This window comes from Noviherbaspirillum sp. ST9, assembly GCF_048799745.1.
GTDB lineage: Bacteria > Pseudomonadota > Gammaproteobacteria > Burkholderiales > Burkholderiaceae_D > Noviherbaspirillum.
The window spans coordinates 284,143-514,828 of record NZ_JBLWFR010000005.1; the positions used below are offsets into that span (position 1 = coordinate 284,143).

A 230,686-nucleotide genomic window follows, 5' to 3' on the forward strand; every position below is an offset into this window, starting at 1 on the left:
GTGGTGAGGTCATACCGCTGCGCGCGTAGAACCTCCAGCGTCAGCGGGTGGATTTCGCCGCTGGCATGGCTGCCGGCGCTGTAAGCCTGAAAACAACCTGCGCCGAACTGATTCAGGATCGCCTCAGCCATGATGCTGCGCGTCGAATTGCGGGTACAAATGAACAAGACCTGAAAGACCTTACCGTCCATATCATCGCTCCGAAAAAAGAGAAATACGAAACCAGCACCGCTCACGGCGGACCAGCACAAAAGCTTATGCAATACCGGTCACGTCATTCCGTTGCGCCGGACAATGTCATAATTCCACCATTCTTGAATGTTGGAAATATAGTGAGTGGTTATGACAGTATGGTGACAATCCCTGCGCACGCAGATGCCGTCCAGCATCGCTAATCGAGATGACCGGACAGTAACAGCAAGGCAAACGCGAGCACTGTGCCAACCCAAATATAGACGGCGATCTGCTGGAGCTTGCGACGACGAAAGTAATAGTTGTGCATGCCTGTTTCTTTTCGATGGTTTGCTTTCATATTTCTATTATTATAGAATAGTAGAATTATTCAACCCGTCGCAACCAGTTTTTGTTTATGGATACGAAGAACGTAATTTCTGCATTGGCTGCTTTGGCACAAGATTCTCGCCTTGCCATTTTCCGGCTATTAATCCAGCTCGGGCCGACTGGCATGGCGGCAAGCAAGATCGGCGAACGCCTCGACATCCCGGCATCGTCACTCTCCTTTCATCTGAAGGAATTGGCCCATGCCGGCTTGGTGACGGTGCGTCAGGAAGGCCGCTTCATGATTTATGTTGCGAACTTCGACACGATGAATGCGCTGATGGGATTCCTGACGGACAACTGCTGCGGCGGCAATCCCTGTTCACCGCTGCACCAGCCCGAATGCATGAACGCCGGCGCTGACGGCGGCAATGCGTGGCGCGACTGATTCCTCCCTCTTCTTCACTCACCTCACCCTCACCATGAACGTACTCATTCTCTGTACCGGCAACTCGTGCCGCTCGATCCTGGGCGAAGCCACTTTCAATCACTTGGCCCCGGTCGGCTGGCGCGCCATGAGCGCCGGCAGCAAACCCACGGGACAGGTACATCCGCGTTCGCTGGCGCTACTGCAGCGCGAAGGCATTTCCACCGATGGGTATTACAGCAAGTCCTGGGACAACCTGCCGGCCACCCCGGACATCGTGATCACGGTCTGCGCCAGCGCTGCCGGCGAAACCTGCCCTGCCTATCTCGGCCCGGTATTGCGCACCCATTGGGGGGTAGAAGACCCGGCACATGCGACCGGAACCGATGAAGAAATCGATGCGGCGTTCATGCAGGCGTACCGGATCCTGCGCCAGCGCATCGAGGCATTCTTTGCGCTCCCGTTGAACACGCTGAAGCATGACAAGGCCGCCCTGAAGGCGGAAATGGACAAGATCGCGCAAATCGGCGCATAAAGGAAAATCGACATGGCACAAATTCAGGTTTTCGATCCGGCGCTGTGCTGCAGCAGCGGTGTATGCGGTGTCGAGGTGGATCAGCAATTGGTGGATTTCGCCGTCGACGTAAACTGGCTCAAGGAACAGGGTATCCAGGTTGAACGTTTCAACCTAGCGCAACAGCCGCTCGCGTTTGCGGAGAATCCGACGGTCAAGGGCTTTCTCGAGCGCTCAGGCCAGGAAGGCTTGCCACTGTTGCTGGTCGATGGCCAAGTCGCTCTGACCGGCCGTTATCCGAAGCGCGCGGAGCTTGCGCGTTGGGCGGGCGTGGCGCAACCAGCCACCGAGACCAAGCCTGCGGGCGGCTGCTGCAGCGGCTCGCGCTGCTGCTAAATAGCACGTAAAGGACCAATAATGCTGTTCCTGGAAAACCCGCCGCCTTTCCTGTTCTTTACCGGCAAAGGCGGAGTCGGCAAGACTTCGCTCGCTTGCGGCGCAGCGGTGCACCTTGCCGACCAAGGCAAGCGTGTGATGCTGGTCAGCACAGACCCCGCATCGAATGTGGCGCAAGTGTTCGGCATCGACATCGGCAATCGGGTCACCACGGTGGCCGCCGTGCCCGGCTTGTCGGCGCTGGAAATCGATCCGCAAGCGGCGGCCGCGCAATACCGTGAGCGCATCGTCGGCCCGGTGCGCGGATTGCTGCCTGACGCCGTGGTCAAGGGCATCGAGGAACAGTTGTCCGGCGCCTGCACGACCGAGATCGCCGCCTTCGACGAATTCACTGCGCTGCTGACCGACTCCGCGCTGCTGACCGACTACGACGTGATCGTGTTCGATACCGCTCCCACCGGCCATACCATTCGTTTGCTGCAGCTGCCCGGCGCGTGGACCGGGTTTCTGGAGCAAGGCAAGGGTGACGCCTCTTGCCTCGGACCGCTGGCCGGGTTGGAAAAGCAGCGCGCGCAGTACAAGGCCGCGGTCGACGCGTTGGCCGATTCCGCCCGTACGCGCCTGATCCTGGTGGCCCGCGCGCAGCGCACTACGCTGAACGAGGTTGCGCGAACGCATGAGGAACTGGCGGCCATCGGCCTGTCACAGCAGTACCTGGTCATCAACGGCATCCTGCCCGCCGCTGAAACAAAGAGCGATGCGCTGGCAGCGGCAATTGGACGGCGCGAACAGACTGCACTGACAGCATTGCCTTCTGTGCTGGCCACGTTGCCGACGGACCGCATCGCGCTGAAACCATTCAATCTGGTCGGCGTTGCGGCCCTGCGCGCACTGTACGCAGAGGACGCCGAGCCGGAACAGCTTATCCCTTCGCAGCCTTTTGCGACCAGTGCGCCTGAATTGCATACGCTGGTCGATGGCATGGCAGCCGATGGCCATGGCTTGATCATGTTCATGGGCAAAGGCGGCGTTGGCAAGACCACGCTTGCTGCGGCAGTGGCGGTCGAACTTGCCAGCCGCGGCCATCCAGTTCATCTGACCACGTCAGACCCGGCGGCTCACTTGGCCGAAACGCTGGAACAGGCATTGGACAACCTGACAGTCAGCCGTATCGATCCGCAAGCGGAAACCGAGCGCTACCGGCAACATGTGCTCGCTACCAAGGGCAAAGAATTGGACGCGCAGGCGCGCGCGCTGCTGGAGGAAGACTTGCGTTCGCCGTGCACCGAAGAGATTGCGGTGTTCCAGGCGTTTTCGCGCATTATTCGTGAGGCCGGCAGCAAGTTCGTCGTCATGGACACCGCGCCGACCGGCCACACCCTGCTGCTGCTGGATGCCACCGGCGCCTACCATCGCGAAATCGCGCGCCAGATGGGGGACAAGGGCATGCTTTTCACTACGCCGATGATGCAGTTGCAGGACCCGTCGCAAACCAAGGTCGTGATCGTGACACTGGCGGAAACCACACCGGTGCTGGAAGCGGCCAACCTGCAGCACGACTTGCGCCGCGCCGGGATCGAACCATGGGCATGGATCATCAACAATAGCGTCGCCTATGCCCACACCGAATCTGGCTTGCTGCGCCAGCGCGCCGCCAATGAACGCCCGCAGATTGACGCCGTGGCATCGCACCATGGGCAACGCTGGGCGGTGGTACCGCTGCAAGCGGACGAGCCGGTTGGTGTCGTCCGCCTGCACAGCCTGATCCACCATGAAGCAAACAACACATAAACCCTTTTTTGTAGAGAGTGCCATGTCCGCACAATGTGAAGTCACCGGCAAGCGCGCCGCCAAGGCGCCCCTGAGTTTTTTCGAACGTTACCTGACTGCATGGGTCGCGCTGTGTATCGTAATTGGCATTGTGCTGGGCCAAGGCATGCCGAATGTGTTCAAGGCAATTGGCGCGATGGAAATCGCAAAGGTCAATTTGCCGGTCGGCCTGCTGATCTGGGTGATGATCATTCCGATGCTGCTCAAGATCGACTTCGGCGCGCTGAACCAGGTCAGGAGCCACGTCCGCGGCATCGGCGTGACACTGTTCGTGAACTGGCTGGTCAAGCCATTTTCGATGGCCCTGCTCGGCTGGTTCTTCATCCGGGAACTGTTCGCACCGATGCTGCCGGCTGCGCAGATCGACAGCTATATCGCCGGCCTGATCCTGCTCGCTGCGGCACCCTGCACCGCGATGGTGTTCGTGTGGAGCCGGCTGACTGACGGCGATCCGTATTTCACGCTGTCGCAGGTCGCGATGAACGACCTGATCATGGTGTTCGCATTCGCGCCGGTGGTTGGATTGCTGTTGGGCGTGTCGAGCATAACCGTTCCGTGGGACACGCTGATCACCTCGGTGATTCTCTACATCGTCATTCCCGTGCTGATCGCACAAGCCTTGCGCCGTATTCTGCTCGCCAGGGGCCAGGCGGCGTTCGATGCGGTAATGCATACGATTCAGCCATGGTCGATCGGGGCGCTGCTGCTGACGTTGGTGTTGCTGTTCGCCTTTCAGGGTGACGCCATCATCAAGCAACCGCTGGTCATCGCACTGCTGGCGGTGCCGATCCTGATCCAGGTGTTCTTTAATTCCGCGCTCGCCTATTGGTTGAACCGCAAGCTCGGCGAAAAACATTCCGTTGCCTGTCCATCCGCACTGATTGGCGCCTCAAACTTCTTTGAACTGGCCGTCGCTGCCGCCATCAGTCTGTTTGGCTTTGAATCCGGCGCAGCGCTGGCGACCGTGGTGGGCGTGCTGATCGAGGTGCCGGTAATGTTGCTGGTCGTGCGCGTGGTCAACGCGACGCGCCCATGGTATGAAGCCGGGATCCGTGCATGATGTTCGCCGGACACCATGCGGGAGTGGAGCGTATTCCGCGTGCAGTCCCTCCTTGTACGGCCGGGGGTACAACACCGCGCGTTTGCGCGACTCGATGACGGCCCCGGCGACATCGCAGCCGCCGGAACGCGGCGCGCCAAGCGCTCGCTGGTCCTCGGTGATCGTCAATGTTGCTGCCGCGCTTGCCGCACACGCAATGGCGACGGCAATGACAACGCGCTGGTCGGCGGCGCCGACACTGACCTCGATCGTGGCGACCTTTACGTTTGCCGTAATATGGATGCAGGGGTATAAGCGTGCAGGCGCCAGCGCGCGCGTCATGCTGTGCGAAGAGTGGCGCAATCCGCTTGCATGGATCCTGACTGCGGGTGCAACCATGTGCGGCGCCTTTGTCATCTCGGCGGTACTCGACGATGCGGATGCGTTCTATTGTGCGCCGGCGGTCCCGTGGCGAATTGAAGTGGCACTGCTCGGCAGCTTTACAGTCGGCCTCGCCAGCCGGATTGGCACTGAGCGCAGTCTGGCCATCATCGCGTATCCGCTCTCGCTGATTGCCATGTTATGGATCGCGCCGTTTTATGGATATTTCTCGAGTGCGATCTTTCTGGGACTCAGCGCGACTGCGCGCTGTACAGACCAGCCGCTCGTGCAGATTGCGGTCGTTGCAGCCGCCATGCTCGCCGGACGTGCCCTCGGCGACTTGCTCGCAAGGTGGCTGGTGAAGGCATAAAGCGACCGCGCCACTGGTACGGGACGCTGCCGCAACGCGATCCCTGCACCGCGTCACAATTCTTCGCCGCCTTCCCTCACTGACACAATGCCAGCTTCGCCCGCGCGCGGCTGACGGGCGACGTCAGGCTGATTCGAGCCGGATGAAACGTCGCGCCAGCGGAGGCCATCGCGCTGTCATTTGCCGCCCTTTCGTGCGCAGCCTGCCCGGCCACCAGGATAGCACCAGCGTTGCCGCTCAGCTTGAAAATGCTGACCGACGCCGCCAATGATGCTGCCTGGTCCTGCAGACTGCTTGCCGCCGTTGCCGCCTGATTCACGAGTGCGGCATTGCGTTGCGTCAGTTGATCCATATCACTCATGACCATATTGATTTGCTGCAGGCCGTCGCTCTGTTCCTGGCTCGCCGCACTGATATCGGCCATGATGTGCGCGACGCGGTTGACGGAGGCAACAATTTCGTCCATCGCCTCATGCGCGTTGTCGACCAGTCGGCTGCCCTGCTCAACCTGCTGCAACGAATCCTCGATCAAGAGCTTGATTTCGCGCGCAGCACCAACGGAACGCTGAGCCAGGTTGCGGACTTCGGCCGCAACGACCGCAAATCCGCGGCCGTGGATGCCTGCGCGCGCCGCCTCAACCGCCGCGTTCAACGCCAGAATATTGGATTGCATGGCAATGCCATCAATCACCCCAACGATGTCCTCGATCTTCGCTGCGCGCACCTTGATCGCACTCATCGTGCCTACCACTTCACTGAATGCCTGCTCGCCATTGGCGGCCGCGCCGGCCGTCGCTGCCACGAGTCGATTCGCCTGACCGGAGTGCTCGGCGTTGAGCCGGACCGTTTCTGCCAATGCGGCGATGGCGCTTGCCGTCTGTTCGATCGACGTTGCTTGTGCATCCGTCCGCGATGACAAATCCGCATTTCCGGCAGCGATATGCGTCGATGCCGCAGCGATAGTCTGGGTTCCGCTACGCACGCTGCCGATCACCGTGTGCAGGGCCGTATTCATTTCGCGCAACGCCATGAGCAACTTGCCCGTTTCGTCATGACGTTCCACCACGATGTGTGTCGAGAGATCGCCGGCAGCCACGCGTTCGGCGATGACCACCGCCTCGTTAAGCGGCTGCGTGATCGAGCGGCTGATGACCCACGCCAGCAGAGCACCAAGGACAAGGGCCGCCACGCTTAACGACGCCATCATAATGCTGCCGTGGCGGAAGTGCGCGTTCGCCTCGGCTGCGAGTGTTCTGGTGTTGTCCTGCTGGTAGGTTACCAACCGTTGTATGCTGTCGAGGTAGGCCTTGACCGCTGGCAAAAATTCTTCATCCGTCATCCGCATTGCTGCGCTGTGTCGGCCACCGCGCTTCTTGTTGAACACGCCTTCACCCAAATTCACGTAAGCCTCGCGCGTCGCGGCGATCTCCGCCAGGAACGCGCGGCCGGCGTCCGTGTCGATCAAGGGCTCAAGTTGCGTTTGGATGTCAAGAATGCGGCGATTGGCGGCTTCGACTTGCTGCTGAAAGAATGCTTGCACGTCCGGGTCGTCGCTTTTGGCCAGTGCCACCGTTCGCGTGCTGTTGACGCTGATTTCGGTGAGCCACGCGCTGGCAATCCGTTCGGCGGCCATGTTCTTTGACGACATTTCGTTGGCTAAGGCACCAGCAGCCTGCAGCCGTACGATGCCCATGACGGCAACGCTGACGATCAATGTCAACAGGAGTGCAAAGCCGATTGCGAGTCGGGCACCGATGCGTACGCTTTCAAGAAATTTCACGATCTATTCTCACAAGAGGGAATGGGTAGGACAATTCGTCGCAGGAATCCGAATTGGCCGCGTGAGAAGATAGCAATAGATTGTTACAGAGGAATTACCTTGCAGAAACATTTGGACGAGCTTGCCCCTCAGCTCAGAAGTGCTTCGTGGCGAACCGGTTTTCGATCAAGTCGAGTAGTGATATTTGTGCCAGGTAGTTCATTGCTCTGCTGTCCAACGCCATAAGGAATGTGTCGGTGATCTGCCTGGCTTCCGTCACTGAACCTACGCCCATGCTGATGTCGGAGCCCCTGGAGAGGCTGCGAACCGCCAGAAGAATAGCCGCGATTGATATGGCACCGGCAGGTTGACTCAGGCGATAGCCTCCGCCGAGCCCTCGGCGCGACGTCACTATGTCGTGTTTGCCCAAGGACGCCAGCACATTTTCGAGATGTGAAACGGAAAAGCCCAACCCGTCACTTAGTTCGGACGTGGTCAGCGGCCGTTCATTCGCGTGTAGCGCCAGGTAAAGTGCCGCACCGACTGCGCATTGCCCGGTTTGGACATGGCACTGTAGCAGTTCAGCACCCATGAGCAACGTTCATGCACTAGCCTCCTGTAGACGACATGAATCGAACGATCTGCTCCGGCCGGTCGCTAAATTCATGGCGCCAGGGCTTTTGCTGGATCGCATCCAACAGGAGTTGGTGCAACTCTTGGTCACTGCACCCACCGCGCAAGACCGCACGCACATCGACCCGATCATTCTTCCCCAGGCAAAGGTACAGCGTGCCGTCGACGCTCAACCGCACACGATTGCACGTTTCACAAAAATGTTGCGAGATCGGTGTAATGAAACCGATCCTGCAGCGTCCGTCCGAGGAAACCAAATATCGCGCCGGCCCGCCTCCAGACACGATGCCGCCGACCAGTCCGAACTTCTCCCGCAGGCGCTGCTGCACCGGCCCCAGGGAAACGGCAACCGTGCGTCGTCCGGTGTCCCCCACCGGCATGACCTCGATCAGTCGCAGGACGAATTGCCGCTCCATGCAAAACGCGACCATTGCGTCAATCTCCGCATCCTGAATACCTTCCGTCATCACCATGTTGATCTTGATCGGGGCGAAACCGGCTTCTTGCGCAGCCGCCAGTCCGAGCAACACGCGATCGAGCGCATGGCGCCGGGTAATCGCGACAAAGCGCTCAGGATCGAGCGTGTCAAGACTGACGTTGAGCCTGCTTACGCCGGCGGCGCGCAATGCCTGTGCATGGCGGGCAAGCAGTGTTCCATTGGTCGACAGGGACAAGTCGGTAATGCCCGGCAATTGTGACAACCGGGCGGCCAGCACAGGCAAATCCTTGCGCAGCAGGGGCTCGCCCCCCGTCAGTCGAATCCGTTGCAATCCCAGGCGTGCGAATGCCGCCACGACTCGCTCGATCTCATCAAAGCTGAGCCAATTCGCTGGCGCTTCAAAATCCTTGAAGCCTTCGGGCATGCAATAACTGCAGCGCAGGTCGCAGCGATCGGTTACCGACAGGCGCAAGTAGTGGATCTGGCGGCCAAAGCGGTCTATGAGCACGACTATTCTTTCCAAATGTGGTCGGATTGAACATATGCAGCTGTACAGCTGCAAGCAGGAATGCAGTGCTCGACCAGATTGCCGCAGGGATTTGCCACCCGTCAATGGCCTACGGGGTAAACGCCTCTCGCATTTGCTAAAACATGACTTGCGTCAAGACCGTTGCAAATCCGTTGGCAATTCACCCCATATTAGGCGCCCCCACATTGTTGTCATTCGTTCAGGGGATGCGTATTGTCATAGGTCGGGACATGGCGCCACGCGCGAAGTGTTTATAAGCGCGTGTCTAATTACACCGTGTCAGGCCCATGCAGCGACTAGCGGCCCCGCCTCTTCCACAAAAAACGATTTCAGCGCGCTGGCTGCAGGTGAGAGGCGTTTGGCAGACATATGGGTGACATACCACTGCCGCATTACCGGCAAGCCTTCCAGGTCGAGCAAGGCCAAATGCCCGGAAGCGAGTTCATACTGGCACCGTTACGCTGCCTTCTTGACGGCGGCTGGCGACGCAAGACGTACCGCAGGTCGTGGCGCTATCAGCGTACGATTGACATTGCTTTCACGAGCGGTAGTGGTCGGTTTTGGGGAGCACACCTCCAGGTGGGCCTTCAGGTTGGGGCGTATGCCGCTGTCACCCAAATTGAACACGGATACCGCTTGCACTAGTTCCTCAGCTTGCGATCTGAGGCTATCAGAGGCGGCCGCCATCTCTTCCACCAGTGCAGCGTTTTGCTGCGTCACTTGATCCATCTGTTGGACAGCTTCTCCGACCTGCGCCACGCCCATGCTTTGCTCGTTGCTGGCGGCATTGATCTCGGCCATCAGATCGGTGACGTGCTTGATGGCGCTCACCACCTCGGTCATGGTGCATCCGGCCTGGTCCACCAGCGCGGCGCCGTGCTCCACCCGCGCCACGCTGGCGCCAATCAGCGTTTTGATTTCCTTGGCGGCGTCTGCAGAACGCCCGGCCAGGCTGCGCACTTCACTGGCAACCACGGCAAAGCCGCGGCCTTGCTCGCCCGCGCGGGCGGCTTCGACGGCCGCATTGAGCGCCAGGATATTGGTCTGAAATGCAATACCGTCAATCACGCTGATGATCTCCGCGATCCGGCGTGAGTCATCGTTAATACCTTTCATGGTGTCGACCACCTGCGCCACCACTTCGCCTCCCTGGACTGCCACCGTGCGGGCATTCAAGGCGAGCTGGTTGGCCTGATGCGCGCTATCGGCGTTCTGCTTGACGGTGCCACTGAGTTCTTCCATCGAGGCTGCCGTTTCCTCCAGAGCACTGGCTTGGCTCTCGGTGCGGGCACTCAAATCAGCGTTCCCCTGTGCGATCTCGGCGCTGGCAGTGGCAACCCCGTCAGAGTTCCGGCGGACGTCCCCCACCACACTGACCAGGCTTTCTTGCATGGCTTTGAGTTGCGCCATCAGGCTGTCGGCATCACCGCTGGTCACCGTAATCGGCGCGCTGAGATCGCCGCCGGCGACACGCCGCGCCACGGCAGCGGCAGCATCCGGCTCGCCTCCTAGTTGTCGCGTTATCCCTCTGACCAGTAACAGAATAATTGGCAGGAAAATCGCTAAGACGCCAACAATGACAAGCGCACCCTGCAACAGCAGATTTCGTTCAATGCTGTGGCCCATTGCTTGCGACACGAAGGTCAACAACACAGCGGCGCTCTTTCCATTGCCGCCCTTAAGCGGCGCGGCCGTGACCATATAGGGCCGATCGCCGAGCACGACCGGCACCATTTGCGGCGCCTTGCTGGCGATTTGTTCGACGATTGCGCCGCTGCTACCGATGTCAATGGTCGACGCATTCAGTTTGCCGTTGACGATAAAAGCTACGTCGTGCCCCGTGATCTGTTTGAGAAACTTTGCCGTGTCTTCGCGCAAATAGCTGCCGACCTTCACCGTACCGACCACCGCACCTTGCGCCTTCAGCGGAACGATGGCGTCCTGCGCCATCTCTGAGGTCGTCGGTGATACCGTCAGCCCGCTGACGGCTTCGCCGGCCAACGCTTTGCGCACCATGTCGTGACCAGCCTTGTCATCGCCTTTTTTCGAGGGATTATGGCCGCGCATGATCACCACGCCTTTGGCATTGGTCACTTCGATGGTCTTGATGGTCACATCGTTAGCGTGAATGCCCTTGAATTCAGTGACCATCAGTCGCTCAAGCAGCGTTTCATCATTGCCGGCAACGGCCGCAGCGATATCGCTGCGGCGGCCCAGCATATTGGCCAGCGTTGTGACACGGTTCAACTGGGCTTCCATGGTTTGCAGGGCCGCGGTAGACGAGGACTCACCCATGAGGTGATAGTCAGCACTGCCCAATTGTGTGATGCCGCGATAACCGAGCCCCAGGCTGGCCAACAGTGCCAGCATGAGAGGAACGAGCCCGATGACCAGGAGTTTTGTTTTGAGTCGCATGTCAGTTCCCTAATCAATAAAGCGATCAATCAATGTGGTGCACAAACGGCAGCACCCAGTATTCTGCGTGGCTTGCGAAACGACTGCCGTTGAACGGGGTAACAGGTACCGATATGTGGCTCCTTCATCCGAGGCGACGCCTGCGTTCACCCGGTTTGTTTTCGCCCTCGTTGGTCGCCTGCGTGTTCGCTGCGCTCAGACCGTCCAACAGCAATGCACCGGTCGCGTCACTGGGGTGACCAGCGACGCACGTCGCTTAATAGGTAGTCTTACCGTCAGCAGCGAACGCCTGACGGTCAATTGAGCATAACAATGGTGTCAACGGCCAGCGCCATAACATGGAAATCGACCTTATCGCCGCACCTGTGTTGCTGTGCAATTTATATGCCACGCCATTTTCGCCCAAAGAGGCCGAAAACCGCCGAAAGGCATGACTTGGGTCAACTCGCTCTCGAATTCAAGAATAAACACGGGCCAATGTCATTTGCCGGAATCCCTGGACGCCGCCATTCGTCCGGCCATGGACGCATCCCTGGTGGACTGCAGCAGGCTTGCTGCAACCGCCGCGCCGGTCGTGCTGAATCGTGCGGTCTTCTCAGACGGTTAATTGCACGGGCCGCCCTGCTCACCAACTTACGAACTACGTCGCGGCGTAGATGGCGCGCGACATTATCAGCATGGCGACCGGCGGCCACTCCACTGTGCGTCAGACCGGTTCCCACCGTCCGCGCATCCACTTTGCACGCGCGGTCAGGCCCACGCGGCGACTAGCGGCCCGGCCTCTTCAATCAAGAACGACTTGAAGGCATTGGCCGCCGGCGACAGGCGTTTGGCGCTCATGTGCGTCACATACCACTGCCGCATCACCGGCAAGCCTTCCAGGTCGAGCAGGACCAAATGCCCGGAAGCGAGTTCATGCCGGATCGTGCGCAGCGACAGGAAACCAAGCCCCATACCGGCCATAACCGCCTGCTTGATGGTTTCATTGCTCGGCATCTCCATCACGATCGGCGGCGCGATGCGATGCTCCGCGAACAAGCGCTCCATGGCTGAACGCGTGCCGGAACCCCGTTCGCGCACCACGAACTCCTGGTCCGCGAGCACCGTAGGTGAAGCACGACGCCGTCGCGATAGTGAATGTTCCGGTGCGCTGACGATGCCGAGTGGATTGTCGGCAAACGCCGTGGCAATGCAATCCAGCGTGTCCGGCGCCCGCCCCATGATCGCCAAGTCGACTTCGTTCCGATTCAGCAGGTTCATCACGCTTTCCCGATTATGGACGCGCAGGACCACGTCGATATCAGGAAAGCGCCGCCGAAAGCGCACCAATAACATCGGCACAAAGTACTTGGCGGTGCTCACGATCGCCAGTTCCACACGGCCTTTCTTGATGCCACGCCGCTCGGCCATCGCGTCGTCGAGCTGCTTTAACTGCGCTACTGCGGCGATCGCATAATCCTGAAAATCACGCCCGGCGTCGGTCAGAACGATCCTGCGCCCGGTGTTTTCCAACAGAGGCAGACCAATCGCCTCCTCCAGTTGCCGCAACTGCATCGACACCGCCGGCTGGGTCACACCAAGCAGCTCAGCCGCACGCGACACCGACTGATGGCGCGCGACCTCGAGGAAGGTATCGAGCTGCCGGAGGGTATAACGACGCACGGGCGGCATATAAGTTTTTCCTGATGTTGACTTAACGATTATTGATTAGACCTGATGATTATCGTTGCATACAGTGATTGCCATTGCAAGCATGTTCACAAGGAGCCCCACCATGGACCAATCTCGCCGTTACGCACGCCTCGACCTGAAAGAAGCCGACCTGATCGCTCAAGGGCAACATGTACTGTGCGCTTACCGGATGAAGCCGAAGGCCGGCCACGGCTATCTCGAAACTGCCGCGCATTTTGCAGCCGAATCCTCAACCGGGACCAATGTCGAGGTATCGACGACTGACGACTTCACCAAGGGTGTCGATGCACTGGTGTACGAAATCGATGCAGAACGTGAAATCCTGAAGATTGCTTACCCGATCGCACTGTTCGACCGCAACATCACTGATGGCCGCGCGATGATGGCATCGTTCCTGACACTTACTGTCGGCAACAACCAGGGCATGGGCGACGTCGAGTATGCGAAGATGCACGACTTCTATGCCCCCCCCGCTTACCTGCAACTGTTCGATGGTCCGTCGGTAAACATCACGGAAATGTGGCGCGTGCTGGGCCGTCCGCTGGAAAACGGCGGCATGGTGGTCGGTACCATCATCAAGCCCAAGCTGGGCCTGCGTCCGCAACCGTTTGCCGATGCCTGCTACGACTTCTGGCTCGGCGGCGACTTCATCAAGAACGACGAGCCGCAGGGTAACCAGATATTTGCGCCGCTGCGCGACACGATCACGCGAGTCGCGGATGCGATGCGCCGTGCGCAGGATGCCACCGGCCAGGCCAAGCTATTCTCCGCAAACATCACCGCCGACGACCCGCTCGAGATGATCGCGCGCGGCGAGTACATCCTCGAAACGTTCGCCGAAAACGCCAACCATGTGGCCTTCCTGGTGGACGGTTATGTGGCCGGCACGACCGCGGTGGCCACCTGCCGCCGCCGCTTTCCAAACCAGTTTTTGCACTATCACCGTGCCGGTCACGGCGCGGTCACCAGTCCGCAAAGCAAGCGCGGCTATACCGCGTTCGTGCATTGCAAGATGGCGCGGCTGCTGGGCGCGTCCGGCATCCATACCGGCACCATGGGCTTTGGCAAGATGGAGGGGGAAAACCAGGACCGGCAGATTGCGTACATGCTCGAGCGCGATGTGGCCGAAGGGCCGTTCTACCTGCAGCAGTGGCTATCGATGAAAGCCACCACGCCGATCATTTCCGGGGGCATGAACGCGCTGCGCCTGCCTGGCTTCTTCGACAACCTGGGCCACGCCAACGTGATCCAGACCTCTGGCGGCGGCGCGTTCGGCCATATCGACGGCGGCACCGCGGGCGCCATCTCGCTGCGCCAGGCGCAGGACGCGTGGCAACAGGGGGTTGGCCTGGTGGACTACGCCAGTGATCATGCCGAATTGCGCGGCGCCTTCCTCTCATTCTCGTCCGATGCCGACAAGCTGTATCCGGGCTGGCGCACGGCGCTCAAGGCAGGAGACTGAGCATGCTGCGTGCACTGATTTTCGATGTGGACGGCACCCTGGCCGATACCGAAACGGCACATCGCGATGCCTTCAATGCCGCGTTTTCCGAGGCCGGCCTTGACTGGTACTGGGACGAGGCGTTGTACGCCAGATTGCTCGATGTCGCTGGCGGCAAGGAGCGCATCCTGCACTATTGGAAAACCGTCGACCCCGACGAAGCTAGCGGACGCCTGGCCCGCGAAACGGTCGACGCGGTACACCTGCTCAAGACCCGACACTACGACGCGATGGTGCGCGGCGGCCGGCTTTCCCTGCGCCCCGGAATTCTGCGATTGATCTGCGAGGCGCACGCCAGCAAGGTACCGATGGCCATTGCGTCCACCACCACCTCGTCCAATATTGATGCGCTGCTGGAGGCGCCTCTGGGCAGCGGCTGGCGCTCGTTGTTTGCCGCTGTGTGCGATGCATCGACCACGGACATCAAGAAGCCCGCACCGGACGTCTACCTGGCAGCCCTGGACGCACTGGCATTGCCGCCGGACGCTTGCCTGGCAATGGAAGACTCGGAGAACGGCTTGCGCGCCGCACGCGCGGCGGGCATCCCGACGCTCGTCACGCCCACTGCCTACACGGTCACTCATCGGTTCGACGATGCGCTGCTGGTGCTCCCGTATCTGGGAGACCCTGATCATCCGCTGCCGCAGCACATACCGGACGCCGACCAGCGCTGGGTTGATTTGGCGGCACTACGCCGCTGGCATAGCGGCACCCTGTTCGAGGCGGCATGACATGAAAGCACCCGACATCCGCATTGCGCCCTCGCTTCTGTCCGCCGACTTTGCCCGGCTGGGGGAGGAAGTGCGTGCCATCGAAGCTGCCGGCGCCGACATGGTGCACTTTGACGTGATGGACAACCATTACGTGCCGAATCTGACCATCGGGCCGCTGGTATGCGAGGCGATCCGTCCGCACGTGACGGTTCCGATCGACGTGCACCTGATGGTCGAGCCGGTGGACGCATTGATTCCGCTGTTCGCCCGTGCCGGCGCGGAATTCATTACCTTTCATCAGGAAGCCAACCGCCATGTGGACCGCACGTTAAGCCTGATCCGCGAGCATGGCTGCAAACCCGGCCTCGCGCTCAATCCGGCCACCCCACTGTCCGTACTCGAGCATGTGTTGGACAAGGTCGACATGGTGCTGCTCATGAGCGTCAACCCGGGCTTCGGTGGGCAAAAGTTCATCCCTGCCACCCTGGCCAAGATCGAGGCGTTACGCGCCCGGCTCGATGCCCATCAAAACGACGACGGCCACGCGATCTGGCTCCAGATCGACGGCGGCGTCAATGCGGACAACATCGGCGCGATCCGGCGCGCCGGCGCCGACACCTTTGTGGCCGGTAGTGCCGTGTTCGGTGCGCCTGATGCGGACCGCGGGTACCGCACGATCATGCGTCGACTGCGTGAGCACGCCCAGAATCGATAACCCCAACTTGGATGGAGACAGTTCATGCCCCTGACCCAGCATCGCACTACCCTGACCCAATTCCTGATCGAGGAACGGCGTCGCTATCCGCATGCCAGCGGCGACTTTAACAGCCTGATTTTGAACGTCGCACTGGCGTGCAAGAGCATCGCCCGCGCAGTCGCATTTGGCGCCTTGGGCGGCGTGCTGGGCCAAGCCGGCGACGCAGTCAACGTACAGGGAGAAACGCAGCAGAAACTGGACGTGTTGAGCAACAATGCCTTCCTGCGGCTTAACGAATGGGGTGGCTATCTGGCCGGCATGGCTTCCGAAGAAATGGAATCCGTATATCAGATCCCCGGCACTTATCCAAAGGGCAAGTACCTGCTGGTGTTTGACCCGCTCGACGGCTCGTCGAACATCGATGTCAATGTATCGGTGGGCAGCATCTTTTCTGTGCTGCGCGCACCCGATGGCGTGTCCGACGTGACGGAACAGGACTTCCTGCAGCCGGGCAGCGAGCAGGTGGCCGCCGGCTACGCGATCTACGGGCCGACCACGATGCTGGTGCTGACGGTGGGTACCGGCGCCAACGGCTTTACGCTGGACCCGAACCTGGGCGAATTCATCCTGACGCACCCGGCGCTGCAGATCCCGCCCGACACCCAGGAATTTGCGATCAATGCGTCCAACAGCCGCTTCTGGGAAGCGCCGGTCAAGCGCTATGTCGATGAATGCCTGGCCGGCAAGAGCGGCGTGCGGGAAAAGGATTTCAACATGCGCTGGATCGCATCGATGGTGGCCGAGGCACACCGTATCCTGATGCGCGGCGGGGTGTTCCTGTATCCGCGCGACACCAAGCACCCGGCCAAGCACGGCCGCTTGCGCCTGCTGTATGAAGCCAATCCGATCGGCTTCATCATGGAACAGGCCGGCGGCCGTGCCAGCACCGGCCGCGAATCAGTGCTGCAAGTGCAACCTGCGTCGCTGCACCAGCGCATCGGCCTGGTATTCGGCTCGCGCAATGAAGTCGACCGCATCGAGTATTACCACCAACATCCCGAGCCAATCGAACTCGACAACCCGCTGTTCCACGAACGCGGCCTGTTTCGCTTGCCTGCCTGATTGATTACTTAGAAAGCCGATACCATGTCCGAGCGCCATCCGATTATTGCCATTACCGGTTCGTCCGGCGCGGGCACCACTTCCGTGACCCGCACTTTTGAAAACATCTTCCGGCGCGAGAACGTGCGCGCTGCCATCATCGAGGGCGACAGTTTCCATCGCTACGACCGCAAGGAAATGAAAGTCAGGATGGCGGAAGCGGCCGAAACCGGCAACCTCAATTTCAGTCACTTCGGCCCCGACACCAATCTGTTCGCGGAGCTGGAAAACTTGTTCCGCACCTATGGCGAGACCGGCACCGGCACTAGCCGCAAGTACCTGCACGATACCGAAGAAGCCGCGCCGTACGCCCAGGAACCGGGCACCTTTACCCCGTGGGAAAAGCTGCCGGCCGACACCGACCTGCTTTTCTACGAAGGCTTGCACGGCGGCGTGGTCAGCGACACCGTCAATATCGCCCGCCATCCGGATCTGCTGATCGGCGTGGTTCCAGTCATTAATCTCGAATGGATCCAGAAACTGTGGCGCGACAAGTCCAAGCGCGGCTACTCGACCGAAGCAGTGACCGACACCATCCTGCGCCGCATGCCGGATTACGTGAACACCATCTGCCCCCAGTTTTCGCGCACCCATGTGAACTTCCAGCGCGTGCCATGCGTGGACACGTCCAATCCGTTCATCGCGCGCGAAATTCCGTCGCCGGACGAAAGCTTCGTGGTGATCCGCTTTGCCAATCCCAAGGGCATCGATTTCCAGTACCTACTAAACATGGTGCACGACTCGTTCATGTCGCGCGCTAACACCATTGTGGTGCCCGGCGGAAAAATGGAACTGGCGATGCAGCTGATTTTCACGCCGTTTATCTGGCGCATGATGGAGCGCCGCCAACGCGCGCTCGGCCGTGCGTAAGAAGGGAGAGTCCGATGAACGCACCTGATCAAGCCGTGGCGTCACGGCTAGCCCCGGCCGATGCATTACGTTTCCTGGCGGCCGACGCCGTGGAAAATGCGAAGTCCGGCCATCCCGGCGCCCCGCTGGGCATGGCAGACATTGCCGACGTACTGTGGCGCCGTCATCTGCGCCACAATCCGGCCGACCCGAGATGGATCAATCGCGACCGCTTCGTGCTGTCCAATGGCCATGGCTCCATGCTGCTGTATGCGCTACTGCATCTGACCGGTTACGACTTGCCGATGGCCGAACTGCAGCAATTCCGGCAACTGCACTCGAAAACGCCAGGGCATCCCGAGGTGGGCGTCACCCCCGGCGTCGAAACCACCACCGGCCCGCTGGGCCAGGGACTGGCCAACGCGGTCGGCATGGCACTGGCGGAAAAGCTGCTGGCAGCCGACTTCAATCTGCCCGGACATGCAGTGATCGACCACCATACGTATGTGTTCGTGGGCGACGGCTGCCTGATGGAAGGCATCAGCCATGAAGTCTGTTCGCTAGCCGGCACGCTCGGACTGGGCAAACTCATCTGCTTTTATGATGACAACGGCATCTCCATCGATGGTGACGTAACCGGTTGGTTCCGCGACGATACGCCGAAGCGGTTTGCCGCGTATGGCTGGCACGTGATCGACGCCGTCGACGGCCATTGCGCGGAGGATATCGACGCCGCGATCCGTCAAGCAAAGGCGGAATCGGGCCGCCCTACCCTGATCTGCTGCAAGACCGTCATTGGCAAAGGCGCACCGACCAAGGCCGGTGGGCATGATGTGCACGGTACTCCGCTTGGCGCGGCTGAAATCGCGGCAATGCGCACGCACCTGGGCTGGACTGGCGCGCCGTTTGAAGTACCGCCGGAGATCGCCGCTGCATGGGACGCCCGCAGCAAAGGCCGCGTGGCGCAGGATGATTGGCAGGCACGCTTTACGGCGTATCGTGCCGCCTTTCCCGAACTTGCTGCAGACCTGGAGCGCCGCCTTCGCAGCGAACTGCCTGCCACCCTGGACGAGGAACTGTCACTATTGATACAGGGTAAAGCAGAGCTCAACGGCAAACTGGCGACACGAAAAGCGTCGCAAATCGTACTCGATCATATCGTCCCGGCGCTTCCTGAACTATTCGGAGGTTCAGCCGATCTGTCGGGTTCGAACCTGACCAACGTGAAGTCCTCTGTCTGGGTTAATCAAGAAGGCTCGGGCAACTATTTGAGCTATGGCGTGCGGGAGTTCGGCATGGCCGCGATCATGAACGGCATGGCGCTGCATGGCGGATTCATTCCATACGGCGGCACCTTCATGACGTTCTCCGATTATTCACGTAATGCCATCCGCATGGCCGCGCTGATGCGCCAGCGCGTCATTCATGTCCTGACGCATGATTCGATCGGCCTGGGTGAGGACGGACCCACCCATCAGCCAGTGGAACACCTGGCCTGCCTGCGCCTGATACCGAACAATCGTGTCTGGCGCCCCTGCGACGGGGTCGAGACGGCAGTGGCGTGGCAGTCGGCGCTGCAACGGTTCGACGGGCCGACCTGCCTGGTGCTGTCGCGCCAGGCACTGGCCCCCTTCACACGCAGCACTGCACAGCTCGCCGACATTGCACGCGGTGGTTACGTGCTATCCGATTGTGATCAGCCGCAAGGCGTGCTGATTGCTACCGGTTCTGAAGTCGAGATCGCAATGCGTGCGGCCGAGCTGCTGGCATGTGACAGCATCGCGGTGCGTGTAGTGTCGATGCCGTGCGTCGAAGCCTTCCATGCGCAGGGTGCGGCCTATCGGGCTGCGGTATGCCCGCAGGGCCTGCCGCGCATCAGCGTCGAAGCCGGGGTCACCTGGTTCTGGCGTGCCGTCGTCGGAGAACGCGGTGCGGCAATCGGGATCGACAGCTTCGGCGAATCGGCGCCTGCGGAGCAGTTGTACGCCCACTTCAAGTTGACACCGGCAGACGTTGCGCGGTCCGCCCGTGACGTCATCACGAGGGACGACTTCATATCAGCGGCACAACCGATGCCGTCATTTCAAACGGCTGCTGAGTATTGAATTTCACTTAACCACACGATCTACGGAGACTCCATTCATGGCACTCATCTCGCTGCGCCAGTTGCTGGACCATGCCGCCGAGCATCGCTACGGCGTACCGGCATTTAACGTCAACAATCTGGAACAGATCCAGGCCATCATGCAGGCAGCCGACACCTGCGACAGCCCGGTCATTTTGCAGGCATCCGCCGGTGCCCGGAAATATGCGGGCGAAGCATTCCTGCGCAAGATGGTGGAAGCAGCAGTCGAAACCTATCCCCACATTCCGGTATGCATGCATCAGGATCACGGTGCCAGCCCGGCTGTTTGCCAGGCGGCGATGCGTTCGGGATTTACCAGCGTGATGATGGACGGGTCATTGATGGAGGATATGAAAACGCCGTCCACCTATGAGTACAACGCCGCAGTGACCCGTCGAGTTGCGGAAATGGCGCACTATATCGGCGTGTCGGTTGAAGGCGAACTTGGCTGCCTTGGATCGCTCGAATCGGGACAAGCGGGCGAGGAAGATGGCTCCGGCGCAGTCGGCACCTTGTCACAACAACAATTGTTGACCGATCCCGCGCAAGCGGCCGATTTCGTCCACCAAACTGGCGTCGATGCTCTCGCGATTGCGATCGGCACCAGTCATGGTGCCTACAAATTCAGCAAAAAACCGACCGGCGACATTCTCGCAATCGATCGCATCAAGGAAATTCATGCGCGCATTCCCAACACGCACCTGGTCATGCACGGCTCGTCGTCGGTGCCGCAAGAATGGTTGCGCATTATTCGCCAATATGGCGGTGAAATGAAGGAAACCTACGGCGTGCCGGTCGAAGAAATCCAGGAGGGTATCCTGCATGGTGTGCGCAAGATCAATATCGACACTGATATTCGCCTCGCCATGACGGGCGCCATGCGAAAGTTGATGGCTGAAAGACCGCATGAGTTTGACCCGCGCAAATATCTTGCCGAAGCGACCAAAGCTGCACGTAGCATCTGTATTGCGCGCTTTGAGGCCTTCGGCAGTGCTGGCCGCGCCACCCACATTCATGGCGTGCCGCTTGATGTGATGGCTGTGCGCTATGCGAGCGGCGAACTTTCCCGCAAGATCCACTGACTCAGCCGGAGCAACCCGCCGTGAAAATCACATTTTTCTTGTCCACCCTCTCGAGAAAGGTACATCATGGCTGAACGTACTTTGTTGGAATCGATTCCCCGCCGGCCCATTCTCAGTGCCGCGCCACACTCCAGTGCTTATGATGCCGCTTGCAGGATGAGCAAGGCAGGCTGTGGCAGCGTACTGGTTCTAAGTCCAGACGGAGCCCTCGTCGGCATCTTCACCGAGCGCGATTTAATGACACGGGTGGTCGCCTTGGCAAGGCCGCCAGAGAGTACGCCGCTGTCGGAGGTGATGACACCAAACCCGCAGGTCGTCGGACCACAGACCTCGGTGCACAATGCAGTCGTTCTAATGCGCCAGGCGGGTATCCGGCATTTGCCTATCCTGTCGTCGAACGCCATCCTCGGCGTCTTTTCGATTCGGGACGCGTTGCCGACCGAATTGCGCGACGCCGACCATTTGCTCGACCATCTCGACCAGCAGTTCTCGGATGTACTAGCATAGTGAAGCGTGCCTCCGGGGTAGCTGGTTTGGCTGCAACACGTGCCCTTGTGTCGTCCTTCCTACCTCGCAGTTAGGCCAAGGGCAAGTGTATGTCTGAGAGGCTACAACGCGAAAATGGGATTCGCGTTCCAGACAGAGCGCCGCCGGTCCCTGGATATACATCGGCCAAGAGTTCTGCCACGGGCAGCCGAGTCAGCTCTTGGTCACTTCCATCTGTTCCGTGTGCGCTGCGGTTTTTCCGCCTGCGTTTGGCGTTGCGGCAGCCTCCGCTGCAGGCATTGTCGCGTCGTCCTTGATCCCTTCGCGGAATCCTCTGACCGCTTGACCAAGGTCGCCGCCGATATTGCCAAGTTTCTTGGTCCCGAACACCAGCATCACGATCACCATCACGACCAACCAGTGCCACACACTAAATGAACCCATGCTCGTTCCTATCCTATTCCCGCTCCGTAGGCCCCGAAAACTGCGTAGGGCCACGCAACCTTGGCAATGCTTTCGCTGCAACAGTCGCATCTGATACCAGCATCCTATTCACCGCGCCAAGGATACAGCGCCTTTCGGCGTCATGAGGCCAGCGCCGCCGGTGCGCTGTTCATCCAGATTACCTTCTTGGGCGCCCCCGCTGCTTCCAGCATGCCGCTGCCGCCGTGGCACACCTGCGCGTGCTGCACCGCGACCTGCTCCAACGCGGCCTCCAACGGTTGCCCGCCTTCCACCAGATCCATGATTGCGCGCTGCAGGATCGCGCCAAGCATGGTCACGTTGGCGTCGCTATGGCGGTACACCATGCGCAAAAAGCCGTTCAGGTACGGCTCGGTGCCGACTTCACGCTCGAATTCCTCGAATGTCCGGCCAGTCGCCAGCCAGTAGCACATGTCGTACACGATCGCGAACAGCAGCGCGGGTTCGGCGGGCGCATTTTCCTTCGGAAGGTTGAGCCGAAACTCTTCCAGCATGTCGCGCCTGAACTCGGCCAGGCCGTAGTCGACGTGCCCCTGCACGACGTCGTCCGGTGTGAATTCCCATTCCATTTTTCATGTTCCTTTCGCAGTAACGCTGTCCTCTACCCACCGGTCGCCGACATGAAGCGCACGATCCGCGCGGGTTGCTCTTCGAAATGATGCCGAAACGGTTTGTGCCGGATGCCGTCGACGATCAATTGTTCCAGCTCGCTGTCGGAACAACCGGCACGCAGTGGCGCGCGCAGATCGACGCGATCCTCGTGCCCCAGACAGAGATAGAGCACACCGTCGACACTCAGACGCACACGGTTGCAGGTTTCGCAGAAATGCTGCGAGATCGGGGTAATGAAACCGATTTGAAAGCGCCGGTCCGCTGACACCAGGTAGCGGGCCGGGCCGGCGCCCCGCACAATTCCGTCCACTAGTCCGAACTGGCTGCGCAGGCGATCCTGAATGGGGCCGAGTCCGACCATTGCGGTCGAGCGCCCGGCCGAGCCAACCGGCATGACTTCGATCAGGCGCAACACAAAGCCGTGCTCGATGCAGAACGCGACCATGCGATCAACGTCGTCTTCACTGGTGTCGGCCATCATCACCATGTTGATCTTGATGAGGCTGAAGCCCTCGCGCTGTGCAGCGTCGAGGCCTTGCATCACCATTGCAAGAGAGTCGCGCTTGGCGATCGCCGCGAACTTCGTTGTGTCGAGTGTGTCGAGGCTGACATTCAGGCGGGTCACACCGGCCGCACGCAAAGCCTTCGCCTGCCGTGCCAGATGGGTGCCGTTGGTCGACAGCGACAGGTCTGTAATGCCAGGAAGCACGGCAATGCGCCTTGCCAGGTCAGACAGGTTTTTCCTGAGCAGAGGTTCGCCGCCCGTCAACCGGACACGCTGCACCCCCAGCGTGGAAAATACTCGCACCACGCGCTCAATCTCGTCATAGGTGAGCCAGTTCGCTGGTTCCTCTCCGCCGGCCGCCTCTTCCGGCATGCAATAGGTACAGCGCAGGTTGCATCGGTCGGTTACAGATAACCGCAGGTATTCGATGCGTCGTCCAAAACCGTCTTGTAGCATTGAAATGTCCGTGGTCGAGATGAAGTGGCTATTCAACCGAACAACGACGCAAAATCGCGGTCGTCGCCCTCGCATACCTCGCAGATCTCTTCGGGTTCCGGTGATATGAAAAAACGATCGCAACGCCCGCACCGTTGCTTGGCACGTGCATGCAGCACCGACGCCGGCCTGGATTTCCAGTTGTGCATTGTCTGTGACAGGTGCAGCACACGCGGCTGGCACGCCTCGGTGCACACACCGCAGCCGACACAGCGCGCGGACTCGAATGCTAGCTCCCAACCGACCGCGCTTTCCTTGACCTGGATCGCATTGGTCGGGCAGGCGCGTGCGCATGCTTCGCATGCGGTACAACCGTTTGGTACGTCGATCTGCGCCGCAAAAATTGCCGGATGGGCCGGCAACGCGGTCTGCGCGTCGTCGCCCCCCTTGTCGAGAACCGCCTGAAGCAGTTCCCGGCCAGCGGTGGAAAACTGCCGTGCAAAGCGGATTGCCTTGAGCGGCGCCGGCGTCGGCTCGCCCTCGTTCAATGGCTTGGCGATCTGGTCGACGCCTCGCCCGATCAGCCGGCGGAACAAGTGCCGGCGTCCGGCATTGTGCTCGGCCTGCGGTGCACGCGATGCCGGTGCCGCCGACAGCGTGATGGGCTGCCAGTCCTTCGCTGCAGTCGCCTCCCGCAGCACGGCCACCCCATCCATTTGCAGTTCCAGCTGCCGCGTGGCGTGCTCGCCATGCGCGCAGGCAGAACACTTCTGGGTGCCGGCGAGTTCGACCTTCACGCCGCGACTCGACAGATGCGCCAGCATGGCCGTGTCGAGCGCGCCGAGACAGGGAACCACTTCGTCGCCCTTTAGGCCCGACGGCGCGCAAGCGATTGTCACCGCCGACCGCGACGCGATGCGCTTGAGCAGATCGATGCGTGGTAACTCAGCGCTCTGGATAGCTTCGGTGGGACAAGCGGCGACACACAGCGTGCAATGGCGGCAGGCCACGGGATCAATGCGTATTCCCTCCTCGGAGAGCGCCACCGCACCGTAATGACATGTATCCGCACACCGCCGGCACTCGCTGTAACGGAACCGAAAGCGCGTGCAGTGTGTGGAACGGAATTCCGGAATGCTCGCCATGATTTATTTAAACTCGTGCAATGCAGTCCCCTGCTCGCAGGTATTGCTCGGGATGGTGAAGCGTTGCGGCATGGCGGTCGCCGGCGCGTGCTCTCCCGTTCTTCCGGCCTGGTGCAAGCGCTGCCAGGTTTCGTACCCCCCTTGGACCGCATGCACATCGGCATCGCCACGGCGCGCCATGGCCTTGGCCGCTTCCAGCGCCTTGTCGTCGCTGTCACCGATCACCAACGCATAGCCGCCCGCCTTGGCTCGGAGGGTGTTGCTGTACATGACAGAAAATTCAATCGGGTACAACTTCCGCTTGGCCTCCGCACGCGCGTCGACCACGCAGCAGGGCGGTTCTTTCTTGAGCGCTTCCTCGATCAGTGCGCGGTCGAGCAGTTTTGTCGTTCCAGCATAAACGGGGGACGCCAGCAGCCATGCGCCGGCGAGTGCGCATAGCATGCGACCGTTCATGCGAGCGCCTCGATCGCATCTTGCAGTTCGTGGCGCAGCATGCGCATGGCGACCGGGTCGTCATGATGCAATTCCCTGACCGCCATGTTCCGCGCCTGCCCATAGCGCACCCAGTCCTCCATCTCGATCGTCGGAGATTTAAGCGACGTCATCCAGAATGCCCCACCCAAGCACTCGGCCATCCCGGCGCAAATGTTCAAGTCATCGTCGTCATGCATGTCGGCCGCCACCAGAACCGTGGCAGCACCGCGTTCGACCATCTGGGCGGTCCACCACTGCACATCCGTGCCGCTGCCGCTGCCGTCGCTTCTGAGGATTTCCCATGCCGGCGCGCCGCCGGATGGGGTAATGCAGCAGAAATCGGCGTTGCAGGCGTGATTATCCAGCGTCCAGTTCCTTGCTATGCGCTGCGCGGGCACCCAGACGCCGACGCGATCCTTGCCGAACTCGCTGGCCAGGGTGGCAATCAATGTGCTGTCCAGGAGGGCTGCCTCGCCGATCAGCACCTGCTTGGCCCCCGCCTGCAGCAACATACGTGCACGCGCCAGTCCGTCAGTGCGCAATATGATTGATGCGCTGGACAGGTCGCGCGGCAATGTCTCGCTATCGAATGCGAAGACGGCATCGGTAAATGCTGTCTCGTTCGGATGGCCCCAGCGGCGCAGGGAAATGATTGAGGGGTTCGGTGTCATCAGGCACTCTGCTGATATGAAAGCTTTTTGAAGAGATCTACCGGCAGCGGGCACTCGGCGTCCGGTGCCAGTCCGTCGAGCAAGGGACGCAACGCATTCAGCGTATCGATCACCGGCTCCACTTGCACACCACGGTAGGCGGGCAGAAAGGTCGGCAATACGTTTAACGCGTCGTCCGCAAGCAAGGCGGCACCTTCCAGATTGCGGTTGCGGGAAAAGTGAAACGCGAGCGCCGCAAACGCCAAGCCCTGCAGGAAACACGCATCGGTATCCTCGTGTCCGTCCGGGCGGCTCTGTATCAAATGGTTCCAGCGCTCGCCCAGCCAGTCATGCACGCCGCCATAATTATTGCCGTTCCAGAGCAGCGCCAGCTCGTCCCAGGCAAATTCATGACTCATGCGACCGCCCTGCTTCCACTGTGTTCGCAGCCATTGCACACCGGCTCGTCCGCGTTGAACAGCACGGATACTTCAGCCTTCGGTACCACTTCGCGACCGCCGTCGGCATCTTCCACGTGCACCTGCAACAAGGCCAGTTCGTCCTCGGCGAACGCCGCCAGCAGCCGTGCGATCTCGCGATAGAACGAATGCTCGGTGGCGCGTTCCAGCAAGGACGCGTAGCCGCGTGCCCAGCGTCCGAGATGCAGCGCCCAGAAGCGCTTGATGTCCTTCTCGATCTTGGCACACGCCGTCATGTCGCCGGCATCCAGCTGCGCCGCCTGTCGTTCCAGCAGTGCGGCGACAAAGCTCAACTCGATGCCCAACTGGTCTTCGAAAACTGTGAATTTTCCTTGTTGCAGGACAAAACCGGCACGCTGATAAATGGCCTTGACCGCGTGATAGGGCTCCTGCTGGAATCGTCCGGCCAGGCGCGCCGATTCGACTGGCGGGCACCCGCCAGGCGAGGCAAACAGCGTTGCATACTCGTAGGCCAATGCCTCCTGCAGTTCGGCCAGCGATGTTTGGGTGACATCTTCATCAAACAGCACGCCCAGTTCCGCCAGAGCGGCGACCGCTTCCGGCGTGCGAATGGCGCGCAGGTAGTCTGTACCCGGCTCTTCAATGAACGCGCCGGCCAGCAATTGGTAATAGCTGGCGCGGGCACGCAGTTCCGCCGCGGACTGGTCAGTGTGCGCGAGTTCGGCAATGGCCGCAGTCTGATCTTGCATGAATCACCTCTTTCAAATCCTCAGCCGGCAGCGCGCCGCCGGCTGAATTGATGCCACTCGGACTTGCCCCTGTCAGCTTAGTGTCCGCCGGACGACTTGCGCTTGACGCTTTCCGGGCCACCCCACGACGCCATTTCCGGATGCATCTTGCGATGCAGGTCGCCGGTGTACGCGTAGCGCATGGTTTCCTTGAACGCCTCGACATGCTTGTCCCAGGACGCCTGCACGTCGCCGTACTTGTCGTTCGGGCCTGCTTTCGTGACCCGCACGACCGTGTCGTACCAGCCCTGCGAACCGCCGATCGGATCGGCCACCACGGGAATGATCGCGTTCGGATGCACGCCCTTGTCTTCCCACCAGACGTTCTTCAGATCAGGATCGTCGTTGGCTCCCCAAGCCCCGCCTTTCTCGGATCTGACTTTCGCCTTGGCACCGGACGCAAGACGGCCGTACTCCCAATGGCCGAACGCGGTCGGTATCGCGCACACTTTCGGATGGATGCCCTCAAATACATAGGCCTTGGTGACCATGTGACCAACCTTGCTTTCCACGCGGACCAGGTCGCCGGTTTTGACACCCAGTCGTTTCCCTGTTTCGGTGTTGAGCCATACCGGGTTGCTGTGCATGATTTCAGCCAGCCATTTCACCGCAGCAGTGCGCGACTGCTTGTGGACATTGATCTTGTACGTCGTGAGGACCATTTCGTCCTCCTTCATGTCCTTGTGCCACGGAATCTGCTTGAAGGTCGGCATTGGATTGAAGCCGAAGTCCGCCCAATCGTCGACACGCACATTGATCACGCGGTTCTTGGTCGGGAAGCCCGCGTAATTCTTGCCCTTGCGCTGGACGCCGATCGCCTTGCCGTTCTTCGTGATGACGCCACCTTTTTCCACCACCGCGCCGGCCATGTCGGCAGCAGACAGTTCCTTCTTGTGCAGGCCGAATTCGGCGCGGATCTCGCGGCCAGTCTTGTCGATGATCTTGCCCGTGTTGGGATCGAGCTTGCCGTAGACTGGATACACGCCGTGTTTCTTCAGGTAGTCGAGGCCACCCGCCTCCTTCAGGCCGGGGATGTTGTCGAAATGCTGGCGCATGTAGTCTTCGCCATCCTTGAAGTTCCAGTATTTCTTCATGCCCCGGCTGCCGTCCGGATCCAGCTTGTGGATGATGTCGCGCATGATGATGCGGTTCTCACGCGCTTCACCGAGCGGCTTGATCACGGGCTGGCGAATGCCGAGCCATGGCCACAGCGAATTCGGCATCGACTCCGGTTCCCAGCGTTCCAGGTACGGGCAGTCGGGCAGGATGATGTCGGCCAATGCCGTTTCCTCCCCCATGAACGGGCTCATCGACACGTAGAACGGAATCAGTTTTTCGTCGCGGAACAGCTTGCCCCACACAGCGTCGGCACCCGGGTTGGTATAGACCGGGTTGTCCTGGTAGGTGAAGTAGACATTGATCTTCTGCTTGCCTTCGGCAATCCAGAACGGCGTCAGATGGCTGACCTTGTGCCCGGCCAGCGGATATTCAGACGGATGCGCGAGGTATGAATCCTTTTCCGGTTTCGGCGGTTCCGGCTGCGGTTGCGGCCAGCCCATGCCGCGCGGCATGCAGTAGCCGCCACGCACTTCGATATTGCCGGTCATGATGGGAAGCATCATGCAGGCCTTCTCATTGTATGAACCGTACAAGTGCTTCGCCGGCCCGCGATAGGTGTAGGTGGTGGCCGGCTTGGTCAGTGCAAACTCGTGCGCGATCCGTTCGATGGTCTCCACCGGCACACCGGACAGCTTGGACGCCCAGTCCGGCGTGTACTGCTTGTAGTGCTCCTTCAGTTCGGCCACGGTGACGTTGGTCCAGGTTTCGATGAAGTCGCTGTCCTGCAAGTCGTCGCGCAGGATCACATGACCGATCGCCAGGGCCACCGCGCCGTCGGTGCCGGGAAATACCGGAATCCATTCATCCGAACGGCCAGCAGTGTTGGACAGGCGCACGTCGAAGGTCACCAGCTTGGCCTTGTTGTCGGCCATGCCTTCGACCAGGCGCTGCGAATACGGATTGTGGAAATACGCGGCTTCCATGATGTTGGAGCCGAAATTGAGGATGTACTTCGCGTTCGCGAAATCCGGCGTTTCAATGTCCGGGCCCCAGGTCGGTTCCATGCCGATCTTCTTGGACGATTCGCAGACCGACGTGTGGTTGACCACGGTGGCCGAACCCAGCGTCTTCATGAAGCGGTCGATCACGCCGCCGGTACGGTTACGGCCGTACTTCAGCATGATGGTGTTCGGATCTTCCTTGATCGCGGCATCCAGCTTCTGCGCGATTTCCGCCAGCGCTTCATCCCAGGTGATGCGCTTCCATTTGCCTTCGCCACGCTTGCCCACCCGCTTTAACGGATACAGGATGCGGTCCGGGTCGTAGCTGTACCACATGCCCGAGTTGCCTTTGGCGCACAGGCGACCGCGGGTCGACACGTGTTCCGGATTGCCTTCCAGCTTCACGATGCGTCCGTTTTCCACAAACGCCAGGGCGCCATCCTGGATGTTGCACACGTGGCAGGTGATCGGGATCGCCTTACGTTCCGCGTAGGTGACCGGATTGGCATCCTTGCCGCCCAGTTCGGTTTCCATCGCACGCAACAGCTTCGGCGATGCGGCGGCGGCGGCAACGGTTCCGGCGCTGGCTTGCAGGAACGTGCGGCGCGAGAGTTTCAGTTTCAGCATGATGTGTTCTCCCGATCTTTTTTAGTAGTAGGTCTGTACGATCTGGCCACCGATCAGGATCGCGTAGCGCAAAGCCATGCCACCGGCCAGCAACAGCAGCGCAGCGACCATCACGCCGCCCTTCTGCTTGCCAAACGGCGCGAGCAACACTGCGGCCGGCGCCGCAGTACCAAGGACGATGCCGATACCGACGAAAATCAGGCCCAGCGAACCAGTGGTCATGAGGATGAAGGTCAGCTCCTGACCGCTGCCGCCGTACAAGGTCGTACCAAGGAACGACACCAGCATCGCGGCGATCGCGCCGGTCGTCCACAGCATGATGTGGCGCAGCGCACCCATCAGCTTCGCTTCGCCCTTCGCCAGGAAGGTAGCGACAGCCGCGCCGGACACCAGCGACAGCGCAACGAAAAGCACCGGCATGAGCGGGGTGTTCCAGACCGGACGGCTCTGGTGGACCGTCAGGTCGAAGCCGGTGTAGAGCGGCAGGCCCAGGCCGAGCAGCGCACCGACCACCGCCAGCTGGCGGCTTGAATTCTCATCGTTCCTGCGCATCATCAGGAAATAGGCAATCGACACGATGCCAAACAGCACCAGGTTCAAGCTGCCCCAGGCCAGCGGCGATCCGAGATTGAGATGGAACGGGTTGAGGATATAGAAGAACCGCAGCGGCTGTGACAGATCCCCGATCAGCAGCAGGCCACCCACGGCCAGCAGCACGAAGGACGCATAGAAAGCGCTCGTGCGCAGCGGCTTGAATTCTTCGCGATACCAGGACAGCGTGGAAAAGAAGAACAGCGCGGCCGAAATGCCGATGACGAAGAAGTAGATCGAATACGTGCCGGTCCACGGCATGTGGTGGAATACGGTGTAGTCACCCATGATTGTTACACCTCCTGATTACGGTTAACCAGCTGACGCTCTTGGTCGAGCACGTCGCTGGCGTTGTAGATGGCGCGGCCGAACTCGGAATTGTTGCGATCCAGTCCGATATAGAACACGTGCGGCTTGGTTCCCTCTTCCGGACGCAGCACCTGGGTCGGCATGTTCGCGACCAGTTTCGCCACCTCGCTCTTGGGATCATTGATGTCGCCGAAGATGCGCGCGCGGCCGATGCAGGTCTGTACGCAGGCAGGCGTCAGGCCTTGCGTTACCCGATGGTGACAGAAGGTGCACTTGTCGACGACGCTGGTGATGTCGGTGTAGGTACGGCTCTTGGGCAGCATGAAGCGCGCGTTGTACGGACACGATGCCATGCACGCCTTGCAGCCGATGCAACGGTCGTAATGCTGAAGTACAAAGCCGCCATCCTCGACCTTGTAGGTGGCGCCGACCGGACATGCGCGCACGCACGGCGGGTTGTCGCAGTGGTTGCACAGGCGCGGCATGAACTGCTTTTTGACATTCGGGTACTTGCCGACCACCTTGTACGGCACCCAGGTGCGGAACACCCCCAGCGGCACGTCGAATTCCGCCTTGCACGCGACCATGCACGCATCACAGCCAATGCAGCGCCGCAGGTCGATGACCATGGCGTAGCGTTTGACGCCCTCCTTCCCTCGGGTCTCGACCGATGAAACTCGCAATTCACTCATGGATACGTCTCCTCCTGTTTTTGTTGGCGGGCTGCGTTGCGCCGAAGCCCTGGTTCTCAGCCGGCGCAAGGCGCTGCGATGGAACGTTTTTTCTAGAGCAACAGCTGTGCCTGAATTTTTATTCTTTTAACTTCAATGACTTATCGTTTCATTTTCCGTATTCACGACGACCGAGGGTTACCGCTCCGTAACATCAAGCGTGGCGATACTGATTGGCGGCGGTACCATTTGGTAACACCCCAATTTCGGCCATCTATTTTTTCCGGACTTATTGATCTAGCGCATTTTTTTGCCTTTAGTTAACCGATAGCCTGCGCTGCATAAGAGGCTGTTAATCAAGTTTGGAGACTGCAGTGCGTGCATGGATAACAGGCCTGGCGGTGTGCTGGGCGTTGCTGGGTTTCGCTCCTGGAGCGTCGGCCGCTGACGCGGCCCCTGTTCGTATCGGATTGACGTCCGTCTTCCTGGACGATCAGACATCCTTCATCAATGCCTGGCGCGACTATCTGGAAGGACGCCTGCATCGGAAGGTGGTGTTTGTCCAGCGCGCGAATTACCGCGAAGTGATGGCGCTCATGCGCTCCGGCAAGCTCGATTTCGCCTGGGTGTGCGGCTACCCGTATGTCCGGAACAAGCAATTCGTCAACCTGCTTGCGGTCCCGGTGTACCAGGGAAAGCCGACCTACCGCTCTTACCTGATCGTCCCCGCCAGCGACCGCGACACGAAGTCGATCAGCGACTTGCGCGATAAGGTATTCGCATTCTCCGATCCCGATTCGAATTCCGGTTACCTGGTCCCAGTGCACGATCTGGCCGCACTGCAGGAGAATGCCGCCGGCTTTTTTGGGAAAACATTCTTTACCTGGTCGCATCGCAAGGTGGTGGAGGCGGTCGCGGCCAGCGTGGCACAGGCCGGCGCCGTCGATGGCTACGTGTGGGATATGCTCGCGCGCCAACATCCCGATCTGGCCGCACAGACGCGCATAGTCAAGGAGTCGCCGGAATTTGCATTCCCCCCCTTCATCACCGGCAAGGGTGTCGCACCGGAAGCGGTGAACGCAATGCGGGCAGTGCTCATCAACATGCCGCAAGATGCGGAAGGCCAACGCATCCTGCACAAACTGGGCCTCGACGGTTTTGTCGACGGCAACGACAAAATGTTCGGCAGCATCGAGAAAATGATGCGCGCTGTCGCCGAGAAATAATGTTCCGCGACCTGAGTTTCCGTTACAAGATCCCGCTGCGCGGCAGCGCGTTGATCATCTGCACGGCACTGGTCGTCACCGCATCGCTGATGTTTCGCGCGTATGAAGATCTCAAGCGCGATCTGTTGCTGAACGCGGACAGCATGGCACGCGTCCTCGCGCATACCTTGACGCCGGCGATCCTGCACGACGACGTGTGGCGCACCTATGAAATCATCAATTCACCGTTTCAGATATCGGCCAAAGCCAACATCAACCAGGCCGATGAAATTTTAGTGCTGGACACGAAACAGCAGGTGTACGTTTCGACTCATCCCAAACAATACCCAATGCTGTCCGACCCGGCGCGCGTCAATCCGGAACATGCGCAGCTCCAACAAAAGATCGTTGACTATCGCGGCAGCAAGCCGACTGCGATCGAGCCTTCGAACTCCGGCAAGTTCTACATGATCGCCCCCATCGTTTCTGATGGTGTGCCGCTGGGCACACTGGTCATGGGCTACTCCAATTCGATGTTTCTGCCACGCTTCTATGACATCGCGCGTCGCGCAATGGCAATTACGCTGCTGGCGCTGGCGGCACTGCTGCCGATCAGCTGGTACTGGGGATGGCGCATGGCGGCTCCGCTCACGCAACTGGCCGGCTACATGGACGAGGTCGGCGCGGCCCTTCCGGACGACAGCAAATTGCAGCTCTATGAATCACGCGACGAAATCGGACAAGTCGGCACGGCGTTCAAGCGCATGGTGGGCGAACTGAAAGAAAAGGAAGCGCTGGAGCGGCAAATCTTCCTGTCGGAGCGCCTGGCTGCAGTCGGCCGGCTGGCTGCCGGCATTGCGCACGAAATCAACAACCCGCTGGGCGGCATGCTCAATGCCATCAGCACCTTCAAAAAACGCGACAACCATGATCCGCAGACGCAGAAGACCATGTCGTTACTGGAGCGTGGCTTGCTGCAAATCAAGGATACGATCGCCGCGCTGCTGGTCGAAGCAAAGTTCAAGAGCCACCCACTAACGGTGCAGGACATCGAAGACACGCGCACCCTGGTGCTGCCCGATGCGCATCAGAGGTGCGTTGAACTGAACTGGGAAAACGATGTGCTCGACACGCTGCCGTTGCCGTCGACACTGGTACGGCAGATTCTCATCAATCTGCTGCTCAATGCAATGCAAGCAGTCACGGAACACGGCCATATCCGCTGCCACATCTATCGTAACAGCGACACCTTGACGCTATCGGTCGAAAACGACGGCAAACATATAACGGGGGAGCAGCTCGACACCCTGTTCGAGCCGTTTACGACCAGTCGAGAAAGCGGCCACGGCCTCGGGCTTTGGATGACTTACCAAATCGTGCATCAGCTCAAGGGAGAAATCGCGGTGCAAAGCCAGCCGGGCGAAACGCGATTCATCGTCACCCTGCCTATTCCGGAATCGTTTACATGAACAATGCCCGACTACCACGCCTTTGCCTGATCGAGGACGATGACATCATGGGCGAATCGCTGTGCGATCGCTTTGAGCTGGAAGGCTTTTCCCGCGACTGGTACAAGACCGGAGCCAGCGCCTTGGCCGGACTGACCAAAAAGGATTACGCTGTCGTCATCAGTGACATCCGCCTCCCTGACATGACGGGCGACGCCTTGTTCACGCAGTTACTGCGCCAAGAGGCCAACCTGCCACAGTTCATCTTCATCACCGGATTCGGGGATATCGACACTGCGGTGCGCTTGCTCAAGCAGGGAGCCGAAGACTACATCACCAAGCCGTTCGACCTGGACTTGCTGATGGAGAAGATCCGCAAACTTTGCGCCCGGTCCGGTGCACGACGGCAAACCGTTACTGATCTCGGCATTTCCGCCGCCATGCGCCGGATCGCGGAAACGCTGCCACGACTTGCCGAACACGCCACCACCATCTGCATTACCGGCGAATCAGGAGTAGGCAAGGAAAAGGTGGCACGCGAGCTTCATCAATGCGGCACCGACGCGGCAGGATCGCCCTTCATTGCTGTCAACTGCGGCGCCATCACCGAGAGCCTGATGGAAGCCGAATTGTTCGGCTATGAAAAAGGCGCGTTCACCGGCGCCGCGCGCACCAAGAAAGGGGTATTCGAACAAGCGGACGGCGGCACGCTCTTTCTGGACGAGATCGGTGAGATGCCGCTGGCGATGCAAGTGAAGCTGCTGCGTGTGATACAGGAGCGGCAAATCGTGCGCGTGGGCGGCGAGGCGGTCATCCCGATCAACGTGCGTCTGGTTTGCGGGACCCACCGCGACCTGAAGCAGATGGTCGAGCAAGGCACGTTCCGGGAAGACTTGTTTTACCGGATTAACGTGATCCAGCTAAAGATCCCGCCGCTGCGAGAACGGAAGGAAGATATCCTGCTGTTCGCCGATCTGTTCCTGGCCGAGTATGCGGCCAGCCACCATGCCAAGAAAAAAACACTGCTGCCGGCAACCGAATTGACCCTGCTCGAATACCCATGGCCCGGCAACGTGCGCGAGCTGAAACACGCGATCGAGCGCGCGTGCATCCTGTCGTCCAACGAGCGGCTGTCGGTGGACGACCTGTTTGCCGACGGCGGAATTGACCAGGCCACGTTGCCGCAACCGGATGCCGACCTGAACGGTTACCTGCAGGCGTGCGAACGGCGTTACATCTTCAACGCGCTTAACCTGCACGGCTGGCATATGGGCCAGACTGCCACCGCATTGGGTATCAGCCGCAAGAATCTCTGGGAGAAAACGAAGAAGCTTGGCATCGCCGCTGCGGACAAGGACCCGACGGGAGATCAGGACAAGGTGGAGCGTGGCGCGGGGGCGCACTGAACTGACAACTCAGTGGCCGACGTCGCGCTCCTGGAGCCGGATAAAGCGCTCGGTCAAGTCCGCCAGTTCACGATAGAACACCGTCTCGGCACCGTCCTTGATAGCGGCAGCGAAAGGACCGATCCAGGCACCGAGGTGCGCGCGCAGAAATTTTTGTTTCAGTTGCTGGACGTCGGCCAAGTCGGCCATCTGCCCGGCCCGCTGCGCCTCATTGCGCTGGAATTCCAGCAGGTACAGGAATTCCAGCTCGACCGCGACATGGTCCGGCAGGTCCATGAACTCGTCGCTGATGTCAAACCCGCCGGCGCTGTACAACTCCAGCACGTCCAGGGACGGGTTCTCCTCGGTCTGCGCAGGTGCAGCCAGCCAGGACGAACCATAAGGGTTGGCCTGCGCCTGCACCGGCCCAAGAAAAAGCCGCGTGTAATCCACCAGCAGCGTCTGCAGGTCTTGCGCTGCAAATGCCGCACTCAGCTTGCGCACGCCATCGGCCAGATCCGGATGCACGCGTGTGGCGGCAGCCAGCATCGAGTCAAACAAATGCTCCTCGGCAAATTCCGGTCCCGGTTCGTAAAAGCAGGCAGCAAGGAAGCGGCACAAGTCTTCGCGCGCGGTGGCCTCGTCGGGGTCGTAGGCGGACATCGTTATTCCTTTAAAGTAAAAAGGGGCCGGTACGCCGGCCCCCGGTACAGTTGGCGCGAACCTTATTTTGCGGCACGCGGACTGTATTTGCCAATGTAATGCACGTTCGGCTCGGTGCCTTTTTCTTCCAGCAGGCGGAACGATTTCTCCTTCTTCAATATTTGCGAAATCTGGCTGTTCGGGTCCTCCTGGTCGCCAAAGATGCGTGCCTGTGCCGGGCACGCATCCACGCAGGCCGGTTGCAGGCCGTTGAGCACGCGGTGGTAGCAGAACGTGCATTTCTCAGCCACGTCATCAGTACGAACTGGTTGCGTATCGCCACCTTGCCACCGATTCATCATTGGTGGAGTTGCGCCCGCCAATGCAGCAACTTCAGCACCCGACGACGTACAGCCGGGAATTGCGGAGTTCTTGTCGGACCACTGTGGCTGCGGATCATCCTCATAGGGGTTAAGTTGGCACACGCTATAGCTTTCGCCGCGCAGACTGGAGTCGTCGAGCTTCTCGTGGCTGTAAGGACACGACTTCAAGCATTCGCCGCAACCGACGCACAGCTCCGCATTTATTAACGTGATCCCTTCCGGCGTCTTGTACAACGCCTTGTACGGATTGCCCGGGCCCGCCTTTTCCGGATTCCCGGGGCATTTCTTGACGCAAGGCGCATCGGAGCAGTGATTGCACAGCACAGGAATCACGCTGTGCGTAGTGTTCGGGAACGTGCCGTCCGTACGTATTAGGAAGTCCGCCCAGTTGAAACTATGTTCGTCACCACGGTTACGGGTGTTGTTTTCGGCCTTGCAGGCGAAGGCACACGCGCCGCAACCGTTGCATTTCGACAGGTCAATGACCATTCCAAGTCGTGTCATGATGTATTACTCCTATAACTGGTTGCGGCCGCTTAAGCCTTCTGGATCCGCACACCGGTGAAGCCGCCGTTGCGCGCAGTCGAACCGCTCAACCGGTCGTAGTCATCCACCAGAATTTCATTGTTGTTGCCACCAAGAGGCGTGGCCTTTGCGTAGTCCTTGGCGGCTACGCGACCGTACGCCCAATGGCCTTGACCGTAGCATTTGGCCACCGTGCCCGGCCGCACGCCTTCCCATAACCGGAGTTGACAACTGATCGATCCGGCCACGGACGTGATCTTCACGGTGTCGCCATCCTTCAGGCCAAGCCTGGCGCCGTCGGACGGATTCATCTTGACCACGTCCCTCCATGAGACGTCGCCCGGGTCGACCTTCTTGAACTCCTGATACCAGGGCAAATTGGCAGACCGCCCCTCGCGGTTCAGGCGCGACTTGTAGTCGATGAAGGCGAACGGATAGTCAGCCGCGCTGCCGTGGCGCTTGACCGGCTCGTAGTGCGGCACGAAAGCAACGTCGCCGCGGGCGACATAGCCGCTGACTGCCAGGATGTCGTCGGTCGTGGTTTCGTACTTCTTCGCATGCTCGAGCAAGCCCTTTTTCAGCGTCTCGCTGTAGAACTCGAACTTCTTGGTCTCGGTCCCGAACTTCCCACCCCAGCCCTTCTTGAGCGTGTATTTCGGGCCGCTGAACATGCCCTTTTTCTTGAAGTCGGCCCAGCCAGTAATCGGCGCATCGCCTTTCAGCGGTTCCTTGGCTGCCCATATCGCCGCGCTGGTCATCTTGGTCGCGATTTCGGAAAACTCCATCGCCGTGGTCGGTGCCTTGCCGGTTTCCGGATCCTTGAATGTTGTCGAGTAATAGTCGAACAGATTGGGGAAACCCTTGGCCTTGAGCTTTTCCGCCAGCAGCCACATGACCTCGGTCTCTTCCTGCTTCACATCCCACAGCCGCTTGACGGCAGCCTGCTGTATCGACGCGTAGGCGTGGCCGTTACCCATGTTGGTGACAATGGACCAGCCCTCGGCCGAGTTGAAGGTCGACGGCAGCACGATATCGGCAAACTGCGTCATTTCCGACGGATTGGGAACCATGTGCACAAAGAACGGCACCTTCGCCATCACCTTGTCCCAGCGGTCCGCGCCGGTGCAGGAGAAATTAAAATTCGCCCATGACGCCATCAATACCTTCACCGCGCCCGGATCCTTCAGCATGCCGTTCGCAATGTTGTTGGTCACCACACCGCTACCGGGCTTGGCGCCCATCATGGCCGGCATATCCTTGGCGCCGCGCCCATCGAGCTTCTTGCCCTTGCCGGTGCTCTTGGCCAGATCATCGACAAAGGCATCCGCGCTGGGGAACTTGTTGAGCGGCGGACTGCTCGGGCTTTGCCAGACGCCACCCTCGACGTCGATCGAACCCAGCAAGCCGTTCAGCGCATGCACTGCCATCGCCGCATAGGTGCCGCGCGGATTCATCGCCACGCCCGGCCCCATCCAGACCGCGACCTTCGGCGCGGCCTTGCCCATAGCGCGCGCGACGCGCACGATCTGCTTGGCGGGGATCAGCGTTTCCTTTTCGCCCCATGCCGGCGTGCGGTCCTTGAGTTCCAGGTTCCACCATTTCACCAGTCCATACGTTTCCTTCTCGACGAAGGCCGCCTCATCCACGGTCGCCCCGGCGACGAATAAATTTTTGCCATCCTTGAAGTCACCGACGAATTCACGGTTCCAGAGGCCTTCCGTCAGCAGCACATGGGCAATGGCGCCAGCCAGCGCGCCATCGGTGCCCGGATTGATCGGTAGCCACTCGTGCGCCTTGGCGGCCACGTTCGACAACCGCGGGTCGACCGCAATGACGGTGCCGCGTTTCACGATGTCCGGGAAGCGGTTCATCATGTTCGGCACCATGCGGTTGGAAGCCAGCGGATCAGTGCCCCAAGCGACCAGGCAGTTGGTATTGGCCAGGTCATAGTCGCGGTAGCCGAAGAAGCCCTGCGTCAGACCGGGGCCCATTTTTTCGGCTTCGGCGCAAATCGCGCTGTGCGAAAAATAGTTGGGCGTGCCGAACAGTTTTGGCAGCGTGCCGTACAGCAGATCAGTCGACGTAGGCGAATAGCGTCCGCGCAGGTATGTGAACTTCTGCGGCTCGCCCGCCTTGCGCAGCTCGATCATCTTGTCGGCGACCGTGTCCATCGCTTCGTCCCAGCTAATCGGCACGAACTTTGGATCGACACCGCGGCCCTTGATCGGATTGGTGCGCTTCATCGGCACCTTGATGCGATCCGGATCATACATCTGCTGCGGGATCATATGGCCGCGCGGGCACACATAGCCATGGTTGGTCTTGGACAGTGGGTTGCCGCGCACGCGGGTCGCGCGCCCGTCCTGCACGAAAATCTGGATCGCGCACCACTGCGTGCATCCCTGGCAAGTGCTGGCGATCCAGTCACCCTTGGCCGGACTGCAGGGCTTTGGCTTGCGTGGTACCAGTGCGCTGTGGAGAGGTTGGCGCAAAACTGCAGAAGCACAGCCGGTGAGCAGCAAGCCCGCCGACACGCCTGTCGCCATGATGAAGGTTCTTCTAGACAGCCTCATATCTAACTCCTGGATTAATTGATCTTGCAATGTGCGTATGAAATGCGGTTCTGCGTCTCTACCGGCGCGGCTACCAAATTTCCACGCATAAAGCGTACCTATACAAATCAGTCAATGCGTCTACCAGCTGCAGCGCGTGCATAGCAAATCCGACCACCGCACACTGCGAGCAGTAGCGGTCCATAGGCAGCTCCCGCGTCCCTGTGGCCTGCCGTTCCCGCCTTTGCCGCCGCTGCTGACTGGACGGGTATGGTCGGGATCGCTCCTCCATTGAAAATCCTCCGCCCTTTCCCAATGCCAAGCAATCACGCGATCTGCTTCAGTTCGCATTTCTTGATCTGGAATAGGTTTTCCCGCATTGAAGAGGGGACGCCTCTCGAATCCGGGAATGTGCGTGTGCGCCGTGCAGAGAGAAGTTGGCGAGATTAGCAGCATATGGCAGTGGCGGCGAGCAACCCTGGCCGAGGATGAAATGGACACAAAATGCCGAAATGATGCGGGCTTGCTATTGCCGCTCAGCCGGCACGCTCGCCACGTGACAACCCGCTATGTAGCGTAACATTACGAAAAGCTTGGCCTATCCACTGCATTCACCACTTGCCTGCCCTTACACGCTTGCGCAGTGTTGAACGCGGGGCCCGAAATGCCATACTCAAGGCACTTTCTGTGGAATGGTCCCCAAACTGCCTTCATCGCAGCCTGCGTGCAGGTCGCGCATGAAGTCCGCAACCTCACTGGGAAAGTGGCGTTGTGATCGTTACTAGGGCGTGTCCTCATTTCAATTTGACCCAAATAATGGTGCAGGCCAAGAAGAGCATCGCTTTGAAATTTCGTGCCAATTTTTCATAACGAGTAGCGATGCTGCGAAAGTGTTTCAGTCTTGCGAAGAGGTTTTCCACCAAATGGCGCAACTTGTAGAGGTACGAATCGAATTCAGGATTGGGCTTTTTGCTGTTGGATTTCCGCGGAATAACGGGATTCATTCCAGCCTGTCGCAGTTCGTCTCGGATGGCTTCTGAGTCGTAACCTTTGTCTGCGATGAAATTCTGTGCCGACGCTACTTTTCCGATGATGTCGGTCGCGGCTTTGGCATCGTGGACTTCACCCCCAGTGATTTTAAAATCGATCGGATTTCCATGCGCATCGGCGGCCATGTGAATCTTGGTGGTTGCCCCTCCACGAGACTTTCCGATGGCGCGTTCTTGGCCAAGCCGAGCTCCGCTCGCATGCTGGTGAGCGCGGACATAACTTCCATCGGCGAATACCCACTCCGTGTCAACTTCGCCTCGTAACTCAAAAAAAATTCTGCCCAAAGCCCTTTCGCCGCCCAACGATTGAAACGGTTATACGCCGTTTTCCAAGGACAAAACTCTTCCGGAACGTCCCGCCATGGCGCTCCCGTGCGAAGCTTCCATAAAATCGCCTCCATGATCTCTCTGTCATTCTTCAAGCGATGGCAACCTTTCATTCGCATTGTCGCCTCAAGCTGCTCCCATACCCCATCACTTAATACTCGCCGAACCATTCCCATCCCCATTGTCTGAGGCGTCAGAATCCCACAAATCAAACCATCTTGGCACCCAATAAACATCAGCTTGGAACAAAATGAGGACACACCCTAGACTTCGAAGCGATCAGCGTTCCTGTCTGATCCTGTCACGGCAGTGACCGCGTTGCCTGTTCTGCCTTCGGAAAAAACGTAATGAGCGCATCACGTTGCAAGATGTGATTGCAACCGTGAAGCGATTCCGCGCCTAGGTTGTGTCTGGCCGGGATTCTTCTATCACAGAGTGAGGCCCCAATTCGCAAGGACCGCGAGCCTAATAATATGGATATCTTCGAATTGCTGAAATCCGCAGGTGGCTTGCATTCTTGTTTGAAAGCGCAGTGGCGGCACAGTCTCGGCCATATGGTATGCCTTGCCTCTGCGTCCCCAGCAAGAATAGCTTCACGATGTGCAACCAGCGTGATCAGCTCGGCACGCGTCAACAAGCGTACTCGGTGGAGTTTCCTTTCCCTATACCCCTTTTGCTGAATAAGCACATACCCGTACGGAGCAACTGGTTCCCTAGTTTGTGCCTCCAGTGCAAACCGTTGCGCAGACAGTTCGATGATGTCGGACAAATAGACTCGATCGACTTGCCGCGTCTTCAGTTCGACTATGGTAATTAGACCGTTCCGATCACGGTACGCCCGATCCACTTTCGCAACAACCGACACTTGCCCGTTCGAACGAAACATCTGCTCAGCGTAGGCAATCTCGGCGTCTTGCAATTCTTGCGGCCGCCACGCGTTTTCGTCGGTCTCAGTACCATTGCGCCCAATCCAACACGCAAGGAGGGAAACGACGATGACCGCAGCGGCAAACAAGCCCCATTCAACCGCTGTCATGATCGCCACCCTCGCCGCGTATTCTGCGTTTTGCCAAACATACCAACGGCTTCAATACCGCCCGGACAAAAGGCTGCAGCCATGATTTGTGTTGCAATACCTTACAGAGGACCGGCGCCGTTCGGTAGTACAGCCCGATTAACCGGCGCCCGCTGGCATAGGGGCGCAAAATACGGTCACGGAACCTTCTGAGTGCCTCCGTTTCCGCCCCCTCACCGAACATCAGCGTCGCGATGTAACAACGCCCCTTCCTGTTTGCCGCCCGGATTCCATCTCGATAAAAGCGATCATGTTCTCGCACGCCACGCCGGATCGCTACGCGTTGGATGGCGGTACTGCGCCTGCCGTGGCGATGCTCGAACACCACCAACCGCTCGCACACGCCCATTTGCGCCAACGCCGACGCGCTCACCGCTTTCGATTTCCGCTTTTTACTTCTCCTATCTGCCATGAATAACTCCTACCCATGCCAACGCATTTTCGGCCGCCGCCCTATTCGGTAATTGGTGGGCCGAACACCTGGTTGGTGATCGACGCGTCGTCCTGCGTACCGAATGCCGTCACACTCCTGGCTTCAAGTATCTGACCAGTAAAGCCGGTCGGCCAATGCTGCGCGAGCAAGCCCTCCTGGGCGAGTGTCCGCAGCCGGTTCACCCGTTTCGTTCCTTTTTTGAAGCGGATCAGATCATCGTAAAGACGTGGATTGTCGTCACGCTCCAGCTCGAATACCAACCGGATACGTTCGCATGGGATCGCAGGCTGACGGTTCATGTCATTTCTCCCCGGTCATGGCCATCCTCAGCGATACGCAACTCCTTGTCGAGGGCGCTACTGACGTAGTTCATTCCTGCAATCTGGAACCCTTTCACGTTGGCATACATCGGTTCCTTGACCTCATGGATCCTGTGTTTCGGGAAGGCTTCCTTGACCGCCTTTTTAAACAGGAATGCGCCGCCGCCAACCAGGATAATGTTCTGGAAGCTGTAGGCGGCCTCGATCCACTGCATCATCGACGACACTGCCTGCTGCGCGATGGTCCGCGCGATCGGCATCAGGGGTGCGATGTCGTACGGTTTCTGGTAAATCATCGGGTTCTTACCCGTACGCAACGCAATATCGATCGCATCGAAATCCCGGTACGGCATGCCGATGTCCGCGCTGATCTCGGTTGCGATTGCCTGCAACACATCGAACATGCCGCGGTTGACTGAATGGCTTTTCTTTTGCACGAGACGCATGCCTTTCGCAACCAGCCAGTCAAAAGTCCTGGCGCCGGGATCGATGATGAGGCTTTGCTCCTGCTCGATCGCCTTCCATTTCTGGTGCAGCGATGCGTAGTACACGAGCGCCCCTTGGGGCTGGGCGATGGCGAGGGCTTTGCGCACAGTGACGGTACGCCCGCCGCCCACTTCATGCTTGCCGGTCATCGCCTTTTCCAATGCGGACTTTTTAGAGGCCAACGCGGCGACCGGCAGCCCAACCACCAGCAAATCGACGATGGCGACCTTCATCATGCCGAGCGCGCCGCACAGCAAGGCAGCATATTCGGGCGTCTCGGTGTAGCGATCATGCATCTGCGTGGCGCGAAACGACTCCGCCGCCAGACCGACTTCCGGCCCCACTTCGTAGAACAAGCCATCGATCGGCACGGCGAGCGTCTTGCGCCGCTCGGCAGCGGGAACCATGGATAAGTCCCGCGCACTCGGGTACGCCACCGACGGAAAACTGGCGCAACGAATGTCATTGTCCGTGCAGCCCGTCACGAACTTGGTGTTGCCAAAACCCACATCGACTGCCCTTACGATCTTTTCCATGACTGCCTCCAATTCTTTACGTTCAGGCCGATCGCCACCAGCATCGGCGAAATAGTGCTGCCGCTCCACGCAAAACGCCGACGCTTACTGCCGCATTTCGGCACCAGGTCGCTCCCGATTGCGTTCACAGTGTCATCGCGTTGCATCCGGAATCACACCGGTTGTCCTGCGAGCACACCACCGTGCGTTCGCCTATCACTACGCTGCCACCGGAAATAATCCCGTCAAGGGCACGGCGCGCTGCGCACTTCAAGAGGGGAACCAGAGGCAACTTCTGCGTCCATCAAGCCCGCATGCCGCTGTGGCTTGCGTGTCGATCGGAAGATAAATGCGCATCAAGGGCACTGTCCGCCACACGAAAGCGCCGGAAACCGCTTGACGCACCGCGACCGCTGATGTCAACTGATCATGCTCGAAGGGCTCCTTGCCCCGGTTCCCATCGCGGGAGCAAAAAGGCGTCGCAGTCGTCACCTGTCCCTGAAGCGCCGATCGCTGAATCGGTTTGCACGGCCCTTGAGGTCGTGCCCATGACTCCATTCTCTTCGTGCAATTGACCTGCCGACGCGCCACGCATGGCGCCGGCTTTCTTCAAGAAAGCGGCCACACGCCGCAGATCGACCGGCCGGCACCCGATGCCGGACCATGAATTCCCGTCGCCCGTTTTGAGCACGCGTTTCACGCAGCGCATGGCTGTGCTTGCCTGTTCAGGCTCCCCATGCGTTTTCGCTCGAACACCTGACACCGCCCCGGACTTTCGGTGAGGGGCGGCCCCCTGCAGGTACGGCGGCCACGACCACGAACTGATCCCAAAGAGCGCGAGACCCGATCTCGGCGCTGATGCCTTGCCAAGCCCAGGAGGCCGGCGGCATCGCCCTCCCCCGGATGGCGCAGAAATGCGCGGCCGGGACGGATCAACTGAACCATTTTTAAGGCTGACCGAGCCGGCTTTCACGCGCACAGCCGGCGCAACCGAGGGGAACCGCAACGACGCTGGTGGTCGCGCGTTGCGTAGTGCATTGACCACGGGACGGGCGTAGCAATGGAATCGGCTACCCGGTCCATCGGCTGGCGATTCCACACTTGCGCTTTACGTCCGCCATTCGAGCAGCGGACGGTCGATCATGGAGAACAAGATGTCCAAAGCAACGCAACACCGTCGCACCACATCTGCCGTGGCCTCGCTTGTTCATCAACCGCGCCGCCGCCAAGACTGGAACGGCCTCTCCGCGCGGGAAACCCTGGCCCGTTATCCAATCGGCAAGACGCCGCCGCTCAAGGTGCTGGAAGTCTTGATCGCGCTCTTCAACAAGCAGCACACTGCCAAACAGAAGGAAGTGTCGTTCAAGACGCGCCAGGAGCGGGCGGACTTCTTCCGGCGCTTTTTTCGCGACCTGAAGGACAAGGCCGGATTCAAGACCCGGCCCGATCCACGCAACTTGGGGGAAAGGCATATTCGGGCCAGCGTGACGGTTTGGCATAAGGAAGGGCTGGCGCCGGCAACGATCCAGACCTATCTCAGCTTCCTGCGCGGGCTGGCCAACTGGATCGGCAAACCCGGCCTGGTACGAGCGCCCCACTATTACGGATTGCAGCCCGACGCATATCAACGCCACGAAGCGGCGCAGCGCGACAAGAGCTGGTCCGCGCAAGGCATCGATATCGATGGCCTCATTGAGGAGATTTGCCGCTTCGATCCGTATGTGGGCGCGGCGATGCGGCTGATACGCGTGATGGGCTTGCGCCGCAAGGAGGCCATCATGTTCCGTCCGCACCGGTGCGTCGTTTTGTTCGAGGCGACCGGTCTGCCGCTCCACAAAAGGAAGGCCGAGCGCTATGCGCGCATCAAGGCCGGCAGCAAGGGTGGACGCGAACGCTTCGTCGCGCTCGACACGCCGGAGCGCCTTGCTGCGATCGACCATGCACAGGCGGTGGTGACCACCAGCGACGGTCACATGGGACATCCATCGCACAGCCTGGAGCAGGCGCTACGACGATTCAACTACGTGCTGGAGAAATTCGGCGTCACGCACAAGGCGCTGGGCGTAACCGCGCACGGGCTGCGGCACGAAGTGTTGATCGAGCAGTTCGAGGCGATGACCGGGCATGCGGCGCCGGTACGCGGCGGGGAAAGGCTGCCGCCAGAAATCGACGCGCCGGCACGGCAGGACGTGGCAGAGCTGGCTGGCCACGCCAGAAAACGTGCATCCAACGCCTATCTTGGCGGCGTCATCGCCCGTCAACACAAACAAAATAATCCGTCCGCGAACGAGGAATGAACACGGTGCCAAAGAACCCCGTAAAAACACATCGACCGCGCAATCCCGAATCTAAGATGGGCAAGTGATGATTCGATCCATCAACATGGATTCGGTTTCCCACATCCGATGCGGGTTCCAAACTTCACTTCGGTGGCATCAGAATGTCTTTGTTCATGGCAGATTCGCGGGTGTTCTGGTAGGCAATTTGATTGTATGCTTGACGACTCACGGCGGGATACGCCACTTCCTCGTTGACAACACCATGCGCGTTGCCCTCATCATCATCTGGTCATTCCTAAAAAAGGGTGATCTATTCGGCCTGGTCGCGTTCTACCTGCGCACGGGCCGCAATCGCCTGCATAACTGGCTGCATGACCACCCACTTTCGGCGGCCAAGCTGCTGCGCTTTGCGCCGCTGATGCTTGCCATTGGCGTGCTCCTGTTGACTGTCCGATATGGCTCGCTGGATTCCCCCGTGACCGCGTTGGCGACGTGTTTTTCTGTTGCTTTGGGCCTCTGGCTCGCCGCCCCGACGATCGCGGTCCTCTCGCTGAACGGACCGTTACTGCTGCCTTTCATGCGCGCGTGGCGACACGGCGCGCTGCGCATTCTGTCATTTTTTGTACCGGCGTTTGCGGTCGTGCTCTGGTATCGCGGCCAACCGATGCAGCAATTGATGGGCGTTGGCGCAGTCCTGCTGCTCTGGTTCATGTTCTACGGGCTGGTCGAATATTTTCTCGATGCCCTGCGCTGGCAATCCAAGCGCCGCTTGAAACGGCTCGACATCGGCAAAGACAGGCTCCACCTCAACGACGCGGAATACTGGCGGATCTGCGTGCATGAAGCCGGACATCTGCTGCTGTACGGCCAGTTCGACTCCCTGCCGGAAGACGCGATTGCCGTCGTCGACCGCGAGCCGAAGTATGGCTTCGGTGGATTCGTCACACCGATTCACACGACGGAGGCAATTGATGCGACAACCGACGTGCTGTTATGGCAGGCGACGATGGCCTATGCCGGAGCAGCGGCCGAGAGAAGCGTGTTCGGCGCCCACTGTGAAGGCGCCAGCAAGGATTACGAAATGGCAGACGAATTCATTGTCCGACTGGCCAAGTTAAGCCACACCGCCTATTTCGCGCCCCCAGCGAACCCGACCCAGGAATCCGCCAACATCATGACCATTTGTCGACTGCGGTCGGAATGCCAGCAACGTGCCGAAGAGTTCATTGCCCATAACAAAGAACAGCTGATGCACATTGCTCAACAACTTCGATTGACGGAATGCGTGAATTGCGAGGACTTCTTTCCGGTATGGCAAACCCTCGTCCTTCCCAAAAGCTGGAGGAAGCTGGTGCTGCCCGCACGGATTCCACGGCTAGATAGCGACGGGCGCACTACTTATGCGCTGCAATCCACAACGTAAGGACGTCCCAAGGAAATTTCCGTAGCGAAGGAAGTTCGCATGGCGGTGGTGCGCGCCAGCAGGAAGTCGAGAAAATGCTGCGCCCGCACAACGTAATCCTCCTCCGATCGCTGAGGAACGAGCGCTGCGTCGCTCGGACTGTTCCTGCTTGTTCTTGATCGCCGCGCTCGCGCCGAGATGCGTTTATCCCCAATCAACGTTCACTGCGCCAAGTAGTGTCCGGGCACGACCGTACATGAACGCGCTATTCCTGCGCGCAAGGGGTTCCACCAAAGCAACCTTGCCTTTATACTGTTTAGATATACAGTATAAATATTCACCATGCTCCTTTCGTATCTTCCACGGCCAGTGTCGTTCCGGCTTCAGTTCTTGACCCCGGCCGAGGTCTCGGAACGGGTAGCCTGCCCTATCTTTACTACAGGAATCAGGGCCGGCTTTCCGTCCCCCGCCGCGGACTTTGAGGAGGGGCGGCTGGATCTGAACGATCTGATCCAGCACCGCGAAGCGACATTTTTCGCGTGGTGCGAAGGCGACTCGATGATCGGCCTTGGCTTGCGTGACGGCGATCTGCTGGTCATCGACAAGGCGGCGATGCCGGAAATGGGCGATATCGTGGTAGCGGAGATCAACGCTGAATTTACCGTCAAGCGCCTCGGCCGCATCGACGGCAAGCCGCATCTGCTGCCCGCGAATCCGGCGTATCCGCCGATTCCCATTCCGCCTGACGAAGGCATCCAGGTATGGGGCGTTGTCATTCGCGTAATTCACGACCCCAGGCCGCGCGCAAAGAGGAAGAAGATATGACGATTGCGCTGATTGATGTCAACAACTTCTACGCAAGCTGCGAACGCGTATTCAATCCCGCGCTGACTGGCCGCCCCGTCGTCGTGCTATCGAATAATGATGGCTGCGTCGTGGCCAGGAGCGCGGAATCAAAGGCACTCGGCATCCCGATGGGTGCGCCTTTCTTCGAGATCGAGAAGGAATTCCGTAGGCGCGGCGGCGTAGCGCTGTCGAGCAATTACCCTCTCTATGCGGACATGTCGAATCGCGTGATGTCCATCCTGGCTGATTTCAGTCCGGACCAGGAGGTGTATTCCATCGACGAGTGCTTCCTCGGCATGGCGGGGTTTCGGGATTTCACCTCCATCGGCCAGAACATTCGGCACAAAGTGAAGCGATGGACGGGCTTGCCGGTCTGCGTAGGCTTCGCGCCAACCAAAACCCTCGCCAAGCTGGCGAACCACATTGCCAAAAAGCACCCGGAGTGGCGCGGCGTATGCGATCTGACAGCGCTCTCGCCAAGCGAGCAAGACGGCCTGATTGGCGGCATCGACGTGGCCGAGGTGTGGGGTGTTGGACGGCGTATCGGCGCGCAGTTAGCCAGCATGGGCATAACAACCGTGCGCCAGCTGCGCGACGCCAATCCCGCCCGCATCCGGCGCGCATTCTCGGTAGTGCTGGAGAGAACCGTGGTCGAGCTCCAAGGCACCCCGTGCCTGACGCTGGAAGACGTCACCCCACCGAAGAAACAGATCATGGTGTCGCGTTCCTTCGGCAACCCGGTATACGCGCTGCAAGACCTGGAGCATGCGGTGGGCGCGTTCGTCGCGCGCGCCGCAGAAAAGCTGCGCAGCCAAAATTCATGCGCAGGCAGCATTCTCGTGTTTGCGCAGACCAGCCCTTTCCGCGATGAGCCCCAATACGCGCGCAGCCTGACCGTGCCAATCGCAATGGCGACGGATGACACCCTGACGCTCACCCATGCGGCATTAACCGGACTGGCTGCCCTCTATCGGGACGGGTTCGCCTACGCCAAAGCGGGCGTCCTGCTCAGCGAACTGGTTGAGCGAGAGCGGGTGCCGCAGGATCTGTTTATGTGCGAGCAGCAACGAGGAAAATCGGCAGCGCTGATGGCAACGCTCGACAAGGTCAATGCCCGGTTTGGGCGGGGAGCGTTGACGGCAGGAGCCGCCTCCGCACAGGGCATCTGGCGCATGCGGCAGCGTAAGAAATCGCCGTGCTATTCGACGCGGTGGGAAGACCTGATTCGGGTAAAGGGGTAAATCAATGCATGCGTTGTGTACGTTGGGCAATGGAAGTCAGCGGGCGGGAAACAACTCGGCGAGTTGCCGGTCCGCTGGGCAGGATGAATCACCTTCAGCTGATTACAAAAAACGGCGTGGACGCACCGCATTCTTCATGGTGAAACGTTGTGCCGACCGATAGGCTGGAATACCCGTTCTCCAAGGAGTGCCTCGCGATGCGCAATCCCGATACCATCCGCCAGCAGATCGCCCTCTACGAGCGCCGCATTCGCGAACTGGAGTGCGACTTGTTGCATACCACCGCGCTGCTCCATGAAGACAGCCTGACCGGCCTGCTCAACCGGCGCGGTTTTCAGCAGGCATGCACGTTGTTGTCGGCAGGCGCCGGCGGGCACGGCGCCGCGATCTCCTGCGCGATGATCGATCTCGACAATTTCAAGACCATCAACGACCGGCATGGCCACGCCGCAGGCGACCGTGCGCTATGCCATTTCGCCGATGTCCTGCGCATGAACCTGCGCCCGATTGACCATGCTGCCCGGGTCGGCGGTGACGAGTTCGCCCTCCTCCTTCCGGATGCCACTGCGGCAGATGCGATGGACATCCTCACCCGGCTCAATGCTGCTCTGGCGGCACGCCCCCTGCTCACGGACGCCGGACTGCATGCGCTGCATTTCTCAGCCGGCGTCGCCCAGTTGCGCCCCGCCGAATCGGTGCATGAACAACTGGAACGGGCCGACGCGATCCTGCTCCATGCCAAGCGCAATGGGAAAAGCAAGGTGCTGCTCTGTCCCTGATGCACTCGGCACGGCAAAGCTAGACACTGCCCACCCGTCTCTTGGGAAGTTGCGATCTATTCACGTAATAGCGTGGGAAGTCGGCACGCGCGTAGATATTCGCGAACTTGATGCCCCATGCGCCATCGCGGTAAAAATAAAGGCGGCCGACATTGCCATACAAACCCAGCGCCAGCAGGTGATTGAGGTGCTGCTCGATTAATGAGTGAAGGGAATCGGGCGTATACACCACCACAAATGCCGGACGGATCGACGCACCGTCGATGGTGAACGTGGACTGCGCATAGGTAATGCACTGCCAAACCATGCGCGTGGTCTTTGACGTTGTTCCGCCGATGCGATCAGCCCACTTGCATTCGATCCCGAACCATTGGTCAGTAAAGCCGCACTCGATCAAGTGCGGCTTGGCTCGCGCCATGAGATCGATACGCACGCCGTCACCGTCCAGCGGATGCACGCCACGAACCTCACGTCTGAGTTCGAAGTCGGAAGCCAGGCGGTGCATCAAATCGGCGGTCAGAAGCGACTCTGACATGGTAGATCTTCCTTCGTTTCCTGTTGACGGTCGCATTAAATAGGCAAATAACGCATAAGGACATCCCATATCCATGGGATAAATTTCCCGTTCGTCACCAGGACATCACGGTCAACGCCCCACTCCAGCACGGCCATCCGAAAACACTCCCGCGTGCGCGGGGTTACGCGTGGTGTAACGCCATCGTCCGCTCCGCTCCCTTGAACGCGGCTGCATCAGGTGCAATACTCAATGCGCTACTTGTGGGTATCGTACCTACACAGCCTTCACCCTGTCCTGTCGTCAGGTCATGCGTGAAGTCCGGCAATCCCTGTCGGCGTCGCAGTCGTTACCTGCCCTTGAGATATCGGACTCCATTCCGATTCAGTCACGCAAGTGGCTCGCGGTATCCGTTCGGCGTCACCCGCCGAACTGCAGGTTGCTGGATGGTTTTCTGACCTGCGAATGTTGAATGCCGAACGATCGTCTTTGCCTAGCGCGAGGCCGATGTTCGTGTTGAAGAGCGAGGTAGAAGTCGGTCCCAGTTCGCAAGACTGTGGACCTTGTGTTTGTCGTGCGCCTACGGCGTACGCTCACCGAGCGCCTCTGGTTCGTCATGACACTGGAGGCATCCCTAGCGGGGAACATTGTTCCCTGCCGGGAGAGGTGTTCCCTTTCTTTATTGAAGGAGAACACCATGCTCACAGCAAGTCTGAGCCATCAAGTACGCCCTGTTGGCGTACTGCTGGGCGGTTCCGGCATTTGCCGCGCCGTCGAGCAGAAAACCCCAGAGGTTGGCGCACTGCTGAAACCGCGCACCGATCTCTGCGTAGCACGGTCGCTGCCGTGGGAAGTCGATCGCAATGACTGCAGCCACGAACAGGCGTCGGCCAGCATGGCCGCACCCGAGGAATGTGAATGCTGAGTCGTATTTCGGTGTTTCACATCGCTGCAACCCAGGGGAAACGTCGCCGTTTCCCCCTTGGGGTGGCGTTCCCCCTTTCTATTCGGAGAACTCCATGTCCCAAGAGATCATTCAACGTTCCCGCCCCCGGCGCTCCGGCGTTCAGCTGGAAGAGGAGAAAGCCTGGATCAGCTTCTATCGCCGCATCGGCAATCCCGCCATTGCCGCGGAAGTGATGCATCAGCTCGAATCCGATCCCGAGATGAAGCGCTCGCACCTTGCCCTCTATTTGCGCGGCAAGGAATCGCTGCGCCTGCAGAAAGTGCGGCAAGCGCGACACAAGCGCATCGGCCAGTTCGTTCGCATGCTCGCCGCTGCCCTGTTTGTCGCGCCGGCACACGCGGTCCTGAAGCTGTTGCGGCAAAGCGGCGCGATTGCCGTCGAGTGTCTGCCCGAGCTTCGCAAGGAGCCAGCCGAACGACAGATCAGGGGGCTGGCGCAAGAAGCCGAATTCGCGCAAGCGCAATCGGCGTTCGACCGTCAGACAGCAGTGTCTGCACCACGGCAGACAAATGCCCCAGGTGTGCCGACCGTATCCTCGCCTGATCTCAAGACGGGAAACGACGGATAACGCGCACGACGCTGTGCCGAGCAGAAGCCAGCGGGAGGATTGCCCGGCTACCTGTCGAGACGCTTCCGACCTCTGCTGCCGGCGCTGCGGATCATCGATCGCCTTCACGTTTACCGGCTTCGTGCCGGTGACGTGAGGCGTTCGGATTCGCGCAATGGCAACAAGTGTCGCGCATCGATATAGCCTATGCCGACTTGCTGTCGAAGCATCGTGCCCGTTCGCGGTCGATCAGCCAGTGCAGAAATCGGGTTTCTTTCGAAACGCCCCAATGATGCCGCTTGCACTGTCGAATGTACGCGTCCAGGTCATCGAGCGTTTTCACGTCAACGGGAGCGAAGCCGGTGATTTTTGTGAAGCGCGCGATTTCTGTTCTGGTCAATCGAATGTGGTTAGCGAGGCGGATCATCGTCGTCCATGTCAACAAGGGGTTGCATCGACGATTTTCGCGCTGTTTTAGCCGTTTGTCCTTACCGCGTCACGCGGATTCTTAGAAATATTTTCGCCTGACTCTCCAGTCGCATCATAGTGTGACAGGACTGACATTTCTTTCCGCCAATCACACGGTGTGCGGCAAATCCACAACAGCCCCCGCCTCTTCCCCGCCAGCCACATAGCCGAACCGACGCCACGCCGCCGCGTCGACGTCGATCGGGCCGCTACGCTTGGAGTCGAGATTGGTCAGCACCCCATGCTGCGCGAGCCGCCCCTTGGAAAACAGTTCATACAGCAGGTGGGCCGCATAGCGCACCGCGAGGTCGTTGATGAACAGACCCTGCATGGCCAACGACATGCGTACCGAGCACGACGGCTTATCATCATCCGGCATGGACTCGTCCAGCAGTTCAGGAAACAGCTCGGTCACGCATGGCAGGCGCGGCGAGAGTCGCACACCCCGGCGCACTGGCACTTCGCCCAACACCACTTGCGCCGTGGCTTCGGTATTGCCGATATCGAGCCAATAGTGGACGCCTCCCGGATCATCGAACAACCGTGCATGGAGCGCGCGCCGCGCCGCCCTGCTATCGACGCAGCTGACGATCAGATCGGCGTTTGCACCGAGCAGACTGTGACGCCGGTACTCTTCGTAGCGGAATGGTTGCGCCGTCCAGTCCAGCCCGTAAAACTGGTTCAGACGGTGGATCGTCACGACGGCCTTGAAACGCCCCACATCGGCCGGACTGTAGAGCTGGCGTCCGACGTTTTCTTCGCTCACGCGGTCGCTATCGAACGCGGTGATGTGCAGCCCATACGGATGTCCCAATGCCTTCATCGCAATATCGAGCCGTGCCAGGCATGCCGCCATCTGCGCGCCATTGCCTCCGACGCCGATCAGGTGAACCTGCACCCGCTTGTTCAGCAAGCTTGCATCGATTACATGTTCCATATCTGCCCTCCTTCCCAATCCAACCAGTTCAGTATCGACCTCCTCGGCCCCGCTGCAAGACCGTCGCTCGTCGGCTCTGACTCTTCCCATGGGTGGCGCAACGGTTGGTAGAAGCCATTCACCGCCAGCCGGAAGGCGGCGCTCGGCTTGTCGCGATGCAGGTGCCCGAACACGCCGGCGACTTTGATACCCCGATCATCGCCGTTGTCGATCGGCGACCAGAAGGCGCGGGAGCGACCATGCGTATGCAGATCGATGGCGATGGACTCGTCCTCGTCCAATGGCGGCATCCGGAAAGCGATGCCGTCCGGTGACGCCTGCAGCGCGTCGTACACCTGCAAGCGCAATGTTCCGCTACGGCGGGAGTAGATCAAACCGCCTGCAATCTCATTTGGCAGCCGCATTCGCCCTGCCGCAACAAAGGCCTCCAACAGGCACACTGGAATGGCGCCGAACGCGAAGGCGATGCGCGTCTTGACTGTCCCGTATGGCAGCGGCGGAGCCGCAGGCAGTTCCGCAATGCGCAGCATGCAATCCAGCCAGTCCAGCTTCACCTGCACGAACACGCCGTTGGCCGCGATCACGACACGCTGTCCGTTTTGCATGTCGGGCAGTGAGCCGTAGCGCGGCGCGGCCACTACCGGGCAGGTACTCTGCAAGGCATTATCACGCGGATCACCGCGCATTCTGGCCTCCCATGCCGAGCAATTTTCCCAGCGTCGTATTGGCGTCCATCAGCACGCGCTCGGGGAATGTATTGAATTTGCCGTTGAGCATGTCGCGCCAGAACGCATGTGCGCCGCCGCGATATTGCACCAGTTTGCCCTTGGTATTCGGATGCGTAAAAAATGACCCAAAAAAGGCAGCATTCCAGGCCTCGATCTTTTCAGCGGTTGAGCCATCCGGCACCTGCACATTGCCCCGGCAAATGTCGCCGCCATCCCATACGTTGAAATAGGGGGATTGGAACAGCGCCGTCTGCAACGTCGGGCGACGCTTGCCCTTGACCGCCCATACCTTCCAGACACTACTGGATGCGGCAAACACCAGTCCGGGGTGTGGCACGACTTCGCCACGTTCCGGTGCGCTCAATTCCGGCGCACGAAAGACGATGTGGCGCTTGGCGGGAGGCACCCACCACAGCAGCAGATCACCATCCATGTACAGCACCGTTTCCGGCAAAAAGCCGCCATGTGCGACGCCCTTGACCAAGGCGCGTGCCAGTTGAATGGCCGCTCGCGGCGTCATTGCCTGTCCGGCCAGGATGACCGGTTCGCCATCCACCTGTTCGACCTGATGTACCGTCGCCAATGCACTATCCGACGCTCCGCGGTAAATCAATACGGCCTGATCGAGCCGCAAGATGCCGTCGGTCTGTGTGCGAATCCGAAATTCCGCCTGATTCATGGTTCACCTCCAGCGTCAGTTTCCCGCCGATAGCCGGTCGATCAAGCGGTCGAGCAGCCGGATCGTCTTGAACCGCACGCGCATTGCGGACTGCCATCCCCGCATGGCCTGCGGCGCGTCGATGGCAATCTCCAACTCCCCCATGCGGTCACAAAACTCGGACTGGTGCGCCATTTGCAGCAAGTCGTCGTAGATGCGCACCGTCAGGTCATCCTCGCGCCACGACAGCACCGCGCCAAAGCCAATATATTCGCCATCGACATCGGGGCGGAATTCGTCCTCGATGCGCAATGTGGCTAGCGCCAGCACATCAGCCGCAATGTCACGTGCCAATGGATCGGATGCGTCCTGCGCCAGGCGTGCCAAAGCACGACGCGACAGGCGGCGCTTGCGCGGCGTGGCGATTACCCATGCGGGGAATGACTCGTCCAGCTTTTTGCGCGTCACCATTTCCTCGCGCATCGCTTCCCGCTCGTCCTCGTTGTCGCCGCATTCCATGTCGAGCGCGACTTCTTCATTCTCTTCCCCGCACCAATAGACGTAGGACACGACATCGCAGGCAAGGTCGGGCGTGAACAGCGGATAGACGAAACGGCTCTTCTCGCGCAACACATCGAGCACCGCCGCGCCGCATCCGGCCTGCTGCCGCTCCAACGCCTCCAAGGCGTCGCCGACCGCCCATTGCTGCTCGCGACACTCGCCCCAGCAGATATCGACCTTGTGATAGCGCACCGGCTCCTTGCACGAGGCGGACGGATAACCGCCCGCCTCGTCCACCGCCGCCAAGCTGAAATACGGTCGAAAGCAATGCAATGCGCCGAGTTCGCGCTTGACCCAGGCATCGAGCGCCCGTTCGCATACCTGCAACGCGTCGTCCCATGCCTGCGGAATGTCGCCCTCGCGCACCGCTCCCGCCTGGATCAGGAAGCGCGCTACGGCCGCGTTCGCCGCCGCAAGCCGGGACGGCACCACCGACAGCGGAATGGTCTTTTCCAGGCGCGGCAATTGCAGCGCATGATTCACGGCAGAGGCGGCAGCGCCTGCGACGGCGGCAATACCCGAGCCGACGACTGTTGACGATCGGTGGCCCCGCTCACCTGTTGACAGAAAATTTTCCATAGCGTCGAACACTGCATCACGTTCCGTTTGTTCAAAGCGCGCACCAGCGCCATGTCGGTGGCCGGCGTTTCGCCGTTCGCGAGCGTCTCGACATACGCTGAAAACGCGGCGAGCCGGGGCTTAGCCTTTGGTGCCGACCGCCCGCTTAAAGGTGATTTCCTGGATGCCATTGCGAATTTCTCCCATCTCGATTTCCGCGCTCACCAATTCCGGGTACTGAGCACTGTACAAATCGCGGATTTCCCGCGCATCCAGCCCCGGCACGTCGGGTAGGTGGATGCCGTTGTAACGGTATGACCGTTGTACTTCGCTCACTTCGATAGCCATTGATCGCTCCTTTTCACTAATCGCCGGAATCCGTTCCAGCATCGACAGGAACCATTCTCCCAATGGCGAAAGCCGCTTCAAGCAGAGCAGCGGACGGTCTGGACTCGGCATCTTCATCCACAAAGACTGGCATAATTGTGCGTCGTACCCTACTGCGGGCAACGATTTCTATGTAAATACGGCGCGCTCACGCGTCTTCTCACATCGAACGTTCAGGAGCAAAAACTGCATGGGGAATGGAATCAAGATGCGCATTGCCGTGGATGTGCACGGCACGTCTTACGATATCGATGCATTGCAAGCCGCACACGATGCCAACAGCACCATTCCCGATTTGTTTTGCGCCGATCCCGTCTGTCGAAAAGCCGTTCGTTTCGTTCCGCGTCATCAACAGAACCGCAAAGGCCGGATCGAGCCGGTGGACGTTCCCGCGTACATCGGTCTAACCAGCGGTTCAGAACATGTCAACGACTGCCGGTATAACACCGCCAAACGCATTGCGGTCATCGTCGATAAATCGGATCGCGATTTCGTCAGCGAACTGGAGGCTGGCAAGCGTGAATTGCGCCTGCTGGTTCTGCATAATGGATTGAGCGGCAAACCGCTGTCCAGTAACCCGCCAATTCCGACCGGCGCAACGCCCGGCTTCGGGCCGGGCAAAGGAACGAGACAATACGTATCCAGCGGACAGAAGCTGGATTCCTATTTGCGAACCACAGCCGATTTGCTGGAGCTTCGCTCGCTTTGTGACTCGGACGCCGCCCTGGCCGCACAATTGACCCTGCGTTTTGGCCCCAAACGGATTGCCTGGAACGATTTTTTCTTCAACCGGGATCGTTATGATGAGGCGTGGGAACTGCTCAAAAAGGCGGGAGGAAATGCTCATCCGATTGCGTTGACCGGAGAAGTGAAATCCCACTACTCGCCTCCGGCTGGCGCCAAATACAAAAGCACATTCCTTAATTGCCGTCCGCTCTATCGAAAAACCGATACACCGAACAGAGTCGAGTCGTTCGAGGTCAGCGTGATGCATGCCGATGCGGCATGGCTCAGCAGCTTTCCGGTCGGTACCAGCATCATCCTGTTTGGGCTGTCGGAATACAAAGAGATCGTGGAAAACAGCGCAAAGGACGCGAACGACCCGAGCCGGACTGTCACGTATGCTGTCCATAAACTGAGCTTGAGGCCGAAGTTCAAGCAGCAGATCGTGACGGTGCTGTAGTGCAGTGCGCGGGGCGTTTGCCGCTCCGCGCACTATGCGTTAGCCGAACAGTTGCAGGGATTCGCCGGGCATGATAGCCACGCCTGCATTTTCATCAGCCTTTGCGACGCCGATGTCTTCGTCAGCGACGGCCTCCTTTGTCGCCGGATCTGAAGCGGATTTCGGGGCCCGTGCCGATTTGGACGCATTCGTCATCGCCTCGGTCGCCTTCTTCGCCGATGCGGATCTGGCCGCGTCCAGTACTTCGTTGGTCGCCTCGGCCTGTTCCATCAGACTTTCGCGCTTTTCCCGATACCCGCGCAGCACGTCGAGGAATCCGGCGTCGAATTCCTCCGGCGTCGCCGTCAAGGTCAAGTCCTTGGTGAGCGCCGGTTCGCCCACATCCTTCTTCGGCTTCGGCAGTACGCTGATGGTCAGCCGCCCGCTCTTCTCGTCCGCACTCACTACCATTGTCAGCGTGGTAGTCGTCGCCAGCGCATACAGTTCTGCAAACATCGTCATCGTTGATTCTCCTGTTGAGGAAAGCCCTATGAGCCATGTTACGGGCGTTCTATCGCCTGTCCAGCCTCCTATCCGGCGATTACGCCGGAACCGATTCTTCGCATTCCTGGGAGTGCGCCTCATGTTCCGATCCACTTCCATCCGCAATGATTCCTGCCTCTTGCCCCGTCGTATGGCGTAGCGGCTTGCGCGGATAGCGCATGACCTGCGGGACTGCGCCTTGATACTCGAAACTTTTCACCGTAAGCAGCGCATCGATGAAAGCATCCTTTTTTCCGGCGCGCGCCGTTTTGAAACGCTCGCCCATCGCCTTGCGCAAGCCAAGTTCAGTGGCCAGGCTCTCCAATTCGCTCATCGTGAACAGTTCGAGGAAGGTTTTGTTCAGTTGAAATTGCCGCTCTTCTTCGACTTCCAGATAGTTCAGCAGCACGCCGAGATTGGTTTCGTCCACACCGAAGGCTGCCGAGGCGGCGACCGCCTGCAACAGACGAGAAAGCTGATCTGTGCTGACGCCAACGACCCGTTCGAGATGGCCGTGGAATGCGATGGCATTCGACTGTGCCTCCCCGATCATCTTGCCGACGGCTTTTCCGTACTGCGCAACACTCAAGTCTGCGCCGCGACCGGCCAGGGTCAGTGCAATCAATACCCGCTGGTTACGTTCCGGATGCCCCATCAATTCGTTCGCCGCCCAGCGTCGCCATTGTTCGATGCGATACTGCAAGACCCGCTGCGGCGTCTGATTCGACGGCTTCGGCTTGCCGGTCTTGGACCGGTTCGTGTTGGCCGGTGCGTCGCCGCTGCCGGGCGTCGCCACAGCCTGCACGCCCTTGCGCGCCGCTTGACGCCAGTCGGCCACTTTCTTCGTATTGCAGGCGGCATCGAAACAGAGGGATTTGGTCACATACCCATATGAACCCGCCATTGCTGATACGGCGCAACCGAACGAACGGCACCCCTTGCAGGCGGAGTATTGTTCCGCACCGACGCCAAGTTCGCCCTCGGCCGACAGGTGCAGCGCTTGAAATCCGTCACTCGGCTTCACAATCCGGATGACTTGATATTCATCCTTGAGCGCCGCCGCCTTAGCCTCGATCACCTGCATGGTCAGTTCGTTAAAATGCGTCGGGTGCTGGCAATAGCCGTCACCAAGCGATTCGGCAAACAGTCCGGCCTGACGCGCCGAATTGTGGATGCACCCGGCGCACTGCGCCGTATCGAAGATGGCGTCGGCGAGCCGCCGCGCATACTGCCCAAGCTGTTTCTTCAATACCGTCACCGTTACTTGGTGCGCGACGACACCGGCCAGTACCTTGTCTTGCGTGGTGGGCGGCACGCCAGCCAGCAGTTCGGCGTGGCCGACCAGAATCTGCCGCTTGGTCAAGGCGCCCAGCACGGCGGGTGTACAGGCGAGTAGCGCGAGGCGGCGTTCCAGCAGCGCGACATTCCAGCCGAGCTGCCGCGCCGTCTCTTCCTTGTCGCCGTTGTTTCGGTAAAGCTGGCGCTGCGCGGCTTTCGCTTCCTCCGCGACCGATATATCGGCGCGGTGGAAATTCTCGATGAGTGCGATCGCATCGGCGTCGGTGTCGCCCACTTCAAGGATTTTCACCGGCATGTCGTAGTCGTCGCCGAAAACGTTCTTGGCTGCGCGCCAACGACGCTCGCCGGCGACGATTTCAACCAAGTTGGAACCCTCAATGGGCCGGACCAAGATCGCTTGCAATACGCCGTAGGTGCGGATGCCGTCTTCCAATTCCGCCATTTCCTGCGGGTCGAAATATTCACGCGGATTCTTGCCTTGTACGATCCGCGAGAGAGGTAACGTCTCTTGCATATAAACCTCCATGTTCTGAATGCCTTCGTCAGGCGTAAGAACATGGTCTCAACGGCGTCCCGGCTCTCAACCCCGCCGTTTTCGTTCCATCGATGTAACCGCCACCGAAATAGGACCGCCACAGCGGGGCATTGACACGGCAAGCTCCGTGGATGGTTGCGACACGCTGTGGCGGATGCGACACTGAAACTGCATTCTCGATCTATCGATCGCCCCCCTCCATCCGGAGGTTCTGACCTAGGTCAGACGTCGCAGTCGTTACCTGCCTATCTAGCTACGCACGCGCCACGCGTGCATCCCGTGCGGGAACCTCGTTCCCCTCGGGCGCGGCGTTCCCGCTTTTTTATTGGAGAACGCCATGAGTAAACTCTCAGTCTTGTCGCGCGCCAAACTCATCTGTGAACTACTCGCCCCGCCTCATCCGGCGGCTGTCTCAGATGCTTCGGCGGCATACCTTTCATCCAACGGTTCAGCGACGCTTGCCCCCTGCGATGCACTTGTCAAACACAAGCTTGCCGTGGCTCGCGAGATCCTCCTGCGCGACTTGGTCGCGCAGATGCAATCCGGTCCCGTCTTGAGTTCGCCCGACGCGGTCCGCGCCTGGCTCAAATTGCGCTGTGCCGGGCTTGAGCACGAAGTCTTTCTCGTCTTGTATCTCGATGTGCAAAACCACCTGATCCAGGATGAAGAAATCTTCAGGGGGACGCTCACCCATACCAGCGTCTATCCGCGTGAAGTGGTGAAGTCCGCGCTTGCGCGCAATGCGGCTTCAGTGATCCTGGCACACAACCATCCGAGCGGTCATCCTGAGCCCAGTGCTGCCGACCGTGCCTTGACGACCCAGCTTGCCTCCTCGCTAGCGATGGTGGATGTGCGGGTCATCGATCATTTCATCGTTGCCGGGGACAGCACTGTTTCCTTCGCCGAACAAGGTCTTTTGTAGTTTGACTGACCGGCATTGCATCCAGAGCCGAGCATTTTTGATCCCGAGGGCATGCCCCTTGAGGTGGCAGCGCCATACCGTTCGTTATCCGAAAGGAGTTGGTGAAATGAAGGTACCGCGTTGTTCTGCCTGCCCGGGCTTCGGTCGATCGCTCGGCCGTCTTGGTCGATTGGCATGGTTCCGTTGCCGCGATTGCGGCATCGATTTCCATCACATGCGTCGTTCCAAAGTCCAGAGAACCCCATCGGCTGTATTGCCGAGACAGACAGAACGTTCCACGAAACGATAAGTACCTCGTAGTAAATCGCCGTTCCAGCAACAATAAACCCGCGTTAGGCAATGCCTTTCGCGGGTTTATTGCACGCAATGACGATGCTTGCGTTTCTGGGAAATCCCGACAACGCAAATCAAGCGCTATTTATCACAAGGCCTACTGCTTGAGTCGTACCTTGATCAGCGGTCGCTGGTCGATGCGCCCGATTTTCCAAGAGTAGGTGCCGAACATGCCGAAGAAGCTCGGCGTAGAGGTCGCGTTATGGGAATTGATTTCCGCATTCTTGGGCGGTTTTACATCCAGCGTACCTTCGATGGTGATGCCAAGCTGTTACAGGTCCTTCTTTCCTTTCTCTGTGAGTTCACTCGACGCGATAGTCATGACGCCATACTTGTCGGTTTTGACATTCAGGATGCTCAACATGGTCATCGCTTCGCCGGCTTTTTTCTTGCCTTCAATGACAAGGTTGTAGCGTGCATCGCCCTTGTACGTCGCTTCCCGGACATCCGAATTTTTGCGCAGCTTTTCGGCTTCCCCTTTTAGTCCGGTTTCGTCTTTCGCAGACACCCAACTCCAAGAGAAGTCGATACGCCCTCCCATGTTTATGGGAGAGGCGACGCATGAACATGCGCAAATTAAAAGATTACATCATCTTGCCTTGTGGACATATAGGTCATCGATAGATAGGCAGCGACGTCAGTCGACATATTTCGTCAGTTAGCGCTGCATTCGATGCCGTTCACATTCCATCTACCGGCAAAGCCGAGGCTATTCTTCTTGGTGGTGGAGTTTATGTCCAGAAAAGTAGAATTTAGCGCGTGCAGCACAATGATCGTTTCCATGTGCTTTGATTTTCATCAGCGCAACAATTTCCTTGTAGAACATATACATGCAGAACGGCAAGACGAGTTATCCACAGTGTTAGTCACAATAAATGTGGGTAACTTCATGATGCCGTTACCGTAGAACATTTGCCTTGAAAACGGGATTGGTGGCCCGGAATAGTCGAACGAGGCACCGTTCTCAGTTTGCGCAGTGCGGCACGGGCATTTCTCCGCCAGCGGCCAGTTTTTCCAAATCAATCACCGCATCGGCCATCGCCGTCAATTCCGGCGTTTGCGACACAAAATACTCGCGCCCATAGCGGCCGATACGCAGCACTTCCCGCTTCATCGCGATGAACATCCGCTTGCGCTCGGCATCCAGCGGGCCATCGGCTTCGTCCGAAAACAACGTGTTATAGCGTCGGCCGGCGTTTTGCGCCAGGTACAAGGCGATCGCGCGGGTCAGGCATTCGTTGATCCATACCCGCTCGCCGCCGCTCATCAGCGTCACGCTCTTGGCAACACCCGAATCCGCGTCATGCACGATGATGTCGAAGCCTTCCCGCGTCTCGCCGGTGCCGATCTCGACCAGCGTCTTGATCGACACCGTGAAGCGCGGACCGTAGCATGCCAAAAGCAGATCGTTGGCCAATCCCGACAGCGTCGGCCCGGCATCATCGATCGACAGCGCAATCAAGCCATCGTTGCTCAGGCACTTCGCGAACAAAGTCCATGTGCCCAGCGCCGCCTCGATCCCGGCGCAGCGCGCCTCCATGTGGGCGACCTTTTGCGCAATGAGCGCTTGGCGCCCGACCGCCGCCTCTTCCTGTCGCCGGTCGCGCATGGCAGTCAGGAATGCCGACTCGGCCTCGGCGACAGCCTGCTGCGCCCGCGCTACCGCCTCCTGCGCCCGGGGGAGTTGTGACGCGTCGAACACGGGCGGCATGGCCGAAAGCGCGGCCTCGACGCGATTCAACACGTCCCGCTGCCGTTGCGACTGTGCCGCGCGCTGCGCCGCGATGTCCCGTCTCGCCTCGGATACCGCGGTGCGTTCCGCCTTTTCTTCATCGGTTTCGCCATGTGCCGCTGCCGCCAATTCCCGGATCTGCAGCTCAACCGCGTCGATTGCATCCCTTGCCTGTTGCAGCTCTCCGCGTCTGGCGGCCAAGATAGCCAGTGCCGATACCAGCGACGCCGTGCGTCGCAGCTTGCGCTCGGCCATTGTCAATCCGTCCTGTACACCAGACAAATGCGCTGCTTGCCGTTGATTGTCGACGAGATGCGCGACCAGCGCCCTGCGCTCGCCCTCCAGCCGTGCCACCTGCAGCTCTGCGCGCGGCATGAGGCTTCTCGCCGCATGGGCGTCCCCCAGCAGCTTGCATTGCCCCTGCAAATCGGTGCCAGCACACGGCACCTCGGCGGTCAGCCCGAAGCGCCGCGCGAGTTCTTGCGCTTTCAGCGCGGCCTGCCCGGCTTCGCGTTCAATGGAAGCGATCCTTTCCCGCACCAGCAGTTCGTCGGCGAGCAGCGTGTTGCGCTGGTCCCGGTCGCGGCGCAGCGCCTGCACACGGGTCTCCCGCGCCGCCGCGACTTCTTCCACAAGCGGCAGGCGGGCCGCCGCTCGCTCGATATTGCCGCCCTGCCGGATAACAGCATCCAGCTTGTTTCTCTGCGCCACCAGGTCAGTACGCTTCTGTGCCAACGCCGCGACCCGCAGTGCAATGCGCCTGTCCAACGCGGCCAGTCGCTCGGCCTCTCGCTGATCCTGGCTATCCAGGGAGGCAAGCGTGTCGCGACCGGACGCACTCATCGACCGTCGCTCATCTTCAAGTTGGGAGCGCCGCGCCTCAGTCTGCATCGCCGCCTCCTTGTTGGCCAATAACTGCGCCAATGCACCCTTCATCGCGTCCAGCGTGTTCTGACGTAACGTTTTTTGTGCCTGCGCGGTCGCCAGCCGTTGCATCGTGTTGCCGAACTGCGCGATCTCGCTGGCGATCTGTTCTTGCTCCGCCTGCAGCATCATGCGTTCCTGACGCAGAGGCGTTAGCCCGGCGCGTAACAACTTGGCCGTTTCCGCTGCCTTCGCGCCCAACGCGCGAATGTCGTCCAGGCCAAGCAAGTCGGCCAGCAGCATCTTGATTTCCGCATTCCGGTACGTGGACAGCTGGCGCCTCCCCTGCGAGGAAAACACCGACGTGAAGAAGGTCTGGGCGCTGCCCAGAAGTGCCTCGACGCAGCGCAGGTACGTGTCCAGCTTGCCATCCGATACCGTGCCGTCCGGCAGCGTGACCGGCAGCCATCCGCACGCGTCCCGCACATGCAGATAGGCTTCCGTCCGCCTCTTGCTGTTGAGCCGGATCACGACCTGGGAGCGGTAGCGCTTGCCCGCATGCTCCCAGACCAGATCCTTGATGCTCTCCGGAAGATAAACATGCTCGTAATAGGCAAAGCCACCCAGCGACTCGGTGCCGGCGCGGGACGGCATCAGCGGATAGGGCGTCATGTTATCCATCACGGTCGTCTTGCCGCGTCCGTTCCTGCCGACGAACGCGATCAGTTGCGCATCGCCAGCCAATTGCTCGAAATCGAGGTGCAATGCGTCGCGCCCCAATCCATCCCGAATGCCGCGAAATCCTTTCAGCGTCAACGAAATCGGTTTCATGCGATATCTCCTTCGATCGGTTCGGACCGTTCGCCACCGGTCCACAGCACCAGTATTCCGTGGGCGGTGCGCCGTGCAAGCCGACGCTAGCACTGTTCGACTGTGTCCCGGGTGGCGAGCGGCGCGGGATCGGCGGGGAACGATTGTGCGAGGATCGCGCCGGCAATCTCTTCCGGGGCTTGCCTATGCAACTTCTCCAGACAAGCCAACAACGGCTCCGCCTGCGCGTCGATCACATTGGCCCAGGCACGCACCTTTGCCGCCATGTCTGCCAGAGAGGAAATCCCGGCCGCACGCGTGCGCACCACCGGAATCACGCGACCGGCCAGTCTAACTTGTGCCGCACCGGCAAACAGTCGCTCGATCGCCGCGCGGTCGATGGCCTCGGCATCCTCTTCCGGCATCGTCCAGCGCACCCGCACGAACGCGCCGCCGACGTCGGTCTCGCGCACAATCTGCCGCAACTGTTGCATATCCGGCAGGCCGTCGAACAGGATATCGATGGTGCGCCGGGCCGGTGTCGCCACCAATGCGTATCGCGCCGCCTCGGCGCCGATTTCCCACAGCAGGAAGCCCTTGTCACCCTGCTCGCCATGATGCAGTCGGCCGATCGACCCGGCGTACGCGATCACTCTGCCGTTGCCGGTCCATGCCTGGTGCTTGTGGATATGGCCGAGCATGAACGCCGTCGCCCCGGCGCCAAACAACGATCCTGTCGTAAATTCATGGTCGAAGCCGGCCATCGGTACGTCATGTTCCGTCAGGCACCCGTAAACAGTGCCGTGCGACACGCCGACCGTGGCAATGCCCTGCCTGCGCGCATCTTCATTGACGACGGAAAAGCCGCGCAGCAGCAGCGCCAGCTGTTCACCCACCGCACGCGCCGCATCGGCGGCGCCGACCGCAGCGGCCACGACCGCCTTGTTCACGACCGGCACGCAAGAAAACAGCGCGCGTGCGCCGTCCGGTATATGGTCGAATCGCCAGCCGTCCGACGCACTCCAGGTGCCGTCCCGCCGCAGCGCCACCTGCTGCAGTCGGTCGGCCACATGCACCGGGTATCGTCCACCCAATAGGCGGAATACGTTCAATGTGCCCGGCGGTTCGTGGGAAAACGTCCCCTGCAACATCAGCACCGGGCAGTGGTCCGCCAGCCGCCGGATGTTCTGCGCCAGTGCCGTGACGGCCGGCGCGTGGATATCGAGTGCATGATCCGTCGAGTCGCCCGAGATCACCGCAAAATCGACACCGCGTTCAATCGCGGCATCCACCGCGAACGTGAAGCAGCGGCCCACTTCATCCAGCGTCGCTGCCGCGTAATGGATATCTGAAAAATGCGCCCCGCAAATCGTGTCTGCCATGGTCTGTCCTTTCATGGGTCGTGATGCCAGCATCGCTGACATTGATCACTGTTCAAGCACGGGGCTGATGGGCTCTGAGTGCCGCATCGACCTTGTCGACGAAGCCGTCGGGATCGTTGCGGTACCGCTCGACCTCGTCCAATGCACGGCGCCGTCCATTCGCGTTGAGCAGCCAGCCCGGCCCCCAATGACAGTTGGCGTACGCTTCGTAGCGCTCGGCAGCGATTCCGAACTCGCCGGCCGCGGCAATCACTTGCGCCGCGCTCGGCGCGCTATTCCGCAGTGATGTGGCATCGCGCTGTCTGTCGGTAAACGATGGCTTGGCTGTCGCGGCGATCGGCTGGTCGTCGTTGCCGTTGGTTCGCGTATCGGCTTCCGCTTCGTGCTGTCCGGTGTTCTCAGGGCGCATGCTCCACGACGCTGGCGCCGTGGCGACAATGGCGCCTGTTCGATGGGTTACCGGCGCTGCGTCGTCTTCCCGGTACTCCAGTCGTTGCGCGGCTTCGTCGGCTTGGGCAGCTGCGTCATCGTCGTCCTGCGCCTGCAGTAACGAGGTCACGTCGATCGGCGCTTCGAGTTCAATGATCCACTGCGCAGCGCGCACCGCGCGGCCGGTGTCGTCGATGTGGGCGACTTCACGCAGCTTCTTGGTCAGGTAGAACGGCGTGCGCCGGTGATCCAAAAAACCGGAGATACGGCCGCCGCGCAGGAACGCCAAGGTTTCGAAGCGCTCGATCGCACGACTCATCGCATAGAAGCTATTCGTGTGCAGCTCGAACGCGTCAATCGACGGGATGCCGGGGATGAAGAAGATGAAGCGGCCCGACAGATTGCACTGCCTGGTCTGAAACTCGTGGCAATTCTCCGGATTGCAAGTCCCGCCATTCTGGTCGCGCAACATCGTCTTGCGTCCGCCAAAGACCCGAATCGCGCGCTTGCCCTGGTGGTCCATCGGCACCGGTGCATAGCATTTGCAGTAGCGCACCCGACCGTCCGCCGCGTATTCGCTCCAGAAGCGTCTTTCGTTCGCGCCCCACGTCACCAGTTCATGCGGCATCACCGCTTGCCACGCATCCGCCGGAAACACCACCGGGAAGCGGTACAGACGCCTGGCGCCGTCGCCGCGGTCCTCGCCGTAGGCATTGACGATCTGGCTGGCGAGTTCCGGATTCGGAAAGTCGTTTGGTCGCACCGAGAACCACGGCACGTTTTTGGGAACCAGTGGGGATTTCAGTTCCGGAAGGGCCTGGCTGATGGCGCGCTCGATGTCGTCGAACGACTGGCCGCCCGCCACGCCACGCGCATAAATTTCCTGCGCGACGGGATGCTCCGCGGCTCGCTTGGTCAGGACTTTGATGCCGGCTCGGATTTTCCCGCCGGTGGGGATGCGCGACTTGCCTTGCCCGAGGAGGGTGGCAATCGCCGGTTGCGATTCACTGAGTGTGACTATTGCGTGTTTCATGCTGAGGCTCCTATGCAATGCGATGTAGTTCGCATTGCCAGGATCTCCGACGAATCCGCTACTTCAAGCCTTCGCTTTTTCAGCCTTCTCCAGCCGATGCTTGCGGACAATGACTTCCATCACACCGCGCCTTTTAAGAGACTTGCATATCGGAATACGTCCGGCTTGGTTTGCGCACCAAAGCGCATCGATTCGATTACACAGGAGAGAAAGCCGAGGACGGATTCTGCCTTTCCTTGCGCCATGAACCAGTCGCCACCGGCAGCGCGACCATAAAAAAGAGCGCTCTCGATAACAAATACGCCGTTCGGGGCAAGGGCGTCTAAGGGATCAATAAACTTTTCTTCGAGAGATTCGATTGTCTTCGGCCCTTTAAACCCAATGATAAATGACGGGATCATATGCCGGTCATACTTGATAACCATGCCATCCGCAATGTGATGCTGTCGCAGCCTACGAATCTCCCGGATCTTGTTGAGTGCATCCTTTCCCTGAACATCGAGGTTAGACTTAATTTCGAACGCAGCGCCTACCGTGTCGGCCAGATAGAGGCGGTTTGTATCGCTCACGACCGGAAAGCTCAAAGAAAACGGCTGTTCAATGACCGCATCAATTTGCCCTGTCTCCCTGCCTTCCGCATCGGTAATCGAGCCACTCCCTACCCGATATCCCGGAGGCAAAATCACGCTGAGCAGTTTCTTGTTCACGGCTTCGCGTTCAGCGCCAACGATGGGTGAACTGTACCCGCTTGAATCGCGATGGCTTTCCATCAGGTTCGAGTGAATACTTTCCAGTTTTCGACGGAAGAGATTTACCGTGCTGGCGTTTGGCACGCCAGAGTCGCCGCCCGATACCTGGCGATTTGTTGTCTTTTTCATAGATGTGTTTGTCGTCATCAGTTCCTCCTTGAAGTGTTGTCCTGCCGTCCTGGACCGTCATCCGTGGACCGTCAAAGCCCGCAATCAACTTGGTGCCATTACCTTCGCCAACGCGACTCGGCTTCCTCAGCGGGACGCTTTATCGCCTTGCTGAGATCCGGATGCGCATGGTCCGGACCATAATGATGCCAACGTCGGTCTGTCTTCCGTCAAGTCTGTGTGTAAAGCATATTTGCATCAACTCTTTAACGCTTAAGATTTCCCCGTCTTGTGTAGCAAGGCCGCCATGGTTTAGTTTCTGAAGTATTTGTAATCCAGCTGTCAGGTTAGCGTTTGTGCTCCGCTCCTAGACTGCAGGCCATGGATCAGCGATTAATCACTGCAGGTCCATTGCCTTCCAACCGTCCTTAAGGAACACATCATGAAATCAAGCAAACTTGCCTTCGTCGTCACTGCGCTTCTCTTCACCGTCAGTTCATCGGGTATCGCCAGCGACAAATGGCTCGGCGATCGTGGCGACAACTGGGAAGAACACATCGTTTCAACGAAATCTCGGGCGCAAGTGATTGCCGAACTCAATGAAGCGCGTGCGCAAGGCCTGGTGTCGGTCGGTGGAGACACGTCCTATCCGCGAACTCCAGCCACAAAGAGCACGCTGTCACGTGAAACGGTGCGCGCACAAGCCGTCGAAGCGGCCAGGAACACGCAACGCAATATCGACTATATCGGCGGATGATGGTGTCCCTCCCGATGCTTGAACGGGACGGCTTCTCGTGCGAAATCTGGCGGGAAGCCATGCCGGTCACCCTGTTCATGTCATCCGATGTCGGGCACGGTCATTGGCCAAGCCCTAACGCGGAAACCTAACGCGGAAACTGCAGGCGAAACGTTGTCACGCCCGCGGCACTATCGACCTCGGTACGACCATCATGCAGCTGCATGATGGATTGGACGATGGAGAGTCCCAGCCCGGTGGCTGACGACGAGTCGCTGCGTGATTTGTCCGCACGATAGAAACGGTCAAACAGGCGAGGAATATGCGCAGGATCGATCGTGACGCCTTCATTCACCACACTGACTTCGACGACTTCTTGTTCCTGTCTAGCGGTTAGCCGGACCGTCGAACCCTTGACTGCGTGGCGAACGGCATTGGCCACCAGGTTATTGACGGCACGCCGAAACAGCGCCGCGTCCGCATGCACGCTGCCGCTCGCATTCACTACCAGCCCGACATCCGCCTCTTCGGCCGATGAACAGCGGTGCATCGGGCATGTGCCTGAGCCATACTTTTCGTCCTAATGCGACGCTCTCCGCCTCCTTGAATTCGCCGAGCACCAATGCCATCTTGAATTGCGTGGCATCCTCGGGCGCCAATACAATGGCAAGCTTGTTGCGTCGCCGCTCGGCAATCGCGGCCTTGCGCTCTGCGCTGAATGGCTCCGGCACATACAATCGATCCGATAGCCGCGCGCCCTTCATTTCGATTTCCGCCGCTGCCTCCAGCAGATATTTATGGATCACCCCTTGTGTGCGCTTGCCTTCCATCGCCGGCGTCCAGCGGTTGAATCCGGCGCGCTCGAACAGAAAGTTCATGACCGCGCGCAAGCTCATGCGGCGTCGACCGGCGCTGATGTCGGCAGGCGGCACGGGCTCTCCTCGCGGAACGGTCTTTCCTGGTATCCGTGCCAGAGGAAAGTCCACCCGCAATTCGATCAGTTCGGGCGAACGCTCGATCACGGCATCGCCGATCAACTCTCCCAACCCGGACTGGCCATACGCCGGCTCGTAGGAAGCGCAGGACGGATGATGCGTGTCGCCGGTTCCCGGCATGCGCTTGACCACATACTGCCGATGTTTGGCAACGTACATCTCGACGCCGCCGCGACTACACATGCAACGCGGACGTTCGGGCGTCGCGTAAATTCGCGCGAGTGCGTCCTGCAAGCGGGCATCATCTGCCGAGTAACTCACGCCTTTGATGAAAAAATGCTGTTCTTCCATCATAGACTCCCATGCCCTCCCGTGCAAAGACGGTTTCGCTAATAGCTGTTCTCACACCAGCTCGCGCATGACCGCCTGCAGCGGTTGGCGGCTCTTGGGTAGCAGCTCCCGGACCGCCTTCATCTCGCTGATGCCCAACACCTCGCCAATCTGGTCTTCCGAGGCGCCACGCTCGAACAGCCGCGCGGCGACCGTTCGCCGCACGTTGAGCGCCGATACGCCTTCAATGCCGGTACGGCGGAATATCTTGCGGTAGGCGTCCAGGATGCCCCTGCACAGAAAGCGCTGTTGTCCGCTCTCCCCGTAGCTCACGATCTCGAACGGTTCGCCCGACTCGGTCAGGAACAGACGATCGTGCGGTGCCAAGCCGCGAAAATGGGATGGCTTCACCATGGCGTTATGCTTATGTCCGCGCTCGGTCAAATAGCGGTCGAGCGCCTCTTGTGTCTTGGTGCTGACGAAAAACAGCGGCCTGGCCTTGTGATTGACGGCGACGTCCTCGCGCATAACGGACATCTCGCGTGCGCAGCCGTCCTGATTCAGATAATCGCGCACTTCCAGCCGGGCGATTTCCAGCGGGCGTGCGCCGGTGCTGAACAGGACATACAGCAGCGCCACATCCCGATGCGGACACGGGCTGCGCGCCTTGGTCCTTTGCACCAGAACCGCGATATCGTGGTCGGTCAGTATCCGTCCGACCCGCTTTTCAGGGGCGACATTCGGCGTGTATCTTTCCAGTGCCGCATGAATGGCGGCCTGGCGATTTCTCAGGCGCTGGACAAATGCCAGCCCGTCTTCATTCAACCCATCGATGCCGACTTCCCTGGATAGCTTCAGGGCTAACGCCTTGATGCGACGCTCGACCGCAGTGCGGGTGACGCCATGCTCGGCGGCGACGGTATCGTAGGTGTTGCCGGCGATGACGGCCTTGAGCATCGCAATTGAAATTAAAGCGGAGTCTTGTTCCATATTGGGCGAGCACCTATCAGACGGCACGCCCCAATGTTCGCGTGTTGACCCCTTACGTGCTATGCAAAATCCATTTCTAAATACAGTGTTTTCGGCATCAGTGACTGCATCCGACGGTGTCGCGCCGATCCAATCTGGCGCTGCCTTCTAACCGACGGCGCACAGACGTAGCACGTGAATCAAGAGGTTCAGTAGAAGCAGCTCGTTCACCACTTCCGCGTTCCGCTTGCGTTTCGTCAACGTCTGGGACACTTCACTTCTGATACCGATCAATAATTGCAAAAATATTAACATTATTTATTGTCGGATAAAACCCCATGTATATGGGAGTGCGACGTCATTGGAGTTGTTTCTCTAATGCATATTTGCATTTGCACGAACAGCGCGACAACGCATTGATAGCCAACCGCACCGGAAATGTGGGTCAAGCCACGTAACGACCAATCCCCAGTCAGGCCCCTGCGCCCCGTGCACAGACGCTCCTACACGGAGCAACGAAGCATCCTGCACAGCGATGCCTGCTTTGAGTAGCAAAGCGGCACGTCACGCGTACCGCAGCAAGGCGGTCAAGCGCAGGCTTTAGACAAATTTGAGGGCAGGATACTGGTCAATACCTGCAGTATTCGCAGAAAGGCGTTTCGAGAAAGGAACCGTCAGCGGACGGCATTTTTCGCCATGACCAAATATCAAACCCATCACACCAGACGAAACCACATCCGGAGCCCAGACTGTTTCATCGAAACTGGCACAGGTTAGTTCCGCTACGCGTCGTCGCTCACTCCAGCAGCAGATTGGCTTGACGTGGAAGCGGCAGGGAACCTGGCCGACGGTCCGCCATTGCCGCCATCCGGATCCATGCCGGCGGCGATGACGGCTGGTTCCCCACTTCCTTCTGCCGCGTTGTTGTCTCGCACAGCCATCGAGCGCTCACGCTGGGACTTCAAGGCGTCAAGCGCATTCATACGCCGCCGCAATCCGCTCGCCAAGTTGCGTGCACTCACCGCCAGACGACGGATCGCACGCTTGAAACCGGCGCGCTGCCTGTCCGCCTCCGCCGCCGTGATCACTTCGTGAACCTCCAGCGTTTGCAGCATCGGCATCAATTGATCCAGCTTGTTCAGGATTTCGAAATAGCGCCGCCCGCTTGACGAGATGATGCCCACTTCCAGTTCGAGCGGCAGCGTATCGTAGGTCGCAATGCGAGTAATGCCGTGCGCCTTGAACAAGGCTTCTGCGCCATCGATTCCCTGGTTCAGTTCGTCGGCCACCGCCACCAGTTGTTCTCGCAACAGGTCTTCGACACGCGCGATCTCGTCGGCTTGCAGCTTGGTGCGGGCGATAACCGAGACGAAATGGGCATTGAGTTGCAAGGTGTTGAAATAGCGAACGAACTGCCGCTTCGCTTCGGCACTCGATAAACGCGTCATCATTTTCACGCTCGCCGCTTCGATGCGCCTGAAATCAGCCCTGACCTCCTTGGCAAGGATACGCGCATTGACCGCACCTTCATCCGTTCTGACGATTTGGGACTCTGTCATGTCGCTACTCCATCGGTTATCCATGCCTGAGCCCCATCTTCGGATGCTGTCGCCGCAGCCGCCACCAGAAAACGGACGCAGGCGAGCGCCATTTCGGCACCAGTCCGGGATTCACGCCGATACGGCATTGACTTCGGTCACGCGGCCACCTAACTTGACCTCATGCAGCAGCTAGCCCTGCAACAAGCATCAGGCAAGCCCTAGAGTCCAACGCATCGTCATCTGCAGATGTGCCCTCGGCAGTCGCCGCGCGTCGTCCAGCGCGATGGTCGAAGAATGCTTTCGCAGCGAGATACGCCTCTCGCGCCGAAAGTCTTCTCCGATCGGTCGCTGGCACACCGGTCAAGCGGCTTTAGTCCGCGTGTCGTCAAGCCAGTCCCATAGCACCGGTGTTCAACCGGTCGTTCCACCCTGCGGGGGCATCTCCCCTGCTTGTGGCGTGGATTGCCTCCATTTCATCTCTGGAGGTAATGATGCTGAACGCAAGTTCGTACCCCATGCAATCCACTGCCGTACCCGAAGTTTGGTACGGAAAGACAGTCACTGAAGTAGATCAACCGTCCTCGTTGCCGCCGGTCCGAACGACTGCCGCGAGCAGCGATCCGCTTGCCGCGTTCGACGACGAATCGCACGTCGAATGGGACGAAGAAGACATCGTGTTCCTGCACTGGCGTTTGTTGAAGGACGTGCGCGATCTGAGTGATCCGGAAACGCCGCTCGAAGCCAAGTTCGACACCCTGCGCTGGATTTTTACCGAGCGCGAGAAAGACAGCCAGCCGTTCTCGTTCGTCAATTGCCTGAAGGTCGTCGGTTGCAGCCCCTTGTCGCCGGTGCCCTACGTCGGACTGGTCGATGCCGAGGAGATGCGCGATGCGATCCGTGTCCAGGTCAGGACCTGGATAAACGCAACGCTCCAGCGTTATCCGGCTTGGGTGCGCGCTGCCGTTCTTCATCACCCCGACTGGGTCGACCGCCAATTGGCGAAAAACCCACAGTGGCTCAACGAGCAAATCAAGAAACGGTCGGTGCAAGGCGACCTGTTCCTATAACGGATGTCGCCTGTCCGAACCGCATTATTTATCCGCGCGATCCCGCTGGGGTCGCATTCTAAGGAGGTCGTCATGCTGACCGCAACATACCACCGCCAACCGCTTGGCCAGATGGTCGCCGTGCATGCCACCGAAGACATTGAATACCTGGTCAAGGAAAGCGAGGTCATCACAGGCCGGCTCGGGCGCAAGTTTCTCATTGCCAGTGCCGACCGTCTCGCCTATCTCGTCCAGTGGCATCCGGATCGCTACCAGATCCAGCGCCTCGATCAGGAAGACAAGCCAATTTGCACGCTCACGCTGCTCGCAAGTGAGTTTCAGCAGCACAGTCTGGGCGAAGCGCTGCAGGCGGGACAGTTATTCACATCACCAGTCAACCGCCAACGTTGACTTCGTTCAATCCCCGGCGGGACCCGTCCCGCCGGGGGCAGTGTTCCGCCTGCATTCTTGGAGCACTCCCATGCAAGCACAGACATTCGAAACGCGCGTCGCCGACATCAAACGGCGCGCGCATGGCCGCTGGACTGATTTGCTGCGTTCACTCGGCGTTGACGAAAAGATCCTTAACAAGCGCAACCAGCCTTGCCCGCTGTGCGGCGGACACGACCGATTCCAGTACACCGATAAATATGGCGAAGGCAACTACCATTGCCGCGGCTGTGGTCCAGGTGGCGGCCTCAAGCTGCTGCAAGGCGTACAGGGCTGGGATTTCATGACGGTGTTGCAGTGTCTTGAGGAATATGTCGGCAGCATGACACCCATGCCAACCGACGCCCGCGTCCGATCGACAGAAACGACCGCCGGCCGCATGCAGAAACTGGCAATGCGGATATGGCAGGAGGCACGGCCCGTGACGCGCGGCGATGACGTCGATCGTTATCTGCGTCAGCGCGGCTTGGCGCTGGTTGACTATCCCGACGCGTTGCGGTGCCATCCCGCGCTCGGTTATTACGAAAAGACGGCGGCGGGCAACTCTCGCAAAGTGGCCGAATATCCCGCCATGCTGGCGTGTATCCAGGGCGGCGACGGCCACCTGGTCACGCTGCATCGCACGTATCTGGATAACGGCCACAAGGTGCAGCAGCGTGCCGCCAAGAAAGTGCTGTCGTCCGGCATCAACGGTGCCGCAGTCAGGCTGGTGGAGGCCACCGACGAATTGGCGATTGCGGAAGGCATCGAAACCGCGCTGGCCATTCACCTTGCTACCGGCAAGCCGGTATGGGCAGCACTGAATGCGGGCAATGTGGAAAAGCTGTGGCTGCCGGACACGGTGCGCCGTATCTGTATCTATGCCGACAACGACGCAAATGCAGATTACGACGGACAGGCTTGCGCCTTTGCGCTGGCGCGGCGACTGAAGAAGGCGCAGCACAAAACCGGCGCCCGACAGGTCGAGGTGTTTGTGCCGCGGCAGGCGGGTTGTGACTGGGCCGATGTCTGGCGCTCGCGCAGTGAACACCTGCGTACGGCGGCATAGCGCTCCGGGTGTGGCATCCGACCACACCCGCTTTTTCTGCGGCGTCTTTACCAAAGCGCCGGCGAAAAGGTCTTCCACTGGTCGCTGTCAACCCAGGACGCGCGCTCTGCACGCGTCGAAGACAGCCCTTTCCTCACCGCGCGATTACCTTCGCGCCTAGCCGGCCCGGCATTGCCGGGCCAGTCATTGACCCCTGCGGGGACGCACATCCCGCCTTGGGGTCATGCCGTCCCCGCTTTTTTTTGGAGCATTCCCATGAAAACCGGACGTTCTCTCGTTAATCTGGCGTACGAACTGGAGCGCCAGCTCGCTACCAAGAAGGACATGATCGTGCCTTCGTCCTTGATGTGCTGCCAAACCGATGACGTCGGCAGCTGCAAGCTGGTCATTGAAGAAGACAGCGGTGTCGGCAAGTACGACTTCACCAGCCTGGCGCGCCGCCAGCTGGCCGACAAGCTGAAGATTCCGTTTGCGTACTTCGAACGCATGCGAACGGAACAACCCGGCCTGCTTGACCGCAACGTCAATACCTGGCTGCAGACCGAACGTGACCGCCGCATGATCCGCACGCTCGACGGCAAGGTGCGTGCCGTCCTGTCCGACCGCTATCGGCGCCTGGACAATATCGATCTAGCCGAAAACGTGCTGCCGATCCTGCAGCAGCTACCGGAGGTACGGTTCGAGTCGGTCGAGTTAACCGAGTCCCGCATGTACATCAAGGCCGTCACGCCCCGCGTGCAGGCCGAGATGGCACCGGGCGATGTGGTGCAGGCCGGGATCGTGATCATGAATTCGGAAGTGGGCCACGGCACACTGTCGGTGCAGCCGTTGATCTACCGGCTGGTGTGCAGCAACGGCTTGATCGCCTCGGATCGCGGTTTGCGCAAGACGCATGTCGGGCGCTTGCTGTCATCGGACGAAGAAACCATCACCGTCTTCCGCGACGATACGCTGGCGGCGGACGACAAGGCGTTCTTTCTGAAGGTGCGCGACGTGGTGCAGGCGGCGGTCTCGGAAACCAACTTCGCGCAGGTCGCCGAAAAGCTGAAAAAGACACTCGGTATCGCCCTCACCGGCGACCCGGTCAAGACGGTTGAAGTGCTTGCCAACCGCTACGCACTCAACGAAGTAGAGCGCGCCGGCGTGTTACGGCACCTAATTGTTGAAGGCGATCTATCGGGTTACGGACTGGTCAATGCCGTCACCCATTACTCGCAAGAAGTCGACGATTACGACCGGGCGACGGAGTTTGAAGTGCTGGGAGGCAAACTGATTGAATTGCCTGCCAGCGAGTGGCGCGGACTGGCTGAAGCGATCTAAGAAAAAGCACAGCGGACCTGTGCGACGCAGCAGCCGACTCTGGCGGCAGCCCGCCTCTTTAAGGACCATCCCTGTCGGGATGGTCTTTTTTTGATGAGCAGAAACACATTGGTATTTCCTGCCGGCGAGAGTTCGCGTTTCCTGAAAATACCATCCGATACGGGAAGATTTGCCAGTGGCACTTGGTCGGTGTCTGGTTATAACCAATTGCTTATTCGGCCACACTTCTACCATGAATACATGCAGTCAAAAATCGCCGGAAACCATCGATACGGTAACGTTCTGCCGTCGTCGTCATCGGTGGCAGGTCCGGTGTGTGCATCTTGTTTGCCCTGTGCGACTTACTGTGAGGAGACATTATGAGCAATGTTCAATTTTCCGAAGTACAGCTTCTTAATTTGTCCGCATTGTTTGCCATTCGCGACAGCGTGCAGCACGACCGGATTGCCGCTTGCTGCAAATTTGGCCTATCGGCCGATCAGGCGCACGTCATCGGCACGCTGTCGATCGATCAGATCCTCGTCGTCGTGCTCAACGTGGGGCAAGAATGCCTGTTCTTGCCGCGACAGGATATCGTCTCGCTCCTTGCCCTGCCGGCACCGCTTGCCGGCGTGATGACCTCGGTGCATCCGCCGCACAAGACCACAAGCACATTGGTCACGTCGCGCTGAGAGGACCGCCATGGCACCCAATCTCAGCCATGCCGAGCGCCATATCCATGCGCTGGCGCTGGCCAAGGAATGCGTCGCGCTCGGCGCGCGCCTGCGCACCGTCGGTTATATGACCGGCCTGCCGCATGGGCAGCTCACGCACTTGTTCTTTACCGACTGCACCGTGGCGCAACGCGGCCGGGCGCCCGATTCGCCGGACTGGTATCACAGCGCCAATCTGCTCAATCGAACGGAAGCGTCGATCTTCGCCTCGATCTACCGGCGTATTCGGGAGCTTGGCTTCGGTCCCGCCGAGGCGCTGGTGGCGGGCTACCGGCATTACCGGACGGTGTGCTGCCATCAGCCGCGCATCCATTTCGATCGGGCGTTTGACTTGGCATCCCATCTGGATGGACTGTGGACGGTTCTAACGCCAAGCTTCTCGCTGGTGACGTGTCCGGTCTGCAGCAGCCAGTACATGACCGCGATCGGCGCGGCCCCGGCGACGAATCACGAATGCCCTTTTTGCAAACTGCTCATGCGCTACCGGCGCGATCCGCGCATACAGACGTGTTTTCCGGCCCACACGGTCGCCGACGTCACGGCGCTTCAACTCAGCGCGATGACCTTGGCGAAATTCATGTTCCGTGACTAATGCCGAAAAGGCACTTGCCCATGGCTGCTTCCGATTGGACGAACATGGCGCCGAGCGCAACAATCGACCACCGATCACGAGCCGTTGAACCTATGCGCAGCCTCGATTTCCTCTTGGGTAGCCTCGGCCTGCAACGCACGCGGCGGCCGCCCGTCACCGATGCCGGCCCGCGCCAGTCAGCGCATGGCCGCACGCCGGAGAACGTCTATCCGCCGGTTGACCCAGGCATTCCGGCACGGGCCATCGAGGAGGTGCTCAACGCGCATCAAGACCTGATCGACCGCATCAAAGTGTGCTATGGCATGGATCGCACACGCTTCGAACAGGAACCGCTACGCCTGATCCGCCGTTATGCCGAATTCGTCCATCTGCTTCCCGCCACGCCGGACAACTATTTCAATACACCCGGCGGACTGTTGCGCATGGGCCTGGAGATCGCCTTCTTCAGCCTGCAGGGCACGGACGGCCATATTTTTTCCGGTCGCGCCACGATCACCACGCGGCGCCATCTGGAACCGCGCTGGCGGCTGGCCACCTTCATTGCCGGGCTGTGTGCCGAAATCCACCGTACCCTGTGCCACGTCATCGTCACCAACGAGCATGGCGACGAATGGCAGCCCTACCTGCTGCCGTTGTCCAGCTGGCTTGCCCGGCATCAGGTCGCGCGCTATTTTCTGAAGTGGCGACCCAATGTGCATGAAACCCGCACCCTGGGTCTGTTCGCCCTGCCGCACGTCATTCCGAGCGAGATGCTTCAGGCGCTTGCCGCCGACAACGCCGTCATCGTGCCGCATATGCTGGCCAGTATTTCCGGCATGCCGCTCTACCGCGAGCACAATATTCTGGACGACCTGGTGCGCCGCTCTGCCGCACTCGTTATCGACCGTTATATGCAAGCCAGTGCAGATCGCTACGGTACGCCGCAGCTCGGGTCGCATCTGGAACGCTATCTGGTCGACGCGCTGCGCCGCCTGGTCAGCAGCGACGCCGCCTGGCGTCCGAATGCCGAGCGTTCGCGCGTCTGGTTTGGCAGCGACGGCTTATTCATCATTTGGCCGAACGCGGCAGCCGACATCCGTCAACTTCTGGAATCCGACCAGTTGCCGGGCATTCCCAAGGCGCCTGAAACGATGCTGGAGATTTTGCTAGCGGCCGGCGTGTTCGAGGCGAAGGATGCCTCCCAGCCCACCTGGCCCATCCTTCCGCCAGAAGCCAAGGCGGTACTTGATGCCGTCAAGCTGTCGTCCTCGGCGATCCTGTTCGCCGGGATCGAGCCGACGCCCCAACCGCTCGCGATAGCGCTCTGTCGCGCGTGCGCGGCAGCGCCCCCGCCGGCTGCCACGGCGGGATGCGCTGCGCAACCGTCCGATTCGTCCATGCAGCTTTCGTTACCAATGGAAACAGATGGGCGCGCTCAAGACGCTGCTGCGCTGCCGCACCATGCTGACAACATTGCGGCGCGCCCCCCTACCGCCATTGACACGTTACCGGCCCAGCTCGCACTGGTGACGATGGCAATCAAGCTCGACGCGCCGATGCGCCTGAACCCCGTGGTGCGCGATGCGCTGGTACAGATTGTCGATACGCTCAATCACGATGGTGCAGCGATTGCCGCCTGCCCTGTTGCATCCGGCCTCTTCATTCCGTTGACCGAATTCGAGCGACGCAACGTCGAACCGTCGCTGGCCCTGCGCGCGCTTCTGGAGGTCAAGATGCTGGTTCAGCCTGCGGAATCGCGAACACCCACCGTGACACAGGACTTTGGCGGGCAACAACAGGTCGGCGTGCTACTCAGTCCCCGCTTCATCGCCGGCCTTGACCCCGCCAGTTGCATCACAGCGGACACCGGTAGGCATTGACATGTTGATACGCAAGTACGAGATGCCCTGGCGCCGCGCGTACGAAGGCTACGCCAGTGCCGCGTGGCTCGCTGCTTTGATCGCGCTCGTCACCGTCGCCATGCGCAATGCCTTGCCGTGGCACTTTACTGCCCCGTTGGCGCTGTTGTGCCTGTGGATGGCGCTGCTGCGCTTGCACCAGGCGTTGCGGATTCTGATCGTGCGCGCGTCGCTGTCCGGTCGCGCGATGCAAGTCATCAGCACCCGAGAACTGAACAAGCGGTGCATGCGACCTGAACAGGTTTTTCTGGGGTTCGGTTTCGAATGGCTGCCGGTCCATTCGCAGCGCCTGTACGAGCTGGCCAAGGTCAATTATCGCGACTATGCGGTGACACCCGGCCTGCTCCGCTGGCTGGGCTATGACGTCGCCCCGCAGCCGGACAGCGAGATCGGCCTGCCCTACATCCACGGGGTCGAGCCGCGCGAGCATGCACTGTATCGCCCGCTGCAGAATTTCGAGGGCGGCACGCTGCTGGTAGGCACGACCCAGTCCGGCAAGGGCGTCGCGCTCGCTAATCTGATCACGCAAGCGGTGCGCCGTGGCGATGTGGTGGTGGTCATCGATCCCAAGAACAGCCGGCGCCTGAAACGCGCCGTGACCCGTGCCTGCGCCGACTACCGCGAGCCGGACACCTTCCTGGAGTTTCATCCGGCTTTTCCGGAAACGGGCGTGCGGCTGGACTTCACCTTCAACTGGCAAAAGCCGACCGAGATCGCATCGCGCATCCAATCGATCATGCCGCCGGACACCGCCGGCGCGTTCTCCGCGTTCGGCTGGGATGCGGTCAATGTCGTCGTACAAGGCTTGGTCGACCTGGAACAGCGGCCGAACCTGATGAAGCTGACCAAATATATCGAGGGCGGCATCGAACCGGTGCTGGAAGCGTCGTTGCGCCGCTTCTTCGATGCGCGCCTCGGCCCGGCCTGGCGCGACCAGCCAGACATGAAGAAGTTGCTGAGCGACGCGCAGCGCGGCAACCTCAAGCGTCCGTCGGAAGCCGCCAGCACCGAACTGCTCGCCTTCGTCGCGTTCTACGAGCACCATGTGCCGCAGAGCTTGCGCAACAAGGTGATCGATTCGCAGGTGCGGACGTTCCGGCACAACCGCGAGCATTACCAGAAAATCACCGCCAACCTGCTGCCGATCCTGTCGATGCTGACGTCCGGCGACTTGGGCCTGAGCCTGTCGCCCGACCCGTTCGATGGCGGCGACGTGCGGGCCATCATGAATTTCGAAAAGATCGAGCGCGGCGGCCATGTGCTCTACATATGCCTCGACTCGCTGCCCGATCCATCGGTGGCGTCCGCGATCGGCGCGCTGGCGCTGGCGGACCTGGCCGCGCGCGCCGGCATGCGCTACAACCTGGGCGGCTACCGGCGCATTGCGCTGTTCGTCGACGAAGTGTCGAACGTGATCAACCAGCCACTGATCGAGATCCTGAACAAGGGCGCAGAAGGCGGCATCTTCACCACCTGCGCGATGCAAACGCTGGCTGACCTGGCCAAGCGGCTTGGCAGCGAAGATGCCGCGCGCATGGCACTAGGCAACCTCAACAACCTGATCGCGCTGCGCTCCAAGGATCGGCCGACGCAAGATTTCATCGTCGAGACCTTCGGCAAAACCGCAATCCACACGCTGCGTGTGGGCCTGAACAATGCGTCGGATGCGCATCTGGGCGACTTTACCTCCGCCTACTCGTCGCAATTGACCGAAAGCATGGAAGAACTGATCCCGGCCGATATCCTCGGCAAGCTGCCGAACCTGCAGTATTTCGCCTCGGTGTCCGGCGGGCGAATCATCAAGGGACGCTTCCCGATCCTCAATCCCGATCACGAAAACCGGGCGTCGGGAGCGCAACCATGATCCGCGCTGTCACAACTACGTCGCTGCTGGCGCTGCTCATTCTGGTGTTGTACCTTCCGTCCGCGTATCCGCCGCAGCACTTTATTGAGCAATTGCGTATCGAGCATGCGTTGACGACCGCTTTCTGGGGACACGATCATGCCATGCGCATCCTGGCGCGCATGCTTGATTGGCAGACGACGGCAACACAGGCCAGCCTGGTGGCCTCCGCAGCCGATGCTCCCGGTCCGATAGATGTGGCGGTGGCAAAGCAGATTGCCGAAGCCAACCACCGGCTGTTCAACAATCCCTATTTCCGCTCGATCGATACCCTCCTTGCGCTGGCGGCCTACCGCTTATCCGTATTGGTCGAGTGGCTGCCGGTACTGCTGGTGTTCATGCTGGCGGCCTTGTTCGATGGCTACCTGCTGCGCATCGTCAAGTCCAAGGAGTTCGTGCAGCACAATCCGGAAGTGTTTGCCTTGCATATCTGCGCCGCTATCATGACTGCCTGCGCGGCGGTGCTGGCACTCGTACTGCCCATAACGCTGCATCCGCTAATGTTGTCGGCCGCACCGGTCGCGATCAGCGTGTTCGCCTGCCGGGCACTCGCCGATTTTCATCGTCGCGATTAAATTCGCATATCGCCCCATGTGCCGAACAGCATTCCCGACCTAAAAATAATTTGCCAACTTCCTGTCGCGGACTTCAGCGCACAGGAAATTCGCCATTAAACACAATATTCCATTGGCGCAATGCCTCTCGCCAGTCCTTCTCGTGTTCTGCAACAAGCGCTTTGGCGGCATGTGACCATGCATGTTCCACTGCATCGACGAGCCGCGTCGCTTGCGCCTCTGTTTTCACCGCGTAGAGCGTGCCGGCCAATCCCACGGGATCGCGCAAGCCACGGCATTCCCGACTGCGCAGCAAGTCGAAGGCTTCAAACACGCAAGCAGCATATCCCTTGGGGCCAACGCAGAGGCCACTGTTTGCCAGTAAAAGCTCAAGGTGAATCGAGGAAAGCGGTATGGCCGGCGAGCGCGCATTGCGCCAGTGCTTTAGGAGTTGAATCGTCTTACGCAGTTTGCCACCACTTTTTGCATTCGCGGCCTTGATATAGTTGTTATGGGCAGCCGGCGCTGTTTCCAACCAGCCGCCATTACCGTCAGGTATAAGAAAAACGGGTACGCGATGCTCTGTTTTGAATGCGTGGAATACTGCCGGTACAACATCAACCGGCTCGGATCCACGGCCAAACTGGACGACGATTGCCTGTGCATCTCGCCGTACTTCGGTTGCCGGGAATCGCTCATTCAAATCATTCCTGACATTGCGCACCAGCGTATCCGATGAAATCCAGCCGTCTCCCCACTTCAAAACATGCCGCGGGAATACCGTGAACAGATCGACATCGCTGTATCCGCGGATTGCCGTTTCACGCATTGCGCTTCCGATAAAAAACGAATTCTTCAGCTCAAACGAACTGGTCAGACGCCGCTTAATGGAAGAAGCGTGGAGTTTTCCATTGCCGATGCTACCCGCAGTCGGTTCCAACTGATAAAGAAGGCGGCCAAAAGCCAAAGGAATGCGCATGTTGCCTATATTCCCAACGTGCGCTTAATCTGCTCCCATTCCAGGGAGAGTTGGGGATTCAAGCGTTCAAAAATCGTCGAGGAAAGCGTGATTCCGCCAATGGCCTTTGCGGTTTCATATGTCGTAAAGCTATCCAAGGCCATCGCATTGAATTTATCCGCCTTTGGTTTTGCCTGGAAAAGGCGGTACAGGTCGCTATACGTCTTTTCAAAACGGATTTTTAGCCACTCTAACCGGATCCAACGTGACAGGATCTGCTCGCTGAAAAGCACCTGCGCAACGGTTGCGGCAAGCGCAAGGCTGGCATTGCGGTTCAGGAGCGCGACGATCCAAACGACTGCATATATGGCAGTTTGCCACCGGCTCGTCATCACCATGGCGCGGGCAATCTCTTTGCTGAACAAACTGTTTTCCAATAGTTGGGCACCAACCTTTTTCAATGGGTCTGCTTGGTCATTGTTGTAATAGGCGGTTGTTTGCTCGTGGCTGAGGGGCACCTGATAGGCAGCGGAGAAAAAATCTTGCGTACGCCTGTCTTGGGCACGCGGCGCCAGGTAGAGGCTTATCGCCTGACCGAGCGCGAAAGATGCGATCACCGCGATCACAAAAATTACTTGAATGCCTGCGTTGATACGCGGGTATGTGCTTTCCTCGACAAGCAATGCCGCAACCGACAATATCGCCGTCACGTAAAACAAGCCATCGGACCATTTTTCTGCGGTTTCCAATGGACCAAAATACTTTTCTCGAATAGGATCGACTTTGGTTTGTTGATGTGCCATGGCCCTATTTATTGTTCCTTACTACTCTTGGAGGGTGCGGGTGCGCCCATCGTTATTGATGGACATTCTGATCAAGATGTCGACCGATAGATGTCAACCGCTTTCACTGCGATGGTCGTCGTTGGGATTTTCGAAGCCTTTTCCTTATGTCCGGATGTTCGCCCCCGCCTGACCAGACACTGGTACCGAGCCAATCCTCGAAATACCAAAGCCATTCTGCAGCCCAGGGGATATAAGTCTCTGTCAGTTTCATTTGTGGTTTCCAATCACGTTGTTTTGGCCACCACAGGCAAAGTTTTATCCCAGGTCCGTCATGCGGATAGATGTGGGGTATCGGCTGTCCGCCGGCGAGCGTTTTAAGGTCGGGCGAGAGAACGAACATTTCCGGCTTGCGTGCATCCGGTTTGATTCGCAACAGGCATTCATATAATCGCGAACATGCGCTTGGCGCAATGGCGAACCGGTACTGCAGTTCCCGACCTGAATGAAATGTAATGCCTGCCCCAGGCAGATCCAACATGCCTAGTTCCAATGCGCGTTGTGCTAGGTTGGGAATGGGCGCAGGGCCGTATTCCATCATCAGCCCCCGAAAAATGTGTGTGGGCGCGCGTTGACCGTGACTGGCGTCGCAATCGACGTCGCAATCACGATCTTGCCTGCTTGCCGGCTCGCGTTATATCGCTGCAGCTGATCCTGCTGAATGGCGCGCGCAGCACGTTGGCCGAACGCTGCTTCGACCAGCTTCAGAATCTCGTCCGCACCCGCGCGACACTCAATCCTATCGAGAATATTTTGCAGATCGGCAGAGAGGCGTTGATGCCACCATGTAAACGCGGATTGACGTTCACAGGCGTTCATCCCGCTTGCAAGGTTGTCATGCGGTGCCGATGGATTCGGCAAAACCCATTCTTCTACACCGTCGGTTCCGGATACTCGCGTGAAATGCCGGGGCATGGTCTCGACGATATCCAGCAGCAGAGCCAGTGGGCTCGTGTGTGGCTTCGGCGCCTCGACCGCATATGCGGCTGCGGCAAGCGTCGTGATGAATATCGACGTAGGCGCCATACCCGTATTCCTGCCGACACCGCCGAAGGCCACATTGCGATGAAGTTTGAGCAGTTGCACCAAACGGCAAAGCAAGCGTTCAAAAACCTGCTGCGCGTCCGGCAACGGCGTTATGTCCGCTTTGGTCAGAGATTCACATGCATCGACAATACGCTCCTGAACGGTAAAGACCGGGGAGATCGATGCCGCCATATTGAAGTGCTTCGCATACCCGCGCGGATTGGTAGGCTCGTAACTGCGCAGCGCACGATCAGGCACTCTTCCGTGCGTTTCGCCGTAAGGCACTGACCATAGCGGGTCGTCAATCACCGGCGCAATGTCTGCACACATGCCGCCCGCATATTCCAGCGTAATGCACCGCTCCCATCGTTGAATGCGCAAACGATGCTGTTCCGCATACCGGGTCAATGCCTTATGCAGCTGATTCAGGAGCAGCATGGGGCCATTATCGCCGCGGTACTTCGTCATTGCGGATCGGTCCAGCCGCGCAATCAGATCGATATCGAAGCCCTCGCGGGCGTCATCCATCGGACGGATGAGCGTGCCCAGTTGGCGTGAGCCATGCGCGTGAACCTGCAGAAGCACGCCATTAAACTCGTCGCATTCCGACAAAAACTCGCCGGTGCTGCGGTAAGAAGACTCCAGTGCTTCCAGTTGCGTTTCCGTTGGCGCGTGGTGACGGCCAATGATCTCCACAAGCTGGAAAAAATAGGCCGACGAGCGGTCGGAGACTTGCGACCACATCGGCAGAGGGATTGGGTCTCGTTTCATACGCGGGGATGTAATTCGGGCACGAATTGTTATACAAGCGCCGCCCCGAACCCGAACCTGAAGTCCGGCGCAGTTACGTTTTTCTCACTTGGTTACCGAGATACACATTTCATATCAGAAACCTATTGAAAGAAACCATATATAGCGAATAAATCGATTGAAACACTATATATGGCGCTGTATGGATATACAAGTAAAATTTAGTGCTCAGGAAATACGACTGCCAAATAGTTTCTCCCCAATCTGCAATCCCATATCAGTTCTGCAACTGATTTAAAGGCTAATCACAAATACCAGCCATAAAGCCGCCTATTCCTCGCAGACTTCCGACCGGCTGATCGTTAATCTTCCTACATCCGCTGCACACAGACTGAAGGAAGAAAATGCCGACACAATCCACCGTCTTGACCGAGCAACATGACATACCGTTGGCAGCCCACATCCATTCGCCCGAACACACCGGCGCCACCATCGAAACCCGGCTATGGATCGAGGAACACGAGTGGCTGTACGCGTTGCTGAAGAGTGAACAGAACGTCGCGCCGACGTTTCGCCTTCCGGACCTGATCAGTGCCTGTGTTTCGCTGGTTTTCATGGAAGGGAATGCGGTTGAACGCATCTTTGAATTCCTTGGCACGACGCTGGTATTGCGTATGCCCCGCCATCCGCATCGCCGTGAGTCCATGTGGCTGCCGCAGTACGAACTTCTGGTGGCACTACAGCAGTCGCCGTCAAATATGCATCCGCATCCGCGGTTTCAACTTGACCAGTTCACGACCGCCTGTGTGGCGCTGAGCCGTCAGACCGATTCCACGGGTATGAAAGTGCTGCGGCAGGCGCGCGTCAACCTGGCCGAACGCATTTCCCGACGAAATGAAGCATCGCGGTCCAGTTGAATACGATTCAACAATCGAGCTTGTAAAAGGGGTGCGCGTCACCCTTACCCGCTGATTCACCCGTTGCCGTACCACCGCGCCTGGGCCTTCGTCGCCAGGGCTTACCCGTAGCCGACCATGACCGGAGACCCGGTCTCGACACGGATGCCCGCGCATGCCGCGCGGTGCGCCGACTTCATTGGGGTGAGCGATGCGACGTTATCCATCTGCCGGATTGCTTTTTCTGCTCAGTGCGCCCGCGTGTGCGTTCGCCTGCTGGGAACAAGCCGCCCAACGTTATAGCGTGCCTGCCGAGCTGCTGTATGCCATTGCCCGCGTCGAATCGGGGTTGAATCCCCAAGCAGTCAATCGTTCCCACGTCACGCGTACCGGCTCCTATGACATCGGATTGATGCAGATTAACAGCTCGAACCTGCGCACGCTGGCGCGGTACGGCATCCACGAACCCGATCTATACGATCCCTGCACCAGCATCCATGTCGGTGCCTGGTTGCTGGCGCACCGCTTTTATCGCCATGGCGCAAGCTGGGATGCGGTCGGTGCGTACAACGCCGCCTGCAGCCAGCTCAAGGGGGACGCCTGCCGGACCGCGCGCGCCAGGTATGCATGGCGGGTCTACCGGCAGCTTCCTTCCCAACAGACGGTGCGCGGGCAAGCTACCTCGACGAACGGTACGCACTCACGGGCAACATCGCGTCCGCTGCAGGCCCCTATCCTTTCCGTACGGGTGACGCCATGATGCGCGACGCACTACGGCTCGTCTGCGTGTTGTGCGTCACCGCCGGCGTCGGCCTGCTCGTCATGTCATGCAGTTTGCCGCGATCGCATGATGAAAGTGTCAGCGCCGCTCGCATGCGCCAACGCGCCCCTCTCCAGAAAATCACGCAACTCGATTTCGGACGGGATGCCTCGTTTGCGCTTTGCGCCGAGCCGGCATGTCCTGCCGTTACCCGCAAAACGCTGGCGGTAGCGCGGCCCGACGCCACCGCCACGCCGGCAACCGATAACGCACCGACTCAGGTGACCGGCGAAACTCGATTGGCCGGCCCGCCCGTTCAACCCGAGGCCACTGCCGCGCCCGCTAAAGATCAGCCCACAAGCTTCACCGTGCATTTCGATTCCGGCAGCGCCAGTCTCACGGCAGCCGACAAAGCTGTGCTCAATCAAGCCATTGTTTTCGCCCACCGTGCCGACCGCATTGCCATCATCGGCCGCACCGATAACGTCGGCACCAACAATGCCAACCAGGCCTTGGCACGCGCACGTGCCCGCACCGTTCACCACTACCTGCGTGCCCGGCTTGCGTCGCGTGGCCGCGTCCTGACGCTCAATGCGCAGGGTAGGTGTTGCTTCATCGCATCCAACGACACGCCGGAAGGCCGACGGCAGAACCGCCGTGTCGAGATCGTCTTCCGCGTTCCCGAGCAGGTGGCGCCATGACGTTTTCTTTCTCACCTGCTCGCCGCTTCCCGCCGCAGACGTCTTGTCCTTCGACTTTATTGGAGAAACTCATGCATACCGCACCGCTCATTTCCACCACAATGATCCGTATTTTGAACCGCAAGCCGCTGGCCGCTGCGTCGCTGCTCGCACTGCTCGTGATCGGCCTGTGTGCCGCTTTCCCGAGCCATGCGCTGGATCTGGTGGCCTTTACCGGCATTACCGGACCCATGACGTCCGCACTGACCCAGATATCGGCGCTCGGTCCGGGCATCAAGGCGCTGGTCGGGTTCGTCGGCTTCGTCGTCGCCTTGATCTCGCTGTCGGCTTTGCGCAATTTCGGGCCGGTGCTGTTCTACGTCGGCCTGGCGATCTTCGCGGCAGTCGGCCTGGTGATCGCGGGCGCGATCATGGGCGCGGTCATTTGAGCGTCGATCGTCGGCACCCAGCGGGAGAACGCCATGCAGACCGAAACCTACATTCCCCGTCGCCTCGATGACCAGTGGAAGCTTGGATTCTGGGACATCGACGTCGCCACGCCGGTGCTGTTCTGCTTTTTTGTCGGCTACATGGCCGGTTCCAAGGTGTCGTTCGCCGTCTGCATGGCGATCGGCATCCTGCTTTCCCGCTGGCTCGCGCGCATCAAGGCAGACAAGCATCCTGCTTTTGCCATGCACTGGATCTACTGGTGCCTGCCGACCAATCCGATTACCGCCATGCGCGTGACGCCTCCCTCGCACCTGCGCCGCATGGTCGGCTGAACCCACCAGGAATCCGCCATGGACTTCGCCAAACTTGATACCGACTTGAAGGAGATGCGCAAGCGCAACCGCGGTTTGGGCCTGACGGTGGGCGGCCTGATCGTGGCGCAGCTTGTCTGTCTGGTGATCATCCTCAATCTGGTCGGCATGGAACGCACGATTGTCGTTCCGCCATCGATTGACAAGAGCTTCTGGGTCACCAGAGACCGTGCCAGTAGCGCTTACCTGGAGCAGATGGGCGCCTTCATCGCCTGGCTGATCCTGGACGTATCGCCAGCATCGATCGACTGGAAGAAAGACATCCTGCTCAATTACGTCGCGCCGGACCAGCATGGCGCGATGAAGACGCGCCAGGAGATCGAGTCGGAACGGATCCGCCGCATCAACGCCAGCACCTTTTTCCTGCCGCAGCAGTTGGTGCCGGACGAAGACAGGCAGAGCGTCACCATCCGCGGGCGCCTGCGCACGCAGGTCAATGGCCAGGACACGGCGACCGAGACCAAAACCTACCGCGCCGAATTCCATTACGTCGGCGGCCGACTGCATCTGAATGCTTTCAAGGAGATTACGCAATGAAGCCATGGCTTTTGCCGCTGCCGGCGATGGTGTTCGCGTTCGCCAGCATGCCCGCCCCTGCCCTGCAGATTATCGACGCACGCGACGGCGTCAGCGTCGAAGCAGTGGCCTCGATCAAGGAACCGACGCGCATCCGCATCGAAAATGCGCCGATTACGGATGTGTTCGGCAATCTCTATTCCAGCAACTGTGCGGCACCGCCCGTCGCAACGGTTACCGCCGGCACGCCAGCCGCGACGGCCGCCGTCAATCCGTCCGGCGAAATCATGCTGGAATGCGACCGCGACAAGGGGGAAATCTACGTCCGTCCGGTTGGTACGTCGACCAAGCCGGTCAACCTGTTCATTTCCACAGCGAACGCCACGTACACGCTGCTGCTGCGACGTTCCGACACGCCGTCCGACACCATCGTCATTCGCGACCGCAGCACGCGACCGTCCGCATCCGGCATGTCGCCAGCGCATACCGGACCACTCGGACAATCCGCCAACCATATCCGCGCGATGAAAGCGTTGCTGGTGGCCGTAGCGTCCGACCGCACCGCCGCCGATATGCGGGTTGAGGAAGTCAATCGCCCGGTCCCGCTCTGGAACGAGGCCAAATTCGCCCTGATGCGAATCGTGGAAGCGCGCGGCCTGGTGGGCGAGAAGTATTTGCTGACCAATGTCAGCGACCAGACGCTGGTCCTGGCCGAGCAGGAATTCGACCGGGCGGACGGCGGCGTCGTCGGCGTCGCCATCGAAAACCTGAACCTGCGTCCGGGCGAAAGCACCAGCGTGTACGTGATCCGACTGGGGAGCTGACCATGGCTGCATTTGACACATCGAAGCTAGGCGGCGCGGTCGATCGTCTGACGCCGAAGCAGCGCCAGTATGCCGCGCTGGTTGCGATCATGGCATGCGGGGTCGGCGCATTATGGGCAGTGTTCGCGTTCACCGGCGGCAAGAACGCCACCCATCCACCGCAGTCGCCCGCCTCCGGCAGCGCCGCCGTCCCCACCAATATCGGCATGATGACTCCCGGACAGCAAGTCAATCCGGTCGACCATTGGGTAGGTACGGCCGGGCGCAAGCTCGCCCAGTACGAGCACGAGCGCGAAGAGCAGACCCGCTTCAACCGGGAACGCAAAGAGTTCGAAGACAAGACCATGCAGCGCTTCGGCGAGCTGGAGCAGCGACTGACAGCAAGTGCCAAGGCGCCACCTGCCACGCCGGCGCCACCGCCGCCTGCACCACCGGTTCCCTCGCCGACGGCGTACCCGCCGGCGGCACAATTGCCTGCGCCACCAGTGCGGCCCGCACAGTCAATGCCTGCCGGCATGCCGCCTGATCGTAGCGAGATCACGCCTGCCGGGCTGGTGCATGTCTCGATCGCGCAGTCGAGTAGCACCAGGCAGCCCGCGTCCACCAGTACAAGAGAGGACAGCGGCAGTCGTGCCGACACGATCGGCACCTATCTGCCGGTCAGTTTCACGCGCGGCGTATTGCTAGGAGGCCTGGACGCACCGACCGGCGGGCAGTCGCAGTCCAATCCGCATCCGGTGCTGATCCGGCTTTCCGACAACGCCGTATTGCCCAACCGGTTCCGCGGCGAATACCGCGAGTGTTTCGTGATTGCCGCCGGCTACGGCGACATCGGTTCCGAACGCGCCTACCTGCGCACCGAAAACCTGTCCTGCGTGCGCGAGGACGGCTCCACGCTCGAAGTCAAGATCCAGGGCAGCGTGTACGGTGAAGACGGCAAGGTCGGCATGCGCGGGCGTCTGGTGACCAAACAAGGACAGATGCTGGCCAATGCGCTGCTTGCCGGGATCGCCAGCGGCATCGGCCAGGGCCTGTCAACCTCCGCCACCAGCTACAGCACCTCGGCACTCGGCACCATCGCCAGCGCTTCCGGCAGCGATGCCTACCGCACCGGGCTGGGCAGCGGCGTGGGCCGCGCGCTGGACCGGCTGGCGCAGTACTACATCAAGCTCGCCGAGCAAACCTTTCCGGTCGTCGAAATCGATGCCGGGCGCGAAGTCGATGTCGTCATCACCAAGGGCGTGCGCATCGACGCGCCGCCTCCCACCGCATCCCGCCCACCGTCAAATGCCCCGCTGGCGCAGCGGGCGCAGGAGGAACGTCACCTGAAAGGAAGCAACGATGAAGACTACTGACCGTATGAAAGCGGCTGTCGCGCTTGCCCTCGCCGGCGTTGCCTGCGCTGCCACGGCCGCCTCCAGCGCCACGCGCGACGAGCATCAATTGCTATCCGCGCTGCGCAAGGCCCACCCCGGCACGCAATTCACCAGCGTGTCGCGCACGCCGATCCCCGACATCTACGAAGCCTGGATGGGGGCGAACATGGCGCTCGTCTCCAGAAGGAGTCTGCGCTACCTGGTCTTCGGGCGGGTGTTCGATACCGCGACGATGACCGACCTGACTGCACCGAAGCTCGCGCAAGCAGAACGCCTGCGAACGGGATTGGCACAGCAGGAAGGTCATTTCGACCAGACGCCCGCGATTGTCCTTGCGCAGCTACCGTTGGCGGACGCGATCCAGACCGTGCGCGGCGACGGCAGCCGCTCCCTGGTGGTGTTCAGCGATCCGGCATGCCCCTATTGCAAGCGGCTGGAATCCGAGCTCGTCAAACTCGACAACGTGACCATCCATACGTTTCTGGTGCCGTTCCAGGGCGTCGCGCTGCCGGCCGCGATCTGGTGTGCGCAGGATCGCCAGCAAGTTTGGCGCCGTTACATGGTCGATGGCGACCGCAGCATGCTCGTCATGGACGCATCGTCCCAGTCGGCCGCCAATTGCCCCCATCCGCTTGAGCGCAATCTCGCGCTGGCCCAGCGGATGAACGTGCGCGGCACCCCCACCCTGTTCTATGCCGACGGCACACGCACCGATGGTGCGACCAACGCCGCTGACATCGAATCCCGCCTCGCAGCGGCGCGCCCCCATGGACCGGATGCCGCCGGCGCACAGGAGGTTTTGCCATGAACTTTTCCATCCATCCGGCCCGCGGCGCCGTCGTGATGACCGTATGCCTGCTGGCGGCCTGCGCCAACGTCAGCGGCCTGGGCGGTAGTGCCGAGTACAGCTGCAGGGCGCCGCAGGGCGTACGGTGTGATTCGGTCTCGGGCATCTATGCCAATGCGGCCCGCAATAATCTGCCGAGCCAGCGCCAGCACGCTCCGGCTGAGCGTGCCTCGACCGCGCATGCGGCTACCCCAAGTGCGTCCGTATCGGCTGTCGCCGCTGCGCCGCTGCGCGCCCAGGCGCGCGTGCTGCGACTGTGGTTCAAGCCGTGGGAAGACGCCGATCACGACCTGTACGACCAGGGTTTTGTGTATGTACAGATCGATAGCGGGCGCTGGCTGATCGACCACGTGCAACAGCGAATCCGCGATGCCCATGCCCCGATCCGGCCGCCACGGTCGTCCACGCTACCCCGTCCCGCACCAGCCAGGCCGGACGATACCCACGTCCCCGGCGCAGGCGACCGATCGAGCGCTCCCGCCAGACCGCCGTCGGGTGTGAGCGAACCGTCCGACGACAACAGCCAGTAGCCGCAAAACCCAGGAGAGTTCCATGTTCGACGTACTTCGCACAGGATTGCTCGACGCCGCCGGCGGCGGCATGTCCACCTTGCTTCGCCGCAATGACGCGCCCGCGGAGCAATTCGCCAGCTGGCTGCCGTATTCGGCCTATATCGCCGGCGACGACGTCTTCGTCAATCGCGACAATATCGGCTTCATGCTCGAAGTCATGCCGCAGTCCGGCGCCGACGAACGCATGGTGGAGGTACTGATCTCGCTGTATGCGACCTGCCCCAGGGGTGCGGGCATCCAGTTCCATCTGTTTGCCTCGCCGCATGTGCGCAAGCTGTTGCGGCGCTATGCGAATTTGCGCACGGAAGACGCTGACCAGTTTGAGAAAGCCCGGCAATGGGGCCGCCCTTCCCGCAACGAAAACCTGTTTCGCCGGCTCGCGCGACAGCGTGTCGGCCACCTGCTGCATGGCGCACAGGCCTCGATGACCGCCGGCTTCCACTACACGGTGCGCGACTTCCGTCTGATGATGAGCGTGGCGCTGCCCGGTTCCGCCAGCGACCTGAACCGACGCGACGAATTGGTCGCGCTGCGCGAGGCGATGGCGACCACGTTGCGTGCCGCCTCCCTGCCGAATCGGGTGTGCGACGCTGCTGACCTGATCAACTGGTGTTCGCTGTTTACCAACCCGGACCGCATTTTGCGCACCGACGGGCCGGACCTGCACTACGACGACGGCCGAGAAATCCGGGACCAGATCGTCGATTTCGACACGATCCAGGATGCGCATGCGAACGGGGTACGGCTGTGGAAGGAAGGCGAGCCGACCGCACTGGAGGCGAAGTTCTACTCGATCAAGTCGTTCCCCGAACGCTTCGCGCTGTGGCAGATGGGTTCGCTGATCGGCGACCTGATACAGCCGGCGCTGCAATACAACGCGCCCTTCTTGCTGACGATGGGCGTCCACGTGCTCGATCCCAACGCGACCAAGACCGCGGTCACCGCCAACCACGTGCGGGCAACACAGAACGCGCAGAGCAAGATGGCGACGGTGATGCCCGACGTCAACAAGAAGTTGAAGGACTGGAATGCTGCGGCTGACGCGATCGATGTCGGTGGTGCGCTGGTGTCCATGTACCACCAGCTGGCGATCTTCACGCCGCCGGAGAAAGCGGTAGCGGTCGAGGAAACCGCAAAGGCGATCTGGCGGGCGCGCGGGTTCGAGTTGAACGCCGACGTCTACATGCACCGCCAGGCGCTGCTAGCCAGCCTGCCGATGACCTTGTCCGAGCGCTTCCATGCCGATCTGAAGAAAATGCGCCGCGTCACCCGCAAGACCATGGCCAACGCGATCCATCTGGCGCCGCTGATCGCCGAATGGCGCGGTACCCGCACGCCGACGCTGGTGTTCGGCGGACGGCGCGGGCAGTTGATGACACTGGACCTGTACGACAACGACCTCGGCAATTACAACTTCGCGATCATCGGGGCGCCCGGCTCCGGCAAATCCGTGCTGATGAACGAGATGGCATGGTCGTATCGCGCGATCGGCGCCAAGGTCTGGATGCTGGACCTGGGACGCTCGTTCGAAAAGCTGTGCCGCAAGGCCAAAGGCACCTATATCGAATTCCGGCCGGACATCGATATTTGCCTGAACCCGTTCTCGACGGTGCAGGACATCAACGAGGACATCGACATGCTGGTGCCGGCCATCGCCAAGATGGCTTCGATGCAGCACTCGCTGGACGAAGTGCAATACAAGGCGATCTCGGCCATGACCTTGAAGCTGTTCCGCGAATACGGCTGCGACCTGACCGTGACCGGCCTGCGCGACGCCTTCAAGACCGGGACCATCGAGGAACTCGGCGTCATCAACGACGCGCGCATTCGTGACCTGGCGATCATGCTCAATCCGTATGCCAGGGGCGGCCAGTACGAGCGCTTTTTTGAAGGACGCAGCAGCATCGATTTCTCGAACGACTTCATCGTCATCGAAAACGAAGAACTCAAACGCAAGCCGGATCTGCACGCGGTGGTCAACATCCTGCTGCTGTACCAGATTACCGGCGAGATGTACCTGACGCGCAATCGCAAGAAAGTGCTGTTCATCGACGAACTGAAGCAGCAACTGGGCGATATCGGCGCCGACGATCCAGTCAAGGCGGCCGTGGTGGAAGAAGCAGCGCGCCGCGCACGCAAGTATGGCGGTGCACTGGGCACCGCGACGCAGAGCGCCGACGACTACTATGGATCGGCGCAGATGGAGGCCGCCTTCAACTGTTCCGACTGGGTGTTCCTGCTGCGCCAGAAGAAGGAATCGATCGAGATGCTGGACCGGAAAGGCCGGCTGACGATGGACGAGTCGAAGAAACGGCTGCTCAATTCGCTGCGCACCGAGCCCGGCGTGTTCTCGGAAGTCTATATCTCGTCGCCGGTGGGCGAAGGCGTCGCGCGCAATATCCTCGATCCGGCCACGCACCTGCTGTTCTCCAACAAATTGGAAGACAACGCACCGATCGACGAACTGCGCGCGCAAGGCTACAGCATCGATGAAGCGATCGCTGAACTGCTGCGTCAGCGGGGGCACGCGTTATGAGAGCACTTGTCCTCCATGTCGCTGTCACGCTGTTCCTGGTCGCGGTCGCGCTGCTCGCGTACGACCGTCTGGTAGCACGTCCGGCGCAGTTGGTCGGCGTCGTCGATGTCGGCGAAGTGTATCGACTCAAAGAAGCGGAATTCGCGCAGCAGGTCACAGGAAACGTTTCCGAAGACGGGCGAGAAAAGGCATTGAAGATGGCGCGCCAGTTCGCGCAGCGGCTGCCGCAGGCGCTAGACGAATTGCCAAAGGAATGCCGCTGCCTGGTTGTCGTGCGCACGGCGCTCGCCGGCGTCCCGCCGAACGCGGTCGACCTGACCGCGCTGTTAAAACACAAGCTGGAGGCACCATGATCGTCGATCCCGCCACCCTCGGTCCATGCCCCTCGGACTGCAAATGGCCGCGCCGGCTGCGCCACCGGTTCGGCAACGCACTGCGCGATGCGCGCCACCATCTTGTTCTTTATTCGCTGGTGTTCGCGATCTGGGGACTGGCCTTCGTGCGCGTATTCATCCATCCCACACCGCGCCTGCCGATCCTCTTCAATTGGACCGCCAGCGTCCCGTACAAGGTCGCGCTGCTGCAAGTTGGACATCGGCAAGCACTCAGGGTGGGCGATTTCGTCGTCTATACGTTTGACGGCGACGGGCAGCGCATGTACCCGGGCCTGCGTGCGCAGCCCTTCTTCAAGCAGATTCGCGGCGTGCCGGGCGACCGCGTGACCGTCGTCGACCGCCAGTTGTACGTGAACGGCGTGCCGGTCGGACACGCGAAAACCGCGACTTTCGATCGTCGTCCGCTCCACCCGCTTGCGGCAACGACGATTCCTCCCGACTACTACTACATGCAGGGCACGCATCCGGACAGCTTCGATTCGCGCTATCAGGAAAGCGGCCTGGTGCGTGCGGATCGGGTCATCGGCAAGGTCATTCCCCTGTTCTAACGGAGACCATCATGCGCAGGACATTCCTCCTTGTGGTGCTGTCATTCTGCGGTGCCGCAGTGCTTGCGGACGGCAAGACTGGCTTGTCGATGACGGACGATATTCCGCTCGCCAGCTATCTGCAGGCGCTGGAGCAAATCTCGCCGGCCGCTCGCGAAGCCGCCAATGTGTATCTGCACGCCTATCGGCGGCACTGCGGGCGGGTACTGGGGACGGTCGAACTGCGCAAGGCAATTGCGGACGGTGCCGGCGATCCGGTGTTGATGGCAATGATGCTGGCCGCCTTCCAGCGCGACACCCTGAAGCTGGCGCGCCTGGCCGACGCCGTATCGTGCGTCAGGGGGATGTGAGCCATGTGCTTTCGCCTACTCGTCGTTGCCGCGGCGCTTGCGGCATCCGCCCACGGCCGCGCGGTCGACCTCGGCACGATCGGCCCGCTCTATCCGATTGCCGAGCCGCATCTGCTTGACGACATCCGACAGCGCCTGCAGGAAAAGGAACGCAGCGGTGAACTGAAGCGGCGCGAACAGCGGGCGCGCGAACGCGGCGTCGATGCCGTGGCCCATCCGCAACCGGTCGCGGGCGTCCGGGCGGCGGAAACGGCCCGCACCTTTTATTTCGATCCGAGCTTCACGCTGGACCGCAACGTCTTCGACGACAAGGGACAGTTGCTGTTTGCCGCCGGTACGCGCAAGAACCCGCTCGAAGTGGTTGCGCTGTCCAAGCATTTGCTGTTTTTTGATGCGCGTGACCAGCGCCAGGTGGCACGCGCGCGCGAATTGATCACGTTCTACCGGGGGCGCGCCAAACCGATACTGGTGGGCGGATCCTACCTCGACCTGATGAAGGCGTGGCGCCTGCGCGTGTACTACGACCAGCAAGGGCTGCTGACACGCCGTCTTGGCATTACTCAGGTGCCGGCCATCGTCTCGCAAGAGGGTTTGCGCCTTCGGATCGATGAATTGGTGCTCCCATGAAAACATACGCCCGTTATGTCTTCCTGCTGGCCATGATGATGCCGTTCGGTGACACGCTCGCGCAAATCGCGACCTGCACCGGCAAGTTCCCCAACCCGATCACCGACATTTGCTGGAGCTGCATCCTGCCGATTTCGATCGGCGGTGCACGCATCGCCAACTTCGGCGGCCAGGAAGACATCGACAACCCATCCAGCCCCGTATGCAGCTGCGGCGTGAATCCGACCATCGGCTTGTCGATCGGTTTCTGGGAGCCGGCGCGCCAGGTCGAGGTGGTGCGCAAGCCGTTCTGCCTTGTGTCGCTCGGCGGCATCGATCTCGATCCGGGCATACCTGCGCCGGAAGCCGCCCGCTTCACCCGTCCCGAAGGCGATGGCGACGGCGGCAGCTTCTACCAGGCGCACTACTACGTGAACCCGGTGATGTACTGGCTGGGCGTGATCACGGATTTCCCGTGCATGGAACACGGCTCCTTCGATCTGGCCTACCTGACCGAAGTCGATCCGCTGTGGAACGACGACGAACTAACGCTGATTCTAAACCCGGATGCGGTGCTGTTCGCCAATCCGGTCGCCATCGCCGCCTGCGCCGCCGACTGCATCGCCGCGTCCGCCGGCTTCGGCATGCGCGACCTGTTCTGGTGTGCCGGTTGCCAGGGCAGCATCTATCCGCTGGACGGCCACGTTCCCTACCACTTGGGCGGCGTACGCACGGCGGCGCTGCTGGCGCAACGGCTGACCGCCAAAATGCACCGCGAACTGCTCGCCTGGGGCTGGCACGGCAGCGCCGGCTTGTGCGGCCCGTACTTCCTGCCGGTGATGGACAAGACCGCCTACAAGACGCAGCTGACCTACCCCATTCCCAACACCGACAAGATCGACGGCAAATGCTGCCAGCCGTTCGGCCGCACCACGGTGCTATGGGGCGCGGGCAAGGAATATCCGGTCCGTGGCGAAGACTTCTCCTTCATGTTGTTTCGAAAAAGGAATTGCTGTGTCGGCTTCTAACCCCTCCCCCTACCCGGCCCGCACTGTGCTGTTGGCAATCGTTATGGCAATGACCACTGCTGGCCTACACGATGCACTGGCGCAAGGCAATTCCGCCGTCACCGCTGCCGAACTCGCGCGTGCCGAGCGCAGCCAGACGGTGATTACCGACGGTGACATTCGACGCGCCCAGAAGAAGTACCGCATGCCGACCGAGGACATGTTGCGCCGCGTTCCGGTTCCGGCTGCGCCCAATCTCGACGCGCTTCTGGCACCCGGTTCAACCCGCGCCATCGACCTGGAAGCATTGGCAAAAGGCTACGAAGCCAATACCGATCACATGGCCGCAGCACAGATAAACCGTCCCGGTCCCGGATTGCTGGTCTTTGTCAGCTTCGCCGTGCCTGAACCCACGTTGCAGCGGCTCGTAGATCAAGCCGCCAGGGCGCAGGCAATGCTGGTCATCCGCGGCTTCGTCAATGGATCGCTGCGGGAAACCGTCACCCGTGCGCAGCGCCTGATCGGCAATCGTCAGGTGGCGTTTCACATCGATCCGCAAGCGTTTGACCGCTTTGCCGTCGTCAAGACGCCGACCTTCGTGCTGGTGCGCGACGGCGCTCACGGACAAGCATGCGGCACCGGGCTCTGCTTTGCGCCCGATGCCTTTGCCACGACCGCCGGCGACGTCAGCCTGGACTATGCGCTCGAAGCAATCGAGCGACAAGCGCCGCGATTCGGCGAGGACGCGCGCCGCTTTTTGAAGAAACTTAGGGGGTAGACATGCGCACGATCTTGGTCACCCTCACCGTCTTCCTCGCTTTCTGGATGCAGTTGCCGGCACTTGCCGGTCCACACGAGGATGGCATCGCCGCCGGCCATGCGGCCAACGCCTTCACGCGCAGCACCGTGGACCATACCAGCGCAGCGAACGTCGTCCCGGGCTACACCGCCATGCCGCCGGAACGCGCGTATTACGGTCAGCCAAACTTGGCCGGCCAGGCCAATGCACGCCTTGCCCATTGCGCGCTTACGCCGGGCGACCCGGTATGCGACGCGCAGTTGGGCGCAATCCATTCCGCCAATACGCCCAGGGACGCTGTCACCGCCTATGATCCGGGTGTCGCGCCCGCCAAGGAGATCGCGCGCAACCCTTCCATCGCACTCGGCAGCCTGGCGGCGTATTACGCGGGTTGCAGCACCACCGATGTCGCCACCTCGGCGACGACCCAGCCTCGCCTGTGCCGTCGCTACGCGGGAGCCAACACGTATCAATGCACCCGCAGCTTGACCGTCGGATCGACGCGCAGCGCAAATTGCACGCCGGGCGACTGGTTTGCCCACGCTGGCGCTGGCAATGCGGGCTTTGACGTCCAGTGCCTGCCCGAGCGGCCTGACACGGCACAGCATTTCCGTATCACGCAGTCCGGCGATCCGGCGGCTTTCTTCGACGCCGATTTGACGGTGCCCCGACCGTTTCCGCAACGCGTTGCCGACCTCGGCCCCGACGGCAACGCCGGCATGGCTGGAACGCTCGCCCACCTGTGGGTATGGCTTGCTGGGAACGCCTGCACGTCGACCACGTGTACGGCCACCGCGCTCATCGCGCCCGATCGGCACACGGTATGCACAGGCGCGAGCGACGCCGGGTCTGCCTGCACCACCATAGAACCGTTCAACCCTATCTTTGCCGCCTGTCCGCCCGGACAACAGCACGGCGGCGTGATCCGGCGCGCGTCCGAGACGGGAGAAGCCGGGCCCATGCCCGCGGCAACCCCCATCGTGATCGACTACTACGGCGACTCCACGGTATGGGGGTATGCCAGCGGCAGCGGCGGCCAGGTAGCGCTGCCTGCGCCTGCCGTGTTTGCGGCGGCGCTGCCTGCCGCCACCCAGTTCGACGTGCGCAATGAAGGCGTGAACGGCTCCACCGCCTGCGAATTGCTGCGCGGCGCCGATGGCAGGCACCCGCCATGGGAAGCGCAAATGGCCGCATCCAACGCGTCATTCGTGATCATCAACCATGCCATCAACGACCAGTGGAAAGACAGCCTGGCCGACTATAGCGCCTGCCTCGCGCAGTTGGCGCAAATTGCAAAACTGAACGGCAAGCAAGTCATCTTCGAAACGCCGAACCCGACCCGGGATAGCGGCGTCGGCGGCTTGGACGTTATCGTGCAAGCGATGCGGGACGTCGCGTCACGGGAACAGGTACCCGTCATTGACCAGTATGCGTACCTGACGCGTTACCTGGCTGGCCAGAGTCCGACCACGATCGCGCCGGACGGATTGCATCCAACCGATGCCGTGTATGAAATGAAAGGCAAGTACGCGGCCGAGATATTCGCCGGTCTGTTCCCGAACCCATCCGGTTCGGCATCCCCAACCGCGACGCTGGACGCATCGCGATGCTATCTCCCCTCGCCAACCCCGACGGCGATCGCAGGCAGTGATATGACGGGAGCATACTCTGCCGCGTACTGGACACTGGCGGGTTCCCGCACGGTCACCGGCTGGCAGCGCAATCCCGCATTCCCGCTGCCGATATCCGAAATGACGCTCAGCTATGCCAAGCCGACGGTGCAGGCCACGGAACAAGACCGCTGGGAAGATCAATGCGCGGAACTTGCCGCCGGCGGACGATGCGTACTGGCGAGTGCCGATGTGTGCGTCGACGGACCGTCGACCAAGCGCATCGACGGCCGCGACGTGACGCGCAGTTGCTGGCGCTACGAGAGGACGTTTTCCTGCAACGACGGCACGCCCATCAACGAATGCGCGCCGCTGGCCGCATCCGGCTGTACCCCTGTCGCGTCGGCCTGCCAGCAGCTGAATGCAGCGACCGGCGTGTGCGACGTGTTCCAGGATACCTACCAGTGCCCGGTGTTGGCGCAGACGACCACATCGGCCAGCAACTGTCCCAGCAACGTGTTTTGCCTTGGCGCCAGTTGCTTCAATACCGCTTACACCAACGATACCGACTTTGCGCGCGCCATGTCGTTGATGGAGGCGGCGCGCGAAGCCGGTGTGTATCTCGACACCGACCGCATGCAAGTCTTTAAAGGCGAACGCAACCGCTGCCGCGAACGGCTCCTGACCAATTGCTGTGATACCGACAATGCCGGCGCCAGCATGACCAATCGATCGATGTTCGGCATGGGCTCGCGCCTGGTGTACGACGTACTGATGAACTCGGACAACCGGCAATTCCTCCACCAGGGCATCCAGGCACTGCTCAGCGACGCTGGCTTTAACGGCAGCTTCAGTGCGTACGGGGTGACGGTAGCCGTCAACGGCACCGCGCTGCCCGCCGGCTCGGTCACCCTGTTTGCGGGCGACAGCATCGCGGTTGCGTTTGATCCGTGGTCGCTGGCCATTACCGTCGTCATGTATGTCATTTCGTCGGCCACCTCATGCGATGCAGAGGAAGGGAAGCTCGCGATGAAGGAAGGCGCGCGGCTGTGCCATTCGGTTGGCTCCTATTGCTCCTCCTGCCTGCGCATCCTCGGGCGATGCGTCTCCTGCATCACCCACACCACGTCCAAATGCTGCTTTAACTCCGTGCTGTCGCGCATCGTCAATGAGCAAGGCCGCGTCCAGGTCGGTAAAGGCTGGGGCAGCGCGGAAGATCCGGATTGCTCCGGATTCACGGTTGCGCAGTTGCAATCACTCGATTTTGCGGCGATGGATTTGACGGAGTTTTATGCATCCATTGTTCCCGACATGCCGGATATGGGCGCCATCCGTGCGGCGGGCGCAACGCGCGTGGCCCAGTTTGTGACCGATCCGCGGCAAATGCGGCCAACAACGCCCCCGCAGGTCGGGACACCGGCACCGCCGGCCGGACCGACGCCTGCGCCTACGCCGCCGCAGATGCCGGGTCCGCCGCCATCACCGCCGCCAACGAATGCCAACGTGTCGCCCTTCGGCCAGGATGCGTCGCTCTATACGTCGACTTTCGCAGAGGAATTCGAAAATGGGCTCGACGCAGGGTTATGGAACGACACCATCTGGTACGAGGCATCCAATCCTACGAAAAACTACACGGTCGAGAACGGCGTCCTGAAAATCTGGCCGGAACGTGATGCCAGCGGGCGATTCTTCAATCGCACCATCGACACCGACGGTCGCTACACGCAGACCTATGGCTATTTCGAAATCGAGGCAAAGCTGCCGTTAGGCAAAGGCACGTGGCCGGCGTTCTGGCTGTTCAATCATATCGGCGAGCGCCGTCCCGAAATCGACGTCATGGAAGCCTATGCCGGGGGCGCGGCGCCGTGGGGCTTCACCGATGGCGCCGGGGTCGCTCATCCGCAAGCCTATGCGCCGACGGTATGGAAAGGCGACTACGAGGGACAACTGGTCGGTTCGCGTCAATACGACACCGGCATGGATCTGTCGGCCGGCTTCCACAAGTACGCAGTGAAGTGGGAGCCAAACAAGCAGACCTTCTATTTCGACGGCCAGGAAGTGCTGACGCTGAACGTCACCATGTCCGACCCGATGTACCTGATGCTGGATCTGTGGTACGGCAGCGCGAGCGGCGAGCCAGACGGTTCGACGCCGACCGGAAAAGCGAATTCCTATGAAATCAACTACGTCAGAGCCTGGAGTTTCAAATGAAGCCACGCCATTTCGCCGCAGCCTTCCTGATCGCTTGTACCGCGCACGCGCAGACAGCGTCGGTTCCGCGCACGCCAGTAGCTGATCCGCGCCCGTTGATGATTGCAGCCATCGACTCGCCCAGCGGCACCGCGCACGGCGTACTGACTGGCGAAACCGCAGACGTGATGCGTCGAAAATTCAATGCCAAAACGCCGGTTCTGATCGACGTGTCCACCGAAAAGCGCTATGCGCAAGCCGGCTGCAGTCGCCTCAAGCTGAGGTTTTGGCAAGACGACGTGCAGCTGCCCGGCGCTGCCGGACCGCGCCGGCAGACGATCGAATTCGGCATCAATTATTGCCGCGATGGACGCCCTCCGCGCTCCCTTTCATGAAAGACCCTGTCATGAAAATTGTCGTTGCGCTGGCGATCACCGCCTGCATGATCACCGCGCATGCCCAGATTCGAATGCCAACGGCTGTTGCGCCTGAACGCAATTCCTCGTACTGGAGCGACAGCCAGCGCGGATGGCATTTCTACGAAGACCCGGAAGCCGAATTGGAACAACCGCCGCTGCCCAAGGCAGAACCGCGCAAAGCCGGGCTGCGCAAACCACCGGAAATCGCCGCGTTCGAACGACTGCAGAAGACGCTGGAGGAAACCCGCAACATCGCGATCATCCATCCGACCGAGACCAATGTGCGGCGCTACATGGAACTGGAGGCCAGGGTTGTGAACCAGGCCTCACTGTTTGCCGATGTCGCGCAACGGGTTGCGTGGGCAACGCCGACGCTCGATCCCACCCTGCACGGCCGCCCGGTCAATGCCAAAGCGTTGCAGGTGTTTGAACAAACCCAGCTGGAATCCCGGTCGCATTCGGTCGCCGAGTTGGCCAAGGATCACGTGCTGTTTTTTTTCTTCCGCAGCGACTGCCCGTATTGCCATGCATTTGCGCCAACGCTAACAGCATTTCAGGCGCGTCATGGGATCACGATCGTCGCTATCAGTGTGGACGGCGGCGGCATTCCCGGCTTCGCCGCGCCGCGGCGCGACAACGGCATTGCCCGCACGCTGAATGTGACCCAGGTGCCTGCCGTGTTCCTGGCGCAGCCGTTCACCGGAAAGATTGCACCAATCGGATTTGGCGTGCTGTCGGAATCGCAACTGCTCGAACGCATTAACACTTTGTCGGCCCAGCAACCCGAAGCCATGCCGCCGCGCGCCACCACCCCGATCTCGCTGCACGATTCGCCGCATTAAGGAGCCCCCATGCCCGCCCATACCGTCCACCGTGCCATCGCCCTCGTCACTGCCTGGTCGCTACTGCTGGCCCCCTTGTCGCTGCGCGCCGCCGACCTGAATGGAGAAGTCGACAACATGTTCAACAGCCTGGGCGTCATCGGCAATTACACCGCGCCCGGCGCCTTCCGGGGCCAGACGTTCAATACCTATGCAGGCGGCAGCCTGTTTCTCCGGGCGCCCAACAAGGTGTATCAGTTGGCCGCGATCCAGTTCCCCAGCGCCAAGGCCGGTTGCGGCGGCATCGACGTGTTCGGCGGTTCGTTCTCGCATATTTCCGCGACCGAGTTCAGGAACATGCTGCGCAATATCACCGCCGCGCTGCCGGGCATCGCGTTCCAGTTGGCGCTGGAATCAGTATCGCCCTTGCTCGGCGGGCTAACGAAGTGGGCGAAAGGGTTGGAAACCTGGATCAATAACGCGCGCATCAATTCCTGCGAAACCGCGAAGGCGCTGGTCAGCACCGCCGCCGAATCGGTTGGGTACAGTGCGCAGGAAGCGTGCGCCGACATTGCCATCGAGATGGGCCTGGAAACCGACCGCGACGCTGCACGACGTCGCTGCGCCTCGGACCGTGCCGGCATCCTTGCCAGCGCACGTACATCGACCGATCCGAACATCCGGAACAAGGCGCCGTTTGTCGGCAACCTGACCTGGAAGGCGCTGCAGCATGCCGGCGCCTATCTGGACGACGCGGAGCGGGAACTGATCATGAGCATGGTGGGCACCGTGATCATCTATCCGGAAGAATCCGGCCGCGACCCTGCCCCGATCGCGCCAACGCTGACCTCGATCAGCCATCTGCTGTATGGCCAGGCGAATGCGACGCCCGCCGGGAATGTCACGCAACATCTGCTCCGGTGTAACAACACTACCGATTGCGACGTCGTCACGGTCGATACCACCTATGTTCACACGCCGTTCACCAAGAAGGTCGAGGACCTGATGCGGTCCATTGCGTCGAGGATCGCTTCCCGCACCGCGATTCCCAATAACTCGCCGGAAGTCGGCTTCGTCAATCAAACCACCGAACCCGTGTACAAGATGCTTTCGATCGGCGCAACGATTCCCGGCTCCGGCCTGGCCGACAGCCTGATCGGCCAATACCGGGACGTCATCGCCGCCGATTACGCCTACGTCTTCCTCGAAAAGAACCTGCGTGTGGGCATGGCTGCGCTCGACAAGGATTTCACGCTGTCGTCGACGCAGCAGAAGAAGGCGGATGTCATCCGCCAGCGTGCGCAGGGACTGCTGCTGCAAATCGGCCAGGAAAAGAACCTCCTGTATCAGAAGGTCGGTTCGTTCAAAGCCGTGTCGTCCCATCTCGAACAGCTGGAACGTCAACTGCGCAGCAGCATGCCGCAGCATGTGATGGACATGCTCGGCCAGCAGGCCGCCTATTTGGGCAGATAAGCTCGACCTACCAACCGGACCGGAACGCCATCATGTGGGAAATCTTTGCCTACCAAAATTCGGACAGCCTGTTTGGCATCTTCAATGCGGTGGCGGCTATCCGCGGATCGGATACCTATCTCGGCGCGATCGCCGGCGTGGTGTTCTGCGGATTCATCGCCGCCCTGCTCGCGTATGCGTTCGCGCCGCAGAAGCTGCAGGGTTGGCAATGGCTGGCCTCGGTCGTGCTCGTGTATTCGATCCTGTTTGTGCCGCGTGTCGAGGTGGGCATTGTGGACAAGACCGGCGGCGCGCCGGTCAGGGTCGTCGCAAATGTACCGTTTGGGATCGCCCTGTTTGGTGGGCTCACCAGCACCATCGGCAATACCCTCACGGAACTGTTCGAAACCGCGTTCCAGGCCATTCCCGGCAACGCGAACCTGCCCAGTGAGCTGACCTATCAAAAGAACGGGCTGATGTTCGGTAATCGTCTGATCCGGGATACCGGCAAGGTGGTGTTTCAGGATCCTAATTTCCGCACTGACTTGGTCAACTACATTCATAACTGCACCATGTATGACCTGATCGATGGCAGCATCGATCCGGCGGCATTTTCGCGCGCGGAGGATGTCTGGAGCATGATGGCCAATCCCAATCCGGCCCGCTTCACCACCTTGACACGCAGCGGCGGCACGGTCACCACCGACACCTGTCCCAATGCCTACAATGATTTGGCCGGAAGGATTCCGGCGCAGGTCAGCAGCATCCAGGACAGGCTCGCCGGCCAGTTGAATCCGACCTTGCCCGGCACCGCGGCAGCCGCCGTGATCGCCGCACAAATCCAGCAGGCGTACCTGAAGAACAGCATCGCCAGCGCTGCGGCGACCGCTGCCGATATCATCCGCCTGAATGCCGTCATCAACGCAATCAACGATACCAGCCAGATCATCGGCCAGAAGATCAACGATCCCGCGTCGATGGTGCTGGCGGTGGGCCGGGCGCAGGCGATGGCGCAGACCAACGCTGCATGGATCAACAACGGCAAAATTGCCGAACAGGCGCTGCCGGTGGTACGCAACGTGGTCGAAGCGCTCGCCTACGCGATTTTTCCGATCGTGGTGCTGCTGCTGTTTCTCACCAGCGGCCGGGAAACCATGATGGCATTGAAGAACTATATTGCGGTGCTCATCTGGATCCAGCTCTGGCCGCCCTTGTACGCGATTCTCAACTATATGGCGAGCATGTATGCCGCCAGCGAACTGGCGGCTGCCGCGAATGTCGGCGGCGGGCTGACGGCGCTATCGCTGCTGACCGCTTCCTCCATTTATTCGAACGCCATTTCATCCGAAGCGGTTGTCGGCTACCTGACTATCAGCATTCCGTTTATCGCGTGGGCGGCACTGAAGCGCATGGAGAACTTCGGCAACAGCGTTGTCGGAGGACTGTCAGGATTGCAATCTGCGATAAGCTCGTCTACGGGTTCTTCAGCCGTCGGCAACGTCAATATGGGCAATGTAGCAATGGATCAGATGCAGCTTGCGCCGAACCGCACGTCGGCATTCATGAGTAACATGCAAAGCGATGCCACCGGAAATAGCACCACTTCGAATGTGCTCAACGGCCGCAGCGCTGTCAGTCTGTTGCGCAACCAAGGCTTTGCCTCACGCGTGGTATCGATGCGGGTATCGGAACAGAATGTGACCGAAGCCAATAAAGAGGCCAATGCCGCACGAAGCGAGGCGATCGCTGCCAACACGGAACGCTCGGTGGTGTTGGCGGATGCGCTGACCAAGGGAATCGCCAAGTACCGGTCGTCGCGCAGCAGCGGTGGAACGTCGTCCAGCAGTTTCGAGCAAGTGGGGGAGAATCTGAATCGCCTGGATCAGATTACCAAAGGAGTCGCAGAGAAAACCGGGCTATCGCAGTCACAAGTTGCACAGATCGCATTTGGTGCAGCGGGCCATGTCGGAGCATCGGGTGCATTCGCGGGAGCGGAAATCAAGGCCAGTGCCGGAAAATCGTACCTGTCCACACTCTCGGGCGAACAGCAAAAGGTACTGGGTTCAATGACCGCCGATCAGGTCGCTGAATTCAAGCAGTTTGGTGACCGCGTATCCCGGGATACGAGCTTCATCAATGCCATTGGATCCGATTCCAGGGAGGCGAAGGATATGTCGTCGCGCCTTGCTACAGCAATATCAAGGTCCGAACGTGCAGATGCCACGCTTGCCCAACGGACGGCTTTTGCTGAGCGGCTTGCCTCTGCTCGTGAACATGGGGAGACAATTTCGATCGACATCGCGCAAGATCCGCATAACGTCGAGATGTTCATGCACTATGCGGAACATTATGGCGGCGATAGCGCCGCGGCGTTCGCGCTGTTCGATGCAGAACTGGCGCGCCAAGGTTTGCGTCCCAATCGCATTTTCTCGGATGGAACGGCTGTACCTGCTTCTTTCGAGGATATACGTACTCGGCACGGCCAAGACGCTGCTGATCCGCATTTGAATCCCGATACAGCTGCGATCAATCGCGAGCACCACAAACAAGTCTCACGCTTCAATACATCTGTTCTGAGCACCGCAGGCACAACAAAGCCTTCAGAAATTCGCAGAGGCATACAGGCGCAAGGTGCCGAAATTCGTAAACAAGCGGGTTTTGCGGATCAGGAATTTGATACGAAGGCGGAAATCGCCAAGACTCCTGACGGAACATTCGCGTCGAAGAAGTCTTTGCTGAAACAAGCAGGGAAGCAGGCAGCGCAAGATGCCGCCGCTACCGTCGACAATGCCAAAGACGCTGTGCAGGATTTGTTGAATAAAAAATAGCCGTCCCGTCACTAGAGCTTGTCCGGATCAAATTGATGATGCCCATGCTCCGGCTCTAGCGGACTGGTTAGCGGTGGCCGGCCTTTATCCCGCCAATAATTCCGTGCTAGATCTTCTGGCGTAACGCCAAGACCGGCGAGTGCATCATCGTCGGATTTAAGCGCAATCCCCTTCTGGCCAATGCCAGCAATCGCACCGCCGACCGCCACTCCGGCGAGCGCCCCGATGGAGATCATTACGATTTTCAATCCTACGTCATCTGGGATTGACGTGAACAGGCCAATGAGCGCACCTGCCATCGTTCCGACCAAAATAGGAAGTTTCTTCATGTGAAATCGTCCACCGTTTCGCGACTACATTGCTTAAAAAGTATCAACCAATTCATCTATTTGCAAGAATTCGTTCAGCTCTTTTGCATGGCTTTTCTCTTATGGCAAAACAACAATATGCTCTGGTATGCTCTACGCCGACATAACTATTCTTGCAATAAGGCAAAATGGCGCAACAAAAACAAATCTCGAATACTACGCGCGCGCTACTTGCCTATTGGCGCGCGGCACTCGCAGATAGTTGCCTTTCTCACCCGACAGTTCCCGAAGATTGCGAACCCATACGGATCGGTCAAAACGAGAAGGGCGTGTGGCGGGTCACGGAAGCGCCGGACAACTGGATCAAATCGACCTTTGCAGCCAGCAAGGCGAACAAGGCCGAAGACGGCGATGTGCGCAAACCGATTCCGCTATTGCTGATCCCGGCGCTTCTGGTGCCGAAAAGCGTACACGGTATAAAGCGCCGCGGAGCGGAATCGGACGATTGTCTTGTCCCTTTATGTATCCCCTGCATGCTCACGCCGGAAGGGTCGCTGCTGGCGGACACGGAACGCCTGCCATGGGTACCGCGCAAACTGCTTGAGCCAAGCCACAAGTTTGTCACAGTCGGACTCTTGGCCGACCTCGATAAATACTTGACGGAACTCACCAGAAAACCCGGCACCTTGTCCGACACCTTGGCGATCGCCGCGAAACTGTTTGCGCAAGTCACCGGATGCCAGCTGGAGCTGCTCGTACGCGATTCCGACGATGAGGCGTCCGTGCTGCCGCCGCTGAACATTGAAGACCATGCTGTCATCGACGGGTGGTTTGGCGTTCCCTACGAACCGCCGATCATGGCGCGGCACATCATTCGCCTCTACGATCTGCTGGCTGAAGCGCAGACGGCAACGCCGCTGCTGGAAATGCTGGCCCACATGCCGGATCGCCGGAAGCAACCGCCTATGGTGCTCGCGCAATCCGCACCTCGCTTCAAGAAAATCGTCGGCCATATTCACCCCAAATACCCGCTGTCGGTGTCACAGCACGAAGCGATGGTGGAAATGCTTGGTGTGAAAGAAGGCGACATCCTGGCCGTCAACGGCCCACCCGGCACCGGCAAGACGACGCTCCTGCAAAGCGTGGTTGCACAGGAATGGGTCATGGCGGCGATCAACGGCCAGCCCTGCCCGATCATTGCGGCGACCTCCACCAACGTCAAAGCCGTGGAAAACGTGCTAGACAGTTTTGCACGGCTATGCCATGAAACCGCGCACGAGCGCTGGTTGCCCGACATCGGCGGCTTCGGGCTGTTTCTCGCATCGGCATCGCGCGACTCGGAGCATCCTACCTATAACGGCCCTAATGAACATCACTTCATCCAGTTTGAAACGCCGGATTGGGTCAAGAAGGCCAAAGACCATTACCTGAAGCAGGCAGGCAAGCTCTCTCAGCTAAATGGGAAGAAGGACACGGTCGATGACGTGGTTGCCGGATTGCGCAAGCTCCTGCGCGATTATCACCAGTATTTACAAGAAGTGGTCACGCAGCGCTATCGGATATTCGACTTCATCGGCAAGGACGAATCGATCGGAGCGCAGACCGGGTTGAAGCAAGTGATGTCGGCGTGTCGGCAGCACATCCACGCGGCGGAACAGGAGATCGCGGAAGCCGAGCGTATTGTCCAAGATTGCGTGGAACAAAAGGCCGCCGAGCAAGCGCAGCACGAGCGCAAACTGCAGGAAATCCGAGATGCCGAACTGACCTGGACGACCTATCTGGCCTCGTTGCTCTCGTTGCTGCTCGATCTGTTGGCTTTTCTTCCCCCTGTCAAACGCCATCGCAATGCGCGCGACCGGAAATTTTTGCTCGCCAATCCGCTCACCAGCGCGTTACAGCATCGCGACGACGGCGTGGACGCCTACTTCGCCACATTGATCAGGCATGAAAAACTGCGCACACGGGCCGTCATCGCGGATATCCAAACGGTGGAAGACGCGGCAGCCAAACGCCTCGCCACAGCGCGCGCCGAAAAGGCTCGGTTCATGGAGCGACTTGGCGAAGCCGAATCGCTGATGAAAGACTGGCTGAAACTCCTGGCAGATGCGTTTGCGGAATGGGCCGACGTTTCCTTGTGCGATCTGAATGACAAGCTCGATGTCCGCATCAGGGCCCCCATGTTCCAGTTAGCAGATTGGTATTGGTCGGGTTGCTGGCTGCGCGAAATGGAAACCCGGCTCCAGGATGGCGGCAAGGATTCCAAGGCGCCGCAGAAGCTGGAAACGATGCTGCGCCGCTTCGCCAAGCTCACACCGTGCATGGTATCCAACTTCCACATGGCGCCGGCGTATTTTTGCGGATGGATGGGAGACCAGCCAATCCCCTTGTGGAACGTCATCGACCTCCTGATCGTCGACGAGGCCGGACAGGTGTCACCGGAAATCGGCGTGCCGGCCTTTGCACTTGCCAAGCGCGCCGTGGTCGTCGGCGATGTACATCAGATTGAACCGATCTGGAATGTTGCAGAAGGTATCGACCGTGCCAATGCTGCGAAATTCGGCCTGATCCAGAAATGGGACGACCCGCATTATCTGAAAATGGAGCAGGATGGCTATACCGCCTCCAAGGGCAATCTGATGCAGATCAGCTCGCGCGCCTGCCAGCTGCAAAAATACCCGGACATGCGCGGCCTCATGCTGGTCGAACACCGCCGCTGTGTGCCGGAGCTGATCGACTATTGCAATAAGCTCGTCTACGGAGGAAGGCTCGACCCTGTGCGCAAATCGATACCGCCGGGGCAAAGAGTCCTCCCCGCGTTCGGGTATTTTGCGATCGCAAGTCGCGATCAAAAGGTGGGAGGCAGCCGTAAAAACATGGTCGAAGCCCGGGCGATCGTCGACTGGATTGTGCAAAATCGGGAGCGACTTCAGGATCATTACCGGGACCCGAAAACAGGTCTTCCACAACATATCAGCAAGATCGTCGGCATCGTAACGCCCTTCTCGTCCCAGGCATATTTGATTACCAGCTTCATCAAAAAGAAGATGCCGGACACGAAGGAAAAAGGCTGCGCGATCACCGTAGGCACCGTGCATCGCCTGCAAGGCGCGGAGCGCGAAATTGTGCTCTTTTCCCCGGTCTACGGCGAGGATCACCGGCACGGCATGTTCTTCGACAATGGCCGCAACATGCTGAACGTCGCCGTATCCCGGGCTAAAGACAGCTTTCTGGTCTTCGGCAATGTGTCGCTGTTTAAACCGGAAAAGAGCGGCTCACCGTCTGGGCTGCTGGCGCAATACCTGTTCAAGCATGAAGAGAACAATCTCTCCAGCGCGGTTCAGACTGGCCAATCGACTTCCTTTACATTTATCTAGCCGGCTACCGGAAAGCGCCATGAGCCTATTGCAAAAACTCAGCAGCCTGTTTCGTCCGCAGCAGCCCGCCGCTGCAACACAAGAGACAAAGCGCCCCCTCAGCAGCCGACAACGCCGCATTGAGTTCATCGGCGGCATGATGGAAGTGCGTTCAGCGGACTTCTTCGGCCCCTACGCACTATCTCGCTCGGAGCGTTGGGCACTTGGATGGAGAGATGCCGATATCAGCGCTGGACAGGGCGGACACCGGAGCAAAGGACATGGCACCTATCTTCTCTATGACACCGAAAGCGACCGGATCGCGGTGACGGGTAAACTGGAGCGTCCGAACAAGGGAGCCGTCGCCGACAATGGCACCTTCATTCTGCAAGATTGGCATTTCGGGGATGGACTTCAAGGGACGTTCATGGCATTCACATCCGCCGGACATATTCTGCACAAGCGTCACTTCAATGCCAATCTTTACAATGGCGCGTTATCGATAGATGGCGCCTCGGCGATTTGCCAAACTGCGAACAACCCCAATCATGATGACGGCAACCGGATGACAGCTTTCGATCTACGACAGGGCATCGAATTATTTTCAGTGCAACCGCGCACCGGTTGGGCAGACGAGTATGAGTTTTCTGCCGACGGCAGCCGGATCACCGTTGTGCACAACGACTTGGGGAAATTTACCTACGATAGGTCGGGTAATTTTCTTGACGAAAAGATATATGAAAACGCATGCCTGACGTCGAAAAACTTCAGTATCTCGTTGTTTGCAGCCGAATCGCTGCTCAAGAAATACCCAACCGATGCCGATCAGGCTCATCGCGCCCTGTCCACGATACTCACAGCAAGACAAGTCGGCGCAGACAATGATCCGGGCTGGAAAGCGATGGCGCTCAAGCTACAAGGCATTGCACTTGAAGCGATTGGCCGGCCTAGGGATGCGCTGGCCATTTACGACGAAGTTTTGTCCATGAATCCCAAGATCGGCGTAAAACGGCGCGCCGACTCATTAAGAAAACAGCTCAATCACTCTTGATCCTTGTCGTTTTCCGTGCGCAAGAGCTTTCTCTTAATCTGGGGCAGCAGAAACGCTATCAAAGCATCGTAATTTGTATTGCGCTCATAGGAGGGATCTTTAGCCTTGATCTGTTCTCTGATCATCTTCCGGCGCTTCTTCCAGGTTCCCTTGGTGTCTTGTTCGTCAAGTACAGCGTTGTGCCCGTAAGTTTGCAAGGCCCAACCGAAAGGCAACAGAAAAGGCTTGTAGTGGTCAAAAGCGGTGTTCGCAACCTGGATCAAGCGCTGATGGCCGTAACCAATAGGCCGACCATGTTTCGCGCTCAGCATGAGAGATACGATGCCGTTAAAAGGAGGCTCCGTGTAATGCTCCGGCAAAGCCAAGCCATAAGGCTTAAATTTATCGCGCAGCTCTCCCCATTTTGTACGGATTGATTCTGTTGAGCTCATCCCGCCGTACCGTTCCCAAAAACACTCGAACGTTTGTCTGAGCGCCTCCAAGCCTTGTTCGGCCAGCTCGTCATTCAGTCGCGCCCGCTCGGCATCGTAGTCAAAGAAAAATACCCGCTGGCGCTCCAGATCAAGGGTCAACTCATCGATCGAAACATCGGCACGATGCCACTCGTCCAGGATCGGCCCCGCCACCAATACCGGGATTGTGTACCAGCATTCGAGCGTGAATTTGCCAGTCTCCCGTGAACGTTGCAAAGTAGACGCGTTTGCGACAAAGACGTTGGTATTGTTGTTGAAGAAAACATCTTCCTCCGCGCGCGGCGTCCGCTGGGGATCAAAGTCTTGGAAAATCCAGACTAAATGACCGCCTTCCGCTTGATAGAAGTCACGCCGCTCGACAACTATGCTCAAGTACGTCGTGGATAACTGGATCTCAAAGGCAAATCGCCGATCATTCCAGGCAGTCTGCACATCAGGCTTGCGCCACTTCTTGCGATCCATTCCGCGCCACACTTTCTCGACCTGTGGCGTAGAAAAACGCGAATCGGCCAATAAGCTCTGCCTGACCAATTCCTTGGTCCTCTGATGCGCCAAACTTTCCTTGGCGCCGTTGTACTTCAGCGCGTTGATGACTTCCTGGCTAAGTCCGGGGCCTGATTTTTTCGGGCAATTCTCGTCTTCATGCCGATGCCGAAAAAAGAACTTCCGGTCTACGCTCGATACCAGGTATACGGCGGCCATACAGTAGGGGCAAACCAGCCATGGATTCTCCAGGTCCTTGTTCAACCGGCTGACGATCATTGCGCGGTCCTGCATCACTGCACGAAGCTCTCGCGCGATAAACGCAACTGCTTTAATAGGTTGTCCAGTATCGAGATCCAGTACCTCGTCAATCAACTGAAATTCAGTAGGTTCGGCAAACTCAAGGCTCATAAGGGCATTTCGGTGATCAGAGGCAAGCAATAAAAGTATCTCATTTTGTCAACATCTGCCGCAAATGCGATAGCACTGTGTGAGTGCCATCTCCAGAATCGTTTCGCAGCCACTTCAATCACGAGTAAGGTCGCTAATTCAGCTTTCAACTGCAGATTCCCTCGCCAGGATTTGCAATCTCCCACACGAAAACCCTCCTTCAACAGCCGATATCGGATTGCCATTGCATGTCCGTTATTGCATCCGAGAACTCAGTTATCTATGCTTAATCTATCCGCAAACAAGTCTCGATAACGCGGCATGTTTGTGTCCGGCATAAACAATTTCGTCTATCCGGCGTCGCAGTCGTTACCTGCCTCCTTGCGCCCCCCTTATCCGTTTTCCAGGTACCGTAGCTGGTCATCGCTTGACGGCAGCTCCGCATCCGTGCGCTGCAAGTCCATCGCAAGATAGCGGCCAGCAGTTACTACGCTTGCCCGTTCAATATTCGCCTCTGATCAGCCGGAGCCCCATCTTTCATGCCATGGCGGCTCCCGGTACCGCCATCGAGGGGAGTCGAACTTATGCGACCCGACGTTCCACCGCGGTGATGCACCGACGGGCTTAGTGCCAGCCCGGGCATTTTTCGTGGCATTAACCAGTCCCCAATCAACAACGCCAATCCTGCTGCGGAACATTGATAAAACACCCTATCACCATCAAACCCTCTTGCTATCGCTAACCCCAAACCTATCTTGAGGCGCTATGCTTACCGCAGAAACTCTGGACGTTGCCGAGGCCGCCGCCCTGCTCCGCGCAGAATCGGAAACGATTATGCAACTCGCCCGCAAAGGGGCGTTACCGGGAACCCGCATCGGAAAATCATGGGTCTTTTTACGCGAGGACGTGATCGCGTTCCTGAAGGAGCAAGTTACCAAGGACACCGAAGAGCGTCGTCGTCGCAATGCGCAGACCTCAGCCCGTGCGGTTGTCGTTGCTACGCCCCGAAAGAGCCGGCGAACGGTTCTACCGGCGTTGCCCGATTTACCACCATCCCCAACAAAATCACCAAAGACGACCGGCTAGATCGCTGCCGCGCAAACTGGCATAGCGCAACAGCATCCGCAAATTCCGGTGTCCGGTAATTTTCGCGATCAACACATCCGACAGCGTCGTCCTCTCGTACAGGCGACACGTGGCTTCGTGCCGGAGATCATGGAAATGCAGGTCGACGATTTCCAGGTCCGCAAAAACATTCCGAAATATCCGCGATACCTCGCTCGTGGTGGTATCGAGCACGTTCTCGTCGAGATCTCCATTCCAAAACGGGAACAAACGCCCATCCCGGTCCTTGATCTGCTGCGCATGCTGCTGCATATAGCCGTCTAGAAGTGCCGATGCAGTGCTCGTCAGAGGCACCTGACGACTATCGCCATTCTTTGTCCGATCGAGATGGACCGTACGTTTCTTCAGGCTGATTTGGTGGATAGTCAGCGTATAACACTCCCGCATGCGCATTGCGGATTCGAGCGCGAGAACGAAGAAGGCCTTTTCATCGGGCATCTGCCCCAGATGGCACAGAATCAGCGATTCTTCCTCCACATGCAGACGTCGGTCCCGTTCGACATCCACTTTGGGCGCCTTTCCGGCTGCGATCAGCAGCTTCTTATCTTCCTCGGTGTAGGTGGCAAAGCCCCTTTTGAGTAGACGCAACGGATTTTGAGCCATGACACCGGGGTGCTTCCTCAGCATCCAATCAAAACACCGGGCCAGAGCGCCATGGCGATGCCGTATCGTCGATGGCGATAGATTGTCGATACGCTTCATTCGGCGCACCCAGCCCTCTGCCCAGTCGTAATTCAGATGGCCGGTGCTGGCGGTTGCCAGTAACGGCCGAATGGTGTTGAGAAGCTTGATATCGGATACCGGGACGGAATTCTCGCGCAGGTACTCGGAGATGCAGCGCGACACCGTCCAGATCTCCTGGCCGGTCTTGGTCCGTTCTAGAAGCGATTTTGGTACGATCCCTTGCGCCAGCAGACCTTCAAGTTGGGTGCCGTAGGCTTGCGCCTGTTCCAGCGTGTCAAAGGTGGCGTAGAGGGGTTTGTCGAGCAGCTTGCTCGATACGCGCAGTTGAAAGGTGCCGTTGGCAAAAGGCTTGATCGTCGACATATGAAAATATGGTGGTCGACGGGCCTTTAAACTGTCTACGGCAAATTGGCCGTTTCAGGTGTGGTATACCACACTAGCAGAGTGGTATGAAACAAAAAGGACTTAGCTCAATTTGAGCTAAGTCCTTGATTTATTTGGAGGCGGGGGTCGGGATCGAACCGGCGTAGACGGCTTTGCAGGCCGCTGCATAACCACTTTGCTACCCCGCCACGGGTGGGTATTTTAACCACAAAACTGAAACGGTGCTGAGTCCGTCGCTTGGCAATTCAACCTTGCGCCGGATCAACCAGGAAGCAACGAAGCTTCCGACTGAAACTGGAGCGGGAAAAGGGTCTCGAACCCTCGACCTCAACCTTGGCAAGGTTGCGCTCTACCAACTGAGCTATTCCCGCACTATCCTTCATGCGATTTCACAAATTCGGCGCATGGCGCCAAACCGGTGAAATAAAAAAGGAAGCTTGTGTAAGCTTCCTTTCAGAATCTTGGAGCGGGAAAAGGGTCTCGAACCCTCGACCTCAACCTTGGCAAGGTTGCGCTCTACCAACTGAGCTATTCCCGCGTCGTTCACAACAGACGCACATTATAGACACCTGCAATTCTTTGTCAAGCGCAGATGCCTTTCAGGCACGTGCCCCGGCCTTCTCCTTGATCAGTGGCCACGCTTTCTGCAGATAGTAGAACATGGACCAGACTGTCAGCACCGCTGCGATGACGAGTAGCCAAGCGCCCCACAGGCGGGTATCGATCACCCCGAACAACGTATCGCTATACAGCAGCATCGGAATCGCGACCATTTGCGCGGTCGTCTTGATCTTGCCGATCGAACTCACCGCAACCGATTTCGACGCCCCGATCTGTGCCATCCACTCCCGCAACGCCGAAATGGCGATCTCGCGACCGATGATGATGAACGCGATGACTGCGTTGACACGGTCGAACTCGACAAGTACCAGCAAGGCTCCCGCCACCATCAGCTTGTCAGCCACTGGATCGAGGAAGGCGCCAAATGCAGACGTTTCATTCCAGCGACGAGCCAGGAATCCGTCAAACCAATCCGTTACCGCAGCAACGATGAAAATTGCCGTAGATGCCAGCCCTTTCGAGTACGGAGACAACCAGGTGTCCGGCAGGTAGAACACCCCGACGACGAGCGGTATGAGCGCCACGCGCAGCCAAGTGAGCAGGATTGGAATATTGATGGGCATAGTCGGCGCCAGAGAATAATCTCGATTATCGCGTGGAAACTGCATTCCCCGCAAATCGTGCCGTAGCACAGAGTTCGCTCAATGGAGTTGTTTGTAGATCTCTTCCGCGAGCTTGCGCGAAATGCCCTCCACGGACGCCAACTCCTCGACACTTGCGTCAGCGACGCCGCGCAAGCCGCCGAAGCGCGCGAGAAGCTTCTGGCGCCGCTTGGCTCCGATGCCTTCGATATCCTCCAGCCGCGAACTCTGACGCGCCTTGGCGCGTTTAGCGCGCATTCCCGTGATGGCAAAACGATGGGCCTCGTCACGGATCTGGGCGATGAGCATCAGTGCCGCCGACTCCTTGCCCAATTCAAGTGGCGTCCTGTCATCGGCAAAGATCAAGGTCTCGAGCCCCACCTTGCGGCCCTCCCCCTTCGCCACTCCGACGATCAGGCCGATATCCAGTCCGAGCTCGCTGAAAACCTGCCGCGCCATTTCCACCTGCCCCTTGCCGCCGTCGACGAGGACAACGTCGGGCATGACACCTTCGCCGTTCGCCACTTTTTCATAGCGCCGCGTCAGCACCTGACGCATTGCCGCATAGTCGTCGCCAGGCGTAATGTCGTTGATGTTGTAGCGGCGGTACTCCCCGTTCTGCATCGCGTGGTGATGGAACACGACACAGGATGCCTGAGTTGCTTCGCCCTGTGTATGGCTGATGTCGAAGCATTCCATGCGCAGCGCGTCGATATCGGCTGAATCCAGCCCCAGCGCGTCCACGAGCGCACGCGTCCGCGCCTTCTGCGACCCCTGTTCCGACAAGAGGCGCGCGAGGGCGATCTCGGCACCCTTGTGCGCCATTTCGAGCCATTGGCGACGCTGGCCCTGCGGCTGGAACACCAGGGAGATGCGGTGGCCGCACTGCTCCATCAATGCCATCATCAGCGCCGGCTCGTCCAGCTCCACATTGAGGATCATGATCGACGGTACGAAGATCTCAATGTAATGCTGTGCGAGGAATGCCTTCAGCACCTCGGCCTCAACATCGGCCTGCGTTTCAGCGAGCGCATCGTCGACATGCGAGGGGAAATAGGCGCGATCACCGAGATGACGTCCTCCGCGCACCATCGCAAGGTTGACGCAGGCGCGCCCGCCCTGCACAACGACGGCGATGATATCGATGTCGGCATCGCCCACCGTTTCCATGGCCTGCTGATGAAGGACGCGTGACAGTGCCGAAATCTGGTTGCGCACGGCTGCCGCCTGCTCGAACTTGAGCTCAGCGGCGAACGCATGCATTTTTCCTTCGAGTTCGTCCAACACTTCCTTCTGCCGTCCGCGCAGGAATTTGGCGGCATTCTCGACATCGTGCGCATAATCCTCGCGACTGATGGCATTGACGCACGGCGCGCTGCAGCGATGGATCTGGTGCAGCAGGCAGGGACGCGTCCGGTTCGAGAACACGGTATCTTCGCATGTCCGCAACTGGAAAACCTTCTGCAGGATCTGGATCGACTCCTTCACTGCCCAGGCGCTCGGGAACGGACCGAAATACTGGCTCTTCTTGTCAACCGCGCCCCGGTAATACGCCATGCGCGGCACGTCCTGCCCGGTGATTTTCAAATAGGGATAGGACTTGTCATCACGGAAGAGAATGTTGAACCGCGGCTGCTGCGTCTTGATGAGGTTATTCTCGAGCAGCAGCGCTTCCGCTTCGCTGCGCGTGACCGTCGTCTCCAGCCGCGCGATCCGTTCCACCATCATCGCGGTGCGCGGGCTGGTAAGGGTTTTCTGAAAATAGCTGGAGACGCGCTTTTTCAAATCGCGCGCCTTGCCTACGTACAGAAGCTTGCCGTCCGCGTCGAAATAGCGATAGACACCCGGCAGGTGCGGAAGCTTTGCGACGGTTTCAAGAACGGCCGCGCGCGGATCCGGCGCTTCTGTCACTACGGTCTCGGACATCTTGCGTCTTTACGCTCCTGCAAACGACTCTGCGGTTGCCTTCGCCGCGCGATAGCGAGGATCGTCCTGCAGCTCCTCCCATGCCATGCCGGGAAATTGCGGTACGAGTGAGGCAACGCGCGACGCCGACGCTTTCGAAGCAGCCGTCGCCTTGACTTTCAATCCCTGCAGCAACTCATCGGCCTTGTCTGGCGAATTGCAGATCAAGACCATGTCGCACCCGGCAGCAAGCGCAGCGTTTGCGCCGTCGACCACGCCACCCGCGACACTGGCCCCCTCCATGCTCAGGTCGTCACTGAAAATTACGCCCTCGAACCCGTAGTCGCGCCTGAGGATGGTCAGCCATTTCTTGGAAAAGCCGGCAGGATTCTTGTCGACCTTGGGATAGATCACGTGCGCAGGCATGACACCGGCCAAGCCGAGCCCAAGCCAACCATACGGCGCGGCATCATCGGCGAGAATTTCCTTCAGGCTGCGCTCGTCGACGGGAATATCGACATGGGAATCTGCCTTCACAAACCCGTGCCCCGGGAAATGCTTGCCGCAATTCGCCATGCCGGCAAGCGCCAGGCCATGGTTGAGGCTCTTCGCCAGCACGCTGACCACGCGCGGATCACGATGGAACGCGCGGTCGCCGATGACGCCGGACTCCCCATAGTCGAGGTCGAGCACAGGGGTGAACGACAAGTCGACGCCACAGGCGCGCAGTTCGGCTGCCAGGACGAAGCCGATATCCGTCGCCGCCTTGATCGACTGAAGCACATCGCTGTCCCACATCTCACCCAGTTTTCGCATGGCAGGCAAGCGGGTGAATCCATCGGTCTTGAAGCGTTGTACGCGGCCGCCCTCGTGATCGACGGCGATCAGCACACCTGGGCGCACATCGTGGATGGCGCTAGTCAGCTCCACCAGCTGCTCGCGGTTTTCATAATTCCGTGCAAAAAGGATGACGCCGCCAGTCAGCGGGTGCTGAATACGTCTGACATCGTCATCCGACAAGGTCTTCCCCACCACATCCAGCATGACCGGACCAAGTTGCTGCTTAGCGTTGACCGCTACGTTGTTCATTTTTTCTCCACTATCACAAAGGCCACCGCATAGTCGGCTTCGTCGGTAATCGAAACCTGCGCGGCTAGCCCGTTCTGTTCCATGAATTCTTTCAGTACGCCGCTCGTGACTACGACCGGCTTGCCGCTTGGCGCGTTCAGCGTCTGCATGGCGCGCCATGTCATTGGCATGCGCATTCCCAAGCCGATAGCCTTGGAAAACGCTTCTTTCGCGGCGAAACGCGATGCGAGAAAACGGATCCCTCGTGCCTCTACCTTTGACTTGCGGCGATGATATTTTTCCAGCTCTTCCTTGCCGAGGATTTTCTCCGCGAACCGGTCGCCATGCCGAACGAGCGCCTCTTCAATTCGCGAAATCTGGATGATATCGGTGCCGATGCCGTAGATCATTTCTTGTGGAGCCCCAGGCGCGCGGCGACCATGATCGCCTTCATTTCCTTCACGGCGTTCTTCCAGCCAACGAAGACAGCCTCGGAAACGATGGCATGCCCGATGTTGAGCTCGGCGATTTCCGGTATCGCTGCGATTGCCTGCACATTCGTGTAATGCAGTCCGTGCCCGGCATTCACTTTGAGGCCAAGTTTCACGCCCTCGATGACCCCGGCCTGAACACGGCCCAGTTCCTGCTGCTGTTCGCTCTCGCTTACAGCGTCCGCGTAGCGCCCTGTATGGATTTCGATGACCGGTGCGCCAGCTTCAGCGGCCGCGCGGATCTGTACCGGGTCGGCGTCAATGAAAAGGCTGACGCGGATCCCTTCCGCCTGCAACTGCCGTACCGCCGACTGAACATCGGCAAAGTGTCCTGCCACGTCCAGTCCGCCTTCCGTTGTCACCTCATTGCGGCGTTCCGGCACAAGGCAAACATCCTGGGGGCGGATGCGGCATGCGAAGTCGAGCATCTCGCGCGTCACCGCTGACTCGAGGTTCATCCGTGTGCGGAGTTGTGGACGGATGGCCTCTACGTCCGCATCCTTGATATGCCTGCGGTCCTCGCGCAAGTGCAAGGTAATGCAATCCGCGCCCGCCTCTTCTGCCAGCAACGCGGCCTGCACAGGGTCGGGATAGGTTGTGCCCCTCGCATTTCTCAGTGTGGCCACATGGTCTATGTTGACGCCGAGGTCGATTACCGGAGTATTGGGATGTAGGAGGCTCATGGCTTTTTGTAATGGTCGCGAATTGGCTTATAATTGCATCAAATCTATCAGAATCTGCCGCGTGTTGAGCTGAGTTCCGCCCAAATGATGCGCGAGGAGGAACCGCATCAGGAATTTGCTCTGCATCTGTGTCGTGCTGTCGCTGTAGTCCTCGCACTCCATGTCCAGCAACGTCTTGCCGTGGACGGACGGCGTATTGTCCGCCGGATGAGCCGGACGCGGCCCGCGCTCCGGGTCGACCACGTAGACTGCACCGGGGTCCACCGGCAATCCAGTCGTAGTGCATACCGAAAAATTTCCGCCGACCCCGGTTTCCTTCAGCAATGCCCTCTCGAACTTCCTCAGGACGATCGGCGGAGGCTCGTCATGCGCAAGCTGGTTGAGCGTAGCAATGTAATGATCAAACAAGGCGGGATGCGCGTCATCGCGCGCGAGGAGCTTGACCAGCAGCTCGTTCAGATAGAAGCCACACAGCAGCGCGGATTTTTCCAAAGGCAAAAGTCCGCCGACCCATTCCGCCGAAGTCAGGGTGCGCACTTCGGCCTTTCCGCTCCAGCTCACCGTCAAGGGCTGAAACGTTTGCAGCACGCCGCGCAATTTGGAATGTGGGCGCTTCGCTCCCTTGGCCACAAGGGCAACACGCCCGTAGTCCCGTGAAAAGACGTCTACGATCAGGCTTGTTTCTTTATATGGATAGCTGTGCAGGACGAAGGCTGGCTGCGACGAGACCCTGTAGTCCTTTTCGGGGAGACTTGACTGGATTCGGCGCCTGCTCTGCCCTTTGGGGGAATGCGTCGCACCTGCCGTGGCGTCGTTCGGCTGCAGCGTGGGACCGTCTGCCAGTCCCTGCTCGTCATTAATCAGTGGAAACGCCATGTAGGAACGTCGCCCTCGTTAAGCCCGAACCTGTGGCCCGTACTATTCGTAACCGTAGGCGCGCAGACCGGCCTCATTGTCCGCCCAGCCGGACTTGACCTTGACCCAGATCTCCAGATAGACCGGACCGCCGAACAATTTTTCCATGTCGAGGCGAGACTGGGTTGAAATTTCCTTGAGCTTTGCCCCTTTTTGCCCGATCACCATTGATTTATGACTATCACGGTCCACGAGGATAGCGGCAAAAATGCGGCGCAGGTTGCCTTCTTGCTCGAACTGTTCGATGACAACGGTGCTGGTATACGGCAGCTCGTCGCCGACATACCTGAACACTTTTTCCCTGACAATTTCGGAAGCCAGGAAACGCTCGCTGCGGTCGGTAATGTCGTCTTCGTCAAACATTGGCGGATTCACGGGAAGGAACTTCCGAATCTCTGCTTCGAGAATGTCGAGCTGAAAACGCTGCTTTGCCGATACCGGAACAATGGACGCAAAGTCGCGTTCGGCAGCGACCTTTTGGGCGAACGGCATCATGATCGCCTTGTCCTTCGTCCGGTCAGCCTTGTTGATGACCAGGATGCAAGGAACATTTTTAGGAATGAGATCCAGCACCTGCTTGTCTGCCGGCCCGAACGTGCCGGACTCGATCACAAAAAGGATAACGTCAGCGGCGGTAAGCGTATTGGTGACAGTCCGGTTCAGTGTCTTGTTTAGGGCGTTCGCGTGTCGGGTTTGGAATCCGGGCGTGTCGACATAAACGTACTGTGCATGTTCGTTCGTCTGAATTCCTGTAATGCGATGGCGCGTCGTCTGCGCCTTGCGAGAAGTAATACTTACCTTGGCGCCGATCAGCGCATTCATCAGAGTCGACTTGCCGACATTGGGCCGGCCGACGATGGCGATATATCCGCAGCGAAATTCTTCGCTGGTGTCTGGTGAGGTCATGCAGTTTTCGAGTGGGTGGAGGTTGTTGCCTGCCCTGCGGCTTCCGACACCGGGGCGGCTCCGCCAGTTGCCTTCGCAGGCGACTCCGAACCTGGCTGCGGTTCGGCTTTCAAGTCCAGCCTGGTTTGCGCAGAGTCGGCCTTGCCCTCCTGTTTGCCATCGGCTTTGGCGGACTTGGCGACCTTCCTGTTTTCGTCTTCGACAGGGGCATCGGGCTGGATGGTGGCAATTCCTGCCAATTTGAGCTGAGACGCGCGAGGACGACTCTTTCTGTTCGACGAGGACGACTTTGACAAAGCAGTCTGCACGGCTTCGAGAGCCAATTTGGCTGCGGCCTGTTCGCCGGCACGCCGGCTCCCGCCAGTACCAAACACTTGGATATCGAGCTTGGGCACCAGGCATTCAACTTCGAATTCCTGGTTATGGGCAGCGCCGTGGGTAGCAACAACGTTGTATTGAGGCAAGGCAATTTTTTTACCCTGCAAGAACTCCTGGAGCAGGGTCTTTGCGTCCTTGCCTAGTGTTTTTGGATCGACCGTGTCGAGGATGGGAATATACAGGGAGCGGATAACGTCCCGAGCGGCATTGAACCCGGCATCCAGGAAAATCGCCCCAAACAGTGCTTCGAGAGTATCGGCAAGAATTGAGGGCCGACGGAAGCCGCCGGATTTCAACTCCCCTTCGCCGAGCCGAAGGAACTGGGAAAGTTCGAGCCGCTGCGCAATCTCATACAAAGACTGCTGCTTCACCAGATTCGCGCGCAAACGGGAAAGATCACCCTCGTCGATCTTGTTATAGCGTTCAAACAATAGCGAAGCGACGACGCAATTCAGAACCGAATCGCCGAGAAATTCCAGGCGTTCATTATGCAGGCTGCTATGGCTGCGATGCGTCAACGCCTGCTGCAGCAATGCAGCATCCTTGAACGCATGACCCAGCCGATCCTGCAATAGCTTGAAATCCATCTTTTCTCGCGCCTTGCTACGCCATCAAGGTTTCGATTTATTTGCCATACCACTTGCCGTCGTTGCCTGGTATTCGAGCAAGAGGCTTGCGGGACCGAACAACCCGATTTTTTTCTCGTATGCTACGCTCACCTCAAAGCCGTCGCCGGTCTTGGTGATTTCCAGATCCTTGCTGCTAACCGACTCGACATAGTTCGTTTCACGTTGGCGGTCAAAGGACACTTGAATATCCTTGACTGTGGTCCCGGCATTCTTCGCATTCACGATTGCCTTCTTGATTGCCATATACTCGACGACCGTTGGCACAACCTTCATTCCAAGCACAGCAAGCAACGCGACAATGATGATGCCAAACAGGAATCCCACCATTGAAAGACCACGCTGGCCGTTCCCGGAACAATTCCGCAGCTTCATTCGCACACTCCCTATTTCTAATTATTGAAAACTGCCGATACGTCGCAGATTTCCGAGGTTCATCCAGACGAAAAATGCCTTTCCGACAATATTCTCGTCCGGCACAAATCCCCAGTAGCGGCTATCGAGGCTGTTATCCCGATTATCCCCCATCATGAAGTAATGTCCAGAGGGGACGGTACAACTGAAACCTTCCACGTTATAGGTGCACAATTCCCGCTTCGGGAACGGATCCGGATTCTGGACGTAGGCCGGAGCCTTCTCATCATTCAGAATCCTGTGCGGAACTCCAGCCAGGCCTTCCAAATACTGCTTCGAATAGTTCAGGTGTTCCTCATCAAGGTAATCCGGCAACGACTCATAAGAAACTTCTTTACCATTTACCGTTAAACGCTTGTTTTTATATGTGATTTTATCACCTGGCACGCCAATCACGCGCTTGATGTAGTCAAGGGAGGGGTCTTTGGGATACTTGAAGACCATGACGTCGCCGCGTTGCGGGTTATTGATGTCGATGATTTTCTTGTTGATGATCGGCAGGCGCACCCCGTAGGTAAACTTATTGACGAGGATGAGGTCGCCGATGACAAGCGTCGGCACCATGGAACTGGACGGAATTTTGAAGGGCTCGTACAGGAAGGATCGCAGGAAGAAAACCAGCGCAATAACGGGGAAAAAGCTGCCCGAGTATTCGATCCATGTCGGCTGCCGGAGAATGTCTGCTTCGATCCTTGTCCGATCAGACTCGTCGACCTTGAGACCGTCTGCCTGCAAACGCGCTCGGCGCGCGTCATACTCCGCAAGCGCCGCGTCGGCCCGGGCGCGGCGCTGCCGTGCAAAGTGGAAAACGTCGAGGAACCAGATGATTCCAGTGCCGACCGTGAGTATGAAAAGGATTAATGCGAAGTTGCCGAGAATCGCTTGCAAACTCATTTATCTTCCACTTGTAAAATCGCCAGGAATGCCTCTTGGGGCACCTCAACCGAACCCACCTGCTTCATACGCTTCTTGCCCGCCTTCTGCTTTTCAAGCAGCTTGCGCTTTCGCGAGATGTCGCCGCCGTAGCACTTGGCCAGGACGTTCTTGCGCATCGCCTTGACGTTCTCGCGCGCGATGATGTTGGAACCAATCGCAGCCTGGATCGCCACGTCAAACATCTGGCGCGGAATCAGTTCACGCATCTTTGCAGCCACTGCCCGGCCTCGGAATTGGCTACTTGCGCGGTGCACGATAATGGCGAGTGCATCGACTTTTTCGCTGTTAATCAGCATGTCGACCTTGACGACGTCGGCAGCGCGATACTCCTTGAACTCGTAGTCCATGGACGCATAGCCGCGCGAAGTCGACTTCAGCTTGTCGAAGAAATCGAGCACGATCTCGGCCATCGGCATTTCATAGGTGAGCATCACCTGCTTGCCGTGATAGGTCATGTTGATCTGCACGCCGCGCTTCTGCGTGCACAGGGTGATGACGGAGCCGACATACTCCTGCGGCATGTACAGGTTGACGGTCACGATTGGCTCGCGGATCTCGTCGATCTTCGCGGGATCCGGCATCTTCGACGGGTTATCGACCATGATCACGGAGCCATCGCGCTGGACGACTTCGTAGACGACCGTGGGAGCGGTCGTAATGAGATCCATGTCGAACTCGCGCTCGAGGCGCTCCTGCACAATTTCCATATGCAGCAAGCCGAGGAAGCCGCAGCGGAAGCCGAAGCCCAGCGCCTGCGACACTTCCGGCTCGTACTGCAGCGCGGCGTCATTGAGCTTGAGTTTTTCAAGCGAATCACGCAGCGCATCGTACTGGTTGGCCTCAACCGGGAACAACCCCGCAAAAACCTGAGGCTGTACTTCTTTAAAACCAGGGAGTGGTTCCGCTGCCGGCTTGGCAGCAAGGGTAATGGTATCGCCGACACGCGCTGCCTTCAGCTCCTTGATGCCCGCAATGACGAACCCCACCTGTCCTGCCGAGAGTGTTTCGCGTGCCTGCGACTTCGGTGTGAACACACCCACGCTTTCGGTCAGGTACTGCGCACCGGTCGCCATCAGCGAGATCTTGTCCTTCGGACGCAGCGTTCCATTAACGACGCGAACGAGCATCACCACGCCGACGTAATTGTCGAACCAGGAATCGATGATCAGGCCCTGCAGCAAACCGTTCGGGTCGCCCTTCGGCGGCGGAACCTTGGCAATCAACGCCTCCAGCACGTCCTCGACGCCAAGGCCCGTCTTGGCGGAACAGCGGACGGCATCGCCCGCATCAATGCCGATCACGTCTTCGATTTCGCTGATCGCGTTCTCGGGATCGGCAGAAGGAAGGTCGATCTTGTTCAGGACAGGGACGACTTCCACATCGAGATCGAGTGCCGTGTAGCAGTTCGCCACCGTTTGTGCCTCGACGCCTTGGGACGCATCGACCACCAGCAGCGCGCCCTCGCATGCGGAGAGCGACCTGCTGACTTCATAGCTGAAGTCGACGTGTCCGGGCGTGTCGATGAGATTGAGGTTATAGATCTTGCCGTCGCGCGCCTTGTACGACAGGGCGGCAGTCTGTGCCTTGATGGTGATGCCGCGCTCGCGCTCGAGATCCATCGAGTCCAACACTTGCGCTTCCATTTCGCGGTCCGACAGCCCGCCGCAGATCTGGATGATGCGATCGGCCAGCGTGGATTTGCCGTGGTCGATATGGGCAATGATGGAAAAATTCCGAATGTTGTCCATTAGCTAAGATGCAATTACAAAAAAGGCGCTCTGAACAGGGGGATCCCCAACGAGCGCCTTATAGACTGAAGGTTATTCGATAGGCGGCATTTTACCGGATTTCAGGGGGGAAAGCCCGTAAAATCGCCTTGGACTGGCGCTATTCCGGCATGGTGACAGAAACGGGTTCGCTATGCAGCCTCGAGAAATGCGCGGACTTTTGCGTCGTCCAGAAAATAATTGCAGAGCTGGACCGATTCGCCATTGCCTTTTTTGCCGAACAGAACAGGGACCAGTTCGTCAAACTGGGCCACAAGCGCTTCATCCGCGTCCACGTCCATCATTTCTACGGCAAAGGGAAATTCACTGCTCAAGGCCTGCAATGCTTCAAGCATGTCATCACATAAGTGGCAGTAAGAACGCGTATAGAGGGTGAAATGAACCACGGCAGTCGTGCCAAAGGGAAGTTATTCTGATTTGAAATGAATGGCTGCACCGGCCAGCAGCATCTCGATCAGTATAGTGTCTTACTTTCAATCGACCAAGCTGCGGCAACTCCCCAGAAGCCAGTCCAAGGGCTGCCGGGGAGAATTGTTTCCTGATTACTGCCCGTTAGGCCGGATGGGCACGAACTGCGACGCATCGCCACGCCGGACAAGCACGACCGCAAGCTTTTTTGGTTCGAGCTTGGAAACCAGTGCGTTGAATTGCTTTGCATCCTTGACATCGTTGTTGTTCAGGCGAAGGATCACGTCGCCGGCGCGCAGGCCGGCACGCCCTGCAGCGCCCTCGGCCGCGTCGACAATCACGCCGCCGTCAACCTTGAGTTCTTTCTTCTGCGATTCAGACAGGTCGCTCACAACGAGGCCGAGTGCATTGGGAGCTTGCTCGGGCTTGCCTTTCTTTTCATCCTTGCGCGCCACCTTTTCCGGCTCGAGTTCGGCGATGGTCAGCACAATTTCCTTAGCCGCACCTTTGCGCCATACAGTAAGCGTGCCCTTCGTTCCAGGCCGGGTTGCCCCGACGAGACGTGGAAGGTCACTCGACTTCTCGATATTGGCGCCATTGAACTTGAGGATGATATCGCCAGCCTCCAGCCCCCCCTTCTCGGCAGGTCCGCCCGGCTCGACACGCTGAATCAGTGCCCCTTGGGCACGCGCCAGTCCCAGGGATTCGGCGACATCCTTTGTCACCTCGCCAATCTGCACACCGATACGACCACGCGTCACACGACCAGTCGCGCGAAGCTGCTCTCCTACGCGCATAGCCTCGTCGATCGGAACCGCGAATGAGATACCCATGTATCCGCCGGAGCGGCTGTAGATCTGGGAATTGATGCCAATGACTTCGCCGCGCATGTTGATGAGCGGACCACCGGAATTGCCTGGATTAACCGCGACATCGGTTTGGATCAGTGGAAGGTAGTCACCGGTGTCACGTGCCTTGGCCGAAATGATGCCGGCTGTCACGGTATTCTCCAAGCCAAACGGCGATCCAATGGCGATCACCCATTCCCCAACCCGTAGCTTGTTCGGGTCGCCAATCGTCAGGCGTGGCAGATTGCTGCCTTCGATCTTGACGACCGCGACATCGGTCCGCTTGTCCACGCCAATGATCTTGGCCTTGTATTCGCGCTTGTCGGTCAGTGTGACGTAAACATCATCCGCGCCATCGACGACGTGTGCATTGGTCAGCACAAAACCATCTGCGGAGATGATGAATCCCGAGCCCACTCCGCGCGGCACTTCCTCTTCCTGCTGCGGCGCAGGACGCCGCCCCCGCGGCCCAGGCTGCTGGCGCGGCATGGGAACGCCGAAAAACCGACGGAAAAACTCTTGCATCTCTTCATCTTCGGCGCCGGGAACGCCACCATTCTGCCCTGGCTTGACCCGCTCGGTCGTCCGAATGTTAACAACTGCCGGTCCTGTCTTTTCGACCAGGTCAGCAAAATCGGGCAAGCCGGCAACAGAAGCCGCGTGGGCGACGCCGAGCAAACCAGAGGAATTCGGCAAGACTCCTGCGGCCAGCGTAGTGGCGGCAAATGCAAAAACGAGATTTCGAGCGAAACGGATTGTTTTCATATCGTCTGGTTATTTTAGCTATTTGGACTTGAATTCAATCGAATTGGCGACCTGCCTGATTGCCGCCGATGGCACCTCTCCTACGATGGTAAGCCAAAAATCGCCATGCCGCTTACCAACGATATTCAGCGCTCCCTGCTGCATCGAACCTTCCGTTCTGCTTTGAGAGCCGGGTTCGATGAAGACGGAAATCGCTGCGAGTCCGTCAGAGAAAACCATATGCGACACTTCGCGCTGAACGAGCTGCCCGGAGGAATTGCCGCCCGACGCGTCAGATACCAGCCGCTTCACTTCGCGAATTTTTCGGAATCCAGGCGGGAGGGATTTCACGGACCACCCCGACAGACTTGCGCTGCTCATGACAGCGTTCTCGACACGCCATCCGCTAGTATCGCCGAAGCTAGGTCGTGCGCGCGCTCGGTCAACACCTCCAATGGCAATCTGGGTAAACGCAATCTGCTCGATCACGCTTCGATTGTCATCCAGCGTTTGCGCCCTCAGGAGCAATCCCGTCGCCTTGTCGGCCCATAAACGGTAGCCATAGCGCATGCTATCCTTGGGTTCAAGAACAATCGCCTGGCAATCTCGGCCAGCAACCCTCCCAGTAGCATCCATTCGAACGTTGTAAGACTCGCCGATGTCGGCCGGGCTCGCCGCGAGAATCGCGGGAAAAACGTCATTGGTCACGCGCTTCTCGACAAGCAGTGTCTTTGCTTCCGGGACGTAGCAGATGACCTCTTCATTGTTCCGGATGTACTCGCGTGGCTTGCCGTCCAGCACCTCGAGTTTTTCGATCTCGTTGCGGCCTTCCAGCAAATGCGTAATGCGCGAAGTGCGCATCTGGCTCCCCTGCTGGTAGACGAACGTGCCGGAGTAATTGAGTTTCTGTGCCGCTGACTGGATATTTTTCAACCACGACTGCGCTTCGGAAGTTTCCGCCGAAGCAGAACATCCGAGGAAGAAAAACGATGTGGCAACGACAAACTTGAGTAAAGCGAATGTTTGCCGCATATGAATCATTTATTCGAATCGGTGGCGAAATTTGCAGATCGCGCAAATTGGGCCGTGCTGTACACCGACGGCGATATGCGTTGGTGAGCCATCAGATAGTCATCAATACGAGGATCTCGAAGCACAACGCCATCCGGTGCGGACGCCGTCACCACGCTTCCGTCCGTTCCAGAAGCCATTTGAACTGCAGGAGCAGTTGCATCGTTCTTCAGGGCGACCATTAGCTGTGGCGTAGTGAAAAAGGCGACAGTTGCCATTGCAGTGGCAGCCGCCATGCTTGGCAGTGCCCAGCGCCGCATCCTTGCGCCAGACGCTGCACCAGTGCTCTCTCCCGAGGACGCAAGAGCCGGAGCCATGATTGTTGGCTCTGCATCAAGGCGAGCGGAAAGCCGACTGGAAAATCCTGGACTCAGGTCCACAGCCATGTCGTCAGACCGCAACACATCGCCGATCTGGTGGTAAATGTCCCAGTCCGCTTTTCCCTCCTTATTACGCAGCGCGGCAAGCACAATGTCGATGTGCTCGCCTGGCAACTCGCCATCTGCCAAGGCGGAAATCTTTTCCTGGGTCATTGCATTCGTGTCCATAACTACCTCGTTCAGGATGCGCCACACCCTGTTTTTTGCTTGAAAAGCCTTGTTTTGCCTATCCCTGCACCTACCAGCGCTTGTCGATCGCAGTGCCCAACAATGGCCTGAGTTTTTCGGCGATGGCCTCGCGAGCCCGGAATATCCGGCTGCGTACGGTGCCTATCGGACACCCCATCGCTTCCGCAATTTCATCGTAGCTCAAGCCCTCGATTTCACGCAATGTAATTGCTATCCGTAACTCATCCGGTAGTGCGTCCATTGCCACATTCACTGTTTCTGCAATCTGCTTGGTGGCGAGCATCGACTCGGGCGTATTGATGTCCCTTAGATGCTCACCATCATCAAATGTTTCCGCTTCTTCAGCATCTGCCTCTGTCGATGTCGGCGCGCGCCGTCCCTGCGTCACCAGGTAGTTCTTCGCAGTATTGATACCGATCCGATACAACCAGGTATAAAACGCGGAGTCGCCGCGAAACTGCGGCAGCGCGCGGTAAGCTTTGATAAACGCTTCCTGCACGACATCCTCGGCCTCAGCCTGGTCGCGCACGAGCCGCGATACGAGCCGCATCAGTTTCCGTTGATACTTGGACACCAATAGCTCGAACGCCTTTTTATCGCCGCGCTGAACACGCTCGACAAGCAGTTGATCAATGTCGCGTTCTGTCGTCAATCCCCGATCCCTTGTCCCTTTGCAACATACACGCGGCTAGAGTAGTTGACTCTGGGAAATGCAATAAGTTCAATTTGAATTGAACAATTTTCAGAAAATTTCCAGGTCCGTTTCGTTTTGGACGGAAATCCAACGGCAGGCAACCGACAGCGCCCGAAACGCCTCCCGGTCAACGCTGTCAGGAAAGACCGGCACAACTGTCGTTTGTCCACTCTCGGACCGCAAGCGCAGCAAAAGCATGTGCGGCCAGAGTGTCGAGTTATCCATCAGACGAACCACCTCGCCAATCTCCTTTACATGTGGTCGCATCGTGGCAGTACAAGGGGGCTCTCCCCCTACATTCAGCAGTCGAATCTGACCTGTGCCGGAGATATCAAGTTGTATGGTTTTTCGGCTACGCATGCCATGATAAAACCCAAAGGACGCGAGGAAAAACATCAGCACCGAAAGGAGTGCGCGGATAGGGAGAGACAGGTCGCCAATTCGGCCGGTACCGAGGACGACGGCGACTGCGACGACAATTGCGGCCATCGCCGCATTCAGCACGAAATGAACGCGCGATGGCTGCACGACGGTTGATACCGCAATGGACATGAAATGGGAAGCCGGCGATTGAGTGACGTTCCCCTTCGCGAAGAGAGGGGAACGTCAATTCAGACTTTGCCGAAAACGAGAGTTCCGTTCGTGCCGCCGAAGCCGAACGAATTCTTGACCGCGATATTGATTGGCATTTGCCGCGCGGTGTTGGCGCAGTAATCCAGGTCGCACTCCGGATCCTGGTTGAAGATATTGATGGTAGGCGGTGATATCTGGTTGTGCACTGCCAGCACCGTGAATACGGATTCCAGCCCACCGGCGCCACCAAGCAGGTGCCCCGTCATGGACTTGGTCGAGTTCACCACAACCTTGCCCGCGTGCTCACCCAATGCGCGCTTGATCGCGACCGTCTCCGCAAGATCGCCGAGCGGCGTCGACGTACCGTGAGCATTCACATAATCGACCTGCTCCGGATTGATCTCCGCATTTTTCAATGCAGCGACCATGCAGCGACGGGCACCGTCACCGTCCTCGCGCGGGGCAGTCATGTGGTACGCGTCCGCGCTCATGCCGAAGCCAAGAACTTCCGCATAAATCTTTGCGCCGCGCGCCTTGGCATGCTCGTACTCTTCCAGCACCATCACGCCAGCGCCTTCGCCAAGCACGAAGCCGTCACGATCCTTGTCCCATGGGCGGGACGCCGTTGCCGGATCGTCGTTGCGCGCCGAAAGCGCACGCGCCGCAGCAAAGCCGCCAACGCCGAGGGGAGAAACGGTGGACTCCGCACCGCCTGCGACCATAACGTCTGCATCGCCGTATTCGATCATGCGAGCGGCCGCACCGATACAATGCAAGCCGGTCGTGCAAGCCGTCACCAACGCGAGGTTGGGCCCCTTGAAACCGTACTTGATCGAGAGATGGCCGGAGATCATGTTGATGATCGACGCCGGCACGAAGAACGGACTGATGCGGCGCGGGCCGCGGTTGGTCAGTTCTGCGTGCGTTTCCTCGATCATCGGAAGTCCGCCGATACCCGACCCGACGATGACGCCGATACGCTCGGCATTTTCCTCGGTCGCGGTCAGGCCACTGTCCTGAATCGCCTGGATGCCGGCAGCCATCCCGTAGTGGATAAAGTCATCCATGTGACGCGCTTCTTTACCGGGGATGTAATCCTCGATATTAAAGCCCTTGACCTCGCCGGCGAAGCGGGTCGAGAAAGGCGCGGCGTCAAACTTGGTGATGGTCGCAATGCCAGACTTGCCTTCGATCAGCGCCCCCCAGGCATCGGCAATCGAATTGCCGACGGGAGAAACGCAACCGAGGCCGGTCACTACGACTCGACGTTCACGAGAGCGGCTCAAGCGGTACTCCTGGTTTGAATCAAAACAGCATCAAGCCTTGACGTGTGCCTTGGCGTAATCGATCGCCTGTTGCACCGTCGTGATCTTTTCAGCTTGCTCGTCGGGGATTTCCATTTCGAATTCGTCTTCGAGTGCCATCACGAGCTCAACCGTGTCAAGCGAGTCGGCACCGAGGTCATCGACGAAAGACGATTCATTTTTGATGTCGGCTTCGGCGACGCCCAGTTGTTCGGCGACGATCTTCTTAACGCGTTGTTCGATATCGGACATATTATCCCTCCAGTGGATTACAGAAAGTGCGCGCATTTTATCAGGTTTGCGCAGTGAAAATTCACTTTTGGCTTTTGTTTTCAATAATGCTTGATCTTCGGCCAAAAGCGCCCAAGAGCTACTTAACTCATGTACATTCCGCCATTCACGTGCAGCGTTGTGCCCGTGACGTAGCCTGCTTGTGGCGAGGCAAGGAACGCTACCGCGGCAGCGATATCTTCGGGCTGACCGAAGCGGCCGAGCGGAATCTGCTGCATCAGCGCAGCTGTCTGCTGCTCGCCGAGTTCGCGCGTCATATCGGTATCGATGAATCCCGGAGCGACGCAGTTGACAGTGATGTTACGGCTGCCGATCTCTCGCGCAAGCGCGCGGCTCATGCCGGCCACGCCAGCCTTTGCCGCAGCATAATTCATTTGTCCAGCATTGCCGGAGGAGCCCACCACGGACGTGATATTGATGATTCGTCCGTACTTCGCCTTCATCATGCCGCGCAGCACGCCGCGGGAGAGACGGCCAACAGCAGTCAGGTTGGTGGCGATCACGGCGTCCCACTCCTCGTCTTTCATCCGCATCGCCAACTGATCCATCGTGATGCCGGCGTTATTGACGAGAACGGACAGTCCGCCAAATTCCTTTTGCACCATCTCAATCACGCCGCTGCATGCCTCGGGATCGGTGACATTGAGCACCGCACCCTTGCCACAGTCGGGGCGAATGGCCGCAAGGTATTCCGAAATCGCTGCCGCTCCAGATTCGCTGGTTGCAGTGCCGACAACCTTCGCACCTTGCTTGGCGAGCTCTTGAGCGATCGCTCGTCCAATACCGCGGGACGCCCCAGTAACCAGGGCCACTTGATTGTTCAGATTCACTTGAGAAGCTCCAGTACTTTTTCCAAAGAAGGCTGATCGAAAATCGCTTCGCCCACGAGATCACCATTGATGCGCTTGGTCAGGCCGGCCAAAACCTTGCCGGGCCCGCACTCGATCACGTGCGTAACACCTTCAGCTGCCATTTTCTGCACGGATTCGACCCAGCGAACGGGACTTGCAGCCTGGCGCACAAGCGCATCCTTGATGCCTGCCACGTCCTGCACGATGGCAACGTCGACGTTATTAATCAAAGGAAACTGGGGAGTGGAAAACGACAGGCCAGCCATATAGTCACGAAGGCGATCGGAAGCCGGCTTGAGCAGAGAGGAGTGGAACGGTGCCGAGACGGGTAGCGGAAGCGCGCGCTTGGCGCCCTTCGCTTTCGCCACCTCACATGCGCGCTCGACTGCAGATTTGTGGCCTGCGATAACGACTTGCGCGGGGGCGTTAAAGTTGACCGCCTCGACCACTTCACCTTGTGCAGCCTGCGCACAAGCGGCGCGAACATCATCGTCCGACAGGCCGAGAATCGCCGCCATGCCGCCCTGCCCCACGGGCACGACTTCCTGCATCGCCTGGGCACGGAAACGCACCAGCGGCACCGCATCCTTGAACGAAATAACGCCGGACGCGACCAGTGCGGAGTACTCACCCAAGCTGTGACCTGCAACAATCGCAGGTACCTTGCCGCCAGCGGCAATCCAGGCGCGATAGCACGCTACCGCCGCAGTCAACATGACCGGCTGCGTGTTGGTCGTGAGGTCGAGTTCTTCCTTCGGGCCTTCGGCAATCAGCTTACCCAAGTCAAGTTGCAATGCGTCGGAAGCCTCGACAACGGTTTGTTGAACAACCGGATTATCGGCAAAGCCATTCAACATCCCGATGGCTTGCGATCCCTGCCCGGGAAAAACAAATGCAAATTTGGTCATGCGTTTTTTGATTTCAGGTGATTACATGCGTGCGAGGACCGCACCCCAGGTGAATCCGCCGCCAACGCCTTCCATCATGACGTTCTGCCCAGGCTTGACACGGCCATCGCGTACCGCTGTGTCCAGCGCGAGGGGGATGGACGCCGCGGAGGTATTGCCGTGCTGATCGACAGTCACGACCATCTTTTCGAGAGGCAGTCCGAGCTTTTTTGCAGTACCCTGCATGATTCGAATGTTGGCCTGATGCGGAACCAGCCAGTCAATTTGGCTCGATTCCAGACCACCAGCCTCAAGCGCTTCGTTGGCAACCTTTTCCAGCACCGAGACGGCGAGCTTGAACACGGCTTGGCCATCCATATACAGGAAAGCGGACCCCTCGATGGCACCACCAGTGACGCTTCCGGGAACGCAGAGGATGTCTCCATGGCTGCCGTCAGCATGAAGTTTGGTGGCGAGGATGCCGGGCTCATCCGAGCCCGACATGACAATGGCGCCAGCACCGTCACCGAAAAGCACGCAGGTGGTGCGATCGTCGAAATTCAGAATGCGCGAGAACACTTCGGCGCCAATAACGAGAACGTTTTTGTGCGCGCCCGACTTGATGAAGCTGTCCGCAACCGACATGGCGTAGACGAAGCCGCTGCACACCGCCTGTACATCGAAGGCAGCTCCGCCGTTGGCGATACCGAGTTTGCGTTGCACGACGCAGGCCGTGCTTGGGAATCCGCCAAAATGGTCAGGCGTCGACGTCGCAAGGATGATGAGATCGACGTCACCTGGAGTCAGGCTCGCAGCCTGCAGGGCGCGCTTTGCAGCCTCTACAGCAAGATCGCTGGACTGCACAGTCGGATCAGCGTAATGGCGCGCCGAGATACCGCTGCGAGAAACGATCCATTCATCAGAGGTTTCAATCCCCTTTTCGGCCAACTGGATTGCCAGTTCCTGGTTCGTTACGCGCCTGGGAGGCAGATAGCTTCCGGTGCCGATTATTTTGCTATAGAGCGTCATGCCGTCTTCTGGTGAGTTAGTTCTGTGACGTCGCCTGGCGCTGCAACTGCCTGCGCCACCCCCTGTTGCGGCATGAGCTCCGCAATTGTTTTCGTGATGCGCGAAAGCAGGTCGTGGCTCGCCGCATCGTACGCACGCTTGATCGCCCATTCGTAGCCATACGCATCCTCGCCGCCGTGACTCTTGAACACCAGGCCACGCAGGCCGAGGAAGCTTGCGCCGTTATAGCGTGACGGGTTCATGCGCTGAGAAATTGCCTTGAGGGCACCCTGCGCGATAAAGGCGCCAAGGATGTTTACCGGATTGCTCTTGAACTCATTCTTGAAGACAGTCTTCAGGAAGCGCCCCAGGCCTTCAGAAGCTTTCAGCACGACGTTCCCGACGAACCCGTCGCAAACGACAACATCCGTCGTGCCAAGGAAGATGTCATTGCCTTCCACGTTACCGTAGAAGTTGATGATCCCCTTTTCGTGGTCGGCGCGCAGAAGCGCTGCGGTCTGCTTGACCACTTCGTTGCCCTTGATATCCTCTTCGCCAATGTTCAGCAGGCCGACCGTGGGCTTGGCCTTGTCCTCAAGGGCAGATACCAGTGCGGAGCCCATCAGCGCAAACTGATGCAGATGCTGTGGCTCGCAATCGACATTGGCACCGAGATCCAGCATGTAAGTCGGCGTCTCGGTCTGGTTCGGCATCGGGAAACAGATTGCGGGACGGTCGACACCGGGGATCGTCTTCAGGACATAGCGAGAGACGGCCATGAGCGCGCCGGTATTGCCGGCGGATACGCATGCGTCGGCCTTGCCTTCCTTGACCAGGTTGACAGCCACGCGCATGGACGAATCCTTCTTCCGACGCAATGCCACCTCAACCGGATCGTCCATAGCGACGACTTCAGTTGCATTAACGACGGACAGACGCGGATGCGAGGAAGCGTGGAGCTTTGCCAGCTCGGCTCGAACAACATCTTCGAGACCGACCAAAATCAATTCGGCGCCAGGTTCGCGATTAGCGAAGGAGACGGCTGCGGGAATCGTGACCGACGGGCCGTGGTCACCACCCATGCAGTCGATGGAAATTTTGATTGTCATTGTTTTGACTCAGTGCCTCGCTCTAACCAGCTAGCGGGCCAGATCCGGCGCGACTCAAAATGACGCGATGCACTTTTTCAGCATATGAAAAAACGGCGCCAAGTCAAACTCATTGCGCCGCTTTTCGCCTTCGAACAATGACTGCAATTACTCGTCGTTCTTGGTCTTGAGGACCTTGCGACCACGGTAGTAGCCATTCGGACTGATGTGGTGACGCAAATGCGTTTCGCCGGTGGTCGGCTCAACTGCCAGCGGCGGAACGCTGAGGTGATCGTGCGAGCGGTGCATACCACGCTTGGACGGGGACTTCTTATTCTGTTGAACGGCCATGATGACTCCTAAACCTTAAGATCTGAAATTTTAACATATCCGGCCTGCAAACTCTTGCACCCCGGGAATCCTTATGTACTTCTACTGCTTGAGTTTCTTCAGCACCGCGAACGGCGATTCCTTCACGACCTCTTGCGGGGCCACCTTCACCGTCAAATCCGGACAGACATCGTGCTTCGGCGACAACGGGATCGTCAGCAACGCCTCGTCTTCGATCACTTGCGTCACGTCGAAACTGTGACTACCCACGATGACCTCAACGGACTCGTCCGCGAGCTGGGCGTCAATTTCGTCCGCACTGCCTTCATCCTGCGCAAGAATTAGCGTCGCCTCGGACTCGATTTGAAATTCAAACGGCGTCAAGCAACGCTGGCACATCAGATTCAGTGCACCTGACACTGCCAGATCCAACTGCGGATGCCCGCGCAAGTCGCTGCCACCCTGCAACACCCAGCGCACGGAGCCGGCCTTGTCGACCGATTCCTCTGCCAGCCGGGGCAAGTCGGCGACGGGAATTTCCCCTTCGCGACGCTCCTTGAGCCGACAAAATTCAAAGGCGTCGATCACAAAAGCATTCATACGTCGAGTCGAACCCGGAAAACCTGCGATAATAACAGGCTTTTCCCTTATTCGTCAAAGTGTTAGGCCGCTTTTGTTGAGCGATCATTCAAAACAGACCTCCCAATGCCCTCCCCTGTCGCCTTTCCTCGCCTTATCCTCGCGTCCACCTCCCGCTATCGCAAGGAATTGTTGTCGCGCCTGCATTTGCCTTTCGAAACTGCCGCGCCGAATATCGATGAGACGCCGCTGCCTGATGAAGCACCGGAACAGACCGCACTTAGACTTGCAAAGGAGAAATCCTTTTCGATCGCTTCCTGTAATCAGGATGCAATTGTCATCGGCTCCGACCAAGTTGCCACTTTGGATGGAGACCAGATTGGCAAGCCGGGAACATACGAAAATGCGCTGAGCCAATTGAGACAAATGCGCGGCCGAAAAGTCGTTTTCCACACTGCCTTGTGCCTTTGGGACGGCCGCACAACGAACCCGGCAGAACAAGTGCAAATCGAGAACGTCCAGACCTTCGTCACGTTTCGCGACCTGCCGGACAATGAGCTTGACGCCTACCTGCGCATTGAACAGCCCTACGACTGCGCCGGCAGCGCAAAGAACGAAGGACTTGGAATTGCGATTATCGAGAGTATCGAGAGCAGCGACCCGACCGCATTAACCGGCCTGCCTTTAATCGCATTGTGTTCGATGCTGCGCCGGCGGGGCATCCCTTTTTTTGGCTGTGAATCCGCATGACCGGCATTCTTTACCTGATTCCCAATACACTCGGCACACCCGGCAGCGACGAATTGTCGCTGGATCTTGTTATCCCTGAAGAGATCCAGGCGATCACGTCGCGTCTGGACTACTTCATCGCTGAAAACGCAAAGACAACGCGCGCGCACCTGAAGCGCATCGGATCGCGGCACCCTCTATGCAAACCAATCCAGGAAATCCAGATCAGCGAGCTGAACGTCAATACTGATGCAAAGTCGCTGCCCTTGCTCCTTGCGCCATTGCACGCAGGCCGGAATGGCGGGCTGATTTCAGAGGCGGGCGTTCCTGCGGTTGCCGACCCCGGCGCCAATCTTGTCCGGCTTGCGCACGCCAAGGGCATAACGGTGCGGCCATTGGTCGGCCCCTCATCCCTCCTGCTTGCGGTCATGGCAAGCGGACTGAACGGGCAAAGCTTTGCGTTCAACGGCTATCTGCCAACTGACGCAGGCCAGCGTACGAAGCGGATCAGGTTTCTGGAGGAGCGCTCGCGCCAGGAGAAGCAAACGCAGCTGTTCATCGAAACGCCTTACCGGAATTCGGCACTAATCGAGGCCTTTGCGACGACATGCCAGCCAAGCACCCTCATATGCTGCGCAACCGACTTGTCGCTACCATCCGAATTGATTCGCACTCAAACCGCCGCGAATTGGAAAAGCGATATTGCGACAGGGAAAATCGAAGTTCTTCACAAGCGTCCAACCGTATTCCTCATGCTGGCGCCATAGCCTGTAAACGCGCAAAACGGCGGTATTGCGCCGCCGTTTTGCATGCCCAATCGGGCAGTTCTTGAGAAGGCCATCATGCCTCTCAAAGCCGCGTCCGAGACGCGGCGCCTGACATCTGGTCCGAGAGTTTTTCCGGTAGCGTGCTTCTTGTGCGGTACAGGATCGAAACCGGCACCAGACATCCACAGTATACGCAGCAAGGAACAGGATTCAAGGTCATCCGCCACTCTGCGTCTTGAAAAATCCCTATGGCACGGAGCGGCATCATAGGGGCATATTACGAGTGCAACTTACCGGAACGCGGGACGTGCCGAAGTGCTCCAGAGCGAATTCACGACAGCAGTTCCAACGGCGCCGCCGAATTTTTTCAGCAACTTTTCGGATAGTCCCTCGTGCTGGGTATAGTCGACGATGTCCTCCACCTTGAGCTCATCGCGCGCAACAGAATCAACCGTACCGAATCCATCCGCAAGTCCGATCTCGACCGCCTTCGATCCGCTCCAGAAAAGGCCCGAGAACGTTTCAGGCGTCTCCTTCAGCCTGTTGCCGCGCCCTTGGCGCACGACGTCGATGAACTGCTGGTGCACCTCATTGAGCATGTCCTGAGCGTAGTTGCGGTGCTTGGCGCTCTGCGGGCTGAACGGATCGAGGAAGCCCTTGTTCTCGCCAGCGGTCATCAACCGACGTTCTATCCCGGCCTTATCCATCAGGCCAGTGAACCCAAAGCCGTCCATCAGCACACCGATGGAGCCGACAATGCTCGCCTTGTTGACGAAAATCTTGTCCGCGGCGGCGGCAATGTAATACCCGCCCGAGGCACAGATTTCATCTACCACCACATATAGAGGCTTTTTCGGGAATTCCTGGCGCAGGCGCACAATTTCGTCATTGATCATGCCTGCTTGCACAGGGCTGCCGCCAGGACTGTTGATGCGCAGGATGACGCCAACAGAGCTGTCATCCGAATAAGCCCTGTTGAGCGCCTGGATCACTGAATCGGCAGATCCCGACGCGCCGGATTCAATCGTACCCTCGATTTCAATCAGTGCCGTATGCGGACCAACGATCTCCGCATCCTGCTGGCCGTATCCGAATGCAATCCACATTCCGAATCCGATGAGGCCGAGCGTAATGAAGCGGAAGAAGATATTCCAGCGCCGGGCTGCACGCTGCTCCCGCAACGTGGCAAACGCCAGTTTCTCCAGGACCTCCCGCTCCCAACCCGCGCTGCGAGCGGGACTGGCCGACGGCACCGAGTTGCGAATCTGGTTTTGCTCTTCGAAATTATCTTCAATCATCGCTCAATACTCACTGTTTTCCATTCAGTTCAGGCCCTGGCCGGCCTGATATAGTCGTCGGGGCGCCAGAAAACCTGTCCATCTTGCTCGAACACGTTGATCGGACGCAGGCGGCCTCCCCTGCATGGCCCTCCGGCGCAGCGCCCGGTTTCCGGCGTGTACAACGCACCATGCGTCGAACACATCAGGTACAAGCCGCTGGATTCGAAGAAGTCTCCCTCATTCCAGTCCAATTCAATAGGGACATGGGCACAACGGTTCAGGTAGGCATAGACCGTGTTGTCGTAGCGAACCACGAATCCCGTGCTGTCTTCGCCGCCCGCGGTCACCGGAAACCGGATACCTTTTCCGCCCTCTTGTAAAGCAGACGAAGCGCACACTGGAATCGCGATCTCATCCATGGGGGAATTATGCATTTTCGCGCAACCATGTGTGCAATTCCGTTACGGAACTTGCGATAAACATAGGGTCGAGTGCCTGCAGCTCCGGTGCCGAATGCGCGCCATAATGCACGCCCACGCCTGCCGCCCCGGCATTTGCTGCCATTTGCAGATCGTGCGTAGTATCGCCGATCATCAATGTGCGCCGCATGTCCTGGCCAAGTTCCCGCGTCAATTCCTGGAGCATGGCGGGGTGAGGCTTGGAAAAGGTCTCGTCGGCGCAGCGGGTCGCATCGAAGACAGAGAGCAGGTTGGCCGCGTCGAGCGCGCGGTTCAGGCCTACCCGGCTTTTTCCGGTCGCAACTGCGAGGAAATATCCATCCTGGGCAAGGTCGGCAAGCATTTCCCTGACGCCATCGAAGAGAGTCAAGCCCTTGTCCTTGGCGAGGTAGTGATAACGGTAACGTTCTACCATATGCGGATAATGCTTCGGCTCAAGGCCGGGGATAACGGCCTGCATTGCTTCCGGCAAAGCCAGGCCGATCACATAGGCCGCCTGCTTGTCGTCAGGAACGGGCAGTCCCAAGTCCTTCGCCGCAGCCTGGATGCACGTCACGATGGTGCCCGTGCTATCCATCAGTGTTCCATCCCAGTCAAATACGATCAGGTCAAATTTCTTTTTTGCCATTATCAGTGCAGCACTGCTGCGAGTTTTATTGAATTTGAAATCGAGGAGACGACTCAGGCGGCTTTCTTCTCAATGCTCTTCAGGAAGCGCTCGCACTCCTGGGGAAGCGGCGCCTTGAGCGTAACCTCGGCCCCGGTGGCGGGATGCCTGAACGTGACCTGAAATGCGTGGAGGAACATGCGCTTGAGCGCGACGCGATCGCCCTCGGCCTTTTGCAGCGCCTTGTTGAGACCGAAATCGCCATACTTGTCGTCGCCGACGATCGGGAAGCCGCTCGAGGCGAGATGGACGCGGATTTGGTGCGTTCGCCCTGTTTTCAACTCTGCTTCCAGGAGGACGAAGTCTCCGAACCGCCGGACAAGGTTAAAGATGGTATGGGAAGCCTGGCCGTCCGCCTGCACCCGGACACGGCGCTCGCCATCCGGCGTCGTGTATTTAAATAGCGGCAACTTGACATGCTGACGGGTGTTCTTCCACTCACCCTGAACCAGCGCCAGGTAGCGCTTGTCCAATTCGCCCTCGCGAATCTGCTCATGCAAGTCCGTCAGGGCCGAACGCTTCTTGGCCAGGAGCAATACGCCAGACGTCTCCCGATCGAGCCGATGGACCAGCTCGAGGAATTTCGCCTCCGGCCGTGCGGCACGAAGCTGCTCGATAACCCCGTAGCTGACGCCCGAACCGCCATGCACCGCTACGCCGGCCGGCTTGTCGATCACCAGCAGGTGCGCATCTTCAAGGAGGATCGAGAATTCCGCCCCGGGCACCGCCTGGGTTGACTTTTCAGCAACTCGAATGGGCGGTATGCGCACGACGTCGCCTTCCTTCAGGCGATACGTCTGGTCAATCCTTCCCTTGTTGACACGCACCTCGCCGGAGCGAAGCACGCGGTAGATATGGCTTTTCGGGACGCCTTTGCAAACGCGTAACAGGAAATTATCAATGCGCTGGTCTGCTTCATCCTCGGAAATGGTTACGAGGCGAACCTGAGCGGATGCCTGCGCAGACTGTTCAATTGGAGCCGAATCAGTCCGCCCTCCAGAAAATCTCGCTAAGTCCTTCATTTTGCAGATATAATTATTTCGTGTCGGTTACAAACCGGCACGCGTGTGAGAATAAAAAGCACATTCTACACAGGGGCGTGTCCATCAGCCTCGCCGAATTGCAAATTCGATGGACAGGGCGCCACGAAAATGACAAGAGTGCCCGGGACCAGGGTCAGAGGAGCGAAGATGCACAGGAGTGCGTCGCGTCCCGCCAATCCAGGTCCGGGCGCCCGGTTGTTTTCCAGGTACCCAAAAGACGTGTATGCATCGTCCTTGTGCGAGTCAGGGTTGCACCGCAGTTGCAATCGGATAGCGCGCATCGACGCTGGACAAGATTGCTTGAATACCAAGGATATGTCTGGCGAGCATGCCTGTATAAGGTTGCTCGCTGGTTGATGTGATTGACCCCTGTTTGCCGATTTCGCTGAATGCCATGATTCACCTGGCTCCATCACAATGCTCGCTGCCTGACGCTGCGCCCGACCCGGCCCATAACGCCCCGGTCGGACTGCGCGATGCGGATGCTGCGTGCGCTCGGCATCCGTTTCAGTCACATCCGCGCCCCGTTGCGGTTCCCGCGCTGATGTACTGCGCTTCCGCACACTAAGGCAATTCCCTCCCTCAAGCACTCCGACCTCGCGTACATCCCTGTACCAGTTGCCGCGGCGGCGAAGCCGTTCGCGGTCTAGTTGACCCAAGAGTCACGGAGTAAATAACAATGAAACGTATGTTGTTCAATGCCACGCAGCAGGAAGAACTGCGCGTGGCCATTGTCGATGGGCAGAAGCTGATCGACATCGACATCGAGACGACCGGTCGCGAACAGCGCAAGTCGAACATCTACAAGGGTGTCATCACCCGCATCGAACCGTCACTGGAAGCCTGCTTCGTCAATTACGGCGAAGAACGCCACGGCTTCCTGCCCTTCAAAGAAGTGGCGCGCAGCTACTTCAAGGAAGGCATCGACGTCCGTAACGCGTCCATCAAGGATGCGCTGCGCGAAGGCCAGGAAATCATGGTCCAGGTCGAGAAGGAAGAGCGCGGCAACAAGGGCGCGGCACTGACCTCCTTCATTTCGCTTGCAGGCCGCTACCTGGTCCTGATGCCGAACAACCCGCGCGGAGGCGGCGTTTCCCGCCGCGTCGAAGGCGAAGACCGCCAGGAATTGCGCGAAACCATGGACAAGCTGGAAATTCCGTCCGGCATGTCCGTCATTGCCCGCACCGCAGGCATCGGCCGCAACGTCGAAGAACTGCAGTGGGACCTGAATTACCTGCTGCAACTGTGGCGTGCGATTGAAGGCGCCGGCAAGTCCGCACCGGGCGCCTTCCTGATTTACCAGGAATCCTCGCTGGTCATCCGCGCCATCCGCGACTATTTCCAGCCCGACATCGGCGAAATCCTGATCGACACCGACGACATCTACGAACAGGCCCAGCAATTCATGAGCCACGTGATGCCGGACATGGTGCACCGGGTCAAGCGCTACCGTGACGACGTGCCGCTGTTCTCGCGCTTCCAGATCGAACACCAGATCGAAACCGCCTACTCCCGCACCGTCCCCCTGCCCTCCGGTGGCGCCATCGTCATCGACCACACCGAAGCCCTCGTTTCCATCGACGTCAACTCTGCCCGCGCCACCCGCGGTAGCGACATCGAAACTACAGCGCTCCACACGAACCTCGAAGCCGCCGACGAAGTGGCCCGCCAGTTGCGCCTGCGCGACTTGGGCGGCCTGATCGTGATCGACTTCATCGACATGGAGAACGCAAAGAACCAGCGTGAAGTCGAGACCCGCCTGAAGGATGCGCTGCGCTACGACCGCGCGCGTGTGCAAATGGGCAAGATTTCCCGCTTCGGCCTGATGGAACTGTCCCGCCAGCGCCTGCGTCCGTCGCTGTCCGAGGGCAGCCACGTGACTTGCCCGCGCTGCAACGGCACCGGCCACATCCGCGACACCGAGTCTTCCGCACTGCAAGTCCTGCGCATCATCCAGGAAGAGTCGATGAAGGAGAACTCCGCCGCGATCCACGTGCAGGCACCGGTCGACGTGGCTGCTTTCCTGTTGAACGAAAAGCGCGGCGAAATCCTGAAGATCGAAACGCGCCATCGCGTGACGGTCATCCTGATTCCGAACAAGCACCTCGAGACCCCGCATTACAAACTCGAGCGCATCAAGCACGACGACCCGCGTCTGGAAGAACCGCAGGCCAGCTACGACATGGCCGAGGAAGCGGATACCGACATCAGCTACAACAAGCGCCAGAAGGAAGAAGTGCGTCCGCGACAGGAAGCCGTGGTCAAGGGTATTACCCCGGACCAGCCGGCGCCGATCGTCGAACGCAAGCCGGTTGAGCCCACACCTGCTCCGGCTCCGGTGGCGGCGCCCGTCGTGGAAGAAGGATTCCTTAGCCGCGTTTTCGGTTTCTTCCGCAAGAAGCCCGTGGCACCTGTCGTCCCGGTCGCTCCCGTGGTCGAGGAAAAGCCTGTGCAGGCACGTGAGCGCGGCGACCGCAATGGTCGTGGCCGCAGCCGCCGTGGCCGCGGTGGTCGCGATCGTGGTGAAGAGCGTGACACCTCCGCCGTCCGCGAAGAGACGGTGAAGCAGGCAGCCGCCCCGGCCGCAGACGCGCCCCAGCCGCAGCGCCAACCCCGCCCTCCGCGCGAACCGCGTGAGCCTCGTGAGACCAGGGAACCGCGCGAGCCGCGTGAATCCCGCGAAGCACGTGAGCCGCGCGAACCCCGCGAAGGCAACGAATCGCGCCGCGAGCGCCAGCAACGCCAGCGCGAAGAGCGCAAGGAAGCCGCGCCGGCAGAAGACTTGCTGAAGGCGATCCCGGCTGTTGCCGCCGTACCTGCGCTGGTTGCCCAGGAACAGACTCCGGTAGCAGAGGAAGAAACCGTGCTGGACGCGGCTCCGGGCACGGAAACCGAAGGCGAACAGCAAGGCGAAGAGCGCCGTCGTCGCCGTCGTCGTGGCGGACGCAATCGCAATCGCCGTGATCGCGAAGGTGGCGAAGCCATTGCCGGTTCCGAACAGGAAGGCGTGGAGGATGGTGTCGTAGCGCAACAAGCCGTGCAGCTGGAAATTGCGGAAATCACCGCTCCGGCCGATATTCCGGCAGTTTCGGAAGCAGTCGTGGCTGAAGCAGCGGTTGACGCTGCCCCGGTTGCGGAAGCCGTCGTTGCCCCCGCTCCCGTTGCGCCTGCGTTCACTCCTGTGGAAACGCCACGTGCAGAAATCCCGGCAGCGCCTGCTGCCGCACCGGCAGTGTCTGTCGCACCTGCGCCGATGCCGTTGGATCAACTGCGCGACGTCCTGTCTGCAGCCGGGCTGACCTTGGCTGTTACCGATCCTGAAAAGCTGCGCGCAGCTCAGGAAGCCGCTGAACGCATCGTGCCGGCGCCGCGCATCCCGCGCGTTCGCAAGCCGCTGCCGCCGGTTTCCAGCGAGCCGCTGATCCAGGTCGAAACCCGCCGGTAACCACCAGCCCTGCCATGACCTGAACCGGTTCCATGGCAAGAATGCAAAAAGGGAGCGTATGCTCCCTTTTTGTTTCCCCTGACATTCATTTGCACATGAAGAACGAACTGCAGACGCCGGCGACCGTGACCCTGCAAGAGGCTTTCTGGTACTGGCTGAAACTGGGCTTCATCAGCTTCGGCGGGCCAGCGGGGCAGATCGCGATCATGCACGCGGATCTGGTCGAGAAGCGTCGCTGGATTTCCGAGCACCGCTTCCTGCACGCGCTCAATTACTGCATGCTCCTGCCCGGACCGGAAGCGACCCAGCTTGCTGTCTATATCGGTTGGCTCATGCACCGGACATGGGGAGGGATTATTGCCGGCACGCTGTTCGTCCTGCCTTCGCTGCTGATCCTGATCGGCCTGTCCTGGGTCTATGTCGTATTTGGAAACACGCCGGCGGTCGCCGGGCTGCTGTTTGGAATCAAGCCCGCTGTCGTCGCCATCGTGCTCGCCGCCGCATGGCGCATAGGAAGCCGCTCCCTGAAGAACGGATTACTCGCCGGTATTGCAGTCGCAGCGTTCGTGGCGATTACCTTCCTTGACCTGCCCTTCCCGCTTATCGTGCTGTCGGCCGGCGCGATCGGCTTGCTCGGTGGCCGGCTCGTTCCTGCAAAATTTCATCTTGGCGGCGGACACGCGAGTGCCGGAAAAGCATCCTATGGTCCCGCCCTGATCGACGACCACACGCCGACGCCTGCCCATGCCCGCTTTTCGTGGACAAAGCTCGCGATCGTAAGCGTCGCAGGGATCGCATTGGGCGGAATCGTCTGGGCCGTGCTGGCCGCACTTTTCGGTGCGTCCAGTCCTCTCGTGCAGATGGGATGGTTCTTTACCAAAGCGGCCATGCTCACCTTTGGCGGGGCCTATGCCGTATTGCCCTACGTGTACCAGGGTGCGGTCGAGCACTTCCAGTGGGTGACGCCCGCACAGATGATCGACGGCCTTGCACTGGGAGAAACGACACCGGGGCCCCTGATCATGATCGTTGCCTTCGTCGGCTATGTCGGTGCATGGACAAAGGCCGTGTTCGGAACGGATGCGCTCCTGCTTGCGGGAATTGCCGGCGCGAGTACGGCAACCTTCTTCACCTTCCTGCCATCGTTCATCTTCATCCTCGCCGGCGGGCCGATGGTAGAGTCGACGCGGGGGAACATCAAGTTGACCGCCCCCCTGACCGCCATTTCCGCCGCCGTCGTTGGCGTCATTGTCAGCCTGGCGGTTTTCTTCGCCGAGCATGTCTTCCGGCTCGACCGCCCGATCAACGAATGGGATTTCCTGTCAATGGCAATCGCTGCTGCCGCCGCCATCGCACTGCTTCGTTACAAGGTCGGTACCATTACCCTGATTGGCGCCTGTGCGCTGATTGGTCTCGTGGTATCTTAGAACTCACTCCATATTGACCGCATCACCAGCATGTCCGAAAGAATTATCCCCGTTGCGGATCATCGATTGCTCTCCACGGCCCCCGAGGTTCCCGATGTCCTTGAGGAGCCTGACGGCCTGCTGCAGGACGCCCTTGCGCGCCCCTTGCATGACCTGAGGATTTCCGTCACGGACCGTTGCAACTTCCGCTGCGTGTACTGCATGCCGAAGGAAGTGTTCGACAAGAACTACGCATTCCTGCCGCATTCCTCGCTGCTTTCCTTCGAGGAAATCACGCGGATCGCGAAGGTTTTTGTGGCGCATGGCGTGCGCAAGATCCGCCTGACCGGCGGCGAGCCCCTGCTGCGCAAGGATGTCGAACGGCTGATCGGGATGCTGAGCGTGCTGACGACGCCGGAAGGCGAGTCCATCGACCTCACGCTGACGACGAATGGCTCCCTCCTCGCCAGGAAGGCACGTGCCCTGAAGGATGCAGGCCTGGGCCGGGTGACCGTGTCGCTCGATGCGCTCGATGACGCGGTATTCAAGCGCATGAACGATGTCGACTTTGCGGTTTCCGATGTCCTGAAAGGAATCGATGCCGCCCATGCGGTGGGCCTCGGACCGATCAAGGTCAACATGGTGGTCAAGGGCGGCATGAACGACCAGGAGATCCTGCCCATGGCGCGGTATTTCAAGGGTTCCCCTTTCATCCTGCGCTTTATCGAGTACATGGACGTCGGCGCCAGCAACGGCTGGAAAATGGACGAGGTCGTGCCTTCCGCCGAGGTTATCCGCCGCATCGGCGCCGAAATGCCGCTGGAGGAAATCGAACCCAACTACACAGGCGAAACGGCCGAGCGCTGGCGCTACCAGGACGATGGCAGCGAAATCGGCGTCATCTCGAGCGTCACTCGCGCCTTCTGCCGCGACTGCTCGCGCGCGCGGCTTTCGACCGAAGGCAAGCTCTACACCTGCCTGTTCGCCACGAGCGGCCACGACTTGCGCGCACTCATCCGCGGCGGGCGTAACGATGCCGAACTGGCGACCGCCATTGCACACCTCTGGCGCCGGCGCGCGGACCGTTACTCTGAATTGCGCACCGCAAGCACGACCATGCCGGACACCGCTGTTCGCAAGGTTGAAATGTCCTATATCGGAGGCTGAGCGTGGGCGTGACCGGACTCATCCTGGCCGGCGGGCGCGGCACGCGCATGGGCAGCGTCGACAAGGGGCTGCAGGCATTTCGCGGCAAGCCGATGGCCGCGCATGTCCTTGAGCGCCTTTCGCCGCAAGTCGACAAGCTGGCGATCAACGCCAACCAGAACCACGACATCTATCGCGCTTTCGGCCCTCCTGTCTGGCCGGACCGTTTCGAAGCCTTTCCGGGCCCCTTGGCTGGATTGCATACCGGACTGCTGGGTTGCGACACCACCTACCTTGCCACCGCCCCGTGCGACTCCCCCTTTCTGCCTATGGACTTGGTGGCGCGCCTGAAGGAAGCTCTCGAAGGGCGCGGCGCTCACGTGGCATTTGCGGCGACCGGGCACGGCGAAGCGCGTCAGGCGCATCCGGTTTTCTGCCTCCTCAAAGTAGAAGCGTGCCTGGAGCCGCTGGTCCGCTACCTGGAAGACGGCGGACGGCGGATGGAGGCATGGATGCGCTCGCAGGATGCGATTGAAGTGCACTTTCCGGACGACGCCGCCTTCCGCAACATTAATACACGCGAAGAACTGAACCAGCTCGAAACCCCATGACCAAGCTCGACGACATCGCAGGACGAATTGCCGCAACCAATCAGGACATGCTCGAAGCCGGACAGGCGCAGGAAATCATTCGGGCCTATGCGTCGCCTGTCGATGGTGTCGAAACGCTAGGCTTGACGGCAGCACTCGGACGCGTGCTTGCCACAGACATCATCTCCCCCATCGATGTTCCTGCGCATGACAATTCCGCAATGGACGGTTATGCCTTCAACAACAGCGACATCGGGACTGCAACTGTCGCATTGAAGGTCGCCGGCACCGCATTCGCGGGACATCCCTTTACCGGCGCGATTGCGCCCGGAGAATGCGTACGCATCATGACAGGGGCCGTCATGCCGTCCGGCTGCGATACGGTCATACCGCACGAACTGGTCGACGCGCGCATGGACGAATCGGCGACCATCTCCCCCGGCGTCGTCAAGGCGGGCGAGAATCGCCGGCTGCAAGGCGAAGACCTCGCTGCCGGAACAGCTGCGCTGCGCAAGGGCAAGATCCTGCGACCGGCGGATCTCGGACTGCTGGCATCGCTCGGGATCGGGGAAATCCCCGTCGTGCGCCGGCTGCGCGTGGCATTCTTTTCCACCGGCGATGAAATTCGTTCCATCGGCGAAACGCTGGATGAAGGCTGCATTTACGACAGCAATCGCTACACCGTGTTCGGCATGCTTGCGCGCCTGGGATGCGAGGTGATCGATATGGGCGTCGTGCGCGATGATCCCGCTTCGCTGGAAGCTGCGCTGCGCAGCGCGTGCGAAAGTGCGGATGCGATTGTGACCTCGGGAGGCGTTTCGGCAGGCGACGCAGACTACATGACGGCCATGATGGAAAAGCTCGGCGACGTGCGTTTCTGGAAGCTTGCGATACGGCCCGGCCGTCCGATGGCCTTCGGGAAGATCGCGTCGAACGGCAAGCGTGCGTATCTGTTCGGCCTGCCGGGTAATCCGGTTGCGGCGATGGTCAGTTTCTACTTCTTTGCCCGCGAGGCACTGCTGCGCATGATGGGTGCGCAAAGTGAACCGCTGCCCATTCTGCGCGTCGCTTCGCAATCCTCGATTCGCAAAAAAGCCGGACGCACGGAATACCAGCGCGGCATCCTGTCGCACGGTCCGGATGGCCGCGCCCAGGTGCGCGTGACCGGATCGCAGGGCTCGGGCATCCTGCGTTCCATGTCCGAGGCCAACTGCATGATCGTCCTGTCGCATGGACAGGGCAACGTCAATGCCGGCGATGACGTGGACGTCGTGCTGTTCGAAGGCCTGTGCTAATGCTCGCCAAGGTGCGAAAACGCCTCTTCCCTGCTCGCATATAAAGCTGGTTCCGTCTGGTGCCGCCGGAACGCGGTTCCAAAATAACTGCGCATGAACGCGCTGCTCGTATAGCGGGTCACCCGGACGTAGAAACGCTCCGCCAGGTCATGCACCATGTCGACGTAGGAGTCCAGCAGCTCCGGCGTGATCGAGAAGTTGTCGTAGTTGACCACGGCCGGCACCTTCCTCCCCAGCGGTTGCAGGATCGCCTCCACCTGGTCGCGGATAGCCTCGATGTCCGCCACGTTTTTCACCTCGAAACCCTCGAAGTTCACGAAGAAGACATTGCGTTTGCCGTTGTAGGTCAGCCGCTGCTCGAGCGGCAGGTACAGGATGTCGTTGCGCAGGCCCATCGGTCCAGGGCGGAAAATTCGTTCGTCCATCAGCTTGAGTTGCGGACTGACCTCGGGACGGAAGCGCATCTGGCCAAGGATGTCGCGTTCGAGATCGATGCCCGGCGCAATCTCGATCACTTCCAGTCCTTCGAGGATCAGGCGGAAGACGCACCGCTCCGTGATGTAGAGCACCGTCTGCGCGCGCTGCATCGCGTACTCGCCGCTGAAGGTGCGATGTTCGACCGCATCGACGAACTTCTGCGCCGATCCTTCGCGCTTGATGTGCAGCTTGCCCTGCGTGATCGCCACCTCAAGATTCCCTGCGGTGAAGGTGCCGACGAACACCACCTTCTTCGCATTCTGGCTGATGTTGATGAAGCCCCCGGCGCCGGCGAGCCGCGGACCGAATTTGCTGACGTTCAGGTTGCCGTGTCGGTCGGCCTGTGCCAGCCCAAGGAAGGCCACGTCGAGTCCGCCCCCATCATAGAAGTCAAACTGATAAGGCTGGTCGATGATCGCGTCGGCATTCGTCGCCGCGCCGAAGTTGAGGCCGCCAGCGGGAATGCCGCCCACCACGCCTGGCTCGGCGGTCAGGGTCACCAGGTCCAGCACCTTCTCCTCCGCCGCCACGCTGGCCACGCCTTCCGGCATGCCGATGCCGAGGTTGACCACGTTGTTCGGTTTGATCTCCAGCAGCGCGCGCCGCGCGATGATCTTGCGCTCGCTCATTTCCATCGGCTGGATGGACGACATCGGCACGCGCATCTCGCCGGCAAAGGCCGGACTGTACGATTCGATGAAGGTCTGCATCTGGTATTCCGGCTTCTCCGCCACCACCACGCAATCGACCAGGATGCCCGGGATCTTCACTTGCCGGGGATTGAGCGTACCGCTCTCGGCGATGCGCTCGACCTGCACGATGACGATGCCGCCGGAATTGTGTGCAGCCATCGCGATGGCGAGCGCTTCCAGTGTCAGCGCTTCCTTTTCCATCGTCACGTTGCCTTCCGGGTCGGCCGTCGTGCCGCGGATGATGCCGACATTGATGGGCAGCGATTTGTAGAACAAGTATTCCTTGCCGCCGACATTGAGCAGTTCGACGAGGTCTTCCGTTGTTTTCTCGTTGATCTTGCCCCCGCCGTGACGGGGATCGACGAAGGTGCCGAGGCCGACATTGGACAGCAGTCCGGGCTTGCCGGCCGCAATGTCGCGGAACAGGTGGGTGATGACGCCTTGCGGGAGGTTGTAGGCTTCGATCTTGTTGGCGATCGCCAGCTGCTGCAGCTTGGGCACCAGGCCCCAATGACCGCCGATGACGCGCTTGATGAGGCCTTCATGCCCGAGATGGTTGAGGCCGCGTTCCTTGCCATCTCCCTGTCCCGCTGCATAGATGAGTGTCAGGTTGGCGGGAGAGCCTTTGCCGAGCATTTCCTCCTCGCTGTCGAGGAATCGCTTCTCCAGGGCGACGGCAATGTTTTCCGCGAACCCGATACCGACAAAGCCTCCGGTTGCGATCGTATCGCCGTCATGAATGAGGCGTACTGCCTCGGCAGCGGTAACAATCTTGTGTCGATGCGACGGACGGGATCCGCCCGCCATTGGATCGGGAATGCGGTGCACCATGACTTCCTCCGTGACTGAGCCTTGCACATGCTGCCTGGCGGCAATTATGCCCGAAGTCTTTCCGTTGATTTTGCTCGAAGGCAGCAGCGCCTTTCGGGATCATCCTCGGACTATGGACACGACCATACGTTGCAGGCCGCGCCCAAGGATGTGTGACGCAATGACGGCGGTCAAAGGATAGTGCGAGTGCCTCGCTTTTTCTTGCGCAGCGCTACCGTCAAGCCGATTCGGACGAAGCGTCTGGCGCCTCGACAACTTTCGGCGTCGCCAGCACCTTGTCGATACGCTTGCCATCGAGGTCGACGATCTCGAACGTCCAGTTTTCCCACTCGCACATATCGGTCGTCTGCGGCAGGCGGCCGAGGATCAGCATGAGCATGCCGCTCAGCGTGTTGTAGCGGCCTCGCTCTTCTTCGGGCACGCCGCGCAGGCCAAGCCGGTCCTTGAGCTCCGGCACGGGAATCAGGCCGTCGAGCAGCCATGAGCCATCCTCGCGCTGCACAGCCCATGCGTCTTCGGCGCGATGCGTCTTGAACTCGCCGGTAATGGCCTCCATCACGTCCTGCAGCGTGACGATGCCCTGCACCTCGCCGTACTCGTCGATGATGAATGCGAGCTGCACGCCGGAGGTCTTGAAATTTTCGAGCAGTTCCATGCCGGTCAGGGATTCCGGCACAAATACGGCCGGCTGCAGGTGCTGCATCAGGTCCGGCTTTTCTCCGCGCAGCGACTGCGCCAGCAGCTGGCGCGCGTTTGCCACGCCCAGCACTTCCTCCCAGCCGCCACGCACCACAGGGAAGCGCGAATGGTCGCTTTCCTCGAAGCGCTTGAGATTTTCGACCAGCGGCTCGTTGACGTCGAAATACACGACGTCGCTGCGCGGCACCATCAGCGAGGCAATCTGGCGATCGTCAAGACGGAACACGTTGCGCACCATCTGATGCTCATGCTGTTCGATCACGCCGGCACTTGATCCCTCGGCGAGCATCATGTTGATTTCCTCCTGCGTGACGCTCGGCTCTATCCGTTCACTCGCTCCGAAGCTTCGCAGTACAAGCTGCGTCGAGCCGGACAGCAGGCGGACGAAGGGTTTGGTCAGCGCCGCGAGCCAGAGCATCGGGCGGGCGACCAGCCGCGCAATCGCTTCCGGATTCATCTGGCCGAGACGCTTGGGCACCAGCTCGCCCAGCACGATGGTGCAATACGTGATGCTGACCACGACGAGTCCGGTCGCGGTGTACTCCGCCCAAGGACTGTCGACACCCATCCGATGAAGCCAGACGGCAAACGGATGCGCGAGGGTCGCCTCGCCCACGATACCGTTGAGCACGCCGATGGAGGTAATGCCGATCTGGACGGTGGAAAGGAAACGGTTCGGATCTTCTCCCAGCTTGATCGCCGCTTCTGCTGCGGAGTCGCCTGCTTCCGCCAGCTTTTGCAACCGCACCCTGCGCGCGGTCACCAATGCAATTTCCGACATGGCAAACACGCCATTGAGGATGATCAAGCCAAGCAGTATCGCAATTTCCATATTTTATGCCGCCCGGAAGCCGGGATTGTGGTCGTAACAGTGAATCATCCGGACAAGTTATCACAAATGCAGTACAGGGCCGCCAAAAGTTCCCCCCGCCCGTATTTCAATTCTCTCCCGGCTCCTGCGCATCCGTGCCGAGCAAGAGTTGCGCCGTCTCCGACGGAAGAGCTTCAACTGATTTCAGCTTGCGCGTCATCTGGCGTGTCCGCGTTTCGGCCTGCTCGATATTCTTTGCGGCACGCTCCAGCGTGCTCTTGGTCGCCGCCAGCACATCGCCGAACTTGCCGAATTCCGTCTTGACGGCGCCCAGCACTTGCCAGACTTCGGACGAGCGCTTTTCCAATGCCAGTGTACGGAACCCCATCTGCAAGCTGTTGAGCAGCGCCGACAAGGTCGAAGGACCTGCAATCGTGACGCGGCAGACGCGCTGTATGTCGTCGGCCAGGCCGGGACGACGCATGACCTCTGCATAGAGGCCCTCCGTCGGCAGAAAGAGGATCGCGAAGTCCGTCGTCAGGGGTGGCGATACATATTTGTCGGCAATGCTCTTCGCTTCGACGCGCACAGCGCGTTCGAGCTCCCTGCCTGCGGCGGCAACACCATCGTTGTCGGCGAGTTCTGCTGCTTCCGCGAGACGTTCATACTGCTCCTTCGGGAACTTGGCGTCGATCGGCATCCATACCGGCCGGCCACCCTCCTCCTGACCGGGAAGCTTGATCGCGAATTCAACACGCTCGCCGCTGCCCGGCACCGTTTCCACGTTCTTCGCGTACTGGTCAGGCGTCAGCACCTGTTCGAGCAGGATCTCGAGCTGCACTTCACCCCAGGTGCCGCGCGTCTTCACATTGGTGAGCACGCGCTTGAGATCGCCCACGCCGACGGCGAGTTGCTGCATCTCGCCCAGCCCCTGGTGCACTTTCTCGAGGCGATCGGACACCAGCTTGAAGGATTCGCCGAGCCGCTGCTCCAGTGTCGCGTGCAGCTTTTCATCCACCGTCCTGCGCATTTCCTCGAGCCGCTTGCCATTGTCATCCTGCAGGTCACGGATCTTTGCTTCCAGGGTGCCGCGCACTTCACCCATGCGTTGGGCGTTCGATTCGCTCAGTGCCGTCAGTGCCTGGTTGAGGGTATCGCCGAAGCGCTTCAGTGCGACGGCCTGCTCTTCCCGTCCGGCCTGAGCCTGTGTCGCGATGGCAAGGCGCATTGATTCGAGCTGTTGCGCATTGGCCTCGTTCAGTTTGGCAAGCTGCTGCGCAAAGGAATCAATCTGGTTGTTTTGAATGGTGGCGACACTGGTGAGCTGGGCAACGAGTGCCTGCTGGAACTGTCCGAGACTCCCGCTCAGTTCCTGCCGTGTTCCTCGCGCACTCGATTGCACTTCTGCACGCAGTTCGCGTTCGACGCGTTCGCTTCCCTGTTGCAACTGGCTTTGCAAATCGGTCGTGCTGATCCTGCTTCCACGCAAGAGAATGACGAGCTGCAAGATGACTGCCGCAACAACGAGCAGCAGCGTGACAAGTTCGATGGTGTTCATGATCCTCCTCGCTGACCTGGAGAAATTATTCCGACAAGAAGCAAAAGGAGTTCAGCCCGCCTGGTTACGCATCCAGTCGGCGGTCTGGTAGAAAGATTCCATCAGGCGATGCTGCAATTCCTCGGAGATCCCGACGTCCTGCATGGCCCATGCCATGCAGCGCAACCACTGATCCCTTTCACTGGAAGCAATTGCATAGGGAAGATGCCGCGCACGCAGTCGCGGATGCCCGAGACGTTCGACGAAGTAGTCGGGGCCGCCCATCCATCCACACAGGAACCAGAACAATTTGTCGCGCGATCCCTCGGTGGACTGCGGATGCATTGCGCGAATCCCGGCGAACTCGGGTTCGAGTTCCATCAGGTCATAAAAACGATCGACAAGCGTGCGGAGTTTTTCTTCCCCGCCGACAAGCTCGAATGCAGTCTGTTGTGGTGTGTCGTTTGCTGTCATGTAACGAATGATAGCGCATCGAATGTCCGCACGGAATCGTGTGTATCGCTCTTCAAGATCGACATGCTCGATCAATGCATGAGCAACCGTTCGGCATGCTCGAACAAACGCGATGACACGCGGAAATCAGAGAGGAATTTCATGCTGTTTCAATACGCGGTGGATTCCACACAACAGCAAATTTGACTCGGTGCAATTCGCTGTTTGAGCGGTCGCAAGCAAACATGACTTAGCAAATTCTGTTGTTCTTTAATGATTACTATTGCCTAAAAGGTAACAACAAATTTGGCCTGCGAAGCACCGTTTTCGTTCGCAACGCGACAACGAAAACAGACCGGAGAAGTGCAAGAGTTGTTGTTATCCAGCGCTGCAACGCGAAGCATTCGATGCAGCAGAACGATGTCACGAAAGCATAGCGCAATCGTGAGTCAAGTTGGTGTACACGACACACGCAGAGATCCCATGCGAGACCTGATCATTACAAATTCATCCCGGCTGGAATTCTCGATGCGCGTCATGGATGTCCTTGCGCTCGAAATCGCCGGTGGTCTTGCCGGCCTGATTCACTTTCAAATACCGCTGAGCGAGACGCCGCCTATCCACACGGTACTGCTGCATTTCTGCAGCGCGCTTGCCTTCCTCCTCTTCCCGCAGCTCGGGCTGTATGGTTCGTGGCGCGGACGTTCTCTCGCCGACATGTTCCTGCGACTTGCCGCATCGTGGGGCCTGGTGCTTTTGGTCGGACTGTTCTTCAGCTTCCTCATTCATCATGTCGGCCATGTGTCGCGACTGTGGATGTTCTACTGGTACGCAAGCGGCGTCACCATCCTCGCTGTTTTCCGCATCGGCGTGTACTACGGCTTGCGCTTCCTGCGCTCGAAGGGACTGAACAACAAGCGCGTGGTGCTTGTCGGATACGGCAGCACCGGACAGGAGATGCATCGCCGCGCATTGCAACAGGACTGGACCGGTTATGACGTCAAGGCCGTCTATGCCGAAGGCGACGATGCCGCAAAGATCCTCGACCCGTCCATCGCGCGCATCGACAACCTGCAGGAAATCCATGACTATGTGGTGAAGAACCACATCCACGAGATCTGGATCACGCTGCCGCTGATGGCGTCGCCGCGCCTGCAGGAACTCCAGTACATCCTGCGCAACACGCTGGTCGACATCCGATGGGTGCCGGACATCCTCGGCCTGCAGATGCTCAGCAACAAGATGGGCAACTTCCTCGGTCTGCCCGTGGTGGACCTGAACCAGCCGATTTCCAGCGGCTTGAACGGCATCATCAAGGACATCTTCGACAAGGCGTTCGCGATTGTCGCGCTGATCCTCCTCGCGCCGCTGTTCCTGGTGCTCGCCATCCTCATCAAGCTTTCGTCGCCGGGACCGGTGTTTTTCAAGCAGCCGCGCCTCGGGTTGAACGGACGCCAGTTCAACGTCTACAAGTTCCGTTCGATGAAGGTCCACCAGGAGCCCGGCCAGGTGACGCAAGCGACGCGCAACGATCCGCGCGTCACGCCGATCGGTGCCTTCATCCGCCGCACGAGCCTGGACGAGCTGCCGCAATTCATCAACGTGCTGCTGGGAGACATGTCCGTCGTCGGGCCGCGTCCGCACGCACTCCAGCACAACGAGATGTACAAGGACCTCCTGGAAATGTACATGCTGCGCCACCGTGTGAAGCCGGGCATCACGGGTTGGGCCCAGATCCACGGCTACCGCGGAGAAACCGACACCGTCGACAAGATGGCCAAGCGTGTCCAGTTCGACCTCCACTACATCCAGAACTGGTCGCTCTGGATGGACGTGCGGATCATCCTCTGGACCGCCTTCCGTGGCTGGACCGGAACCAACGCTTACTGAGATGCGTACGCGGCCATGAAACCACGAACACCTTTCCCCATGGCCTGATAACGGCCACATGCGCGAGGACAGCCGGTGAACAACGCCGGGCGAACTTGCTTTCTTAACCGAAGAAACCTGAAAAGAAAACCATGCGCAAGAAAATTACCAAAGCTGTTTTTCCGGTGGCCGGCCTCGGCACCCGCTTCCTGCCAGCGACCAAGGCCAGCCCGAAGGAAATGCTTTCCATCGTCGACAAGCCGCTCATCCAGTATGCGGTAGAAGAAGCGATCGCCGCGGGCATTACCGAAATGATCTTCGTCACGGGCCGCAACAAGCGCGCCATCGAGGACCATTTCGACAAGGCATATGAACTTGAAGCGGAACTGGAAGCGCGCAACAAGACCGCCCTGCTCGATGTCATCCGCAGCATCAAGCCCGACAACGTGGAATGCTTTTATGTACGGCAGGCAGAAGCGCTCGGACTCGGCCACGCGGTGTTATGCGCGGAACGCCTGGTCAACGGTGAACCGTTTGCCGTGATGCTGGCCGACGACCTGCTCGACGGCCAGACACCGGTGATGCAGCAGATGACCGACCTCTACGAGGAATATGGGACGAGTGTGATCGGCGTGGAAACCATCGCCCGCGAGCAAAGCCGTTCCTATGGCGTCGTCGCGGGCAGCGCCTATGCGGAGCGCCTGATCAAACTGAACGGCATCGTCGAAAAGCCGGCGCCGGAAAAGGCGCCGTCCACGCTCGGCGTCGTGGGTCGCTACGTGCTGACACCCGACATCTTCCAGCACCTGCGTGAATTGCAGCCCGGCGCCGGCGGCGAAATCCAGCTGACCGACGGCATTGCTTCGCTGCTTGCCCGGGAGACCGTCCTCGCCTACCAGTTCGAAGGCATCCGCTACGACTGCGGCAGCAAGCTCGGCTACCTGCAGGCGACGGTGCAGTTTGCCTTGCGCCATCCGGAAGTGCGCGACGAGTTCCGCTCCTTCCTGCAAAACCTGCCGTTCGGCCACCCGGGCCGCCAACGCCAGTCCACCCCGGCGATTCCCGTCGCCGCCGAACGTGTTGCACTCGCGAGCTGAGACATGAACATGAAGGAATTTTCGACCAGGCAGAGTCCGGCTCAAGAGAAGCCGGCGGGAGGATCTGCCCGCAAGGTTGCCCTGATCACCGGCGTCAGCGGACAGGACGGCGCCTATCTTGCCGAATTCCTCCTGAACAAAGGCTATGTCGTGCACGGCCTGAAACGCCGCTCCTCGCGTTTCAACACCGAGCGCATCGACCATCTCTACCAGGGACCGCAGGAAGACGAGCGGCGCTTCATCCTTTACCACGGAGACATGACCGATTCCGCATCGATCATGCGCATCCTGCAGGAAACCCAGCCGGACGAGATCTACAACCTCGCGGCTCAAAGCCATGTCGCCGTGTCGTTCGATGAGCCGGAATACACGGCCAACTCGGATGCGTTGGGGCCGTTGCGCATTCTCGAAACGGTGCGCCAGCTCGGCATGGAAAAGAAGACGCGCTTCTACCAGGCATCCACGGCCGAGATGTTCGGGCAATCGGCGGCGCTCCCGCTGACGGAAGACGCGCCGTTCCGGCCCCGCAGTCCGTACGCGATCGCCAAGCTCTATGCCTACTGGATCACGGTGAATTATCGCGAAGCCTATGGCATGTACGCCTGCAACGGCATCCTCTTCAACCACGAGTCGCCGCTGCGCGGAGAAACCTTCGTCACGCGGAAGATCACGCGCGGCCTCGCACGCGTCGTCCTGGAGCACCAGGATTGCATCTATCTCGGCAATCTCGATGCCCGCCGCGACTGGGGGCATGCGCGGGATTACGTCGAAATGCAGTGGCGCATGCTGCAGCAGGAAACACCGGAGGATTTTGTCGTCGCGACAGGCATTGAGCGCAGCGTGCGCGACTTCGTCAATGCGGCGGCGGCAGAACTCGGGATGACACTGCGCTGGGACGGGCACGGCGTCGACGAAACCGCAACGGTGGTCGATCCCGGCCCGCAGAACAATGTCCGCGAAGGACAGGTCATCGTCCGCGTCGATCCCCGCTATTTCCGTCCGACGGATATCGACTGCATGGTCGGCGATGCAAGCAAGGCGCGCGACAAGCTTGGCTGGCAGCCCAAGGTGTCATTCGAGGAACTGGTGCGCGAAATGGTGCAGTGCGACCTGGACGCGGCGGCGCGCGACCACCTGTTCCAGCCGCACGATTGCGCCCCGCACGTCTACCACGAATAGCCGGCCGGAAGACTCTCTTCATCACAGAGGATGCACATGAAAGCTAACCTGAACAAACGAATCTATGTCGCCGGCCATCGTGGCCTGGTCGGTTCCGCCATTGTCCGCGCGCTGCGCAAGCGCGACTTCACGAACATCGTCACTCGTACCCATTCCGAACTGGAACTGACGGACCAGCAGCAGGTGCGCAACTTCTTCGCCACCGAGCAGATCGACGAGGTCTATCTTGCAGCGGCCCGTGTCGGCGGCATCCACGCCAACAACACCTACCCCGCGGAATTCATCTACGACAACCTGATGGTGCAGTCGAATGTGATCCACGAGGCATGGCGTGCCGGCGTGAAGAAGCTGCTGTTCCTCGGCTCCTCCTGCATCTATCCGCGCCTGGCCGAACAGCCGATCCGCGAAGAGTACCTGATGAATGGCGCGCTCGAACCGACCAACGAGCCGTACGCCATTGCAAAGATCGCCGGCATCAAGATGTGCGAGAGCTACAACCGCCAGTACGGCACGGATTTCCGCAGTGTCATGCCGACCAACCTGTACGGCCCTGGCGACAACTACCATCCCGAAAACAGTCACGTCATCCCCGCGCTCATCCGTCGCTTCCATGAAGCAAAACTGAGCGGCGCGAGCAAGGTCGTCATCTGGGGAACCGGGACGCCGCGCCGCGAATTTCTCTATGTCGACGACATGGCCGATGCCTGCGCGCATGTCATGAGCCTCGATCGTTCCATCTATGAAAAGCACACGACACCTATGTTGTCTCATATCAATGTAGGCACAGGCGAGGACGTCACAATCAAGGAAGTTGCCGAAATTATCAGGAAGGTGGTTGGTTTCGGCGGCACCATCGAATTCGATGCGAGCAAGCCTGACGGCACGCCGCGCAAGTTGATGAACACTGCCAAGCTGACTTCGCTGGGATGGCGGCCAGGAATGCGCCTTGGCGAAGGCATCAAGGAAACCTATGAATGCTTCAAGGCAGAGTATCAATCCTGACGCGGCAGTTCGATCCTTTCGATTGGCGCCGCTGGATACCGGCGGTGCATTCCACTGTCTGAACATGGAGCATGTGCGGCGCACTTCGCCGCACATGCCGGCGTAACGGCACGCCGACGACGCGCCCTTCGGACCGCGCTTTCCATGCTGCCCTCCTGAATCCGCTTAATTCTTCGAGCAAAGCCATGACACCAGCCCTGACACCTGCCGAAGTGACGACCAATCTTCTGGCTGCCCTGTTCCTGATCCCGATCGTCTTCGGCTTCGTCATCAAGGCGCCGCAACTGGTTGCCCTCGGGTTCGTCGGTGTGTTGTTCTCCTTTTCCGATTCCACCTGGGGCCAGTTGACCGCCGAGAACACGATCTATTCGCGCGGTTCCGGCATGTTCTACTTTTCCCTGCTTAACCTGGTGCTGCTGACGGCGGGCTTTGCCGCGCTGCTCAAGCGCCTCGCGAATCCGCAGGGCGCGCAACTCGCGCCACCGATGGCGAAATACTTCGTCGCCTTCGTGTTCCTGATTGCCGGGCACGTCCTGATCGGATTGATGGAAGGCATCGACCTGAACGTCATCCTCGGCTACAACGGCATGCTCAATGTGATCAACATGCTGGTGTTCATGTATCTCGCCATCATGGCCTTCGACAGTGAAAAGGATTCGCGCAAGCTGTTGTGGACCATCGTCATCCTCGCCGCCATCCGGGGTGTCTTTGGGGCCGTGCGTTACTTCATGTTCGACGGCGACACCGCCAATCCGTATCGCAATTTTGAAGGCTTGAACATCAAGATCTTCTACTTCGACATCAGCGACAACTTTGTCGCCAGTCTCGGCGCGTTCTGCGCCGCATGGCTGCTGACGGCCCCTGAATCGAAACCGTCCTGGTTCAGGCGTGCGCTGCTGTTCGGCTTCCTTGTGCTGGAGATCGCCGCTGTCGCCCTCTCCTTCCGTCGCTCTTCGCTGATCGGTCTCGGATTGATGTTCGCCTTCCTGTTCCTGCGCCTTCCGGGAAAACGGAAATTCCTCGTTGCCATCGTCGGCGCGGCCTTGCTGACGGTGGTGGCATCGGTCTTCTATGAGCACCGGCTGCAATTCAACAACAACGAGAGCATGTTCTCCTCGCTGATCTACGACATTGCGCCCGAACGCGGCATCCGCAACAGCCGTTTCTACGAGCTGTATGCCGCAGCACAAAGCATGGACGGCAACTGGCTCTTCGGCCGTGGTACATGGGGCACTTTCACGGGGGACCGCGACCGGCTGTCCTACCACGGGGATGACTTCAGCTTCGTGCACAGCGGATTCGGCCACGTTCTGCTGAAGACCGGCGTCGTCGGGTTGCTGCTGTTCTGCAGCCTGCTCTCCGCCTATATCGCCTTTTACATGCGGCATCGAAATTATCTGACCGGGGAATCGCGGCTCCTTGCCGACGCGGGCTTCGCGGGCTTCCTGTTCTGGGTGCCGACCCTGCTCATCGGTACGCCGATCATCGAGTTCCGCACCATGCTTCTGCTCGGCCTGACGCTGGCGATGCCGTTCATTGCTGTCGGTATCCGTACCGTCCAGGTGCGCCGCGCTCTCTACGACCAGAACTATGCTGTTGCGTAATTCGCTCTGGAACCTGAGCGGTTCCGCCGTCCCCATGGTCGTCGCGCTGGCGACGGTGCCGCTGCTGATCGGCGCGCTCGGCGTCGAGGGCTTCGGCATCGTCACCATGGTCAGTTCGGTGATCGGCTACTTCGGCGTGCTCGACATCAATCTCACGTCGGGGGCGATCAAGTACCTCGCGGAGCATCATGCTTCCGGCGACCGGCGGCGTTTCGCCGAGACGTTCTGGTTCGGGGCGATGTTCTACGGCGCACTCGGGCTGCTGGGGGCGACCGCGATCTTCTTTGCCTCCGGGTTGCTTGTCGGGCGCTTTTTTGAAGTATCCGAGGAAATGCGGGACGCGACCGTCACCGCCTTCCAGCTCGGCGCGCTAGGCTTCGCACTGACGCAGGCGCAAAGCTACCTGCTGGTCGTGCCGCAGGCGCTGCAACGCTACGACCGCTCGGCGCAAAGCGAAGCCTTCTTCGGCGTCGTCGTCAATATTGCGTCGGTGGCGGCGGCGATGGCAGGCACCGGCATCGTCGGCGTCATCATTGCCCGTCTCTGTGTCTCCGCCGCCAATGTCCTTTACCTGGCATGGATGGTCCGCAGCTTTGGCTTGAACCTGAAGCCATGCACGCCCGGAAAGGACGTGCGTGCCGCCCTTACGTCGTTCAGTGCCTATGCCTACCTGAGCAAGATTGCCTCCACGCTGCACCAGCATGCGGACAAGCTGATCGTCGGCGCCATCGCCGGCCCGGTCGCCCTGACCTTCTATACCGTGCCGGTCACGCTGGCGGGACGCATCCTCGGCCTGACCTATCGATTGTCCAGCGTGATTTATCCGCGCGCTTCCGCGCTTGCCGGCGCCGGCAAGATTGACGAGCTGCATCCGGTATACCTCGGCGTGATGCGCTACGTCACCTACATCAACCTGGCCGCGTTGGGCATCATCGTGCTGGCCGGCGACGAGTTCCTGCGCCGCTGGGTGGGCGAGGAATTCGTGCAGCAAGGTTATCCGGTGCTGGTCCTGATGACGCTGGCCCTGCTCGCGGATTCGCTGACCAACATTCCGTCGCTGGTCAACGATGCACTTGGCCATCCGCGCATTACGGGGCGCTTCGCGCTCGCCAATGGCCTCGGCGGCGTGGCCATGGTCTATCTCGGCACGACCATGGGCGGCATCGTGGGCGCAGCGGCGGGCCACCTGCTGTCATCACTCGTGCTCGGCATCAGTTTCCTGCTGTTCGTGCATGGGCGCACCGTGCCCATCGCCTTCAGCGAAACCTTGCGCAAGGGCTTCGGCCGCAGCCTTGGTGTCGGCTTCCTGGTCATTTGCATCCTGCTTCCGGTGAAGTGGCTGATTCCCGCAGGGCTGGTCGGCACCGTTGCCGTGGTGTCGGCGGCAGTCCTGTCGCTGGGGCTGGCAGGCCTGTTCTTCATCGTCGGCGTCGACGAACGGAACGCAATGATGGCGATGGCGCGCCGGCTGCGGCACTGAGGAGGACAGTCATGCGCATACTTATTGTCAGTGAAGACATTCCCTTCCCGAACATGGGCGGGCTCGCCAAGCACGCGCTCAACCTCGCGCGGGCGCTGGTGCGCGCGGGGCACCACGTCGACCTGCTCGGCTGCGACGAGCACCCCATCGATGTCTGCGGCGAAGAAGGCAAATTCGGCGGACGTTTCATCGGCGAATTGAACGGTCATCATGCGGGTTGGAAGGAAATCAGCTTCGGCATGTTCATGCCGCCCAAGCGTCCGTCCATCGCGCGCAATTTCGCGAAGATCATCCTGCGGCATGCGCCCAATTACGACGTCATCCATTACCACGGGCACATCCCGAACGTCGCGCGCTACCTGCCGCCGGATGTCAACTTCGTGCAGACGCGGCATGACCAGGGGGGCGATTGCTTCCGTCATACACGCTTTCGCGAGGGACAGATCTGCGATTCGATCGACCCCGCGGAATGTGCGAAATGCATCAACCCGACGCCCAATGCAATCCAGCGCGCGGTCTCCAAGGCCGCCGTCGTTCGCTTCCGCCGCGATGTGGCGCAGAGCTTCCGCGCCCACAAGACGGTGTTCGTGTCCGACCTGCTTTCGCGCAATTTTGCCCGCTGTGCGGGTCCCGGTCCGTGGGGCACAACCGTTCACAATTTCGTCGACCGCAACGCGCTGGAAAAGGTCCGGCATGCCGCCTCGCTCCTGCCGCCGCGCGAGGGCTTCCATGTATTCATCGCGGCCAAGCTCTACCCGGCCAAGGGCGTTGAGCAATTCCTGCATGCGCTTGCCCCGCGGCTGCCAAAGGGCATGGTCGTGACGGTCGCGGGTGATGGCCCCGACGAGAAGCGCATGCGCGAGAAATTCGAAGGCAGCCAGATCGAATTCCTCGGCTGGTGCGCGCCGGACAGGACGCTGAAGCTGGCCTCGATGGCGAACGCGATCGTCGTTCCTTCCGTGTGGGAAGAGCCCTGCGCGACCACCGTGCTGGAAGGCCTTTTCCTCGGCAAGCCGACGTTCGCCCTGCGCCGTGGCGGAACGCCCGAACTCGCCGTCTATGAGGCGGAGCCGGGGCAGCTGCGCCTGCACGACGACATGGCGTCCCTGGTTTCCGACCTGGTCACTTTCGATCCCGGCACGCGCTACGGTTTCGCCGCCGAAGGTCTTGGCTGCGCCGACCGTGCCGCACAACAACTGCTCGAGATTTACCGCTCACCTCCGGGCGGACACCACCGCGTTTAGGACCTAGTCATGGCTCTTACGATTTCTGTCATTACCTGTACCTGGAACAGCGCAACCTATCTGCCTGAGTCCATCACGTCCGTGCTGGCGCAAGACCATCCGGACATTGAATACATCTTTGTCGACGGCGGCTCCGACGACGGTACGCTGGAGCAGATCCGTGCGCTGCAACGGCCCTACCAGCTGCTGGAGAACGTCCGTGGGGGCGTCAGCCGGGCGATGAATGAAGGCTTGCGTGTGGCACGCGGCGATGTCATCGCCTACCTGCACTCGGATGACTATTACCTGTATCCGGACGTTCTCTCGCGCGTCGCCCGCCAGCTCGAAGCCAGCGGCAAGGGCTGGCTGTTCGGGCGCACGATGACGCTGATCGACGGCAAGCTGCATCCGGACGATTACGTCGCGCCGCGCTTCAGTTACTCCAGCCTGCTGCGCGGGAACTACATTCCGCATCCGGCCACCTTCGTGCGGCGTGACCTGATGCTGAAGGCCGGGGGTTTCAATACCTCGCTCAAGTACGCGATGGATTACGATCTCTGGCTGAAGCTGGCAAAGATGGGTCGGCCTCTCCAGCTCGACGAACCGCTCACCGCCTTCCGCGAGCATGAAGGCAGCCTGTCGAGCTCTTCCCGCACGCGACTGGCCGCGATGGCCGAAGACTTCCGGGTCCGCCTCGCGTACGCGGGCCGCAATCCGATCGAACGCCTCGGGCACTACGCACGCTACTTCGTGCGCCGCCGTCGCGTCATCCAGGCGAAAGGACATGCATGAGGAAACCCGACGTCTCCCTCATCCTGGCCACGGTCGGACGCACGGATGAGCTCGGCCGCCTGTTCGACTCCCTGGCGGCGCAGACCTTCACACGATTCGAAGTGATCGTGGTGGACCAGAACAGCGACGACCGCCTGCTGCCGCATCTGGAGCGTGCGCGCTACCTGGGCATCAACGTGCGCCATCTCAGGCACAACCCGCCCAACCTGGCGAACGCCCGGAACGCCGGCATCGAAGCGGCGCGCGGCAAATGGATCGGCTTTCCCGACGACGATTGCTGGTACGCGCCCCGCTTGCTGGAGCGCGTCGTCGCACGCTTTTCGAGGAGCGACAAGCCGAGCGGCGTGATCGTGCGCTGGGTGGAGCAGGACGAACAGCCGCCGTCCGCGGCGGACCTGTCATGGGAACGCTCCCGCGCCTTTCGCGATATACCGGTCAGCTCGATCACCCTGTTCTGCCAGCGCGACCTGTTCAAGGCGATCGGCGGTTTTGACGGCAGGCTCGGCGTCGGCCAGTTTTTCGGCGCCGGCGAGGAAACCGATCTGGCGCTGCGCGCCCTGCGAGCAGGCGCACGCCTTACCTACGAACCGCTTGGCGAGGTACACCACGCCGTGAACGCAGAGAAGCCGCGCGCCGATACCGCGACCTGCGCCGCGGTAAGGCATCGCGCAAGGGGCACGGGTGCGCTCTACGCCAAACATCGCCTTCCCGGCTGGGTCATCCTGCGTGGATTCGCCGCGCCGATGCTGCGCCCCTTGCTCAAGGGATCGTTTGGCGCCGAACTCCTCCTCGGGTATGCCACATTGCGCGGTCGGCTGGACGGCTTTATTGCCTGGCGGCGCAAGCATGCGGCAGGACATGCGAATGCACAGGCCGCGAACGCGCCCGTCAAGGAAGTGTAGCGCCAGCGGATAACCGTGGGGATGCGGAAGCCCGACAACATTTGTTACAAAAACAGCACGCTCGACCTTCCCTTCCTTTGATCTAGGACGGCATGCCGTCCGGTACAGCAGCCACAATTTCCACAGCAGGTTTCCCCCGCTTCATGGGGAACGGGAACATGTGCGCCTGATGGCAGAACCTGAATTGACACGATGAACCGACCGACCGACAAGAAAAGCCACCTCGCGCCCGTCATGCCGCTCAGGCCGCGTGACGGCTGGAAAAAAGGTACGCCGATGTTGCGCATTGCCCTCGTCACCAACCATCCGCCGCCGTTCCGGATCCCCATCTACAACGAAGTCGCGCGCACACCAGGGGTAGAGCTTCACGCCATCTTCTGCAGCCCGCGCGAACCGAATCGCCAATGGGACCTCCCGCCCATGCGCTTTCCGCACGCCTTCCTCAAAGAACGATTCGTGCAGCGCGGCTCCAACTTCATCCATAACAATCCGGATGTTCTGCGCACGCTCGGACAGAGGAAACCGGACGTGATCATCACGACCGGCTTCAATCCGACGCATCTATATGCGTTCGGCTACGCCCAGCTGCGCGGCATTCCCCATGTGCCGATGACCGACGGCACCGACTTGTCGGAGCAGGTGCTTTCCGGCCTGCACAAGACAATCCGGCGGCTTGTGTATGCACGCTCGCAAGCCTTCATTGCGGCGAGTCACGGCGGATTGCGGCTGTACGAACAATACGGCATCGATGCGGCGAGCTGCTTCCAGTCTTGCCTCTGCACGGACAACGATGCTTTTACCGCCGGCGATGCGGAGAAGCAGTACGACCTGATTTTTTGCGGCCGTATCGTCCAGGAAAAGAATCCCATCTTCACGCTCGACGTTGCCGAGGCGGTCGCCCGACGCCTTGGACGACGCGTCCGGCTGCTGTATGTCGGTACCGGCGAACAGGAAGAGGAAGTGCGTCAGGAAGCAGCGCGCCGTTCCGCGCAGGTCGAGGCAACCTTCCACGGCCATGCCTCGCAACTGGCGCTCCCCGCGCTGTACGCCTCCGCGCGCATTTTCATGTTCCCGACGGTGCACGATGCCTGGGGCGTGGTGGCAAACGAAGCAAGCGCGGCCGGATTGCCAACCATCGTGTCGCCCCGTGCCGGTGTCGCCGGGGAGCTTGTCGTGGACGGCGAGAACGGCTTCGTCTGCGAACTCGACCTGCAGACCTGGACGGATCGCGTCGCCCTGCTGCTGACCAACGACCGGCTGTATGAGCGATTCTCGCGCCGCAGCCTTGCCATCGTCGGCGGCTACACGTTCAAGCAAGCCGCCGCCGGCATTATCGACGCCTGCCGCCATGCCGTGGGCGAACACGATTCCGGAAAGCTGGACCCCGCAGGGCGGAAATGGGGATAGCCGAATGAACGCCCTTCATGAAAGCCGTGGGAAATGAAGATTCTTGTCGCACACAATGCTTACCAGCACCGCGGCGGTGAAGATATCGTCGTCGAGGCCGAGGTCGACCTTCTCCGCCATTACGGACACGAGGTGAAGGTCTATCGCCAGCACAACGATGCACTTCACCACATGTCCCGGGCGAAGGCCGCCGTGTCGGCAATCTGGTCCCAGGATGCGGCGGAAGACGTGGAGGAATTGTGCAATCGCTTCCATCCGGACGTGATCCACGTCCACAACACCTTCCCCCTGATTTCCCCGTCGCTGTACTGGATGGCCGACGCCTTGCAGGTGCCGGTCGTGCAGACGCTGCACAACTTCCGCCTGCTGTGTCCGCAGGCGATCTTCCTGCGCGACGGCAAGATTTGCGAGGATTGCGTGGGCAAATTGCCGTGGCGATCCGTGACGCGGAAGTGCTATCGCGAATCGGCGGTGCAGTCGGCCGTCATCACCACCATGCTCGCCACGCACCGCGCCATCGGCACCTACCGCGACCGGGTCACGCGCTATATCGCGCTCAACCGCTTCGCCCGGAGCAAATACATCGAGGGCGGCCTGCCCGCCGAGCGTTTCCGCATCAAGCCGAACTTTGTCGCGTCCACGGTGATGCCTGAATGGACGGGTCGCCGTGGCGGCATGTATGTCGGCCGCCTGTCGTCCGAGAAGGGGTTGGAGGTGCTCGCGGCGACCGCGCGCAATGGCGGCGCCGAACATGTCGACGTCATCGGCAGCGGGCCGCTGGAAGCCCTGGCAAGGGACAGCTTCGGCAACCGCTACCTCGGCTTTCGCCCGCTGGACGAGATCATGGCGCGCATGGCGCGCGCCCAGTATCTCGTGCTGCCGAGCATCTGCTACGAAAACTCGCCGCGCACCATCGTGGAGGCCTTTTCCTGCGGACTGCCGGTCATCGCCAGCAGGCTGGGCGCGCTCGCCGACCTTGTACGCGACGGTGTAACCGGGCTGTTGTTCAATCCCGGCGACGCGGCAGACCTGGCGGAGAAGATTGCCTGGGCCGAAGCGCATCCAGAGCAGATGGTGCGCATGGGACAGGCGGCGCGCGACGAGTACGAGGCGGAATACACCCCTGAACGCAACTACGAAATGCTGATGGACATATATGATGATGCAATCGCAACCCTACACAGAGAACGTCATGCCGCGTAAGGGCGAGGCGGTTCTCGAAGCCTTCATCGATGCCTTGACGTGGGACGAGGCCCTCGGGCAGATCACGCAATGGGGCGCCGCGCGCGAGTCGCGTTACGTGTGCATCTGCAACGTGCATTCCGTCGTCACGACCACGAACGACGTCGAGTTCAAGATCGCGGTGAACAATGCCGACATGGCCACGCCGGACGGTGCGCCGATCGCATGGGCACTGCGGCGGCTGGGCCATCCGTCACAGGAGCGCATCAACGGCCCGGACCTGATGATGAAGTACCTTGCGGAAGCGGAACGCCTTGGCCAGTCGGTCTTCTTCTATGGCAGCACGGAGAGCACCCTGACACGCCTGCGCGTCGCGCTGAACGGCAAGTTCCCCGCCCTCCGCATCGCCGGCATGCATTCGCCGCCCTTCCGGGCGCTGTCGCGCGACGAGGACGACCAGATCGTGGACGCGATCAACGCGTCCGGCGCCAACGTCGTCTTCGTCGGCCTCGGCTGCCCCAAGCAGGAAAAATGGATGGCAGAGCACCGCGGCCGCATCCGCAGTGTGATGGTGGGCGTAGGAGCGGCATTCGACTACCATGCGGGCGTAGTCAAGCGCGCGCCGCTCTGGTGGCAACGCAACGGGCTTGAATGGCTCTATCGGCTGGGCTCGGAGCCACGCCGTCTGTTCAAGCGCTACATGGTGACCAACACGCTCTTCGTGGTCGGGTTCGTCCGGCAGATGGTCAACACGAAGCTCGCTCTCAGCGAAGCATGAACCCGGGCCAGGCAACCGCCCGCGACCGATCATTGGAAGGCACGCCCGCCTTGCGGCTGGTGCCGCAGGGCGGGACGCAGCGCTACCGGGAGGACATCGACGGCCTGCGCGCCGTCGCCGTTCTGGCCGTCATTGCCTTCCATGCCAACGCGCAGCTCGTGCCAGGCGGGTTTGCCGGCGTCGACGTGTTCTTCGTCATTTCGGGCTACCTCATCACCGGCCTGCTCCTGAATACACTGGAGAACGGCACCTTCAGCTTCGCCGATTTCTACAGCCGCCGCATCAAGCGCATCTTCCCTGCCTATATCGCCGTGTCCCTGGCGACGCTGGCTGTGTCGTCATGGTTGCTGATCCCGAACGACTATATCTTTTACACGACCTCGCTGGCGGCATCCTGGGCCTTTGTTTCCAACATCTTTTTCTCGATGCTGAGCTGGGGCTACTTCGGCCAGCGGACGGAGGAATTCCCTCTCCTGCATACCTGGTCGCTGTCCGTCGAAGAGCAGTTCTATTTCCTCTTTCCCCTCGTACTGATCGGGCTGTTCCGTTACTGCCGCAGGCACATGGTCGTGGTGCTGACGATTGCAGGTATTGTCCTTGCGACGTTCTCGCAAATGAAGACCGGGGAAATCAAGTCGTACTTCCTCCTCGGGTCACGGGCGCATGAATTGATCATCGGCGCCCTCACCTTCTTCGTCCTGCGGCGCTACCCGGCCATGCCCGGCGTCCTCCCGGGAATCCTCGCGCTGTCTGGCGTGGCCCTGGTGCTCGGTTCGTTCCTGTTCATCAACAAGGAGCTGCCTTTCCCCGGCATCAACTCGCTGTTCCCCTGCGTGGGCACGGCGCTGCTGATCGCCGGATGCAGGGGTGACAACGCGGTGGCCGCTGCGCTTCGTTCAAAACCGCTCGTATCCGTCGGATTGCTCTCGTACTCGCTCTATCTCTGGCATTGGCCGATCTTCGCCTACCTGAAATATCGGCAGGTCGAAATGACGCTCACGGTCGGCATCGCGGCGGTGGCGCTGGCGTTTGCGCTGGCCTGGATTACATGGAAGTTCATCGAAACTCCGCCCCGACACAATCGCGCCATGGGCTTCCGTCCGGCCCTGTTGCGCCTGTACGCCCTGCCGGCCGCGCTATTCATGGGTGTCGGGGCATTTTCCTACTTCACTGAAGGGGCGCCGCAACGTTTTTCGGGCGAGCTTCGCGCATTGATTTCAAGCTACTCCTTCGAACGCGACCTGACGCGCTCCTGTTCCGTGCGCGCCGAAGACTACAGGGAGGTGACCCTGGATTACCTGCATGCCCATTGCGCATTTGGCGCCGCAGCACCGCAGAAGGCCACCGTCCTGCTGATGGGCGACTCTCACGCCCATCATTTCAGGCCCTTCGTGGAACAGCTGGCAAGCAATGCGGGACTGAAGGCGGTGTACCACGTGCAGGGCGGCTGCTTCCCCTCGGAGCTGCAGGTCACCGACAGGCATCCGGAGCGCGGACCCGACACCTGCCAGCAGCGCAATGCGGACCTGCTCAAGCTGGTGGGCAACTTCGATTACGTTGTCCTGTCCGGGTTCTGGGCGTCCGAACCGGAACGCGATCTGGAAAAGGAGTTGCGCTACGTGGTCGACGCGATTGTCGCCGCGGGAGCGACACCGGTCATTTTCAAGGACAACGCATTCCATGAACCCGACCTCTCGCGCTGCATCCTTTACCGCAAGCGCGGCTGGATGGAAGCAGGTGCAGACTGTCATATTCCTTACCAGGACGCCATGGAGGCGCAGGCCGAATACGATGCGATCATCGAGCGCATGAAGGCCGCGCATCCAAGGACGATCATCGTCGATCCCCGGCGCGTGATGTGCAACGGGAAGGAGTGCCTGACCTACACCGGCAACACGGCCTTGTACAAAGACTCGAACCACCTCAACACCCGCGCCTCGCAGATGCTGGGCGACTGGTACATCTCCCGCGTGGGAAACCCCTTCCTCAGCGCGCGTCCGACCCGGTAAACGCCTGGCCGTAACCGCCGTGATGCAGTCGGCCGGGCGTCCAAAGCGTCCGCGCCGCAAGCTGCTCGTTGTTCAGGCGGTCCGACGTCGGAATCCGGCTTGCGACATGACGGAAAAAGGCATCGAGGTCATGCCAGGCATTCAATTCGTCGATCTGCTTGGAGTGGCCCCACAGGTGGAACGTCGCGCCATGGCGGCAGGCGTAATCGAACATCGCATACAGGCGCTTGATCCAGTTGTCGTGGGCGATCGCGAGACGCAGCCCTTCGATGCGCCGATGCCAGTTGCCGGAACCGGCGAAATTACGAATGTAGACCGCGCGGTCATGCGGATAGAACTGCAACGTGGTCGGCATTTCAAATGGCTTGCTGCCGGCATCGAAGCAGAGGTTCATGGTCGTGCGCGCATAGCCGAAGCCGCAGGCCCGGACCAGCTCTACGTCGCGGCGACTGTAACGCCCTCCGGGATAGCAGAAACCGTTCACGCTGGCGCCCAGCAAATCTTCCAGCCGCCGCTTGCCGTCGGCAATCTGGTGGTAGGCCTGCCAGATATCGACCTTCTTCAGGTAGCGATGGTCGTAGGTGTGCGACCCGACCTCGAAGCGCCGGCCAAGCTCGCGAATCTGCGCGTCGCTGATGACCGCATCGCCTTCGCAATTGCGGATCGGGATGAAGAACGTGCCATTGAGCCCGTGCTTGTGCAGCAGGTCGGCGGTTTTCATGTCCGACGGATGACCATCGTCGATCGAGCACGTAAATACTGGGCCCATCATTCACTCCACTCTTGTTCCTGGTATCCGTCTTGTCGGCACAGCCTGGTCAGGCTGCTTTGCGGATCTTCCCCTGCTCGCCCGGGGCGAGCGCGAAACGGCACGCATCCACCACACCTTGCGCCGCGTTATCGAAGGTGTACTTGCGGACGAGCGCCAGGCTGCGCCGCGAAAAACGTTCCCACTTGTCCGTCTGCGACAGCAGCGACGCGGCGTGTTCTGCCCAGAGCTCCGCTTCCAGCGTACAGACATGGCCGTTTTCGCCGTCAACCACCAGTTCGCCGGCCACCCCGGCATGCGGCGTGACAAGCACCGGCAGTCCGGCGGCGCAGGCTTCGTTCGCGACCACGCCCCAGACATCGGCGTGGGTCGGGAAAAGGAAAATGCGCGCCGAGCGATAGAGCCCCGGCAAGTCCTTTTGCAACGCAAACCCATGGAAATGCACATGCACGGCGTCGGACATCTTCGCCGCCGCTTCCCTGACCTGCGCCTCCTCGCTGCCGGAACCCGCAAAAACGATGCTGGTTTTCCGGCCCAGCCTGCGTGCCGTTGCCCGCGCAACATCCAGCGCGAACATTGGCCCCTTCTCGGGCACCATGCGGCCGGAGAAGATGAAGTCGAATTGTGCGCCGGCCGCACCATCGCCGTCCTGATAGGCGTCATTGTCGATGCACAGATAGGACTTGAAGCAACGCTCCGCCGGCACACCATAGCTCTCGAACAGCGCCTGCCCTCCCATGCTGGCGGAAAGGAAGGCAGCGGACCGTCCATACACCACCTTGCGCACCATCTTGTGCACCCTGCTCAACCGCAACTCCGACTGGAAGGTGCCGTCCGTCAACGGCACGTGCGGAATTCCCTTGAACCACGCATAGGCGAATGCGTAGAGCTGTGTCGGATTCAATCCATCATTGACGATCACGTCGGGGGCGAATCGCCTCAACGCCAGGACGACATCCGGGTTGTTGTGGATGTAGCGGCCCTTGACGGTCGAGATGCGTTCGCGCAGGAAGCAGTGGTCGAAGTCGAACGGCGGCAGGTCCCATTTCCTGTTCGGCTCGCGCCGGGTGCAGAAGATGACCTGCAAGGTAATTCCGGGCATGTGCCCCACTCTCTGGAATACGGGAATGCGATACGGCGGCGGCTCATTCGTGACGATGGCAAGTCTTGTCATGGACTAATCTTATTGGGTGCTGCCCGAGGTCAGATGACGAAAATCAGAAAAAGCCCCGAACGCAGTCAAACATGACCCGTGACGCGCATCAAGCCCGGGACCGCCATCCAGCGGACGCGACAAGGCCGAAAATGTCTCTGCCTTCAAGATGCGGCGCGGCTCCTCCAGCGAAAAGTGTATCGACAATGAAACCGGCCATGCTGACGCGCATCATGGTTTGCCGCGTACCGCATAGCGGGCACATCGTGCGACCGACAAGCATTATTTATATTCTTGCAACTTCCAGTTGTCGAAAAATTTGACATCGATCAAACCAGAATGCCTCTTGGAATTAGTAACCCTCTGAAATTAAAAGACTTTCCATTTCTGGCCCGAAACTTGCGATACCTCAAACAGTTTCCACGGAGGTACACCATGCAAATCTTTTCGAAATATCTACCGGTAGTCGCTCTCGGCTTTACGCTGGCATCCGCCTACGCGGCGCCAGTACCGGTGACCCCGACGCCGATCACGAACACGGGTACGTGTACCCTGGATTCGGTATCGATCACCACGATGGCGCCGAGCAATGACCTGAGCAGTCCGGTCCCGCTGCCGTCCGGCGGCATCAATTCGACACACTGCTTTGGCGTCATTGCCGGCAACGACGCGCAGAACGGGTCGAACGCGCCTGCGCCCAACCTGGGCTACCTGGGCGACGGCCTGCTCAACGGCGGCTTGCTGAAGGATGGGAAGTATGTCGATCCCGGCGTCTTCCTCGTTGACGGATCCACATACCAGCCCTTGCAGGATCCCAACAATGCAGTCGATCCCGGCTGGATCATGCTGGGCGCGATGGAAGGCACTGGCACAATGAACGGCTATACCGTCCAGAACGGTTCGTTCACGCTGGATATCGATTCGGTCCTGACGTTCAACCTGAATTCCAACGGTACCTGGTCGCTGCAGATCAATGCCGATGTCGTCGATATCCTGTCTGCGGCCGGCTTGTTCGACCGCAGTTACTTTGACCAGCTTGCCTTCGTTTTCAAGGCGGGCAGCGGCTCCAAGGATAACGAGGGCGGCTGGGCAATCTACGACTTCAACTTCAACACGCTGTTGAACGCCTTCCCTGGCGCCTTCGACCTGACGCAGCCCTACACCTTCACCGGCAAGTGGAACATGGATGATTTCGGCGGCAAGCAGATTTCCCACATGAGCCTGTGGGCACGCGATCCGATCAGCACCACGAATGTCCCGCTGCCTGGAACGGTACTGCTGCTTGGTGTTGGCCTGCTGGCACTCGGATTCATGCGGAGAAAAGTGCAGTAAGAATTCCCCTCCTCCCGTTTTAACCCGCCTTTACGGCGGGTTTGTTTTTTCAGGCGTCGGCGGCGGTGATGAGCATCGCCCGGAAATTGTTCACGTTCGTCAGGGTCGGTCTGGTGAGGATTGCGTCACCCAGCGCTTCGAAATGCCCATGCGCGGGAATGACGGGCTACCTTTTACGGCAAACCGACTGTATTAACCCGCCGTCCATCGCATGAAAAAACCCCAAAAGCCGGCATCCGGCTTTTGGGGTTCGGTGCAAAGCAGTAGCGTTATCGTCTACCGCATCACGCGCGGATTACTTGAAGCGCCATGCACGGATGTAGTTCACTTCATACGAGTTCGTCTTGCCCTGCGGGGTCGAGTTGTCCGGGGTGCCGGAGGCGGAGCCGTACCACAGGTCCAGCATCAGGTACATCGGGTCGCTGAAGGTGGTGTTCAGCACCAGGACTTCCTTGCCGTCGAAGTAGTAGGTCTGCTTGTTCGGCTCCCACTTCACTGCGTACTTGTGGAAGCCGGCGGACAGGTCCATGCCGGTGTCGTACTGTCGGGTGCCGACCAGCGTGTTCGGGCCCTTCCAGACCGTCGGGGCATAAGCCTGCGGGTGCGCCACGCCGTTGGCGTCGTTGAAGCCCCACGGTGCCGCGCCGCCTGCGTAGGCTTCCATCACGTCCATCTCGGGACGCTCTGCGCCGATGTGGTTGAACAGCCAGAATGCAGGCCAGGTGCCCTTGCCAACCGGGAGCTTGGCTTCGATCTCGAAGTAGCCGTAGGTCTGGTAGTACTTGCCGTCGGTGTCGATGGTGCGGTTGAAGAAGTTGCCCGATGCGTCGCGCTGAGGCCAGATCTTCAGCTTGCCGTCTTCGACCGTGTAGTTCTTGGTCGGGTTGGAGGTCTCGTACCAGATGTGGTCGTTCCACACGCTGGTGTTGAAGCCGTTGTTGAACTCGTCGGCGAAGGTCAGCTCGTAGGCGCTTGCGCTCTGTCCGAACGGGGTCGGCGAAGTGGTGGACGCAGGTGCTTCTGCCGGCGTGGTCGCGGGCTGCTGGGTCGTCGTGGTGGTGCCCGACACTTCGCAGGTCTTCTGGGTGCCGAATGCCGGATCGCCGAATACGGTGTTGTTGCAAGCGATGGAGCCGGTCGCGGTGCGCGTGGCCCACTTGTCGCCGGCGCCGTAACGCACTTCCTTCGTCCCCTCGAACGTGCAGGTGCTGTTCTCGGTCGCGCACTGCGACCAGGCGGATGCCGGTGCAACGGTCGACGTACCGGTCGTGGTGCCCGTCGTCGTGCCCGTCGTGGTGCTGGTCGTGGTGCCCGTTGTGGACGTCGTCGTTACCGGGGTGGACGTGGAGTCCGCGCCATTGATGCCGGCGACGGATGTCGTGCCCGTACCTTGTGCTGCCGACGCTTCTACGCCTGCGGAGGTGGTGGATGTAGCCGCGCCTGCATCGGTACCGGAGCCGCCGCCGCCGCACGCGGCGAGGAGGACTGCGGCAGCTGCGCAGGAAAGTGCGGACATCGAGAAGCGTTGGAATGACAAGGTTTGCATGGTAGGGATCTCCTGTTCGGAATGTGGGGCCGATCATTCTCATCGGCAAGCTTTCATAGGAGCATTGCCCCTCAGAAATGGTTCCGCAAAAAAACTACACACAGGGAAATATTTCTTGCGATCACTTGCATGTCGTATGCCTTTGGAATACACAAATGAAAAAAGGCCGGCATCGCTGCCGGCCTTCCCATGTGCATGAAGCGCTGGGTTCACGCCACATGCATTACTTGAACTTCCATGCACGCACGTAATTGACTTCGTACGAGTTCTGCTTGCCCTGCGGCGTCGAATCGTCCGGCGTGCCCGAGGCGCTGCCGTACCACAGGTCCAGCATCAGGTACATCGGGTCCGACATCGTCACGTTCAGTACCAGCACTTCCTTGCCGTCGAAGTAGTACGTCTGCTTGTTCGGTTCCCACTTCACTGCGTACTTGTGGAAGCCTTCCGACAAATCCACGCCGGTGTCGTACTGGCGCGAGCCCACCAGCTGGCCTTCGCGGTCGCCCTTCCAGACCGTCGGTGCATAAGCGGTCGGATGTGCGACGCCATTCTTGATCACGCCCCACGGTGCCGCACCGCCTGCGTACGCTTCCATCACGTCCATTTCCGGACGGCGCTCGTTGATGTGGTTGAACAGCCAGAACGCGGGCCAGGTGCCCTTGCCCACCGGCAGCTTGGCTTCGATCTCGAAGTAGCCGTAGGTCTGGTAGTACTTGCCATCGGTATCGAGCGTGCGGTTGAAGAAATTACCCGAGGCATCGCGCTGCGGCCAGATCTTCAGCTTGCCGTCTTCCACGGCGTAGTTCTTGGTCGGGTTGGACGTCTCGTACCACATGGCGTCATTCCAGAGGCTGCTGTTGAGGCTGTTGAACTCGTCGGAGAAGGTCAACGCATACTGGCTGGCGTCCTGGCCGAACGGCGTCTTGCTTTCTGCCGCCGGAGCCGGTGCTTGAACAGCCTCGGGAATGGTGGTTGCGGGTGTCGTGCCGGTGCTGGTCTGTGCGCTGTCGGCAGTGTTGCCCGCAGCTGTAGTCGTGGTGGCTGCAGTCGTCTGCGCCGCGGCTGTGGTGTCGGTACCGCCACCCCCACCGCCACAAGCGATAAGAACCGTGGCGGAGGCGCAACACAACGTGGAAATAGCGAGTCGGTGGAAAGCGATGTTAGACAAAATAGTTTCTCCTTGTTCGTATTGATGGTAGCCAATCATTCTTCATGGCAAGCGCTCTTAGGAGCTTGCCCCTCGGAAAATGGTTCCGGAAATCACCGAAATTCAGGAGAGTTTTTTCGTTTTGTGGTGCAAGGAATAACGATTCCGTTGGCGTTCCTGCAAAAAACGCCCTTCACTTTTCTTTATGGCATTGGAGAAGCGTCGATCGACGCCCGTGAGGAATGTACCGGGCGCGTGTCAAACATCGCGGGAAAACGAGGCAATTCAAACAAGGAAGCGAACGCGTCGCCGTGACACCCATCCAGGACATCCTTCATCGCATCCAATGGGATGAAGAATTTGGCAAGGGCAGCTTCATGATCGGTTATTACGATCGCGTGGCCCGGATGATCCTGCGCGTGCCATTTCGCAAAGTACATCTCGCGCGCGGAGACCACTTTTCATTTGATGTCGAAACGGAAGACGGCACGATACATATGGTGCCCTTCCATCGCGTGCGCGAAGTGTGGCGCAATGGGATGCTCATCTGGCAAAGGCAGGTGGACAAGGATGCACAGCCACCAAAAAAAAACGGAGTGGACTGAACGTCCACTCCGTCCCCACCCACCAAGGACTGCTGCTTACATTGGATACATGCGGATCCAGGCGCTGCCGACGATGCCGCCGCCCGTTACCACCGGCTGCGTGTTAACAGTAACAGGCTGGCCGATCAGTTCCTTCAGCGGCACGGCAGGGAATCCAGGCGATTCCACGGCCGCGGGACGCACGATCTTCTCCACCGTTGACAAGGTCACATTCATGTTGAAGTGGCCAGCAATACTCTGCAGCGCGGCCAGCCTGTCGCCTGCACGGGAGAAGCCTGTCTCGAGATCCATGAACAGGAACACGCTTGAGGTGTCGCCGTAGTGGTCCGGTGCCTCGGTCAGCGGCATCAGGCGCACCGTGTTTGCGGGAGCGGCAAAGCTCTCGCGGACTTCCGTACCGGCTGCGTTGCGTCCATAGACATGAATCTGGGCGCCATCACGCAGGCGTGCGGACGTGAGCTTGCCCGTCTGGTCCGTCACCATCTCCACGTTGTCGATCACGAAACGCATGATCTCCGCAGACTGGCCGGTACTGATACCTGCCGTGCCTGGACGTTCGGTCAGGTCGAAGGCAATGCGCCCGACAACCGTCTGCGCCCCCACTAGCTGTCCTGCCGAATCCGGAATGACGTGGGTACCGATACGGATACCGAAGTTGGCGATCGGCGCTCCGGGCGCGACTGCCGGCGGCTGGATGGCGCACGTGCCGTCGACCGCGACCGTGCAACCCGACGCGGCGGCCTCGGCTGCCAGGTTCGGATAGTTGGCGACGGGGCTTCCCGAAGCAATGTCGACGATACCGGTGGCGCCTTCAAATGTGCTCAGTGTGACGGGCAGGTAAAGGATGCGGTTGGTGCGCAGATAGAGGATCTGGTTGGAGACCATTTCCAGGTGACCGGCGAAACGCTGGTCCACCGAGGGCGCGGTCACCGGCGGCGTGGTGCCTGGTGTCGTAGCCGGCGGCGTGGTGACCGGTGGTGTCGTCCCTGGCGTGGTCGTGCCTGGCGTGGTCGTGCCTGGCGTGGTCGTGCCTGGCGTGGTCGTGCTGGTGTCCGTGCCGGCGGGAGGCGTGGTCGTCTGCCCCGGCGTGGACGGTGTCGATGTGGCAGGCGGCGTGGTTGCCGGTGTTGTACCGGAATCCGTGGTCGTCGTGCCCGACGCGGTGGTCGTGCCGTCGCCGCCGCCACCGCACGCGGCGACAAGTGCGGACGCCGCAAGAAGCGAGATGAGTCTCTTTGTCTGGAACATGGGGTTCATCCTCTGGGAGGTCTCGTGTTGAAAAGCAAAAGCCCGTTTGCGCAAACCTGCTTCGATCAGGCTTGACCCAGATGCTGCCCGTTCAATCCCCCCTCTGTTTTGTGCGCTGTCAAATGCTTCCCGGCGACATGACGAAAGACCGACCTGCATCAAGTTTCATGCGCACTGCGTCACATCCCTCTGATCATTTCGGACGCGGCCGGCGCAAGTCGCGGTCCGGAACGGAGAGCCGGTTTGCACGCAGCTCGTCGACGGCGCGCTTGACGGCGCGTGCGACATTGCGCACTTCCTCCTGCACCGCGACGTCGCGGTCGAGCGTTTCGTGGCTCCGCGCGTAGGACTCGTAGTAGCCGATGTAGCGATCCAGCCTCGCCTGCGTCCCGGCGTCGATCAGTCCCATCCAATCGAGCCAGTCGGACAGCGCCCTCCTCGCTCCTTCGATGCCTGCAACGTCGCCATGGACGACGAGGCCATACGTGCGGCCGGCCAGATGCTTGGGGTACGACCAGCCTGCCTCCTCGAGCGCCTTCGCCTTTTCGGGATCCTTGCCGCCGGTCGTGGTCGGATCGGGATTGCCGCCGTCGGCGCAAACGAGGCGGTCGATCATGAGCTTCAACGCACTGGGCGACTGGTACCAGTACACGGGCGAGACAATGATGACGCCATGCGCGGCGACCCACTTTTCGTAGATCTCGTTCATCCAGTCGTTGGTCTGGCGCAGCGCATGGTTGGGATAGCAGCTGCACGGCCAGTGGCACAAGGGCATGGCGGTCGAGACGCATCCCTTGCAGGGGTGAATGTGCCGATCGTAGTCCGACACCAGCATGCTCAGGTCGAGCACATCGACCTCGATCGCAGCAGCCTCGAGTACTTCGCGTGCAATCTGCGTCAGTCGAAAACTCTTCGACATCTCGCCGGGACACGTGCCGTCATTGCGGTCGGCGCCGCAGACAAGGAGCACGCGCGACGGCGTCGCCGGATCTTTCTGCCTGGCCTCCGCGGCGATCAAGCGGTCGCGCGCTTGCTTCCAGTCGAGCGACAAGTCGTAGTCCGGGTCGGCAAATTCAGTGCCCGCCTTGATCGTGTGCGCCGTCTTTTTTGTGTTGGTGTAAATGTCCCATGCGACCGACTCCACCTGTGCAACGGCATCGTCAATCGCCTTGAAGTCGGGATGCGCGAACGATCCGTAAAAACGGAGACGGAATTCATCGCGGGACAACATCCCGCCGTACTGGCCCTTGCGTGGTTTGGTCATGTCATTCGCCCTCAATCAATGCGGCGCCTGCCGCTGTACGGTGTCACTTCGCTCGACGCATTCCCGATCCGGCACGGGTCATCAAAGAACCTCGTTCAAGAGATAGCAGGCATGATCGAGCAGCTTGTGCCGCGGGCTTCGCCTGCCCCATTGCTCGAGCCTGATTTCCCTGCAGCGCTTGGCATACCTTTCGAAAATGGCGTCCAGCTGCTGCGCAATGGCTTCATCCTTGATCCCCAGCGTGATCTCATCGTTCGTCTCGAACGACCGGTCGTCGAAGTTGCTGGAGCCGATGGCGCTCCATATGCCATCGATCGTCATCACCTTCTGATGCAGCAAGGTGTCGGGAAATTCGAACAGGCGCACGCCGTTCTTCAGCAGCTTTTCGAAATTGCGGTGGCTGGCGTGCTGCACCAGCGGATTATCCGATGCGTGCGTTGCCGGCAGGATGACGCGGACGTCGACGCCACGCTGTACCGCTTTGCCGAAGGCGTCGATCGTCTCCGGCTCGGGAATGAAGTACGGGTTCTGGATCCAGATGCGCTTGCGGGCAAGGCAGATCGCGGCATGGTGCAGGATCTTGACCGCCGGCGGCGATCCCTCGGGCTTGACGAAGGCGGCATGGATGAGCGCGTCGCCTGCCGGTTCGAGTGGAGGAAACACCTCATCGCCGAGGAACAGCAATCCGGTTTCGGCAATCCAGTTTTCGGCAAAGGCCGACTGGATGCTGCGCACGATGGGCCCGCGCAGCCGCACGCTCAGGTCGCCGTAGTGCTCGCCGTCTTCCGGGCTCCCAAGCCACTCATCCTTGACGCAGTGGCCGCCCACGATGGCGACACAGCCATCCATGATGGCAAGCTTGCGATGGTCGCGGTCATTCAGCACGCCGATGTTATGGAATCCCTTGCGATGAAAGAACGCGACATGGCAGCCTGCCTCGTCCATGCACTTCCGCACGGCCTTTCCGATTTTCCTGGCGCCGATGGCATCGAGCATCACGCGCACCTTCCTCCCCGAGCGTGCTGCGTCACACAGCGCATCCGCGACGCGCTTGCCGGCGACGCCCTCCTGCCAGAGGAAGGTTTCGAAGTGGACGGAATGCTTCGCCGCGCGTATCTCCTCCACCAGCGCATCGAAGAAGTCGGCGTTCTCGAGGATCTCAACCGCGTTGCCTTCCAGCGCCGTGCCATGCGTCAGCCCCGCCAGGGACAGCATCATCTGATCGATCGGCGTATCGCAGTCGATATTCAGCTTGGGATTGCGATGGCGCCGGATGGACCAGATGCTGAGCGCCAGCAGGACCGCGATGGCAAGCAGCGGCAGCCAGAGCGCAGAGGCCAGCATGTCCCAGAACGATGAATGCACAGCGCCACCTCGTCAGCATTGGCGAAATGACAAAAGTATAGGCATCGTGCAACAAAATGCCCTGTCGAAAAGCAAACGTCCGCGCCATCATGCAAGCCGCCTGAATTATCCACAGTCAAGATCCTGCAACACTGGGCGGAACAATTCTTGACGGATCTTGCTCCGCGCTGATACCTTTCTTCAAAGCAATAAAAAACACGTTCGTTCGTTTTTACCCACCCGGAGACAACCATGACAACTTTGATCAAAGCAGCAGTGACAGCAGCACTCGCGATTGCCTTCGGCAGCGCCGCCGCCGCGGACAACAAGCAGGAATGCGTAAGCATGGTGAAGAAGGCAGGCGATTTCCTCGCCGCCAACGGCAAGGATAAAACCCTCGCCGAAATCAACAATCCCAAAGGCCTGTTCTCCCACGGCGAGATCTACCTCTTCGCCAGCGACCACGTTCCCAACTGGGACTCCAGCAAGGACCGCACCATCACCCTCGCCCACGGCGCCAACCCCAAGCTGGTCGGCAAGGACATGACCGACCTGAAGGATGCGGACGGTTTCGCCTTTGTGAAGCGCATGGCGGAGATCGCATCGAGCAAGTCGGGCGAAGGCTGGACCGATTACAAGTGGCCCAACCCGGTGACAAAGGCGATCGAGCCGAAGACCACGTTCACCAAGCGGATCGAACCGCTGGTGATCAGCTGCGGCGTGTACAAGTAGTCGGGTCGATGTCGCCGCGCGGCGCAAGCAGCGCGACGCCAGGAGCAAAGCCACGGTGACGTGGCTTTGTTTTTTTGGGAGGCCGGTCCATGCCTGTTCAAGCAGCCGGTGCGGACTATACTCAGAAGAACTGCGCGCCTGCTTGGAGGACGTGATGTTCCTGGATATCGATGGCAACAAGGTATTCGCACTTAGCCTCGGTGCGGGGCCGAGAACCATTCTTGCCCACAGCGGGTGGATCGGGAATTTCGAAGACTGGATCGCCACCCTTGCAGTATTGAGCGGCAGCTGGCGCACCATCGTCTACGATCACCGCGGAGCAGGTGAAACGCGGGTGCCCCTGGACAGGATCACGCCGGAGGCACTGGTGGAAGATGTCTTCCGCGTGATGGATGCCCTGGATGTTGAACGGTGCGTCCTGGCGGGATTTTCCCGTGGAACGGTGACGGTGATGCGCGCCGCACTGCAGCAGCCGTCCCGCTTCGACGGACTGATCCTGATGAATGGCTACGGTGAGGTAACGCTGCCCGGCGTCGTGCCACCGCAGCGCATTCCCCCCTCCCGATGGCCAGGCGAGACGTACCATGACCGGCTGGCATGGTTTGCCGAACGCTGCACCCCGGAGCCGGACTCGGACCATATACGCCGCTGGGGCGTCGATATGCTCTCGAGGGCGACGCCGGAGGCCGCGGAGAAGCTGTTCATGATGCAGGCGGAAGAGCAGATCGACTGGCCGGCGCGTCTTGCCGAACTCAGGCTTCCTACCCTGCTGATCCACGGCGAAAACGATCCGTTCTATCGCACCGAGGTCATGGAGTACACGCAATCGTTGATTCCGGACAGCAAGCTGGTCATCATGCCCGGCGTCGGTCACTTGCCCGCAATGACTCGTCCCGTGGATGTGGCAAAAGAAATCAACGCGTTCTTTTTCGGCCGGGTGCAGCGTCATTGAACGATGCCAGCCGAGCGTCGTCGCTTGTTCAAATGCCATGGAAGGGTGAATATGAGTGCTTATGCCATTTTCGATATCAGCGTGACCGATCCGGATCGCTATGAAGAATACAAACGCCTTGCTCCCCCTGCGATTGCGGCATATGGGGGCAAATACCTGACACGTGGCGGAACACCAGAAGTACTTGAAGGAAGTTGGTCACCGAGCCGTGTCGTCGTACTTGAATTCCCCACGGTGGAAATGGCCAGGGAGTGGCTTGCGTCACCGGAATACCGAGAGGCGCGCGCACTGCGCCACGCAACAGCAACGACAAATGCGGTCATTGTTCCCGGTGTCTAGACAAAGCGTGAGCGGAGCAGACACCTTACGCCGAGGCAGGCCAAACACTGACATGCAACCACATAAAAAAGCGACCTCCTGGTCGCTTTTTCTTTCGAGAACACCCACTTGGCGGATAATACCGGCTACATCATTTCAAGCACCATTTCTGGACATCTCCCATGGAAATCAAGGTCAATTTTCTCGATAAGCTTCGTCTGGAAGCCAAGTTCGATGACTTCACAGTCGTGGCCGACCAGCCTATCCGCTACAAGGGCGACGGCTCGGCGCCCGGTCCCTTCGATTACTTTCTGGCCTCATCGGCCTTGTGCGCGGCTTACTTTGTCAAACTGTATTGCGTAACCCGCAACATTCCGACCGAGAATATCCGTCTGTCGCAGAACAATATTGTCGATCCGGAAAACCGATACAAGCAGATCTTCAAGATCCAGGTGGAGCTGCCGTCGGATATCTCCGCCCATGACCGCCAGGGCATCCTGCGCTCCATCGACCGTTGCACGGTAAAAAAAGTCGTGCAAACCGGACCCGAGTTCGTGATTGAAGAGGTCGAGAACCTGGACGCGGATGCACAGTCCTTGCTCACGCTGAAGCCCGCTCCCGATGCCAGCACCTATATCCTCGGCAAGGACCTGCCGCTGGAGCAGACCATTGCCAACATGTCGGGCTTGCTGGCGAACATGGGCATGAAGATTGAAATCGCTTCGTGGCGCAATATCGTTCCCAATGTGTGGTCGCTGCATATCCGTGATGCGCACTCGCCGATGTGTTTCACCAATGGCAAGGGCGCGACCAAGGAAAGCGCGCTGGCGTCGGCCCTCGGTGAATTTATCGAGCGCCTGAACTGTAACCATTTCTACAGTGCGTCGTTCTGGGGCGAAGAGATCGCCAAGGCGGCATTTGTGCATTACCCGAACGAGCGCTGGTTCAAGCCTGGCCGCAAGGATGCACTGCCGGCCGGAATCCTCGATGAATACTCTCGGCCGATTTACGATCCCGACGGCGAGTTGCGTGGCTCGCACCTCATCGACACCAATTCGGGCAATGCCGAGCGTGGTATCTGTTCGCTGCCGTTCGTACGGCAGTCCGACGGTGAAGTGGTGTATTTCCCGGTCAACCTGGTCGACAACCTCTACGGCAGCAATGGCATGAGTGCCGGCAATACCTTGGCCGAAGCACAGGTGCAATGCCTGTCCGAGATTTTCGAACGCGCGGTCAAGCGCGAAATCATCGAAGGCGAAATGGCGCTGCCTGATGTGCCGCAGGAGGTGCTGGCGAAATATCCGCGCATCCTCGCCGGTATCAAAGGCCTGGAAGAGCAAGGCTTTCCGGTGCTGGTGAAGGATGCGTCGCTGGGCGGCATCTATCCGGTGATGTGCGTGACGTTGATGAACCCGCGGACTGGCGGTGTGTTTGCGTCCTTCGGGGCGCATCCGAGCTTCGAGGTGGCGCTGGAGCGGAGCCTGACGGAATTGCTGCAGGGGCGCAGTTTCGAAGGACTCAACGATCTCCCGCAGCCCACCTTTTCCAGTCACGCGGTGACGGAGCCGAACAATTTCGTTGAACACTTCATCGATTCCAGCGGCGTGGTGTCGTGGCGCTTTTTCAGCGCCAGGGCGAGTGTCGATTTTGTCGAATGGGACTTTTCCGGCCAGGGCGAGAACTCCAATGCCGAGGAAGCCGCTACCTTATTCGGCATTCTTGAAGACATGGGCAAGGAGGTCTACATGGCGGTGTATGACCAGCTGGGTGCGACCGCTTGCCGGATCCTGGTGCCCGGCTATTCGGAAATTTTCCCGGTCGAGGATCTCGTCTGGGACAACACCAACAAGGCGCTCTTGTTCCGCGAAGACATCCTGAACCTGCATCGCCTGGACGACGCCAGCCTGGAGGCGCTGCTCGAGCGACTGGACAACAATGAGCTCGATGAATACTCCGACATCGCGACGCTGATCGGCATCGAATTCGACGAGAATACGGAGTGGGGACAGCTCACGGTTCTCGAGTTGAAGCTGCTCATTCATCTCGCCTTGCAGCAGTTCGAGGAGGCGCACGAGCTGGTGGGCGCCTTCTTGCAGTACAACGACAACACGGTCGAGCGCGGACTGTTTTATCAAGCCTTGAACGTGGTGCTGGAGGTCCTGCTCGATGACGAGCTTGAACTGGACGACTACGTGGTCAATTTCCGCCGGATGTTTGGCGATGCCCGTATGGACGCTGTACTGGGCTCGGTAGATGGCAGCGTGCGCTTCTTTGGCTTGACGCCGACCAGCATGAAACTGGAGGGGCTCGACCGGCACCGCCGCCTGATCGACAGCTACGAAAAAGTGCACAAGGCACGGGCCATTGCTGCGGCTGCAGTCCTTGAAAAGGTTTGACATGACAATCACCGGCGGCCTTGCCGGTGCTTACCTTCGCAGTCAGGCACACACCATGAAGCCATCCGAACCTCAGCCCGACCGCACGCCGTCCATGCTGTGGCTTTGGGGCTTTTGGATCTACATCGCCGCTGCGTTGGCATTCTTCGTCCTCTCCAGGTACTTCCCAACGCCGGCAGACCGCGTGCTGCGCGTCATCACGGGCGTGCTCATTTTCCTCGCAGGTCCCCACCAGTTACGTGTGGGGAAGTACAAACGATCCACCAGGGGGCCTTACACCATTTGGGGCTTTGACTCGTACCTCGCGGACCGGCAGACGGGGTGGAGCGCGATGGTCGTCGGGGTTGTATTCATCGCGGGCGCGATCGTCGGCCTTTGAGCCGCCCGGCGCGCCACCGGCCTTTCTGTCAGATGCTAAGCTGAACTCCACACCCCGACCAGCGAACCATCTGCGGCGGCGACCTATGTCATCCGTTGTTGCGTCCGCCCAAATCGGTTCATTTCGGGTGCGCCACGCCGTGAGTGGAAGGAGAACGGAATGAAATACCTTGCAATGGTGGTCTGGGCGTCAATACTGGCCGCCTGTTCCAGCCTGGGAATCGAGGATCCCGGGCCGGAGATCCGGGCCGCGCGCAACCTGTGCGAGGTCATGCGGAGCTTCAGGCCGTATGATCCCAACGAATGCGGCGAACAGTCCGGAGGCGTGCCGCCGGGTTACAGGGCCTACCGACAATGATTCGAAGTGCGTTCAATACCAGTTTCGATCCGGCTGGGGACGCAATCGACGCGCCGCTTCAATCACATCCTGCAGCTCGACAGGATCACTGTAGGGGTCCGCATCGACGCTGCGCACGCGGTTCAGCTCCTTCTGCCACCGCCGCAGCTCTTCCACATACGGTTGATGCGCGATGCGCGCCAGCCGGCCATTGCATTCGACGAGATCGCAGATGCCGTTGTGCAGCCACTCGCCCGTATGCCAGTCCGGCATGTCGACGGCAGGAAAGAGGCAGACGCCATGCAGGTCCATGCCCATGTTGACCGCGGCCAGTGATTCATCCATCACGTCCCGCAGCCAGTCCGGGCGTCCCTTGCCCATGCCGCTGGTCTCCCCGATCACCATGGGCCGGCGATACCTGTCCCAGATGCGATGCAGCAACGTGCAAAGCGGTTCAACGCCGGGACTCCCCGGCTCAAGTGCCTTGTGCGGGCCGTGCTCGCGGTATTCCATTTGACCGAAGGAATAGTTGTTGGCGCCGACGATATCCAGGATCTCCGGTGCGCCACCGAACTCTGGATGCTCCTTCCCAAAGAGGATGTCCCAGGCAAGATAGGTATCGACGAAGGTTTCATGCTCGGCTTCGTCTTTCAGGTCCGGGCGGTCGGGAGGAGCGACGACCTGGACCAGGGGATCGACATGGATCATGCGCGCGTCCGGCAAGACTTCCCGGATCGCCTTCACGCCGGCGATCGATGCCTTGCAAAGCGCGAGGCGGAAAGCTTCCCGCGATTGACGGTCCGTCTTGTACGGCGCAACCCATCCCCATTCACCGCCGCAGAAGGAGAAGAACGTGATTTCGTTGATCGGCGTAAAGAAGTACGGGCCGGGCAGCTGAGCCGATACATGTTCGGCGGCCGCGCGGCAGTAGCGCGAAAAACGTTCGGTGAATGCATCGGTGAACGGATCGAGATCGTCGGGATAGCCGTAATGGCACAAGTCCCAGATCGGTGTGATCTTCGTCTCCCGCAATGCGCCGATGATCGGGTCGATGAGGGAGAACGTGTACCGGCCGCCTTGATCCGCCATGGGCCAGGGGATGCCTTCGCGCGACACGGCGATGCCGAGTTCCTTGAGGATGTGATAGTCCTCCAATGCGCATTCGCGATGCCGGGTTTCCTCGACAAGATCCCGCCGCACTCCCCCCTTCCACAGGAAGGTGGAACATTCGAAACCGGACAGAAAGAAGGTCGGGAAGATGCCGGGACGGGTTGCCATGGCGTTAAGACTGCGGAACGAAACACCGGTTCCGAAGGTGCTGGCGTTGCATAATGTCGGTCGAAAAGGAAAACCACGTTGATGTCCGACACCCTTCAGCTCGCTGCGCCTGCCAAGGCAGAAAATCCGCTCACCCTGGTCTACCGCGATCCATGGCTGCTGGTCGTGCACAAGCCGGCCGGCTTGCTGGTGCACCGCAGCCCGATCGACCCGCACGAAACCGAGTTCGCGCTCCAGTATGCCCGGGCGCTGAATGTCGGAGAGCACGTCTATGCGGTGCACAGGCTGGACCGGCCTACCTCGGGCCTGCTGGTCTTTGCGCGCGATCCAGTCACCGCGAGCACCTTGGGCAAGGCAATGATGTCTGGCGAGGTCAGCAAGACTTACCTGGCAATGGTGCGAGGCTGGACGCCGGAACACGGCGTGATCGACCATCCGTTGAAGGACGAGCCGGAAGACAAGCGGCGCAAGGGTGAGCCGCAGGCGGTGCGAGATGCGCGCACGCGCTTTCGCCGGCTGGCGACAACGGAAATCCCGGTGGAAATCGAAGGACATCCGACCAGCCGCTACAGCCTGGTCGAGCTGATTCCCGAGACAGGACGGAAGCACCAGCTTCGGCGGCACATGAAGCACATTCACCATCCGATCATCGGCGACGCCAACCACGGGCGGGGGCGCCACAATCGCTATTTCGCGGAACGGTTTGGACAGGGGCGTCTGATGCTCGCGGCCGTCGGGATCGCGTTCCCGCATCCGGCAACCGGTGAACGATTGCAACTGAATGCGGAGCCGGAAGCGAGTTTCATGCAGGTGCTCTCTGTATTCGAGGACGCTGGTTTTCCTCCGTCGCCATCCGTAGCTTCGACGTCGTAATACGTTCGATCGGCGGTGACGCCATGTGGCACATCTGTGCCCGCATCTTTGCAACGTGCGTTAGTGGGCGGGTAAGTGCGTTCGGTCTATCGCCTAAAGCAGCCCGTCATTCCCTAGTTCATGGAGCCCTCCAGAATCCGTGCCTCCTGCATCACCGCGAGCGGCGGCAAGCTCATGTACCACTTTCTTGCCGCAGCGCCATGCAACGGAAATCTCAAGGGAGTGCTCCACGGTGCGGACAGGATGCGCGTGACTTCATCGTTCGGGATGAAACGGGTGGGAAAATTTACCGGATGCGGGTAGTACGAAAAAATCAGCAGCTTGTTGTCGGGTGTGACCGCACTGGTGAGAAGCCGCCATTGGTCGGCATCCAACTCCAGTCCGGCTTCTTCGAACACTTCCCGGTTGACCGCCGCGCTGGCGTCTTCCAGTTCGTCGACATACCCGCCAGGCAGCGCGAGACCGCCGTCGCTGCGCTCCACGAGGAGAATATGCCCTGGTGTGCAGGTTGGAATGATTCCGACCGAGACCGGCCTCGGATTCTTGTGCATGATGGGAGGAATGGCATCAGTTGATCGATGGGACGTCATGATGCAATTTCGATGCCAGTCCCTTCACCGGCGATCGCTACTTCTTCCCGCCCTGCCCTTTCCGATGCTGCTTTGGCTTGGCAGCGGCAAAGCCGGAGTCGCCCTTGAACGGCTTCCTGTCCGCACCTTGCTTCTCGGCCACTCGCCTGTCCCCACCTTTCTTCGGTGCTGCAAAGGCGGCGCCATCTCCCGCGACGCTGATGCGCAGTGCCTGTCCCGCGACCACCGTGGATTTCAATTGTTCAAACACATCGCGCGGCATGCCGTCCGGCAGGTCCACCGTACTGTAGTCGTCGTGAATCTCGATGCGCCCGATGTACTTGGCATCAAGCGCCGCTTCATTGGCAATCGCACCGACGATATTGGCCGGCTTCACGCCGTGCACGCGTCCGACTTCGATGCGGTACACCTTCATGCCCAGATCGGGCTTGTGCTGGCCCTTGTCCTTCCTGGCGGCAATGGGGCGCTCATTCGACGTGGCAGGCTGGCCATGCGCGTCATCACCGTCTCGTCGAATGCGCAGCTGCTGTCCCGCGACCCATACCTTCTTGAGATGCGACAGGATGTCGTCCGGCATGGTGTCGGGAAGGTCGATCGTGCTGTAGTCGTCGTAGATCTCGATCCGGCCGATGTGCTTTGCCTCCATCCCCGCCTCGTTGGCAATCGCGCCGACAATATTGCCCGGTTTGACGCCATGGGCATGTCCCACCTCGATCCGGAACGTCTGCATGCCGGCCTCCGGTGCGCGGTCGATACGCTCCTTGCGTTCGTGGCGTTCAAACCGTTCCTGCGGCTCAAACGTACGGTTGCTGCGCTCAGGACGAACCGGCCGGGCATCGTGGCGAATTTCTTCCACCGGTTCCCTGTGCTTCTTCTCCAGCAGCAGCGGCACGTCGCCGCGCGCCAGTTTCGCCAGCGCGGCAGCAATTTCGATTGCGGGGATGTTCTTCTCGCGCTCGTAGTCTTCGATCAGGGATTGGAAGGTTTCCAGGCCACCCGCTGCCAGCGTGTCGGTGATCTGGTCCTTGAACCTGGCGATGCGCACATCGTTGACCTCCTGGATGCTGGGCAGGGTCAGCGGCGATACCGGCTGGCGCGTGGCGCGCTCGATGGTCTTGAGGAGGTTCCTTTCGCGCGGCGTGATGAACAGGATCGCTTCGCCGCTGCGTCCTGCCCGCCCGGTCCGGCCAATGCGGTGCGTGTAGCTCTCCGGGTCATAGGGCACGTCGTAGTTGATCACGTGGCTGATGCGCTCCACGTCGAGGCCGCGCGCGGCGACGTCGGTTGCGACCAGAATGTCGATCTTGCCGTCCTTGAGCATCTGGACCGTGCGCTCGCGCTGCTGCTGCGCCATGTCGCCGTTGATCGCCGCGGCCGAGAATCCGCGCGCTTCCAGCTTGCCGGCCAGTTCTTCGGTGCCGAGCTTGGTGCGCGTGAAAATGATCATGCCGTCAAAGGGTTCGGCTTCGAGGATGCGCGTGAGGGCATCGAGCTTGTGCATGCCGCTGACGAGCCAGTAGCGCTGGCGGATGTTCTCCGCCGTGCCGGTCTTCGCTGCGATGGTGACCTCGGCAGGATCGCGCAGGTAGGTCTGGGCGATGCGACGGATGACCGAAGGCATGGTGGCGGAGAACAATGCGGTCTGCCGTTCTTCCGGCGTCTTCTGCAGGATGGCCTCGACGTCGTCGATGAAGCCCATGCGCAGCATTTCGTCCGCTTCATCCAGCACCAGCGACTTGAGTTCGGACAGGTCAAGCGAACCCTTTTCCAGATGGTCGATCACGCGGCCCGGCGTGCCCACCACGACATGTACGCCGCGACGCAGGGCGCTCAACTGAGGACCGTAGCTCTGCCCGCCATAGATCGGCAGCACGTGGAATCCGGGGATATGCGTGGCGTAGCGCTGGAAGGCTTCGGCGACCTGGATCGCCAGCTCGCGTGTCGGCGCCAGTACCAGCGCCTGCGGCGCACCGGGCCGAATCTCGATTCCCGCCAGGATGGGCAGCGCGAAGGCGGCCGTCTTGCCTGTTCCCGTTTGCGCCTGCCCCAGCACGTCCCGCCCCTGGAGCAGGAGCGGAATTGTTGCCGCCTGGATGGGTGACGGCGCCTCGTAACCGAGCTCCGTCAGGACGCGCAGCAAAGGCGCACTCAGCTTCAGGTCGGAAAACAAGGGAAAGGAAGTGTCGGCCATGGTGTTTCTCACTGTGGGTGCTGCAATCGGCGTGCGGCAGCATTGAGGATGCCTTCTTTGCAACGTTACACCAGTCGGCGTGACGCTGCCAGCGCATTGGAATATTGGATATGTCCCCTCGGGACGGAGCGGGCGAAGCATACAGGCATATTGCGAAAGAGAATGGAAAATTATCGAAATGCCATGTCATTCTCTTGATGAAAGCGAAATTCACCCCGCCCACGCGTTACACTTTGCACTTATTCCAAGCTTTGACCTCCTCATGACGTTTTCCTCACTCGGTCTGGCCGAGCCCCTGTTGCAGGCGCTGGGCGAACTCGACTACAAGACCCCCACCCCTGTCCAGGCGCAGGCGATTCCCGCCATCCTTGGCGGGCGGGACCTGATGGCGGCGGCGCAGACCGGCACCGGCAAGACCGCCGGCTTCGCGCTTCCCCTGCTGCAACGCCTCGCGATGGAAGGCACGCGGGCCGCAAGCAATGCCGTGCGCGCCGTCATTCTCGTTCCCACGCGCGAACTCGCCGTGCAGGTGCATGAAAGCATCACTGCCTATGGCCGCCACCTTCCATTGAGGACCTACGCGGTCTACGGCGGCGTCAGCATCAATCCGCAGATGATGAAGCTGCGCAAGGGTCTCGACATCCTCGTCGCCACGCCGGGCCGCCTGCTGGACCTGCACAGCAAGAACGCGGTGAAGTTCGCCCAGCTTCAAGCGCTCGTGCTGGACGAAGCCGACCGCATGCTCGACCTCGGGTTCTCGCGTGAAATCGACGCGCTGCTCGCCCTGTTTCCCAAGCGCCGGCAGACGCTGCTCTTCTCTGCGACCTTCTCCGACCCGATCCGCACGCTTGCAGCCAGTCTGCTTGCCAATCCCTTGAGCATCGACGCCAGCCCGCGCAACACGACTGCAGCCAACATCAAGCAATGGCTGGTTCCCGTCGACAAGAAGCGCAAGACCGACCTGTTCGTCCATCTGCTCAAGAAGCATGGCTGGCGGCAGGTACTGGTGTTCGTCAAGACCCGCAACGGCGTGGATCAACTGGTCGACACCTTGACGGCAAAGGGCTATCAGGCCGACTCCATCCACGGCGACAAGCCGCAACCGGCTCGCCTGCGTGCGCTCGACCGCTTCAAGGCGGGCGAAGCGGATATTCTGGTCGCCACCGATGTGGCGGCACGCGGCCTCGACATCGACGACCTTCCGCATGTCGTCAACTTCGACCTGCCGATCGTCGCGGAGGACTATATCCACCGCACGGGACGCACCGGGCGCGCGGGCGCCACAGGTGAAGCGGTGTCACTGGTGTGCGCCGACGAGGTGCAACTGCTGTCGGCCATTGAAGGATTGCTGAAGAAGACATTGTCCCGCGAGGAAGAACCCGGCTTCGAGCCCGAGCATCGGGTGCCGATGACCGACGCGCGCGGCCAGGTGTTGAAGAAACCCAAGAAACCGAAGAAATCGAAGCTGGCAAAGGCCGCAGGCGCGGCATGACGCGCGTCCCCGTCATTCCCGCGCACGAGGTCGAGTTGACGGCGATCCGCGCCCAGGGCGCGGGCGGGCAGAATGTCAACAAGGTGTCGAGCGCGGTTCACCTGCGCTTCGATATCCGTGCCTCATCATTGCCGGAACAGATCAAGGAACGACTGCTCGCCATGAGCGACCAGCGCATCACGCAGGACGGCGTCGTCGTCATCAAGGTGCAGACGCACCGCAGCCAGGAAAAGAACAAGGAAGAAGCCATGCAGCGGCTGCAGGACATGGTCGCAAGCGTGTCAATCCTGCCTCGTACGCGCCACGCCACCAGGCCGACGCGCAGTTCCCAGCGCAAACGTCTCGACAAGAAAAGCATGCGGGGACAGATCAAGGCCCTGCGAGGGAAAGTCCCCGAGTAACCATACTGCAGGCGGCACCATGCGTGCGGAAACGATCGCCCCCCCTCGGCCGAAGACGGGCAACTGGAACATAAATGCAACGGCGCGTTTGATCCCCCACAAACCTTGGTGCGCCAGGCATGTTCTTCCTTGTGCCATTCAGATAATGAAAGCGACGCTGCTGCACGGCAGTGTCTCATTTCAAGGAGTCTGGATCATGATACACAGGGCAACAAAACGAATAGCTGCGATTGCCGTGCTTTCCGCATGCGCAGCCTCTGCGATCGCGCATCCCCCTGGCCGGTTCACGGGCGGCGGTTTCCTGGACTGCACTTATGGCGGTAGCACCTTCAAAGTGACGTTCGGGTATACCTTGCATTGCAAGACAGATGGGACAGCGGCGCCTCCCGAGCCAAACAACCTGCAAATCAATTTTTCACATGGAGACCATTTCCACCTGACTGACCTGAATGCCGCCTTGTGCTCGCCGCCACCGACCACGACGCCGACGGCCAGCATCAGCAGCATCACGGGTAGCGGCACCGGGCTCTTCAATGCCCAGCCGGCGACCGTGGATTTCACCATCACGGACGTTGCGGAGCCTGGACGTCCCGATCCTGTCAGCCTGACCATTGCTTCGGGCGGATCAACGATCATCTCCTGCTCCGGTACGCTGGGTGGTGGTAACAACCAGGCGCACAACGCGACTGGCAGCAAGCAATAAGCACGACGGGCGCACAGGTAATGTCCACCTGCCGCCCGTTTACTTCGATTGACGTACCGCTTCCGCTGACACTCTCCACACATTGTTACCGACATCGTCCGCCACCAGTAACGCGCCGTCCTTGCCTGCCGCGACACCGACTGGCCTGCCATAGGCCTCGCCTCGATCACTGAGAAAACCAGTCAGGAAATCCTTCGGCAGGCCGCTCGGCTTGCCCTCGGAAAATGGCACGAAGACGACCTTGTAGCCGCTATGCGGTTTGCGGTTCCAGGACCCGTGCATTCCTATGAAAGCACCAGCAGCATATTCCGCGGGGAACTGCTTGCCGCGATAAAAAACGAGGCCGAGCGGAGCCGTGTGGGAGCCGAGCGCATAGTCCGGTACGATCGCCTTCGCGACCAGGTCCGGCCGCTTGTCTTTCACGCGCTCGTCGACATGCTGGCCGTAATAGCTGTATGGCCAGCCGTAGAATCCACCGTCCTTCACCGTCGTCATGTAGTCCGGCACGAGGTCGTTGCCGAGTTCATCGCGTTCATTCACCACGGTCCAGAGCCGGCCGCCCTGCTGCTGCCAGTCCATGCCGTTGGGATTACGCAATCCCGAGGCGTAGACGCGCGACGTGCCGGTGGCAAGATCCACCTGCAGGATGCTGGCACGGTTCTCTTCGTTTTCCATCCCGTTTTCGGCGATATTGCTGTTTGATCCCACCGTGGCATACAGGAACTTGCCGTCCGGGCTGGCAATGATGTTCTTGGTCCAATGATGGTTGATCGCGCCGGCAGGCAGATCCGCGACCTTGACGCCGGCTTCACGGATTTCGGTCTGTCCCTCCTTGTAGGAGAAGCGCAGGATGGCATCGGTATTGGCGACGTAGAAGTCCTTGCCAACCAGGGCCATGCCGAACGGGGAATTCAGGTTTTCCAAGAACACCGTTTTCTTCGCCGCCGACCCGTCGGCATTCACACCGCGCAAGAGCGTGATGCGATTGGCGCTCGGCCGCGTGCCGGACCCGGCCTTCTTCATGACTTCCTTCATGACGAAGCCCTTGACGCCTTTCTTGTCCTCAGGCTTGGGCGGCGCATCCGTTTCCGCAACCAGCACATCGCCGTTCGGCAGCACATACAGCCACCGCGGATGATCCAGGTCAGTGGCGTAGGCGGAGACGGTGAATCCTTGTGGCGCATGCGGTTTCACCCCGGACGGCCAGCCCCTGGCGGGTGCAATGTTAACCGTTGGAACAAGGCTCTTTTCAGGGGCGGGAAGCCGGGGGTGCGATCCCATGCCGGCTTCCACCGGCAGCGGGGAAGATTCGAGCAGGCTGCAGCCTGCGAACATCCCCACCAGGAAGACGGCGCTTATCCGAGAACAACGCATGTCGTTGACTCCTCTTGTTTTTCTATTCATGCACTCACCTGTAGAGTCCTTGCACGACCGGGAATTCCGCGACGCGCTCCGATGTAGCCGCTTTTCCGTTGCGCGTTTGCCTCACTCCGGCGATACCACCATCACACCTCTTGCGCCGCATCAGAGCCGGCGCAGCTTGACCGTCCCGTGTCCCGATTCATCTTGCAATGACAGATCACCGCAATAGACTGACAAAACGACTCTGTCCTTAACTGTAAATCCATCGGACGGGTCGACTTCTTGTCTCCCGTCCTCCCCGTTTGTTCCGGCCCTGGCCGACCTTCCGTCCTGAGTGCATCCCCCGACTCCTGTTTCTGAAGCCTTGGTTATCCCGGTAATTCCCTTGGAGACAATGATGAAGAAGATTTCTGTACTGGCATTGGCCGCATCGATGGCCGCATGTGGTGGTAGTGGTGTCGACGGTGGAATGTTTGCAGGCGGCACGGGAGGCTCCTCGGTCCTGCTGCAAACCACCGATACCGGCGGCACAATCCCCGGCGCATCCGGGGCAACGCCTGCCACCCCGGCTACTCCGGCCATGCCGGGGTCTCCGGGATCAGGGGCAACGCCAGCCACGCCCGCCACGCCGGCGACTCCCGCGGCCGGCGCTCCGGGAGCCACACCGCCGGCGGTCGTCACACCGGCACCCGGTGCGATCACGCCTGCAACGCAATCCGCAGCCGCCTTCCTCGCCGCCGCCTATCAGGATGGACTCGCCGAGATCCGCCTCGCTGAACTTGCACAAACGCGCGCCGAGAGTTCGGGCGTCAAGGAGTACGCAAGTGCAATGATCGAGCAGCACACGATCGTCAATGGCCAGATCCTGCAGTTGGCGCAGCAAAAGAGCGTGACGTTGCCGACGGATGTGACGGCGGAACAGGCCGCAGAGGTGACAAGGCTGTCCGCCCTCTCGGGCCTGCAGTTCGACCGTGATTACATGTGGCAAAACGTAATTACGCATCGCACCGACTTGGCCGAGGCGATGCGCCAGGCCCGCAGCAGCGACGATCTCAATGCCCGCTATTTCGCCGCGATCGCTGCACCGCTCCTCAAGACACACCTGGCGTTCGGAGAGGACCTCCTGCAACGCCTCGACCCTGCGGCATTCGTTGCCTTCACGTACCAGGCCAGCCTGGCTGAAGTCGAATGGGCTGAAGTGGCGCTGGACCGCGCTACCGATGAGGATGTCCGGCGCTTCGCCCAGAGCATGATCGACGAACATACCGCCGCCAACGCCCGTATCACCGAGTTCAGCGCGGACAAGGCGTTGCCGTTGCCCGCCGAAATCAATCCCGAGCAACAAGTGATCGCAGAGGACCTGGCCCGGTTCACGGGCGCGGACTTCGACCGCGCTTACATGGACGTCAATGTCGTCGCCCACGCGAAAGCGGCACGCGCCGCGCGCACGCAAATGTCAGGTGACGGCCTTGACGTCGACGTCCGCGGACTGGCGCGCTCCCTGGGACCGGATCTTGCGGGGCATCTGCTCAGGGCATCCGAGCTGGCAAGGAACATTACGCCAAGCTTCCTTTACAGTGCGGCGCAGTCCAACCTGGCCGAGATCCGCCTCGGCTATCTCGGCGCCCTCCGTTCGACGGACGTCGGGATCAGCGGATTCGGCCAGCGCATGGCAAACGATCACACCCCGGTGCAAGTGCAGATCGAGCAACTGGCGCAAAGCCTGAACGTGGTCCTGCCCATCGAACTGTCGCCGGAACAGCAACTCGCGTACAGCGCCCTGGTGACCGCTCAGGGCCAGGCATTCGATGCCGGCTTTGCCGCTTACAACGAGCGTCTGCATGACGAAGCGATCGAGCGCTATACGGAGGAGACGCTCCGTCCGACCAATGCGCAGACGCAAGCGTTCGCCCAATCGCAGCTACCCGTACTGACGGCGCATCGTGCCGACGTCCGGACGCTGTTGAGTGGGCTCGGCGGCCAGGTGCAGACCGTGCTGCAGCAGATACAAGCCTTGCGTGACGTCCTGTAGCGAGGTGAGGTTGCTGCAGGCTACTCCGGCAGCGGCAAGCGGTGGTCGAGCGCGATGCGTTCGGCCACCAGCTGCTGCAGCTTCCACAAGTAGCGGTCGTGGATTCCGTGCTCTTCGAGTTTTTGCACGGTATTGAACAGATACTCGGCGCCGGATCCCCAATGGCCGCACGCCTTTGAAAGGACGCCGGCGACTTCCTCGGGAGAGAGGCGGCCGACGTAGGCCCGCGACGCGCGGTTCATCACGAATGCGACGGCCCGGCGCTGCACGCCCTCGCTCACGACCGTGATCCAGCGGGCAGACGTGTTCTGCGGCTTGATCGTGATTTCGCGGCGGCAGAGCTTGTGCAACTGCTCGCGCAGCGTGGCGCCGGGCAAACGGTACAGCATGCCCTTGCACTGCCCTCCCCGGTCGAGCGACATCATCAGGCCCGGGCAATCCTCGGTGGCGCGATAGCGCCGGATACGAAAACAGAACGAACGATGCCATCCGGGTGCGGTGCCTGCGCGTTCCTCGGTGTGTTCGCATTCCGGCTTCCATATCAAGGAGCCGAACGCGAACAGCCACGCGTCTTCGCCTTCTGGATGGGCGTCGAGAAGCGCGTCGACCATCTTGTCGTAATCGTCGTCCGTCAGGTAGGAGACGCCCGGTATCGGCCCTGGATCCTCGACAGTGCGGTGCACCAGTGCGACCATCTCAGGCGTGAGTGACATGCGCCGGGGCGATGTCTGTACGTCGCTCGTCATCACGCGTGTCAGGCGAGCGCCTCTTTCGCCGCTTCCTCGGGCGTCAAGCCCTCATAGAACATGTCGGTGAACCACTCGACATTTTCCTCGATATGCTCCTGCGCCTGTGCGCGTGTCGCGCCGCCTGCGACCAGGAACCCTTCCACTTCGGTGCACCACTGGATGAGTGCTTCGGTTTCCGGATCCAGTTCTTCCTTCTTTGCCATGGCATATCCCTCTCAGCATGCGTGAAAGGTCATCATAAATCAGTTTCTCCGTCCGCCCCGATCCTTTCCTGATTTCCCGCGACGGAAAAAAAGCCGGCATCGCTGCCGAGCCGGTTGGCTAACGTGTTGAGAAACGACCCGCTACCCCTCATGAAGTCCCGGTGCAAAGGCGTCTGCACCGGGACACCCTAGATGAAAAATCTTATCCAGCCTCTTTTTCCCTTTAGCCAACTTTCGGAATCACTTCTGCGTCGACGTCGTCCTAGTCATGTCGGGGACTTGCATTACACTCGGTTGACTCCTATCGGCCATTTCCCGACGGTCACTTCTCCCTTATGTTTGGTATTGCTTCGCTCGCTTCCCCATGCCAGCATTCTCCGTGACGCCTTTCACAGTTAATTAAACCTGTGTAAATGAACAGTGGTCGGCCTACAAGCATGTGGGATAAGGCTTTTGGCCGATTCAGTAAACGGCTTTATCAATCAATGTTCCGGTTTATCAGTCAGACCGTGACGTATAAATCTAGTTATGCCATCTAATGAACATCGAGCCTCCCAGCCTGAATATCCCGCTTGAGCGCAAAGAGCATTGGGGGCTCGTTCTCTGCGCCGCATGTGCCGTCGCTATTGCAGCTTCAGCGCTCGTGAGCATCCCCTTTGCTAAGGTGTTTGCTGCATCCTGCATCGTTGGTTTGCCCGTTCTGTGGCTCATTTTCTTTCCGTCGCCCGCCGTTGCCGCGTACACCAATCGTGCTGGCTTTATGCGCGTGTTGGTCTATTTCGTTCTCTTTAGCTACCTCGCTATAGCAAAGCGGGTTCTAGTTCCGTCGGTGTTGGCGGTCATCGAGCATGTCTTGGCATAACCCAGCGCTCAACGTCGCTCCCTTCGGTCGCTGGACGCTTCGCCGGCAAGCCGGCTCGCGCCCGTTAGCTCTACGTTAAAAGGCTCTGAGACTATGAATCGCATTTTTCTGGGCCTGGTGTTGGTTGCAACTCAGGCGAGCGCATCAAATCCACCCGTTTCGGGCGTCTTCAGTAACGCATCAGCGGATGCACTAAACGGGACGTTTAACCTTGTCGTTGTGGCGAGCGAAAGAGGCCAACAGTTTTATATTCAGTGTTTTAAGAACGGAAAGGCTGGCTTTGGGATGCTCACGAAACTCCAGAAGCCAAAGCTGAATGCGACCATTAATGCAGACTTATCGTGTCCGGCCTCAAAAATTGAAGTCGACCTCGACTATGAAGAAGCATATGTACGATTTGGCGGAAAGCATTTTGCTTTGCCACGGCGAGGAATATATGTGCCAATCGTTGACTAACCATGTAACTCGTCGCTGGACGCCCACGCTATGCGTGGGTCAGCTTAGTCGTTAAGTATTGCGATGAACGAGCTAAAGAAGTCGCATATTTCCCGTTGGATGATCCTCGGCTTTGTGGTCATGGGCATTGCTTCCTTTGGCGGTCTCGCAGCGATGATTGCGATTGCCGTAGACAAGATCAGATCTGGCAAGGGGTTGGATACTTACCGTACAACGTGGCTCGTTGAATTCAATTACGTTGGAATACTGGTTCTTTTTGGCGCAATCATCGTGGCTCTACTTATCGGCGGCTACTTGCGACTCCGTGAACACAAAGAGTGGCGGGAACTTGATAGGAAGTACGGCAATGGCAAAGATCATACTTAACTCGGCGCTCGATTCGGTCGCTTCGCGCCGTTCAGCTTAGCGTTAAACATCATGAAGACGATGAGCCGCCCGATGCTTGCACAAGGTGCCGCCTTGCTTGGAGCGGTGGCGAGTTGGGTATCGCTAGTATGGGTTGTGATTCTATTTGTTTACCCAGCAAGGTTAATTGCGCTTGCCGGCCTTGCTGCTTGCAGCACGCTATGGCTGGCAGTCGTCTTAGCCTTAATTCCGTTGCGCTGCCCTTCATGTGACAGGCGAATAGGCTTTATTAACCGATCAAATGCCCGGCCTAATTGGTCTCAAATGAAGGAACAATATGTCCCAATCCGAGCCTTGCTTAACAAACAGGTTGTGTGCCCGCATTGTGCAGCAGTCGCTTCTATACAGGCGAAAAATGATGTTTAACTCCACAATGAACACCGACGGCTTCGCCGCTGGTTATCTCAATCGTTAGAGCTCAAGTAAATGGAAACTGTAAAGGAACTGTTCGATGCAACTAGGACGCAGTTCCCGGAGTTGGCCGAGAAAACTGACAACCTGCATAAGCAGCGATACGTGGACGATGAGCTTGAGCTAAATTTTTTGTGGTTCGAGTGCTTAGCAGACGTGCTTAATGCCGAGATGACTGCGCACATACCGTACGAGAACTATGCGAACTTTTTTAATTTCATAAGTGATCAGTTGACAGAGAGCGGCCGTGAGATATACGAATGCATTGATGTCGCTCTGGTGGAGAATTTGTTCTTTGACGTCAATGCCAAACATGCAAAGCTGTACTGGGATAAATTGTCGAAACCGATCAAGGAGCTTTACCTTGGATTTCATGGTCAACCACCGCTCTAACATGCCACTGCACACTGTCACCTGCGGTGTAGGTGAGCTAACACGTTGAATCGCACCGTGAATGTCCGGTCTCGGCAAGGCTGACTGGCCGGTTAGGGTCGTCTGTTCCATGTAAGGCATTACTAACGACCGGCGGAAAGCTACCTTACAGCAGCCGGCGACGCTACCCTGTAATCCCGCTGGATTCGATCAAAAACTCACGTTGGCTCTCCCATAAATTCGGGATGCCTCTAGCAAAAAGGCAGTGGCATTATTTGCCCGCAACATTAAGTGACTGCAACGAGCAGTATTTCATTCGGTTGCCCAGAATCTAGGACCCAAATGGGAAATTATTTGAAGATCCGGGCTTTCATGCGCTGGACAGCTTTGTTAGCCGTAGCTTTTGCGCTCGTTAGTTGTGTAGCGACTAGTCGTTTGATCAACCACTCATTCGGTTTCGATATGAGAAAGGACGATCAGGATGCTGAAGTCTTGGACTATCGCTATGGCGACTCAAACGTACTAACTCGCGCAGACCAATGGAGAGTTGCGGAAGGAAAGCCATTCTACGCTGAAGCTATTTCGGGGCGAATGCCGCGCGGCGATCAGTTGTACGTGAAATGGAGAATTCTGAGTACCGGGAAAGTTTTCGAAGATGCAGTTGATCTGCGGAAGCGACTCCCCAGTGAAATCGAGGATCACAAACTCTATTTTATGGTTGAAGGGTCACAGCTATATGTCTACCTAATCTCTCCTGATTTGCGGCCGAAAGAATTGCCGCCGATTGGCCCGAGGACATATAGCTATCGAAAAACAATAATGATTTATCCAGACATGTCGAGATGACCTGAGCGGTATTTCGAGCCGGCGGTGCAAAGGGTCGGCCTTGAGTTTGGCTGGCATAGTCCGCTTTGGGTCGAAAGTGGACGCAAAGAACAAGTCTTTCGACCTAAGCCTGGAAAAGACAAAGCCACTGTTTGACCAGTGGCTTTGTCTTTTTGCGACAGTACTTACGTCGCCGAGGCCATCAACACGTTAACCAACCGGCTCGGCATTCCTGCCCGCCTTTCACCCGCTAGCGGTTACGCTGTGACATTTTCCCCAGTGCGATCGCCAGTGCGGCGCCGCCCAACGCTTTCACCAGCGTGGGATTCTGTGCGTAGAAGCGGCTCATCTGGTCGATCACGCCGGGGTTTTCACGCTCGGCATGCATGGCCAGTTCCTGGAATTCGTCCGGGCTCATGCGCTCCACGTCTTCAGGCCGAACCTGCGCCTGCTGCTGTCCCATCGCGCCGTTCAGCAGGCCGCCGAGGATGCCTCCGCCGCCGCCCACGCCCCGGTTGAGGAATGAACCGATGACGGCGGGGCCAAGCGCACCGAGCAGCTGGTTCATCATGCCGGCGCGCTGATGCGTGTCGGCCTGCCCGAAGAGTTGGCCAACCATGTTGGGAAATGGCGGCGTCTGGTCCGAGCGGAATGCTTCGCTCAGGCCATCGGCAAGATCGTCATTCGGCGATGACTGCGCCACCTGGTCGAAGTGTTGTTCGACTTCGTCGGGCGGCCGGTTCGGATTTGCACCGCCATACTGTTCCAGAATACGTCCAATATCAAAGCCTAGTCCCATCATGCTCTCCTTACGGATACGTTCGTTATGGTCATGTATGAAACAAAAGCTTTTCTGAAGTTCCGCATCGAACAAGCAGTACGATCCGCCAAAAATTGACTGCGGAAAAAAAAGAAAGCCGCCGATACATCGGCGGCTTTTCCTTTGCATGAAACCTGCGCTTCACGCGGCATGCATTACTTGAACTTCCATGCGCGCACGTAATTGACTTCGTACGAGTTCTGCTTGCCCTGCGGCGTCGAATCGTCCGGCGTGCCCGAGGCGCTGCCGTACCACAGGTCCAGCATCAGGTACATCGGATCCGGCATCGTCACGTTCACCACCAGCACTTCCTTGCCGTCGAAGTAGTAGGTCTGCTTGTTCGGTTCCCACTTCACTGCATACTTGTGGAAGCCTTCCGACAGATCGGTTGCGGTGTCGTACTGGCGCGTACCGACCAGCTGGCCTTCGCGGTCGCCCTTCCAGACGGTCGGCGCATAGGCGGTCGGATGTGCGACGCCATTCTTGTTTACACCCCAAGGTGCCGAACCGCCTGCGTATGCTTCCATCACGTCCATTTCCGGACGGCGCTCGTTGATGTGGTTGAACAGCCAGAATGCGGGCCAGGTGCCCTTGCCCACCGGCAGCTTCGCTTCGATCTCGAAGTAGCCGTAGGTCTGGTAGTACTTGCCATCGGTATCGAGCGTGCGGTTGAAGAAATTACCCGAGGCATCGCGCTGCGGCCAGATCTTCAGCGTGCCGTCTTCCACCGTGTAGTTCTTGGTCTGGTTGGACGTCTCGTACCACATGGCGTCATTCCAGAGGTTGCTGTTGTAGCTGTCAAACTCTTCGGAGAAGGTCAATGCGAACTGCGATGCATCCTGACCGAACGGCACTCTGCTCTCTACCGCCGGTGCGGGCGCGGCGGTTGTCGTGGTCTGAGCCGCTACGGATGCACTGCTCAAAGCAAGCAGGACCGTGGCGGAGGCGCAACAAAAAGTAGAAATCGCGGTTCGGTTGAAAGCAACATTAAACAAAACTGTTTCTCCTGATTCGAATTGATGGTAGCCAATCGTTCTTCATGGCAAGCGCTGTTAGGAGCTTACCCTTCGGAAAATGGTTCCGACGATCACCGAAATTAGCGGGAGTTTTTTCGTTTTGTGGTGCAAGGAACAAGGATTCCGTTATCGCCTGTGCATGAATCCGCAAAAGCGTGGTGAAGCAGGCATAAAAAAAAGGCCAGCGTTTCCGCTGGCCTCAAACACACCCCGCACAAGGCGGAGGCTCGAACCTTGCGAACCTCACCATCCCGGCGAGGTTCGCTTGCATGCTAGTTACTTGAATTTCCACGCACGGATGTAGTTGATCTCATACGAGTTTGTCTTGCCCTGCGGTGTCGTGCTGTCAGGCGTGCCGGAGGCGGAGCCGAACCACAGGTCCAGCATCAGGTACATCGGATCACTGAAGGTGGTGTTCAACACGAGCACTTCCTTGCCATCGAAGTAATAGGTCTGCTTGTTCGGTTCCCACTTCACGGCGTACTTGTGGAAGCCGGCCGACAGATCCATGCCTGTGTCGTACTGGCGCGTACCGACCAGTTGGCCGTCCACATCCCCCTTCCACACCGTCGGCGCGTAAGCCTGCGGGTGGGCGATGCCGCTGGAATCCTTGAAGCCCCAAGGTGCCGCACCGCCGGCGTACGCTTCCATCACGTCCATTTCCGGACGACGGGTGCCGATATGGTTGAACAGCCAGAATGCAGGCCATGTGCCTTTGCCAACCGGGAGCTTGGCATCGATCTCGAAGTAGCCGTAGGTCTGGTAGAACTTGCCATCGGTATCGATGGTGCGGTTGAAGAAGTTGCCCGACGCATCACGCTGCGGCCAGATCTTCAGCTTGCCGTCTTCGACCGTATAGTTCTTGGTCGGGTTGGATGTCTCGTACCAGATGTGGTCGTTCCACACGCTGGTGTTGTAGCCGCTGTTGAACTCGTCGGCGAAGGTCAGGGTGTAGGCAGTCGCATCCTGTCCAAACGGAGCGACGACTGTCGGTGCCGGAGCCGGTGCAGGGGCCGGTGCGGGCGCAGGAGCCGGTGCGGGGGCCGGTGCTGGCGCGGGCGCCGTCGTGGTAGTGCTGGAGTATTCGCACACCTTGTTTGCGCCCGGATACGGATCACCGAACACGGTGTTGTTGCAGGCGATCGAGCCGGTCGCCGTGCGCGTCGCCCAGCGGTCGCCGAGCCCGTAGCGCACTTCACGCGTGCCGGTGAAGGTGCAAGTGCCGTATTCGCTGGCACAGCGGGTCCAGGAAGTCGGGGCCGGGGCCGGGGCCGGGGCCGGTGCAGGTGCGGGAGCCGGAGCTGGTGCGGGAGCCGGAGCTGGTGCCGGCGCGGGAGCCGTGGTGGTGGTACTGGAATACTCGCACACCTTGGCAACGCCGGGATACGGATCACCGAAGACGGTGTTGTTGCAGGCGATCGAGCCGGTCGCGGTGCGGGTCGCCCAGCGGTCGCCGAAGCCATAGCGCACTTCGCGCGTACCGGTGAACGTGCAGGTGCCGTACTCGCTTGCGCAGCGGGTCCAGGGGGACGGAGCAGGTGCGGGCGCAGTCGTCGTCGTCGCGTAGTCGCATACCTTGCTTGCGCCCGGATAGGGATCGCCGAAGACCGTGTTGTTGCAGGCAACGGAACCGGTCACCGTACGTGTCGCCCAGCGCGTGTCGAGGCCATAACGCACCTGCGTCGTGCCGGGCACGCTGCAGTTGCCGTACTCGGTCGCGCAGCGCGTCCAGGAAGTCGTCGTGGTAGGCGCGGTTGTCGCCGGAGCTGGTGCGGGCACAGGTGCCGGTGCGGGGGCTTCGGTCGTCGTCGCGTATTCACACACCTTGTTTGCGCCCGGGTACGGGTCGCCGAAGACAGTGTTGTTGCAGGCGATTGAACCGGTGGCCGTGCGCGTGGCCCAGCGGTCGCCCAGGCCGTAACGCACCTGGCGCGTGCCGGTGAAGGTGCATGTGCCGTATTCGGACGCACAGCGCGTCCAGCTGGTGACGACGGTTGTTTCCGGCATCATGACCGCACCGGCTTCAGCGGACATGACGCTGCTGGCGGGTTCGACGGAGCTGCCGCCACAGGCGGCAAGAAGCACCGCGGCGCAGGCGCTCGACAGCGCGGCCACGGAAAAGTGGTGATGTGAGTAGTTCGACACGATGGCCCCTAAGAAGACGACTGCCGACGCGATTTATTGGCGGCAAGAGTTTCTTAAGAGCATTGCCCTTCGGAAATGGTTCCTCGCGAAGTAGAGGGGTTTCAGGGCGTATTTCTTCGTTTGCGGAATGGCATGCCAACGTGGAATCAGTTCGGTTCGCGATTCCTGAATTGCCAGGCCCGGATGTAATTCACTTCGAATGCATTCGCTTTTCCCGTCGGCGTGCTTTCATCGGGTTCACCGCTGGAGCTGCCGAACCAGAGGTCGACAAGGATATACATCTTGTCATTCATGTTGGCTTCCACGGAATAGGTTTCCTTGCCGTCAAGGTAGAACGTGACCTTGCCCGGCTCCCATTTCGCGGCGTACTTGTGGAATTTGGCGGAGAGATCCATCCGGGCGTCGTACTGTCGCGTGCCCGCGGACACGCCTTCATCCAGCCAGACCGTAGCGCCATAGGCGGTCGGCCGCGACACGCCCGCATCATCCGTGTAACCCCAGGGATCGATGCCGCCCGGGTAAGCTTCCATGATGTCGATTTCCGGCCGGCGGTTGCCGGGATGGGCGAACAGCCAGAACGCCGGCCACGTCCCCTTCCCGCGCGGGAGTTTCGCCTCCATTTCGAAGTAGCCGTATTTCTGTTCGAACCTGCCATCCGTGTCGAGCGTGCGATTGAAGAACTTGCCGGTCGCGTCGCGCTGCGGCCAGATCTTCAGCACGCCCTTCTCGACTGTGAAGTTCTTCGTCGGATTGGGCTTTTCGTACCAGATGTGGTCGTTCCATACCGCCGGGTTGAAGCTGTCGAATTCGTCGGCGAAGGTCAGCACATAGTCGGAGGCCTTTTGCCCGTAAGGCGCCTTCGCGGCACTGGAATCGCCACGCTTGGATTTTGCCGCCAGCGCCGCCACCTTTTGTGCGTCGAAGGCGGGCTCTTCGCCGCAGGCAGAGAAACCGGCCACGGCGAACGTACAGGACAACACGAGGTGGAGGAATCGTTTCATATGCGAGCGCTTCTGCCGCCGATCAGGACGGCTGGTAACCGTTCGGATTCATGCTCTGCCAGCGCCAATGGTCGGCGCACATTTCCGCCAGGCCGAGCCGTGCGCGCCAGTCGAGCACATGGAAGGCATTGCCGGGATCCGCATAGCACACCGCGATGTCTCCCGGCCTGCGCGCGGTAATCTGGTACGGGATCTTGCGTCCGCTTGCCTCTTCGAAGGCCCGGACCATTTCCAGCACGCTGTAGCCACGCCCGGTGCCGAGGTTAAGCGTGAAACTGCGCCCGGAGCGAAACAATTCGGCCAGCGCAGCAAGATGCCCGCGGGCGAGGTCCACCACGTGGATGTAATCGCGCACGCCCGTACCATCCGTCGTCGGATAGTCATCGCCAAAGACAGAGAGCTTCTCCCGCCGACCGACCGCCACCTGGGCAATGTAGGGCATCAGGTTGTTGGGAATGCCGCGCGGGTCTTCGCCAATCAAACCGCTGGGATGCGCGCCCGCCGGATTGAAATAGCGCAGCGCGCCGATCGCCCATTCCGGATCGGACTTGCCGAGGTCCTCGAGCACCTGCTCGACCATCAGCTTGGAGCGACCGTAGGGATTGGTGACCGACAAGCGAGCCGATTCGGTGATCGGCACCGTTTCCGGATCGCCGTACACGGTAGCGGAAGAACTGAACAGGAATTTCTTCACTCCGGCTGCGCCAAGGGCCTGCAGCAACGTGACCGATCCGCCAACATTGTTTTCAACATAATCGAGCGGTTGCGCAACAGATTCACCAACGGCCTTCAGACCGGCGAAGTGGATGGCTGCATCGACGCGATGCGTCTTCAGGATTGCGGCCAATGCTGCCCGGTCGCGCACGTCGGCTTCATAGAACGGAATCACATGGCCGGTGATGCGTTCCACCCGCGCCAGGGATTCCATTGAACTGTTGCAAAGGTTGTCGAGCGCGACGACGGCGTAGCCCGACGACAGCAGCTCGACGCAGGTATGCGAGCCGATATAGCCGGCAGCGCCGGTCACGAGAATGGTCTTGGGGCTGGTCATGCAGCGGTGCTCCGGTCGTAAGAGGTGGGTTTGGCGCTTCCCGAATGGATGAACGATCGCGCAGGCAGCGGTACGTTGCCGCTGCCCGTTCTATGCGCTGTCGCCGCCTATCCGTTGGTCGTTACGCCGCCTCCATGGCCAAAGGGCTGCTGGAGTTGCGGATCTCCCTGACGAGGTGTTCGGAAAGGCGGAACGCGAGCGCGGCAAGCGTGATGGTCGGGAAATTCGCACCGGCGGTCGGGAAGACGGAACTGCCGGCAACGAACAGGTTGGACATCCCGTGCACCTGGCAGTTGCGGTCGACCACGCCATATTTCGGCGAATCGTGCATGCGTGTGGTGCCCATGTGATGCCAGGTGCCTTCCAGGTCGGACGGCCACTTGCGGCCTTCCAGCGGCGTATCGAGCTCCACCTGGGCAACGCCGCTCTTGCGCATGTCTTCCGCCAGCAATGCCAGCGTGCGGTCGAAGGTGCGCTTCACCTTCGAAGTCAGGCGCCAGTCGACACGCACGCGGTTCATGCCGAGCTGGTCCTTCTGGGACGGCGACAGCATGACGCGGCTGTTCGGATCCGGTTCCGGTTCCACGATGAGCTGGAACTTGACGCCCTTGATCAGCCAGCGCGGCTGGAACAGGCGCGTATAGCCGTAGCCCAGCGTATCCAGCGGATGGGTCACCATGGTCAGGATGTCCTTGCCCAGGTTCCAGTCTTCCTGGTCCTTCTGCAGCATGGCCTGCTTGATGCGGAACAGCGCCTGCGCGCCTTCGCTGCCTTCGCCCGGGAAAATGGAATTGAACCAGACGCGCGCATTGAGGATGCCCTCTTCCTGCAGCACTTCCGGCGTGAGCGCGAACTGGTGCGCGACGTGCGTGCCGTGCGCGGCGACCGCAGCGTTCATGTAGTGGTACTTCACGTCGGACAGCTTGTTGCGTGCCCATTCGTCGGCGAAGCGGATGCTGCCCGTGATCAGGCGTGGATGGTCCATGAAGAAGCGGCCGACCAGATCATTGCCGTTGCCCAGTCCGCACGGCAGGATCTTGTTGGACGCCAGCAGCAGGCGCGCATTCTCGATGCCGCCCGTCGCGAGCACGTAATGCTTGGCCTTGACCTCCATGTACCTGCCCGTCAGCGTCGCGACTTGGATGCGCGTGACGTTCTGGCCCTGGCGGTCAGTGTCGATATTCGTGGCGTTCGCATAGAGGTAGACGCGGATGCGCTGGGACTGCTTGAGCGTCTCGCGGTACAGCTTGCCGAAGCGTGCCGGGGGACTGAACTGGGAAATGGTGTCGCGGATCTTCCCGCTCACGAGCGGCATCCGGCGAACGTCCGGTCGCCCGATCGATCGCTCCCAGAAATCGGGGTCGAAATTGTTCGGGCCCAGTTTGAGTAGCGCATGGGTGCGGTCGTAATACGGCGCCAGTTCGCTCAGGCCGAAGGGCCAGCCGCTGTGGTCGACCCAGTCGCGCTTCTCGAAGTCCCACGGGTCGAGCGGCCTGCACCATCCGCCCCAGCAATTGCTGCTGCCGCCGAGGAAGCGGCTACGGCTGCCGTCGGCAAAGTTGTAGCGCCACTCGCCTACGTCCTCGCCGCGATAGAGATCGCGCGTACCGTCGTCGGGCGCAAAACCGCCGCTTTCGAGAAGGCAGACATCGATGCCCTGCTTGTCCAGTTCCATCGCGAGGGTGATGCCTGCGACGCCCCCGCCGATGATGCACACCGTCGATTGAACGACGGACCCCTGTTCGACTCTTCGAGTGTCAATAAACATTATTCTTCTGCTTCCCTACAGTGAGAAAAGTCATCCCCGATAACCAATGCGCGCATGCTTTGCGCAACCAGATGGTCTGAAGATAGTTGGCAAATGCTTACGCCGTTTTGATGTGCGTTAGAAAGTTGTCACAATGCCGCGCGTCAATATCTGTCTCCTCATCAGAAAGACAAGGACGCATCTGGTTTGACGGCAAGGATCGCCCTCTTGAACTCCTCCTGGATGCGCTTGAGCGCCTCGGCCGATTCACCCTCGAAGCGCATCACGACCACCGGCGTCGTGTTGGACGAACGCGCCAGGCCGAAACCGTCCGCATACTCCACACGCAAACCGTCGATCGTCACGATCTGCTCCGCATCCGGGAACGTCGCTTCCTGCTGCAGCTTGCCGATCAGCTGTACGTTCTCGCCCTCTTCCAGGTGCAGGTGCAGTTCCGGCGTGCTCGACGCTTGCGGCAGCGCATTCAGTTCCGCCGACGGGTCATCCATGCGCGTGAGCAGTTCCAGCAGGCGCGCGCCGGCATACAGCCCATCGTCGAAGCCGTACCAGCGGTCCTTGAAGAACACATGCCCGCTCATCTCGCCGCCCAGCGGCGCCCCGGTTTCGCGCAGCTTGGCCTTCACCAGCGAATGCCCGGTCTTCCACATCAGCGGCACGCCGCCATGCTTCTTCACCCACGGCCCGATATGGCGCGTGCATTTGACGTCGTACAGGATTTCCTTGCCCGGATGGCGCGTGAGCACATCCTTGGCAAACAGCATCAGCTGGCGGTCCGGATAAATGATCTGGCCATCCTTGGTCACCACGCCCAGGCGGTCGCCATCGCCGTCGAAGGCCAGGCCGATTTCGGCATCGGTTTCCTTCAGGCAGCGGATCAGGTCCTGCAGGTTTTCCGGATGCGCCGGATCGGGATGGTGGTTGGGGAAATTGCCGTCGACTTCGCAGAACAGTTCGATCACCTCGCAACCCATGGCGCGGTACAGCTCGGGCGCGAAGGCACCGGCCACGCCATTGCCGCAATCGACCGCGATCTTCATCTTGCGGCTGGTCTTCACATCGCCTGCGATGCGCTCGATGTAGGCCTGCCTGATGTCATGCGTGCCGTAGCTGCCGTTGCCGGTGGCAAAGTCGCCGCGCACGATGGTCTGGTACAGGCCCTGGATGGCGTCGCCATAAATCGCTTCGCTGGCCAGCACCATCTTGAAGCCGTTGTAGTCAGGCGGGTTGTGGCTGCCGGTGACCATGATGCCGGAGGTCGCTTCCAGTACCTGGGTCGCGAAATACACCATGGGCGTGGCGACCACGCCGAGGTCGATCACGTTGATGCCGGCGCGCTGCAGGCCGGAGGCGAGCGCGGCGGAAAGTTCCGGGCCGGACAGGCGGCCGTCGCGGCCGATGACGACGGTTTGCTCACCCTTGATGCGGGCGGCTGTGCCGAAGGCCTGGCCGATCTGCCTGGCGATACCGATGTCGAGGGTCTTGCCGACGATGCCGCGGATGTCGTAGGCCTTGAAGATGCTGGGGGAGATGGAGAGCACGTTAGGTAGATGAGAAATGAAGGATGTAACTGAACTTGCTTGAAGGCGGGTCTTCAAAGTTGATACTCAAATTCCCCGTCGTTCCCGCGAAGGCGGGAACCCACAGGGAGCCAGTGATGACTGTCTCCCCATGGATCCCCGCCTGCGCGGGGATGACGGATTACGGTTGGGTGAGCATCAGCTTCATGAGCACGCCCGCCCACACATCTGAACCATCACGACGCCTCGATCAACGGCGTATTCCCCGGCCGCTGGTTGTACCCATACTTACCGTAGGTATAGCCATAACCGTAACGTCCCGGACGCACTTTCAGGTCGTTGAACAACACACCCTTCGCTTCCAGACCCGCCTGCGCAAGCCGCTTCATCGACTCGTTGATCTCGCCCGGCGTCGTCACACCCGCACGGGTCATGATGTAGATCGCGCCGCAATGCGAACCGATGATCATGGTGTCCGCGACAGCCAGGATCGGCGGCGCATCGATCAGCACCAGGTCGTAGCGCGCCGACAGCTCCTGCAGGAAGGTGCCGAAGTTCGGACGCAGCAGCAGCTCGGACGGATGCTGCGGCAAGGTGCCGGTCGTGATGAAGTCCATGTTCTCGATCACGCCGTGATGGATCACCTGGTCGAGGCGGCGTGCGCCGGCGATGGCATCCGACAGGCCGTCATGGCGGCCGAAGCCAAAGTACAGGTGCAGCAGGCCGTTGCGCAGGTCGGCATCGATCAGCAGCACCTTCTTGCCGGTCGCCGCCATGATTGCGGCGAGGTTGGCGGAGACGAAGGACTTGCCCATGCCCGGCGTCGCGCCGGTGATCAAGACAATGTTGTTCTTGAACTGCGGCATCGAGAATTGCAGCGCCGTACGGAAGTTGCGCAGGCTTTCGACCGCGACGTCGGTGGACGACACGTTCGCCAGGAGCGGCACCTTCTGGTGCTTGGCATTGACCTGCTGGTACAGCTCGCGCTGCTTCTTGCTGTGCGGGATGGTCGCATAGACCGGGATGCCCGCGATGTTCTCCACTTCCTCCGGCGAATCGACGGCACCCGCCAGGGACTTGCGGAAGAATGCGGCGACCACACCAAGGAACAGGCCAGCCAGCAGCGCTAGCGCCAGCACGACCGGACGGTTCGGCTTGACCGGCTTCTCAGGCAGCATCGGCGAGTCGACCAGGCGGACATTGCTGACCTTGCCCACGGTGATCAGGCGCAGTTGCTGCGAGGTGTTCAGCAGTGCGGTGTACAGCTCGGTGTTGACCTTCACTTCGCGTTGCAGGCGCAGCAGGTTCTGCTCAAGCGACGGCAGCTGCTTGATGTGGTCGTTCATTGCGGAGATCTGGCCGTTGATTTCCTTGAGCTGGCTGTCGATGCCTTGCACGGCCGGATGCTCGTCGGTGTAACGCGCCAGCAGTTCGATCTTCTTCTGCTGCAGTTCCATCTTCTTCAGCTTGGCAGCGGACGACTGCTGCAAGGTCAGCTTCGACTCTTCGCCCAGGTCGACCGTGCCGTTCTGGTTGCGGAAAGCGTTGTACTTCGCCTCGGCCTGTTCGAGCTGGCCCTTGATCTCGGGCAGCTGCTTGTTCAGGTAGGCAAGCGACTTCTCCGCTTCTTCCGTCTTGCGCGCGGAATTCTGGCGCACATATTCCTTGCTGATCTCATTGAGCACGGTATGCACCATGCGCGGATCATCGCCACGCAGGCTGGCGCCAATGACGCCGGACTGCTTGCCGCCGAGCTCCTCGACCTTCATGGAATTCTGGATGCCTTCGATCGTTGCCAAGCGCGAGCTGCGCGACATCAGGAATTCCGCACCCGGCTTGCCTTCAAGCTGGTTGACGCGAATCTCGATCGTGCCCTTCGGCAGCTCGAAGATCGCGGTTTCACCGACACGCGCCTTGAGATCGATCCCCTGCTCCTGCTGCAGCAGTCGGAATTCGTTATTCGGCAGGGCGATCAGCGAGAACTCGCGGTTGAGCAGCGTCTCGGGCACGTTGAAGACAGCGACGTCGATCTTCTCGGCACCCCAGGTATAGCCGCCCCAGCCGAACAGGCCGGGCGTGGAAAGTTGCTTGTTGCGCTCCGCCAGCCAGTTGCCGATCACCGGGATGCGCTTCGGTCCGGCGTTGATATACAGCCGCAGGTTGTCCGTCGCGCGGGACACCACGAGGCGCGATTGCAGCAGCTCCATCTCCGCCAGTGCCGAGGTCTTGACGTCAAACATGGACTGCAGGTCGCCGACGATGTTCTGCGACTTGGACGGGCCCTCTTCCTCGACGTGGATCAGCATGTTCGCCTGGTAGACCGGCGTCGTGAGGAACGCATACGCCGCGCCGATCAGTGTGGCGACCAGCGTAATGGTTGCGATCAGCCACCGGTTCTCCCACAGGACGTCGAGATACGTCGATAGCTCGGCTTCGTTTTCTTGCGGCCGGGCCGGGCCGGTCAGCAGAGGTATGGATTGATTCATCATAGGATTCTTCGCTTGTTGTTAGTTCGGTGACTTGCTGAGCGGGATTGGACTTTCCTGTCGAACCGTCGCAGCCTTGGCACGATCCGGGCGGGATGCCCGATTCATCCGGAGGGCATCCTTCACCCCCGGCACGGCATCGCCGTGCCGGTATCACTGCTAACGCGCGGGACCGACCGCGCCAACTGCGGACGACAAGGCGCCCGGCAGGATCAGGCTGATGGAGCGGTGCCAGTTGGCCAGCGGTGTCGCGGCGACATACACGACATCCTTGGGCGACAGTTCGAAACCCTCTGCCATGGCAAGCGCACCCGGCGAGCGTCCATCCAGCTGGTATACCACCTGTTCAGCGCCCTGCTTGCGGATCACGTAGATCTGGCTGCCGTCGCCGCTGGTCGGGTTGATGCCGCCCGATTCGCCCAGCGCTTCATTCAGCGTCAGGCTGCCGTTATGCATCGGCAATGCACGCGGGCTGACGACTTCACCGGAGACGAAGACCTTGCTTTCATCCCGCGAGCGTACGCGGATGACGTCGCCGCTGGTCAGCATGATGCTGGCGGGATTGATGCCACGCTGCACGAGCTGTGGGAGGTTGATGTAGTAGTTGGTGCCGTTGCGATTGACGATGATCTGGCTCTGGTCGCCCGTCGGGAGTACGCCGCCCGCGCGGTTGATGGCCTCGACCAATGTCATCGGAATATCGTTGATGGCCTGCAGTCCGGGGTTCTTCACTTCGCCGTCGACATACACACGCTTGCTGCGGAAGGATTGCACGCGAAGCGTGACCTTCGGCTGCTTCAGGTATTTGGCGAGCTTGGTCGACAACAGGTTGCGCGCCTGGTCTTGCGTCAGTCCCGCCACCTTGAGCGGGCCAGCGTACGGAAACTGGATCACGCCCTCGTGGTCCACCATGAAGCCGGCCGGCGGCGCGGTCGTGGCCGAGGTCGATGCGTCGGCACCGAGGCCGACCGGACCCGCCGTTGCCACGGTAGCGCTGTTGGACAGCTCGGGGTGATCCCACACGACGATGGACAACACGTCGCCGCTCTCGATGGTGTACGGTCCCGGCTTGCCGAGCAGCTTGCTGATGTCCTGGGAAACCTGCTTTTCGCGCGCTTCGCGTTCGGACCGCACAAGCTGCGGCGTGATATGCCGCAAGACAGGATTGATGTTTTCCGCGCCTGCCGCGGCGGTCGAATCAGGCGCGCTGGTGCCCGAACTGTAGTTCGATCCGTTGAAGTGCAGACCCGGTGCGACGGAAGCGCAACCCGCCGCAATCCATGGCATGACAACAACCATACTCCATCTCTTGAGAGATGCCTTGGACTTGAAGTGCATATGATTACCCCACTGAGTAGTACGATCCGGCCATGAAGACCGATTGGCTTTTGCTGAGAGAAGCATCTTCGAGATGTCGTCGTGCGGGCCGCTGTCTTCGACATTCACCGGCAAGTGCTTGCCGTGCTGGCAGGTGGTGAGTGGCTCGCTCCATCTCTTTCATTGCCGGTTGACTAGGCTTATCTTATGTACAACTTTACGTTTACCCTTCCTGCCTGTTTTGACACTCATCAACGGCGACCCAGATATGAAAAGCACATGAATCAAAGCGTTGTTTTGTTCCAATCGATGCGTTTTTCATAGGGACGCACTGCGCAACGCACAAGCGTTTTGCAACGCGATGCCGAAAGGTTTCGTTACATTGATGCTGCAGCTCTACAGCAATGAAGATAGGAGCAAGGCGCGTGGGCAACCTTGCGAAAAAGCACGCAGAAACGCGAAGGGACTTAATCGAAATTAAGTCCCTTCACTCTGGGAAGATGACGGCAGGGAAGTTGTTCTGCGGTAAGCGGAAATCAGGTGCCGCGCAGGGTTTGCAATGGAGGCTGACTCAGCACATTGCGCAGGCCGACCCAGCCGCCGACAAAGGCGCACAGCGAGCCGACGAACAAACCGGCGAGCCACACGACCGGACTGAAGCTCCATTCGAAGTTGAACACGAATTTCGCCAGCGCCCAGCCCACTGCTGCAGCCCCGCTCGCCGCGAGCATGCCGGCCAGTCCGCCAACGAGCGCGAACTCGATCCATTGCGATTGCGACAGCTGCGTGCGCGTAGCGCCGAGCGCACGCAGCAGTCCCGATTCGCGGATGCGCTCATCCTGCGAACCGACGAGCGCCGCATACAGCACGAGCACGCCTGACGCCAGCGTGAACAGGAACAGGAATTCGACTGCCGAGATCACCTGGTCGACCACGCCCTGCACCTGCTTGATCATGCTGCCCACATCGACCACGGTGAGGTTCGGATAGTCACGCGTGAGCCGGTTGATGAAGCCCGTCTTGTCGGCGGGCAGATGGAACGCGGTGATCCATGTCTGCGGCATGTTTTTCATGATCGACGGATTGAGGATCACGAAAAAATTGACGCGCATCGAGCCCCACTCGAGTTTGCGCAAGCTGGTGATGGTTGCTTCGACATGCTGGCCGCCGATGTCGAACTGCAGGCGGTCGCCGAGCTTCAGTCCGAGCGTCTTCGCCAGTCCCTCCTCCACCGAGGCTTCTGGCTTGCTGTTGTCGAACCAGCGGCCGGCGACGACCTGGTTCTGCTCGGGGATGTCGCGCATGGTGGACAGGTTGAACTCGCGGTCGACGAGCCGCCGCGCGCGATCCTCGGCGTAGCTGTCCACGGTCACCACCTTGTCGTTCACCTGCACGAGCCGCCCGCGGATCATCGGGTAGAGCAGGCTGCGTCCGCGGCTGTTCTCGGCAATCCGCTTCTCGATATCGGCCTTCTGTTCAGGCTGGATGTTGATGATGAAGCGGTTCGGCGCATCCGGCGGCGTGGACTCGCGCCAGGCACTGACCAGGTCGCCGCGGATCACGGTCAGCAGCAGCAATGCCATCAGGCCAAGCGACAAGGCGACGATCTGCACGACCGTCGCGCCGGTGCGGCGCTGCAATGCGGTGACGGCAAAACGCCAGCCCGGGTGGTTGAGCGCGGGACGCAGGAAGCGCAAGGACTTCACGCATAGGTAGCCGACAAGCGCAAACGCGGCGAATCCGCCAAGAAAGCCCGCTGCCGTCAGCAAGCCAAGTTTCGGATCGCCGGCTTGCCACAGGAGCAAGCCGATGAAGGCAGTCAGGCCGAGTGCATACGTCGCCACGGTGACTGGCTGCGGCGCGTCCTGTTCGCGACGGATCACGCGGTTGTGCGGCACGTTGCGCAGCTGGAGGATGGGCGGAATCGCGAATCCGACGAGCAACACCAGACCTGTCACCACGCCTTGCAACGCAGGAATCACACTCGCCGGCGGCAGGGTGTTGGTCACGAGGCGGGCCAGCCATTCCAGCAACACGAAATGCGCCGCAAATCCTACTGCCGCGCCGAGCAAGCTGCCGACGAGGCCGACCGTCACGAATTCGATCAGGTACATCGTGGTGACCTGGTTCTGCGTCAGGCCGAGGCAGCGCAGCATGGCGCAGGCATCGATGTGGCGCAGCATGAAACGACGCGCGGCCATCGCCACCGCAATGGCCGCGAGCATGGCCGATAACAGGCCCACGAGCGACAGGAATTGCTCGGCGCGATCGAGCGTCGCCCGCATTTCCGGCCGTCCGGATTCCAGCGACTCGAGTCGCACGCCCTTGATGTAGTCACTCTCGATCCGGTCCTGTACCCAGCGCTGAAAGGCCGCAACCTTCGCGGTGTCCCCTGCCACTTGCAGGCGGTAGATCACACGCGATCCGAACTGGATCAGGTTGGTGGCGGGAAGGTCAGCAAGCGGCAGCATGACGCGCGGTGCAAAGTTGATGAACCCCGCGCCGCGATCCGGTTCGACGGCGATCACTTTGGCGACGCGGAAGGTCTTGTCGCCGAGCCGGAGGCTTTCCCCCACGGCGACGTCAAGCGCTTGCAGCACACCAGCATCGACCCAGACGGTGTCCGCAGCGGGAATTTCGCGTGTTTCCGCATCTGCCGCTTCCGGCTGATCCGCAATCCTGAGCGCGCCGCGCAGCGGATAGCCGGGCGAGACCGACTTCACTGACGCAAGTTGCGAGCGCGTATTGTCCCCTTCGCCCGCCAGCGCCATGCTGGGGAAGGTCACGGTATCGGCCAGCGTCAGTCCGCGCTTCTGCGCCTCCTCGCGCCATGCTTGGTGGATGGGCTGGTCGGCATTGATGACGAGATCCGCACCGAGAAGCCTGTGCGCATCGCGGCTCAAGCCGGCACGCATCCGATCGACAAAGAATCCAACGGACGACAGCGAGGCAACCGCCACGATCATCGCCACCAGCAGGAAACGAAGTTCTCCCGCCCGCCAGTCGCGGCGGGTCATCAGCAATGCCTGTTTCAGCATCAGGTACTCAACTTTCGGAAAAGCCATCGAAGGCCGCGCCACAGCTTCGGCATCAGCCACAATGCAACGAGGAAAAATGCGATCAGGAAAGCGAACAGCACCAGCGGATGGAAGAAAGCCATCCACAGTCCGCCCAGCACCGCGACGTCCTCTGTAAACGAGGCTGCCCAGTTGCTGAACGGCTCAGGGGAAGTATTGATCAGCGCACGGCTTCCCGCCTTGGTCACATGCGCGCCCGCGGCAAAGGTGCCGCCGAGCAGCGCCGCGATGGCCGTCCACTCGGCGCCCATTTCCCCCAGCGCGGCAGCGCCGATCACGGCGCCCGCGGGCACGCGGATAAAGGTCTGTACCGCATCCCATGCGGAATCGATGCCTGGCACCTTGTCGGCAAGGAATTCCACCAGCAGCAGCGCGCCGGTGACGGCCATGACCCACGGCGATTGCAGTACTTCGAGCGCCGGCGGCAAATCAATCCAGCCTGCGCGGCCGAACCAGCCGGCGACAAACAGCGTCATGTAGAGCCGGATGCCGCTGGCCCACGACAATCCTCCTGCCAGCGCAGCGGCGGACAGTGTCTCAGCCATTGTCCCTCCTGCTGTGACACAGGAACATCCGCCGCCGGCGAATCACCGGCAGCTGGAACACGACGGGCAACGCGGCATCTTTCATCGAACCCTCTTGAGGGTGGTTACTGCTCGAAGAATGCGTCCACTTCGTTCAGGTATTTCTGCTTGGCCTGCGCATCGAGGAAAGACGCGGAAAAGCTGTTGCGCGCCAATTGGTACGCATGATTCTTGTCCAGCGGCAAAGCCTCGAACATCTGCAGGAAATTCTCGTTCACGTAGCCGCCAAAATAGGCCGGGTCATCCGAGTTGACCGTCACGACAAGACCGGCATCCAGAAGCTTCAGCATATTGTGATCCGCGACCTTGTCGAACACACGCAACTTGATATTGGACAGCGGGCAGACGGTGAGCGGCATTTTTTCGCGCGCGAGGCGTTGCGTCAGCGCCGGGTCCTCAAGACAGCGCACCCCATGGTCAATGCGTTCCACCTTGAGCAGGTCGAGCGCGGTGCGGATGTATTCCGGCGGTCCCTCCTCGCCCGCGTGCGCCACCAGGCGCAGTCCCAGCTCCTTGCATCGCGCAAACACACGCGCAAACTTCTCCGGCGGATGGCCGCGCTCGGAGGAATCCAGTCCGACACCGACAAACTTGTCACGATGCGGCATCGATTGCTCCAGCGTGTCGAACGCGGCCTCTTCCGACAGATGGCGCAGGAAGCACATGATCAGCGCCGAGCTCATCCCCCATTCCGACTGCGCATCCTTGAGCGCACGATGGATGCCATTGATGGCGGTTGCGAAGGGAACGCCGCGCTCGGTGTGCGTCTGCGGATCGAAAAAGATTTCGGTATGGCGGACGTTGTCGGCATGGGCGCGCCGCAGGTAGGCCCAGGTCATGTCGTAGAAATCCTGCTCCTTCAGCAGCACGCTGGCACCCGCGTAATAAATATCGAGAAAGGATTGCAGGTCGGTGAATGCATAGGCGCGACGCAAGTCCTCGACGGAGGCATAGTTCAGCTTGACCTGGTTGCGCTCGGCCAGGGCGAAAATCAGTTCAGGCTCGAGCGAGCCTTCAATATGCATGTGCAGCTCCGCCTTGGGCATCTGCTTGAGGGTTTCGCGTAGTGCGGCATCCATTTTCCCGTCCTCCTTTTACCGTGAATTATGCAGCGATTGTACGGTAACAAGGGGCGGATGCGGGAACACCGAATCACTCGGGCGATACTCCCCGGATACTTACATCGTGGCACCCCGTCCGCCTTCGGCATGGGTCTTTTCCCATGCCTCCTGGCATGGTGCGCAGCGCTCAGCAGTCGGCTGCACCTTGAGACGTTCGTACGGGATTTCCGTTTCGCAGGTCACGCAGTCGCCGTAAGTATCGTTCTCCATGCGGATGCGTGCCGCCTCAATGGCGCGCAACTCGACGATGTCGCGGGTGATCGCAGCGTTGCCAAGATCGACCGCGAGGTTGGCGAACGACGAATCGCCGGGATCCGGTGCTTCGGTCGCGACATCCAGGTAGTCGTCCTGCTCGCTCACTTCCCGGTCCAGCTCGGCGCTGAGTTCCTTGAAGCGGTCGTCCAGCATCTGTTTAAGTTCGGCAAGTTGGCCATCGCTCAGGTTTGACATGGCGTGTCTCTCGGAATAACGAAGTGATCAATGCCGCCGCGGCGGCGCGTGGCCCTTTCAGCCCGGCCGCATACCGGACGGCTGCGGCCGCATCCGCCACCAGGCGGCAATGGCAAGTCCAACGCCAAACATCATCGCAGTGACAATGCGCGGCCGGATTGCGGCGCTCGTGTACAGGCTCGATTCGAAAACCGGACCAGGTAGTCCCTGACGTTCCAGCAGGTCCGGTCCGGGGTGATACAGGCTGTTCTGGGTGCGATCGCGTGCAGGCGCGCTAGTCTTCTGCTGGCGAAACATGAAGCGCTTCATGTAGCTGTCCATTGTTCGCGGCGCATAGTGCGCTGTCGACGACGCCAGTTTCGCCGTTCCGCCGACAAAGATATCGCGCTTGAAATTCTCGGCGGCATAGAGGATGGCGTCGGCAGCAATATCGGGCGCATAAATCGGCGGCGGCAGGCGCGGTTCGACGGCCATGTAGTTCTTCGCATGCTCGACGAACATCGTATCCAGGGCTGCGGGCTTGATGAGCGTCACGGCCACCGGCGCTTTGTCCTCTTCCAGCTCCAGGCGGAAGGAATCCGTAAAGCCCTTGACCGCGTGCTTCGACGCCGCGTACATGCCTTGCAGCGGCAAGGCGTGGTCGGACACTTCGCTGCCGATATTGATGATCGCGCCGCCGCGCTGCCGGAGATGCTTTGCCGCGATCAACGAACCGTGGACCACGCCCCAGAAGTTCGTCTGGAACAGGCGCCGCTGGTCCTCCATGGAAATATCCTCGGTCCTGCCGAAGATCGAGACACCCGCATTGTTGACCCAGGTATCGAACCCGCCGAAGCGATCGATCGCGGCCTGCGCCACCTTGCGCACGTCTTCCTCGATGCCGACATCGGCAACCACATGGATCACCTCGTTGCCGCGCTTGGTCAGTTCGAACGCGAGCTGCCGCAGTGCATCCTCGTTGCGAGCCACCAATACAAGCCTTGCACCGCGCTGGGCCGCCTTGCGCGCAGTCGTCAGGCCGATGCCGCTCGTCGCACCGGTAATCACCATGACCTGCTCTGCAATCTTCTTCAGCTGCAATTTCATAAGGGCGCTCCTTTCCGCTATCGCCGCAGCGAAAAACATGCCTGCCGCGCGCACTGGTTGCTCCCCGTGCAATCGCGCAAAACAGGCAGCGGCGCTGCAATTTTTACCGCGCGTGTGCGTAATTTTTCATCGCCGCGCGGCTTCCCGATTCGGTCTACAATCAGTCAGTGCGGCGTCGCTCCAGCGATGCCAAGGCACAACGGCAAGCGCAATGCAATAAGAAGCCTAGTCCGGGCGCGCCCGGCAACAGGCAGGAGAATCGCAATGAACTTTCCGAGAAATCATTTCGGCGTCCCGCAATACCCTATCCACGATGCGCGCCGCCTTTTCGTCCTCCTTTCCGCCATCGACCTGCTCGAACGGCCCACCGTCTCCGCCATCGCCGACCTGACCGGCCACGACCGGGAAACCATCGACGCCGAGGTTCAACGCCTGCGGGAAGAATTCGGCGTCGTCCTGCACAAGGTCGGGGAGATTTATCACATCGAATCCTGGGGCGAAGTCCTGAAAAAAAACGGCGTCAAGCGATACCTCAAGGCCTGATCCCCGGCCCGGTGTTGCTGCGCACCAAAAAAGTGCATTTCGTGTAGACTCGCCTGCTTTGGCCAGCTTTCGTCAACGGAGCACTGATTGACCAGGTTTTTTGATGTACTGCGCGGCGCCCTGCCCCGACCCATGGCCGTCAGCGGCGTCGAGCGCCTGCGCGCCTGCTGCGGCACCCTCCTTGGAATTTTCCTGACCGGTCTGGTCAGTAGCTGGATCCTCGGCGCGGACGCCGGACTGCCGATGCTGATCGCACCAATGGGTGCATCGGCAGTCCTCATCTTCGCCATGCCCTCCAGCCCGCTCGCGCAGCCCTGGCCCGTACTCGGCGGCAACGTGCTGTCTGCGACCATCGGCGTGACATGCGCCCATCTTGTAGGCGATCCTGCACTGGCGGCGGCGCTGGCCGTAGCCAGCGCGATTGCCGCCATGTTTGCCCTGCGCTGCCTGCATCCGCCCGGCGGCGCCATCGCCTTGACTGCCGTCCTCGGCGGGCCGGCAATCCAGGCAGCGGGATTCAGCTTTGCGCTATCGCCGGTGGCCATCAACTCGCTGCTCCTGCTGGCGGTTGCCTTCGTGTTCAACAACGCCACCCGCCATCGCTACCCGCACCATCCGCATGCGGATACCAGCAAGCACAACACCGCCGACGCGCCGCCCACGAACCGGATCGGCTTCACGCCACACGACCTCGACGCCGTGCTCGAGAAGTACAACGAGGTGCTCGACGTCAGCCGCGACGAACTCAACTCCCTGTTCATGCAGGCGGAAATGCAGGCCTACCAGCGCCGCTACGAGGAGATCACCTGCGCCGACATCATGTCGCGCGATCTCGTCACCGTCGAATTTGCCACCGAACTCGAGGAAGCCTGGTCGCTGCTGCGCAAGCACAAGGTGAAGGCCCTGCCCGTTGTCGACCGGGCGCGTCGCGTGATCGGCATCGTGACCTTTGTCGACTTCATGAAAAACGCCAACCTCGACGTCTATGATGGCTTCGACGCCAAGCTGCGCCACTTCATCCGCCGCACGCCGGGCCTGCATGCCGAGAAGGCGGAAGTGGTAGGACAGATCATGACGCGCAACGTGCGCACCGTAAGCCACGACATGCATATCGTCGAACTCGTGCCATTGCTTTCCGACATGGGTCTGCACCATGTGCCGGTGCTTGACGATGAGCGCAGGCTGGCCGGGATGATTACGCAGTCGGACCTGATTGCCGCGCTGTATCGCGGCCGCCTCACCGACGCAGCGCAAGCGGCCTAGGCCGCCGCATGCAGCGCTCCGAATTCTGTCTATACTGGTCCTATGGCAATGAAGGGCTCGGGGGCGGGTACCCGTCCGCCGCCGGGTACGCCGATTTCAGTCCGTTACGGGACATGAAAGGACCAGTCATGAAACACCACTCTTCCCGCAAGGCCGATTCGAAAAAGGCCGTTCAGAAAAATACGCCCGCCAGCCCGTTTGCCGGCCGCCCCTTGGACGGCAGTCAGTACATCGATGTGGTGGAAGAGCAGGAATATGCGGATCGCCGTGCGACGCCCGAAGAGGAGCGTCCACGCTTTTCCTACCTGCATGACGTCAAGACAACGAAGAACTGACAGGCGACTCGGGACTACCCGGCGGGCCGCGAAGGCGTCTTCGCGGCTTCGCCGGTAACGCGATACAACTCCAGCTCGGCCCCGCTCTCCGGCGGATGCGCTTCGTCATATTCCGGGCTGTGCTCGATCTGATCCTTGCTGACGTTCACGAAGACGGTCCTGTCTTCCCAGCTGACGCGTTCGATCTGATGCGGCGACACCAGCACGTGCTTGCCCAGTAGCCACTTGCGCGTGTCCACCGCCATCAGCTGGATCGACCAGTCAACGCGGTCAAACAGGAAATCTTCGACATGGCCGATCTGCTTGTCCGTGGCATGAATGTGGTAGCCGACCACTTCGCTGCAGCTCCGGAGGTGCGGATCGGAATGGGCGCGCTCTTCCTCGAGCCGCTTGCGGATCGCCAGCACGTCTGACGGCTCCAGCGGCTTTTTCTCGATCACGCCAGGGTAGACTGCCGATCCTCGATGCGGACCCGCCCAGTAATACGGGAAGCCGTAATACGTATTGAATTCTTCCTCGTGCTGGCGCTCGACGGGCTTGGCGGTGTCGATGCTCGGGCTGTTGCGTATCTGCTGCATCGTCAGGTTGACGCGCAAGGCGCGCCGATCCCACTCTTCGGCCAGCACGGACATCGGCGACAGCAGGACATCGTAGCCGTTGGGCCATCCGCCGGTGTTCACGACCAGGTAGCGGATTACCCACTCGGCATCATCGAAGTACACGTCGCGGACGCTACCCAATTCCCCATCGGTGGCGGCAATGGCAAAACCGCGAAGCGCATTGGCACTGTGCAGCATGATGACCTCCGGCGTGTGCTATTCACAAGAAATTAGGTCCGCGGGCAATTCAAAGGTTCCGGCCGAAAATGAAAGGCCCTCCGCAGTGGGAGGGCCTGGAATTGGTGCCGGTACTTTTATCTACCGCCGGCTCCGGTACTTACATCTTCTTCTTATAGAAAGCATGTATGCCGCGATGTTAATAAGTTGGTACTGCGCGGGCATTGAGATTTGTCAACGGTCATGTTGGTGAGAGGAAAGGCAACGCAAAGCAAAAAGGGCTTCCCTTGCGGGAAGCCCTTTTCCATCCAATGCGCGATGTGTTCGCGCAGTGAAACGTCTTACACCTGGACGCCGTCCGCCACTTCGCGGAACTCCGCGATCTGGTCGAAGTTCATGTAGCGATAGATATCGGCCGCGTTCTTGTCGATTACGCCGATGTTCGCCATGTACTCTTCCTTGGTCGGGATCTTGCCGAGCATCGCGCAGACAGCCGCGAGTTCAGCCGAGCCGAGGTAGACGCGCGTATCCAGGCCGAGACGGTTCGGGAAGTTACGCGTCGAGGTCGACATCGCGGTGGAACCCTTGCGGATCTGTGCCTGGTTACCCATGCACAGCGAGCAGCCCGGCATTTCCATGCGGGCGCCGGTGCGGCCGAGATTGCCATAGTGGCCTTCGGCGGTCAGCACCTGCTGGTCCATCTTGGTCGGCGGAGCGATCCACAGGCGAACCGGGATGTCGCTCTTGCCTTCCAGCAGCTTGGAAGCGGCACGGAAGTGACCGATGTTGGTCATGCAGGAACCGACGAACACTTCGTCGATCTTGTCGCCGGCAACTTCACCCAGGGTCTTCACATCGTCTGGGTCGTTCGGGCAGGCAACGATCGGTTCCTTGATGTCGGCCAGGTCGATTTCGATGACGGCTGCGTACTCGGCATCGGCGTCGCCCTTCAGCAGTTCCGGCTTGGCGAGCCATGCTTCCATCGCCTTGATGCGGCGCTCGAGCGTGCGCTTGTCCTGGTAGCCGTTGGCGATCATCCACTTCATCAGGGTGATGTTCGAGGTCATGTACTCGGCGATCGGTTCCTTGTCGAGGTGGACCGTGCAACCAGCGGCGGAACGCTCAGCGGACGCGTCGGACAGTTCGAATGCCTGTTCGACCTTCAGCTTCGGCAGGCCTTCGATTTCGAGGATGCGGCCGGAGAAGATGTTCTTCTTGCCCTTCTTCTCGACGGTCAGCAGGCCCTGGCGGATCGCGTACAGCGGGATCGCGTTGACGAGGTCACGCAGGGTGACGCCCGGCTGCAGTTCGCCCTTGAAGCGGACCAGCACCGATTCCGGCATGTCGAGCGGCATGACGCCGGTCGCGGCAGCGAAGGCCACGAGGCCGGAACCTGCCGGGAAGGAGATGCCGATCGGGAAACGGGTGTGCGAGTCGCCACCGGTGCCGACGGTGTCGGGCAGCAGGAGACGGTTCAGCCAGGAGTGGATCACGCCATCGCCCGGACGCAGCGCAACGCCGCCACGGGTCGAGATGAAGTTCGGCAGCGACTGGTGCATCTTGACGTCGACGATCTTCGGATAGGCGGCGGTGTGGCAGAAGGACTGCATCACCATGTCGGCGGAGAAGCCGAGGCAAGCCAGGTCCTTCAGCTCGTCGCGGGTCATCGGGCCGGTGGTGTCCTGAGAGCCGACGGTGGTCATCTTCGGTTCGCAGTAGGTACCCGGGCGGACGCCCTGGCCTTCCGGCAGACCGCATGCGCGGCCAACCATCTTCTGTGCGAGCGAGAAGCCCTTGCCGGAATCGGCCGGGTTCTGCGGCAGGCGGAACAGCGTGGACGGTGCCAGGCCGAGTGCCTCGCGAGCCTTGGCGGTCAGGCCACGGCCGATGATCAGGGGGATACGGCCGCCAGCGCGAACTTCGTCGAAGATCACGTCGGACTTGACCTTGAATTCGGCGATGACTTCACCGTTCTTCAGGGCCTTGCCTTCGTACGGACGCAGTTCGATGACGTCGCCCATTTCCATCTTGTTGACGTCGAGTTCGATCGGCAGCGCGCCGGCATCTTCCATGGTGTTGTAGAAGATCGGAGCGATCTTGCTGCCGAGGCAGACACCGCCGAAACGCTTGTTGGGGATGAAGGGAATGTCTTCGCCGGTGAACCACAGGACCGAGTTCGTCGCGGACTTGCGGGAAGAGCCGGTGCCGACCACGTCGCCGACGTAGGCGACCAGGTTGCCCTTGGCCTTCAGTGCTTCGAGTTGCTTGATCGGGCCGACCTTGCCCGGCTCGTCCGGATTGATGCCGGGGCGTGCGTTCTTCAGCATCGCCAGCGCGTGCATCGGGATGTCGGGACGGGTCGTCGCATCTGGAGCGGGCGACAGGTCGTCGGTATTGGTTTCGCCGGAGACCTTGAACACGGTCAGGGTCATGCTCTGCGGGACTTCCGGACGCGAAGTGAACCACTCGGCGTCGGCCCAGGACTGAATCACAGCCTTGGCGTTGGCATTACCCTTGTCGGCCAGTTCCTTGACGTCGTGGAAGTAGTCGAACATCAGCAGGGTCTTCTTGAGACCTTCAGCGGCCACGGTGCCAACTGCGGCATCACCCAGCAGGTCGATCAGCGGCTTGATGTTGAAACCGCCGAGCATGGTGCCCAGCAGCTTGGTCGCCAGTTCGCGCGAGACCAGCGGGCTCTTCTCGGTGCCCTTGGCGACCGCTTCGAGGAAGGCAGCCTTGACCTTGGCGGCGTCGTCCACACCGGCCGGAACGCGGTTGGTCAGCAGGTCGACGAGGAACTGCTCTTCGCCCGCGGGCGGGTTCTTCAGGAGTTCTACCAGATCCTTGGTCTGCGCCGCGGATAGCGGGAGCGGAGGAATGCCGAGGGCCGCCCGTTCGGCGACATGGTTACGGTACGCTGCTAGCATGTTTGTGCTCTTCCAGTTTGGTTATGAAAAAGATAAGGAAAAATCCTGACCTGCCTGTTCTGGCGTTATTGTACCCGAACAAGTCTTCTATAAGACATAAGACTTAACA

Annotated in this window: 216 protein-coding genes and 3 tRNA genes (1 of these 219 cut by a window edge); 104 read left to right on the forward strand and 115 right to left on the reverse strand. The window is 59.9% G+C overall.

Annotated elements, in window-relative coordinates:
* A protein-coding gene (locus ACNOHI_RS13275; RefSeq protein WP_420475144.1) for an arsenate reductase ArsC crosses the window boundary here: on the reverse strand, nt 1-191 show its beginning. 325 nt of this gene lie to the left of the window's left edge; only the first 191 of its 516 coding nucleotides appear in the window; it begins with the start codon at nt 189-191; its stop codon lies beyond the left edge, outside the window.
* Between the two features lie 398 nt (nt 192-589).
* On the opposite strand from ACNOHI_RS13275, the gene ACNOHI_RS13280 reads away from it, so the two are divergent.
* The 6 genes from ACNOHI_RS13280 (at nt 590) to ACNOHI_RS13305 (ending at nt 5,455) form a co-directional block, all read left to right on the forward strand.
* A complete protein-coding gene (locus ACNOHI_RS13280) occupies nt 590-946 on the forward strand; it encodes an ArsR/SmtB family transcription factor (protein ID WP_420475145.1) in 357 nt (118 codons plus the stop codon).
* Between the two features lie 34 nt (nt 947-980).
* The gene (locus ACNOHI_RS13285; RefSeq protein ID WP_420475146.1) at nt 981-1,460 is read left to right on the forward strand and encodes an arsenate reductase ArsC; all 480 of its coding nucleotides are present in this window, start codon (nt 981-983) and stop codon (nt 1,458-1,460) included.
* A 12-nt stretch (nt 1,461-1,472) separates the two neighbouring features.
* On the forward strand, nt 1,473-1,835 hold the full coding sequence (gene arsD / locus ACNOHI_RS13290) for an arsenite efflux transporter metallochaperone ArsD (RefSeq protein WP_420475147.1): 363 nt from the start codon (nt 1,473-1,475) through the stop codon (nt 1,833-1,835).
* Between the two features lie 21 nt (nt 1,836-1,856).
* Complete coding sequence (gene arsA / locus ACNOHI_RS13295) at nt 1,857-3,626, forward strand: arsenical pump-driving ATPase (RefSeq protein ID WP_420475148.1); 1,770 nt, start codon at nt 1,857-1,859, stop codon at nt 3,624-3,626.
* 22 nt (nt 3,627-3,648) lie between these two features.
* The gene (gene arsB / locus ACNOHI_RS13300; protein ID WP_420475149.1) at nt 3,649-4,725 is read left to right on the forward strand and encodes an ACR3 family arsenite efflux transporter; all 1,077 of its coding nucleotides are present in this window, start codon (nt 3,649-3,651) and stop codon (nt 4,723-4,725) included.
* Between the two features lie 94 nt (nt 4,726-4,819).
* Entirely contained in the window at nt 4,820-5,455 is a 636-nt protein-coding gene (locus ACNOHI_RS13305; protein WP_420475150.1) for a hypothetical protein, read from the forward strand.
* A 76-nt stretch (nt 5,456-5,531) separates the two neighbouring features.
* Here the strand turns inward: ACNOHI_RS13305 and ACNOHI_RS13310 are convergent, their stop codons facing one another.
* From ACNOHI_RS13310 to ACNOHI_RS13330, 5 genes are all read right to left on the reverse strand, one after another.
* Nucleotides 5,532-7,235 (reverse strand): methyl-accepting chemotaxis protein, encoded by a 1,704-nt coding sequence (locus tag ACNOHI_RS13310; protein WP_420475151.1) that lies wholly within the window; start codon nt 7,233-7,235, stop codon nt 5,532-5,534.
* 133 nt (nt 7,236-7,368) lie between these two features.
* The gene (locus tag ACNOHI_RS13315; protein ID WP_420475152.1) at nt 7,369-7,806 is read right to left on the reverse strand and encodes an RrF2 family transcriptional regulator; all 438 of its coding nucleotides are present in this window, start codon (nt 7,804-7,806) and stop codon (nt 7,369-7,371) included.
* 16 nt (nt 7,807-7,822) lie between these two features.
* Complete coding sequence (gene moaA / locus ACNOHI_RS13320) at nt 7,823-8,848, reverse strand: GTP 3',8-cyclase MoaA (RefSeq protein ID WP_420475153.1); 1,026 nt, start codon at nt 8,846-8,848, stop codon at nt 7,823-7,825.
* A gap of 423 nt (nt 8,849-9,271) precedes the next feature.
* On the reverse strand, nt 9,272-11,230 hold the full coding sequence (locus ACNOHI_RS13325) for a methyl-accepting chemotaxis protein (protein WP_420475154.1): 1,959 nt from the start codon (nt 11,228-11,230) through the stop codon (nt 9,272-9,274).
* A gap of 750 nt (nt 11,231-11,980) precedes the next feature.
* Entirely contained in the window at nt 11,981-12,901 is a 921-nt protein-coding gene (locus tag ACNOHI_RS13330) for a LysR family transcriptional regulator (RefSeq protein WP_420475155.1), read from the reverse strand.
* Between the two features lie 103 nt (nt 12,902-13,004).
* Here ACNOHI_RS13330 and ACNOHI_RS13335 point away from each other — a divergent pair, with 103 nt between their 5' ends.
* The 8 genes from ACNOHI_RS13335 (at nt 13,005) to ACNOHI_RS13370 (ending at nt 21,557) form a co-directional block, all read left to right on the forward strand.
* Nucleotides 13,005-14,384: a ribulose-bisphosphate carboxylase gene (locus tag ACNOHI_RS13335; RefSeq protein WP_420475156.1), complete on the forward strand. Its 1,380-nt coding sequence runs from the start codon at nt 13,005-13,007 to the stop codon at nt 14,382-14,384.
* Nucleotides 14,385-14,389: 5 nt separating this feature from the next.
* Nucleotides 14,390-15,154: an HAD-IA family hydrolase gene (locus ACNOHI_RS13340; protein ID WP_420475366.1), complete on the forward strand. Its 765-nt coding sequence runs from the start codon at nt 14,390-14,392 to the stop codon at nt 15,152-15,154.
* A gap of 1 nt (nt 15,155) precedes the next feature.
* On the forward strand, nt 15,156-15,851 hold the full coding sequence (gene rpe / locus ACNOHI_RS13345) for a ribulose-phosphate 3-epimerase (RefSeq protein ID WP_420475157.1): 696 nt from the start codon (nt 15,156-15,158) through the stop codon (nt 15,849-15,851).
* A gap of 24 nt (nt 15,852-15,875) precedes the next feature.
* Nucleotides 15,876-16,955 carry a class 1 fructose-bisphosphatase gene (locus ACNOHI_RS13350; RefSeq protein WP_420475158.1) on the forward strand — a complete coding sequence of 360 codons (1,080 nt, stop codon included), beginning with the start codon at nt 15,876-15,878 and terminating at the stop codon, nt 16,953-16,955.
* 24 nt (nt 16,956-16,979) lie between these two features.
* A complete protein-coding gene (locus ACNOHI_RS13355; RefSeq protein ID WP_420475159.1) occupies nt 16,980-17,864 on the forward strand; it encodes a phosphoribulokinase in 885 nt (294 codons plus the stop codon).
* 14 nt (nt 17,865-17,878) lie between these two features.
* Entirely contained in the window at nt 17,879-19,948 is a 2,070-nt protein-coding gene (gene tkt, locus ACNOHI_RS13360) for a transketolase (protein WP_420475160.1), read from the forward strand.
* 37 nt (nt 19,949-19,985) lie between these two features.
* Nucleotides 19,986-21,050, forward strand: a complete 1,065-nt coding sequence (gene fba / locus ACNOHI_RS13365; RefSeq protein ID WP_420475161.1) for a class II fructose-bisphosphate aldolase — start codon at nt 19,986-19,988, stop codon at nt 21,048-21,050.
* Between the two features lie 66 nt (nt 21,051-21,116).
* A complete protein-coding gene (locus tag ACNOHI_RS13370; protein WP_420475162.1) occupies nt 21,117-21,557 on the forward strand; it encodes a cyclic nucleotide-binding/CBS domain-containing protein in 441 nt (146 codons plus the stop codon).
* A 192-nt stretch (nt 21,558-21,749) separates the two neighbouring features.
* Here ACNOHI_RS13370 and tatA read toward each other — a convergent pair whose 3' ends face one another.
* The 11 genes from tatA to dsrO all read right to left on the reverse strand — a co-directional run bounded on the left by tatA (nt 21,750) and on the right by dsrO (nt 31,350).
* Entirely contained in the window at nt 21,750-21,980 is a 231-nt protein-coding gene (gene tatA / locus ACNOHI_RS13375; RefSeq protein ID WP_420475163.1) for a Sec-independent protein translocase subunit TatA, read from the reverse strand.
* Between the two features lie 140 nt (nt 21,981-22,120).
* Complete coding sequence (locus tag ACNOHI_RS13380) at nt 22,121-22,588, reverse strand: hypothetical protein (protein WP_420475164.1); 468 nt, start codon at nt 22,586-22,588, stop codon at nt 22,121-22,123.
* Nucleotides 22,589-22,620: 32 nt separating this feature from the next.
* Complete coding sequence (moaA, locus tag ACNOHI_RS13385; protein ID WP_420475165.1) at nt 22,621-23,592, reverse strand: GTP 3',8-cyclase MoaA; 972 nt, start codon at nt 23,590-23,592, stop codon at nt 22,621-22,623.
* 32 nt (nt 23,593-23,624) lie between these two features.
* Nucleotides 23,625-24,716 (reverse strand): 4Fe-4S dicluster domain-containing protein, encoded by a 1,092-nt coding sequence (locus tag ACNOHI_RS13390; protein ID WP_420475166.1) that lies wholly within the window; start codon nt 24,714-24,716, stop codon nt 23,625-23,627.
* 3 nt (nt 24,717-24,719) lie between these two features.
* Nucleotides 24,720-25,172 carry a hypothetical protein gene (locus ACNOHI_RS13395; protein WP_420475167.1) on the reverse strand — a complete coding sequence of 151 codons (453 nt, stop codon included), beginning with the start codon at nt 25,170-25,172 and terminating at the stop codon, nt 24,720-24,722.
* Nucleotides 25,169-25,864 carry a hypothetical protein gene (locus ACNOHI_RS13400; RefSeq protein ID WP_420475168.1) on the reverse strand — a complete coding sequence of 232 codons (696 nt, stop codon included), beginning with the start codon at nt 25,862-25,864 and terminating at the stop codon, nt 25,169-25,171. Before ACNOHI_RS13400 ends, ACNOHI_RS13395 begins: the two co-directional genes overlap by 4 nt.
* Nucleotides 25,864-26,262: a hypothetical protein gene (locus ACNOHI_RS13405; RefSeq protein WP_420475169.1), complete on the reverse strand. Its 399-nt coding sequence runs from the start codon at nt 26,260-26,262 to the stop codon at nt 25,864-25,866. The genes ACNOHI_RS13400 and ACNOHI_RS13405 overlap by 1 nt, the downstream gene beginning before the upstream one ends.
* A complete protein-coding gene (locus ACNOHI_RS13410; RefSeq protein ID WP_420475170.1) occupies nt 26,259-27,032 on the reverse strand; it encodes a TorD/DmsD family molecular chaperone in 774 nt (257 codons plus the stop codon). The genes ACNOHI_RS13405 and ACNOHI_RS13410 overlap by 4 nt, the downstream gene beginning before the upstream one ends.
* A gap of 77 nt (nt 27,033-27,109) precedes the next feature.
* Entirely contained in the window at nt 27,110-29,758 is a 2,649-nt protein-coding gene (locus ACNOHI_RS13415; RefSeq protein WP_420475171.1) for a molybdopterin-dependent oxidoreductase, read from the reverse strand.
* Between the two features lie 21 nt (nt 29,759-29,779).
* The gene (gene nrfD, locus ACNOHI_RS13420) at nt 29,780-30,637 is read right to left on the reverse strand and encodes an NrfD/PsrC family molybdoenzyme membrane anchor subunit (RefSeq protein ID WP_420475172.1); all 858 of its coding nucleotides are present in this window, start codon (nt 30,635-30,637) and stop codon (nt 29,780-29,782) included.
* 5 nt (nt 30,638-30,642) lie between these two features.
* Nucleotides 30,643-31,350: a sulfate reduction electron transfer complex DsrMKJOP subunit DsrO gene (gene dsrO / locus ACNOHI_RS13425; RefSeq protein ID WP_420475173.1), complete on the reverse strand. Its 708-nt coding sequence runs from the start codon at nt 31,348-31,350 to the stop codon at nt 30,643-30,645.
* A gap of 353 nt (nt 31,351-31,703) precedes the next feature.
* On the opposite strand from dsrO, the gene phnD reads away from it, so the two are divergent.
* The 3 genes from phnD to ACNOHI_RS13440 are packed head-to-tail and all read left to right on the forward strand — an operon-like array spanning nt 31,704 to nt 35,388.
* On the forward strand, nt 31,704-32,555 hold the full coding sequence (gene phnD / locus ACNOHI_RS13430) for a phosphate/phosphite/phosphonate ABC transporter substrate-binding protein (RefSeq protein ID WP_420475174.1): 852 nt from the start codon (nt 31,704-31,706) through the stop codon (nt 32,553-32,555).
* Nucleotides 32,555-34,003 carry a sensor histidine kinase gene (locus ACNOHI_RS13435; protein ID WP_420475175.1) on the forward strand — a complete coding sequence of 483 codons (1,449 nt, stop codon included), beginning with the start codon at nt 32,555-32,557 and terminating at the stop codon, nt 34,001-34,003. Before phnD ends, ACNOHI_RS13435 begins: the two co-directional genes overlap by 1 nt.
* Nucleotides 34,000-35,388: a sigma-54-dependent transcriptional regulator gene (locus tag ACNOHI_RS13440; protein WP_420475176.1), complete on the forward strand. Its 1,389-nt coding sequence runs from the start codon at nt 34,000-34,002 to the stop codon at nt 35,386-35,388. Before ACNOHI_RS13435 ends, ACNOHI_RS13440 begins: the two co-directional genes overlap by 4 nt.
* Before the next feature lie 9 nt (nt 35,389-35,397).
* On the opposite strand, the gene ACNOHI_RS13445 is transcribed toward ACNOHI_RS13440, so the two are convergent.
* The 8 genes from ACNOHI_RS13445 to ACNOHI_RS13480 form a co-directional block, all read right to left on the reverse strand.
* Entirely contained in the window at nt 35,398-36,030 is a 633-nt protein-coding gene (locus tag ACNOHI_RS13445; protein ID WP_420475177.1) for a TorD/DmsD family molecular chaperone, read from the reverse strand.
* A gap of 62 nt (nt 36,031-36,092) precedes the next feature.
* Nucleotides 36,093-36,881: a 4Fe-4S dicluster domain-containing protein gene (locus tag ACNOHI_RS13450; protein ID WP_420475178.1), complete on the reverse strand. Its 789-nt coding sequence runs from the start codon at nt 36,879-36,881 to the stop codon at nt 36,093-36,095.
* A gap of 47 nt (nt 36,882-36,928) precedes the next feature.
* Nucleotides 36,929-39,490: a molybdopterin-dependent oxidoreductase gene (locus tag ACNOHI_RS13455; RefSeq protein ID WP_420475179.1), complete on the reverse strand. Its 2,562-nt coding sequence runs from the start codon at nt 39,488-39,490 to the stop codon at nt 36,929-36,931.
* 773 nt (nt 39,491-40,263) lie between these two features.
* Nucleotides 40,264-41,015, reverse strand: a protein-coding gene (locus tag ACNOHI_RS13460) for an IS5 family transposase (RefSeq protein ID WP_420475180.1) whose coding sequence is annotated in 2 segments (ribosomal slippage) — nt 40,264-40,793 and nt 40,793-41,015 — 753 coding nt in all. Because the reading frame shifts where the segments join, the coding sequence is not laid out codon by codon here.
* 131 nt (nt 41,016-41,146) lie between these two features.
* Nucleotides 41,147-41,881: a PD-(D/E)XK nuclease family protein gene (locus ACNOHI_RS13465; protein ID WP_420475181.1), complete on the reverse strand. Its 735-nt coding sequence runs from the start codon at nt 41,879-41,881 to the stop codon at nt 41,147-41,149.
* On the reverse strand, nt 41,868-42,332 hold the full coding sequence (locus tag ACNOHI_RS13470; RefSeq protein WP_420475182.1) for a CFI-box-CTERM domain-containing protein: 465 nt from the start codon (nt 42,330-42,332) through the stop codon (nt 41,868-41,870). The genes ACNOHI_RS13465 and ACNOHI_RS13470 overlap by 14 nt, the downstream gene beginning before the upstream one ends.
* 41 nt (nt 42,333-42,373) lie before the next feature.
* The gene (locus ACNOHI_RS13475) at nt 42,374-42,652 is read right to left on the reverse strand and encodes a hypothetical protein (protein ID WP_420475183.1); all 279 of its coding nucleotides are present in this window, start codon (nt 42,650-42,652) and stop codon (nt 42,374-42,376) included.
* Nucleotides 42,649-43,695: a PRTRC system protein D gene (locus ACNOHI_RS13480; protein WP_420475184.1), complete on the reverse strand. Its 1,047-nt coding sequence runs from the start codon at nt 43,693-43,695 to the stop codon at nt 42,649-42,651. The genes ACNOHI_RS13475 and ACNOHI_RS13480 overlap by 4 nt, the downstream gene beginning before the upstream one ends.
* A 1,133-nt stretch (nt 43,696-44,828) precedes the next feature.
* On the opposite strand from ACNOHI_RS13480, the gene ACNOHI_RS13485 reads away from it, so the two are divergent.
* From ACNOHI_RS13485 to ACNOHI_RS13505, 5 genes are all read left to right on the forward strand, one after another.
* Complete coding sequence (locus ACNOHI_RS13485; protein WP_420475185.1) at nt 44,829-45,971, forward strand: integrase domain-containing protein; 1,143 nt, start codon at nt 44,829-44,831, stop codon at nt 45,969-45,971.
* A 244-nt stretch (nt 45,972-46,215) separates the two neighbouring features.
* Entirely contained in the window at nt 46,216-47,376 is a 1,161-nt protein-coding gene (locus ACNOHI_RS13490; protein ID WP_420475186.1) for a hypothetical protein, read from the forward strand.
* 369 nt (nt 47,377-47,745) lie between these two features.
* Nucleotides 47,746-48,180, forward strand: a complete 435-nt coding sequence (gene umuD / locus ACNOHI_RS13495; RefSeq protein ID WP_420475187.1) for a translesion error-prone DNA polymerase V autoproteolytic subunit — start codon at nt 47,746-47,748, stop codon at nt 48,178-48,180.
* Complete coding sequence (locus ACNOHI_RS13500; protein ID WP_420475188.1) at nt 48,177-49,442, forward strand: Y-family DNA polymerase; 1,266 nt, start codon at nt 48,177-48,179, stop codon at nt 49,440-49,442. Before umuD ends, ACNOHI_RS13500 begins: the two co-directional genes overlap by 4 nt.
* A 149-nt stretch (nt 49,443-49,591) precedes the next feature.
* Nucleotides 49,592-50,221, forward strand: a complete 630-nt coding sequence (locus ACNOHI_RS13505) for a GGDEF domain-containing protein (protein ID WP_420475189.1) — start codon at nt 49,592-49,594, stop codon at nt 50,219-50,221.
* 19 nt (nt 50,222-50,240) lie between these two features.
* Here the strand turns inward: ACNOHI_RS13505 and ACNOHI_RS13510 are convergent, their stop codons facing one another.
* Entirely contained in the window at nt 50,241-50,756 is a 516-nt protein-coding gene (locus ACNOHI_RS13510; protein ID WP_420475190.1) for a hypothetical protein, read from the reverse strand.
* 676 nt (nt 50,757-51,432) lie between these two features.
* On the opposite strand from ACNOHI_RS13510, the gene ACNOHI_RS13515 reads away from it, so the two are divergent.
* The 3 genes from ACNOHI_RS13515 to ACNOHI_RS13525 all read left to right on the forward strand — a co-directional run bounded on the left by ACNOHI_RS13515 (nt 51,433) and on the right by ACNOHI_RS13525 (nt 52,727).
* A complete protein-coding gene (locus ACNOHI_RS13515; RefSeq protein ID WP_420475191.1) occupies nt 51,433-51,660 on the forward strand; it encodes a hypothetical protein in 228 nt (75 codons plus the stop codon).
* A gap of 94 nt (nt 51,661-51,754) precedes the next feature.
* Complete coding sequence (locus tag ACNOHI_RS13520) at nt 51,755-52,270, forward strand: hypothetical protein (protein ID WP_420475192.1); 516 nt, start codon at nt 51,755-51,757, stop codon at nt 52,268-52,270.
* A 154-nt stretch (nt 52,271-52,424) separates the two neighbouring features.
* Nucleotides 52,425-52,727 carry a hypothetical protein gene (locus tag ACNOHI_RS13525; RefSeq protein ID WP_420475193.1) on the forward strand — a complete coding sequence of 101 codons (303 nt, stop codon included), beginning with the start codon at nt 52,425-52,427 and terminating at the stop codon, nt 52,725-52,727.
* A 99-nt stretch (nt 52,728-52,826) separates the two neighbouring features.
* Here the strand turns inward: ACNOHI_RS13525 and ACNOHI_RS13530 are convergent, their stop codons facing one another.
* Genes ACNOHI_RS13530 through ACNOHI_RS13555 form a run of 6 tightly spaced genes read right to left on the reverse strand, consistent with a single transcriptional unit; the run spans nt 52,827 to nt 56,507 of the window.
* Entirely contained in the window at nt 52,827-53,654 is an 828-nt protein-coding gene (locus ACNOHI_RS13530) for a PRTRC system ThiF family protein (protein WP_420475194.1), read from the reverse strand.
* A complete protein-coding gene (locus ACNOHI_RS13535) occupies nt 53,642-54,340 on the reverse strand; it encodes a PRTRC system protein A (protein ID WP_420475195.1) in 699 nt (232 codons plus the stop codon). The genes ACNOHI_RS13530 and ACNOHI_RS13535 overlap by 13 nt, the downstream gene beginning before the upstream one ends.
* A complete protein-coding gene (locus ACNOHI_RS13540) occupies nt 54,330-55,061 on the reverse strand; it encodes a PRTRC system protein B (RefSeq protein WP_420475196.1) in 732 nt (243 codons plus the stop codon). Before ACNOHI_RS13540 ends, ACNOHI_RS13535 begins: the two co-directional genes overlap by 11 nt.
* Before the next feature lie 15 nt (nt 55,062-55,076).
* Entirely contained in the window at nt 55,077-56,084 is a 1,008-nt protein-coding gene (locus tag ACNOHI_RS13545) for a PRTRC system protein F (protein WP_420475197.1), read from the reverse strand.
* The gene (locus ACNOHI_RS13550; protein ID WP_420475198.1) at nt 56,081-56,350 is read right to left on the reverse strand and encodes a hypothetical protein; all 270 of its coding nucleotides are present in this window, start codon (nt 56,348-56,350) and stop codon (nt 56,081-56,083) included. Before ACNOHI_RS13550 ends, ACNOHI_RS13545 begins: the two co-directional genes overlap by 4 nt.
* Entirely contained in the window at nt 56,301-56,507 is a 207-nt protein-coding gene (locus ACNOHI_RS13555) for a PRTRC system protein C (RefSeq protein WP_420475199.1), read from the reverse strand. The genes ACNOHI_RS13550 and ACNOHI_RS13555 overlap by 50 nt, the downstream gene beginning before the upstream one ends.
* Before the next feature lie 247 nt (nt 56,508-56,754).
* On the opposite strand from ACNOHI_RS13555, the gene ACNOHI_RS13560 reads away from it, so the two are divergent.
* Complete coding sequence (locus ACNOHI_RS13560) at nt 56,755-57,729, forward strand: hypothetical protein (protein ID WP_420475200.1); 975 nt, start codon at nt 56,755-56,757, stop codon at nt 57,727-57,729.
* Between the two features lie 39 nt (nt 57,730-57,768).
* Here the strand turns inward: ACNOHI_RS13560 and ACNOHI_RS13565 are convergent, their stop codons facing one another.
* Together ACNOHI_RS13565 and ACNOHI_RS13570 are read right to left on the reverse strand one after the other, a co-directional pair.
* Nucleotides 57,769-58,230, reverse strand: a complete 462-nt coding sequence (locus ACNOHI_RS13565; protein ID WP_420475201.1) for a PRTRC system protein E — start codon at nt 58,228-58,230, stop codon at nt 57,769-57,771.
* 79 nt (nt 58,231-58,309) lie between these two features.
* Complete coding sequence (locus ACNOHI_RS13570) at nt 58,310-60,064, reverse strand: PRTRC system ParB family protein (RefSeq protein WP_420475202.1); 1,755 nt, start codon at nt 60,062-60,064, stop codon at nt 58,310-58,312.
* A 358-nt stretch (nt 60,065-60,422) separates the two neighbouring features.
* Here ACNOHI_RS13570 and radC point away from each other — a divergent pair, with 358 nt between their 5' ends.
* Both radC and ACNOHI_RS13580 read left to right on the forward strand, forming a co-directional pair.
* Complete coding sequence (gene radC / locus ACNOHI_RS13575) at nt 60,423-61,007, forward strand: RadC family protein (RefSeq protein ID WP_420475203.1); 585 nt, start codon at nt 60,423-60,425, stop codon at nt 61,005-61,007.
* A 376-nt stretch (nt 61,008-61,383) separates the two neighbouring features.
* Nucleotides 61,384-61,824 (forward strand): hypothetical protein, encoded by a 441-nt coding sequence (locus ACNOHI_RS13580; protein WP_420475204.1) that lies wholly within the window; start codon nt 61,384-61,386, stop codon nt 61,822-61,824.
* A gap of 480 nt (nt 61,825-62,304) precedes the next feature.
* Here ACNOHI_RS13580 and ACNOHI_RS13585 read toward each other — a convergent pair whose 3' ends face one another.
* The 4 genes from ACNOHI_RS13585 to ACNOHI_RS13600 form a co-directional block, all read right to left on the reverse strand.
* Nucleotides 62,305-64,767, reverse strand: a complete 2,463-nt coding sequence (locus ACNOHI_RS13585) for a DNA repair protein (protein WP_420475205.1) — start codon at nt 64,765-64,767, stop codon at nt 62,305-62,307.
* Between the two features lie 86 nt (nt 64,768-64,853).
* On the reverse strand, nt 64,854-66,128 hold the full coding sequence (locus tag ACNOHI_RS13590; RefSeq protein WP_420475206.1) for a metallophosphoesterase family protein: 1,275 nt from the start codon (nt 66,126-66,128) through the stop codon (nt 64,854-64,856).
* Nucleotides 66,129-66,180: 52 nt separating this feature from the next.
* Nucleotides 66,181-67,590: a hypothetical protein gene (locus ACNOHI_RS13595; protein WP_420475207.1), complete on the reverse strand. Its 1,410-nt coding sequence runs from the start codon at nt 67,588-67,590 to the stop codon at nt 66,181-66,183.
* A gap of 119 nt (nt 67,591-67,709) precedes the next feature.
* Nucleotides 67,710-68,486, reverse strand: a complete 777-nt coding sequence (locus tag ACNOHI_RS13600) for a DUF6602 domain-containing protein (protein ID WP_420475208.1) — start codon at nt 68,484-68,486, stop codon at nt 67,710-67,712.
* 403 nt (nt 68,487-68,889) lie between these two features.
* Here ACNOHI_RS13600 and ACNOHI_RS13605 point away from each other — a divergent pair, with 403 nt between their 5' ends.
* On the forward strand, nt 68,890-69,204 hold the full coding sequence (locus tag ACNOHI_RS13605; RefSeq protein ID WP_420475209.1) for a DUF4148 domain-containing protein: 315 nt from the start codon (nt 68,890-68,892) through the stop codon (nt 69,202-69,204).
* Nucleotides 69,205-69,331: 127 nt separating this feature from the next.
* Here the strand turns inward: ACNOHI_RS13605 and ACNOHI_RS13610 are convergent, their stop codons facing one another.
* The 4 genes from ACNOHI_RS13610 to ACNOHI_RS13625 form a co-directional block, all read right to left on the reverse strand.
* Nucleotides 69,332-69,670: an ATP-binding protein gene (locus tag ACNOHI_RS13610; protein ID WP_420475210.1), complete on the reverse strand. Its 339-nt coding sequence runs from the start codon at nt 69,668-69,670 to the stop codon at nt 69,332-69,334.
* A complete protein-coding gene (locus tag ACNOHI_RS13615; protein WP_420475211.1) occupies nt 69,630-70,472 on the reverse strand; it encodes a DUF1173 family protein in 843 nt (280 codons plus the stop codon). Before ACNOHI_RS13615 ends, ACNOHI_RS13610 begins: the two co-directional genes overlap by 41 nt.
* Nucleotides 70,473-70,520: 48 nt before the next feature.
* Complete coding sequence (locus ACNOHI_RS13620) at nt 70,521-71,438, reverse strand: tyrosine-type recombinase/integrase (RefSeq protein ID WP_420475212.1); 918 nt, start codon at nt 71,436-71,438, stop codon at nt 70,521-70,523.
* 761 nt (nt 71,439-72,199) lie between these two features.
* Nucleotides 72,200-72,976 (reverse strand): DUF1845 domain-containing protein, encoded by a 777-nt coding sequence (locus ACNOHI_RS13625; RefSeq protein WP_420475213.1) that lies wholly within the window; start codon nt 72,974-72,976, stop codon nt 72,200-72,202.
* A 470-nt stretch (nt 72,977-73,446) separates the two neighbouring features.
* Here ACNOHI_RS13625 and ACNOHI_RS13630 point away from each other — a divergent pair, with 470 nt between their 5' ends.
* From ACNOHI_RS13630 to ACNOHI_RS13670, 9 genes are all read left to right on the forward strand, one after another.
* Nucleotides 73,447-74,025 carry a hypothetical protein gene (locus ACNOHI_RS13630; protein ID WP_420475214.1) on the forward strand — a complete coding sequence of 193 codons (579 nt, stop codon included), beginning with the start codon at nt 73,447-73,449 and terminating at the stop codon, nt 74,023-74,025.
* Nucleotides 74,026-74,097: 72 nt separating this feature from the next.
* Entirely contained in the window at nt 74,098-74,415 is a 318-nt protein-coding gene (locus tag ACNOHI_RS13635; protein WP_420475215.1) for a hypothetical protein, read from the forward strand.
* A 70-nt stretch (nt 74,416-74,485) separates the two neighbouring features.
* Nucleotides 74,486-75,502 (forward strand): DUF7146 domain-containing protein, encoded by a 1,017-nt coding sequence (locus ACNOHI_RS13640; protein ID WP_420475216.1) that lies wholly within the window; start codon nt 74,486-74,488, stop codon nt 75,500-75,502.
* Nucleotides 75,503-75,757: 255 nt separating this feature from the next.
* Nucleotides 75,758-76,822 carry a DUF932 domain-containing protein gene (locus ACNOHI_RS13645; RefSeq protein ID WP_420475217.1) on the forward strand — a complete coding sequence of 355 codons (1,065 nt, stop codon included), beginning with the start codon at nt 75,758-75,760 and terminating at the stop codon, nt 76,820-76,822.
* 359 nt (nt 76,823-77,181) lie between these two features.
* Nucleotides 77,182-77,493, forward strand: coding sequence for a hypothetical protein (locus ACNOHI_RS13650; RefSeq protein WP_420475218.1), 312 nt, complete (start codon nt 77,182-77,184; stop codon nt 77,491-77,493).
* Between the two features lie 10 nt (nt 77,494-77,503).
* Nucleotides 77,504-78,127 (forward strand): FlhC family transcriptional regulator, encoded by a 624-nt coding sequence (locus ACNOHI_RS13655; RefSeq protein ID WP_420475219.1) that lies wholly within the window; start codon nt 77,504-77,506, stop codon nt 78,125-78,127.
* 20 nt (nt 78,128-78,147) lie between these two features.
* Nucleotides 78,148-79,986, forward strand: a complete 1,839-nt coding sequence (gene mobH, locus ACNOHI_RS13660) for a MobH family relaxase (RefSeq protein WP_420475220.1) — start codon at nt 78,148-78,150, stop codon at nt 79,984-79,986.
* 1 nt (nt 79,987) lies between these two features.
* Nucleotides 79,988-81,889 carry a conjugative transfer system coupling protein TraD gene (traD, locus tag ACNOHI_RS13665; protein WP_420475221.1) on the forward strand — a complete coding sequence of 634 codons (1,902 nt, stop codon included), beginning with the start codon at nt 79,988-79,990 and terminating at the stop codon, nt 81,887-81,889.
* Entirely contained in the window at nt 81,886-82,503 is a 618-nt protein-coding gene (locus tag ACNOHI_RS13670) for a DUF4400 domain-containing protein (RefSeq protein ID WP_420475222.1), read from the forward strand. The genes traD and ACNOHI_RS13670 overlap by 4 nt, the downstream gene beginning before the upstream one ends.
* Nucleotides 82,504-82,576: 73 nt before the next feature.
* Here ACNOHI_RS13670 and ACNOHI_RS13675 read toward each other — a convergent pair whose 3' ends face one another.
* From ACNOHI_RS13675 to ACNOHI_RS13690, 4 genes are all read right to left on the reverse strand, one after another.
* Entirely contained in the window at nt 82,577-83,461 is an 885-nt protein-coding gene (locus ACNOHI_RS13675; RefSeq protein ID WP_420475223.1) for an SMODS domain-containing nucleotidyltransferase, read from the reverse strand.
* A gap of 5 nt (nt 83,462-83,466) precedes the next feature.
* Entirely contained in the window at nt 83,467-84,243 is a 777-nt protein-coding gene (locus ACNOHI_RS13680) for a hypothetical protein (RefSeq protein ID WP_420475224.1), read from the reverse strand.
* 103 nt (nt 84,244-84,346) lie between these two features.
* Complete coding sequence (locus ACNOHI_RS13685; RefSeq protein ID WP_420475225.1) at nt 84,347-84,763, reverse strand: hypothetical protein; 417 nt, start codon at nt 84,761-84,763, stop codon at nt 84,347-84,349.
* Between the two features lie 59 nt (nt 84,764-84,822).
* Nucleotides 84,823-86,079 carry a nucleotidyltransferase gene (locus ACNOHI_RS13690; protein ID WP_420475226.1) on the reverse strand — a complete coding sequence of 419 codons (1,257 nt, stop codon included), beginning with the start codon at nt 86,077-86,079 and terminating at the stop codon, nt 84,823-84,825.
* Between the two features lie 383 nt (nt 86,080-86,462).
* Here ACNOHI_RS13690 and ACNOHI_RS13695 point away from each other — a divergent pair, with 383 nt between their 5' ends.
* From ACNOHI_RS13695 to ACNOHI_RS13800, 22 genes are all read left to right on the forward strand, one after another.
* Entirely contained in the window at nt 86,463-86,975 is a 513-nt protein-coding gene (locus tag ACNOHI_RS13695) for a hypothetical protein (RefSeq protein ID WP_420475227.1), read from the forward strand.
* A gap of 190 nt (nt 86,976-87,165) precedes the next feature.
* Nucleotides 87,166-87,714 (forward strand): lytic transglycosylase domain-containing protein, encoded by a 549-nt coding sequence (locus ACNOHI_RS13700; RefSeq protein ID WP_420475228.1) that lies wholly within the window; start codon nt 87,166-87,168, stop codon nt 87,712-87,714.
* Complete coding sequence (locus ACNOHI_RS13705; RefSeq protein WP_420475229.1) at nt 87,711-88,415, forward strand: OmpA family protein; 705 nt, start codon at nt 87,711-87,713, stop codon at nt 88,413-88,415. Before ACNOHI_RS13700 ends, ACNOHI_RS13705 begins: the two co-directional genes overlap by 4 nt.
* Before the next feature lie 71 nt (nt 88,416-88,486).
* Complete coding sequence (locus ACNOHI_RS13710; protein ID WP_420475230.1) at nt 88,487-88,843, forward strand: hypothetical protein; 357 nt, start codon at nt 88,487-88,489, stop codon at nt 88,841-88,843.
* A gap of 33 nt (nt 88,844-88,876) precedes the next feature.
* Nucleotides 88,877-89,176, forward strand: a complete 300-nt coding sequence (gene traL / locus ACNOHI_RS13715; protein ID WP_420475231.1) for a type IV conjugative transfer system protein TraL — start codon at nt 88,877-88,879, stop codon at nt 89,174-89,176.
* A gap of 18 nt (nt 89,177-89,194) precedes the next feature.
* Entirely contained in the window at nt 89,195-89,752 is a 558-nt protein-coding gene (gene traE / locus ACNOHI_RS13720) for a type IV conjugative transfer system protein TraE (protein WP_420475232.1), read from the forward strand.
* Nucleotides 89,749-90,555 carry a type-F conjugative transfer system secretin TraK gene (locus ACNOHI_RS13725; protein ID WP_420475233.1) on the forward strand — a complete coding sequence of 269 codons (807 nt, stop codon included), beginning with the start codon at nt 89,749-89,751 and terminating at the stop codon, nt 90,553-90,555. Before traE ends, ACNOHI_RS13725 begins: the two co-directional genes overlap by 4 nt.
* A gap of 2 nt (nt 90,556-90,557) precedes the next feature.
* Entirely contained in the window at nt 90,558-91,910 is a 1,353-nt protein-coding gene (locus ACNOHI_RS13730; RefSeq protein WP_420475234.1) for a TraB/VirB10 family protein, read from the forward strand.
* Nucleotides 91,897-92,739: a DsbC family protein gene (locus tag ACNOHI_RS13735; RefSeq protein WP_420475235.1), complete on the forward strand. Its 843-nt coding sequence runs from the start codon at nt 91,897-91,899 to the stop codon at nt 92,737-92,739. Before ACNOHI_RS13730 ends, ACNOHI_RS13735 begins: the two co-directional genes overlap by 14 nt.
* Nucleotides 92,736-93,308 (forward strand): TraV family lipoprotein, encoded by a 573-nt coding sequence (locus ACNOHI_RS13740; RefSeq protein WP_420475236.1) that lies wholly within the window; start codon nt 92,736-92,738, stop codon nt 93,306-93,308. Before ACNOHI_RS13735 ends, ACNOHI_RS13740 begins: the two co-directional genes overlap by 4 nt.
* Before the next feature lie 22 nt (nt 93,309-93,330).
* Nucleotides 93,331-95,886 carry a type IV secretion system protein TraC gene (gene traC / locus ACNOHI_RS13745; protein WP_420475237.1) on the forward strand — a complete coding sequence of 852 codons (2,556 nt, stop codon included), beginning with the start codon at nt 93,331-93,333 and terminating at the stop codon, nt 95,884-95,886.
* Nucleotides 95,883-96,239 (forward strand): hypothetical protein, encoded by a 357-nt coding sequence (locus ACNOHI_RS13750; protein WP_420475238.1) that lies wholly within the window; start codon nt 95,883-95,885, stop codon nt 96,237-96,239. The genes traC and ACNOHI_RS13750 overlap by 4 nt, the downstream gene beginning before the upstream one ends.
* Nucleotides 96,236-96,829, forward strand: coding sequence for a conjugative transfer signal peptidase TraF (gene traF, locus ACNOHI_RS13755; RefSeq protein ID WP_420475239.1), 594 nt, complete (start codon nt 96,236-96,238; stop codon nt 96,827-96,829). Before ACNOHI_RS13750 ends, traF (ACNOHI_RS13755) begins: the two co-directional genes overlap by 4 nt.
* Before the next feature lie 11 nt (nt 96,830-96,840).
* Nucleotides 96,841-97,179: a hypothetical protein gene (locus tag ACNOHI_RS13760; RefSeq protein WP_420475240.1), complete on the forward strand. Its 339-nt coding sequence runs from the start codon at nt 96,841-96,843 to the stop codon at nt 97,177-97,179.
* A 3-nt stretch (nt 97,180-97,182) separates the two neighbouring features.
* The gene (traW, locus tag ACNOHI_RS13765) at nt 97,183-97,806 is read left to right on the forward strand and encodes a type-F conjugative transfer system protein TraW (RefSeq protein ID WP_420475241.1); all 624 of its coding nucleotides are present in this window, start codon (nt 97,183-97,185) and stop codon (nt 97,804-97,806) included.
* 32 nt (nt 97,807-97,838) lie between these two features.
* Nucleotides 97,839-98,813: a conjugal transfer pilus assembly protein TraU gene (traU, locus tag ACNOHI_RS13770; protein WP_420475367.1), complete on the forward strand. Its 975-nt coding sequence runs from the start codon at nt 97,839-97,841 to the stop codon at nt 98,811-98,813.
* Nucleotides 98,814-98,856: 43 nt separating this feature from the next.
* Entirely contained in the window at nt 98,857-99,570 is a 714-nt protein-coding gene (gene trbC / locus ACNOHI_RS13775) for a type-F conjugative transfer system pilin assembly protein TrbC (RefSeq protein WP_420475242.1), read from the forward strand.
* Between the two features lie 2 nt (nt 99,571-99,572).
* A complete protein-coding gene (gene traN / locus ACNOHI_RS13780) occupies nt 99,573-103,412 on the forward strand; it encodes a type-F conjugative transfer system mating-pair stabilization protein TraN (RefSeq protein ID WP_420475243.1) in 3,840 nt (1,279 codons plus the stop codon).
* Nucleotides 103,409-103,786, forward strand: coding sequence for a hypothetical protein (locus ACNOHI_RS13785; RefSeq protein ID WP_420475244.1), 378 nt, complete (start codon nt 103,409-103,411; stop codon nt 103,784-103,786). The genes traN and ACNOHI_RS13785 overlap by 4 nt, the downstream gene beginning before the upstream one ends.
* A gap of 11 nt (nt 103,787-103,797) precedes the next feature.
* Complete coding sequence (gene traF / locus ACNOHI_RS13790) at nt 103,798-104,652, forward strand: conjugal transfer protein TraF (protein ID WP_420475245.1); 855 nt, start codon at nt 103,798-103,800, stop codon at nt 104,650-104,652.
* A gap of 9 nt (nt 104,653-104,661) precedes the next feature.
* Nucleotides 104,662-106,104: a conjugal transfer protein TraH gene (locus ACNOHI_RS13795; protein ID WP_420475246.1), complete on the forward strand. Its 1,443-nt coding sequence runs from the start codon at nt 104,662-104,664 to the stop codon at nt 106,102-106,104.
* A 32-nt stretch (nt 106,105-106,136) separates the two neighbouring features.
* Nucleotides 106,137-108,911 (forward strand): conjugal transfer protein TraG N-terminal domain-containing protein, encoded by a 2,775-nt coding sequence (locus tag ACNOHI_RS13800; protein WP_420475247.1) that lies wholly within the window; start codon nt 106,137-106,139, stop codon nt 108,909-108,911.
* An 11-nt stretch (nt 108,912-108,922) separates the two neighbouring features.
* On the opposite strand, the gene ACNOHI_RS13805 is transcribed toward ACNOHI_RS13800, so the two are convergent.
* Nucleotides 108,923-109,240, reverse strand: a complete 318-nt coding sequence (locus ACNOHI_RS13805) for a hypothetical protein (protein WP_420475248.1) — start codon at nt 109,238-109,240, stop codon at nt 108,923-108,925.
* A gap of 167 nt (nt 109,241-109,407) precedes the next feature.
* On the opposite strand from ACNOHI_RS13805, the gene ACNOHI_RS13810 reads away from it, so the two are divergent.
* Nucleotides 109,408-112,593, forward strand: coding sequence for an AAA domain-containing protein (locus ACNOHI_RS13810; RefSeq protein WP_420475249.1), 3,186 nt, complete (start codon nt 109,408-109,410; stop codon nt 112,591-112,593).
* 19 nt (nt 112,594-112,612) lie between these two features.
* Nucleotides 112,613-113,623: a hypothetical protein gene (locus tag ACNOHI_RS13815; RefSeq protein ID WP_420475250.1), complete on the forward strand. Its 1,011-nt coding sequence runs from the start codon at nt 112,613-112,615 to the stop codon at nt 113,621-113,623.
* Here the strand turns inward: ACNOHI_RS13815 and ACNOHI_RS13820 are convergent.
* On the reverse strand, nt 113,614-114,990 hold the full coding sequence (locus ACNOHI_RS13820; RefSeq protein ID WP_420475251.1) for a DUF6035 family protein: 1,377 nt from the start codon (nt 114,988-114,990) through the stop codon (nt 113,614-113,616). The genes ACNOHI_RS13815 and ACNOHI_RS13820 overlap by 10 nt on opposite strands.
* A gap of 744 nt (nt 114,991-115,734) precedes the next feature.
* Here ACNOHI_RS13820 and ACNOHI_RS13825 point away from each other — a divergent pair.
* A complete protein-coding gene (locus ACNOHI_RS13825; protein WP_420475252.1) occupies nt 115,735-116,055 on the forward strand; it encodes a helix-turn-helix domain-containing protein in 321 nt (106 codons plus the stop codon).
* Here the strand turns inward: ACNOHI_RS13825 and ACNOHI_RS13830 are convergent.
* The 29 genes from ACNOHI_RS13830 to ACNOHI_RS13970 form a co-directional block, all read right to left on the reverse strand.
* On the reverse strand, nt 116,035-117,141 hold the full coding sequence (locus ACNOHI_RS13830) for a site-specific integrase (protein ID WP_420475253.1): 1,107 nt from the start codon (nt 117,139-117,141) through the stop codon (nt 116,035-116,037). The genes ACNOHI_RS13825 and ACNOHI_RS13830 overlap by 21 nt on opposite strands.
* A 135-nt stretch (nt 117,142-117,276) precedes the next feature.
* Nucleotides 117,277-117,350, reverse strand: a tRNA-Cys gene (locus ACNOHI_RS13835).
* Nucleotides 117,351-117,457: 107 nt separating this feature from the next.
* Nucleotides 117,458-117,533, reverse strand: a tRNA-Gly gene (locus ACNOHI_RS13840).
* 91 nt (nt 117,534-117,624) lie between these two features.
* Nucleotides 117,625-117,700: transfer RNA gene (locus ACNOHI_RS13845), tRNA-Gly, on the reverse strand.
* A gap of 61 nt (nt 117,701-117,761) precedes the next feature.
* Nucleotides 117,762-118,346, reverse strand: coding sequence for a CDP-diacylglycerol--glycerol-3-phosphate 3-phosphatidyltransferase (gene pgsA, locus ACNOHI_RS13850; RefSeq protein ID WP_420475254.1), 585 nt, complete (start codon nt 118,344-118,346; stop codon nt 117,762-117,764).
* Nucleotides 118,347-118,424: 78 nt separating this feature from the next.
* Nucleotides 118,425-120,290, reverse strand: coding sequence for an excinuclease ABC subunit UvrC (uvrC, locus tag ACNOHI_RS13855; RefSeq protein WP_420475255.1), 1,866 nt, complete (start codon nt 120,288-120,290; stop codon nt 118,425-118,427).
* A gap of 9 nt (nt 120,291-120,299) precedes the next feature.
* Nucleotides 120,300-121,358, reverse strand: coding sequence for a beta-N-acetylhexosaminidase (gene nagZ, locus ACNOHI_RS13860; RefSeq protein ID WP_420475256.1), 1,059 nt, complete (start codon nt 121,356-121,358; stop codon nt 120,300-120,302).
* Complete coding sequence (gene acpS / locus ACNOHI_RS13865; protein WP_420475257.1) at nt 121,355-121,747, reverse strand: holo-ACP synthase; 393 nt, start codon at nt 121,745-121,747, stop codon at nt 121,355-121,357. Before acpS ends, nagZ begins: the two co-directional genes overlap by 4 nt.
* Nucleotides 121,744-122,511 carry a pyridoxine 5'-phosphate synthase gene (gene pdxJ / locus ACNOHI_RS13870; RefSeq protein WP_420475258.1) on the reverse strand — a complete coding sequence of 256 codons (768 nt, stop codon included), beginning with the start codon at nt 122,509-122,511 and terminating at the stop codon, nt 121,744-121,746. Before pdxJ ends, acpS begins: the two co-directional genes overlap by 4 nt.
* A 27-nt stretch (nt 122,512-122,538) precedes the next feature.
* Nucleotides 122,539-123,387, reverse strand: a complete 849-nt coding sequence (gene recO / locus ACNOHI_RS13875) for a DNA repair protein RecO (RefSeq protein ID WP_420475259.1) — start codon at nt 123,385-123,387, stop codon at nt 122,539-122,541.
* Between the two features lie 42 nt (nt 123,388-123,429).
* Nucleotides 123,430-124,332, reverse strand: coding sequence for a GTPase Era (gene era / locus ACNOHI_RS13880; RefSeq protein WP_420475260.1), 903 nt, complete (start codon nt 124,330-124,332; stop codon nt 123,430-123,432).
* Nucleotides 124,329-125,297, reverse strand: coding sequence for a ribonuclease III (gene rnc, locus ACNOHI_RS13885; protein WP_420475261.1), 969 nt, complete (start codon nt 125,295-125,297; stop codon nt 124,329-124,331). The genes era and rnc overlap by 4 nt, the downstream gene beginning before the upstream one ends.
* Nucleotides 125,298-125,321: 24 nt before the next feature.
* On the reverse strand, nt 125,322-125,711 hold the full coding sequence (locus tag ACNOHI_RS13890; RefSeq protein WP_420475262.1) for a DUF4845 domain-containing protein: 390 nt from the start codon (nt 125,709-125,711) through the stop codon (nt 125,322-125,324).
* Between the two features lie 21 nt (nt 125,712-125,732).
* Complete coding sequence (lepB, locus tag ACNOHI_RS13895; RefSeq protein WP_420475263.1) at nt 125,733-126,644, reverse strand: signal peptidase I; 912 nt, start codon at nt 126,642-126,644, stop codon at nt 125,733-125,735.
* Entirely contained in the window at nt 126,641-128,434 is a 1,794-nt protein-coding gene (gene lepA, locus ACNOHI_RS13900) for a translation elongation factor 4 (protein ID WP_420475264.1), read from the reverse strand. The genes lepB and lepA overlap by 4 nt, the downstream gene beginning before the upstream one ends.
* Before the next feature lie 170 nt (nt 128,435-128,604).
* The gene (locus ACNOHI_RS13905) at nt 128,605-128,859 is read right to left on the reverse strand and encodes a glutaredoxin family protein (RefSeq protein ID WP_420475265.1); all 255 of its coding nucleotides are present in this window, start codon (nt 128,857-128,859) and stop codon (nt 128,605-128,607) included.
* A gap of 156 nt (nt 128,860-129,015) precedes the next feature.
* Nucleotides 129,016-130,494, reverse strand: coding sequence for a DegQ family serine endoprotease (locus ACNOHI_RS13910; RefSeq protein ID WP_420475266.1), 1,479 nt, complete (start codon nt 130,492-130,494; stop codon nt 129,016-129,018).
* A gap of 18 nt (nt 130,495-130,512) precedes the next feature.
* A complete protein-coding gene (locus ACNOHI_RS13915; protein WP_420475267.1) occupies nt 130,513-131,505 on the reverse strand; it encodes a MucB/RseB C-terminal domain-containing protein in 993 nt (330 codons plus the stop codon).
* 5 nt (nt 131,506-131,510) lie between these two features.
* A complete protein-coding gene (locus ACNOHI_RS13920; RefSeq protein WP_420475268.1) occupies nt 131,511-132,092 on the reverse strand; it encodes a sigma-E factor negative regulatory protein in 582 nt (193 codons plus the stop codon).
* A gap of 70 nt (nt 132,093-132,162) precedes the next feature.
* Complete coding sequence (rpoE, locus tag ACNOHI_RS13925; RefSeq protein WP_057293164.1) at nt 132,163-132,765, reverse strand: RNA polymerase sigma factor RpoE; 603 nt, start codon at nt 132,763-132,765, stop codon at nt 132,163-132,165.
* Nucleotides 132,766-132,855: 90 nt separating this feature from the next.
* Nucleotides 132,856-133,359, reverse strand: coding sequence for a protein YgfX (locus ACNOHI_RS13930; RefSeq protein WP_420475269.1), 504 nt, complete (start codon nt 133,357-133,359; stop codon nt 132,856-132,858).
* Between the two features lie 59 nt (nt 133,360-133,418).
* Nucleotides 133,419-134,666, reverse strand: coding sequence for a beta-ketoacyl-ACP synthase II (gene fabF, locus ACNOHI_RS13935; protein ID WP_420475270.1), 1,248 nt, complete (start codon nt 134,664-134,666; stop codon nt 133,419-133,421).
* Between the two features lie 30 nt (nt 134,667-134,696).
* Nucleotides 134,697-134,936, reverse strand: coding sequence for an acyl carrier protein (acpP, locus tag ACNOHI_RS13940; protein ID WP_040041346.1), 240 nt, complete (start codon nt 134,934-134,936; stop codon nt 134,697-134,699).
* 122 nt (nt 134,937-135,058) lie between these two features.
* Nucleotides 135,059-135,805 carry a 3-oxoacyl-ACP reductase FabG gene (gene fabG, locus ACNOHI_RS13945; RefSeq protein ID WP_420475271.1) on the reverse strand — a complete coding sequence of 249 codons (747 nt, stop codon included), beginning with the start codon at nt 135,803-135,805 and terminating at the stop codon, nt 135,059-135,061.
* On the reverse strand, nt 135,802-136,734 hold the full coding sequence (fabD, locus tag ACNOHI_RS13950; protein ID WP_420475272.1) for an ACP S-malonyltransferase: 933 nt from the start codon (nt 136,732-136,734) through the stop codon (nt 135,802-135,804). Before fabD ends, fabG begins: the two co-directional genes overlap by 4 nt.
* A 21-nt stretch (nt 136,735-136,755) precedes the next feature.
* Nucleotides 136,756-137,742 carry a beta-ketoacyl-ACP synthase III gene (locus tag ACNOHI_RS13955; protein WP_420475273.1) on the reverse strand — a complete coding sequence of 329 codons (987 nt, stop codon included), beginning with the start codon at nt 137,740-137,742 and terminating at the stop codon, nt 136,756-136,758.
* Nucleotides 137,739-138,830 carry a phosphate acyltransferase PlsX gene (plsX, locus tag ACNOHI_RS13960; RefSeq protein ID WP_420475274.1) on the reverse strand — a complete coding sequence of 364 codons (1,092 nt, stop codon included), beginning with the start codon at nt 138,828-138,830 and terminating at the stop codon, nt 137,739-137,741. Before plsX ends, ACNOHI_RS13955 begins: the two co-directional genes overlap by 4 nt.
* A 147-nt stretch (nt 138,831-138,977) precedes the next feature.
* On the reverse strand, nt 138,978-139,160 hold the full coding sequence (rpmF, locus tag ACNOHI_RS13965; protein WP_057293158.1) for a 50S ribosomal protein L32: 183 nt from the start codon (nt 139,158-139,160) through the stop codon (nt 138,978-138,980).
* An 81-nt stretch (nt 139,161-139,241) separates the two neighbouring features.
* On the reverse strand, nt 139,242-139,739 hold the full coding sequence (locus ACNOHI_RS13970; protein ID WP_420475275.1) for a YceD family protein: 498 nt from the start codon (nt 139,737-139,739) through the stop codon (nt 139,242-139,244).
* Between the two features lie 105 nt (nt 139,740-139,844).
* Here ACNOHI_RS13970 and ACNOHI_RS13975 point away from each other — a divergent pair, with 105 nt between their 5' ends.
* Together ACNOHI_RS13975 and ACNOHI_RS13980 are read left to right on the forward strand one after the other, a co-directional pair.
* Nucleotides 139,845-140,468 (forward strand): Maf-like protein, encoded by a 624-nt coding sequence (locus tag ACNOHI_RS13975; RefSeq protein ID WP_420475276.1) that lies wholly within the window; start codon nt 139,845-139,847, stop codon nt 140,466-140,468.
* The gene (locus ACNOHI_RS13980) at nt 140,465-141,214 is read left to right on the forward strand and encodes an SAM-dependent methyltransferase (protein ID WP_420475277.1); all 750 of its coding nucleotides are present in this window, start codon (nt 140,465-140,467) and stop codon (nt 141,212-141,214) included. The genes ACNOHI_RS13975 and ACNOHI_RS13980 overlap by 4 nt, the downstream gene beginning before the upstream one ends.
* A gap of 290 nt (nt 141,215-141,504) precedes the next feature.
* Here ACNOHI_RS13980 and ACNOHI_RS13985 read toward each other — a convergent pair whose 3' ends face one another.
* The 5 genes from ACNOHI_RS13985 to ACNOHI_RS14005 all read right to left on the reverse strand — a co-directional run bounded on the left by ACNOHI_RS13985 (nt 141,505) and on the right by ACNOHI_RS14005 (nt 145,058).
* Nucleotides 141,505-142,512, reverse strand: a complete 1,008-nt coding sequence (locus ACNOHI_RS13985) for a S49 family peptidase (RefSeq protein ID WP_420475278.1) — start codon at nt 142,510-142,512, stop codon at nt 141,505-141,507.
* Between the two features lie 29 nt (nt 142,513-142,541).
* Nucleotides 142,542-142,913, reverse strand: coding sequence for a Rieske (2Fe-2S) protein (locus ACNOHI_RS13990; protein ID WP_420475279.1), 372 nt, complete (start codon nt 142,911-142,913; stop codon nt 142,542-142,544).
* Between the two features lie 7 nt (nt 142,914-142,920).
* Nucleotides 142,921-143,580, reverse strand: coding sequence for an HAD-IA family hydrolase (locus tag ACNOHI_RS13995; RefSeq protein WP_420475280.1), 660 nt, complete (start codon nt 143,578-143,580; stop codon nt 142,921-142,923).
* Nucleotides 143,581-143,633: 53 nt separating this feature from the next.
* Nucleotides 143,634-144,641, reverse strand: coding sequence for a 23S rRNA pseudouridine(955/2504/2580) synthase RluC (rluC, locus tag ACNOHI_RS14000; RefSeq protein ID WP_420475281.1), 1,008 nt, complete (start codon nt 144,639-144,641; stop codon nt 143,634-143,636).
* A 264-nt stretch (nt 144,642-144,905) separates the two neighbouring features.
* Entirely contained in the window at nt 144,906-145,058 is a 153-nt protein-coding gene (locus ACNOHI_RS14005) for a hypothetical protein (protein WP_420475282.1), read from the reverse strand.
* A 283-nt stretch (nt 145,059-145,341) separates the two neighbouring features.
* Here ACNOHI_RS14005 and ACNOHI_RS14010 point away from each other — a divergent pair, with 283 nt between their 5' ends.
* The 5 genes from ACNOHI_RS14010 to glp all read left to right on the forward strand — a co-directional run bounded on the left by ACNOHI_RS14010 (nt 145,342) and on the right by glp (nt 152,544).
* Nucleotides 145,342-148,107: an Rne/Rng family ribonuclease gene (locus ACNOHI_RS14010; protein WP_420475283.1), complete on the forward strand. Its 2,766-nt coding sequence runs from the start codon at nt 145,342-145,344 to the stop codon at nt 148,105-148,107.
* Nucleotides 148,108-148,202: 95 nt separating this feature from the next.
* Complete coding sequence (gene chrA / locus ACNOHI_RS14015) at nt 148,203-149,534, forward strand: chromate efflux transporter (RefSeq protein ID WP_420475284.1); 1,332 nt, start codon at nt 148,203-148,205, stop codon at nt 149,532-149,534.
* 30 nt (nt 149,535-149,564) lie between these two features.
* Nucleotides 149,565-150,680 (forward strand): GTP 3',8-cyclase MoaA, encoded by a 1,116-nt coding sequence (gene moaA / locus ACNOHI_RS14020; RefSeq protein WP_420475285.1) that lies wholly within the window; start codon nt 149,565-149,567, stop codon nt 150,678-150,680.
* A 2-nt stretch (nt 150,681-150,682) separates the two neighbouring features.
* A complete protein-coding gene (mobA, locus tag ACNOHI_RS14025) occupies nt 150,683-151,270 on the forward strand; it encodes a molybdenum cofactor guanylyltransferase MobA (protein WP_420475286.1) in 588 nt (195 codons plus the stop codon).
* Complete coding sequence (glp, locus tag ACNOHI_RS14030) at nt 151,267-152,544, forward strand: gephyrin-like molybdotransferase Glp (RefSeq protein ID WP_420475287.1); 1,278 nt, start codon at nt 151,267-151,269, stop codon at nt 152,542-152,544. Before mobA ends, glp begins: the two co-directional genes overlap by 4 nt.
* On the opposite strand, the gene ACNOHI_RS14035 is transcribed toward glp, so the two are convergent.
* From ACNOHI_RS14035 to ACNOHI_RS14050, 4 genes are all read right to left on the reverse strand, one after another.
* Nucleotides 152,541-154,544, reverse strand: a complete 2,004-nt coding sequence (locus tag ACNOHI_RS14035) for an acyl CoA:acetate/3-ketoacid CoA transferase (protein WP_420475288.1) — start codon at nt 154,542-154,544, stop codon at nt 152,541-152,543. The two genes, glp and ACNOHI_RS14035, sit on opposite strands and share 4 nt — an antisense overlap.
* Nucleotides 154,545-154,761: 217 nt before the next feature.
* Nucleotides 154,762-156,075, reverse strand: a complete 1,314-nt coding sequence (locus ACNOHI_RS14040) for a hemolysin family protein (protein ID WP_420475289.1) — start codon at nt 156,073-156,075, stop codon at nt 154,762-154,764.
* A 106-nt stretch (nt 156,076-156,181) separates the two neighbouring features.
* The gene (rmuC, locus tag ACNOHI_RS14045) at nt 156,182-157,612 is read right to left on the reverse strand and encodes a DNA recombination protein RmuC (RefSeq protein ID WP_420475290.1); all 1,431 of its coding nucleotides are present in this window, start codon (nt 157,610-157,612) and stop codon (nt 156,182-156,184) included.
* 51 nt (nt 157,613-157,663) lie between these two features.
* A complete protein-coding gene (locus tag ACNOHI_RS14050; protein ID WP_420475368.1) occupies nt 157,664-158,065 on the reverse strand; it encodes a group II truncated hemoglobin in 402 nt (133 codons plus the stop codon).
* Nucleotides 158,066-158,527: 462 nt separating this feature from the next.
* Between ACNOHI_RS14050 and ACNOHI_RS14055 the strand changes: the two genes are divergently transcribed.
* From ACNOHI_RS14055 to ACNOHI_RS14115, 13 genes are all read left to right on the forward strand, one after another.
* Entirely contained in the window at nt 158,528-159,934 is a 1,407-nt protein-coding gene (locus tag ACNOHI_RS14055) for an undecaprenyl-phosphate glucose phosphotransferase (RefSeq protein WP_420475291.1), read from the forward strand.
* Nucleotides 159,935-160,065: 131 nt separating this feature from the next.
* A complete protein-coding gene (gene galU / locus ACNOHI_RS14060; RefSeq protein ID WP_420475292.1) occupies nt 160,066-161,010 on the forward strand; it encodes a UTP--glucose-1-phosphate uridylyltransferase GalU in 945 nt (314 codons plus the stop codon).
* A gap of 9 nt (nt 161,011-161,019) precedes the next feature.
* Nucleotides 161,020-162,189, forward strand: a complete 1,170-nt coding sequence (gene gmd, locus ACNOHI_RS14065) for a GDP-mannose 4,6-dehydratase (RefSeq protein WP_420475369.1) — start codon at nt 161,020-161,022, stop codon at nt 162,187-162,189.
* Between the two features lie 36 nt (nt 162,190-162,225).
* On the forward strand, nt 162,226-163,191 hold the full coding sequence (fcl, locus tag ACNOHI_RS14070) for a GDP-L-fucose synthase (RefSeq protein WP_420475293.1): 966 nt from the start codon (nt 162,226-162,228) through the stop codon (nt 163,189-163,191).
* A 185-nt stretch (nt 163,192-163,376) separates the two neighbouring features.
* Nucleotides 163,377-164,795 carry an O-antigen ligase family protein gene (locus tag ACNOHI_RS14075; protein WP_420475294.1) on the forward strand — a complete coding sequence of 473 codons (1,419 nt, stop codon included), beginning with the start codon at nt 163,377-163,379 and terminating at the stop codon, nt 164,793-164,795.
* Nucleotides 164,782-166,275 (forward strand): oligosaccharide flippase family protein, encoded by a 1,494-nt coding sequence (locus ACNOHI_RS14080; protein ID WP_420475295.1) that lies wholly within the window; start codon nt 164,782-164,784, stop codon nt 166,273-166,275. The genes ACNOHI_RS14075 and ACNOHI_RS14080 overlap by 14 nt, the downstream gene beginning before the upstream one ends.
* A gap of 11 nt (nt 166,276-166,286) precedes the next feature.
* Nucleotides 166,287-167,519, forward strand: coding sequence for a glycosyltransferase family 4 protein (locus ACNOHI_RS14085; RefSeq protein WP_420475296.1), 1,233 nt, complete (start codon nt 166,287-166,289; stop codon nt 167,517-167,519).
* 9 nt (nt 167,520-167,528) lie between these two features.
* The gene (locus ACNOHI_RS14090; protein WP_420475297.1) at nt 167,529-168,290 is read left to right on the forward strand and encodes a glycosyltransferase family 2 protein; all 762 of its coding nucleotides are present in this window, start codon (nt 167,529-167,531) and stop codon (nt 168,288-168,290) included.
* Nucleotides 168,287-169,192 (forward strand): glycosyltransferase family 2 protein, encoded by a 906-nt coding sequence (locus ACNOHI_RS14095; protein ID WP_420475298.1) that lies wholly within the window; start codon nt 168,287-168,289, stop codon nt 169,190-169,192. Before ACNOHI_RS14090 ends, ACNOHI_RS14095 begins: the two co-directional genes overlap by 4 nt.
* A 192-nt stretch (nt 169,193-169,384) precedes the next feature.
* On the forward strand, nt 169,385-170,599 hold the full coding sequence (locus tag ACNOHI_RS14100; RefSeq protein ID WP_420475299.1) for a glycosyltransferase family 4 protein: 1,215 nt from the start codon (nt 169,385-169,387) through the stop codon (nt 170,597-170,599).
* A 33-nt stretch (nt 170,600-170,632) separates the two neighbouring features.
* A complete protein-coding gene (locus ACNOHI_RS14105; protein WP_420475300.1) occupies nt 170,633-171,802 on the forward strand; it encodes a glycosyltransferase in 1,170 nt (389 codons plus the stop codon).
* On the forward strand, nt 171,792-172,559 hold the full coding sequence (locus ACNOHI_RS14110; RefSeq protein WP_420475301.1) for a WecB/TagA/CpsF family glycosyltransferase: 768 nt from the start codon (nt 171,792-171,794) through the stop codon (nt 172,557-172,559). Before ACNOHI_RS14105 ends, ACNOHI_RS14110 begins: the two co-directional genes overlap by 11 nt.
* Nucleotides 172,556-174,568, forward strand: a complete 2,013-nt coding sequence (locus ACNOHI_RS14115) for an acyltransferase family protein (protein ID WP_420475302.1) — start codon at nt 172,556-172,558, stop codon at nt 174,566-174,568. The genes ACNOHI_RS14110 and ACNOHI_RS14115 overlap by 4 nt, the downstream gene beginning before the upstream one ends.
* On the opposite strand, the gene ACNOHI_RS14120 is transcribed toward ACNOHI_RS14115, so the two are convergent.
* Nucleotides 174,546-175,340: a polysaccharide deacetylase family protein gene (locus tag ACNOHI_RS14120; protein ID WP_420475303.1), complete on the reverse strand. Its 795-nt coding sequence runs from the start codon at nt 175,338-175,340 to the stop codon at nt 174,546-174,548. The genes ACNOHI_RS14115 and ACNOHI_RS14120 overlap by 23 nt on opposite strands.
* Nucleotides 175,341-175,386: 46 nt before the next feature.
* On the reverse strand, nt 175,387-176,511 hold the full coding sequence (locus tag ACNOHI_RS14125; RefSeq protein WP_420475304.1) for a glycosyltransferase family 4 protein: 1,125 nt from the start codon (nt 176,509-176,511) through the stop codon (nt 175,387-175,389).
* Between the two features lie 414 nt (nt 176,512-176,925).
* On the opposite strand from ACNOHI_RS14125, the gene ACNOHI_RS14130 reads away from it, so the two are divergent.
* Nucleotides 176,926-177,822, forward strand: coding sequence for a PEP-CTERM sorting domain-containing protein (locus ACNOHI_RS14130; RefSeq protein WP_420475305.1), 897 nt, complete (start codon nt 176,926-176,928; stop codon nt 177,820-177,822).
* A 295-nt stretch (nt 177,823-178,117) separates the two neighbouring features.
* On the opposite strand, the gene ACNOHI_RS14135 is transcribed toward ACNOHI_RS14130, so the two are convergent.
* Nucleotides 178,118-179,368, reverse strand: a complete 1,251-nt coding sequence (locus ACNOHI_RS14135; protein ID WP_420475306.1) for a glycoside hydrolase family 16 protein — start codon at nt 179,366-179,368, stop codon at nt 178,118-178,120.
* 223 nt (nt 179,369-179,591) lie between these two features.
* On the reverse strand, nt 179,592-180,536 hold the full coding sequence (locus tag ACNOHI_RS14140; protein ID WP_420475307.1) for a glycoside hydrolase family 16 protein: 945 nt from the start codon (nt 180,534-180,536) through the stop codon (nt 179,592-179,594).
* Between the two features lie 221 nt (nt 180,537-180,757).
* On the opposite strand from ACNOHI_RS14140, the gene ACNOHI_RS14145 reads away from it, so the two are divergent.
* Nucleotides 180,758-181,120: a DUF504 domain-containing protein gene (locus ACNOHI_RS14145; protein ID WP_420475308.1), complete on the forward strand. Its 363-nt coding sequence runs from the start codon at nt 180,758-180,760 to the stop codon at nt 181,118-181,120.
* 36 nt (nt 181,121-181,156) lie between these two features.
* Here ACNOHI_RS14145 and ACNOHI_RS14150 read toward each other — a convergent pair whose 3' ends face one another.
* From ACNOHI_RS14150 to ACNOHI_RS14160, 3 genes are all read right to left on the reverse strand, one after another.
* Nucleotides 181,157-182,368 carry a hypothetical protein gene (locus ACNOHI_RS14150; RefSeq protein WP_420475309.1) on the reverse strand — a complete coding sequence of 404 codons (1,212 nt, stop codon included), beginning with the start codon at nt 182,366-182,368 and terminating at the stop codon, nt 181,157-181,159.
* A 193-nt stretch (nt 182,369-182,561) separates the two neighbouring features.
* On the reverse strand, nt 182,562-183,632 hold the full coding sequence (locus tag ACNOHI_RS14155) for a flavodoxin family protein (protein ID WP_420475310.1): 1,071 nt from the start codon (nt 183,630-183,632) through the stop codon (nt 182,562-182,564).
* A gap of 81 nt (nt 183,633-183,713) precedes the next feature.
* Nucleotides 183,714-184,997, reverse strand: a complete 1,284-nt coding sequence (locus ACNOHI_RS14160; protein WP_420475311.1) for a phospholipase D-like domain-containing protein — start codon at nt 184,995-184,997, stop codon at nt 183,714-183,716.
* Nucleotides 184,998-185,228: 231 nt separating this feature from the next.
* On the opposite strand from ACNOHI_RS14160, the gene ACNOHI_RS14165 reads away from it, so the two are divergent.
* The 6 genes from ACNOHI_RS14165 (at nt 185,229) to ACNOHI_RS14190 (ending at nt 190,110) form a co-directional block, all read left to right on the forward strand.
* Nucleotides 185,229-185,708, forward strand: a complete 480-nt coding sequence (locus tag ACNOHI_RS14165; protein WP_420475312.1) for a cache domain-containing protein — start codon at nt 185,229-185,231, stop codon at nt 185,706-185,708.
* A 154-nt stretch (nt 185,709-185,862) separates the two neighbouring features.
* Entirely contained in the window at nt 185,863-186,660 is a 798-nt protein-coding gene (locus tag ACNOHI_RS14170) for an alpha/beta fold hydrolase (RefSeq protein WP_420475313.1), read from the forward strand.
* A gap of 51 nt (nt 186,661-186,711) precedes the next feature.
* Entirely contained in the window at nt 186,712-186,999 is a 288-nt protein-coding gene (locus tag ACNOHI_RS14175) for a DUF1330 domain-containing protein (protein ID WP_420475314.1), read from the forward strand.
* A 161-nt stretch (nt 187,000-187,160) separates the two neighbouring features.
* Nucleotides 187,161-189,374: an OsmC domain/YcaO domain-containing protein gene (locus ACNOHI_RS14180; protein WP_420475315.1), complete on the forward strand. Its 2,214-nt coding sequence runs from the start codon at nt 187,161-187,163 to the stop codon at nt 189,372-189,374.
* Nucleotide 189,375: 1 nt separating this feature from the next.
* Nucleotides 189,376-189,753: a hypothetical protein gene (locus ACNOHI_RS14185; protein WP_420475316.1), complete on the forward strand. Its 378-nt coding sequence runs from the start codon at nt 189,376-189,378 to the stop codon at nt 189,751-189,753.
* 159 nt (nt 189,754-189,912) lie between these two features.
* The gene (locus ACNOHI_RS14190; RefSeq protein WP_420475317.1) at nt 189,913-190,110 is read left to right on the forward strand and encodes a hypothetical protein; all 198 of its coding nucleotides are present in this window, start codon (nt 189,913-189,915) and stop codon (nt 190,108-190,110) included.
* A 12-nt stretch (nt 190,111-190,122) separates the two neighbouring features.
* On the opposite strand, the gene ACNOHI_RS14195 is transcribed toward ACNOHI_RS14190, so the two are convergent.
* Nucleotides 190,123-191,367 (reverse strand): b-glycosidase, encoded by a 1,245-nt coding sequence (locus ACNOHI_RS14195; protein ID WP_420475318.1) that lies wholly within the window; start codon nt 191,365-191,367, stop codon nt 190,123-190,125.
* 81 nt (nt 191,368-191,448) lie between these two features.
* On the opposite strand from ACNOHI_RS14195, the gene ACNOHI_RS14200 reads away from it, so the two are divergent.
* On the forward strand, nt 191,449-192,240 hold the full coding sequence (locus ACNOHI_RS14200; RefSeq protein WP_420475319.1) for a pseudouridine synthase: 792 nt from the start codon (nt 191,449-191,451) through the stop codon (nt 192,238-192,240).
* Nucleotides 192,241-192,353: 113 nt separating this feature from the next.
* Here ACNOHI_RS14200 and ACNOHI_RS14205 read toward each other — a convergent pair whose 3' ends face one another.
* Both ACNOHI_RS14205 and ACNOHI_RS14210 read right to left on the reverse strand, forming a co-directional pair.
* Nucleotides 192,354-192,830, reverse strand: coding sequence for an NUDIX domain-containing protein (locus ACNOHI_RS14205; RefSeq protein WP_420475320.1), 477 nt, complete (start codon nt 192,828-192,830; stop codon nt 192,354-192,356).
* A gap of 37 nt (nt 192,831-192,867) precedes the next feature.
* Nucleotides 192,868-195,021, reverse strand: a complete 2,154-nt coding sequence (locus tag ACNOHI_RS14210; protein ID WP_420475321.1) for a DEAD/DEAH box helicase — start codon at nt 195,019-195,021, stop codon at nt 192,868-192,870.
* Nucleotides 195,022-195,283: 262 nt separating this feature from the next.
* On the opposite strand from ACNOHI_RS14210, the gene ACNOHI_RS14215 reads away from it, so the two are divergent.
* From ACNOHI_RS14215 to ACNOHI_RS14225, 3 genes are all read left to right on the forward strand, one after another.
* Complete coding sequence (locus ACNOHI_RS14215; protein WP_420475322.1) at nt 195,284-196,513, forward strand: DEAD/DEAH box helicase; 1,230 nt, start codon at nt 195,284-195,286, stop codon at nt 196,511-196,513.
* Nucleotides 196,510-196,914, forward strand: a complete 405-nt coding sequence (arfB, locus tag ACNOHI_RS14220; RefSeq protein WP_420475323.1) for an alternative ribosome rescue aminoacyl-tRNA hydrolase ArfB — start codon at nt 196,510-196,512, stop codon at nt 196,912-196,914. The genes ACNOHI_RS14215 and arfB overlap by 4 nt, the downstream gene beginning before the upstream one ends.
* Before the next feature lie 352 nt (nt 196,915-197,266).
* Nucleotides 197,267-197,617, forward strand: a complete 351-nt coding sequence (locus ACNOHI_RS14225; protein ID WP_420475324.1) for a hypothetical protein — start codon at nt 197,267-197,269, stop codon at nt 197,615-197,617.
* Between the two features lie 39 nt (nt 197,618-197,656).
* Here the strand turns inward: ACNOHI_RS14225 and ACNOHI_RS14230 are convergent, their stop codons facing one another.
* Nucleotides 197,657-198,991: a PQQ-dependent sugar dehydrogenase gene (locus ACNOHI_RS14230; RefSeq protein ID WP_420475325.1), complete on the reverse strand. Its 1,335-nt coding sequence runs from the start codon at nt 198,989-198,991 to the stop codon at nt 197,657-197,659.
* Between the two features lie 385 nt (nt 198,992-199,376).
* On the opposite strand from ACNOHI_RS14230, the gene ACNOHI_RS14235 reads away from it, so the two are divergent.
* On the forward strand, nt 199,377-201,011 hold the full coding sequence (locus ACNOHI_RS14235) for a DUF4142 domain-containing protein (protein WP_420475326.1): 1,635 nt from the start codon (nt 199,377-199,379) through the stop codon (nt 201,009-201,011).
* 20 nt (nt 201,012-201,031) lie between these two features.
* On the opposite strand, the gene ACNOHI_RS14240 is transcribed toward ACNOHI_RS14235, so the two are convergent.
* Nucleotides 201,032-201,757, reverse strand: coding sequence for a gamma-glutamylcyclotransferase (locus ACNOHI_RS14240; protein WP_420475327.1), 726 nt, complete (start codon nt 201,755-201,757; stop codon nt 201,032-201,034).
* Between the two features lie 8 nt (nt 201,758-201,765).
* Nucleotides 201,766-201,963: a hypothetical protein gene (locus tag ACNOHI_RS14245; protein ID WP_420475328.1), complete on the reverse strand. Its 198-nt coding sequence runs from the start codon at nt 201,961-201,963 to the stop codon at nt 201,766-201,768.
* Nucleotides 201,964-202,501: 538 nt separating this feature from the next.
* Between ACNOHI_RS14245 and ACNOHI_RS14250 the strand changes: the two genes are divergently transcribed.
* From ACNOHI_RS14250 to ACNOHI_RS14270, 5 genes are all read left to right on the forward strand, one after another.
* The gene (locus ACNOHI_RS14250) at nt 202,502-202,825 is read left to right on the forward strand and encodes a hypothetical protein (RefSeq protein WP_420475329.1); all 324 of its coding nucleotides are present in this window, start codon (nt 202,502-202,504) and stop codon (nt 202,823-202,825) included.
* Between the two features lie 93 nt (nt 202,826-202,918).
* A complete protein-coding gene (locus tag ACNOHI_RS14255) occupies nt 202,919-203,281 on the forward strand; it encodes a hypothetical protein (RefSeq protein WP_420475330.1) in 363 nt (120 codons plus the stop codon).
* A 63-nt stretch (nt 203,282-203,344) separates the two neighbouring features.
* Entirely contained in the window at nt 203,345-203,647 is a 303-nt protein-coding gene (locus ACNOHI_RS14260; RefSeq protein ID WP_420475331.1) for a hypothetical protein, read from the forward strand.
* Nucleotides 203,648-204,112: 465 nt separating this feature from the next.
* On the forward strand, nt 204,113-204,490 hold the full coding sequence (locus ACNOHI_RS14265; protein ID WP_420475332.1) for a DUF7674 family protein: 378 nt from the start codon (nt 204,113-204,115) through the stop codon (nt 204,488-204,490).
* Between the two features lie 321 nt (nt 204,491-204,811).
* Nucleotides 204,812-205,315: a hypothetical protein gene (locus ACNOHI_RS14270; RefSeq protein WP_420475333.1), complete on the forward strand. Its 504-nt coding sequence runs from the start codon at nt 204,812-204,814 to the stop codon at nt 205,313-205,315.
* A gap of 229 nt (nt 205,316-205,544) precedes the next feature.
* Here ACNOHI_RS14270 and ACNOHI_RS14275 read toward each other — a convergent pair whose 3' ends face one another.
* The 14 genes from ACNOHI_RS14275 to ACNOHI_RS14340 all read right to left on the reverse strand — a co-directional run bounded on the left by ACNOHI_RS14275 (nt 205,545) and on the right by ACNOHI_RS14340 (nt 224,733).
* A complete protein-coding gene (locus ACNOHI_RS14275) occupies nt 205,545-206,096 on the reverse strand; it encodes a hypothetical protein (protein ID WP_420475334.1) in 552 nt (183 codons plus the stop codon).
* Between the two features lie 173 nt (nt 206,097-206,269).
* Nucleotides 206,270-206,968 (reverse strand): glycoside hydrolase family 16 protein, encoded by a 699-nt coding sequence (locus tag ACNOHI_RS14280; protein WP_420475335.1) that lies wholly within the window; start codon nt 206,966-206,968, stop codon nt 206,270-206,272.
* Nucleotides 206,969-207,406: 438 nt separating this feature from the next.
* A complete protein-coding gene (locus tag ACNOHI_RS14285) occupies nt 207,407-209,275 on the reverse strand; it encodes a glycoside hydrolase family 16 protein (protein WP_420475336.1) in 1,869 nt (622 codons plus the stop codon).
* Between the two features lie 146 nt (nt 209,276-209,421).
* Entirely contained in the window at nt 209,422-210,276 is an 855-nt protein-coding gene (locus ACNOHI_RS14290) for a glycoside hydrolase family 16 protein (protein WP_420475337.1), read from the reverse strand.
* Between the two features lie 22 nt (nt 210,277-210,298).
* A complete protein-coding gene (gene galE, locus ACNOHI_RS14295; RefSeq protein WP_420475338.1) occupies nt 210,299-211,327 on the reverse strand; it encodes a UDP-glucose 4-epimerase GalE in 1,029 nt (342 codons plus the stop codon).
* 121 nt (nt 211,328-211,448) lie between these two features.
* Complete coding sequence (locus ACNOHI_RS14300) at nt 211,449-213,095, reverse strand: FAD-dependent oxidoreductase (RefSeq protein ID WP_420475339.1); 1,647 nt, start codon at nt 213,093-213,095, stop codon at nt 211,449-211,451.
* Nucleotides 213,096-213,256: 161 nt separating this feature from the next.
* Nucleotides 213,257-214,633 carry a phosphomannomutase/phosphoglucomutase gene (locus tag ACNOHI_RS14305; protein ID WP_420475340.1) on the reverse strand — a complete coding sequence of 459 codons (1,377 nt, stop codon included), beginning with the start codon at nt 214,631-214,633 and terminating at the stop codon, nt 213,257-213,259.
* A 215-nt stretch (nt 214,634-214,848) separates the two neighbouring features.
* A complete protein-coding gene (locus ACNOHI_RS14310; RefSeq protein WP_420475341.1) occupies nt 214,849-217,101 on the reverse strand; it encodes a polysaccharide biosynthesis tyrosine autokinase in 2,253 nt (750 codons plus the stop codon).
* Nucleotides 217,102-217,257: 156 nt separating this feature from the next.
* Nucleotides 217,258-218,397 carry a polysaccharide biosynthesis/export family protein gene (locus tag ACNOHI_RS14315; protein WP_420475342.1) on the reverse strand — a complete coding sequence of 380 codons (1,140 nt, stop codon included), beginning with the start codon at nt 218,395-218,397 and terminating at the stop codon, nt 217,258-217,260.
* A gap of 554 nt (nt 218,398-218,951) precedes the next feature.
* Nucleotides 218,952-221,453 (reverse strand): ABC transporter permease, encoded by a 2,502-nt coding sequence (locus tag ACNOHI_RS14320; protein ID WP_420475370.1) that lies wholly within the window; start codon nt 221,451-221,453, stop codon nt 218,952-218,954.
* Nucleotides 221,453-222,037 carry a DUF4126 domain-containing protein gene (locus ACNOHI_RS14325; protein ID WP_420475343.1) on the reverse strand — a complete coding sequence of 195 codons (585 nt, stop codon included), beginning with the start codon at nt 222,035-222,037 and terminating at the stop codon, nt 221,453-221,455. The genes ACNOHI_RS14320 and ACNOHI_RS14325 overlap by 1 nt, the downstream gene beginning before the upstream one ends.
* Before the next feature lie 104 nt (nt 222,038-222,141).
* Complete coding sequence (locus tag ACNOHI_RS14330; protein ID WP_420475344.1) at nt 222,142-223,155, reverse strand: adenosine deaminase; 1,014 nt, start codon at nt 223,153-223,155, stop codon at nt 222,142-222,144.
* A 99-nt stretch (nt 223,156-223,254) separates the two neighbouring features.
* Entirely contained in the window at nt 223,255-223,647 is a 393-nt protein-coding gene (locus tag ACNOHI_RS14335; RefSeq protein WP_420475345.1) for a TraR/DksA family transcriptional regulator, read from the reverse strand.
* A 57-nt stretch (nt 223,648-223,704) separates the two neighbouring features.
* Nucleotides 223,705-224,733, reverse strand: coding sequence for an SDR family oxidoreductase (locus ACNOHI_RS14340; RefSeq protein ID WP_420475346.1), 1,029 nt, complete (start codon nt 224,731-224,733; stop codon nt 223,705-223,707).
* Nucleotides 224,734-224,997: 264 nt separating this feature from the next.
* Here ACNOHI_RS14340 and ACNOHI_RS14345 point away from each other — a divergent pair, with 264 nt between their 5' ends.
* The 3 genes from ACNOHI_RS14345 to ACNOHI_RS14355 all read left to right on the forward strand — a co-directional run bounded on the left by ACNOHI_RS14345 (nt 224,998) and on the right by ACNOHI_RS14355 (nt 226,874).
* Nucleotides 224,998-225,276: a hypothetical protein gene (locus tag ACNOHI_RS14345; RefSeq protein WP_420475347.1), complete on the forward strand. Its 279-nt coding sequence runs from the start codon at nt 224,998-225,000 to the stop codon at nt 225,274-225,276.
* An 87-nt stretch (nt 225,277-225,363) separates the two neighbouring features.
* A complete protein-coding gene (locus tag ACNOHI_RS14350) occupies nt 225,364-226,539 on the forward strand; it encodes an HPP family protein (protein WP_420475348.1) in 1,176 nt (391 codons plus the stop codon).
* 128 nt (nt 226,540-226,667) lie between these two features.
* Nucleotides 226,668-226,874, forward strand: coding sequence for a hypothetical protein (locus tag ACNOHI_RS14355; RefSeq protein WP_420475349.1), 207 nt, complete (start codon nt 226,668-226,670; stop codon nt 226,872-226,874).
* Nucleotides 226,875-226,888: 14 nt separating this feature from the next.
* Here ACNOHI_RS14355 and ACNOHI_RS14360 read toward each other — a convergent pair whose 3' ends face one another.
* Both ACNOHI_RS14360 and ACNOHI_RS14365 read right to left on the reverse strand, forming a co-directional pair.
* The gene (locus ACNOHI_RS14360) at nt 226,889-227,671 is read right to left on the reverse strand and encodes a PRC-barrel domain-containing protein (protein ID WP_420475350.1); all 783 of its coding nucleotides are present in this window, start codon (nt 227,669-227,671) and stop codon (nt 226,889-226,891) included.
* A 320-nt stretch (nt 227,672-227,991) separates the two neighbouring features.
* Nucleotides 227,992-230,577 (reverse strand): bifunctional aconitate hydratase 2/2-methylisocitrate dehydratase, encoded by a 2,586-nt coding sequence (locus tag ACNOHI_RS14365; RefSeq protein WP_420475351.1) that lies wholly within the window; start codon nt 230,575-230,577, stop codon nt 227,992-227,994.
* Nucleotides 230,578-230,686 lie beyond the last annotated feature (109 nt).

Coding starts and splice junctions, on each gene's coding strand:
- ACNOHI_RS13280 (WP_420475145.1), top strand. CDS start 590: ATGGATACGAAGAACGTAATTTCTGCATTGGCTGCTTTGGCACAAGAT.
- ACNOHI_RS13285 (WP_420475146.1), top strand. CDS start 981: ATGAACGTACTCATTCTCTGTACCGGCAACTCGTGCCGCTCGATCCTG.
- arsD (WP_420475147.1), top strand. CDS start 1,473: ATGGCACAAATTCAGGTTTTCGATCCGGCGCTGTGCTGCAGCAGCGGT.
- arsA (WP_420475148.1), top strand. CDS start 1,857: ATGCTGTTCCTGGAAAACCCGCCGCCTTTCCTGTTCTTTACCGGCAAA.
- arsB (WP_420475149.1), top strand. CDS start 3,649: ATGTCCGCACAATGTGAAGTCACCGGCAAGCGCGCCGCCAAGGCGCCC.
- ACNOHI_RS13305 (WP_420475150.1), top strand. CDS start 4,820: ATGACGGCCCCGGCGACATCGCAGCCGCCGGAACGCGGCGCGCCAAGC.
- ACNOHI_RS13315 (WP_420475152.1), bottom strand. CDS start 7,806: ATGGGTGCTGAACTGCTACAGTGCCATGTCCAAACCGGGCAATGCGCA.
- ACNOHI_RS13325 (WP_420475154.1), bottom strand. CDS start 11,230: ATGCGACTCAAAACAAAACTCCTGGTCATCGGGCTCGTTCCTCTCATG.
- ACNOHI_RS13330 (WP_420475155.1), bottom strand. CDS start 12,901: ATGCCGCCCGTGCGTCGTTATACCCTCCGGCAGCTCGATACCTTCCTC.
- ACNOHI_RS13335 (WP_420475156.1), top strand. CDS start 13,005: ATGGACCAATCTCGCCGTTACGCACGCCTCGACCTGAAAGAAGCCGAC.
- rpe (WP_420475157.1), top strand. CDS start 15,156: ATGAAAGCACCCGACATCCGCATTGCGCCCTCGCTTCTGTCCGCCGAC.
- ACNOHI_RS13350 (WP_420475158.1), top strand. CDS start 15,876: ATGCCCCTGACCCAGCATCGCACTACCCTGACCCAATTCCTGATCGAG.
- ACNOHI_RS13355 (WP_420475159.1), top strand. CDS start 16,980: ATGTCCGAGCGCCATCCGATTATTGCCATTACCGGTTCGTCCGGCGCG.
- tkt (WP_420475160.1), top strand. CDS start 17,879: ATGAACGCACCTGATCAAGCCGTGGCGTCACGGCTAGCCCCGGCCGAT.
- fba (WP_420475161.1), top strand. CDS start 19,986: ATGGCACTCATCTCGCTGCGCCAGTTGCTGGACCATGCCGCCGAGCAT.
- ACNOHI_RS13370 (WP_420475162.1), top strand. CDS start 21,117: ATGGCTGAACGTACTTTGTTGGAATCGATTCCCCGCCGGCCCATTCTC.
- tatA (WP_420475163.1), bottom strand. CDS start 21,980: ATGGGTTCATTTAGTGTGTGGCACTGGTTGGTCGTGATGGTGATCGTG.
- ACNOHI_RS13380 (WP_420475164.1), bottom strand. CDS start 22,588: ATGGAATGGGAATTCACACCGGACGACGTCGTGCAGGGGCACGTCGAC.
- moaA (WP_420475165.1), bottom strand. CDS start 23,592: ATGCTACAAGACGGTTTTGGACGACGCATCGAATACCTGCGGTTATCT.
- ACNOHI_RS13390 (WP_420475166.1), bottom strand. CDS start 24,716: ATGGCGAGCATTCCGGAATTCCGTTCCACACACTGCACGCGCTTTCGG.
- ACNOHI_RS13395 (WP_420475167.1), bottom strand. CDS start 25,172: ATGAACGGTCGCATGCTATGCGCACTCGCCGGCGCATGGCTGCTGGCG.
- ACNOHI_RS13400 (WP_420475168.1), bottom strand. CDS start 25,864: ATGACACCGAACCCCTCAATCATTTCCCTGCGCCGCTGGGGCCATCCG.
- ACNOHI_RS13405 (WP_420475169.1), bottom strand. CDS start 26,262: ATGAGTCATGAATTTGCCTGGGACGAGCTGGCGCTGCTCTGGAACGGC.
- ACNOHI_RS13410 (WP_420475170.1), bottom strand. CDS start 27,032: ATGCAAGATCAGACTGCGGCCATTGCCGAACTCGCGCACACTGACCAG.
- ACNOHI_RS13415 (WP_420475171.1), bottom strand. CDS start 29,758: ATGCTGAAACTGAAACTCTCGCGCCGCACGTTCCTGCAAGCCAGCGCC.
- nrfD (WP_420475172.1), bottom strand. CDS start 30,637: ATGGGTGACTACACCGTATTCCACCACATGCCGTGGACCGGCACGTAT.
- dsrO (WP_420475173.1), bottom strand. CDS start 31,350: ATGAGTGAATTGCGAGTTTCATCGGTCGAGACCCGAGGGAAGGAGGGC.
- ACNOHI_RS13435 (WP_420475175.1), top strand. CDS start 32,555: ATGTTCCGCGACCTGAGTTTCCGTTACAAGATCCCGCTGCGCGGCAGC.
- ACNOHI_RS13440 (WP_420475176.1), top strand. CDS start 34,000: ATGAACAATGCCCGACTACCACGCCTTTGCCTGATCGAGGACGATGAC.
- ACNOHI_RS13445 (WP_420475177.1), bottom strand. CDS start 36,030: ATGTCCGCCTACGACCCCGACGAGGCCACCGCGCGCGAAGACTTGTGC.
- ACNOHI_RS13450 (WP_420475178.1), bottom strand. CDS start 36,881: ATGGTCATTGACCTGTCGAAATGCAACGGTTGCGGCGCGTGTGCCTTC.
- ACNOHI_RS13455 (WP_420475179.1), bottom strand. CDS start 39,490: ATGAGGCTGTCTAGAAGAACCTTCATCATGGCGACAGGCGTGTCGGCG.
- ACNOHI_RS13465 (WP_420475181.1), bottom strand. CDS start 41,881: ATGACAGCGGTTGAATGGGGCTTGTTTGCCGCTGCGGTCATCGTCGTT.
- ACNOHI_RS13470 (WP_420475182.1), bottom strand. CDS start 42,332: ATGGCAGATAGGAGAAGTAAAAAGCGGAAATCGAAAGCGGTGAGCGCG.
- ACNOHI_RS13475 (WP_420475183.1), bottom strand. CDS start 42,652: ATGAACCGTCAGCCTGCGATCCCATGCGAACGTATCCGGTTGGTATTC.
- ACNOHI_RS13480 (WP_420475184.1), bottom strand. CDS start 43,695: ATGGAAAAGATCGTAAGGGCAGTCGATGTGGGTTTTGGCAACACCAAG.
- ACNOHI_RS13485 (WP_420475185.1), top strand. CDS start 44,829: ATGTCCAAAGCAACGCAACACCGTCGCACCACATCTGCCGTGGCCTCG.
- ACNOHI_RS13490 (WP_420475186.1), top strand. CDS start 46,216: ATGCGCGTTGCCCTCATCATCATCTGGTCATTCCTAAAAAAGGGTGAT.
- ACNOHI_RS13500 (WP_420475188.1), top strand. CDS start 48,177: ATGACGATTGCGCTGATTGATGTCAACAACTTCTACGCAAGCTGCGAA.
- ACNOHI_RS13510 (WP_420475190.1), bottom strand. CDS start 50,756: ATGTCAGAGTCGCTTCTGACCGCCGATTTGATGCACCGCCTGGCTTCC.
- ACNOHI_RS13515 (WP_420475191.1), top strand. CDS start 51,433: ATGCTCACAGCAAGTCTGAGCCATCAAGTACGCCCTGTTGGCGTACTG.
- ACNOHI_RS13520 (WP_420475192.1), top strand. CDS start 51,755: ATGTCCCAAGAGATCATTCAACGTTCCCGCCCCCGGCGCTCCGGCGTT.
- ACNOHI_RS13525 (WP_420475193.1), top strand. CDS start 52,425: ATGGCAACAAGTGTCGCGCATCGATATAGCCTATGCCGACTTGCTGTC.
- ACNOHI_RS13530 (WP_420475194.1), bottom strand. CDS start 53,654: ATGGAACATGTAATCGATGCAAGCTTGCTGAACAAGCGGGTGCAGGTT.
- ACNOHI_RS13535 (WP_420475195.1), bottom strand. CDS start 54,340: ATGCGCGGTGATCCGCGTGATAATGCCTTGCAGAGTACCTGCCCGGTA.
- ACNOHI_RS13540 (WP_420475196.1), bottom strand. CDS start 55,061: ATGAATCAGGCGGAATTTCGGATTCGCACACAGACCGACGGCATCTTG.
- ACNOHI_RS13550 (WP_420475198.1), bottom strand. CDS start 56,350: ATGGCATCCAGGAAATCACCTTTAAGCGGGCGGTCGGCACCAAAGGCT.
- ACNOHI_RS13555 (WP_420475199.1), bottom strand. CDS start 56,507: ATGGCTATCGAAGTGAGCGAAGTACAACGGTCATACCGTTACAACGGC.
- ACNOHI_RS13560 (WP_420475200.1), top strand. CDS start 56,755: ATGCGCATTGCCGTGGATGTGCACGGCACGTCTTACGATATCGATGCA.
- ACNOHI_RS13565 (WP_420475201.1), bottom strand. CDS start 58,230: ATGACGATGTTTGCAGAACTGTATGCGCTGGCGACGACTACCACGCTG.
- ACNOHI_RS13570 (WP_420475202.1), bottom strand. CDS start 60,064: ATGCAAGAGACGTTACCTCTCTCGCGGATCGTACAAGGCAAGAATCCG.
- radC (WP_420475203.1), top strand. CDS start 60,423: ATGAGTAAACTCTCAGTCTTGTCGCGCGCCAAACTCATCTGTGAACTA.
- ACNOHI_RS13585 (WP_420475205.1), bottom strand. CDS start 64,767: ATGAAACCGATTTCGTTGACGCTGAAAGGATTTCGCGGCATTCGGGAT.
- ACNOHI_RS13590 (WP_420475206.1), bottom strand. CDS start 66,128: ATGGCAGACACGATTTGCGGGGCGCATTTTTCAGATATCCATTACGCG.
- ACNOHI_RS13595 (WP_420475207.1), bottom strand. CDS start 67,590: ATGAAACACGCAATAGTCACACTCAGTGAATCGCAACCGGCGATTGCC.
- ACNOHI_RS13600 (WP_420475208.1), bottom strand. CDS start 68,486: ATGACGACAAACACATCTATGAAAAAGACAACAAATCGCCAGGTATCG.
- ACNOHI_RS13605 (WP_420475209.1), top strand. CDS start 68,890: ATGAAATCAAGCAAACTTGCCTTCGTCGTCACTGCGCTTCTCTTCACC.
- ACNOHI_RS13615 (WP_420475211.1), bottom strand. CDS start 70,472: ATGATGGAAGAACAGCATTTTTTCATCAAAGGCGTGAGTTACTCGGCA.
- ACNOHI_RS13620 (WP_420475212.1), bottom strand. CDS start 71,438: ATGGAACAAGACTCCGCTTTAATTTCAATTGCGATGCTCAAGGCCGTC.
- ACNOHI_RS13625 (WP_420475213.1), bottom strand. CDS start 72,976: ATGACAGAGTCCCAAATCGTCAGAACGGATGAAGGTGCGGTCAATGCG.
- ACNOHI_RS13630 (WP_420475214.1), top strand. CDS start 73,447: ATGATGCTGAACGCAAGTTCGTACCCCATGCAATCCACTGCCGTACCC.
- ACNOHI_RS13635 (WP_420475215.1), top strand. CDS start 74,098: ATGCTGACCGCAACATACCACCGCCAACCGCTTGGCCAGATGGTCGCC.
- ACNOHI_RS13640 (WP_420475216.1), top strand. CDS start 74,486: ATGCAAGCACAGACATTCGAAACGCGCGTCGCCGACATCAAACGGCGC.
- ACNOHI_RS13645 (WP_420475217.1), top strand. CDS start 75,758: ATGAAAACCGGACGTTCTCTCGTTAATCTGGCGTACGAACTGGAGCGC.
- ACNOHI_RS13650 (WP_420475218.1), top strand. CDS start 77,182: ATGAGCAATGTTCAATTTTCCGAAGTACAGCTTCTTAATTTGTCCGCA.
- ACNOHI_RS13655 (WP_420475219.1), top strand. CDS start 77,504: ATGGCACCCAATCTCAGCCATGCCGAGCGCCATATCCATGCGCTGGCG.
- mobH (WP_420475220.1), top strand. CDS start 78,148: ATGGCTGCTTCCGATTGGACGAACATGGCGCCGAGCGCAACAATCGAC.
- traD (WP_420475221.1), top strand. CDS start 79,988: ATGTTGATACGCAAGTACGAGATGCCCTGGCGCCGCGCGTACGAAGGC.
- ACNOHI_RS13670 (WP_420475222.1), top strand. CDS start 81,886: ATGATCCGCGCTGTCACAACTACGTCGCTGCTGGCGCTGCTCATTCTG.
- ACNOHI_RS13675 (WP_420475223.1), bottom strand. CDS start 83,461: ATGCGCATTCCTTTGGCTTTTGGCCGCCTTCTTTATCAGTTGGAACCG.
- ACNOHI_RS13680 (WP_420475224.1), bottom strand. CDS start 84,243: ATGGCACATCAACAAACCAAAGTCGATCCTATTCGAGAAAAGTATTTT.
- ACNOHI_RS13685 (WP_420475225.1), bottom strand. CDS start 84,763: ATGTTGGATCTGCCTGGGGCAGGCATTACATTTCATTCAGGTCGGGAA.
- ACNOHI_RS13690 (WP_420475226.1), bottom strand. CDS start 86,079: ATGAAACGAGACCCAATCCCTCTGCCGATGTGGTCGCAAGTCTCCGAC.
- ACNOHI_RS13695 (WP_420475227.1), top strand. CDS start 86,463: ATGCCGACACAATCCACCGTCTTGACCGAGCAACATGACATACCGTTG.
- ACNOHI_RS13700 (WP_420475228.1), top strand. CDS start 87,166: ATGCGACGTTATCCATCTGCCGGATTGCTTTTTCTGCTCAGTGCGCCC.
- ACNOHI_RS13705 (WP_420475229.1), top strand. CDS start 87,711: ATGATGCGCGACGCACTACGGCTCGTCTGCGTGTTGTGCGTCACCGCC.
- ACNOHI_RS13710 (WP_420475230.1), top strand. CDS start 88,487: ATGCATACCGCACCGCTCATTTCCACCACAATGATCCGTATTTTGAAC.
- traL (WP_420475231.1), top strand. CDS start 88,877: ATGCAGACCGAAACCTACATTCCCCGTCGCCTCGATGACCAGTGGAAG.
- traE (WP_420475232.1), top strand. CDS start 89,195: ATGGACTTCGCCAAACTTGATACCGACTTGAAGGAGATGCGCAAGCGC.
- ACNOHI_RS13725 (WP_420475233.1), top strand. CDS start 89,749: ATGAAGCCATGGCTTTTGCCGCTGCCGGCGATGGTGTTCGCGTTCGCC.
- ACNOHI_RS13730 (WP_420475234.1), top strand. CDS start 90,558: ATGGCTGCATTTGACACATCGAAGCTAGGCGGCGCGGTCGATCGTCTG.
- ACNOHI_RS13735 (WP_420475235.1), top strand. CDS start 91,897: ATGAAGACTACTGACCGTATGAAAGCGGCTGTCGCGCTTGCCCTCGCC.
- ACNOHI_RS13740 (WP_420475236.1), top strand. CDS start 92,736: ATGAACTTTTCCATCCATCCGGCCCGCGGCGCCGTCGTGATGACCGTA.
- traC (WP_420475237.1), top strand. CDS start 93,331: ATGTTCGACGTACTTCGCACAGGATTGCTCGACGCCGCCGGCGGCGGC.
- ACNOHI_RS13750 (WP_420475238.1), top strand. CDS start 95,883: ATGAGAGCACTTGTCCTCCATGTCGCTGTCACGCTGTTCCTGGTCGCG.
- traF (WP_420475239.1), top strand. CDS start 96,236: ATGATCGTCGATCCCGCCACCCTCGGTCCATGCCCCTCGGACTGCAAA.
- ACNOHI_RS13760 (WP_420475240.1), top strand. CDS start 96,841: ATGCGCAGGACATTCCTCCTTGTGGTGCTGTCATTCTGCGGTGCCGCA.
- traW (WP_420475241.1), top strand. CDS start 97,183: ATGTGCTTTCGCCTACTCGTCGTTGCCGCGGCGCTTGCGGCATCCGCC.
- traU (WP_420475367.1), top strand. CDS start 97,839: ATGATGATGCCGTTCGGTGACACGCTCGCGCAAATCGCGACCTGCACC.
- trbC (WP_420475242.1), top strand. CDS start 98,857: ATGGCAATGACCACTGCTGGCCTACACGATGCACTGGCGCAAGGCAAT.
- traN (WP_420475243.1), top strand. CDS start 99,573: ATGCGCACGATCTTGGTCACCCTCACCGTCTTCCTCGCTTTCTGGATG.
- ACNOHI_RS13785 (WP_420475244.1), top strand. CDS start 103,409: ATGAAGCCACGCCATTTCGCCGCAGCCTTCCTGATCGCTTGTACCGCG.
- traF (WP_420475245.1), top strand. CDS start 103,798: ATGAAAATTGTCGTTGCGCTGGCGATCACCGCCTGCATGATCACCGCG.
- ACNOHI_RS13795 (WP_420475246.1), top strand. CDS start 104,662: ATGCCCGCCCATACCGTCCACCGTGCCATCGCCCTCGTCACTGCCTGG.
- ACNOHI_RS13800 (WP_420475247.1), top strand. CDS start 106,137: ATGTGGGAAATCTTTGCCTACCAAAATTCGGACAGCCTGTTTGGCATC.
- ACNOHI_RS13805 (WP_420475248.1), bottom strand. CDS start 109,240: ATGAAGAAACTTCCTATTTTGGTCGGAACGATGGCAGGTGCGCTCATT.
- ACNOHI_RS13810 (WP_420475249.1), top strand. CDS start 109,408: ATGGCGCAACAAAAACAAATCTCGAATACTACGCGCGCGCTACTTGCC.
- ACNOHI_RS13815 (WP_420475250.1), top strand. CDS start 112,613: ATGAGCCTATTGCAAAAACTCAGCAGCCTGTTTCGTCCGCAGCAGCCC.
- ACNOHI_RS13820 (WP_420475251.1), bottom strand. CDS start 114,990: ATGAGCCTTGAGTTTGCCGAACCTACTGAATTTCAGTTGATTGACGAG.
- ACNOHI_RS13825 (WP_420475252.1), top strand. CDS start 115,735: ATGCTTACCGCAGAAACTCTGGACGTTGCCGAGGCCGCCGCCCTGCTC.
- ACNOHI_RS13830 (WP_420475253.1), bottom strand. CDS start 117,141: ATGTCGACGATCAAGCCTTTTGCCAACGGCACCTTTCAACTGCGCGTA.
- pgsA (WP_420475254.1), bottom strand. CDS start 118,346: ATGCCCATCAATATTCCAATCCTGCTCACTTGGCTGCGCGTGGCGCTC.
- uvrC (WP_420475255.1), bottom strand. CDS start 120,290: ATGTCCGAGACCGTAGTGACAGAAGCGCCGGATCCGCGCGCGGCCGTT.
- nagZ (WP_420475256.1), bottom strand. CDS start 121,358: ATGAACAACGTAGCGGTCAACGCTAAGCAGCAACTTGGTCCGGTCATG.
- acpS (WP_420475257.1), bottom strand. CDS start 121,747: ATGATCTACGGCATCGGCACCGATATCATCCAGATTTCGCGAATTGAA.
- pdxJ (WP_420475258.1), bottom strand. CDS start 122,511: ATGAGCCTCCTACATCCCAATACTCCGGTAATCGACCTCGGCGTCAAC.
- recO (WP_420475259.1), bottom strand. CDS start 123,387: ATGGCGTTTCCACTGATTAATGACGAGCAGGGACTGGCAGACGGTCCC.
- era (WP_420475260.1), bottom strand. CDS start 124,332: ATGACCTCACCAGACACCAGCGAAGAATTTCGCTGCGGATATATCGCC.
- rnc (WP_420475261.1), bottom strand. CDS start 125,297: ATGGATTTCAAGCTATTGCAGGATCGGCTGGGTCATGCGTTCAAGGAT.
- ACNOHI_RS13890 (WP_420475262.1), bottom strand. CDS start 125,711: ATGAAGCTGCGGAATTGTTCCGGGAACGGCCAGCGTGGTCTTTCAATG.
- lepB (WP_420475263.1), bottom strand. CDS start 126,644: ATGAGTTTGCAAGCGATTCTCGGCAACTTCGCATTAATCCTTTTCATA.
- lepA (WP_420475264.1), bottom strand. CDS start 128,434: ATGGACAACATTCGGAATTTTTCCATCATTGCCCATATCGACCACGGC.
- ACNOHI_RS13910 (WP_420475266.1), bottom strand. CDS start 130,494: ATGAAAACAATCCGTTTCGCTCGAAATCTCGTTTTTGCATTTGCCGCC.
- ACNOHI_RS13915 (WP_420475267.1), bottom strand. CDS start 131,505: ATGCGGCAAACATTCGCTTTACTCAAGTTTGTCGTTGCCACATCGTTT.
- ACNOHI_RS13920 (WP_420475268.1), bottom strand. CDS start 132,092: ATGGACACGAATGCAATGACCCAGGAAAAGATTTCCGCCTTGGCAGAT.
- ACNOHI_RS13930 (WP_420475269.1), bottom strand. CDS start 133,359: ATGTCCATTGCGGTATCAACCGTCGTGCAGCCATCGCGCGTTCATTTC.
- acpP (WP_040041346.1), bottom strand. CDS start 134,936: ATGTCCGATATCGAACAACGCGTTAAGAAGATCGTCGCCGAACAACTG.
- fabD (WP_420475272.1), bottom strand. CDS start 136,734: ATGACCAAATTTGCATTTGTTTTTCCCGGGCAGGGATCGCAAGCCATC.
- ACNOHI_RS13955 (WP_420475273.1), bottom strand. CDS start 137,742: ATGACGCTCTATAGCAAAATAATCGGCACCGGAAGCTATCTGCCTCCC.
- plsX (WP_420475274.1), bottom strand. CDS start 138,830: ATGACAATCAAAATTTCCATCGACTGCATGGGTGGTGACCACGGCCCG.
- rpmF (WP_057293158.1), bottom strand. CDS start 139,160: ATGGCCGTTCAACAGAATAAGAAGTCCCCGTCCAAGCGTGGTATGCAC.
- ACNOHI_RS13970 (WP_420475275.1), bottom strand. CDS start 139,739: ATGAATGCTTTTGTGATCGACGCCTTTGAATTTTGTCGGCTCAAGGAG.
- ACNOHI_RS13975 (WP_420475276.1), top strand. CDS start 139,845: ATGCCCTCCCCTGTCGCCTTTCCTCGCCTTATCCTCGCGTCCACCTCC.
- ACNOHI_RS13980 (WP_420475277.1), top strand. CDS start 140,465: ATGACCGGCATTCTTTACCTGATTCCCAATACACTCGGCACACCCGGC.
- ACNOHI_RS13985 (WP_420475278.1), bottom strand. CDS start 142,512: ATGATTGAAGATAATTTCGAAGAGCAAAACCAGATTCGCAACTCGGTG.
- ACNOHI_RS13990 (WP_420475279.1), bottom strand. CDS start 142,913: ATGGATGAGATCGCGATTCCAGTGTGCGCTTCGTCTGCTTTACAAGAG.
- ACNOHI_RS13995 (WP_420475280.1), bottom strand. CDS start 143,580: ATGGCAAAAAAGAAATTTGACCTGATCGTATTTGACTGGGATGGAACA.
- rluC (WP_420475281.1), bottom strand. CDS start 144,641: ATGAAGGACTTAGCGAGATTTTCTGGAGGGCGGACTGATTCGGCTCCA.
- ACNOHI_RS14005 (WP_420475282.1), bottom strand. CDS start 145,058: ATGGCATTCAGCGAAATCGGCAAACAGGGGTCAATCACATCAACCAGC.
- ACNOHI_RS14010 (WP_420475283.1), top strand. CDS start 145,342: ATGAAACGTATGTTGTTCAATGCCACGCAGCAGGAAGAACTGCGCGTG.
- chrA (WP_420475284.1), top strand. CDS start 148,203: ATGAAGAACGAACTGCAGACGCCGGCGACCGTGACCCTGCAAGAGGCT.
- moaA (WP_420475285.1), top strand. CDS start 149,565: ATGTCCGAAAGAATTATCCCCGTTGCGGATCATCGATTGCTCTCCACG.
- glp (WP_420475287.1), top strand. CDS start 151,267: ATGACCAAGCTCGACGACATCGCAGGACGAATTGCCGCAACCAATCAG.
- ACNOHI_RS14035 (WP_420475288.1), bottom strand. CDS start 154,544: ATGGTGCACCGCATTCCCGATCCAATGGCGGGCGGATCCCGTCCGTCG.
- ACNOHI_RS14040 (WP_420475289.1), bottom strand. CDS start 156,075: ATGGAAATTGCGATACTGCTTGGCTTGATCATCCTCAATGGCGTGTTT.
- rmuC (WP_420475290.1), bottom strand. CDS start 157,612: ATGAACACCATCGAACTTGTCACGCTGCTGCTCGTTGTTGCGGCAGTC.
- ACNOHI_RS14050 (WP_420475368.1), bottom strand. CDS start 158,065: ATGACAGCAAACGACACACCACAACAGACTGCATTCGAGCTTGTCGGC.
- ACNOHI_RS14055 (WP_420475291.1), top strand. CDS start 158,528: ATGCGAGACCTGATCATTACAAATTCATCCCGGCTGGAATTCTCGATG.
- galU (WP_420475292.1), top strand. CDS start 160,066: ATGCGCAAGAAAATTACCAAAGCTGTTTTTCCGGTGGCCGGCCTCGGC.
- gmd (WP_420475369.1), top strand. CDS start 161,020: ATGAAGGAATTTTCGACCAGGCAGAGTCCGGCTCAAGAGAAGCCGGCG.
- fcl (WP_420475293.1), top strand. CDS start 162,226: ATGAAAGCTAACCTGAACAAACGAATCTATGTCGCCGGCCATCGTGGC.
- ACNOHI_RS14075 (WP_420475294.1), top strand. CDS start 163,377: ATGACACCAGCCCTGACACCTGCCGAAGTGACGACCAATCTTCTGGCT.
- ACNOHI_RS14080 (WP_420475295.1), top strand. CDS start 164,782: ATGCTGTTGCGTAATTCGCTCTGGAACCTGAGCGGTTCCGCCGTCCCC.
- ACNOHI_RS14085 (WP_420475296.1), top strand. CDS start 166,287: ATGCGCATACTTATTGTCAGTGAAGACATTCCCTTCCCGAACATGGGC.
- ACNOHI_RS14090 (WP_420475297.1), top strand. CDS start 167,529: ATGGCTCTTACGATTTCTGTCATTACCTGTACCTGGAACAGCGCAACC.
- ACNOHI_RS14095 (WP_420475298.1), top strand. CDS start 168,287: ATGAGGAAACCCGACGTCTCCCTCATCCTGGCCACGGTCGGACGCACG.
- ACNOHI_RS14100 (WP_420475299.1), top strand. CDS start 169,385: ATGAACCGACCGACCGACAAGAAAAGCCACCTCGCGCCCGTCATGCCG.
- ACNOHI_RS14105 (WP_420475300.1), top strand. CDS start 170,633: ATGAAGATTCTTGTCGCACACAATGCTTACCAGCACCGCGGCGGTGAA.
- ACNOHI_RS14110 (WP_420475301.1), top strand. CDS start 171,792: ATGCCGCGTAAGGGCGAGGCGGTTCTCGAAGCCTTCATCGATGCCTTG.
- ACNOHI_RS14115 (WP_420475302.1), top strand. CDS start 172,556: ATGAACCCGGGCCAGGCAACCGCCCGCGACCGATCATTGGAAGGCACG.
- ACNOHI_RS14120 (WP_420475303.1), bottom strand. CDS start 175,340: ATGATGGGCCCAGTATTTACGTGCTCGATCGACGATGGTCATCCGTCG.
- ACNOHI_RS14125 (WP_420475304.1), bottom strand. CDS start 176,511: ATGACAAGACTTGCCATCGTCACGAATGAGCCGCCGCCGTATCGCATT.
- ACNOHI_RS14130 (WP_420475305.1), top strand. CDS start 176,926: ATGCAAATCTTTTCGAAATATCTACCGGTAGTCGCTCTCGGCTTTACG.
- ACNOHI_RS14135 (WP_420475306.1), bottom strand. CDS start 179,368: ATGCAAACCTTGTCATTCCAACGCTTCTCGATGTCCGCACTTTCCTGC.
- ACNOHI_RS14145 (WP_420475308.1), top strand. CDS start 180,758: ATGTACCGGGCGCGTGTCAAACATCGCGGGAAAACGAGGCAATTCAAA.
- ACNOHI_RS14150 (WP_420475309.1), bottom strand. CDS start 182,368: ATGTTCCAGACAAAGAGACTCATCTCGCTTCTTGCGGCGTCCGCACTT.
- ACNOHI_RS14155 (WP_420475310.1), bottom strand. CDS start 183,632: ATGACCAAACCACGCAAGGGCCAGTACGGCGGGATGTTGTCCCGCGAT.
- ACNOHI_RS14165 (WP_420475312.1), top strand. CDS start 185,229: ATGACAACTTTGATCAAAGCAGCAGTGACAGCAGCACTCGCGATTGCC.
- ACNOHI_RS14170 (WP_420475313.1), top strand. CDS start 185,863: ATGTTCCTGGATATCGATGGCAACAAGGTATTCGCACTTAGCCTCGGT.
- ACNOHI_RS14175 (WP_420475314.1), top strand. CDS start 186,712: ATGAGTGCTTATGCCATTTTCGATATCAGCGTGACCGATCCGGATCGC.
- ACNOHI_RS14180 (WP_420475315.1), top strand. CDS start 187,161: ATGGAAATCAAGGTCAATTTTCTCGATAAGCTTCGTCTGGAAGCCAAG.
- ACNOHI_RS14185 (WP_420475316.1), top strand. CDS start 189,376: ATGACAATCACCGGCGGCCTTGCCGGTGCTTACCTTCGCAGTCAGGCA.
- ACNOHI_RS14190 (WP_420475317.1), top strand. CDS start 189,913: ATGAAATACCTTGCAATGGTGGTCTGGGCGTCAATACTGGCCGCCTGT.
- ACNOHI_RS14195 (WP_420475318.1), bottom strand. CDS start 191,367: ATGGCAACCCGTCCCGGCATCTTCCCGACCTTCTTTCTGTCCGGTTTC.
- ACNOHI_RS14200 (WP_420475319.1), top strand. CDS start 191,449: ATGTCCGACACCCTTCAGCTCGCTGCGCCTGCCAAGGCAGAAAATCCG.
- ACNOHI_RS14205 (WP_420475320.1), bottom strand. CDS start 192,830: ATGACGTCCCATCGATCAACTGATGCCATTCCTCCCATCATGCACAAG.
- ACNOHI_RS14210 (WP_420475321.1), bottom strand. CDS start 195,021: ATGGCCGACACTTCCTTTCCCTTGTTTTCCGACCTGAAGCTGAGTGCG.
- ACNOHI_RS14215 (WP_420475322.1), top strand. CDS start 195,284: ATGACGTTTTCCTCACTCGGTCTGGCCGAGCCCCTGTTGCAGGCGCTG.
- arfB (WP_420475323.1), top strand. CDS start 196,510: ATGACGCGCGTCCCCGTCATTCCCGCGCACGAGGTCGAGTTGACGGCG.
- ACNOHI_RS14230 (WP_420475325.1), bottom strand. CDS start 198,991: ATGCGTTGTTCTCGGATAAGCGCCGTCTTCCTGGTGGGGATGTTCGCA.
- ACNOHI_RS14235 (WP_420475326.1), top strand. CDS start 199,377: ATGAAGAAGATTTCTGTACTGGCATTGGCCGCATCGATGGCCGCATGT.
- ACNOHI_RS14240 (WP_420475327.1), bottom strand. CDS start 201,757: ATGACGAGCGACGTACAGACATCGCCCCGGCGCATGTCACTCACGCCT.
- ACNOHI_RS14245 (WP_420475328.1), bottom strand. CDS start 201,963: ATGGCAAAGAAGGAAGAACTGGATCCGGAAACCGAAGCACTCATCCAG.
- ACNOHI_RS14250 (WP_420475329.1), top strand. CDS start 202,502: ATGAACATCGAGCCTCCCAGCCTGAATATCCCGCTTGAGCGCAAAGAG.
- ACNOHI_RS14255 (WP_420475330.1), top strand. CDS start 202,919: ATGAATCGCATTTTTCTGGGCCTGGTGTTGGTTGCAACTCAGGCGAGC.
- ACNOHI_RS14260 (WP_420475331.1), top strand. CDS start 203,345: ATGAACGAGCTAAAGAAGTCGCATATTTCCCGTTGGATGATCCTCGGC.
- ACNOHI_RS14265 (WP_420475332.1), top strand. CDS start 204,113: ATGGAAACTGTAAAGGAACTGTTCGATGCAACTAGGACGCAGTTCCCG.
- ACNOHI_RS14270 (WP_420475333.1), top strand. CDS start 204,812: ATGGGAAATTATTTGAAGATCCGGGCTTTCATGCGCTGGACAGCTTTG.
- ACNOHI_RS14275 (WP_420475334.1), bottom strand. CDS start 206,096: ATGATGGGACTAGGCTTTGATATTGGACGTATTCTGGAACAGTATGGC.
- ACNOHI_RS14290 (WP_420475337.1), bottom strand. CDS start 210,276: ATGAAACGATTCCTCCACCTCGTGTTGTCCTGTACGTTCGCCGTGGCC.
- galE (WP_420475338.1), bottom strand. CDS start 211,327: ATGACCAGCCCCAAGACCATTCTCGTGACCGGCGCTGCCGGCTATATC.
- ACNOHI_RS14300 (WP_420475339.1), bottom strand. CDS start 213,095: ATGTTTATTGACACTCGAAGAGTCGAACAGGGGTCCGTCGTTCAATCG.
- ACNOHI_RS14310 (WP_420475341.1), bottom strand. CDS start 217,101: ATGATGAATCAATCCATACCTCTGCTGACCGGCCCGGCCCGGCCGCAA.
- ACNOHI_RS14315 (WP_420475342.1), bottom strand. CDS start 218,397: ATGGTTGTTGTCATGCCATGGATTGCGGCGGGTTGCGCTTCCGTCGCA.
- ACNOHI_RS14320 (WP_420475370.1), bottom strand. CDS start 221,453: ATGCTGAAACAGGCATTGCTGATGACCCGCCGCGACTGGCGGGCGGGA.
- ACNOHI_RS14325 (WP_420475343.1), bottom strand. CDS start 222,037: ATGGCTGAGACACTGTCCGCCGCTGCGCTGGCAGGAGGATTGTCGTGG.
- ACNOHI_RS14330 (WP_420475344.1), bottom strand. CDS start 223,155: ATGGATGCCGCACTACGCGAAACCCTCAAGCAGATGCCCAAGGCGGAG.
- ACNOHI_RS14335 (WP_420475345.1), bottom strand. CDS start 223,647: ATGTCAAACCTGAGCGATGGCCAACTTGCCGAACTTAAACAGATGCTG.
- ACNOHI_RS14340 (WP_420475346.1), bottom strand. CDS start 224,733: ATGAAATTGCAGCTGAAGAAGATTGCAGAGCAGGTCATGGTGATTACC.
- ACNOHI_RS14345 (WP_420475347.1), top strand. CDS start 224,998: ATGAACTTTCCGAGAAATCATTTCGGCGTCCCGCAATACCCTATCCAC.
- ACNOHI_RS14355 (WP_420475349.1), top strand. CDS start 226,668: ATGAAACACCACTCTTCCCGCAAGGCCGATTCGAAAAAGGCCGTTCAG.
- ACNOHI_RS14360 (WP_420475350.1), bottom strand. CDS start 227,671: ATGCTGCACAGTGCCAATGCGCTTCGCGGTTTTGCCATTGCCGCCACC.
- ACNOHI_RS14365 (WP_420475351.1), bottom strand. CDS start 230,577: ATGCTAGCAGCGTACCGTAACCATGTCGCCGAACGGGCGGCCCTCGGC.